213 protein-coding genes, 4 tRNA genes and 1 pseudogene (2 of these 218 running past the window's edge) are annotated in these 228,110 nt (G+C 66.6%); 118 read left to right on the forward strand and 100 right to left on the reverse strand.

Annotated elements, in window-relative coordinates:
* Positions 1-1,242, reverse strand: the 5' portion of a protein-coding gene (gene nusA, locus ABIB28_RS03455) for a transcription termination factor NusA (protein ID WP_354286419.1). It extends 390 nt beyond the left edge of the window; the window shows 1,242 of its 1,632 coding nt (coding positions 1-1,242); it begins with the start codon at positions 1,240-1,242; the stop codon falls past the left edge of the window.
* Complete coding sequence (rimP, locus tag ABIB28_RS03460; protein WP_354286421.1) at positions 1,242-1,820, reverse strand: ribosome maturation protein RimP; 579 nt, start codon at positions 1,818-1,820, stop codon at positions 1,242-1,244. The genes nusA and rimP overlap by 1 nt, the downstream gene beginning before the upstream one ends.
* A gap of 263 nt (positions 1,821-2,083) precedes the next feature.
* Here rimP and ABIB28_RS03465 point away from each other — a divergent pair, with 263 nt between their 5' ends.
* Positions 2,084-3,310 (forward strand): PQQ-dependent sugar dehydrogenase, encoded by a 1,227-nt coding sequence (locus ABIB28_RS03465; protein WP_354286422.1) that lies wholly within the window; start codon positions 2,084-2,086, stop codon positions 3,308-3,310.
* Between the two features lie 114 nt (positions 3,311-3,424).
* On the opposite strand, the gene ABIB28_RS03470 is transcribed toward ABIB28_RS03465, so the two are convergent.
* The gene (locus tag ABIB28_RS03470) at positions 3,425-3,802 is read right to left on the reverse strand and encodes a PaaI family thioesterase (RefSeq protein WP_133190120.1); all 378 of its coding nucleotides are present in this window, start codon (positions 3,800-3,802) and stop codon (positions 3,425-3,427) included.
* Entirely contained in the window at positions 3,802-4,239 is a 438-nt protein-coding gene (locus ABIB28_RS03475) for a PaaI family thioesterase (RefSeq protein ID WP_354286425.1), read from the reverse strand. Before ABIB28_RS03475 ends, ABIB28_RS03470 begins: the two co-directional genes overlap by 1 nt.
* 152 nt (positions 4,240-4,391) lie before the next feature.
* On the opposite strand from ABIB28_RS03475, the gene ABIB28_RS03480 reads away from it, so the two are divergent.
* The 3 genes from ABIB28_RS03480 to ABIB28_RS03490 all read left to right on the forward strand — a co-directional run bounded on the left by ABIB28_RS03480 (position 4,392) and on the right by ABIB28_RS03490 (position 8,046).
* Positions 4,392-5,927, forward strand: a complete 1,536-nt coding sequence (locus tag ABIB28_RS03480) for an acyl-CoA synthetase (RefSeq protein ID WP_354286426.1) — start codon at positions 4,392-4,394, stop codon at positions 5,925-5,927.
* 17 nt (positions 5,928-5,944) lie between these two features.
* On the forward strand, positions 5,945-6,733 hold the full coding sequence (locus ABIB28_RS03485) for a crotonase/enoyl-CoA hydratase family protein (RefSeq protein WP_354286428.1): 789 nt from the start codon (positions 5,945-5,947) through the stop codon (positions 6,731-6,733).
* Positions 6,734-6,951: 218 nt separating this feature from the next.
* On the forward strand, positions 6,952-8,046 hold the full coding sequence (locus tag ABIB28_RS03490) for an FUSC family protein (RefSeq protein WP_354286430.1): 1,095 nt from the start codon (positions 6,952-6,954) through the stop codon (positions 8,044-8,046).
* On the opposite strand, the gene ABIB28_RS03495 is transcribed toward ABIB28_RS03490, so the two are convergent.
* The 3 genes from ABIB28_RS03495 to ABIB28_RS03505 all read right to left on the reverse strand — a co-directional run bounded on the left by ABIB28_RS03495 (position 8,041) and on the right by ABIB28_RS03505 (position 10,671).
* On the reverse strand, positions 8,041-8,469 hold the full coding sequence (locus ABIB28_RS03495; RefSeq protein WP_133190112.1) for an acyl-CoA thioesterase: 429 nt from the start codon (positions 8,467-8,469) through the stop codon (positions 8,041-8,043). The genes ABIB28_RS03490 and ABIB28_RS03495 overlap by 6 nt on opposite strands.
* Positions 8,470-8,600: 131 nt before the next feature.
* A complete protein-coding gene (locus ABIB28_RS03500) occupies positions 8,601-9,383 on the reverse strand; it encodes an SDR family NAD(P)-dependent oxidoreductase (RefSeq protein WP_354286432.1) in 783 nt (260 codons plus the stop codon).
* A 115-nt stretch (positions 9,384-9,498) separates the two neighbouring features.
* On the reverse strand, positions 9,499-10,671 hold the full coding sequence (locus ABIB28_RS03505; protein WP_354286433.1) for an acetyl-CoA C-acetyltransferase: 1,173 nt from the start codon (positions 10,669-10,671) through the stop codon (positions 9,499-9,501).
* A gap of 103 nt (positions 10,672-10,774) precedes the next feature.
* On the opposite strand from ABIB28_RS03505, the gene ABIB28_RS03510 reads away from it, so the two are divergent.
* Complete coding sequence (locus ABIB28_RS03510) at positions 10,775-11,440, forward strand: nitroreductase (protein ID WP_354286435.1); 666 nt, start codon at positions 10,775-10,777, stop codon at positions 11,438-11,440.
* Positions 11,441-11,473: 33 nt separating this feature from the next.
* On the opposite strand, the gene ABIB28_RS03515 is transcribed toward ABIB28_RS03510, so the two are convergent.
* From ABIB28_RS03515 to ABIB28_RS03540, 6 genes are all read right to left on the reverse strand, one after another.
* Positions 11,474-12,919: a DEAD/DEAH box helicase gene (locus ABIB28_RS03515; RefSeq protein WP_354286437.1), complete on the reverse strand. Its 1,446-nt coding sequence runs from the start codon at positions 12,917-12,919 to the stop codon at positions 11,474-11,476.
* Positions 12,920-13,139: 220 nt separating this feature from the next.
* Entirely contained in the window at positions 13,140-14,210 is a 1,071-nt protein-coding gene (locus tag ABIB28_RS03520) for a spermidine synthase family protein (protein ID WP_354286439.1), read from the reverse strand.
* The gene (locus ABIB28_RS03525) at positions 14,210-14,818 is read right to left on the reverse strand and encodes a hypothetical protein (protein ID WP_354286441.1); all 609 of its coding nucleotides are present in this window, start codon (positions 14,816-14,818) and stop codon (positions 14,210-14,212) included. Before ABIB28_RS03525 ends, ABIB28_RS03520 begins: the two co-directional genes overlap by 1 nt.
* A 58-nt stretch (positions 14,819-14,876) precedes the next feature.
* Positions 14,877-15,716, reverse strand: coding sequence for a hypothetical protein (locus ABIB28_RS03530; protein WP_354286443.1), 840 nt, complete (start codon positions 15,714-15,716; stop codon positions 14,877-14,879).
* 138 nt (positions 15,717-15,854) lie between these two features.
* On the reverse strand, positions 15,855-17,150 hold the full coding sequence (locus ABIB28_RS03535; protein ID WP_354286445.1) for an amidohydrolase family protein: 1,296 nt from the start codon (positions 17,148-17,150) through the stop codon (positions 15,855-15,857).
* The gene (locus ABIB28_RS03540; RefSeq protein WP_354286447.1) at positions 17,147-18,568 is read right to left on the reverse strand and encodes an amidohydrolase; all 1,422 of its coding nucleotides are present in this window, start codon (positions 18,566-18,568) and stop codon (positions 17,147-17,149) included. The genes ABIB28_RS03535 and ABIB28_RS03540 overlap by 4 nt, the downstream gene beginning before the upstream one ends.
* A gap of 183 nt (positions 18,569-18,751) precedes the next feature.
* Between ABIB28_RS03540 and ABIB28_RS03545 the strand changes: the two genes are divergently transcribed.
* Positions 18,752-19,117 (forward strand): hypothetical protein, encoded by a 366-nt coding sequence (locus ABIB28_RS03545; RefSeq protein ID WP_354286449.1) that lies wholly within the window; start codon positions 18,752-18,754, stop codon positions 19,115-19,117.
* Between the two features lie 71 nt (positions 19,118-19,188).
* Here the strand turns inward: ABIB28_RS03545 and ABIB28_RS03550 are convergent, their stop codons facing one another.
* Both ABIB28_RS03550 and ABIB28_RS03555 read right to left on the reverse strand, forming a co-directional pair.
* Complete coding sequence (locus tag ABIB28_RS03550) at positions 19,189-19,881, reverse strand: hypothetical protein (RefSeq protein ID WP_354286451.1); 693 nt, start codon at positions 19,879-19,881, stop codon at positions 19,189-19,191.
* Positions 19,882-19,885: 4 nt separating this feature from the next.
* Positions 19,886-21,082, reverse strand: coding sequence for a toxic anion resistance protein (locus ABIB28_RS03555; RefSeq protein ID WP_189675514.1), 1,197 nt, complete (start codon positions 21,080-21,082; stop codon positions 19,886-19,888).
* A 170-nt stretch (positions 21,083-21,252) separates the two neighbouring features.
* Here ABIB28_RS03555 and ABIB28_RS03560 point away from each other — a divergent pair, with 170 nt between their 5' ends.
* From ABIB28_RS03560 to ABIB28_RS03570, 3 genes are all read left to right on the forward strand, one after another.
* Positions 21,253-23,625 carry a TonB-dependent receptor gene (locus ABIB28_RS03560; RefSeq protein ID WP_133190086.1) on the forward strand — a complete coding sequence of 791 codons (2,373 nt, stop codon included), beginning with the start codon at positions 21,253-21,255 and terminating at the stop codon, positions 23,623-23,625.
* 262 nt (positions 23,626-23,887) lie between these two features.
* Positions 23,888-25,729, forward strand: a complete 1,842-nt coding sequence (gene typA / locus ABIB28_RS03565) for a translational GTPase TypA (protein ID WP_133190084.1) — start codon at positions 23,888-23,890, stop codon at positions 25,727-25,729.
* 89 nt (positions 25,730-25,818) lie between these two features.
* Positions 25,819-26,352, forward strand: a complete 534-nt coding sequence (locus tag ABIB28_RS03570) for a TlpA family protein disulfide reductase (protein WP_354286453.1) — start codon at positions 25,819-25,821, stop codon at positions 26,350-26,352.
* Here ABIB28_RS03570 and ABIB28_RS03575 read toward each other — a convergent pair.
* Entirely contained in the window at positions 26,324-28,231 is a 1,908-nt protein-coding gene (locus tag ABIB28_RS03575; protein ID WP_354287115.1) for an energy transducer TonB, read from the reverse strand. The genes ABIB28_RS03570 and ABIB28_RS03575 overlap by 29 nt on opposite strands.
* 534 nt (positions 28,232-28,765) lie before the next feature.
* Positions 28,766-30,571 carry a translation elongation factor 4 gene (gene lepA / locus ABIB28_RS03580; protein WP_354286455.1) on the reverse strand — a complete coding sequence of 602 codons (1,806 nt, stop codon included), beginning with the start codon at positions 30,569-30,571 and terminating at the stop codon, positions 28,766-28,768.
* 154 nt (positions 30,572-30,725) lie between these two features.
* Between lepA and ABIB28_RS03585 the strand changes: the two genes are divergently transcribed.
* Positions 30,726-31,694, forward strand: a complete 969-nt coding sequence (locus ABIB28_RS03585) for a CsgG/HfaB family protein (RefSeq protein ID WP_354286457.1) — start codon at positions 30,726-30,728, stop codon at positions 31,692-31,694.
* A 307-nt stretch (positions 31,695-32,001) separates the two neighbouring features.
* The gene (locus ABIB28_RS03590) at positions 32,002-32,544 is read left to right on the forward strand and encodes a peroxiredoxin (protein ID WP_189675506.1); all 543 of its coding nucleotides are present in this window, start codon (positions 32,002-32,004) and stop codon (positions 32,542-32,544) included.
* 157 nt (positions 32,545-32,701) lie between these two features.
* On the opposite strand, the gene ABIB28_RS03595 is transcribed toward ABIB28_RS03590, so the two are convergent.
* On the reverse strand, positions 32,702-33,217 hold the full coding sequence (locus ABIB28_RS03595) for an AAA family ATPase (protein ID WP_354286460.1): 516 nt from the start codon (positions 33,215-33,217) through the stop codon (positions 32,702-32,704).
* Entirely contained in the window at positions 33,214-33,786 is a 573-nt protein-coding gene (gene pnuC, locus ABIB28_RS03600) for a nicotinamide riboside transporter PnuC (RefSeq protein ID WP_354286462.1), read from the reverse strand. The genes ABIB28_RS03595 and pnuC overlap by 4 nt, the downstream gene beginning before the upstream one ends.
* Positions 33,787-33,899: 113 nt before the next feature.
* Here pnuC and ABIB28_RS03605 point away from each other — a divergent pair.
* From ABIB28_RS03605 to ABIB28_RS03615, 3 genes are all read left to right on the forward strand, one after another.
* Positions 33,900-33,976, forward strand: a tRNA-Pro gene (locus ABIB28_RS03605).
* 208 nt (positions 33,977-34,184) lie between these two features.
* Positions 34,185-37,577: a trifunctional glycoside hydrolase family 18/polysaccharide deacetylase/glycosyltransferase family 2 protein gene (locus ABIB28_RS03610; RefSeq protein WP_354286463.1), complete on the forward strand. Its 3,393-nt coding sequence runs from the start codon at positions 34,185-34,187 to the stop codon at positions 37,575-37,577.
* Between the two features lie 143 nt (positions 37,578-37,720).
* Positions 37,721-39,184 carry a carbohydrate porin gene (locus ABIB28_RS03615; protein ID WP_354286465.1) on the forward strand — a complete coding sequence of 488 codons (1,464 nt, stop codon included), beginning with the start codon at positions 37,721-37,723 and terminating at the stop codon, positions 39,182-39,184.
* 40 nt (positions 39,185-39,224) lie between these two features.
* Here the strand turns inward: ABIB28_RS03615 and ABIB28_RS03620 are convergent, their stop codons facing one another.
* The 4 genes from ABIB28_RS03620 to rpoB all read right to left on the reverse strand — a co-directional run bounded on the left by ABIB28_RS03620 (position 39,225) and on the right by rpoB (position 51,584).
* Entirely contained in the window at positions 39,225-39,905 is a 681-nt protein-coding gene (locus ABIB28_RS03620; RefSeq protein ID WP_354286467.1) for a type 1 glutamine amidotransferase domain-containing protein, read from the reverse strand.
* A gap of 253 nt (positions 39,906-40,158) precedes the next feature.
* Positions 40,159-42,744, reverse strand: a complete 2,586-nt coding sequence (locus tag ABIB28_RS03625) for a TonB-dependent receptor (protein ID WP_354286469.1) — start codon at positions 42,742-42,744, stop codon at positions 40,159-40,161.
* Between the two features lie 218 nt (positions 42,745-42,962).
* Positions 42,963-47,255: a DNA-directed RNA polymerase subunit beta' gene (gene rpoC, locus ABIB28_RS03630; protein WP_354286471.1), complete on the reverse strand. Its 4,293-nt coding sequence runs from the start codon at positions 47,253-47,255 to the stop codon at positions 42,963-42,965.
* A gap of 147 nt (positions 47,256-47,402) precedes the next feature.
* Positions 47,403-51,584: a DNA-directed RNA polymerase subunit beta gene (gene rpoB, locus ABIB28_RS03635; RefSeq protein ID WP_133190064.1), complete on the reverse strand. Its 4,182-nt coding sequence runs from the start codon at positions 51,582-51,584 to the stop codon at positions 47,403-47,405.
* A gap of 325 nt (positions 51,585-51,909) precedes the next feature.
* On the opposite strand from rpoB, the gene ABIB28_RS03640 reads away from it, so the two are divergent.
* Positions 51,910-53,142: a hypothetical protein gene (locus ABIB28_RS03640; RefSeq protein ID WP_354286473.1), complete on the forward strand. Its 1,233-nt coding sequence runs from the start codon at positions 51,910-51,912 to the stop codon at positions 53,140-53,142.
* Between the two features lie 193 nt (positions 53,143-53,335).
* Here the strand turns inward: ABIB28_RS03640 and rplL are convergent, their stop codons facing one another.
* Positions 53,336-53,713 (reverse strand): 50S ribosomal protein L7/L12, encoded by a 378-nt coding sequence (rplL, locus tag ABIB28_RS03645; protein WP_010183774.1) that lies wholly within the window; start codon positions 53,711-53,713, stop codon positions 53,336-53,338.
* 52 nt (positions 53,714-53,765) lie between these two features.
* Positions 53,766-54,287: a 50S ribosomal protein L10 gene (gene rplJ, locus ABIB28_RS03650; protein ID WP_133190062.1), complete on the reverse strand. Its 522-nt coding sequence runs from the start codon at positions 54,285-54,287 to the stop codon at positions 53,766-53,768.
* Positions 54,288-54,737: 450 nt separating this feature from the next.
* On the opposite strand from rplJ, the gene ABIB28_RS03655 reads away from it, so the two are divergent.
* A complete protein-coding gene (locus ABIB28_RS03655) occupies positions 54,738-55,934 on the forward strand; it encodes a pyridoxal phosphate-dependent aminotransferase (protein ID WP_354286476.1) in 1,197 nt (398 codons plus the stop codon).
* 121 nt (positions 55,935-56,055) lie between these two features.
* Here the strand turns inward: ABIB28_RS03655 and ABIB28_RS03660 are convergent, their stop codons facing one another.
* On the reverse strand, positions 56,056-56,367 hold the full coding sequence (locus ABIB28_RS03660; protein WP_354286478.1) for a hypothetical protein: 312 nt from the start codon (positions 56,365-56,367) through the stop codon (positions 56,056-56,058).
* Positions 56,368-56,542: 175 nt separating this feature from the next.
* Between ABIB28_RS03660 and ABIB28_RS03665 the strand changes: the two genes are divergently transcribed.
* Positions 56,543-58,486 (forward strand): AsmA family protein, encoded by a 1,944-nt coding sequence (locus tag ABIB28_RS03665; protein ID WP_354286480.1) that lies wholly within the window; start codon positions 56,543-56,545, stop codon positions 58,484-58,486.
* A 56-nt stretch (positions 58,487-58,542) separates the two neighbouring features.
* On the opposite strand, the gene ABIB28_RS03670 is transcribed toward ABIB28_RS03665, so the two are convergent.
* From ABIB28_RS03670 to rplK, 3 genes are all read right to left on the reverse strand, one after another.
* Positions 58,543-58,749, reverse strand: a complete 207-nt coding sequence (locus tag ABIB28_RS03670; protein ID WP_133190054.1) for a cold-shock protein — start codon at positions 58,747-58,749, stop codon at positions 58,543-58,545.
* 265 nt (positions 58,750-59,014) lie between these two features.
* The gene (gene rplA, locus ABIB28_RS03675) at positions 59,015-59,707 is read right to left on the reverse strand and encodes a 50S ribosomal protein L1 (RefSeq protein WP_133190052.1); all 693 of its coding nucleotides are present in this window, start codon (positions 59,705-59,707) and stop codon (positions 59,015-59,017) included.
* 4 nt (positions 59,708-59,711) lie between these two features.
* On the reverse strand, positions 59,712-60,143 hold the full coding sequence (gene rplK / locus ABIB28_RS03680; protein WP_133190050.1) for a 50S ribosomal protein L11: 432 nt from the start codon (positions 60,141-60,143) through the stop codon (positions 59,712-59,714).
* Positions 60,144-60,412: 269 nt separating this feature from the next.
* Between rplK and ABIB28_RS03685 the strand changes: the two genes are divergently transcribed.
* On the forward strand, positions 60,413-61,141 hold the full coding sequence (locus ABIB28_RS03685) for a Crp/Fnr family transcriptional regulator (RefSeq protein WP_133190048.1): 729 nt from the start codon (positions 60,413-60,415) through the stop codon (positions 61,139-61,141).
* Between the two features lie 272 nt (positions 61,142-61,413).
* On the opposite strand, the gene nusG is transcribed toward ABIB28_RS03685, so the two are convergent.
* The 5 genes from nusG to ABIB28_RS03710 all read right to left on the reverse strand — a co-directional run bounded on the left by nusG (position 61,414) and on the right by ABIB28_RS03710 (position 66,791).
* Positions 61,414-61,956, reverse strand: a complete 543-nt coding sequence (gene nusG, locus ABIB28_RS03690) for a transcription termination/antitermination protein NusG (RefSeq protein ID WP_010185156.1) — start codon at positions 61,954-61,956, stop codon at positions 61,414-61,416.
* Between the two features lie 16 nt (positions 61,957-61,972).
* Positions 61,973-62,170, reverse strand: a complete 198-nt coding sequence (gene secE / locus ABIB28_RS03695) for a preprotein translocase subunit SecE (RefSeq protein ID WP_029625164.1) — start codon at positions 62,168-62,170, stop codon at positions 61,973-61,975.
* A 257-nt stretch (positions 62,171-62,427) separates the two neighbouring features.
* Positions 62,428-62,504 (reverse strand) — tRNA-Trp (locus ABIB28_RS03700).
* A 47-nt stretch (positions 62,505-62,551) separates the two neighbouring features.
* On the reverse strand, positions 62,552-64,906 hold the full coding sequence (locus ABIB28_RS03705; RefSeq protein ID WP_322160508.1) for a putative bifunctional diguanylate cyclase/phosphodiesterase: 2,355 nt from the start codon (positions 64,904-64,906) through the stop codon (positions 62,552-62,554).
* A gap of 103 nt (positions 64,907-65,009) precedes the next feature.
* On the reverse strand, positions 65,010-66,791 hold the full coding sequence (locus tag ABIB28_RS03710; protein WP_354286484.1) for a fatty acyl-AMP ligase: 1,782 nt from the start codon (positions 66,789-66,791) through the stop codon (positions 65,010-65,012).
* A gap of 125 nt (positions 66,792-66,916) precedes the next feature.
* Between ABIB28_RS03710 and ABIB28_RS03715 the strand changes: the two genes are divergently transcribed.
* The 5 genes and pseudogenes from ABIB28_RS03715 to ABIB28_RS03735 all read left to right on the forward strand — a co-directional run.
* Positions 66,917-67,468, forward strand: a complete 552-nt coding sequence (locus tag ABIB28_RS03715; protein ID WP_354286486.1) for a regulatory protein RecX — start codon at positions 66,917-66,919, stop codon at positions 67,466-67,468.
* A 103-nt stretch (positions 67,469-67,571) separates the two neighbouring features.
* A complete protein-coding gene (locus ABIB28_RS03720) occupies positions 67,572-68,162 on the forward strand; it encodes a cold-shock protein (RefSeq protein WP_438810916.1) in 591 nt (196 codons plus the stop codon).
* A gap of 8 nt (positions 68,163-68,170) precedes the next feature.
* Entirely contained in the window at positions 68,171-68,662 is a 492-nt protein-coding gene (locus ABIB28_RS03725) for a DUF192 domain-containing protein (protein WP_354286488.1), read from the forward strand.
* Between the two features lie 42 nt (positions 68,663-68,704).
* A complete protein-coding gene (locus tag ABIB28_RS03730) occupies positions 68,705-69,097 on the forward strand; it encodes an NADH:ubiquinone oxidoreductase subunit NDUFA12 (protein WP_133190040.1) in 393 nt (130 codons plus the stop codon).
* A 248-nt stretch (positions 69,098-69,345) separates the two neighbouring features.
* Positions 69,346-69,516, forward strand: a pseudogene (locus ABIB28_RS03735) (DUF2155 domain-containing protein); the annotation flags it as partial.
* Positions 69,517-69,551: 35 nt separating this feature from the next.
* On the opposite strand, the gene aat reads toward ABIB28_RS03735, so the two are convergent.
* From aat to ABIB28_RS03755, 4 genes are all read right to left on the reverse strand, one after another.
* On the reverse strand, positions 69,552-70,292 hold the full coding sequence (aat, locus tag ABIB28_RS03740; protein ID WP_133190038.1) for a leucyl/phenylalanyl-tRNA--protein transferase: 741 nt from the start codon (positions 70,290-70,292) through the stop codon (positions 69,552-69,554).
* Positions 70,289-71,014, reverse strand: coding sequence for a ParA family protein (locus ABIB28_RS03745; RefSeq protein WP_189675492.1), 726 nt, complete (start codon positions 71,012-71,014; stop codon positions 70,289-70,291). Before ABIB28_RS03745 ends, aat begins: the two co-directional genes overlap by 4 nt.
* 113 nt (positions 71,015-71,127) lie before the next feature.
* Positions 71,128-71,505: a hypothetical protein gene (locus ABIB28_RS03750; protein WP_133190034.1), complete on the reverse strand. Its 378-nt coding sequence runs from the start codon at positions 71,503-71,505 to the stop codon at positions 71,128-71,130.
* A 101-nt stretch (positions 71,506-71,606) separates the two neighbouring features.
* Complete coding sequence (locus ABIB28_RS03755) at positions 71,607-73,010, reverse strand: Y-family DNA polymerase (RefSeq protein ID WP_354286491.1); 1,404 nt, start codon at positions 73,008-73,010, stop codon at positions 71,607-71,609.
* 59 nt (positions 73,011-73,069) lie between these two features.
* Here ABIB28_RS03755 and ABIB28_RS03760 point away from each other — a divergent pair, with 59 nt between their 5' ends.
* From ABIB28_RS03760 to ABIB28_RS03865, 22 genes are all read left to right on the forward strand, one after another.
* Positions 73,070-73,195, forward strand: a complete 126-nt coding sequence (locus ABIB28_RS03760) for a hypothetical protein (RefSeq protein WP_354286493.1) — start codon at positions 73,070-73,072, stop codon at positions 73,193-73,195.
* A 117-nt stretch (positions 73,196-73,312) separates the two neighbouring features.
* Positions 73,313-73,639: an Mpo1-like protein gene (locus tag ABIB28_RS03765; protein ID WP_354286495.1), complete on the forward strand. Its 327-nt coding sequence runs from the start codon at positions 73,313-73,315 to the stop codon at positions 73,637-73,639.
* A 178-nt stretch (positions 73,640-73,817) separates the two neighbouring features.
* Positions 73,818-74,810 (forward strand): cysteine synthase A, encoded by a 993-nt coding sequence (locus ABIB28_RS03770; protein ID WP_133190030.1) that lies wholly within the window; start codon positions 73,818-73,820, stop codon positions 74,808-74,810.
* A gap of 50 nt (positions 74,811-74,860) precedes the next feature.
* Entirely contained in the window at positions 74,861-75,163 is a 303-nt protein-coding gene (locus tag ABIB28_RS03775) for a hypothetical protein (protein WP_189675490.1), read from the forward strand.
* A 331-nt stretch (positions 75,164-75,494) separates the two neighbouring features.
* Positions 75,495-75,995, forward strand: coding sequence for a division/cell wall cluster transcriptional repressor MraZ (locus ABIB28_RS03780; RefSeq protein ID WP_133190026.1), 501 nt, complete (start codon positions 75,495-75,497; stop codon positions 75,993-75,995).
* Positions 75,992-76,951 (forward strand): 16S rRNA (cytosine(1402)-N(4))-methyltransferase RsmH, encoded by a 960-nt coding sequence (gene rsmH, locus ABIB28_RS03785; protein WP_354286498.1) that lies wholly within the window; start codon positions 75,992-75,994, stop codon positions 76,949-76,951. Before ABIB28_RS03780 ends, rsmH begins: the two co-directional genes overlap by 4 nt.
* Positions 76,951-77,571, forward strand: coding sequence for a hypothetical protein (locus ABIB28_RS03790; protein ID WP_354286500.1), 621 nt, complete (start codon positions 76,951-76,953; stop codon positions 77,569-77,571). Before rsmH ends, ABIB28_RS03790 begins: the two co-directional genes overlap by 1 nt.
* The gene (locus tag ABIB28_RS03795; RefSeq protein ID WP_133190020.1) at positions 77,568-79,307 is read left to right on the forward strand and encodes a peptidoglycan D,D-transpeptidase FtsI family protein; all 1,740 of its coding nucleotides are present in this window, start codon (positions 77,568-77,570) and stop codon (positions 79,305-79,307) included. Before ABIB28_RS03790 ends, ABIB28_RS03795 begins: the two co-directional genes overlap by 4 nt.
* Positions 79,304-80,719 (forward strand): UDP-N-acetylmuramoyl-L-alanyl-D-glutamate--2,6-diaminopimelate ligase, encoded by a 1,416-nt coding sequence (locus ABIB28_RS03800; RefSeq protein ID WP_354286502.1) that lies wholly within the window; start codon positions 79,304-79,306, stop codon positions 80,717-80,719. The genes ABIB28_RS03795 and ABIB28_RS03800 overlap by 4 nt, the downstream gene beginning before the upstream one ends.
* A gap of 187 nt (positions 80,720-80,906) precedes the next feature.
* A complete protein-coding gene (locus tag ABIB28_RS03805) occupies positions 80,907-82,310 on the forward strand; it encodes a UDP-N-acetylmuramoyl-tripeptide--D-alanyl-D-alanine ligase (protein WP_354286504.1) in 1,404 nt (467 codons plus the stop codon).
* Positions 82,310-83,380 carry a phospho-N-acetylmuramoyl-pentapeptide-transferase gene (gene mraY, locus ABIB28_RS03810; protein ID WP_133190014.1) on the forward strand — a complete coding sequence of 357 codons (1,071 nt, stop codon included), beginning with the start codon at positions 82,310-82,312 and terminating at the stop codon, positions 83,378-83,380. The genes ABIB28_RS03805 and mraY overlap by 1 nt, the downstream gene beginning before the upstream one ends.
* Complete coding sequence (murD, locus tag ABIB28_RS03815) at positions 83,377-84,678, forward strand: UDP-N-acetylmuramoyl-L-alanine--D-glutamate ligase (protein ID WP_354286507.1); 1,302 nt, start codon at positions 83,377-83,379, stop codon at positions 84,676-84,678. The genes mraY and murD overlap by 4 nt, the downstream gene beginning before the upstream one ends.
* 38 nt (positions 84,679-84,716) lie before the next feature.
* Complete coding sequence (locus tag ABIB28_RS03820) at positions 84,717-85,898, forward strand: FtsW/RodA/SpoVE family cell cycle protein (protein ID WP_133192062.1); 1,182 nt, start codon at positions 84,717-84,719, stop codon at positions 85,896-85,898.
* Entirely contained in the window at positions 85,898-87,040 is a 1,143-nt protein-coding gene (murG, locus tag ABIB28_RS03825) for an undecaprenyldiphospho-muramoylpentapeptide beta-N-acetylglucosaminyltransferase (protein ID WP_354286509.1), read from the forward strand. The genes ABIB28_RS03820 and murG overlap by 1 nt, the downstream gene beginning before the upstream one ends.
* On the forward strand, positions 87,037-88,440 hold the full coding sequence (murC, locus tag ABIB28_RS03830) for a UDP-N-acetylmuramate--L-alanine ligase (protein ID WP_189675482.1): 1,404 nt from the start codon (positions 87,037-87,039) through the stop codon (positions 88,438-88,440). Before murG ends, murC begins: the two co-directional genes overlap by 4 nt.
* A 170-nt stretch (positions 88,441-88,610) precedes the next feature.
* Positions 88,611-89,516 (forward strand): UDP-N-acetylmuramate dehydrogenase, encoded by a 906-nt coding sequence (gene murB / locus ABIB28_RS03835; protein ID WP_354286511.1) that lies wholly within the window; start codon positions 88,611-88,613, stop codon positions 89,514-89,516.
* On the forward strand, positions 89,513-90,457 hold the full coding sequence (locus ABIB28_RS03840; RefSeq protein WP_354286513.1) for a D-alanine--D-alanine ligase: 945 nt from the start codon (positions 89,513-89,515) through the stop codon (positions 90,455-90,457). Before murB ends, ABIB28_RS03840 begins: the two co-directional genes overlap by 4 nt.
* Entirely contained in the window at positions 90,454-91,437 is a 984-nt protein-coding gene (locus ABIB28_RS03845; RefSeq protein ID WP_354286515.1) for a cell division protein FtsQ/DivIB, read from the forward strand. Before ABIB28_RS03840 ends, ABIB28_RS03845 begins: the two co-directional genes overlap by 4 nt.
* A 29-nt stretch (positions 91,438-91,466) precedes the next feature.
* Positions 91,467-92,729, forward strand: coding sequence for a cell division protein FtsA (ftsA, locus tag ABIB28_RS03850; RefSeq protein WP_133190002.1), 1,263 nt, complete (start codon positions 91,467-91,469; stop codon positions 92,727-92,729).
* A 111-nt stretch (positions 92,730-92,840) separates the two neighbouring features.
* Complete coding sequence (ftsZ, locus tag ABIB28_RS03855) at positions 92,841-94,313, forward strand: cell division protein FtsZ (RefSeq protein ID WP_354286518.1); 1,473 nt, start codon at positions 92,841-92,843, stop codon at positions 94,311-94,313.
* 124 nt (positions 94,314-94,437) lie between these two features.
* Positions 94,438-96,849 carry an SPOR domain-containing protein gene (locus ABIB28_RS03860; protein ID WP_354286520.1) on the forward strand — a complete coding sequence of 804 codons (2,412 nt, stop codon included), beginning with the start codon at positions 94,438-94,440 and terminating at the stop codon, positions 96,847-96,849.
* A 28-nt stretch (positions 96,850-96,877) separates the two neighbouring features.
* Positions 96,878-98,050, forward strand: a complete 1,173-nt coding sequence (locus ABIB28_RS03865) for a deoxyguanosinetriphosphate triphosphohydrolase (protein WP_354286521.1) — start codon at positions 96,878-96,880, stop codon at positions 98,048-98,050.
* 78 nt (positions 98,051-98,128) lie between these two features.
* Here the strand turns inward: ABIB28_RS03865 and ABIB28_RS03870 are convergent, their stop codons facing one another.
* Positions 98,129-98,422, reverse strand: coding sequence for a hypothetical protein (locus ABIB28_RS03870; RefSeq protein ID WP_189675475.1), 294 nt, complete (start codon positions 98,420-98,422; stop codon positions 98,129-98,131).
* 211 nt (positions 98,423-98,633) lie between these two features.
* Here ABIB28_RS03870 and ABIB28_RS03875 point away from each other — a divergent pair, with 211 nt between their 5' ends.
* Positions 98,634-100,184: a DUF1800 domain-containing protein gene (locus tag ABIB28_RS03875; RefSeq protein WP_354286523.1), complete on the forward strand. Its 1,551-nt coding sequence runs from the start codon at positions 98,634-98,636 to the stop codon at positions 100,182-100,184.
* A 3-nt stretch (positions 100,185-100,187) separates the two neighbouring features.
* Positions 100,188-101,339, forward strand: coding sequence for a DUF1501 domain-containing protein (locus tag ABIB28_RS03880; protein ID WP_354286525.1), 1,152 nt, complete (start codon positions 100,188-100,190; stop codon positions 101,337-101,339).
* 210 nt (positions 101,340-101,549) lie between these two features.
* On the opposite strand, the gene ABIB28_RS03885 is transcribed toward ABIB28_RS03880, so the two are convergent.
* Positions 101,550-103,466 (reverse strand): CocE/NonD family hydrolase, encoded by a 1,917-nt coding sequence (locus ABIB28_RS03885; RefSeq protein WP_354286527.1) that lies wholly within the window; start codon positions 103,464-103,466, stop codon positions 101,550-101,552.
* Positions 103,467-103,686: 220 nt separating this feature from the next.
* Between ABIB28_RS03885 and argS the strand changes: the two genes are divergently transcribed.
* The 8 genes from argS to tatC all read left to right on the forward strand — a co-directional run bounded on the left by argS (position 103,687) and on the right by tatC (position 110,223).
* On the forward strand, positions 103,687-105,411 hold the full coding sequence (gene argS / locus ABIB28_RS03890) for an arginine--tRNA ligase (protein WP_354286529.1): 1,725 nt from the start codon (positions 103,687-103,689) through the stop codon (positions 105,409-105,411).
* Positions 105,411-106,082 (forward strand): SPOR domain-containing protein, encoded by a 672-nt coding sequence (locus ABIB28_RS03895; protein ID WP_206365566.1) that lies wholly within the window; start codon positions 105,411-105,413, stop codon positions 106,080-106,082. The genes argS and ABIB28_RS03895 overlap by 1 nt, the downstream gene beginning before the upstream one ends.
* A 189-nt stretch (positions 106,083-106,271) precedes the next feature.
* A complete protein-coding gene (locus tag ABIB28_RS03900; RefSeq protein WP_354286532.1) occupies positions 106,272-107,279 on the forward strand; it encodes a glycoside hydrolase family 3 N-terminal domain-containing protein in 1,008 nt (335 codons plus the stop codon).
* Between the two features lie 78 nt (positions 107,280-107,357).
* Positions 107,358-108,101 (forward strand): segregation and condensation protein A, encoded by a 744-nt coding sequence (locus tag ABIB28_RS03905; RefSeq protein WP_189675470.1) that lies wholly within the window; start codon positions 107,358-107,360, stop codon positions 108,099-108,101.
* Positions 108,098-108,685, forward strand: coding sequence for an SMC-Scp complex subunit ScpB (scpB, locus tag ABIB28_RS03910; protein WP_133189981.1), 588 nt, complete (start codon positions 108,098-108,100; stop codon positions 108,683-108,685). The genes ABIB28_RS03905 and scpB overlap by 4 nt, the downstream gene beginning before the upstream one ends.
* 26 nt (positions 108,686-108,711) lie before the next feature.
* A complete protein-coding gene (locus ABIB28_RS03915) occupies positions 108,712-108,960 on the forward strand; it encodes a twin-arginine translocase TatA/TatE family subunit (RefSeq protein ID WP_133189979.1) in 249 nt (82 codons plus the stop codon).
* 19 nt (positions 108,961-108,979) lie between these two features.
* The gene (tatB, locus tag ABIB28_RS03920) at positions 108,980-109,447 is read left to right on the forward strand and encodes a Sec-independent protein translocase protein TatB (RefSeq protein ID WP_354286535.1); all 468 of its coding nucleotides are present in this window, start codon (positions 108,980-108,982) and stop codon (positions 109,445-109,447) included.
* Positions 109,444-110,223 carry a twin-arginine translocase subunit TatC gene (tatC, locus tag ABIB28_RS03925; protein WP_133189975.1) on the forward strand — a complete coding sequence of 260 codons (780 nt, stop codon included), beginning with the start codon at positions 109,444-109,446 and terminating at the stop codon, positions 110,221-110,223. The genes tatB and tatC overlap by 4 nt, the downstream gene beginning before the upstream one ends.
* Positions 110,224-110,324: 101 nt before the next feature.
* On the opposite strand, the gene ABIB28_RS03930 is transcribed toward tatC, so the two are convergent.
* From ABIB28_RS03930 to ABIB28_RS03940, 3 genes are all read right to left on the reverse strand, one after another.
* Positions 110,325-110,459 (reverse strand): entericidin A/B family lipoprotein, encoded by a 135-nt coding sequence (locus ABIB28_RS03930; protein WP_189675467.1) that lies wholly within the window; start codon positions 110,457-110,459, stop codon positions 110,325-110,327.
* 303 nt (positions 110,460-110,762) lie between these two features.
* Entirely contained in the window at positions 110,763-112,358 is a 1,596-nt protein-coding gene (locus tag ABIB28_RS03935; RefSeq protein ID WP_322160460.1) for a sensor histidine kinase, read from the reverse strand.
* Between the two features lie 7 nt (positions 112,359-112,365).
* The gene (locus ABIB28_RS03940; protein ID WP_229839242.1) at positions 112,366-112,542 is read right to left on the reverse strand and encodes a NepR family anti-sigma factor; all 177 of its coding nucleotides are present in this window, start codon (positions 112,540-112,542) and stop codon (positions 112,366-112,368) included.
* A gap of 249 nt (positions 112,543-112,791) precedes the next feature.
* Between ABIB28_RS03940 and ABIB28_RS03945 the strand changes: the two genes are divergently transcribed.
* From ABIB28_RS03945 to ABIB28_RS03955, 3 genes are all read left to right on the forward strand, one after another.
* A complete protein-coding gene (locus ABIB28_RS03945) occupies positions 112,792-113,598 on the forward strand; it encodes a response regulator (RefSeq protein WP_133189969.1) in 807 nt (268 codons plus the stop codon).
* 68 nt (positions 113,599-113,666) lie between these two features.
* A complete protein-coding gene (locus ABIB28_RS03950; RefSeq protein ID WP_165954505.1) occupies positions 113,667-113,810 on the forward strand; it encodes a hypothetical protein in 144 nt (47 codons plus the stop codon).
* Between the two features lie 76 nt (positions 113,811-113,886).
* Positions 113,887-114,531 (forward strand): sigma-70 family RNA polymerase sigma factor, encoded by a 645-nt coding sequence (locus tag ABIB28_RS03955; RefSeq protein WP_133189967.1) that lies wholly within the window; start codon positions 113,887-113,889, stop codon positions 114,529-114,531.
* Positions 114,532-114,547: 16 nt separating this feature from the next.
* Here ABIB28_RS03955 and ABIB28_RS03960 read toward each other — a convergent pair whose 3' ends face one another.
* Entirely contained in the window at positions 114,548-114,739 is a 192-nt protein-coding gene (locus tag ABIB28_RS03960; RefSeq protein ID WP_322160459.1) for a hypothetical protein, read from the reverse strand.
* 74 nt (positions 114,740-114,813) lie between these two features.
* Between ABIB28_RS03960 and ABIB28_RS03965 the strand changes: the two genes are divergently transcribed.
* From ABIB28_RS03965 to ABIB28_RS03990, 6 genes are all read left to right on the forward strand, one after another.
* On the forward strand, positions 114,814-117,492 hold the full coding sequence (locus ABIB28_RS03965; protein ID WP_354286539.1) for a [protein-PII] uridylyltransferase family protein: 2,679 nt from the start codon (positions 114,814-114,816) through the stop codon (positions 117,490-117,492).
* The gene (locus ABIB28_RS03970) at positions 117,489-117,971 is read left to right on the forward strand and encodes a peroxiredoxin (protein WP_354286541.1); all 483 of its coding nucleotides are present in this window, start codon (positions 117,489-117,491) and stop codon (positions 117,969-117,971) included. Before ABIB28_RS03965 ends, ABIB28_RS03970 begins: the two co-directional genes overlap by 4 nt.
* Positions 117,972-118,192: 221 nt before the next feature.
* The gene (locus tag ABIB28_RS03975) at positions 118,193-119,386 is read left to right on the forward strand and encodes a M23 family metallopeptidase (RefSeq protein ID WP_354286543.1); all 1,194 of its coding nucleotides are present in this window, start codon (positions 118,193-118,195) and stop codon (positions 119,384-119,386) included.
* Positions 119,387-119,433: 47 nt separating this feature from the next.
* On the forward strand, positions 119,434-119,772 hold the full coding sequence (erpA, locus tag ABIB28_RS03980) for an iron-sulfur cluster insertion protein ErpA (protein ID WP_354286545.1): 339 nt from the start codon (positions 119,434-119,436) through the stop codon (positions 119,770-119,772).
* 30 nt (positions 119,773-119,802) lie between these two features.
* The gene (gene xth, locus ABIB28_RS03985; protein ID WP_354286547.1) at positions 119,803-120,573 is read left to right on the forward strand and encodes an exodeoxyribonuclease III; all 771 of its coding nucleotides are present in this window, start codon (positions 119,803-119,805) and stop codon (positions 120,571-120,573) included.
* A 178-nt stretch (positions 120,574-120,751) separates the two neighbouring features.
* Positions 120,752-121,006 (forward strand): hypothetical protein, encoded by a 255-nt coding sequence (locus ABIB28_RS03990; RefSeq protein ID WP_354286549.1) that lies wholly within the window; start codon positions 120,752-120,754, stop codon positions 121,004-121,006.
* Positions 121,007-121,053: 47 nt separating this feature from the next.
* On the opposite strand, the gene ABIB28_RS03995 is transcribed toward ABIB28_RS03990, so the two are convergent.
* Positions 121,054-122,211 carry an N-acetyltransferase gene (locus ABIB28_RS03995; RefSeq protein WP_354286551.1) on the reverse strand — a complete coding sequence of 386 codons (1,158 nt, stop codon included), beginning with the start codon at positions 122,209-122,211 and terminating at the stop codon, positions 121,054-121,056.
* A 126-nt stretch (positions 122,212-122,337) separates the two neighbouring features.
* On the opposite strand from ABIB28_RS03995, the gene ABIB28_RS04000 reads away from it, so the two are divergent.
* The gene (locus ABIB28_RS04000; RefSeq protein ID WP_354286553.1) at positions 122,338-123,435 is read left to right on the forward strand and encodes a fatty acid desaturase family protein; all 1,098 of its coding nucleotides are present in this window, start codon (positions 122,338-122,340) and stop codon (positions 123,433-123,435) included.
* 168 nt (positions 123,436-123,603) lie between these two features.
* On the opposite strand, the gene lptG is transcribed toward ABIB28_RS04000, so the two are convergent.
* The 10 genes from lptG to ABIB28_RS04050 form a co-directional block, all read right to left on the reverse strand.
* On the reverse strand, positions 123,604-124,701 hold the full coding sequence (gene lptG, locus ABIB28_RS04005; RefSeq protein WP_354286555.1) for an LPS export ABC transporter permease LptG: 1,098 nt from the start codon (positions 124,699-124,701) through the stop codon (positions 123,604-123,606).
* A complete protein-coding gene (gene lptF / locus ABIB28_RS04010; RefSeq protein ID WP_189675456.1) occupies positions 124,698-125,897 on the reverse strand; it encodes an LPS export ABC transporter permease LptF in 1,200 nt (399 codons plus the stop codon). Before lptF ends, lptG begins: the two co-directional genes overlap by 4 nt.
* Positions 125,898-125,987: 90 nt before the next feature.
* The gene (locus ABIB28_RS04015; protein WP_354286557.1) at positions 125,988-127,940 is read right to left on the reverse strand and encodes an ATP-binding protein; all 1,953 of its coding nucleotides are present in this window, start codon (positions 127,938-127,940) and stop codon (positions 125,988-125,990) included.
* Between the two features lie 62 nt (positions 127,941-128,002).
* Positions 128,003-129,265: a serine palmitoyltransferase gene (spt, locus tag ABIB28_RS04020; RefSeq protein WP_502958195.1), complete on the reverse strand. Its 1,263-nt coding sequence runs from the start codon at positions 129,263-129,265 to the stop codon at positions 128,003-128,005.
* A gap of 4 nt (positions 129,266-129,269) precedes the next feature.
* Positions 129,270-129,512 carry an acyl carrier protein gene (locus tag ABIB28_RS04025; protein ID WP_010185174.1) on the reverse strand — a complete coding sequence of 81 codons (243 nt, stop codon included), beginning with the start codon at positions 129,510-129,512 and terminating at the stop codon, positions 129,270-129,272.
* A 61-nt stretch (positions 129,513-129,573) separates the two neighbouring features.
* Entirely contained in the window at positions 129,574-130,482 is a 909-nt protein-coding gene (locus ABIB28_RS04030) for an NAD-dependent epimerase/dehydratase family protein (RefSeq protein WP_354286559.1), read from the reverse strand.
* 31 nt (positions 130,483-130,513) lie between these two features.
* Entirely contained in the window at positions 130,514-131,632 is a 1,119-nt protein-coding gene (gene proB / locus ABIB28_RS04035) for a glutamate 5-kinase (protein ID WP_354286561.1), read from the reverse strand.
* 43 nt (positions 131,633-131,675) lie between these two features.
* Positions 131,676-132,233 (reverse strand): Uma2 family endonuclease, encoded by a 558-nt coding sequence (locus tag ABIB28_RS04040; protein WP_354286562.1) that lies wholly within the window; start codon positions 132,231-132,233, stop codon positions 131,676-131,678.
* A 30-nt stretch (positions 132,234-132,263) separates the two neighbouring features.
* Positions 132,264-133,304, reverse strand: coding sequence for a GTPase ObgE (gene obgE, locus ABIB28_RS04045; protein WP_354286563.1), 1,041 nt, complete (start codon positions 133,302-133,304; stop codon positions 132,264-132,266).
* A gap of 28 nt (positions 133,305-133,332) precedes the next feature.
* Positions 133,333-133,929: a TetR/AcrR family transcriptional regulator gene (locus ABIB28_RS04050; protein ID WP_133189927.1), complete on the reverse strand. Its 597-nt coding sequence runs from the start codon at positions 133,927-133,929 to the stop codon at positions 133,333-133,335.
* A 54-nt stretch (positions 133,930-133,983) separates the two neighbouring features.
* On the opposite strand from ABIB28_RS04050, the gene ABIB28_RS04055 reads away from it, so the two are divergent.
* Entirely contained in the window at positions 133,984-134,844 is an 861-nt protein-coding gene (locus tag ABIB28_RS04055; protein WP_354286564.1) for a metal-dependent hydrolase, read from the forward strand.
* Between the two features lie 117 nt (positions 134,845-134,961).
* Here the strand turns inward: ABIB28_RS04055 and ABIB28_RS04060 are convergent, their stop codons facing one another.
* The 3 genes from ABIB28_RS04060 to rplU form a co-directional block, all read right to left on the reverse strand.
* Positions 134,962-135,513 carry a GNAT family N-acetyltransferase gene (locus tag ABIB28_RS04060; protein ID WP_354286565.1) on the reverse strand — a complete coding sequence of 184 codons (552 nt, stop codon included), beginning with the start codon at positions 135,511-135,513 and terminating at the stop codon, positions 134,962-134,964.
* Between the two features lie 167 nt (positions 135,514-135,680).
* The gene (gene rpmA / locus ABIB28_RS04065) at positions 135,681-135,953 is read right to left on the reverse strand and encodes a 50S ribosomal protein L27 (protein WP_133189925.1); all 273 of its coding nucleotides are present in this window, start codon (positions 135,951-135,953) and stop codon (positions 135,681-135,683) included.
* 13 nt (positions 135,954-135,966) lie between these two features.
* Positions 135,967-136,329, reverse strand: coding sequence for a 50S ribosomal protein L21 (gene rplU, locus ABIB28_RS04070; protein ID WP_133189923.1), 363 nt, complete (start codon positions 136,327-136,329; stop codon positions 135,967-135,969).
* 489 nt (positions 136,330-136,818) lie between these two features.
* Here rplU and ABIB28_RS04075 point away from each other — a divergent pair, with 489 nt between their 5' ends.
* Positions 136,819-139,596, forward strand: coding sequence for a TonB-dependent receptor plug domain-containing protein (locus tag ABIB28_RS04075; protein ID WP_354286566.1), 2,778 nt, complete (start codon positions 136,819-136,821; stop codon positions 139,594-139,596).
* 113 nt (positions 139,597-139,709) lie between these two features.
* On the opposite strand, the gene hspQ is transcribed toward ABIB28_RS04075, so the two are convergent.
* Complete coding sequence (gene hspQ / locus ABIB28_RS04080; protein WP_133189921.1) at positions 139,710-140,090, reverse strand: heat shock protein HspQ; 381 nt, start codon at positions 140,088-140,090, stop codon at positions 139,710-139,712.
* A 147-nt stretch (positions 140,091-140,237) separates the two neighbouring features.
* Between hspQ and ABIB28_RS04085 the strand changes: the two genes are divergently transcribed.
* The 4 genes from ABIB28_RS04085 to ABIB28_RS04100 all read left to right on the forward strand — a co-directional run bounded on the left by ABIB28_RS04085 (position 140,238) and on the right by ABIB28_RS04100 (position 142,389).
* Positions 140,238-140,327 (forward strand) — tRNA-Ser (locus tag ABIB28_RS04085).
* Positions 140,328-140,363: 36 nt separating this feature from the next.
* Entirely contained in the window at positions 140,364-140,696 is a 333-nt protein-coding gene (locus ABIB28_RS04090) for a DUF6481 family protein (protein WP_133189919.1), read from the forward strand.
* Between the two features lie 143 nt (positions 140,697-140,839).
* On the forward strand, positions 140,840-141,952 hold the full coding sequence (locus tag ABIB28_RS04095) for a PAS domain-containing protein (protein WP_354286568.1): 1,113 nt from the start codon (positions 140,840-140,842) through the stop codon (positions 141,950-141,952).
* Positions 141,949-142,389: a response regulator gene (locus tag ABIB28_RS04100; RefSeq protein ID WP_189675445.1), complete on the forward strand. Its 441-nt coding sequence runs from the start codon at positions 141,949-141,951 to the stop codon at positions 142,387-142,389. Before ABIB28_RS04095 ends, ABIB28_RS04100 begins: the two co-directional genes overlap by 4 nt.
* A gap of 12 nt (positions 142,390-142,401) precedes the next feature.
* Here the strand turns inward: ABIB28_RS04100 and ABIB28_RS04105 are convergent, their stop codons facing one another.
* The gene (locus tag ABIB28_RS04105) at positions 142,402-144,453 is read right to left on the reverse strand and encodes an NAD(+) synthase (protein WP_354286570.1); all 2,052 of its coding nucleotides are present in this window, start codon (positions 144,451-144,453) and stop codon (positions 142,402-142,404) included.
* A 115-nt stretch (positions 144,454-144,568) separates the two neighbouring features.
* On the opposite strand from ABIB28_RS04105, the gene ABIB28_RS04110 reads away from it, so the two are divergent.
* Positions 144,569-144,955 (forward strand): winged helix-turn-helix domain-containing protein, encoded by a 387-nt coding sequence (locus ABIB28_RS04110; RefSeq protein WP_133189911.1) that lies wholly within the window; start codon positions 144,569-144,571, stop codon positions 144,953-144,955.
* On the opposite strand, the gene ABIB28_RS04115 is transcribed toward ABIB28_RS04110, so the two are convergent.
* The 7 genes from ABIB28_RS04115 to hpnI all read right to left on the reverse strand — a co-directional run bounded on the left by ABIB28_RS04115 (position 144,939) and on the right by hpnI (position 151,395).
* Positions 144,939-145,469, reverse strand: coding sequence for a hypothetical protein (locus tag ABIB28_RS04115; protein WP_354286572.1), 531 nt, complete (start codon positions 145,467-145,469; stop codon positions 144,939-144,941). The genes ABIB28_RS04110 and ABIB28_RS04115 overlap by 17 nt on opposite strands.
* 61 nt (positions 145,470-145,530) lie before the next feature.
* Positions 145,531-146,505: a lysylphosphatidylglycerol synthase domain-containing protein gene (locus tag ABIB28_RS04120; RefSeq protein WP_354286574.1), complete on the reverse strand. Its 975-nt coding sequence runs from the start codon at positions 146,503-146,505 to the stop codon at positions 145,531-145,533.
* Between the two features lie 356 nt (positions 146,506-146,861).
* On the reverse strand, positions 146,862-147,764 hold the full coding sequence (locus ABIB28_RS04125; protein WP_354286576.1) for a ferritin-like domain-containing protein: 903 nt from the start codon (positions 147,762-147,764) through the stop codon (positions 146,862-146,864).
* Between the two features lie 14 nt (positions 147,765-147,778).
* Entirely contained in the window at positions 147,779-148,603 is an 825-nt protein-coding gene (gene hpnK, locus ABIB28_RS04130) for a hopanoid biosynthesis-associated protein HpnK (protein ID WP_354286577.1), read from the reverse strand.
* Entirely contained in the window at positions 148,600-148,800 is a 201-nt protein-coding gene (locus ABIB28_RS04135) for a hypothetical protein (RefSeq protein WP_322160423.1), read from the reverse strand. The genes hpnK and ABIB28_RS04135 overlap by 4 nt, the downstream gene beginning before the upstream one ends.
* Positions 148,801-148,809: 9 nt before the next feature.
* Positions 148,810-150,234 (reverse strand): hopanoid biosynthesis associated radical SAM protein HpnJ, encoded by a 1,425-nt coding sequence (hpnJ, locus tag ABIB28_RS04140; protein ID WP_354286579.1) that lies wholly within the window; start codon positions 150,232-150,234, stop codon positions 148,810-148,812.
* A 3-nt stretch (positions 150,235-150,237) separates the two neighbouring features.
* Positions 150,238-151,395 carry a bacteriohopanetetrol glucosamine biosynthesis glycosyltransferase HpnI gene (gene hpnI / locus ABIB28_RS04145; RefSeq protein ID WP_354286581.1) on the reverse strand — a complete coding sequence of 386 codons (1,158 nt, stop codon included), beginning with the start codon at positions 151,393-151,395 and terminating at the stop codon, positions 150,238-150,240.
* A gap of 297 nt (positions 151,396-151,692) precedes the next feature.
* On the opposite strand from hpnI, the gene hpnA reads away from it, so the two are divergent.
* From hpnA to ABIB28_RS04180, 7 genes are read left to right on the forward strand one after another with little or no spacing between them, the layout of a single operon-like run.
* Complete coding sequence (gene hpnA / locus ABIB28_RS04150; RefSeq protein WP_354286583.1) at positions 151,693-152,691, forward strand: hopanoid-associated sugar epimerase; 999 nt, start codon at positions 151,693-151,695, stop codon at positions 152,689-152,691.
* Positions 152,688-153,911: a glycosyltransferase gene (locus ABIB28_RS04155; protein ID WP_354286585.1), complete on the forward strand. Its 1,224-nt coding sequence runs from the start codon at positions 152,688-152,690 to the stop codon at positions 153,909-153,911. The genes hpnA and ABIB28_RS04155 overlap by 4 nt, the downstream gene beginning before the upstream one ends.
* Entirely contained in the window at positions 153,908-154,759 is an 852-nt protein-coding gene (gene hpnC / locus ABIB28_RS04160) for a squalene synthase HpnC (protein ID WP_354286587.1), read from the forward strand. Before ABIB28_RS04155 ends, hpnC begins: the two co-directional genes overlap by 4 nt.
* Positions 154,756-155,595: a presqualene diphosphate synthase HpnD gene (hpnD, locus tag ABIB28_RS04165; RefSeq protein WP_354286589.1), complete on the forward strand. Its 840-nt coding sequence runs from the start codon at positions 154,756-154,758 to the stop codon at positions 155,593-155,595. The genes hpnC and hpnD overlap by 4 nt, the downstream gene beginning before the upstream one ends.
* On the forward strand, positions 155,592-156,845 hold the full coding sequence (gene hpnE / locus ABIB28_RS04170) for a hydroxysqualene dehydroxylase HpnE (RefSeq protein ID WP_354286591.1): 1,254 nt from the start codon (positions 155,592-155,594) through the stop codon (positions 156,843-156,845). Before hpnD ends, hpnE begins: the two co-directional genes overlap by 4 nt.
* A 9-nt stretch (positions 156,846-156,854) precedes the next feature.
* On the forward strand, positions 156,855-158,804 hold the full coding sequence (gene shc / locus ABIB28_RS04175) for a squalene--hopene cyclase (protein WP_354286593.1): 1,950 nt from the start codon (positions 156,855-156,857) through the stop codon (positions 158,802-158,804).
* Entirely contained in the window at positions 158,801-159,577 is a 777-nt protein-coding gene (locus ABIB28_RS04180; RefSeq protein ID WP_354286594.1) for a phosphorylase family protein, read from the forward strand. The genes shc and ABIB28_RS04180 overlap by 4 nt, the downstream gene beginning before the upstream one ends.
* On the opposite strand, the gene hpnH is transcribed toward ABIB28_RS04180, so the two are convergent.
* Positions 159,497-160,642 carry an adenosyl-hopene transferase HpnH gene (hpnH, locus tag ABIB28_RS04185; protein WP_133189883.1) on the reverse strand — a complete coding sequence of 382 codons (1,146 nt, stop codon included), beginning with the start codon at positions 160,640-160,642 and terminating at the stop codon, positions 159,497-159,499. The two genes, ABIB28_RS04180 and hpnH, sit on opposite strands and share 81 nt — an antisense overlap.
* Before the next feature lie 8 nt (positions 160,643-160,650).
* Positions 160,651-161,607 (reverse strand): 4-hydroxy-3-methylbut-2-enyl diphosphate reductase, encoded by a 957-nt coding sequence (gene ispH / locus ABIB28_RS04190; RefSeq protein ID WP_354286596.1) that lies wholly within the window; start codon positions 161,605-161,607, stop codon positions 160,651-160,653.
* 282 nt (positions 161,608-161,889) lie between these two features.
* On the opposite strand from ispH, the gene ABIB28_RS04195 reads away from it, so the two are divergent.
* Both ABIB28_RS04195 and ABIB28_RS04200 read left to right on the forward strand, forming a co-directional pair.
* A complete protein-coding gene (locus ABIB28_RS04195; RefSeq protein ID WP_133189879.1) occupies positions 161,890-162,495 on the forward strand; it encodes an ABC transporter substrate-binding protein in 606 nt (201 codons plus the stop codon).
* 35 nt (positions 162,496-162,530) lie between these two features.
* The gene (locus ABIB28_RS04200; RefSeq protein WP_133189877.1) at positions 162,531-163,553 is read left to right on the forward strand and encodes an MlaA family lipoprotein; all 1,023 of its coding nucleotides are present in this window, start codon (positions 162,531-162,533) and stop codon (positions 163,551-163,553) included.
* Positions 163,554-163,625: 72 nt separating this feature from the next.
* Here the strand turns inward: ABIB28_RS04200 and hpnN are convergent, their stop codons facing one another.
* Complete coding sequence (gene hpnN, locus ABIB28_RS04205) at positions 163,626-166,220, reverse strand: hopanoid transporter HpnN (protein ID WP_354286599.1); 2,595 nt, start codon at positions 166,218-166,220, stop codon at positions 163,626-163,628.
* Positions 166,217-166,687, reverse strand: coding sequence for a DUF2141 domain-containing protein (locus ABIB28_RS04210; RefSeq protein WP_133189873.1), 471 nt, complete (start codon positions 166,685-166,687; stop codon positions 166,217-166,219). Before ABIB28_RS04210 ends, hpnN begins: the two co-directional genes overlap by 4 nt.
* Positions 166,688-166,883: 196 nt before the next feature.
* Between ABIB28_RS04210 and ABIB28_RS04215 the strand changes: the two genes are divergently transcribed.
* The 7 genes from ABIB28_RS04215 to ABIB28_RS04245 all read left to right on the forward strand — a co-directional run bounded on the left by ABIB28_RS04215 (position 166,884) and on the right by ABIB28_RS04245 (position 174,226).
* Positions 166,884-167,585, forward strand: a complete 702-nt coding sequence (locus ABIB28_RS04215; RefSeq protein ID WP_354286601.1) for a DUF4129 domain-containing protein — start codon at positions 166,884-166,886, stop codon at positions 167,583-167,585.
* Positions 167,582-168,793 (forward strand): DUF4350 domain-containing protein, encoded by a 1,212-nt coding sequence (locus ABIB28_RS04220; protein ID WP_502958216.1) that lies wholly within the window; start codon positions 167,582-167,584, stop codon positions 168,791-168,793. The genes ABIB28_RS04215 and ABIB28_RS04220 overlap by 4 nt, the downstream gene beginning before the upstream one ends.
* On the forward strand, positions 168,775-169,755 hold the full coding sequence (locus ABIB28_RS04225) for an AAA family ATPase (protein WP_189675426.1): 981 nt from the start codon (positions 168,775-168,777) through the stop codon (positions 169,753-169,755). The genes ABIB28_RS04220 and ABIB28_RS04225 overlap by 19 nt, the downstream gene beginning before the upstream one ends.
* Before the next feature lie 142 nt (positions 169,756-169,897).
* Entirely contained in the window at positions 169,898-171,208 is a 1,311-nt protein-coding gene (locus ABIB28_RS04230) for a DUF58 domain-containing protein (RefSeq protein WP_354286605.1), read from the forward strand.
* The gene (locus ABIB28_RS04235; RefSeq protein ID WP_354286607.1) at positions 171,208-172,233 is read left to right on the forward strand and encodes a stage II sporulation protein M; all 1,026 of its coding nucleotides are present in this window, start codon (positions 171,208-171,210) and stop codon (positions 172,231-172,233) included. The genes ABIB28_RS04230 and ABIB28_RS04235 overlap by 1 nt, the downstream gene beginning before the upstream one ends.
* The gene (locus ABIB28_RS04240) at positions 172,214-173,071 is read left to right on the forward strand and encodes an RDD family protein (protein WP_354286609.1); all 858 of its coding nucleotides are present in this window, start codon (positions 172,214-172,216) and stop codon (positions 173,069-173,071) included. The genes ABIB28_RS04235 and ABIB28_RS04240 overlap by 20 nt, the downstream gene beginning before the upstream one ends.
* A gap of 150 nt (positions 173,072-173,221) precedes the next feature.
* Entirely contained in the window at positions 173,222-174,226 is a 1,005-nt protein-coding gene (locus ABIB28_RS04245) for an MBL fold metallo-hydrolase (protein ID WP_354286611.1), read from the forward strand.
* Between the two features lie 5 nt (positions 174,227-174,231).
* Here ABIB28_RS04245 and ABIB28_RS04250 read toward each other — a convergent pair.
* Positions 174,232-174,308: transfer RNA gene (locus tag ABIB28_RS04250), tRNA-Arg, on the reverse strand.
* 80 nt (positions 174,309-174,388) lie between these two features.
* Between ABIB28_RS04250 and ABIB28_RS04255 the strand changes: the two genes are divergently transcribed.
* A complete protein-coding gene (locus tag ABIB28_RS04255; RefSeq protein WP_133189857.1) occupies positions 174,389-175,153 on the forward strand; it encodes a queuosine precursor transporter in 765 nt (254 codons plus the stop codon).
* A gap of 129 nt (positions 175,154-175,282) precedes the next feature.
* Here ABIB28_RS04255 and purQ read toward each other — a convergent pair whose 3' ends face one another.
* The 6 genes from purQ to ABIB28_RS04285 all read right to left on the reverse strand — a co-directional run bounded on the left by purQ (position 175,283) and on the right by ABIB28_RS04285 (position 181,027).
* Complete coding sequence (gene purQ, locus ABIB28_RS04260) at positions 175,283-175,954, reverse strand: phosphoribosylformylglycinamidine synthase subunit PurQ (protein WP_354286613.1); 672 nt, start codon at positions 175,952-175,954, stop codon at positions 175,283-175,285.
* Positions 175,951-176,181, reverse strand: a complete 231-nt coding sequence (gene purS, locus ABIB28_RS04265) for a phosphoribosylformylglycinamidine synthase subunit PurS (RefSeq protein WP_354286615.1) — start codon at positions 176,179-176,181, stop codon at positions 175,951-175,953. Before purS ends, purQ begins: the two co-directional genes overlap by 4 nt.
* Before the next feature lie 81 nt (positions 176,182-176,262).
* Positions 176,263-177,909, reverse strand: coding sequence for a hypothetical protein (locus ABIB28_RS04270; protein ID WP_354286617.1), 1,647 nt, complete (start codon positions 177,907-177,909; stop codon positions 176,263-176,265).
* Positions 177,910-177,915: 6 nt separating this feature from the next.
* On the reverse strand, positions 177,916-178,695 hold the full coding sequence (gene purC, locus ABIB28_RS04275) for a phosphoribosylaminoimidazolesuccinocarboxamide synthase (RefSeq protein ID WP_354286619.1): 780 nt from the start codon (positions 178,693-178,695) through the stop codon (positions 177,916-177,918).
* A gap of 114 nt (positions 178,696-178,809) precedes the next feature.
* Positions 178,810-180,024, reverse strand: a complete 1,215-nt coding sequence (gene kynU, locus ABIB28_RS04280; RefSeq protein WP_354286620.1) for a kynureninase — start codon at positions 180,022-180,024, stop codon at positions 178,810-178,812.
* Between the two features lie 130 nt (positions 180,025-180,154).
* Complete coding sequence (locus tag ABIB28_RS04285) at positions 180,155-181,027, reverse strand: alpha/beta hydrolase family protein (RefSeq protein ID WP_354286622.1); 873 nt, start codon at positions 181,025-181,027, stop codon at positions 180,155-180,157.
* A gap of 112 nt (positions 181,028-181,139) precedes the next feature.
* Between ABIB28_RS04285 and parC the strand changes: the two genes are divergently transcribed.
* Together parC and ABIB28_RS04295 are read left to right on the forward strand one after the other, a co-directional pair.
* Positions 181,140-183,386, forward strand: coding sequence for a DNA topoisomerase IV subunit A (gene parC / locus ABIB28_RS04290; protein WP_354286624.1), 2,247 nt, complete (start codon positions 181,140-181,142; stop codon positions 183,384-183,386).
* 110 nt (positions 183,387-183,496) lie between these two features.
* Entirely contained in the window at positions 183,497-185,212 is a 1,716-nt protein-coding gene (locus ABIB28_RS04295) for a putative bifunctional diguanylate cyclase/phosphodiesterase (protein ID WP_229839238.1), read from the forward strand.
* On the opposite strand, the gene ABIB28_RS04300 is transcribed toward ABIB28_RS04295, so the two are convergent.
* Genes ABIB28_RS04300 through ABIB28_RS04315 form a run of 4 tightly spaced genes read right to left on the reverse strand, consistent with a single transcriptional unit; the run spans position 185,182 to position 188,111 of the window.
* The gene (locus ABIB28_RS04300; protein WP_354286626.1) at positions 185,182-186,405 is read right to left on the reverse strand and encodes a CCA tRNA nucleotidyltransferase; all 1,224 of its coding nucleotides are present in this window, start codon (positions 186,403-186,405) and stop codon (positions 185,182-185,184) included. The two genes, ABIB28_RS04295 and ABIB28_RS04300, sit on opposite strands and share 31 nt — an antisense overlap.
* On the reverse strand, positions 186,393-186,989 hold the full coding sequence (locus tag ABIB28_RS04305) for a CoA pyrophosphatase (protein ID WP_354286628.1): 597 nt from the start codon (positions 186,987-186,989) through the stop codon (positions 186,393-186,395). The genes ABIB28_RS04300 and ABIB28_RS04305 overlap by 13 nt, the downstream gene beginning before the upstream one ends.
* Positions 186,986-187,552 (reverse strand): DUF1285 domain-containing protein, encoded by a 567-nt coding sequence (locus tag ABIB28_RS04310; RefSeq protein WP_354286629.1) that lies wholly within the window; start codon positions 187,550-187,552, stop codon positions 186,986-186,988. The genes ABIB28_RS04305 and ABIB28_RS04310 overlap by 4 nt, the downstream gene beginning before the upstream one ends.
* A gap of 46 nt (positions 187,553-187,598) precedes the next feature.
* Positions 187,599-188,111: a GNAT family N-acetyltransferase gene (locus ABIB28_RS04315; RefSeq protein ID WP_354286631.1), complete on the reverse strand. Its 513-nt coding sequence runs from the start codon at positions 188,109-188,111 to the stop codon at positions 187,599-187,601.
* A 151-nt stretch (positions 188,112-188,262) separates the two neighbouring features.
* Between ABIB28_RS04315 and ABIB28_RS04320 the strand changes: the two genes are divergently transcribed.
* Positions 188,263-188,634 carry a dihydroneopterin aldolase gene (locus ABIB28_RS04320; protein WP_133189837.1) on the forward strand — a complete coding sequence of 124 codons (372 nt, stop codon included), beginning with the start codon at positions 188,263-188,265 and terminating at the stop codon, positions 188,632-188,634.
* Positions 188,631-188,948 (forward strand): Rossmann fold domain-containing protein, encoded by a 318-nt coding sequence (locus ABIB28_RS04325; RefSeq protein WP_354286633.1) that lies wholly within the window; start codon positions 188,631-188,633, stop codon positions 188,946-188,948. Before ABIB28_RS04320 ends, ABIB28_RS04325 begins: the two co-directional genes overlap by 4 nt.
* 33 nt (positions 188,949-188,981) lie before the next feature.
* Here ABIB28_RS04325 and ABIB28_RS04330 read toward each other — a convergent pair whose 3' ends face one another.
* Positions 188,982-189,833, reverse strand: coding sequence for a hypothetical protein (locus ABIB28_RS04330; protein ID WP_133189833.1), 852 nt, complete (start codon positions 189,831-189,833; stop codon positions 188,982-188,984).
* 221 nt (positions 189,834-190,054) lie between these two features.
* On the opposite strand from ABIB28_RS04330, the gene ABIB28_RS04335 reads away from it, so the two are divergent.
* The 7 genes from ABIB28_RS04335 to ABIB28_RS04365 all read left to right on the forward strand — a co-directional run bounded on the left by ABIB28_RS04335 (position 190,055) and on the right by ABIB28_RS04365 (position 196,601).
* Positions 190,055-190,723, forward strand: a complete 669-nt coding sequence (locus ABIB28_RS04335; RefSeq protein WP_189675411.1) for an energy transducer TonB — start codon at positions 190,055-190,057, stop codon at positions 190,721-190,723.
* 69 nt (positions 190,724-190,792) lie between these two features.
* Positions 190,793-191,581 (forward strand): MotA/TolQ/ExbB proton channel family protein, encoded by a 789-nt coding sequence (locus tag ABIB28_RS04340; protein ID WP_133189831.1) that lies wholly within the window; start codon positions 190,793-190,795, stop codon positions 191,579-191,581.
* Positions 191,582-191,673: 92 nt separating this feature from the next.
* A complete protein-coding gene (locus ABIB28_RS04345) occupies positions 191,674-192,156 on the forward strand; it encodes an ExbD/TolR family protein (protein ID WP_165954502.1) in 483 nt (160 codons plus the stop codon).
* A gap of 54 nt (positions 192,157-192,210) precedes the next feature.
* Complete coding sequence (locus tag ABIB28_RS04350) at positions 192,211-192,639, forward strand: ExbD/TolR family protein (RefSeq protein WP_133189829.1); 429 nt, start codon at positions 192,211-192,213, stop codon at positions 192,637-192,639.
* A 781-nt stretch (positions 192,640-193,420) separates the two neighbouring features.
* Positions 193,421-194,089 (forward strand): TadE/TadG family type IV pilus assembly protein, encoded by a 669-nt coding sequence (locus ABIB28_RS04355; RefSeq protein ID WP_354286637.1) that lies wholly within the window; start codon positions 193,421-193,423, stop codon positions 194,087-194,089.
* Complete coding sequence (locus tag ABIB28_RS04360) at positions 194,083-194,757, forward strand: TadE/TadG family type IV pilus assembly protein (protein ID WP_133189825.1); 675 nt, start codon at positions 194,083-194,085, stop codon at positions 194,755-194,757. The genes ABIB28_RS04355 and ABIB28_RS04360 overlap by 7 nt, the downstream gene beginning before the upstream one ends.
* 26 nt (positions 194,758-194,783) lie before the next feature.
* Entirely contained in the window at positions 194,784-196,601 is a 1,818-nt protein-coding gene (locus ABIB28_RS04365; protein ID WP_354286639.1) for a TadE/TadG family type IV pilus assembly protein, read from the forward strand.
* Between the two features lie 70 nt (positions 196,602-196,671).
* On the opposite strand, the gene dcd is transcribed toward ABIB28_RS04365, so the two are convergent.
* Complete coding sequence (dcd, locus tag ABIB28_RS04370) at positions 196,672-197,226, reverse strand: dCTP deaminase (RefSeq protein ID WP_189675407.1); 555 nt, start codon at positions 197,224-197,226, stop codon at positions 196,672-196,674.
* Between the two features lie 154 nt (positions 197,227-197,380).
* Between dcd and ABIB28_RS04375 the strand changes: the two genes are divergently transcribed.
* On the forward strand, positions 197,381-198,016 hold the full coding sequence (locus tag ABIB28_RS04375; protein WP_354286641.1) for a hypothetical protein: 636 nt from the start codon (positions 197,381-197,383) through the stop codon (positions 198,014-198,016).
* A gap of 121 nt (positions 198,017-198,137) precedes the next feature.
* Here ABIB28_RS04375 and ABIB28_RS04380 read toward each other — a convergent pair whose 3' ends face one another.
* From ABIB28_RS04380 to ABIB28_RS04390, 3 genes are read right to left on the reverse strand one after another with little or no spacing between them, the layout of a single operon-like run.
* Positions 198,138-198,593, reverse strand: coding sequence for a cytidine deaminase (locus ABIB28_RS04380; protein ID WP_416194461.1), 456 nt, complete (start codon positions 198,591-198,593; stop codon positions 198,138-198,140).
* Positions 198,590-199,279 (reverse strand): glycoside hydrolase family 25 protein, encoded by a 690-nt coding sequence (locus ABIB28_RS04385; protein WP_354286643.1) that lies wholly within the window; start codon positions 199,277-199,279, stop codon positions 198,590-198,592. The genes ABIB28_RS04380 and ABIB28_RS04385 overlap by 4 nt, the downstream gene beginning before the upstream one ends.
* Positions 199,280-199,298: 19 nt before the next feature.
* Positions 199,299-199,781, reverse strand: coding sequence for a UPF0262 family protein (locus ABIB28_RS04390; protein WP_354286645.1), 483 nt, complete (start codon positions 199,779-199,781; stop codon positions 199,299-199,301).
* Between the two features lie 111 nt (positions 199,782-199,892).
* Between ABIB28_RS04390 and ABIB28_RS04395 the strand changes: the two genes are divergently transcribed.
* Both ABIB28_RS04395 and ABIB28_RS04400 read left to right on the forward strand, forming a co-directional pair.
* Positions 199,893-201,401 (forward strand): replicative DNA helicase, encoded by a 1,509-nt coding sequence (locus ABIB28_RS04395; RefSeq protein ID WP_010183874.1) that lies wholly within the window; start codon positions 199,893-199,895, stop codon positions 201,399-201,401.
* Between the two features lie 10 nt (positions 201,402-201,411).
* Positions 201,412-202,794, forward strand: a complete 1,383-nt coding sequence (locus ABIB28_RS04400) for an RNB domain-containing ribonuclease (protein ID WP_354286647.1) — start codon at positions 201,412-201,414, stop codon at positions 202,792-202,794.
* Between the two features lie 237 nt (positions 202,795-203,031).
* Here ABIB28_RS04400 and ABIB28_RS04405 read toward each other — a convergent pair whose 3' ends face one another.
* From ABIB28_RS04405 to ABIB28_RS04450, 10 genes are all read right to left on the reverse strand, one after another.
* Positions 203,032-203,787, reverse strand: coding sequence for a phosphoadenylyl-sulfate reductase (locus ABIB28_RS04405; RefSeq protein WP_354286648.1), 756 nt, complete (start codon positions 203,785-203,787; stop codon positions 203,032-203,034).
* Positions 203,780-204,277, reverse strand: coding sequence for a DUF934 domain-containing protein (locus ABIB28_RS04410; RefSeq protein ID WP_354286650.1), 498 nt, complete (start codon positions 204,275-204,277; stop codon positions 203,780-203,782). The genes ABIB28_RS04405 and ABIB28_RS04410 overlap by 8 nt, the downstream gene beginning before the upstream one ends.
* Positions 204,270-205,901, reverse strand: a complete 1,632-nt coding sequence (locus ABIB28_RS04415) for a nitrite/sulfite reductase (RefSeq protein WP_354286652.1) — start codon at positions 205,899-205,901, stop codon at positions 204,270-204,272. Before ABIB28_RS04415 ends, ABIB28_RS04410 begins: the two co-directional genes overlap by 8 nt.
* Position 205,902: 1 nt before the next feature.
* Positions 205,903-206,199, reverse strand: coding sequence for a DUF2849 domain-containing protein (locus ABIB28_RS04420; protein ID WP_354286654.1), 297 nt, complete (start codon positions 206,197-206,199; stop codon positions 205,903-205,905).
* Positions 206,196-206,984 carry a uroporphyrinogen-III C-methyltransferase gene (gene cobA / locus ABIB28_RS04425; RefSeq protein WP_354286656.1) on the reverse strand — a complete coding sequence of 263 codons (789 nt, stop codon included), beginning with the start codon at positions 206,982-206,984 and terminating at the stop codon, positions 206,196-206,198. The genes ABIB28_RS04420 and cobA overlap by 4 nt, the downstream gene beginning before the upstream one ends.
* A 92-nt stretch (positions 206,985-207,076) precedes the next feature.
* Entirely contained in the window at positions 207,077-207,238 is a 162-nt protein-coding gene (locus ABIB28_RS04430) for a hypothetical protein (RefSeq protein ID WP_189675398.1), read from the reverse strand.
* A 74-nt stretch (positions 207,239-207,312) separates the two neighbouring features.
* Positions 207,313-207,642, reverse strand: a complete 330-nt coding sequence (locus ABIB28_RS04435; RefSeq protein WP_354286658.1) for a GAF domain-containing protein — start codon at positions 207,640-207,642, stop codon at positions 207,313-207,315.
* On the reverse strand, positions 207,576-207,767 hold the full coding sequence (locus ABIB28_RS04440; protein ID WP_354286660.1) for a hypothetical protein: 192 nt from the start codon (positions 207,765-207,767) through the stop codon (positions 207,576-207,578). Before ABIB28_RS04440 ends, ABIB28_RS04435 begins: the two co-directional genes overlap by 67 nt.
* Positions 207,760-209,172 (reverse strand): succinylglutamate-semialdehyde dehydrogenase, encoded by a 1,413-nt coding sequence (gene astD / locus ABIB28_RS04445; protein WP_133189799.1) that lies wholly within the window; start codon positions 209,170-209,172, stop codon positions 207,760-207,762. The genes ABIB28_RS04440 and astD overlap by 8 nt, the downstream gene beginning before the upstream one ends.
* A 190-nt stretch (positions 209,173-209,362) precedes the next feature.
* Positions 209,363-210,721 carry a protein adenylyltransferase SelO gene (locus tag ABIB28_RS04450; protein ID WP_354286662.1) on the reverse strand — a complete coding sequence of 453 codons (1,359 nt, stop codon included), beginning with the start codon at positions 210,719-210,721 and terminating at the stop codon, positions 209,363-209,365.
* Between the two features lie 70 nt (positions 210,722-210,791).
* Here ABIB28_RS04450 and ABIB28_RS04455 point away from each other — a divergent pair, with 70 nt between their 5' ends.
* The 7 genes from ABIB28_RS04455 (at position 210,792) to ABIB28_RS04485 (ending at position 218,447) form a co-directional block, all read left to right on the forward strand.
* Positions 210,792-211,652, forward strand: a complete 861-nt coding sequence (locus ABIB28_RS04455) for an alpha/beta fold hydrolase (RefSeq protein WP_133189795.1) — start codon at positions 210,792-210,794, stop codon at positions 211,650-211,652.
* Between the two features lie 167 nt (positions 211,653-211,819).
* Positions 211,820-212,581, forward strand: a complete 762-nt coding sequence (locus tag ABIB28_RS04460) for an SDR family oxidoreductase (protein ID WP_189675394.1) — start codon at positions 211,820-211,822, stop codon at positions 212,579-212,581.
* Positions 212,578-213,693, forward strand: a complete 1,116-nt coding sequence (locus tag ABIB28_RS04465; RefSeq protein ID WP_354286664.1) for a glycoside hydrolase family 130 protein — start codon at positions 212,578-212,580, stop codon at positions 213,691-213,693. The genes ABIB28_RS04460 and ABIB28_RS04465 overlap by 4 nt, the downstream gene beginning before the upstream one ends.
* 196 nt (positions 213,694-213,889) lie before the next feature.
* The gene (locus ABIB28_RS04470; RefSeq protein ID WP_354286666.1) at positions 213,890-215,032 is read left to right on the forward strand and encodes a glycosyltransferase; all 1,143 of its coding nucleotides are present in this window, start codon (positions 213,890-213,892) and stop codon (positions 215,030-215,032) included.
* 64 nt (positions 215,033-215,096) lie between these two features.
* On the forward strand, positions 215,097-216,500 hold the full coding sequence (locus ABIB28_RS04475; RefSeq protein WP_354286668.1) for an NAD(P)H-dependent flavin oxidoreductase: 1,404 nt from the start codon (positions 215,097-215,099) through the stop codon (positions 216,498-216,500).
* A gap of 73 nt (positions 216,501-216,573) precedes the next feature.
* Positions 216,574-217,530, forward strand: a complete 957-nt coding sequence (locus ABIB28_RS04480) for a polysaccharide deacetylase family protein (protein ID WP_354286670.1) — start codon at positions 216,574-216,576, stop codon at positions 217,528-217,530.
* Positions 217,527-218,447 (forward strand): GNAT family N-acetyltransferase, encoded by a 921-nt coding sequence (locus ABIB28_RS04485; RefSeq protein ID WP_354286672.1) that lies wholly within the window; start codon positions 217,527-217,529, stop codon positions 218,445-218,447. The genes ABIB28_RS04480 and ABIB28_RS04485 overlap by 4 nt, the downstream gene beginning before the upstream one ends.
* A gap of 165 nt (positions 218,448-218,612) precedes the next feature.
* Here ABIB28_RS04485 and ABIB28_RS04490 read toward each other — a convergent pair whose 3' ends face one another.
* Entirely contained in the window at positions 218,613-219,521 is a 909-nt protein-coding gene (locus ABIB28_RS04490) for a LysR family transcriptional regulator (protein WP_354286674.1), read from the reverse strand.
* A gap of 144 nt (positions 219,522-219,665) precedes the next feature.
* Between ABIB28_RS04490 and ABIB28_RS04495 the strand changes: the two genes are divergently transcribed.
* The 5 genes from ABIB28_RS04495 (at position 219,666) to ABIB28_RS04515 (ending at position 223,910) form a co-directional block, all read left to right on the forward strand.
* Entirely contained in the window at positions 219,666-220,148 is a 483-nt protein-coding gene (locus tag ABIB28_RS04495; protein WP_354286676.1) for a (R)-mandelonitrile lyase, read from the forward strand.
* A 75-nt stretch (positions 220,149-220,223) separates the two neighbouring features.
* Entirely contained in the window at positions 220,224-220,979 is a 756-nt protein-coding gene (locus ABIB28_RS04500) for an SDR family NAD(P)-dependent oxidoreductase (RefSeq protein ID WP_354286678.1), read from the forward strand.
* 108 nt (positions 220,980-221,087) lie between these two features.
* A complete protein-coding gene (gene recO, locus ABIB28_RS04505; RefSeq protein ID WP_354286680.1) occupies positions 221,088-221,714 on the forward strand; it encodes a DNA repair protein RecO in 627 nt (208 codons plus the stop codon).
* A gap of 46 nt (positions 221,715-221,760) precedes the next feature.
* Positions 221,761-222,813: a 3-isopropylmalate dehydrogenase gene (leuB, locus tag ABIB28_RS04510; protein WP_133189773.1), complete on the forward strand. Its 1,053-nt coding sequence runs from the start codon at positions 221,761-221,763 to the stop codon at positions 222,811-222,813.
* Positions 222,810-223,910: a glycosyltransferase gene (locus ABIB28_RS04515; RefSeq protein ID WP_354286681.1), complete on the forward strand. Its 1,101-nt coding sequence runs from the start codon at positions 222,810-222,812 to the stop codon at positions 223,908-223,910. The genes leuB and ABIB28_RS04515 overlap by 4 nt, the downstream gene beginning before the upstream one ends.
* Before the next feature lie 53 nt (positions 223,911-223,963).
* Here ABIB28_RS04515 and ABIB28_RS04520 read toward each other — a convergent pair whose 3' ends face one another.
* A complete protein-coding gene (locus ABIB28_RS04520; RefSeq protein WP_354286682.1) occupies positions 223,964-224,494 on the reverse strand; it encodes a hypothetical protein in 531 nt (176 codons plus the stop codon).
* Positions 224,495-224,707: 213 nt separating this feature from the next.
* A complete protein-coding gene (locus ABIB28_RS04525) occupies positions 224,708-226,066 on the reverse strand; it encodes a phospholipid carrier-dependent glycosyltransferase (protein WP_354287121.1) in 1,359 nt (452 codons plus the stop codon).
* A 57-nt stretch (positions 226,067-226,123) separates the two neighbouring features.
* On the opposite strand from ABIB28_RS04525, the gene ABIB28_RS04530 reads away from it, so the two are divergent.
* The 3 genes from ABIB28_RS04530 to ABIB28_RS04540 all read left to right on the forward strand — a co-directional run.
* A complete protein-coding gene (locus ABIB28_RS04530; protein ID WP_133189769.1) occupies positions 226,124-227,329 on the forward strand; it encodes a trans-sulfuration enzyme family protein in 1,206 nt (401 codons plus the stop codon).
* Positions 227,326-227,724, forward strand: coding sequence for a Co2+/Mg2+ efflux facilitator ApaG/CorD (gene apaG, locus ABIB28_RS04535; RefSeq protein ID WP_133189767.1), 399 nt, complete (start codon positions 227,326-227,328; stop codon positions 227,722-227,724). The genes ABIB28_RS04530 and apaG overlap by 4 nt, the downstream gene beginning before the upstream one ends.
* A 115-nt stretch (positions 227,725-227,839) precedes the next feature.
* Positions 227,840-228,110 carry the 5' end (the start) of a LysR family transcriptional regulator gene (locus tag ABIB28_RS04540; RefSeq protein ID WP_354286684.1) on the forward strand. 521 nt of this gene lie beyond the right edge of the window, so 271 of the gene's 792 nt are visible here — the first part of the coding sequence; the start codon lies at positions 227,840-227,842; the stop codon falls past the right edge of the window.

Raw genomic sequence — 228,110 nt, forward strand, 5'->3', positions numbered from 1 at the left:
GGCAGCGAGATCGTCGTCGAAACCTTCGATCGAGGCGATTTCCTCGACCTCGACGTAAGCGACTTCCTCGAGCGCGCCGAAGCCCTCGGCGACGAGCAGCTGCGCGAGCGTCTCGTCGACGTCGAGCTCGGTCTGGAACATCTCGGTGCGCTCGGCGAATTCCTTCTGGCGCTTCTCGGACGCGTCCTGCTCGGTGAGGATGTCGATCGCCTTGCCGGTGAGCTGCGATGCCAAACGCACGTTCTGGCCACGGCGACCGATCGCGAGCGACAGCTGATCGTCGGGAACGACGACTTCGATGCGGTCCTCTTCCTCGTCGATCACGACGCGCGACACGGAAGCCGGCTGCAGCGCGTTGACAACGAAGGTCGCGGTGTCGGGCGACCAGGGGATGATGTCGATCTTCTCGCCCTGCATTTCCTGGACGACCGCCTGAACGCGGCTGCCCTTCATGCCGACGCACGCGCCGACCGGGTCGATGCTCTTGTCGTGGCTGATCACGCCGATCTTCGCGCGCGAACCCGGGTCGCGCGCAGCGGCCTTGATCTCGATGATGCCGTCGTAGATTTCGGGGACTTCCTGCGCGAACAGCTTCTTCATGAAGTCGGGGTGTGCGCGGCTGAGGAAGATCTGGGGCCCACGGTTTTCACGGCGGACGTTGAGGATCAGCGAGCGGATGCGGTCGTTGACGCGGACGACTTCGCGCGGGATCTGCTGGTCGCGACGGATCACGCCCTCGGCGCGGCCGAGATCGACGACGACATGGCCGAACTCGACGCGCTTGACGACGCCGGTGATGATCTCACCCATCCGGTCCTTGAACTCTTCATGCTGGCGCTCGCGCTCGGCGTCGCGGACCTTCTGGAAGATGACCTGCTTGGCGGCCTGCGCGGCGATGCGGCCGAATTCGATCGGGGGCAGCGGATCGACGATGTAATCGCCGACGACCGAGTCCTTCTGGAGCTTCTGCGCTTCCTTGAGGTTCACCTGCTTGAAGTAATCGTCGACCGCCTCGACCACTTCGACGACGCGCCACAAGCGCAGGTCACCGGTGTTGGGATCGAGCTTGGCGCGAATGTCGTTCTCCGCGCCGTAGCGCGCCTTGGCGGCGCGCTGGATCGCGTCTTCCATCGCCTCGATGACGATGCCCTTGTCGATCATCTTCTCGGTGGCGACGGCGTTCGCAATGGCGATCAGCTCGGCGCGGTTGGCGGTAACGCCTGAAGTTCCTGCGGTGGCCATCACTTGTGTCCTTCGTCTTCAATGCCCTCGGGCAGCGCTTCGTCTTCGATTTCTTCTTCTTCGACGCCCTCGATCGAAAGCGGCCGGGTGGCCGCGATCAGCGCGTCGGTCAGCACCAGCTTGGCGGTGCCGACCTGGTCGTACCCGATTTCCATCTCGCCATGCTTGGGGAGATAGATGGTGATGCGATCGCCCGCGACGCCCTTGAGCAGCCCGGTGAGCACCTTGCGGCCCTCGATCGGCGCGGCGAGCACGATGCGCGCCTCATGCCCGGTCCAGTCGGCGAAGTCCTTGAGGCGCGTCAGCGGCCGGTCGATCCCGGGCGACGACACTTCGAGGCGATATTCGTCGGTGATCGGGTCGCGGCCCTCGGCCTCGAGCGTGTCGAGCACGTCGGAGATGCGGCGCGACAGTTCGGCGCAATCCTCGATCGTCAGCTGGCGCGTATCGGGGCGCTCGGCCATCACCTGCAGCGTGAGGTCGCCCTTGCCGCCGAACAGCTTCACGCGCACCAGATCGAAACCCAAAGCCGCGGCTTCGGGAGCAATCAGGGCGGTCAGATCGGGCGTTTCGGCCAATGGAAATCCTCGAGTCGGTTAGGCAAAGGGGCTCGGCGCCGGAACCGGGGGGCTCCAGCCTCTTCACCTGACGATGTAGAGAGTGATCGCGATATAGGCGCAAGCGCGAGGGCTGGCAAGCCGTTCTCGCGAGCGCGTCACCCCGAACCTGTTCCGGGGTCCACGGTGCAGCGTACGCCCACGCCCGCTGTCTGTGTCGCACGGTGGACCCCGGAACAAGTCCGGGGTGATGGCGGTTTTCGAAACACTTACAGGAGAACTCCATGTTGTCGTCGTCCCGCACGCCTTTCGTTGCTCTGGTGCTGGCCGCGACGGCCTGCTCCGCGCAGCCGCAGCAATCGAACGCCGCGGCTGCGGCACCGACCCCGACGGCACGGCCGAACCGCGCGCCTGTCACCAGCCTGCCCGACGACGCGCCCGCCGCGACGATCCGAAACGTCCCCGCGACGACGGGCCGCGCGAACCGCGCCGCGACCAAGCCGCCGTTTGCGCAAGCGACGCTCGCGACCTTCAGCGAGCCGTTCGCGATCGCGGTGCTGCCCGACGGCAGCGCGCTCGTCACCGAGAAGGCGGGCAAGATCAAGCTGCGCCGCGCCGACGGGTCGATCGCCGAGATCACCGGCGCGCCGAAGGTGCTCAACGACAATCAGGGCGGCCTGCTCGACATCGCGCCAGCGCCCGATTTCGCCATGAGCAAGCTCGTCTATATCAGCTATTCCGAACCGCGCCCGGGCGGCAGCAGTCTGGCGCTGGCGCGCGGGCAGTTCACCGGAACGGCTCTGGTCGACCTGCAAGTGCTGTGGCGCGCCGGATCAGATGGTGTCGGCGGACAGTTCGGGGCGAACATCGCCTTCGCACCCGACGGCAAGTCGCTCTTCCTCTCCTCGGGCGAGCGGCAGCGCTTCACGCCGGCGCAGGATCCCGAGCAAGCGCTTGGCAAGATCCTGCACCTGACGCTCGACGGCAAGGCGGCGCCGGGCAATCCGATGGCGGCAGCGGGCGGGGTGCGCGCGGAGACGTGGAGCAGCGGGCATCGCAACCCGTACGGCTTGGTGTTCACACCCGATGGCCGACTGTGGGAAGAGGAGATGGGGCCCAAGGGTGGCGACGAGCTCAATTTGATCCTGCCGGGCAAGAATTACGGCTGGCCAATCGTGTCGAACGGCGACAATTATTCGGGCAAGCCGATTCCCGATCATCCGAGCCGGCCCGATCTCGAAGCGCCCAAACTGTGGTGGAACCCGTCGATCTCGCCGGGCGGGATGGCCTATTATTCGGGCGCGATGTTCCCGGCGTATCGCGGCTCGCTGCTGATCGGCGCGCTGTCGGGCGAGTCGCTGATCCGCGTTGCGCTCAACGGGGACAGTGCGACGGTCGCCGACCAGTGGGACATGGACGCGCGCATTCGCGACGTCGCGCAAGCGCCCGATGGGGCGATCTGGCTGCTGCAAGATGACGGGAAATTGGTGCGGCTGACGCCGAAGAAGTGACATGCCCGTCACCCCGGCCGTGTGCCGGAGCCCACCGTGCTGCCCCCGGTGCGGCCGATGCTCTCGCGTCCCGGTGGACCCCGGCACAAGGCCGGGGTGACGGGTAGCGGGTGATTACCCGCGCACGATCAGATAGTTCATCCGCGCCGCGGCAATGGGCTTGGCCGGATCATCCTGCCACGCCGTCGCCTCGACATTGGCGACGCGCCCGCCGAGCCGCGTCACGACCCCGCGCGCGAAGGTCGGTTTCTCGCGCCCGCCGCGCATGTAATCGACCGTGACGTTGATCGGCTTGATCTGCCCGCCGCCATCCTCGGCCAGCGCATATTGCAGCGCGACGATCGCGGCCATTTCGAGCATCCCGCCGATCGCGCCGCCGTGCAGATAGCCCGGCCGCCCGAGCAGGCTGGTCGCGCTCGGCATCGTCAACAGCGTCGGATCGTCGCCCTCGGCAACGGCGATCCCCAGCAAGTCGGCATAAGGCGGCAACATCAGGCGGCATCCGTGAACATGAAGGTGCCCGCGACATGCGCGAGCGGATCGGCCGGGTCGCCGTCATGCGCCTGACCGCGCACGAACGAGATCGAGCGCGTGATGCGATAACATTCGCCGCGGCCGTACACCGTCTTGCCCGGCGTCGCGGGGCGCAGATAATCGATCCGCAGGTCGAGCGTCGCATGCGGGCGGAAGCTGCCGAGCTTGGTCCACACCGCAAGGCTCGTCGCCATGTCCATCATCGTCAGGATCGGCCCCGAGGCGAGCACGCCGCTCGCCGGATCGCCGATCAGGTCGGTCTGATAGGGCAGTTGCAGCTCGACCCAGTCGCGCCCGTGGCTGTGATAGCTCAGCTTGAGCAAGCCGCCATGCCCGCCGACGCCAAGCCGGCTGAAGCGTTGCGGGTCGAAGGCGGAGGGGGTGTCGGCGGCCATGATGCCGGGCGCTGTATCGCAAAGCCGCGTGCGTGCAAGGGGCGAGCGCCGTGGCATTGGCGAGCCGCTTGCGGCGTTCGGCACGCCGGTATAGCATCGCGTTGCAAAAGAAAACGAAACGGCCCGCAAGCGGCCGTTCTGGAGGGTCTGAAATGTCGCATCCGAGCGTGCACGCGCGCACCGATCCCGGCAAACCCGCGCTGATCGTCGCCGAAACCGGCGAGCGCGTCAGCTTCGCGGAGCTCGACGCCCGCTCGAACCGCGCGGCGCATCTGTTCCGCGCGAAGGGGCTGAAGGCCGGCGACACGATCGCGCTGTGCCTTGAGAACAGCCCGGCCTTCTACGACATCGCTTGGGGCGCGCAGCGTGCGGGGCTGTTCTTCGTGTGCATCTCGACCAAGCTGACCGCATCTGAAGTCGATTACATCTTCAACGATTCGGGCGCGCGACTCGTGATCGTCTCGGCCAGTCTCGCCAGCGTGACCGCCGCGCTGGGCACCGAGCTCGCGCGCTTTTCGGTCGGCGGACCGGTGGCGGGATGGGCGGCGTGGGAAGACGCGGTCGCCGCGATGCCGGATACGCCCATCGCCGACGAACGTGCGGGCGTCGACATGCTCTATTCGTCGGGAACGACAGGACGCCCCAAGGGCGTGCGCGTCGCGCTGCCCGAGGATCCCGATATCGCTGCTGGCACCGTGCTCGAGATGCTCGCGCGCGGGCTGTACGGGCTCGGTCCCGACAGCATCTATCTCAGCCCGGCGCCGCTCTATCACGCCGCGCCGCTGCGCTGGTCGATGACGGTGCAAAGGCTCGGCGGCACCGTCGTAATGATGGAGCATTTCGACCCCGAGGCCGCCCTCGCCGCGATCGACCGCTATCACGTCAATGCCAGCCAATGGGTGCCGACGCATTTCGTGCGGATGCTCAAGCTCGATCCGGCGACGCGTGCGCGCCACGATCTGTCGAGCCTCAAGGTCGCGATCCACGCCGCCGCGCCGTGCCCGGTCCCGGTCAAGGAAGCGATGATCGACTGGTGGGGTCCGGTGCTCTACGAATATTATGCCGGGTCGGAGGGCAACGGCCTGACGACGATCGCCTCACCCGAATGGCTGGCGCACAAGGGGTCGGTCGGCAAGGCGGCGTACGGCGTGCTCCACATCTGCGGCGAAGATGGCGCCGAGCTGCCGCCGGGCGAGCAGGGGCTGGTCTATTTCGAGGGCGGTACGCCGTTCGAATATCACAACGACCCGGCCAAGACCGCGGAGGCGCGCAACGCGCACGGCTGGACGACGCTCGGCGATATCGGGCGGATCGATGGCGACGGCTATCTCTACCTCACCGATCGCAAGAGCTTCATGATCATCTCGGGCGGGGTGAACATCTATCCGCAGGAGATCGAGAACCGCCTGATCACCCACCCGCGCGTCGCCGATGTCGCGGTGATTGGCGCGCCGTGCCCCGAAATGGGCGAGCGCGTCGTTGCTGTGGTCCAGCCGGTCGATATGGCGGAAGCGGGGCCGGCCTTCGCCTCCGAGCTCACCGCGTGGTGCCGCGCCGAGCTGTCGGGGGTGAAGACACCGCGCCAGATCGATTTTGCGGCGGAACTGCCGCGCCACGCGACGGGCAAATTGTACAAGCGCTTGCTGCGCGACCAATATTGGGCAGAGACCGGCGCGCAGAGCGTGTGACGCCGATGGAGAGACAGATGAACGACCGCGTATCGACCACGATCACCGATCATATCGCCGACGTCCGCCTCGCGCGCGCCGACAAGATGAACGCGATCGACCCGGCGATGTTCGAAGGTATCGGCGCGGCGATCGATGCGCTGCACCCGCGCAAGGACGTGCGCTGCGTCGTGCTGTCGGGCGAGGGGCGCGCGTTCTGCGCCGGGCTCGACATGACGAGCATGGCGGGCGGCGGCTCGGGGCTGTCGCGCAACGAGCGTAACGAGCAGGGCGCGATCCTGCCGCAGCACGTCACCTGGGGCTGGCGCAATCTGCCGATGCCGGTGATCGCCGCGGTCCACGGCGTGGCGTTCGGCGGCGGCTTCCAGATCATGTCGGGCGCCGACATTCGCATCGCCGCGCCCGACACGCGCTTTGCGATCCGCGAAAGCTATTGGGGGCTGGTGCCCGACATGGCGGGCTTCCCGATCTGGCGCGGGCTGGTGCGCGACGATGTGCTGCGCGAGCTTGTCTATACCTCGCGCGAGTTCGGTGCCGAGGAAGCGCTCCACCATGGCTTCATCACGCGCATCGCCGAGGATCCGCACGCCGCGGCGCTCGCGCTGGCGCACGACATCGCCGCCAAGAGCCCCAATGCGATCCGCGGTGCCAAGCGGCTGTGCTCCATGGCGTTCGACGCCGACCCGCGCGCGATGCTCGAGGCCGAGACCGACGAGCAGGTCAAGGTGATCGGCCAGCCGCCGATGATGGAGCAGGTCGCGGCGAACATCCAGAAGCGCCCGGCGCGGTTCGGGGATGCGGAGTAAGCGGGCACTCCCGCTGGACGTCTAGCCTCCGCCTTCCGCCGTCTGCACCGCTGGCTGCCGCGACCCCGCCTCTCTTCGTCACCCCGGCCTTGTGCCGGGGTCCACCGTGCCGCGTATCCTGCGGCATGCATTTCGTTGTCACGGTGGGCCCCGGCACAAGGCCGGGGCGACGGGAAGTGGCCTTTAAGCGCCGCCCGCTTTGCGCCATAGCCACCGCGATGCAGCGCCGGCTCACCCAGTTCTTCCAATCCCGCGTCGGCCGCGCCCTCTCGACCTTCTTCTCGCCCGGCCCGCGGATGATCGACGAGCTCGAATGCGTGGCCTCGGTCGCGCTGGCGATCCTGCTCGCGCACACGATCGGCGCGAAGAGCGTCGCCTGGGCGGCGTTCACCGGTTTCGTGCTGATGCGCGGCCATGTCGCGCAGACGCTGTTGCGCGGGTTGCTGCGGATCGTCGGCACCGCGGTCGGGGCGGGGGCGGCATTGCTAATCGTGCCCTATGCGGTGCGCTCGCTCCCGATGGCATCGCTCGCGGCGGCAGGGATGGGGGCGATCGGCCTGTACGGGATGCTCACCGCCAAGCGTGCCTATGCGTGGCTGCTGCTCGGGCTGACCTTCGAGCTGATCCTGCTCGACACGCTCGAGCATCCTGCGCTCGACACGCTGGCGTTTGCGCAGACGCGGTTGCTCGAAGTGCTTGCGGGCACGGCGGCGTGCGTCGCGGTCAGCCTGATCTCGACGCTGACCGTGCGGCGGCGCTGGCCTGCGCCGCCTGCGGTGCCGGCGCAGCGGATCGGCTGGCATCGCGACGCCGCGCGCCACGCCGCGCAAGCGGGCGTGACGCTCGCGCTGCTGCCGCCGCTCCATGCGCTGTTCGGGATCCCGCAATTGGCGCAGGCAAGCGTGACCGTGATGACGGTGATGATCGTACCGGTGGCGCGGCTCGGGCGCAGCGGTCTGGCACCGGTGAGCAAGCGGCTGTGGCACCGCGCGCTCGGCTGCATCGGCGGTGGCGCGCTGGCCGCCGCCGTGCTGGTCGTCGCGCACGGATCGGCGCCCGTGCTGATCGCGGGGACATGCCTCGGCGTCGCGATCGGGCGGCATATCGAAAATGCCGGCGGGCGCGTGCCCTATCTCGGGCTGCAATTCACGCTGGCGATCCTGGTGACGCTGGTGCCCGACAGCTATGCCGAGGTGGCGATCCGCCCGGCGCTCGAGCGGCTGACGAGCATTTTCATCGGTATGGCGCTGATCGAACCGGTACTGCTCGTCTGGCACTTTGCGTCGCGGCGGATGCCCGCCACCGCATCATAGCCGCAGGCGGTTGGCCTCCAGTCCTGCACGGAATTCGTCAGGGAGTGCGGTGAGCCCGCCACTCGCGCTCATCACCAGCACGACATCGCACGTCGCGATGCACGCGCCGTTCTGGAAGGCCGCCGAGAGGATGTTCCAGCTGCGGGTGCCGATCTCGCCGATCCCGCTCGCGATCTCGACATCGGCGGGGAAGAAGCCCTCGCCAAGATAATTGATCTCGACCCGCGCGACGAGCCAGCGATGCCCCGCCCAGCCGTGCAGCTTGATCGCCTGGTTGAAGCGCACCCGCCCGCTTTCGAAGAGCGCCGCCATTGCGACATTGTTGATATGGCCGAGCACGTCGAGATCCTGGAAACGCGTCTGGATCGTGACGGTATGGGGGTAGGTCGCGGGGTCGAGGCGCGCGGGATCGGGACGGGGCATGAAAATCTCCAAAAGCCCCTCCCCTTCAGGGGAGGGGTTGGGGTGGGGCCGTGCCGCGAATTCGACGACCCGGTCTCGGTGAGACCCCGCCCCACCCCCGACCCCTCCCCTGAAGGGGAGGGGAGTTTACGTCAGCGCGGCGCCATGCGGATCGCGCCGTCGAGGCGGACGTCCTCGCCGTTGAAATAGCTGTTCTCGAGCATCGTCAGCGCGAGATGCGCATATTCCGTGGGAATGCCCAGCCGCTTGGGGAAGGGGACGCTCGCCGCGAGATTGTCCTTCACCGCCTGCGGCGCGCCCTGCATCAGCGGGGTCTCGAAGATCCCCGGCAGGATCGTGTTGATGCGGATGCCTTCGCCCATCAGGTCGCGCGCGATCGGTAGCGTCATGCCGACGACGCCGCCCTTCGACGCGGAATAGGCCGCCTGGCCGATCTGGCCGTCCTCGGCGGCGACGCTCGCGGTCATCACGATCGCGCCGCGCTCGCCGTCTTCGCCGGGCGTCAGCGTCAGCATCCCCGCCGCCGATTTGGCGACGCAGCGGAAGGTGCCGATCAGGTTGATCTGGATGAGCCAGTCGAACGCGGCGAGCGGGAAATGCTTGATGCTGCCGTCTTCCTTCGAGCGGCTCGCGGTCTTGACCGCATTGCCGGTCCCCGCGCAGCAGACGAGCACGGCTTCCTGGCCGTTGGCCGCGCGCGCCTTGGCGAAGCCGGCGTCGACCGACTCGTCCGACGTCACGTTCACTTCGCAGAACACGCCACCGATCTCGGCAGCGAGCGCCTCGCCTTTTTCGGCCTGCAGATCGAAGATCGCGACCTTGACGCCCTTGGCGGCGAGCGCGCGGGCGGTGGCGGCGCCGAGGCCCGATGCGCCGCCGGTGACGACTGCGGCGGTGGTGGTGTCGAGTTTCATGGGAAGTCCCCCTAATTTCGTCGCCCCGGCGGAGGCCGGGGCCGGTCTGTTGGGTGCGGTGCCACCGTTGCGCGTCGCAACGGGACGGCCCCGGCCTCCGCCGGGGCGACGGGGATCAGACCCGTTCGATGATTGTCACGTTGGCGACGCCGCCGCCTTCGCACATCGTCTGCAGGCCATACCGCCCGCCCGATTTCTGCAAAGCGTGCACCAAAGTCGCCATCAGCTTCGTCCCCGAAGCCCCGAGCGGATGCCCCAGCGCGATCGCGCCGCCATTGACGTTGAGCTTCGCCGGGTCGCCGCCAGTGTGCTTCAGCCAGGCGAGCGGAACGGGCGCGAACGCCTCGTTGACCTCATACAGGTCGATCTCCTCGATCTTCATCCCCGAGCGCTGCAGCGCGCGGTCGGTCGCGAACAGCGGCTCCTCGAGCATGATGACGGGGTCGCCGCCGGTGACGGTAAGATTGACGATCCGCGCGATCGGCGTGAGGTTGTGCGCTTTCAGGGCCGCCTCGCTGACGATCATCACGGCGCTCGCACCGTCACAGATCTGGCTGGCATTGGCCGCGCTGATGCTGCCGCCTTCCTGAAGCAATTTGACCGAACCGATGCTCTCCAAGGTCGCGCCGTAGCGGATGCCCTCGTCGGTGCTGTGCTGGACAATCCCCTCGGGCGTCTCGATCTCGAGCGCGATGATCTCGTCGGCAAAGTCGCCGCGCTCGGTCGCCGCCTGCGCACGACGATGGCTTTCGAGCGCGAAGGCGTCGAGCATCGCGCGGTCGAAGCCGTGCTTCTTGACGATCATCTCGGCGCCCATGAACTGGCTGAACATGATGCCGGGGTATTTCTCCTCGAGCCGCGGCGACTTGTAGTTGCCCAGGCCTTCTTTCATGAACAGCGTCGCGGTGGTGCCCATCGGCACGCGCGTCATGCTCTCGACGCCCGCGGCGATGACGATGTCCTGCGTTCCCGACATCACCGCCTGCGCGGCGAATTGCAGCGCCTGCTGCGACGATCCGCACTGCCGGTCGATCGACACGGCGGGCACGCTGTCGGGCAGGTTCTTGGCGGCGAGCACGGCGTTGCGGCCGACTTGTCCGGCCTGCTGCCCGCCCTGCATGACGCAGCCCATGATCACGTCGTCGACCGCGGAGCCGTCGATCCCGGTACGCTCGACGATCGCGTCGAGCACGGACGCCGCCATGTCGACGGGGTGCCAGCCAGCGAGTTTCCCGCCGCGCTTGCCGCCCGCGGTGCGCACTGCATCAACGATATAGGCTTCGGCCATGCTCGACTCTCCATAATCGGTTTCTGTTTGCAACCTCTATTGCCGTACTCCAGGCGCTTGGGCAAGGTGGAACGACGTACCCGATGATCGAAAGGCCAAGCATATGGATGTGAGCGAAGCGATTGCAGCGCGCCGATCGGTACGCGGTTTCCTGAGCGATCCGGTCGACCCGGCGGTGCTCCACGGCATCGTCACCAAGGCGGCACGCGCAGCAACCGGCGGCAACCTTCAGCCGTGGCATGTCGACGTACTGACTGGTGCGCCGCTGGAACGGCTGAAGGCAGCGGTGCTGCACAAGATCCAATGGGGCCAGCCCGAGACGGCGGCGTATGATATCTATCCGAGCGAACTCGTCGCGCCGTATCGCGACCGGCGCTTTGCGGTGGGCGAGGCGATGTATCGCGAGATCGGCATCCCGCGCGAGGACAAGGCGGCGCGGCGGCTGTGGTTCGCGCGCAACTTCCAATTTTTCGGGGCGCCCGCAGCTTTGTTCTGTAGCGTCGACCGGCGGATGGGGCCGCCGCAATGGGCCGATCTCGGCATGTATCTGCAGAACGTCATGCTGCTTGCGGTCGAGGCGGGGCTGGGAAGTTGCGCGCAGGAATGCTGGGCGATGTATCCCGAGACGGTGGGCGAGGCGATCGCGCTGCCGGCCGAACGGATGCTGTTCTGCGGCGTGGCGATCGGGGTGGAAGATACGACAGAGCCCGCGAACCGCTTACGCAGTGCACGGGCTCCGGAAGACGAGTGGCTGACGCTGCACGCCTAAACGCCCTCTCCCAAGGGGAGAGGGACAGGAGGATCAGCCGGCCGCAGGCGAACGACGGCCGCCGCCACCGCCGGCACCCGAGCGCCCACCGGCGCCACCAGGACGACCGCCACCGGGACGGCCCTGGCCGCCGGGACGGCCACCGCCGGCCGGACGCCCGGCACCAGCTGGACGACCAGCACCCTCGGGGCGCGCGCCCATCGGGCGACCGGCACCCGCCGCGCGATCCCCGGTCGGACGCGCCGAATGCGTCGCCTTGGGCGGCGCACGGTGACGACCCGAGTCATCACGACGCTCGAACGTGTCGGAACCGGCCGGACGCGCCGCCTTGATCCGTGCCGCCTCGGCGGTGAAGCCTTCGGGGAGCTGCATCATCTCGGGCTTGACCTTGGTCAGCTTCTCGATGTCGCGCAGGTACGTCCGCTCATCATCCGCCACGAAGCTGATCGCGGTGCCCGATGCGCCGGCGCGCGCGGTGCGGCCGATGCGGTGGACATACTGTTCGGGGACGTTCGGCAGCTCGAAGTTGAAGACGTGCGAAACGCCCGAAACGTCGATCCCGCGCGCCGCGATGTCGGTCGCGACCAGAACCTTGGCCTTGCCCGACTTGAACTCGGCGAGCGCGCGCTCGCGCTGCGGCTGGCTCTTGTTGCCATGAATGGCGTTCGAATCGACACCATTGGCGGCGAGCAGCTTCACGACGCGGTCGGCGCCATGCTTGGTGCGCGTGAAGACGAGCGCACGCTCGACCTTCTCGTCGCGCAGCAGGATCGTCAGCAGCGCCTGCTTCTCACCCTGGTTGAGGAAGGTGACGAACTGGTCGACGCGCTCGGCCGTGCTCGACGTCGGCGCGACCTTGACGGTCTGCGGATCGTTGAGGAACTGGTTGGCGAGCTCGCGGATTGCGTTCGGCATCGTCGCCGAGAAGAACAGCGTCTGGCGCTGCTTCGGCAGCATGCGGACGATCTTGCGCAGCGCATGGATGAAGCCGAGGTCGAGCATCTGGTCGGCTTCGTCGAGCACGAGGATCTCGAGCATCGCGAGGCTGACGAAACGCTGCTCGATCAGGTCGAGCAGACGGCCCGGCGTGGCGACGAGAATGTCGACGCCGCGCGCCATGTCCTGGCGGTTCTTGTTTATGCTGGTGCCGCCGAACACGGTCGCGACCGACATCTTCGAGAACTTGCCGTAGTCACGCGAGCTCTCGGCGATTTGGCTGGCGAGTTCGCGCGTCGGCGCGAGCACGAGCATGCGGCAATGCGTCGGCAGGACGCGCTTTTCGTTGTTCACCAGATGCTGGATCGACGGCAGCACGAAGGCTGCGGTCTTGCCGGTGCCGGTCTGCGCGATGCCGAGCAGATCGCCGCCCTGGAGCAGGATCGGGATCGACTGCTTCTGGATCGGGGTGGGGGTGGTATAGCCTTTGGCTTCGAGCGCGCGGACGAGCGGCTCGGCAAGGCCGAGTTGAGCGAAAGTCATGGGTAGGTTAGTCCATTGCATAGGCCATGGACGCGCATCATCGACGCACGAATGGCGGGGGGAGATATGACACCCCGCGTGAAAAGGGAGGTCCGTTGTGGTAACGACCGAGGCGGAGCCGGACCTATCAAGGACCCATCACGCTGCATGACGCTTCGATGGGGCGCATATAGCGAGCAACCCGCGATCCGTCAAGATCAGGGTCGGAATGCCTGCCGAGTCAGCTCTTCTCCTTGCTCTTCTCGCCGCGCTTGGCGAGCGCATCGAGCATGTCGGGGACGAGCGTCTCGGCAAACCCCGCGATGAACGCCCAGATGAACAGCTTGAACAGATCGGATTGCTCGGCGAGGCCGAGGCCATTTTTCAGCGCGCTCAGGATCGGTTGCTGGCCGGCATCACCAGTGCTGCCCGTACGGGGCGGCATTGCGCTGGCGGTGAGATAGGCATTTTCGGAACTGCGCGCGTCGATGGTTGAAAGATCGGCCAAACGCTTCTGGCGCGCGCAGTCCGCGGCCGGGTCGGGCGTAGCAGACACAGCAGGCGTTGGCGTTGGGGATGCCGCCGCGTTATCAGGTGCGGCGCTGTCACCATCGGCGGTGGTGGCGTTGCTTTCCGCGGCATTTTCGGCGGGCGGTTCGACGCTGCTGGTCGTCGCTGCAGCGGCCGTCTGTGCAGCCTTCTCTCCTGGGGCAGGCGGGTTGCCAAGCGTTGCACCACACGCGCGTGCCCGCTGTTGCTGATCGTCTGCGGCAGCTTGATCGACGTGCATCTTGGTGCGCAGCGCCTCGAGCGTTAGCCGGAAGGTTGGAGCGACCCCACCCGTAAGGCCGACTGCCGAGGGCAGTCCCGACGCGAACAGCGCATACATGACGAGGCCGAACGCATTCGACGACATCAATGCGATCGCGAGTCCGTTGATCCCCGATCCGAGCGTCGCCAGCGCATAGATCGCATCGGCGCCGACGCTTTGCCCGATATCCTCGTCCTTGATGCGGCGCCCGATGCTGATCAGTGCGCCGACACGCGCCATCAGCAACAGCAAGACGATGCCGCACAGGAACCCCCGATTTGCCGCGATCCCGGTCCACAGCGCGCTCGCGGCGCAGATGGTCGTGATCGCGATCGCCGTGCTGACCAAGCTCCACCAAAAGCGTCCGAGCAACCATGCCTGGATCTGGCTCACCGCGGTTTCGCGCGCCATGCTGACGATCCGCGCGCCCTGGATGAAGCTGAGCATCGCCTGCATGTCGCGACGTTTGAGCGCGATCTCGCTGGGGCTGGGATCGGGCATCAGGGCTTCTCCTGCTGGGCGACGTCGGATGCTGGTGCCTGCGCCGTGTCGTCGGACGTCGCGGCATCGGCCGCGCCGCCTTGTGCTTCGTGCGCTGCGATCTCGGCCGATTGGTCGCGCCGGAGCGCTGCCTCGCGGTCGCCGGCATCGCTGGCAAGCGCATCGGGGTCGACGGTGGCAGGGTCGTCGCTGATAGCGGGTGATAGCGTATCCCGGGATGGAATGGTTTCAGCGACCGGCGCCTTGGTAGGCTCGGCCAGCGCCGCCGGCGACCAAGCGAGATGCTGCGCGATCGCAGCGGGACCGACGACGCGATTGAAGCGTTCGCGCACGATCCAATAGGTGCGGTCGATCAGATCGTCGCTAATCGCTTCGACCAGCTTGGTCTCGACACCCATCAGCTCTGGAAAGGGCGCGGTCATGCAAGGGGAGTCGGCGTCGCTCGACGTGGTCAGCTTCTTGAGCAGAACGTCGGCATTGGTCGGTGCGAAGCCCACGATCTGCGCGTGGAGATAATCGGCATAGGCTTGACGCGCCACGGCCTGATCGCACGCGCGCACCGGGGGAACGTCGCCGCGTACCCACCGCCAGAAACGTTCCATGTCCATTCCGATCTCCCCCGTTCAACTATGTTGCGCCGCGCGCCGCGGTGCGGATCGGCGAGCGTTAGACGCCCAGCGCGTGGACCAGATCGGGTGTGACCTGCGGGGAGGGGGCAAGCCCCTTGGCAGCGCGATAGGCAAGGATCGCGAGGCGAGTCGCCGGCCCGACCACGCCGTCGGGCAGGCCAAGATGATAGCCCGCTGCGACCAGCGCGCTCTGCACCTTCCATTCGGTGCCGTGTTCGAGCGGCGCCGCGCCGATGATGAACGGCCAGATCCGCGCGAACCACGCGCGCCGCTGCGCCATGCCGATCATCCCGCCATTGATGCCGAGCGTGACCGTCTCGATGTCATTATTGTCCGCCGCGGCATTCAGATGCTTGGCGCTCCATTCGAGCAAGGCGGGCTTGAGCGCATGCGCTGCATCGACCACCAGATCGGGGTGGCCCTCGAAATCGACGTGGCAGCGCGCGCCGAAGCGCGCATAGGCGTCGCGGCCGGTGGTCTGAAGCACACCGCGCCCGCGATAGCGCCAGCCGTCCTGCGTTTCGCGCGGGCCATTCCCCATGCGGTTCCCGTACACCAGGCTGAACAGCGCGATGCCGCCATCGATCGCGCATTGCTCGGCCATCGCGACGCAGGCGGCGCGATCGGGGAAATAGCGGTGCCAATTGCCCGAGTCCCACATCGCGCCAAGGTTCTTGGCCGAATAGCGGCCGCTTTCGACGAGGATCGTCAACCCCCCGGTCTCATGCAGCGCTTGCGCCATGAAATGCGCGAGCCGCAGCGGGGTGGTGATCCCCGCCGCCGCCAGCAGACCGGCGGGGTCTGCAAAAGCGGCGACGTAGGCGGGCTTCGCGTTCGGGGCGAACTTCGCCACGACTTGGTTGGCCAGAACCCCCATCGCTTTTCCCCTCACGCCCCGTTGTGAAATTGGGCCGATTCGGATGAAAAATCAACGGATCAGGGTATAAAACCTCTTATTATCAGTAATATACCTACGTTCGAAGCGTGGCTTGTTTAAATAGAGCGTTGAGCTCTGTTAGCGCTCATACGCCTTGGGCAGCGTACCTTCTTGCGGCACCCTATACCGCTCGCGCAACGCATCCTGTCGCGTGCGCAGCGGTTGCTTGACGCCGTCGATATAGACCGCCGCCACCGCACTGCCGAGCTCGAGTGGATCGCCGTCCCAGATCACCACGTCGCCGCGTCGTCCGGCGCGTAGCGAGCCGATCTCGTCGCCCATGCCGATCGCCTCGGCCGGCACCGAGCTGATCGCGGCGAACGCGGCGTTCCAGTCGAGGCCGGTCGCGCCCGGCACCTTGGTCAGCGCGACGAGGTTGCCGGCATATTGCTTTTCGAGCCGCGCCTGCCGCGCCTCGTCGTCATTGATCGTGCCGATGCCGACGAGCACGCCCGCCGCCTTCAACCGCCCGACATTCGACTGCGTCGCGCCGAGCTGATCGAACGACGCGGGCAAATCGGTGAGTGCCGAGGCGATGACGGGGATGCGCGCAGCGGCGATCTGGTTGGCGACAAGCCAGCCTTCCGCTGCGCCGACGAAGACGAGTTTGAGCGCAGGATAGTCGCGCTTCAAATCGATCAGCGCGAGCATGTCCGAGGCGCGCTCGACATGGACGAGCAGCGGCATCGCCCCCGACGCGACGGGGACCAGCGCGGCCGCATCGGCGCGCGTCAGCAACGCATCCTTGCCCTGATCGGAATAGGCGGCAGGCGCGCGGACATAGTCCTTCACTTGCGCCAGCGCGTTGCGGAACACCGCGATCATCGCCGGGCGGCTGTTGCCGCGACGCGACCCGCCGCCGCCATATTCCATGAACTGGAAGGCGCGCGGCTTGGTGATCGGCGATCGGTCCGTGCCGAGATCGATCACTGCGCCCAGGCCGGCGAAGATCGATCCGTCAGTGTCGGGCGCGACGATCGCGCGGGTGATGCCTTCGGCGCGGTTGAGCGGGATCGAGGAGGTCGCCGGGTTGACCGCAGGGGCGACATCGATCGCCGCATGGAACGGGCTGCCGCGCGCGGCGGTGTCATTGGTTTCCTCGACTCCGTCGGATTCGACGATCCCCATTCGCGTGAAGCCCGCGACGATCCCCGGCGTGACCCAGCGTCCGCCGGCATCGACCGTGGCAGTCCCCGCGGGCACCGCGACCGAGCGGCCCGCAGCGACGACCCGGCCGTCGCGGACGATCACGGTGCCGCCCTCGATCGGTGCGGAGCCATCGCCGATGACGAGCTTGGCGTTGGTGATCGCGACGCTTTGCGCCGCGGCGGGCGCGGCGAGGAAGGCCGCGCTGAGGAGCAGGAGGCGCTTCACTTGGTATCTCCCGCACCGGGCTGGCCGAGTTCGAAATCGGAAACGGGGCGGCGTTTCGGATCGTTGGCGTCGTAGAGCAGCGCGCCGTCGATCCACACCTTTTCGGGGCGGGTGTAGACGCTGAACGGATTGCCGTTCCACAGCACGACATCGGCCATCTTGCCGGGCTTGAGGCTGCCGGTCTTGTCGGCGATGCCGAGCGCCTTGGCGGGGTTATAGGTCAGCCACTCCCACGCGACTGCATCGGAGATGTCGATCCCGGCATGGCGACCGGCGGCGAGCGCCTTGGCGACTTCCTGGTTCAAGCGTTGGATGCCGTTGGGATCGTCCGAGTGGATCATCGCGCACGCGCCGTTTGCCTGGAGCAGCGCGAGATTTTCGCTGATCGCGTCGTACGACTCCATCTTGAAGCCCCACCAGTCGGACCACACGGCCGCGCAGGTGCCGTTTCCCTTCAGCAGATCGGCGATCTTGTACGCCTCGACCGCATGGTGGAACGCGCTGACATGGTAGCCAAACTCCTTGGCCATATCCATGACGATGGCCATTTCGTCGGCGCGGTAGCAATGGTTCTGGACGAGGATCTCGCCGCCGAGCACGCCCGCGAGCGTATCCATCGCGATGTCGCGGCCGGGGGGATCGCCGCCGTCCTTTTCGTATTTGTCCCATTTGCGCTTGTACTCGACCGCCTTGGCCCAGGTCTGGCGGTCGACCGCGATATTGCCCATTCGCGTCGAGGGTTCGCGCCCCTTGCTGCCATAGACGCGCTTGGGGTTCTCGCCGCACGCCATCTTGAGGCCGTAGGGCGCGCCGGGGAATTTCATCCCCTGCTCGGTGCGCGCATAGACGTTCTTGAGGACGACCGACCGGCCACCCATCAGATTGGCCGAGCCGGGCAGGATCTGCAGCGTGGTGACGCCGCCATTGACAAGCGCGCGGCTGAAGCCGGGATCCTGCGGCCAGACGCTATGCTCGGCCCATACGTCGGCGGTGACCGGACCGGTCGCTTCGTTGCCGTCCGAATTGGCCTCGACCGCGGGCGAAGGGTAATCGCCGAGGTGGCTGTGGATATCGATGATGCCGGGGGTGAGCGTCTTGCCGGTACCGTCGATCACCGTGGCACCGGCAGGAGCGGCGATGCTCTGGCCGATGCGCTCGATCTTGCCGTCGGCGAACAGCACCGAGCCATCATCGATCCGCGCGCCTTCGCCGTCGAAGATCGTGACATGCGTGACCAGCGTCGGCGTGCCGGGATAGGCCTTGTAGGTCGAGGGGAAGGGATCGTGCGAATAGCCCTTACCAGCGCCGGGGCCGCTCTTGCTCCGCTTGGTCGATGCGCTCGCCGGGCGCTCGCCATCGCTTGCACAGCTTGCGAGCAACGTGGCGAGCGCCACCATGGTCCAACCGATACGCTTCATGCGACCCCCTTTGACGCGCTGTGCGCTGTATTGGTCGAGTAATCCGGGAGGAGCGGGACGCTGTCAATCATGCGGCGCGCAGGCAGAGCGGATTTCATGCCAGGCTTTGCGTGCGCGTCGCGCTGGCGTAGGGCGCGCGCAGTGCGGTGTGCCTGGTGCGTTGGGGCCGCCAATCGAGGGCCCATGTTTCACGTAGACTATGATCGAAACGCCAACTGTCTCACCTTGCGCGTCGCCGGGTTCTGGAACCCCGAGGACGTTACCGACTTTGCGCGCGACGTCGGACTTAAGGTGCTGGCCGCCAAGGCGATCCGCAACGATTTCGACGTCTGTGTCGAATCACTCGATTTTCCCGTCCAGGCGATGGATGTCGCCGATTTGCTGACGCAGATCATGCGGGGCGGCATGGCGATGACCACCGGCCGCGCCGCGGTGGTGGTGGGAAGCCAGCTCAACAAGGCGCAGGCGGAGCGCACGCTGGTCCACCCGCGGTTACGCGTGTTCCTGGCGGTCGCCCCGGCGCGAGCGTGGTTGGCTTTGCCGGAGTGAGCGGATCCCGGTGCCGGGGCCCGCGTGCGGCCGCGTCGGAGCGGCGCCGAAGCGTCGGCTAGGTCCGCGCGTCAGACCTCGTCGCGATATTTGATTTCGAGGAAGCGCCCGCGCGTTTCGAGCGAATCGAGATCGCCTTGCGCAATCTGCGCCGACATCTGGCCGATCTCTTCATCGATCAGCCTGAGCGCATCGGCGAGCTGGGCGTCGGGGCTCTTGCCGTTGCGCGCGACGCCGCGCAGCGGGGCCGGGACCTTGGCATAGCCCTTGAGCAATTCGGGCAATTGCTCGCCAATCAGCTTGCGCACTTCGATCGCGACGGGCTCGCCCTCGTCGAGGCTCGCGAGTTGCGGCGACAGCGTCTCGAGCCGCACGCCGATGCCGTCGACCAGCGTCTGTGCAGGTGCGGGGAGCAGCTTGCGCTGCGTGTCGAGCCACTGTTCGGTCTTGGCCGGCAGCGCCTTGAGCGGGACTTGCGTCAGTTGCTCGACGCGGACCGCCGGCGTCAGCGTCGCGAACAGCAGGAACGCCGTCACCACCGCGAGCAGCGCGGCGACGAGCAGCGCGCCACCCATGCCGATTGGCACGAACCAGCCGACCGCGATCGCCGCAACGATGATCGCGAGATCGGCCGTGCCCGCCAGCGCGAGGCGGCGTGCAACGCTCACCCCGTGGAGGCGGCGAGCGGTGAGCGCCTGGCGCTCGGCGCGGGTGCGGTCGAGCAAATCTCCGGCGCGTGCGATCTGGCGGTCGACGTCGGTCATGGCCTTACAGCGCCTCCAGCTTGAACGCGTCGCCCCCGGCGCCCTTGTTCTCGATCGCGCCCTGCGCGCGCGCGATATAGCCCTTCGATTTCTCGACTTCGTTCGACAGCGTGCCAACCGTGCTCTTCATCGAATCGAGCGCCTTCAGCTTGAACGTGTCGATCGCATCCATCGTATCATAGATGTTCTGGAACGCGCGCTGCAGCGTCTCGACCGGGATCGTCGCGGCGGCGGCCTGTTCGTGGATCGTCGCGGTCTGCGACTTGAGCAGCTTGCCGGTCGCATCGATGATATTGGCGGTGGTCGAGTTGAGCGCGGTGATCTGGTCGAGCACGAGCTTTTGGTTCGCCAGCGCCTGCGCCACCGTCACTGCGGTGCGTAGAGCCGAGACCGTGGTGGTCGAGGCGCGATCGACGCCCTTCACCAGCTCGACATTGTTCTTCTTGACCAGATCGAGCGCGAGATAGCCCTGCACCGTCACCGCCATTTGCGTCAGCAGATCCTGCGTGCGCTGGCGGACGTAGAACAGCGCGCTTTCCCGCAACGCCTTGGCCTTGGCCGGGTCGCTATGGTCGAGGTCGTTGGCCTTGTCTTCGAGCCGGGCGTCCATCTCCTTCGACAGCACGATCATCTGTTCGAGCCGGCCCATCGCCGCCCACAGATTGGCGCGCTCGGTGTCGATCGCGGCATTGTCCATCAGCAACTCGTCCTTGCCGCGCGCAAGCGTCTTGAGGATCGCCGAGATGTGCGATTGCGAGGAGCGGTATTTGTCGAAATAGGTGTTGATCCCGCCGCCGAACACCTTGCTCAACATGCCGCGGCCCGAGAGCAATTTGCTGTTCACCGACGGATCGAGCTTCTCGATCGTGCGGCGCAGTTCGGTGAGGTCTGCGCCAACGCCGCTTTCGCCGTCCATCGCCTTGACCGGGCGATCGAGAAAGCGGTTCGACTGGTCGGCCGCGGCGCGGATTTCCTTCTGGCCCATCGCCGCGATCGCATCGACGCGCTTGCCGAATTCGGGGCTGTTGACGTCCTGCGCGACGAGATCGTCGACGAAGCCTGCGACCTTGGTCTGCAATTGGGTACGGACGGCGTCGTCGACCGGCACCAGGCCGATCGCCTTTTCGGGCGCGACCACGGGAACGGGGTCGGGCGGCGTCAGGACCAGCGCGGTCGCGTCGGTGTCGGCAGCGGTCGCCATGTCTTCCCTCCAGGTAATATCGCTCCTTAGATGAAGGGGATCGCGTTGCGGTTCAAGTGTGTCATTGTGGTAATACGCACATCGTAACCTAACCGTAACGAAATTGACGCGAATCCGACGCAGCTTGCCCGTACCGCGCTGCAGCAAGATAAAAAAACAGGGGTTCTGTGATGCGTCGTTCTGTCTCTTTTGGGTTTGCCGGCATTTTGCTCGGCTGCACTTCCACCGCCGCGCTTGCGCAATCTACGCTCCAGCCGAGCGCGCCCGAAGAAGGCGGCGACATCGTCGTCACCGCGCAGAAGCGCGAGCAGAAGATTCAGGACGTGCCGATCACCGTCACCGCGGTGACCGGCGCGAAGATGCAGGAGCTCGGCGTCAATTCGCTCGCCGAAGTCGCGATGTACATCCCCGGCCTGCGCATCCAGGAGCAGAGCGACAACAATCCCGGCTTCGTGATCCGCGGGATCACCTCGGACAGCGGCTCGGCGCAGCAGGGCGCGCGCGTGTCGATCTATTATAACGGCATCGACATCTCGCGGACGCGCGGTGCGTATCAGGATCTGTACGATCTCGAGCGCATCGAAGTCGTCAAGGGACCACAGGCGACGCTGTTCGGTACTGCCTCGGCGGTCGGCGCGGTCAATTTGATCTCGGCACAGCCGCATGCTGGGACCTCGGCGGGGCTCCAGGGATCGTACGGCAATTACCATCGCGGCCAGGTGTCGGGCTTCGTCAACCTCGGCAACGACACGCTCTCGGGGCGGCTCGCCTTCGCGTACAAATATCATGACGGCTTCGTCCGCAATATCGCGGGCGACCCCAAGGTGGCCAACCAGAATCAGGGCAAGATCGACCAGGACGATCTCAACGGCCAGGACCAGCGCGGCATTCGCGGTTCGCTGCGCTGGACCCCGACCGATGCGATCACCGCGAGCCTGGTGCTGACCTATGACGGCCAGCGCAACCCGGGCACCGCGTTCCGCTCGCGCGCCCTGGCGCCGACCGGTGGCAATGGCGGCGATTACAGCTATGCCGAACTGTCGGGCTCGCCGTACAGCGCCTCGGTGCTCGGCGCCGCCAAGCTCGGCCTCAAGCGCGACGTGTATGACGCCAACTTCACGCTCGCCTGGGAACTGGCGCCGGGTGTCACCTTCACCACCGTCAACGGCTATCGCAAGTTCAACAGCAACGAAGTGTTCGATGCCGATGGCGGTCCGGCCTGGTATCTCGAATTCGCCGAGGATGCGCGCGGCGACCAGTGGAGCCATGAGGGCCGCTTCAACTTCTCGGGCGACAAATATCGCGCCTCGTTCGGCTGGAACGGCTTCTTCGAGAACAACCTCCAGCGCGTGCCCTTCTCGACCGAAGAGGGGACCTATCTCGGCTGCTCGGTCTCGGCGGCCTATGCCGGCGTTCGCGCGTCGCTCGCGGCAAGCGGCGTTTCGGGCTGTGTCGCGCCGAACGGCACCGTGACCGCCGCGCGCGCGACTGCGGTGCTGACGCGCGGCGCGGCGACGCAGATTCCGTATCAATCGGTGTTCACCAATTACGGCACCAACGACACCTATTCGGTGTTCGCCGACGGCACCTACATCCCGACCCCGCGGCTCGAGCTGACCGCTGGCGCGCGGTTGCTGATCGAGCAGCGCAAGTCGGGCTACAGTTCGGTCCAGCCCAATTCGACGCTCCTGGCCTCGCTCGGGGTACGCAGCAGCTTGCTCGGCACCGCGAACACCAACGGCACGATCTTCAACGCGCAGCGCAGCTTCACCGCGGTGCTGCCGCGCTTCAACGCGCTCTACCGCGTCAGCGATTCGATCAACCTGTACGCAACGATCAGCAAGGGTCGTCGCTCGCCGGTGGTACAGCTCGCCGCGACGACGGTTGGCGGGGTGGTCGTGCCGAACCTGCAAGTCGTGCCCGACGAAGTCGTGTGGAACTACGAAGGCGGCATCAAGGGCAAGGTCGGGCCGTTCACCGGATCGCTCGGCGTGTTCTATCAAGCGTATAACGGCTTCCAGGTGTCGGTGACGAACAACGGCGTCACCACCACGCAGAGTGCCGGCAAGGCGAAAAACCCAGGCGTCGAGTTCGAGGGCAATCTCAAGCTCGGCCGCTTCCTGCAGGTGTTCGGCGCGTTCGCCTATGTCGACGGCAAGATCGCCAACAATGCATCGTACGGCGTCTATGCCGGCGACCAGTTCCGCTTGCAGCCGAAATACAGCGCCTCGGGCGGCGCGACGCTGCGCGTTCCGGCGGGCGACCTGACCTTCTATGCGACGCCGTCGGCGACGTATCAGAGCAAGCAGTATTTCGAACTGCCGAACTCGGAGGCGATCAGCCAGGGCGGCTACACGCTCGTCAACGTCCGCGCGGGCGTCGAGATTGCGCAGGGGAAATACCGGATCGGCGGCTTTGCCCGCAACGCGTTCGACAAGAAGTATCTGATCGACGCGGGCAACACCGGTGGCGGCTTCGGCATCCCGACCTACATCCGCGGCGAACCGCGCGTGTACGGCGTCGAAGTCGCCGGCAAGTTCTGATCCAAGACTAGCCCACCGCCCGTCATCCCCGCGCACGCGGGGATCCCGCTTCTTCTGCCAAAGCCAGCAGCAGAAGCGGCGCCCTCGCATTCGCGAGGGTGACGAGGCGTGGGGGCATGCGCTTTAAACCGGCAAGCGCCCCGCGTGCTACGCCCGGCCTCATTCCACCCGAGCTCCCCGAAAAACCACCCCCCCTTTCCGCGACGCACCATTTGCGCTAGGGGCCCAACGCAATCATTCCTCACTTCATCGAGCTATATTCATGAGCCTCCGCAATGTGGCCATCATCGCACACGTCGATCATGGTAAGACAACCCTCGTCGACCAGCTGTTCCGCCAGTCCGGCACCTTCCGCGACAACCAGCGCGTCGAAGAGCGTGCGATGGATTCGAACGATCTCGAAAAAGAGCGTGGCATCACGATTCTCGCCAAGCCGACGTCGGTCGACTGGACCCCGCCGGGCGAGTCCGAGAGCATCCGCATCAACATCGTCGACACCCCCGGCCACGCCGATTTCGGCGGCGAGGTCGAGCGGATCCTGAGCATGGTCGACGGCGTCGTCCTGCTGGTCGATTCGTCGGAAGGCGCGATGCCGCAGACCAAGTTCGTCACCGGCAAGGCGCTCGCGCTCGGCCTCAAGCCGATCGTCGTCGTCAACAAGGTCGACCGCAACGACGCGCGCATCCAGGAAGTGCTCGACGAAGTGTTCGACCTGTTCGTGTCCTTGGACGCAAACGACGAGCAGCTCGATTTCCCCGTGCTCTACGCCTCGGGCCGCAACGGCTACGCCTCGACCGACATGGACGCGCGCGAAGGCACGCTGATCCCGATGTTCGAGACGATCGTGAAGCACGTCCCCGCCCCGAAGGTCGAAGTCGCCGGCGTGCCCTTCACCTTCCTCGTCACGCTGCTCGACCGCGACCCCTTCCTCGGCCGCATCCTCACCGGCCGCGTCAACTCGGGCGTGGTCAAGCTCAACCAGCCGATCCACGCGCTCGATAACGACGGCAAGATCGTCGAGACCGGCCGCGCGTCGAAGATCATGTCGTTCCGCGGGCTCGACCGCGTTCCCGTCGACGAAGCCAAGGCTGGCGACATCATCAGCCTCGCCGGCCTGTCGATCGCGACCGTCGCCGATACGATCGCCGACGTCAGCGTCAGCGAGCCGCTCCACGCCCAGCCGATCGATCCGCCCACGCTGTCGATGCGCTTTGCCGTCAACGATTCGCCGATGGCGGGCCGCGAGGGCACCAAGGTGACGAGCCGCATGATCCGCGAGCGCCTGTTCCGCGAGGCCGAGTCGAACGTCGCCGTCAAGGTGACCGAGGCTTCGGACAAGGACAGCTTCGAAGTCGCCGGCCGCGGCGAGCTTCAGCTCGGCGTGTTGATCGAGACGATGCGCCGCGAGGGCTTCGAGCTCGGCATCAGCCGTCCGCGCGTGCTGTTCAGCGAAGACGAGCAGGGCAACAAGACCGAGCCGTACGAGACCGTCATCATCGACGTCGACGAGGAATATTCGGGCACGGTCGTCGAGAAGATGAACCTGCGCAAGGCCGAGATGACCGACATGCGGCCCTCGACCGGCGGCAAGACGCGCATCACCTTCTCCGCGCCCTCGCGCGGCATGATCGGCTATCACGGCGAGTTCCTGTCGGACACGCGCGGCACCGGCATCATGAACCGGCTGTTCGAGAAGTACGGCCCGCACAAGGGCAACATCGAAGGCCGCAAGAACGGCGTGCTGATCTCGAACGGGTCGGGCGAAGCCAATAACTACGCGCTGGGTCCGCTCGAAGAGCGCGGCATCCTGTTCGTCGGCCACGGCGAGGCGCTGTACGAGGGCATGATCGTCGGCGAGAACGCCAAGCCCGACGATCTCGAAGTCAACCCGATGAAGACCAAGGCGCTGACCAACTTCCGCGCGAGCGGCGGCAAGGACGACCAGGTCCGCCTGTCGCCCCCCAAGCGCGCGACTTTGGAGCAGGCGATCGCGTACATCGACGACGACGAGATGGTCGAGGTGACGCCGAAGTCGATCCGGCTGCGCAAGCGCTTCCTCGATGCGAACGAGCGCAAGCGGGCGAGCCGCGCGAAGCTTAGCTAAGGCTGGTTTTGTAGGTTGGGTTTAAGGGGCCGGGCGCGAAAGCGTCCGGCCATTTTCGTTGTGTCGCCTTTGCGGCTAGTGTGCCGCGCATGACGGAACCCGGCGCGGTCCTTTTCAATCGATGTCGCGCGCGCGCGATCGCGCTGCTTCTGGCGTGCGCGGTTCCGGCGTCGGGTCCGGCTGTCGCCGCGCCCGAGGCTGCGCCCGATTTCACGGTACAGCTTCTATCGGGCGGCGCGGTCAGCGCAGGTGCGCTCAAGGGCAAGGTGATCGTGCTGAATTTCTGGGCAAGCTGGTGCGTGCCGTGCAAGCACGAGCTGGCCGATCTCAATGCAACCTACGTTCGGCGGGGATCCCGTCATCTCGCGGTGTTCGCGATCAATGCCGAGCAGGCGCCCGATCAGCGCCGGCTCGCGCAACAGGCTGGGCGCATGACGATCCCCGTCGCGATCAGCATCACCGGTGGCTATCGGCCTCGCAACAATGCCGTGCCGACCACCATCGTCATCGACTCCGCCGGCAAGCTCGTCCTGACCAAGGCGGGCGCTTGGAAACCCGGCGAAGTCGATGCCCTGATCGACACTTTGCTCGCCCCTAGTCCGGCATCCGATACGACACGTTGACGGTCTGTCCGACACAGCCAAGCACTTGCTTGCCAAGCGTCGGCGGCAGATACCGGAACTGTCTGACGGCTCGTTCCGTCGCCGGGCCGAACACGAACGGTGGATAGGACAGGACCGTGCGGACGTTCTGAACCCTGCCGTCGGCTGCGATGTCGAAGGCCTCGCGCACCGTGCCCTCGAAACGCCAGCGCAACGCCTCCGCCGGGAAAGTCGAACTGGAAATGTCGGTATTGCGGGCGACGGGCCGCACGTCGAGCAGCGAGCATTGTTCCGCGTCAATCCCCGCATCGTTGAGTCGCTGATCGGCGACCTCGGGCGCGCCCGAACGTTTGTCGATCAGCGCCAGATGCAGCACCGCCAAGCTCCGAATTGGGTCGTCGGCCGGAAGCGTGCCGAGCGGCAGCGCCGCGACCGCTTGCAACGCAGTCTTTGCCGGCCCGAGCGAGTAGCTGGCTTCGAGCGCGAGGCCGTATTCGGTCTGCAACCACGCGCGGGCATGCTCGGCGCCGGCGATCTGGTCGACCGCTTGGACCGCCGCCGCCAAGGTGCGCGCATGCGCTGCCTGATAGCTGCGTGCGCCCCGCGCGCTTTGCGGGGACGCAGCGAGGTAAATCGCATAGGCGCGCACGTCGACCGGGGCCTTCGCGGCGGCCAAGGCGGCGTTCAGATTGGTGCTGGCGGCGGCCACCGCGCGATCGCCATCGGCTTTCCACAAGGCGATGAAGGCGGCTGGAACCGGCGCACTACCGGTGGCCTGCGGGTCGAAAACGCCCTTGGCCAATTCGGGATCGTAACCGGATTTTGCGAGCCAATCGCTCGTTGCGATGCGGAACGGGTCGTTCAGGCGAAGCAGGGGCGGGCGCGTGACGCAGCGCAGTTCTACCCGCACCGAGGCGCGCCAGAAGGCATTGAGCTTGGCCAGCGCATCAGGTTGCCACCGCCACGTGTTGACCGCTGTCGCAAATGTCGCACCCACTGGTCCTGGTCGGCTGGCATAGACCGTATTGGCACCCCAGGCGCGGCCATCGTCGCCGATGGTGAAATCGACCACAGCAAAGTCGTCCGGCCCGATGACCGAATCACAGACCGGCAAATCCTTCTCGGCGGCAGAAAGCCAGTTGCCATCGGGCAAGTGGCCGGCGCCCGAATAGGTGAGATATTGTCGAACGTTTTCCTCGTCGCCGAGCTTTCCATAGATCAGCGCCGCGTTGCCGCGGATCTGCACCTGCGAGATATTGATCTTCGTGGTCGTGTGCCCCGTCAGCGTCAGCGCCTTTTCGATATAGCTGGACGCGAGTTTTGCCTGGCCCCGGTTGAGTTCTGCCATTGCCCGGGTGCTGAAGATGTTGGCTTGATCGGTCTTACCGATCGAAGCGAAGAACGGCGCGTCAGTGAGGATCGAATCGAGTGTGCTCGCTGCCAGATTGGGGTTCGCGGTCAACGTCGCCATCGCCAACCCATAGCGGGGTTGCAACGAGGCCGCTGGCGAGTCAGTGGCCATCGTCGCAAGGGCGTTTTGATATTCGGTGATCGCGAGATCGTTGTCAGCAGCGCCCCGATGCAGGCTCGCCAACAGCGCATACGACAAAGCGAGGTCGTCATTCTTGGCGACCTTCTGAGCGCCGAAACGCGCGATCGCGAGCTTTGCCTCGGTTTCGGCCTCGGCCCGCTGTCCACTGTGCTGCAAGGCGCTTGCCAAGCGTGCACGGATCACCGGAACTGCCGAAGAATTCGGCTTCAATGCGGCAAGCGCGGTACGATAGCCTGAGACAGCAGCAGGCCAATCGCTGCGATCATAGGCAGCCTGCGCCGCATCGAACAAGGCTTGCGAAGTCGGGTGCGTGTCGGTCGCCATCGCGCCGCCGACGCACATGATCATCGCCACAGTTATGGCTGTGCCGCTAAGTGCCCGTAGTTGCATGAAACCCCACCCCCTTATGCGCTTGAAGGTGTAGCATGACGATCGTGCGGCGCGAAGTAAATCGCGCGTCGTGATCCTGATATTGGCCTCCCCTTGGTCCTCGTGACCTAGGACAAACCATGAATAAAACGCGGCCCTACACGGCTCGAATCTGCCTACTTCTTCTCAGCAATCGCAACCGGAGGACTGTCCAGCCGAACCGCACCCTCGTCGCGCGCGCGGCGCGGCCGAGGCGACGGAAGGGTGGGTGAGGGGGCTTGCGCCTCCCGCGTCACCCCGGCCTTGTGCCGGGGCCTGCCGGGCCGAGAGCGCTGCACCTGTGGCGCGGTGGGCCCCGGCACAAGGCTAGGGTGACAGGGGTGAGGCGGGGTGTGGAGCGCGCCGCGGCAAAGCCGCGTCGTCGGACGGCGCTGCTGGCGCCGCCGGCCGGAGTTCGGCTGATCCTCGCCTAACGAGCCGATTGCTGCGCAATCGCCTCGTTAGGCTCGGGCCTCACTCTTCCCCCATCCTCAGCGCCGCAATAAACGCCTCCTGCGGGATGCTCACGCTCCCGTACTCGCGCATCTTCAGCTTGCCCTTCTTCTGCTTGTCGAGCAGCTTGCGCTTGCGCGACGCATCGCCGCCATAGCATTTCGCGGTGACGTCCTTGCGCATCGCGCTGATCGTCTCGCGCGCGATCACCTTGCCGCCGATCGCCGCCTGGATCGGGATCTTGAACAGGTGGCGCGGGATCAGGTCCTTCAACCGCTCGACCATGCCGCGCCCGCGCACCTCGGCGGTGCCGCGGTGGACGATCATCGACAGCGCGTCGACCGGCTCCTCGTTGACGAGGATGCTCATCTTGACGAGATCGCCCTCGCGCTTGCCAATTTGCGTGTAATCGAAGCTGGCATAGCCCTTCGACAGCGACTTCAGCCGATCGTAGAAATCGAACACGACTTCGTTGAGCGGCAGTTCGTAGGTCGCCTGTGCGCGGCCGCCGACATAGGTGAGGTCCTTCTGGATGCCGCGGCGTTCCTGGCAGAGCTTCAACACGCTGCCAAGATATTCGTCGGGAACGTAGATGACGGCCTGGATCCACGGCTCGGAGATGCTCAGGATCTTGTTGGGATCGGGCATGTCGGCGGGGTTGTGGAGCTCGATCGTCCCGCCGCCGTGCGTCAGCTCGATATCATAGACCACCGACGGCGCGGTGGTGATGAGGTCGAGATCGTATTCGCGCGTCAGGCGCTCCTGGATGATTTCGAGGTGGAGCAGGCCAAGGAAGCCGCAGCGGAAGCCGAAGCCGAGCGCCGCGCTGGTTTCCATCTCGAACGAGAAGCTCGCGTCGTTGAGCCGCAGCTTGGAGATGCTCTCGCGCAGTTTCTCGAAATCGGCGGCGTCGACCGGGAACAGGCCGCAGAACACCACCGGCTGGACTTCCTTGAAGCCCGGCAGTGCCTCCAGGGCAGGGCGCTTGGCGTCGGTGATCGTGTCGCCGACGCGAGTCTGCGCGACTTCCTTGATCTGGGCTGTAATGAAGCCGATTTCGCCCGGGCCGAGATCGGTGAGCTGTTCGATCTTGGGGCGGAAGCAGCCCACGCGGTCGACCAGATGCAGCGTGCCCGCCTGCATGAACTTGATCTGCTGGCCCTTCTTGAGGACGCCCGCGACCACACGCACAAGGATGACGACGCCGAGATACGGGTCGTACCAGCTGTCGACGAGCATCGCCTTGAGCGGCGCATCGGCATCACCCTTGGGCGGTGGGATGCGCGTGACGATCGCCTCGAGCACTTCGGCGATGCCGATCCCGGCCTTGGCGCTGGTGAGCACGGCCTGGCTCGCGTCGAGGCCGATCACTTCCTCGATCTCGGCCTTGACCTTCTCCACGTCGGCGGCGGGGAGATCGATCTTGTTGATGACCGGGATGATCTCGTGATCGTGCTCGATCGACTGATAGACGTTGGCGAGCGTCTGCGCTTCCACACCCTGCGCGGCATCGACGACGAGCAGCGCGCCTTCGCACGCGGCGAGCGAGCGGCTGACTTCATAGGCGAAGTCGACATGGCCCGGCGTGTCCATCAGGTTGAGCGTATAGTCGACGCCGTCCTGCGCAGTGTAGCGAAGCCGCACCGTCTGCGCCTTGATGGTGATCCCGCGTTCTTTCTCGATGTCCATGTTATCAAGGACTTGCTCGGACATTTCGCGGTCGGTCAGGCCGCCGGTCGCCTGGATCAGGCGGTCGGCGAGCGTCGACTTGCCATGATCGATATGCGCGATGATCGAGAAATTGCGGATGGTATGGAGAGGGGTCACGAATTCGCCCGGATGAGTGCTGCGGAAAGGGAAAGGCGGCCCATAGCATCGCATGCGGCCGGGCACAAAGCCCGTCGCGCAAGGGCGCAATACGCCTATGCCGTCGGGTCGCTTTTCGATATTGGAGGCGTAACGATTCTCAGCGGGGGGTGGCATGGCGAAACTGACGGCCGGAATGGCGATCGTGGCGGTGTTGAGCGGCGTACCGATGCAGGCGGAGGCGCAGCGGATGGCCAAGCCGTCGGGCACGCAGAAGCTGCAGGAGGCGACGATGAACGACGTGCCGCGCTGCGCGCGCAAGCACGGCACGATCTCGATCGTCGATGGCGACGATCCGCGCGGCTGGACGCAGTACAGCCTTGCCCCTCCGCAGAAGCTGCTCAAGGTGCTCGTGCAGCGTTCGGGCTGCTTCAACATCGTCGATCGCGGCAGCGGGCTGCAAGCGGCGCAGCGCGAGCGCGACATCGGTGGCGATCTCGGGCTCCAGCGCGGCGCCAATGTCGGGCAGGGGCAGATCAAGGCGGCCGATTACGTGCTCCAGGCCGAAGTGCAGGGCGCCAACAGCAACGCGAGCGGCAGCGGCGTCGCGGCGGGCGTCGGCGGGCTGATCGGCGGGCCGTTCGGTGGGCTTGTCGGAGGCTTACGCAGCCGCAAGATGGAAGCCAATGTCGTGCTGTCGATCACCAACGTCCGCACGACCGAGACGCTCGCGACCGAGGATGGCTATGCCGCCAAGAACAGCCTGAGCTTCGGCGGCGGCGGCGGGGTGTTCGGCGTCTTTGCCGGCGGCGGCGTGGTCGGCGGGGGATACGACAATACCGATATCGGGCGGATCGTGACGCTTGCCTTCATCCAGGCGTATGCGAAGCTCGTCACGGGGCTCGGCTATACCAACCCTGGCGACACCGGGACGGCCGAGGCCGCGCCCGCCAAGACCTTCACGACGCAAGGCCCGGTCGCGCTGCGCAGCGCGGCGAATGCGGCGGGCAAGGTGGTGCGCACGCTGCCGCCGGGCGCGATCGTTTACCCGACCGGCAACAAGGACGGCATGTGGTGGGAGGTCGCCGACGAGAACGACAATGTGGGATGGGTGCTCAACTCCAAGCTCGCGCCGTCACGGTAGGGGGGACGCTAGCCCCAGTTCGCCCTGAGCTTGTCGAAGGGCGGCGGCACACGCGCGAACGGCGCGTTGGGCGAGGGGAGGCTTCGACAGGCTCAGCCCGAACGGTTTGGGGGCAAGCTTTTCTTCGTCGCCCCGGCCTGGTGCCGGGGGCCACCGTGCCGCGCGTTCTGCGCTGGCACGTTGGGCATCCCGGTAGACTCCGGGACAAGGCCGGGGTGACGGTTGGGGGGGGGCGCAGATGTGCCGATCGTGCTGGCGGACCGCCAGCCGGCGCGGTAGGATGCGGCACTATCCAGGAGACGATGCCATGAAGTTCGCTGTTCCGCTTATCGCCGCTGCCACTGCCGCCCTCCTCGCCGCCGCGCCCGCCTGCGCTGCGCTCAAGGTTGGCGATGCCGCGCCCAACTTCTCGACCGAGGCGGCGCTTGCCGGCAAGACGCATCCGTTCTCGCTGGCGGCAGCGCTCAAGAAGGGGCCGGTCGTGCTCTACTTCTTCCCCGCCGCCTTCACCTCGGGCTGCACTGCCGAGGCGCACGCCTTCGCCGAAGCCGCCGACGACTTCACCAAGCAGGGCGCGACGCTGATCGGCCTGACCGCGGGCAATGCCGAGCGGATCAAGGAATTCTCGTCGGTCGAATGCCGCGACAAGTTCCCGGTCGGTCTCGCGACCCCGGCGACGATCTCGGGCTATGACGTCGCGCTGCCGCAAAAGGCCGGCTGGACCAACCGCACCTCGTACGTGATCGGCAAGAACGGCAAGATCGCCTATGTCCTGTCCGACATGGCGCCGGCCGGGCACATCACCGGCACGCTCGCCGCGGTGAAGGCGCTGAAAGCCAAGAAGGGCTGATCCGGCTACCCTCGCAGCATTGAAATGAGCTCCCCGGCGAAGGCCGGGGCCCAGTCGGGAAGGCCACGACGATCTCGCGAGGCCGCGCGCCTCCGTCGTTCCGCTCCTGGGCCCCGGCCTTCGCTGGGGAGCGCCCAAGCGGATCGCCGTCCCGGCGTCAGCCCAGTCCCGCCGCCGCGATCGCCGCCAGCGCGGCGGCGAGGCGCGCGGGGCCCTGACCGCCAACGATGGCATACCGCAGGCCGCGCCGGTCGAGCTCGGCGCGCGACAGATCGAAGAAGCGCTGGCGTTCGACCGTGCTGCCGAACATCCGCGTACCGTCGTCGATCCACGGCAAATCGATATCGAGCAGCAGATACAGATCGGCGGTGGCGTGCCACGCGTCGAACCACGGATCGCGGCGACCGAACAGCATGTCGGCCCACACCGCGGTCATCAACGGATCGGTATCGAGCAGCAGCGGATCGGCGCCCGTCGCCAGCGCCGCGCGTGTCTGCGCATCGTGCTGCTGCGCGATCTCGACCAGATCGGCCATCGTGAACTCGGTCCCGTGCGTCTCGGCGAAGGTGCGGCCGTATTCGGGCACGAAGATCGTTCCAAAGTGCGCCGCCAGTTGCGGAATCAGCGTCGATTTGCCCGTGCTCTCGGGGCCGTGCAGGCAGATCGTGCTCATGCGACGACCGCCGTCCGTCGCGCGACGCGGCGCCAATCGAACAGCCCCCAGATCGCAAGCGCGAGGAAGATCGCATAAAGCAGCATCGTCAGCTTCAATCCCTTCGCCGCGTAAAGCGCGACCGAGCCGATATCGACCGCGATCCACAGCCACCAGCTTTCGAGCTTGCGCCGCGACTGCAGGATCTGTGCGACGACGCTGACGATCGCGAGCGTCGCATCGAGCCAGGGGAAGGACGCATCGGTGAAGCGGAACATCGCATAGCCCCAGCCCGTGCTGCCCACCGCCGCCGCCGCCAGCCACAGGAGGCGCTCGCGGTCCGGCAGGGTGCCGACCGCGATCTCGCCGGTTTGGGCTTTGACGCGCGCCCAGTTCCACCAGCCGTAGATTTGCACGACGAAGAAGAACACTTGCAGCAGCGCGTCGCTATAAAGCTTGGTATGGACGAAGATGACTGCATAGAGCGCGACCATCGCCAGCCCGAAGACGTAGTTCCAGATGCTGCGCAGCACGACGAGCGTGACATTGGCGAGCCCGAGCCCGAACGCCAGGATTTCCAGGGTGGTCATGCCGCCCGCGTAGCAGCGCGATTGCGCCAGCGTCGAGCATTGCGCGCACGCGGGGCGATTTTCCGCTTGATAGTCGCGAGGCGTGGGTCTACGCGCTGCGCCCTGCAATGTGTCGGGGCGTGGCGCAGTCTGGTAGCGCACTGGTCTCGGGGTCCAGGGGTCGTAGGTTCGAATCCTATCGCCCCGACCATTGCAGCATTGGCCCCGAACAGCCGTGAGCGCGTCTCCGGCAGGCACCTGCGCAGACACCTCCAATGTCGCGCGACAGCGCGCCCGAATGGGGCGCCGTGGCAAACCGTGTCGGGCCAGATGAAGCGTTTGTCACCTTGGCGTCGCGATTGTGCCATGCCAAAGCACCGATGCGAGCCTAATCTTTTCACCCTGAGGACACCGATCGCATGAGCCGCTCGCCCGTTTTCTACGATGCTTCGGGACGGCGGCGCCGGCGGTTCGCCATGGCGGTCGCGGCGTTCGTGCTGCTGGTGGTGATGGCGGTGGCAGCGCTCGCGATTTCGATCGGCGCGGTGCCGCGCGCGCCCCTGCTTCCGGTCGAGGCCGAGCACGCGGCGATCACCAAATTGCCGCCGCCGCACGAGCCGCTGCTGCGCCGCGCGCGCCACGGGCTTAGCGGCTATGCGCGGCTGCTCGGTGCCCCCGCGCGCGGCGTTGGGGTCGATCAGCCGCTTGCGATCGCCTTCCATGTGCCGTGGGATCCGTCCTCGACCGCGTCGCTGCGCCGCCATATCGGCGAGCTCGACTGGCTCGTGCCGGGCTGGGTGTCGGTGTCCGGCCCCAACCATCACATCACCGTGTTCCGCGACACCGCGGGCCGCGAGATCATCAACCGCGCGAGCCCACGCCCGCTGATCCTGCCGATGATCCAGAATGCGATCGACGGGAAATGGGATGCGGCCGGCATGGAAGCGTTGCTGCGCGACCCCAAGCTGCGCAAGAAGTTCCTCGATACGCTCGAGCCGTGGCTCGCCGCGAACGGGGCAGGCGGCGCGTTCTTCGATTTCGAGGAGCTTTCGCCCAAGGGACAGCAGGATTTCCTCGCCTTCCTGCGCGAGACTAAGGCGCGCTTCGCCAAGCGCAATTGGGTGATCGGGATCGCGGTGCCGGTCGGCGCGGCGGAAGACGAAGCGGGCGGTGAGCCCGGCTGGAACATCGGCGCGTTCGCCAAGGTCGTCGATCGCGTCGTACTGATGGCCTACGACCAGCACGAGATCAGCGGCGAGGCCGGGCCGATCGCATCGCAAAGCTGGTTCGAGCAATCGGTGTCGCGCGCGGTGCGCGACGTGCCGCGCGACAAGATCGTCGTCGCGATCGGCAATTACGCCTATAACTGGCACGACGGCACGGGCGAACCGCTCGCGATCGACGAAGCCTGGGAAGCCGCGCGCGAATCGAGCGCCATGCCGACCTTCGACCGGCAGAGCGGCAATAGCGGCTTTGCCTATGAGGAAGCGGGCAGCCGCCACGTCGTGTGGATGCTCGATGCGCCATCGGCGTACAACCAGATGCGCTGGCTGCAGAAAGTCGGTTTGAGCGGGATCGGGCTGTGGCGGCTCGGGTCGGAAGATCCGGGGCTGTGGTCGATCTTCGGGCGGGCGCATCGCACCTTGCCTGCGGCCTCGGCGATCGAGAACATTCCGGCGGGTACCGATGTCGATATCGACGGCAGCGGAGAGATCCTCAAGATCGCGGGCGTCCCCGTCAAAGGCGTGCGGCGCGCGCAAGTGACCAAGGACGGCGCGATCGGCAACGTCACCTTCCAGACGTTGCCCTCGCCCTATGTCGTCGCGCGGACCGGCTACAAGCCGGGTCTCGTCGCGCTGACCTTCGATGACGGGCCCGATCCGACCTGGACGCCCAAGATCCTCGACATCCTCAAGCAAAAGAAGGTGCCCGGCACCTTCTTCGTGATCGGCGAGAACGTGCTGACGCAGCGCAGCCTGATCAACCGCATGGTCGCCGAGGGGCATGAGATCGGCAGCCATACCTATACCCATCCCAATCTGGCGGGCGCCTCGCAGTCCGAGACGACCTTCCAGCTCAACACGACGCAGCGGCTGTTCCAAGCGTTCACCGGGCACACGCTGCGGCTGTTCCGCGCGCCCTATTTCGGCGATGCCGAGCCGAGCACCGCCGACGAAATCGACCCGGCGCTGATGGCGCAGGACCGCGGCTATATCTCGGTCGGCCTGCACGTCGATCCGGGCGACTGGAAGCGGCCGGGCGTCCAGTCGATCATCGACGCGACGGTCGACGAAGTCACCGATCCCAACGGCAAATGCGATGCGGCCAATCCCGACCCGCAGTGCAGCCGCAACATCGTGCTGCTCCACGACGCCGGTGGCGACCGCTCGGAAACCGTCGCCGCGCTGCCGCAGATCATCGACCAGCTGCGCGCCAAGGGGTACACCTTCGTGGCGGTGTCGGCGCTTGCGGGGATTCCCAAGTCGGTCGCGATGCCGACGCTCTCGCCGTCCGACCGCGCGGCGGCGGAGACCGATCTGTTCATCTTCTCGGTGCTCGGCGGCGGCGTCGTCGCGCTCGGCTGGATCTTCTTCTTCGCAATCAGCATCGGCATCGCACGCGCGGTGATCCTGTCGCTGCTTGCGCTGATCCAGGCGCGGCGCGAGAGCAAGACGGTGTTCCCGGCGATCGACCCCAACCGCTTCGTCACGGTGATGATCCCGGCGTTCAACGAGGAGCTGGTGATCGAACGCGCGGTGCGCGGCGTGCTCGCTTCAACCGACGTGCGGATCGAGGTGATCGTGATCGACGATGGATCGAGCGACGATACGAGCGAAGTCGTGACCTCGGCGTTCGCGGGCGATCCGCGCGTACGGTTGCTGACGCTCGAGAATGGCGGCAAGGCGCGCGCGCTCAACCAGGCGCTGGCGCTTGCGACGGGCGAGATCGTCATCGCGCTCGACGCCGATACGCAGTTCGAGCCGACGACGATCGCGCGTCTCGCGCGCTGGTTCGACGATCCCAAGATCGGCGCGGTCGCGGGCAACGCCAAGGTCGGCAATCGCGTCAATCTGCTCACCAAGTTCCAGGCGGTCGAATATATCACCGCGCAGAATCTCGAGCGGCGCGCGCTTGCGCGGATGAACGCGATGACGGTGGTGCCGGGCGCGGTCGGCGCGTGGCGGCTGGCGGCGATCCAGCAAGTCGGCGGCTACCCGGACGATACACTCGCCGAGGATCAGGATCTGACGATCGCGATCCAGCGCGCGGGTTGGGCGGTGACCTACGACCAATACGCCATCGCATGGACCGAATCGCCCGAGACGATCAAGGGCCTCGCCAAGCAGCGCTTCCGCTGGGCGTTCGGCACGCTGCAATGCCTGTGGAAGCATGGCAGCATCATGGCGACCGGCCGCCCGGCGGGCCTCGCGCGTGTCGGCTTGCCGCAGGCGATCCTGTTCCAGATCGTCTTTGCGGCGATCTCGCCGATCATCGATCTCGCGCTGATCGTCAGCTTCGTGATGACCTATATCGCGGTGCAGGCGCATGGCTGGGCGCAGACGCAGCACGATGTCGACAAGATGCTGCTCTACTGGCTGGTGTTCACCGCGATCGATTTGCTCGCGGCGACGGTCGCCTTCGCGCTCGAGCGGCGCGAGCAGTGGCGTTTGCTGTGGCTGCTGATCCCGCAGCGGATCGGCTATCGCCAGATCATGTATTATGTCGTGCTGAAGGCGATCACGCAGGCGTTGCGCGGGCGCAGCGTCGGCTGGGGCAAGCTGGTGCGGACCGGGCGGGTGCAGGCGCGGTAAACGCGCCCATCCGCCTGTGACATAAGCGCGACATTCTAAACCGAAATCAAACAACTGGCGCAGCTTAAGGCGATGGCCGCTATCCTTCGCGCGCCGCAGGTTGCATCGCACGCCGAATGACGGGTTCGGTGTAAGGCAAAGCGATGATCGTGCGGACATTCCAAGCAAGTGCGGCGGCGGGTGTGCTCGCCGCGCTGCTGCTGCCGGCGGGCGCGATGGCGCAACAGGTCGATATCGGCGCTCCCGCACCGCCGCCGACTGCCCCCGAGGCGCCCGCGGCGAACGATACCAAGAAACCCGCGACCGGAGCGCCTGCGGCAGCACCGACGCCCGCGCGCTACCGGCCGAACCATCTTGCGCACCCGCGCGATACCTCGCCCGGTTCGCAGATCGGCGATACGCAGAGCGCGGCACCGCCCGGCCTGTTCGGCGACTGGCGCAACAGCCGCACCTGGCTCGGCGCGCGCGGTGTCGACGTGTCGGCGCGCTACGCGTCGGAGACGGCGTACAACCCGACCGGCGGGCGGCGTCAGGCGATCACCGAGACCGGCCAGTTCGACATGGGCGCCAAGGTCGACATGGGCAAGCTCGTCGGGCTCGAGGGCGGGACGCTGCAGGCGACGCTGACGTGGCGGCGTGGTGACAATCTGTCCGATGTCGCCGGGCTGGGCACGCTCCAGCAAGTGCAGGAGGTCTATGGCCGCGGGCAGACCGTCCGCGTCACCGAATTGTGGTACGAGCAGAAGCTCGGCGATGCGGTCGAAGTGAAGCTCGGCCGCACCAATCCGGGGTCGGATTTCGCGGTCTTCTCGTGCCACTTCCAAAACCTGACCTTTTGCGGCGCGCAGCCGGGCAATCTGGTCGGCGATTACTGGCAGAACTGGCCGGTCGGGCAGTGGGGCGCGCGCCTCCACGTCGATGTGCGGCGCGGCGTGTACGTCCAGGCGGGCGTCTATGAGGTCAATCCGCTCAACCTTCGGAACAACTTCTTCGTCGCGCGCTGGCACGGCGCGACCGGCGTGCTGATCCCGTTCGAGGCGGGGTGGACGCATGGCGGCGACGGCGGCCATGTCGGATCGTACAAGGTCGGTGGCTGGTACACGACCGCCAATGGCACCGACGTCTATCTCGACGTCAACCGCCGGCCGATCGTCGTCACCGGGCTCGCCCCGCTCGAGCATTCGGGGCGCTATGGCGGCTATGTCAGCGTGCAGCAGCAGATCACCGGCACGTCGAAGGACGGCAAGTCGCTCGACGGGCTCGGCGTGTTCGCCAATTTCACGCAGACCGACCGCGCGACCGCGGTGACCGACAATCAGGCGGTGGTCGGAATGTTCTACAAGGGGCTCGCGACGTGGCTGCCCGGCGACGTGCTCGGCGTCGCGTTCGGGCGGACCAACGTCAATGGGCGCGCGGCCGATGCCGACCGGCTGACCCCGGGCAAGCCGGTGCGCGACGCCGAATATGCCGCCGAACTCTATTACAGCGTGACGCCGCTGCCGTGGCTCGAGCTGCAGCCCAACGTCCAGTGGATCCACCACCCCGGCGGCGTGCGCAGCGCCGACGAGGTCGTGGTGCTGGGGTTGAAGGGCGCGATTACGTTGTAAGAGAGGGGGAGGCGCCTTGGTCGCGCCTCCCCCGTGTCGCTTACTTTGCGAGCGCGTCGAGCAGCTTGTGCGCTGCAGCCGCCGACGAGGCCGGGTTCTGGCCGGTGATCAGCAAGCCGTCCTGCACGACGTGGACGCCCCAGTCGCTCGTCTTCTCATACTTGCCGCCAAGCGCGATGAGTTCGTCCTCGACGAGGAACGGCACGATCTTGGTCAGTCCGACGGCTTCCTCCTCGCCATTGGTGAAGCCGGTCACGCGCTTGCCCTGGACGAGCGGCGTGCCATCGGCCGCCTTTACCCGGCGCAGCGCGCCCGGTGCGTGGCAGACCAAGGCGACGGGCTTGTTGGCCGCGACGAACGCTTCGATCAAGCCGATCGACGTCGCATCCTCTGCCAGATCCCAGAGCGGGCCGTGGCCGCCGGGATAGAAGACCGTGTCGTAATCGGCCTGGTCGACCGAATCGAGCCGGACGGTGTCCGCGAGTTGCGCGGTCGCGGTGGCATCAGCCTCGAACCGGCGCGTCGCGTCGGTCTGGCTGTCGGGCTCGTTGCTCTTGGGGTCGAGCGGCGGCTTCCCGCCAGCGGGCGAGGCGAGCGTGATCTCCGCACCCGCATCCTTGAACACGTAATACGGCGCGGCGAGTTCTTCGAGCCAGAAGCCCGTCTTCTTGCCGGTGTCGCCCAATTGGTCGTGCGACGTCAGTACCATCAAAATCTTCATGTCGGCTGCTTTCTGATCGCGGATCCAGTGCACGGACGCGGCGAATGTGCCGGGCGGACGTGTTCGCCCATATCCCGCACCGCCGTGGTCGTTTCCGTGCCCTCAGGAAATGGGCGTGGCGCAGCGGTGGCGCAAGGGGCGGGGGGCTTTTTGGGGGCTTTGGGGCGCGCGCGGGATCACGCCGTCCTGCCCACCCGTGCAGCGCGGCGGCGGCGTCACCCTTTGGGGGTAACACCGCCGCTCCGACAGGTGCTCAATAGGCGGCCGACACCGTCAGGAACCACTGTCGCGGTGCGATCGGATAGGCCGAGTAGCTGTTGGTCGCCGATCCGATCGACAGCGTCGAGACGCCCGTCTTGTCGAACAGGTTGGTGACGTTGAGCGAGACCTCGAGCTTGCGCAGCGGGGTGGCGCCGTCCGGCACCTTCGCCGCGAGCCGCAGCGAGGTCAGGAAGTAGGACGACACGCTCGCGTCGTTGGTGAAGGTGGCGAAGCGCCGACCGACGTAATCGCCGATCATCTGCACCTCGATCGGCCCCAGATCGAGCGTGGCGACGGTCTTGTTCATCCATTTCGGCGTTCCCGGCAGCTGCTTGCCGCAGGTCGGCACGACGCCCGCCGTGACGAGATAGCCGCCGATGCACGTGCCCGTCGCAGCGCCGATTCCAGTCGCGGTCGAGGTATAGTCGCTCTGATATTTCGACAGATTGTACGACGCCGCATTGTACAGCGAGAAGGCGCGGCCGAAGTGCAGCGTGAAGGCCGCGTCGACGCCGTCGGTGTGAACCGCGCCGACATTGACCAGGATCGAGGTCCCGCCGGTGATGCCGCCGCCGGCGATGCCGCCCGGATTGGTCGAGATCGCGAGCAGGCGATTGTTGAACACGACGTGGTAGTAATTGACCTGCGCTTCCAACCCGCTGAGCACGCCATCGAAGCTGCGATGGCTGCGCACGCCGCCTTCATACGTCCAGCTGCTCTCGGGCTTGCCTTCGCGTGCGAACGCATCGAACGCCGCCTGGCTGCCGGTGAACCACGGCCCGCCACCGCCCGCGAGATACGCCTGATACTGGCGCAAATTCTTCTGGACGTTGAAATAGAGCTGCTCGTTGCGCGTCAGATCATAGGTCGCGCCCGCCGAGGGGAGGAACCAGCGCAGCGTGTTGATCCGGCCTTGCGGAAGGCCGCCGGTGAGGCCCGAGAGCGACCCGAGGACGGGCTGCACGGGGAAGCGGCCATCGGCCCATTGCGCGCTGGTCTTGAACCCGGCCTGGAGCAGCAGGCGATCGGTCGCCTGCCAGGTGTCCTGCAGATGCAACTGCAGCTGGTTGATCCGCGCCTCGCCCTGATATTGCGTGAAGAGCGGCTGCGCCACGTCGAGCGGACGGATATAGGGCGTGCTCGAATCGGGGTTGGTGACGCTGACGCCGTACCAGCGGCGCCACTGCGTCGTGCTGTTGCGTTCGAACCAGCCGCCGAACTCGATCGTATGCGCGCCGAGCTTGGCGGTGATCGCCGAGATCACGCCGCCGCGATCAATGCGATATTCGGTGGTGCGCGTGACCAGGCCGGACCCGCCGGTCGCCGCGACCAAGGCGGCGCCGGCGGCACTCTGCTGTGCGGTCGTGCGTGCGGTGCAGGCTGCGGGTGCGACGCCGTTGCTGTTCGCGCCGAAGCGGCAGTTGGTCGGCAAGCTGGCATAGCCCGGGTCGAGATAGGGCTGGATCGTCGTGATCGACTGCCCGAGCGGCCCCGCGACGACGCCCGCGCCGTCATTGTGATGGTAATAGCCCGTCGTCGACCAAGTCACGTTCGACGAGAGATGCGCGTCGTAGCGTAGATAGCCGAGGAAATCGGTGCGCTGCGCATCCGAATAATAATTGCGGTGATTGCTGCCGACCGCCGCCGGCGAATTGCCCTGCGCACTGAGATACGACGTCCGATAGGTGGTGAAGTCGGGGTAGAAGAACGGCTTGGTGTACGGCGTGTAGAGCTGCACCGCGGTGGCGGTGCCGCCGGCCGACGGCTTGAAGAAGACGGTCGAATCCTCGTTCGGCTGCGTCATGTCGTTATAGTCGAAATAGGCGGTCAGCTTGCCGATGCCGTCGTCGTGGACGAACTTGGCGTTGACCTGATAGCCGCCCTGCTTGCCGTTGAAGTCCCACGCGCGTGCGTCCTGGCGCGCCGCCGAGACATAGGCCGCGTTGCCGTTGCCGAACGTGCCGCTGTCGATCCGCACGAAGCTGCGCGAGGTCGAATAGCTGCCGACGGTCTGCGCGGCCTGAATGCCGAATGTCTTGAGCGGATCGGACGAATAGGTCTCGACCGTGCCGCCGAGGTTGCTGTTCGAGGCGGTTGCGAGATCGCCTGCGCCGGTCGAGACGATGACGCGGCCAACATTCTCCGAAATCACTGCGCGCTGCGGCGACAGGCCGTTGTAATTGCCATAGCTCTGGTCGCCGAGCGGCAGGCCGTCCATCGTATAGCCGAGTTGCTGCCCGCTGAAACCGTGGATGAAGATCTGCGCGTTCTGCTCGTTATAGCCCCACGGATCGGCGGTGATGTAGAGCACGCCCGGCAGCGTCTGGATCGCTTTCAGTGGCGAGATGCCAGGCAGGATCTTCTGCATTTCGCTGCCCGGCAGCGCGGTGGCCGAGCGGGTCGCCTTGGCGGTGACGACGATCGCCTCCGCCGCATCATCTCCAGCGGGGGCGGGCGCGGGGTCGGCGATCGGAGCCGCCGGCGCCGGCGGCGCGGTCTCGGCGTGCGCGGCGGTGAGTGGCAGGCCAGCGGCCAGGCTCGCGGCAAGCGCGAAGGTCGAGACGTAGGATTTGATCATGGAAGGCCCCCTGATGTGCCGCTGCACTTGAGGGTGCCCTACGGGATGGCTGTGACGGTTGGACGGTAGTTTTCCGGCAGTTTCATTGCCGTCGTGCGTCAGACTCGTGACACGGCCTGCCGAAGCCGGGTGACGCGATGCTCCAAACGAAAACCGCCGCCCGGGTTTCCCCGGACGGCGGCTCTCAATGCATCAGGTGGTAACCCGAACCCGGAGGATCACTCCTTGTTCAGATACTCGCCGGCGTCGGCATCGGTGCCGGTGCCGCTCGTCACGACCGCGCCGAGCGCATCGTCACCGGTGCCGCCAGCATCGCGCGTCGAGCGCGCGAGCTCGGCGTCATGCTCTTCCTTCGCCGAGTTCGGCGCGACGATCGAGACTTCGGCCATGCGACGCTGCGAGACGCGCATCGCCGCATCGCGCGACGAGGCGGTGACGCGCAGGCGACCCATGCCCGCACCCGTGCCGGCCGGGATCAGACGACCCACGATCACGTTCTCCTTGAGACCCGTGAGCGTGTCCTTCTTGCCCTGCACCGAAGCCTCGGTGAGCACGCGCGTCGTTTCCTGGAACGATGCCGCCGAGATGAAGCTGCGGGTCTGCAGCGACGCCTTGGTGATGCCGAGCAGGACGGGCTTGCCCTGAGCCGGACGCTCCTTCTTGCCGATCTTGGCGTTCATCTCGTCCATCTCGTCGCGATCGACCTGCTCGCCGGCGAGCAGCGTGGTGTCGCCACCGTCGGTGATCTCGACCTTCTGCAGCATCTGGCGAACGATCGTCTCGATGTGCTTGTCGTTGATCTTCACGCCCTGAAGTCGGTAAACTTCCTGGATTTCCGACACGAGATATTCGGCCAAGGGCTCGATGCCGAGCACTTCGAGAATGTCGTGCGGATCAGGCGAACCGCCGATCAAATTGTCGCCGCGCTTGACGTAATCGCCTTCCTGCACGTCGATGACCTTCGACTTGGGCACCAGATACTCGACGACCTCGCTGCCGTCCTCGGGCTGAATGCCGATCTTGCGCTTGGCCTTATAGTCCTTGCCGAACACGACACGGCCCGAGACCTTTGCGATGATCGCATTTTCCTTCGGCTTGCGCGCTTCGAACAGCTCGGCAACACGCGGCAGACCGCCGGTGATGTCGCGCGTCTTGGCGCTTTCGCGGCTGACACGCGCCAGGACGTCGCCGCCCTGAACCATCGCACCATCCTCGACCGAGAGCGTTGCGCCCGCGACCAGCATGTACCGGCCTGATTCCTCGGCGCTTTCACCCGTGAGGGTCAGGCGCGGACGAAGATCCTCCTTCTTGCTGGCGATGCCGCGGTTTTCGGTCACGACCCGCTGCGAGATGCCGGTCGCTTCGTCGGCCTGCTCGGTGAGCGTCTTGCCCTCGATCAGATCGACATACTTCACGATGCCGCCATTCTCGGTGATCACCGGCATGGTGAACGGGTCCCATTCGGCCAGACGATCGCCCTTCGACACGATGTGACCGTCATTGAACAGCACGTATGCGCCGTAGGGGAGACGATGCACCGCGCGCTCGCGGCCATCCATGTCCATGATCGCGACTTCGCCCGAGCGCGACAGCACGACGCGACGGCCGCGCTGGTCGGTGATGGTGCGCAGGTCGCGATATTCCATCGTGCCGTCCGAGAGCGCCTCGAGGTTCGACTGCTCGTTGAGCTGTGCCGCACCACCGATGTGGAAGGTACGCATCGTCAGCTGCGTGCCCGGCTCACCGATCGACTGGGCGGCGATGACGCCGACCGCTTCACCGATGTTGACCGGCGTACCGCGGGCGAGATCGCGCCCGTAGCACTTGCCGCACACGCCGATCTTGGTCTCGCAGACGAGCGGCGAGCGGATCTTGCACGATTGCGTGCCGATCGCCTCGATCTGCAGGATCATCGGCTCGTCGAGCAGCGTGCCCGAGGGGATGACGACCTCGCCGGTCTTGCTGTCGATGATGTCCTCCGCGGTCGTGCGACCGAGGATGCGCTCGCCGAGCGACGCGATCGTCGAGCCGCCCTGGACGATCGCGCGCATTTCCAGCGCGCGGGTCGTGCCGCAGTCGAGCTCCATGATCACGCAGTCCTGCGACACGTCGACCAGACGACGCGTGAGGTAGCCCGAGTTCGCCGTCTTCAACGCCGTATCCGCGAGGCCCTTACGAGCACCGTGGGTCGAGTTGAAGTATTCGAGGACGGTCAGACCTTCCTTGAAGTTCGAGATGATCGGCGTCTCGATGATCTCGCCCGACGGCTTGGCCATCAGGCCGCGCATGCCGGCAAGCTGCTTGATCTGCGCCTGCGAACCACGCGCACCCGAGTGGGCCATCATGTAGATCGAGTTGATCGGCTTCTCGCGACCCTTGTTGGGGCCGTCCTCGTAATGCTTAACCGCCTTGATCTCGTCCATCATGGCGTTCGCCACCTGGTCGCCGCAACGGCTCCACGCGTCGATCACCTTGTTGTACTTCTCCTGCTGCGTGATCAGGCCGTCCTGATATTGCTGCTCGAAGTCCTTCACCAGGCCCTTGGTCTCGTCGACCAATGCGATCTTGGCGTCGGGAATGATCATGTCGTCCATGCCGAACGAGATGCCGGCCTTGAACGCGTGCTTGAAGCCGAGGCTCATGATCGCGTCGGCGAACAGCACCGTGTCCTTCTGGCCGGTGTGACGATAGACCTCGTCGATCACGTCGCCCACGTCCTTCTTGGTGAGGAGGCGGTTGACGGTATCGAACGGCACCTTCGACGATTGCGGCAGGCACTCGCCGAGCAGCATGCGACCAGGGGTGGTCTCATAGCGCTTGAGGTACTGGTTGCCCTTTTCATCGGTCTGCGGAACGCGGCTGATGATCTTGGTGTGCAAGGTCACTGCGCCGGCTTCGAGCGCCTGATGGACTTCCGACATGTCGGAAATCATCATGCCCTGGCCCGGCTCGTTCTCCTTGAGCATCGAGAGGTAATACAGACCCAGCACCATGTCCTGCGACGGCACGATGATCGGCTTGCCGTTGGCGGGCGAGAGGATGTTGTTGGTCGACATCATCAGCACGCGCGCTTCGAGCTGTGCTTCCAGCGACAGCGGCACGTGGACCGCCATCTGATCGCCGTCGAAATCGGCGTTGAACGCCGAGCAGACGAGCGGGTGCAGCTGGATCGCCTTGCCCTCGATCAGCACGGGCTCGAACGCCTGGATGCCGAGACGGTGAAGCGTCGGCGCACGGTTGAGCATGACCGGATGCTCGCGGATCACCTCGTCCAGGATGTCCCAGACTTCCTTGCGCTCCTTCTCGACCCACTTCTTCGCCTGCTTCAGGGTCATCGACAGACCCTTGGCGTCGAGACGCGCGTAGATGAACGGCTTGAACAGCTCGAGCGCCATCTTCTTCGGCAGGCCGCACTGGTGAAGTTTCAGCTCAGGACCGGTCACGATTACCGAACGACCCGAATAGTCGACGCGCTTGCCCAGAAGGTTCTGACGGAAGCGGCCCTGCTTGCCCTTGAGCATGTCGGACAGCGACTTGAGCGGACGCTTGTTGGCACCCGTGATCGTGCGACCGCGGCGACCGTTATCGAACAGCGCGTCGACGGCCTCCTGCAGCATGCGCTTCTCGTTGCGGACGATGATGTCCGGCGCGCGGAGCTCCATCAGGCGCTTCAAGCGGTTGTTGCGGTTGATCACGCGGCGATACAGGTCGTTCAGATCCGAGGTCGCGAAGCGGCCGCCGTCGAGCGGCACCAGCGGGCGCAGCTCGGGCGGGATGACCGGAACGACTTCGAGGATCATCCACTCGGGGCGGTTGCCCGAATCGATGAAGCTCTCGACGACCTTGAGGCGCTTGATGATCTTCTTGGGCTTCAACTCGGACTTGGTGACCGCGAGCTCCTCAAGGAGCTCCTTGCGCTCGCCCTCGAGATCCAAGTCCTGCAGCATGATGCGCACGGCTTCCGCGCCGATGCCGGCCGAGAAGGCGTCTTCGCCATACTCGTCCTGCGCGTCGAGGAGCTCGTCCTCGGTCATCAACTGATACTTTTCGAGCGGGGTGATGCCCGGCTCGATCACGATATACGCTTCGAAGTACAGCACGCGCTCGAGCTGCTTGAGCTGCATGTCGAGCAGCAGGCCGATGCGCGACGGCAGTGACTTCAGGAACCAGATGTGCGCGACAGGTGCTGCCAGCTCGATATGGCCCATGCGCTCGCGGCGGACCTTCGAGACGGTAACCTCGACGCCGCACTTCTCGCAGACGATGCCCTTATACTTCATGCGCTTGTACTTGCCGCACAGGCACTCGTAATCCTTGATCGGACCGAAGATGCGCGCGCAGAACAGGCCGTCACGCTCGGGCTTGAACGTGCGATAGTTGATGGTTTCGGGCTTCTTGATCTCGCCGAACGACCAGCTGCGGATCTTGTCCGGGCTGGCGATGCCGATCTGGATCTGGTCGAAGGTCTCGGCCTTGACGACCGGGTTCGCGAAATTGGTCAGTTCGTTCATGGATGAACAGCCTTCCTAGAAATTCTTTGCCCTCGCCCGCTTTCGCGGGAGAGGCTGCGCAGACTTGGGTCGCGGTCTTCCCGCGGCCCTAGTCGAAGCCTCACCCAACCCTCTCCCGCGAACGCGGGAGAGGACTAGGCCGGCATATTACTCCGCCGCGATCGCGACGCCGTCGGTGTCGAACTGCTCGGTGGTGGTGAGCTCGATGTTCAGACCCAGCGAGCGCATTTCCTTGACGAGCACGTTGAAGCTCTCAGGGATACCGGCCTCGAACGTGTCGTCACCCTTGACGATCGCCTCATAGACCTTGGTGCGCCCGACCACGTCGTCCGACTTCACCGTGAGCATTTCCTGCAAGGTATACGCCGCGCCGTAGGCCTGGAGGGCCCAGACCTCCATCTCGCCGAAGCGCTGACCACCGAACTGCGCCTTACCACCCAGCGGCTGCTGCGTGACGAGCGAGTACGGCCCGATCGACCGGGCGTGGATCTTGTCGTCGACCAGATGGTGGAGCTTGAGCATGTAGATGATGCCCACCGTCACGCGCCGATCGAACATGTCGCCGGTGCGACCGTCGAACAGCTCCGACTGACCCGACGAGTGCAGACCCGCCAGCTCGAGCATGTCGGACACATCGGCTTCGCGCGCGCCGTCGAACACGGGGGTGCCCATCGGCACGCCGGTCCGCAGGTTCTGCGCGAGTTCGATGATCTGGCTCGCATCGCGTGCCTCGATGTCCGCGGCGTAATGCTCGCCGTAAACTTCGAGCAGCCGTGCCTTGACCGCGTCGGGCATGTCGCCCGCTGCGGGTTCGGGGTTGGCCTCACGCCACTCTTCGAGCTGCGTGTAGATCTGCTGACCGAGGTTACGGGCAGCCCAGCCGAGATGCGTCTCGAAGATCTGACCGACGTTCATGCGCGACGGCACGCCGAGCGGGTTGAGCACGATGTCGACCGGCGTCCCGTCGGCGAGGAACGGCATGTCCTCCGCCGGCAGGATCCGCGAGATCACGCCCTTGTTGCCGTGACGGCCGGCCATCTTGTCGCCCGGCTGCAGCTTGCGCTTCACCGCGACGAAGACCTTGACCATTTTGAGCACGCCTGGCGGCAGCTCGTCGCCACGCTCGAGCTTGTCGCGACGATCCTGGAACTTGTCCACGATCACCTTGACGGCGTCGTCATACTGCACCTTGACCGCTTCCAGATCGCTCTGGGTCTTGTCGTCGGCGACAGCGAACTTCCACCACTCGTGACGGTCGACTGAGTCGAGCACGTCCTGGTCGATGACCACGCCCTTCTTCGGGCCGTTCTTGGGAACGGCGGTCGCGGTCTGGCCGAGCAGCATTTCCTTGAGGCGCGACCAGGTCGCGCGGTTGAGGATCGTGCGCTCGTCGTCCGAGTCCTTCTTCAGGCGCTCGATTTCCTCGCGCTCGATCGCCATCGCGCGCTCGTCCTTGTCGATGCCGTGGCGGTTGAACACCCGGACCTCGACGACGGTACCGGCAACGCCCGGCGGCAGGCGGAGCGAGGTATCGCGCACGTCCGACGCCTTTTCACCAAAGATGGCGCGCAGGAGCTTTTCCTCCGGCGTCATCGGGCTTTCGCCCTTCGGCGTGATCTTGCCCGCGAGAATATCGCCCGGCTCGACCTCGGCACCAATGTACACGATGCCCGCTTCGTCGAGGTTGCGAAGCGCTTCCTCGCCGACGTTGGGAATGTCGCGCGTGATGTCTTCCGGCCCGAGCTTGGTGTCGCGCGCCATCACTTCGAACTCTTCGATGTGGATCGACGTGAACACGTCGTCCTTCACGATGCGCTCGGAGATGAGGATCGAATCCTCGTAGTTGTAGCCGTTCCACGGCATGAACGCGACGAGCGTGTTGCGGCCGAGCGCGAGCTCGCCGAACTCGGTCGACGGACCGTCGGCGAGCACGTCGCCCGCGGTGACCACATCGCCCACCTTCACCAGCGGACGCTGATTGATGCAGGTGTTCTGGTTCGAGCGCTGGAACTTCATCAGCGTGTAGATGTCGACGCCCGACTGGCCGGCATCGATCTCGCCTGTTGCGCGGATGACGATACGCGCCGCGTCGACCTGGTCGACCACGCCCGCACGCCGTGCGGAGATGGCAGCACCAGAGTCACGCGCGACGGTCTCTTCCATGCCGGTGCCGACGAACGGCGCCTCGGCCTGGACGAGCGGCACGGCCTGACGCTGCATGTTCGAGCCCATCAGCGCGCGGTTGGCGTCATCGTTTTCCAGGAACGGAATGAGCGATGCGGCGACCGAGACGAGCTGCTTGGGGCTGACGTCCATCAACGTGATGTTGTTCGGGATCGCCATCAGGAATTCGCCCGCCTGACGCGACGAGACCAGTTCCTCGACGAAGCCGTTCGACGAATCGAGCTCGGCATTGGCCTGCGCGATCGTGTGCTTGGCCTCTTCCATCGCCGACAGATAGACGACGTCGTCGGTGACCTTGTGATCGACGACCTTGCGGTATGGCGTCTCGATGAAGCCGTACTTGTTGACGCGGCTGAACGACGCCAGCGAGTTGATCAGACCGATGTTCGGGCCTTCCGGCGTCTCGATCGGGCAAATGCGGCCATAGTGCGTCGGGTGAACGTCGCGGACTTCGAAGCCGGCGCGCTCACGCGTCAGACCACCCGGTCCAAGTGCCGACACGCGGCGCTTGTGGGTGACTTCCGACAGCGGGTTGGTCTGATCCATGAACTGCGACAGCTGCGACGAGCCGAAGAATTCGCGGACCGCGGCAACCGCAGGCTTGGCGTTGATCAGGTCGTTCGGCATCACTGTCGAGACGTCGACCGACGACATACGCTCCTTCACGGCGCGCTCCATGCGGAGCAGGCCGACGCGATACTGGTTCTCGAGCAGCTCGCCGACCGAACGGACACGACGGTTACCGAGGTTGTCGATATCGTCGATGTCGCCCTTGCCGTCCTTCAGATCGACCAGCGTCTTGATGACCGCGAGGATGTCCTCGGTCCGCAGCGTGGTGACCGTGTCCTCGGCGTCGAGGTCGAGGCGCATGTTGAGCTTGACGCGACCGACGGCCGACAGGTCGTAACGGTCGGGATCGAAGAACAGGCCGCTGAACAGCGACTCTGCGGTCTCGAGCGTCGGCGGCTCGCCGGGGCGCATCACGCGGTAGATGTCGGATAGCGCCTGCTCGCGCTCTTCGGCCTTGTCGACCTTGAGCGTGTTGCGGATCCATGCGCCGGTCGCGATGTGATCGATGTCGAGCAGTTCGATCCGGTCGATCCCGGCCTGGTCGAGCAGTTCGAGATTCTCGGCCGAGACTTCGTCGCCGGCTTCGATGTAGATCTGGCCAGTGGTCTCGTTGATGAGATCATAGGCGCTGTAGCGGCCGAAGATTTCCTCGGTCGGGATCAGCAGGTCGGTGAGACCGTCCTTGGCCGACTTGTTGGCGGCGCGGGGGCTGATCTTCTGGCCGTTGGGGAACACCACTTCGCCGGTCTTGGCGTCGATGATGTCGTACATCGGCTTCTGGCCACGCCAGTTCTCGGCCTGGAACGGGATGATCCAGCCACCCTGGCCGCGGACGAAGGTCACGCGGTTGTAGAACTGGTTGAGGATCTCCTCGCCGGTCATGCCGAGCGCGTACAGCAGCGCCGTCACCGGCAGCTTGCGCTTGCGATCGATGCGGACGTTGACGATGTCCTTGGCGTCGAACTCGAAATCGAGCCACGAACCGCGATACGGGATCACGCGCGCGGCGAAGAGATACTTGCCCGATGCGTGCGTCTTGCCGCGGTCATGGTCGAACAGCACGCCCGGCGAACGGTGCATCTGCGAGACGATAACACGCTCGGTGCCGTTGATGATGAAGGTGCCGTTGCCCGTCATCAGGGGCATGTCGCCCATGTAGACGTCCTGCTCCTTGATATCGAGGACCGAGCGCGAATCGGTGTCGGCATCGACCTCGAACACGATCAGGCGCAGCGTGACGCGCATCGGGGCTGCATAGGTGATGCCGCGCTGACGGCACTCGTCGGTGTCGAACTTGGGGGGCTCGAGCTCGTAATTGACGAAGTCGAGTTCGGCGGTGCCGGCGAAATCGCGGATCGGGAAGACGCTGCGCAGCGTCTTCTCGAGACCCGAGACATAGCCGATCGACGGATCGGAGCGGAGGAACTGTTCGTAGGATTCGCGCTGAACCTCGATCAGGTTCGGCATCTGCACCACTTCGTGGATGTTGCCGAACACCTTGCGGATCCGGCGCTTTGCCGTGCCGCTCTCGGCGCGCCGCGTGGGCGTGCTACCGTCGATTGCCTTGGTTGCCATGGAGTTTTCTGCCCTCAAGCCTGAAATTCGGCCCGGAATCCACCGGGCGGGCGTGCAAACCGGAAACGACAAAAAGCCGCGTGTTGTCCGCGCAAGCGGAAAACAGCAGCTTTCATGCGTCTCGAGAAACCCTAACCATCAATACGATCGATGCACTGCGCGACGGCACATCATTTCCCGACGGTTTGGGTTGAGTGCGCGATATAGGTCGACGGCGCGAGTGTGTCAACGCAGTCGCGTGGCGTCGGGGGGGGGGGGGGGCTGCGGCGAACCGCTCGGCGCAGCAATCCTTGGCAGGCGGGGTTTTATCGCTATGCCCGGCGCTGTGAAACCCTTTGTCTTTGTATCCCTCCTCGTCGCCACCAGCCTGACGGCGTTTGGCAGCCCCGCGCTCGCGCAAAACAGCGTGCCTGCGCAACCCTTGCAGGGGCTCGATTCGTTCAGCCTGCCGTCGAACCGGCCGGCGCCGCGGATCTCGCCGACACCTGAGCCGACGACCAACCCGCGTCCGGTCGAGACCCAGACCGTCGCGCCGCCCGCCGTGGCGCCGACGGTCCGCGCGACCACGACGCCGCGCGCGACCGCGACGCCGGCGCGCGCCACGCCCACGGTGCGCGCGACGCCAGCGCCCGAGCGAACGCCAGCACCGCGTGCCAGCGCGACGCCAACGCCAATTATTCCGGCGGCTCCGGTCGCCGTGCCGACCGTCGTGCCGTCGCCTGTCGCCGCGATACCGCCGACCCCAGCCCCGACGCCGCAGTCGAGCGCGGCAGCGGCGGCAGCGATCGCGCCAGCGGACGGCGCAAGCGCGTGGCTATGGCCTGCTGTCGGGGGCGGGCTCGCGCTGATCGTCGCGATTGGTCTGGGACTGTGGTGGCGCCGGCGTGGCGCGCAGGACGCCGTGGCTTACGATGACGAGCCTACGGCCGAAGCCGTTGTGCCAGAGGGTGTCGAGCTCGCAGTCGTCGCGCCCCAAGCGGCTCCTCCGGCGGTGCCTGCTGCGAACGCGGTTGCGGAGGCTCCTCTTCCAGTCGCGGTCGTGCCCGATGCCGCCCCGGCCGATCGCGCGTCGATTGTGTTCGAGCTGACCCCGAAGCGCGCCGGCACGAATTTGCTGAGCGCCGCGGTCGAATATCTGATCGTGCTGCGCAACACCGGCGATGTCGCAGCGACGGGGGTGCGGCTCGACATTCGCTTGCTCAGCGTGGGACAGCGGCAGGATGCGGTGATCGAGGCGCTGTTCGCCGCGCCGATCGCGCAGCCGATCACGACCCCGTTCGATCTGCCGGCTGGCGTCTCTGTCGAACTCGGCGGCATGGCGATGCATCCCAAGGCGACGCTCGAGGTGATGGACGTCGGCGGCAAGGCGCTGTTCGTTCCCGTGCTGACGATCAACGCGCATTATGCGTGGGCGGGCGGCGGCAGCGGCCAGACCGCGCGCTCCTATGTCATCGGCATCGATCGCGGGGCAGGGGGCAAGCTCGCGCCGTTCCGCATCGATAGCGCTGCGCGGATGTACGATACGGTGAGCGCGATCGAATACACCGTGTCAGCATAGGATTTCCGCTCCCGCGCTTGGGGGGTGCGGTGCGGGTCGGAACGAAAAAAGGGGCGACACCGCGTGGTGTCGCCCCTTTTTCTTGGGCAAGCCGTCATGGGCAAAGCCCATGACGTCGGACGCGGCAAGCCGCGCCGGCCGGCTTCGCGGGAGTGCGATTTAGCCGAGGCTAAATCGTCGCTCCCGCTTCAGCTCACTTGACCTCGACGGTCGCGCCAGCTGCTTCCAGCTGCGCCTTGATCTTGGCGGCTTCGTCCTTCGACACGCCTTCCTTGATCGCCTTCGGAGCCGACTCGACCAGCGTCTTGGCTTCGGTCAGGCCGAGCGCGGTGATCGCACGGACTTCCTTGATGACGTTGATCTTCTTGCCGCCGTCGCCGGTGAGGATGACGTCGAATTCGGTCTGCTCTTCAGCAGCCGGTGCAGCAGCGCCGCCGCCAGCAGCAGGAGCCGCTGCAACAGCAGCAGCGGCCGAGACGCCCCACTTCTCTTCGAGCAGCTTCGAGAGATCAGCTGCTTCGATGACGGTCAGGGCGGAAAGCTGGTCAACCAGCGCGTTCAGGTCTGCCATGTGTATTCTCCAGTAAAATCAGTTCGGGTTTGAAATCTCGAAGCGCCTGAAATCAGGCGTCCGCCGTATCCTTTTCCGCATAGGCGGCAAGCACGCGCGCGAGCTGGGCAGCTGGCGCCTGCGTGATCGTCGCGAGCTTGGTTGCAGGAGCAACCAGGAGGCCCACGATCTTCGCACGCAGTTCATCCAGCGACGGCATCGTCGCGAGGGACTTGACACCTTCTACGTCGAGGACGGTCGCACCCATCGCACCACCAACGATTTCGAACTTGTCGTTCGTCTTCGCGAAGTCGACGGCCACCTTGGCAGCCGCGACGGGGTCGATGGAGGTGGCCAGACCGACCGGCCCGGTGAGCATTTCGCTCAACGAAGCATAGTCGGTGTCGGCCAGTGCGATCTTGGCAAGCTTGTTCTTCGAGACCTTATAGCTCGCCCCTGCGTCGCGCATTGCGTTCCGCAGCTTGGTCGACTGAGCCACCGTCATGCCGAGGTTGCGGGTGACGACCACCACGCCGACTTCGGCAAAATTGTGGTTCAGCTCGGCGACGAGCTCGGTCTTTTGAGCGCGATCCATGCCATTCTCCACGTTTGGCCGTGTCGCTTGCGCGGCACGACCGGTTACAAACCGGGCGCTGTTGCACCCGGAATTGTCCAGCGATGGGGAATGGGAGCGTCGCCCCGTTTGATGGAGGGCGGCAGACCGGTCGCGGCTGGGCCGAGAGCGGTTATAATCCTGGTCCCCGTCTCGGCAGGAAATTAAGACCGGGCAAATCCCGATCACCTACTGTCTTGGACGGTCCCGCCGCGCCGAGGCGTGACGGGAGAGTGGGAGCCTTTAGCGGAGATCGTGGGAAAGTCAACGCCCGCCTGATCGTGACACCCGCTTTCGCCGGGGTGGCGGACGGCGGTTTTTATTCGACTGCCTGTAGCTTTTGCATCGAAACTGCGGAACACTCGGCATCAAGGACCGCACGAGTCCATGCAGGACGGAATCGAAAACCGCTTTAAGCAGGGGGCCGATTCAATGACCGAAGCTACCATCACCATCACCATCACCACCACCGCAACGCTCGGCGCCGAGGCGCAGGACGATCTGCTCACTCGCGGCTTTGCGCGGCGCGATCTGGCGCGGATTGCCGCGGTGTTCGGCGTCGGCGCGCTGGCCGCGTCGGTCGGGCGGCCGGCGTTCGCCTCGGGCGGCGTGCCCGATCCGGCGCCGACCGCCAAGGTCCGCATCGGGGCGAACGAATGCTGGACCGGCCCGCTTGCCCCCGGCCAAAAGGCCGCCGCTGCGATGATCGCGATGGGCAACCGCTATTCGCCGCATGACGAGCGCAGCGATTTCATCAAGGCTGTCATGTCGGTCGAGGGTGTACCGTTCGACCATGTCGCGCCCTGGCCAGGCTCGAGCGATCCGCTCTGCCGCGCGGTCGTCACCTATTGTTCGCCGACCAAGGGCCTCGTCACCGCCGACCCGACCTTCGAACTCGCCGGGCGCACCGCCGCCTGGCTCGGCGCGCCGGTCAAGGCGGTGCCGCTGACTGCCGAGTATACGCACGACGTCAAGGCGATGCTCGCCGCCAACCCCGATGCCGGGCTCTATTACATCTGCACGCCCAATAACCCGACCGGCACGATCACCCCGCTCGCCGACATCGAATGGCTGATCGCCAACAAGCCGGCGGGATCGATGGTGCTGATCGACGAGGCGTATACGCACTTCGCCGGCGTGCCCGTCGCCTCGTCGCTCGCGGTAAAGCATCCCGACGTGATCGTGATGCGCACCTTCTCCAAGCTGTTCGGCATGGCCGGGCTGCGGATGGGCTATGTCATCACCAATCCGGCCAATCTCACCAAGATGATGCGCTATGACGGCGGGATGCAGTCGGGCGCGCTGCCCGTCACCAGCCTCGCCTGCGCGACCGCCAGCCTCACCGCCGCCCCGCTGATCGCCGCACGCCGCGCCGAGATGCAGAGCGCGCGCGGGCTGACGCTCGATCATCTCAAGGCGCGCGGCGTGAGCGTGTTTCCGACCAACGCCAACATGTTCATGATCGACTGGAAGACGCGGGCTGCCAAGGACATGCAGGCGGCGTTCCGCAAGCAGAGCGTCGAGATCGGGCGGTCGTGGCCGATCTGGCCGACGGTCAGCCGCGTCACCGTCGGTTCGAGCGCCGAGATGAAAGCGTTCTGCACCGCGCTCGACAAGGTTATCGCGTAGTCCGACCGCCTGACCGTCACCCCGGGCTTGTCCCGGGGTCTACCGTGACGCGCGCGCTTGGGTCGGGGTGCGCGCATCCCGGTGGGCCCCGGCACGGGGCCGGGGTGACGGTTGGCGGGCGTTACGATTCCTGTGGCACGTCGGGCACGATCCGCACGTACCAGCGCGGATGGCCCGCCGCGTCGCGTTCGATATCGGGGACGCCGTGCGGGTCGTCGCCCGTCTCGACCCAGCCAGCGCCCTGGCAGTGGTTGCAGATCGCGCGCTTGCTGCGGAAGCTGACCAGGTCGATCTCGAGGTTCCACTGGCCGTGCCCCTTGCACATCGGGCACGCCGCATCGAGCGCGCCGTTGCGCGGCTGAAGCGGGATGATGTCGAAGGCGTGCGGGGATTCGGGGCCGGTACATTCGACGATCTGGCTGGCATGCGGCATCGCGGTGGTTTCTCCTTTCCGCAGCAAACGTGCTGCGGCGGCGTCGGCTCCGGCGCTAGCGTGATTTTGCGGCCGCGGGGAGGGTGGGCTGCGCGGCGATTGCGCGCGCCGCAGGCCGGCCCCACGAAATCATGTCGGGCGTGCAACAATCCGGCGGCGTCTGGGTTTCAGACGCGTGACGACACCTTCAGACCCCCTGCCGCCATCCATCCAACCGGCCAAAGGCTGGCACCGCCCGGCGCTCGCGATCGGCGCCGCCCTGGCTGCTGCGATCAGCGTGCTCGTGCTCGCGCTCGGCGCGTTTCCAGTCGGGCTGCTGCGCGGCGTGGTCGAGAACCGCGTGTCTGCCGCGCTCCACACCAAGGTCGCGGTCGGCTCGGTGACGCGCGACGGTGTCTTCTCCTACACGCCGGTGGTCGCGCTGCGCGATGTGCGGATCGCGCAGCCGGCCTGGGCCGGGCAGGGCGATTTCGTCCGCGTGTCGGCGCTGCGGGTGCGCGTGCCGGTGCTGGCGCTCCTCACCGGGCGGTTCCGCCCCGATCGCATCGCGATCGACGGCGCGCGGATCGCGCTGGTCCGCGACGCGAGCGGGCGCGCCAACTGGGAGCCCGACGGCAGCAAGCCGAAGCAAGGCGGAACGAGCCGCCCGAGCCTCTCCGACCTCAGCGTCACCAACACGCAGATCGTGCTGCGCGATGCCAAGCGCCAGCTCGTCGTCGCTGGCCCGCTGTCGGTCGATGCGACGCACGGGTTGCGGCTCGCGGCGAAGGGCAGCTTCCGCGAGACCCCCGCGACGCTCGCGCTGAGCGGCGGTCGCATCGCGGGGATCGACCCGACCGCGCCATACCCGTTTGCGGTGAAGCTTTCCTCGTCGGCGCTCGATTTCGCGGCGCAGGGGACGATGCGGGGCGTGCTCGACACGCGCCACTTCAGCGCGACGCTCCGTGCGCAGGCACCGACGCTCAAGAACCTCGATTATCTGATCGAGGCGGGGCTGTTCGGGACGCAGCCGATCGATCTCAACGGCGCGATCCGCCACGACGCGCGCGACTGGTATATCGACCGGCTCGCCGGCACGATCGGCCGCTCGCGCCTCACTGCGCGTGCGACCGTCCACAAATACGGCATCCGCACCGCGATCGACGCGCGGATCCACGCGTTGCAATTCGATTTCGACGATCTTGCCGACACCCAGGGGCGCGCCGAAGCCGCAGCCCGGCTCGCGCGGATCGGCCCGCGCGTGATCCCGCCCACGCGGATCGACCTGTCGAAGCTGTGGAAGACCGACGGGACGATCCGCTTCGCGGCCGATCATGTGCTGTCGAAGGGCGGCACGGTGTTCGAAAGCCTGTCGGGCACGCTCAACCTCGACAATCGGATGCTGACCGTCAGCGATGTCGTTGCCACACTCGCGAACGGGCGGATGACGGGCACGGTGCGCGTCGATCATCGCAGCGGCTTGCCCAAGCTCGCGATCGACATGCGGCTCACCGGGCTGACGCTCGAGCGCCTCGTCGGCAAGCCCGACATGATCGGCGGACAAGTCCGCGGGCATATCGTCCTCAGCGGGCAGGGCGAGACGGTGCGCGAGGCGCTTGCGCACGGCAGCGGCAAGGCGGCGATCGTCGCGACGCAGGGGCATGTCCAGCGGATGATCGCCGATGTGCTCGGGCAAAGCCTGAGCGGTGCGGTCGCGCATGCGATCAGCGGGCCGAGCGAAACCGTCCCGCTGCAATGCCTGATCGCCGACTTCCGCGGTTCGAACGGTGTGCTCGTGCCGCGCCCGCTCGAGATCGACACGGGCAGTTCGGTCGGGCGCGGGACGGGGCGGATCGTGCTCGACGGCGAACGGATCGCGCTGACGCTTGCGGGTACGACCAAGAGCCGCGCGTTGTTGCGGATCGCCGACCCGATCCAGGTCGGTGGCACGCTGAGCGCGCCGAGCATCTCGGTCGCAGGTGTCGGAGCGAGCGACAAGCCGAGCGCCGGGGGCGTGTTCAAGGTGCTCGGGCGCTCGCTTGGCCAGGCGCTCGGCATCACCAAGATCGACCCGAGCGCGGGCGGGTCGACGCCGCAGCGCTTCGATTGCCAGGCGGCGGTCACGACGGCGCTGCGCTGAACACAAAAAAAGGGCGGCCCGGAGAACCGGACCGCCCTTTCTTTTAGCAGACGCGATTAGGCGTGCTGCAGGTTCACAGCCGACATCTTGCCGCGCTTGTCCTGCTCGAGCTCGTACTGGACGCGCTGGTCCTTATCGAGCGTCGCCATGCCGGCGCGCTCGACGGCCGTGATGTGCACGAACGCGTCTTCGCCGCCGCCTTCAGGTGCGATGAAGCCATAGCCCTTGTCTGCGTTGAAAAACTTTACGGTTCCGATGGTCATAACATGATCCTTCTTGTGGGGCCGACGCGAAGAGCCGCGTCAGCGGTTGCCGAAATCAGCAGAGAAAGAAGGAAGATGGTGCCGCAAAGCGCCCTAGACCGTCGATTTGCGAACTGTAGCAACGCCTATGTAGGGCAGGTGGCGGGGAATTGCAAATCGCGCTCGAAATCATGCGCGCGCCTCCCTTCAGGGGAGGCGCTAAGACAAAGAAAAAGGGCCGGGGGTTTCCCCGGCCCTCGATCTTGTCGCAAAAATCCCGAAAGATTTAAGCGGCCGAAACCTCGGCGACGTCGACCTTGATGCCGGCGCCCATCGTCGAGCTGACGGCGACCTTCTTGACATACTTGCCCTTGGCGCCGGTCGGCTTGGCCTTGACGATCGCGTCGACCAGTGCGTCGAAGTTCGCGCGCAGGTCTTCCGCCGGGAACGACGCCTTGCCGATGCCCGAGTGGATAATGCCGGCCTTCTCGACGCGGTATTCGATCTGGCCGCCCTTGGCAGCTTCGACCGCGGCCGCGACGTTCATCGTGACCGTGCCGAGCTTCGGGTTCGGCATCAGGCCCTTGGGACCCAGGATCTTGCCGAGACGACCGACGATGCCCATCATGTCCGGGGTCGCGATGCAGCGATCGAAATCGATCGTGCCGCCCTGGACGAGCTCCATCAGGTCTTCCGCACCGACGACGTCGGCGCCAGCGGCACGGGCTTCGTCGGCCTTTGCGCCCTTGGCGAACACGCCAACGCGGACGGTCTTGCCGGTGCCCTTGGGCAGCGTGACGACACCGCGGACCATCTGGTCGGCGTGACGCGGATCGACGCCGAGGTTGAGCGCGACTTCGATCGTCTCGTCGAACTTCGAGGTCGCACCCGACTTGGCGAGGGCGATCGCTTCGTCGATGCCGTGGAGCTTCTCACGATCGAGCGTGATGGCCTTCTGCTTCTTGCTTACGAATGCCATGAGCTCAGCCCTCCACCACTTCGAGGCCCATCGCGCGGGCGCTGCCTTCGATGATCCGCGTCGCGGCTTCGAGATCGTTGGCGTTGAGATCCTTCATCTTCGCGGTCGCGATGTCGGCGAGCTGAGCGCGCGAGATCTTGCCACCCGAAACCTTGCCCGGCTCCTTCGAGCCCGACTTGATGTTGGCGGCCTTCTTGATGAGGTACGATGCCGGCGGCGTCTTGGTCTCGAACGAGAACGAACGGTCGGCATAGACGGTGATCACGGTCGGCAGCGGCGTGCCGACTTCCTGGTCGCCGGTCGATGCGTTGAACGCCTTGCAGAATTCCATGATGTTGACGCCGCGCTGACCCAGCGCAGGGCCGATCGGCGGGGAGGGGTTGGCCTTGCCTGCAGGAACCTGCAGCTTGATATAGCCGGTAATCTTTTTTGCCATGTGGCGGTCTCACTCTCTTTCAAGTTTAGCGGTCCTGACGGCGGGGCCATAACTCCGCCTCCCGCGATTCCCTGGCATGCTGCCGGGGAAGGCGGGGCGCATAGCCGAAAGCGGTGCCCGAGGCAAATCGGAAGCGCGCGCTCGGGACGTGGCGGCACGACAATTGTACGCCGCCGATGCCGCAATTTGTGTTATACCGCGCGATCATCGAGCTTCTTGGCGTCCGATGACTGAGAGTTTTGCGCTCCCGCCGTGACCGGGAACGATTCATGACAGACACCCTCCAGCGATTGCTGGTCAAGCTGAAGCGACGCAGTCGGTTCGACGCTGCTGACGAGGCGGCGTTGCTGGGGCTGCCCTTCACCGTCAAGACGCTCGAGCCGGGCCACTATCTCGTCCGTCAGGGTGAGCGCGCAGACTTCACCTGCGTGCTGCTCGAGGGCTTCGCCTATCGCCAGAAGATCGTCGGCGACGGCGGGCGGCAGATTATCGCGCTGCAAGTGCCGGGCGACGCGGTCGATCTGCAGAACTCGCTGCTCAAGATCGCCGATCACAGCGTCCAGGCGCTGACCGCGATCACGATGGCGCGGATCCCGCGCGTCGACTTGCTTGATATCGCGGCACGATACCCCGCGATCGCGCACGCCTTCTGGCTCGACACGCTAGTCGACGGGTCGATTGCATGGGAATGGATCGCCAATATCGGACGGCGCGACGCGCAGATGCGGCTGGCGCATCTGTTGTGCGAATGCGCGGTGCGGCTCGAAGTGGTCAATGCGGCAAGCGGCGACAGCGACACGCTGCCAATGACGCAGGAACAGATCGGCGATGCGCTCGGGCTGACCCCGGTGCACGTCAACCGGATGCTCAAGCTGCTCGAGCAGGACGGGCTGATCGCGCGGCGCGCGCGGACGATCGTGATACTCGACGCGGTGCGGCTGCGCTCAGTGGCCGATTTTCAATCGGCCTATCTGCATTTGAACTTGCTGGAGGATTGAGCCGAGGTCGCGCGTCTCGGCCCGTTATTACCCTCCACCGTCACCCCGGCCTTGTGCCGGGGCCTACCGTACCGCGCGTGCTGCGGTCGTGGTGCGTGTATCCCGGTGGACCCCGGGACGAGCCCGGGGTGACGGGTAAAGACGGAGTCTGGGGGCAGGGACGCGGGAGTAAATCCCGCGTCTTGCGTCGGACGGGTTCGCGTGGCCGCGACCCGCCGGCCGGTCTTGGCCGTCTCGCGGATAGCTTTCGCTATCCGCGTGCGGCCTGCGCCTTACGACTTGCTGCGTTCGACCTGCTCGAATTCGAGCTCGACCGGCGTCGCACGCCCGAAGATCGACACCGACACCTTGACGCGGCTGCGATCGAAATCGAGCTCTTCGACGATGCCGTTGAAGCTTGCGAACGGACCGTCGAGCACCTTGACCGAATCGCCGATCTCGAAGTCGACCTTGACCTTCTGCTTGGGCGCGGCAGCGGCGGCTTCGTCCTTGGTGCTGAGCATCCGCGCCGCTTCCGATTCCGGAATCGCCTGCGGCTTGCCGTTCGGCCCGAGGAAGCCGGTCACCTTCGGGGTGTTCTTGACGAGGTGATAGACGTCGTCGTTCATGTTGAGCTTGGCGAGCACGTAGCCCGGCATGAACTTGCGCTCGACGAGGATCTTCTTGCCGCGGCGCGCCTCGGTGATCGTCTCGGTCGGGACTTCGATCTGCTCGACGAGCTGCTCGAGGCCCATGCGGGTCGCCTCGGCCATGATCGAATCGCGGACCTTGCCCTCGAAACCCGAATACGCGTGAATGATGTACCAGCGTGCCATGTGTCTTTTACCTAGATTATTTGGCGAGGCTGAGCAGCAGGTGGACGATCGCCTCGAAGCCGGTGTCGACGATGAAGAAGAACAGGCCGAGCAGCGTCGTCATGATGACGACCATCACGCCGGTCATGATCGTCTCGCGCCGGGTCGGCCACACGACCTTCTTGGTCTCGGCCTGGACCTGTCGGATGAATTCGAGGGGGGTCGTCTTCGCCACGGTCTGTGCACTCATGTTCTTTTTAGCCGAAACGGACATGGGCCCGCCGTCCGGACCTGCCAAGGCCCGATGACGAGAATTCCCAATTTCGGAATGATAGCGGCGTAGCGCGTGTGCGTTGCGAAATCAAGCGGCGGGCGGGGAGGCGATCACCGGAGTAAATCCGGTGGACTCGTCTGACGGGGTCGCTGTCGCGACCCGCCGGCCGGCCTAGCGCGTCTCGGGATTAGCTTCGCTAATCTCGTGCGCGCGGCGGCTGGCAGGGGAGCTCGGACTCGAACCGAGGGCCTTCGGTTTTGGAGACCGACGCTCTAACCAACTGAGCTACACCCCTATCAGGTGGGCTCGTTTAGCGAGAGGTTGCCTCCGCTGCAAGCACCCTCATGCAGCTTCGCGATTCTGCGCTGCACGCGCCGCCAGGACGCGCGCTTCCTCGACCGGGAGCGGGCGGCCGAAATAATAGCCCTGGACCTTGGTGCAGCCCAATTCCTGGACCATCAGATGCTCGTCCTCGGTCTCGACCCCTTCGGCCGTTGTCGCCATGCCGAGACTCTGCGCGAGTGCGACCACCGCGCGGATGATCGCGATCGCCTCGGGCACCTTCTTCGATGCGCTGATGACGAAGCTGCGGTCGATCTTGATGGTCGAGAAGCGCGTGCGGCTGAGATAGCCGAGCGACGAATAGCCCGTGCCGAAATCGTCGAGGCTCAAGCGCACGCCGAGATCGAGGATTCGCTCGAGCACCTTCACCGCGCCGGTATCGTCGCGCATGAACACGCTTTCGGTCACTTCGAGCTCGAGCCGGCGTGCGGGCAGCCCGCTGTTCGCCAGCGCCGAGGCGACCACCGCGACGAACCCCGGATTGTGGAGCTGTTCGGGCGAGACGTTGACCGCGACGCGGGCGTCGCCCGGCCATTTCGCCGCTTCGGCACATGCCGAGCGCAGCACCCATTCGCCGATCGGCGCAATCAGTCGTGCATCCTCGGCGAGCGGGATGAACTTGACCGGCGAGATCGGCCCGAGCTCGGGATGCGTCCAGCGCACCAGCGCCTCGAACCCCGTCAGTCGGCCGCTCCCGGCATCGACGACCGGCTGGTAGGTGAGGTGCAGCTCGTCATTGGTCAGCGCCTTGCGCAGCGCTTGTTCGAGCACCCGGCGTTCTTCGGCTGCGACGTGGAGCTGTGGTTCGTAATGGTGGAATTTGCCGCCGCCGGCGTCCTTCGAGCGGTACAGCGCAAGGTCGGCCGAGCGAATCAGCATCTCGGTGGTGCGGCCATCGCGCGGGCCGGTCGCGACGCCGACGCTTGCGCCGGTGTAGAGGGTGTGATGATCGATATCGTACGGGCGGGCGAGTGCATCGACGATCGTCTGCGCGAGCGTCTCGAGTCGTTGCGTATCGCTCGCGTCGCGCACCACGACTGCGAATTCATCGCCGCCAAGCCGTCCGATGACTTCGTTCGCGCCCATCAGCGTCGTGAGGCGTTCGGCGACACGGCTCAGCAAGCGGTCGCCGATCGGGTGACCCAGCGTGTCGTTGACCGCCTTGAAGCGATCGAGGTCGATCATCATGAAGGCGCAGCGACTGCCCCATTTCTCCGCATCGGCCATCGCGTGCGACAGCGCTTCGTTGACGTGGAGGCGGTTGGGCAAGCCGGTGAGCGTGTCGAACCGCGCCATGCGGTTGATCTTGTCGGCCGAGGCGCGCTGTTCGGTGACGTCGGCGCCGACGCCGCGGAAGCCGAGGAATGCACCGTGCTCGTCATAGCGCGGGTTGGCGGCGATTTCGTACCAGCGCTCCTGCTCGGCGACGTTGACCGGCAGCACGAGCCCGCGAAACGCCGTGCGGCCTTTGAGATTTTCGGCAAGCGTGCGCAGCGCAGGCGCGAAACTGCCCGAATCCCAGGTCTTCCCGGCGAGCACTTCGAGCAGCGACTTGCCGTTCACGCCAACGGGGTCGAGCCCGACTGACAAGGCAAAGCGTGGCGAGGCGCGCACGACGCGGCGCGCAGCATCGGTTTCCCACAGCCAGTCGGCGCTCTCGTCCTGCTTCGCTTCGCGCAGCAAAAGGCTGACGGTCTCGTCGCGCTCGGCAAGCGCGATCTCGCCCGAGCGGATGAGCACGAGCGAACGCGCCCGCGTGAAGCAGCCGATCATCAGCAGCGTGGTGAACAAGGCGACCGAGGCGGCAAGGACCGGGCCGGCGATGCGCAGGACCATGACCGAAATCGCCAGGCCGAGGATGCCGAGAAAACTCAACGTCGCGAGCGGGAGTGCCGCCATTGCGACAGCGGATGCGGTCATCAGCACCGACAGCACGATCCACAGCCCGAGCGCCGTGCCGACGTCGGGGTTGAACCCGAACGCGAGCGGCGGGACCGACCAGATTGTGGCGAGCGCGATGCCCTCGATCACGGTGTCGCGCACGGCGGCGAGCGTCGCCGCGCCGCGCTGCTTGGCGGCAAGCCGGCGGAAGGTGATCGCGACCGAAATCGCGGCGACCACCGCACCCCAGCAAGCGAGCGCCCAAAGCGGTGCGCTTCGCTGGAGAATCAGTGTGACCATCGCTGCACCGATCACGTTGGCGGCGAGCAAGAACAGCGCCAACTGCCCACCGGCATGGACTTGCGCCGCGCGGATCGGCGCCCAATCGGTGGTGTCCGCCGGATCGTACAGCCCAAGCAGTGCTCGCGCGTCGATATGCGGCTTGGCGAATTGGGATGTGTTTTCGGTGCTCACGCGCCCGCTATACCGCAAGGAGCCTTACCGGAAGGTTAGGCGCAGGCGTTTGCCGGGGAGGGGCGCGGCGTATCCGCGCGCGCCCTATCCGCAGCGGCGGGGCTTACGCCGCCAGGTCGTACGGCTTGATATCGCCGTTGAGATAGAGGTTGCGCGCCTTGGCGCGGCTGAGCTTGCCCGAGCTGGTGCGCGGCAGCGTGCGCGGCGGGATCAGTTCGATCACGCAGTTCATGCCCGTCACCGAGCGGACGCGCTCGCGGATTTCCTCGCGCAGCCGGACGCGCTCGGCATCGTCCGAGCTGCGGCACTGGACGAGCACCGCGGGGGTTTCCTCGCCGCCCGGCGTGGTGATCGCAAAGGCCGCGATGTCGCCGGCCTTGAAACCGGGGAGCTGCTCGACCGCCCATTCGATGTCCTGCGGCCAGTGGTTGCGGCCGTTGATGATGATCATGTCCTTGGCGCGACCGACGATGTAGACATAGCCGTCGCTGAGATACCCCATGTCGCCGGTGTCGAGCCAGCCGTCGACGAGGCACGCGTCGGTCGAAGCCTGGTCGCGGAAATAGCCGACCATCACCGAGGGGCCCGAGCACCACAATTTGCCGATCGCGCGCTCGGGAAGCGGGGTGCCGTCCTCCTCGCGGATCTCGACCTTCATGTCGCGCACCGGCTTGCCGCAATTGACGATCGCGCGGTAGCGCTGCGGCCGGTCCTCGCCGGCGGCGACGCCCGAAAGCTGCGTTTCCTCGACCAGCTCGACGCGGATGCCTTCGGTCGGGGGCATGATCGAGACGGCGAGCGTCGCTTCGGCCAGGCCGTAGCTCGGCAGGAAGGCGCTCGCCTTGAAGCCGGCATCGGCGAAGGCGTCGACGAAGCTTTGCATCACGTCGGGGCGGATCATGTCGGCGCCATTGCCCGCGAGCCGCCAGCGCGACAGGTCGAAGCGCTCGGATGCCTTGGTTTGGCTCGACATGCGGCGTGCGCAAATGTCGTAGCCGAAGGTCGGCGAATAGCTGATCGAGGTGCCCGGGTTGCGGCTGATCATGTCGAGCCACGCGAGCGGACGCCGCGCGAAATCCTCGGTCTTGAGATAATCGGTCGAGACCTGGTTGGCGACCGGCGAGAGGAAGCAGCCGACCAGCCCCATGTCGTGATACCAGGGCAACCACGAGATGCAGCGATCGCCGGCGATGAGCTGCATGCCATGCGCGTGCGCCGCGAGATTGTTGAGCAAGGCGTGGTGCGTGATCGCGACGCCGTGCGGAAAGCGCGTCGAGCCGCTCGAATATTGCAGATAGGCGATGTCGTCGCCCTTGGCCTGCGGCAGCGCGACGTCGGGCGCGGCGCGCATCGCGAGCTCCGACCAGTCGATGCCGGTGATGCCCGCGACCGTCGCAGCGTCGGCGCCCATCTGCGCGAGCTCGGGCGGGTAGATCAGCAGGGTGGGATCACAGCTGGTGAGCTGGACGCGCAATTGCTCGATATACGAATCGCGGCCGCCGAACGATGTCGGCAGCGGCAGCGGGACGGGCCACGCGCCAGCATAGATGACGCCGAAGAAAAGCGCGGCGAATTCGGGGCTGGTCTCGGCGACGACGGCGATGCGGTCCTCGGGCCGGATTCCCGATGCGATGAGGCGACGCGCGACGACCTGCGCATCCTCGCGCAGTTCGGCGAACGGATAGGGCCGCGCGAGCGCGCCGCGGGCATCATGAAAATTCAGGCCACGGACGCCGGTTGCGGCATAATCGAGCGCTGCCCCCAGCGTTTCGAAATCGGCAAAACGACGCAAAAGCGTGTCTTCGGTCGGCGTCGCGAGCAGGGCAGGCGGAGCGGCTGCACCCTTCCGCTCGTCCGACTGCGTATCTATCGTCTTGAAATTCATTGGTCTTTGCGCCCTTGATCGCGGCATCCTGCGTTGGCCGCGCCTCTGTGTCTCGTCTTCAGCACGCACCCCTGCTTATGCCAAGCGTTCAAAATCGGGACCGACTATGGCACAATGATGGCGTCATGCACGATCCAGCCCCGAAACGATCCGCTCGCAAAGAGATACGCGTTGCGCCGCCGTTAGATGCGGCGGCGCTCGAACGGCTCGCTTTGCGCTATGTCGAGCGCTTTGCGACGACGCGTGCCCGGTTGACGGCGTACCTCGTCCGCAAGATCCGCGAACGCGGCTGGGCCGGGGCGCACACGGCGCCCGAAGCGCTCGCCGAAAAGCTCGCCGAACTCGGCTATATCGACGATCGCGCCTTTGGCGAGGCGCGCGCCGCGGCGATGGGTCGGCGGGGCTTGGGCAAGCGGCGCGTGACGGGCGCACTGCACCATGACGGGATCGACGACGCCGATAGCGCCGCGATCGTTCCCGCGGTTGAGGAGCGCGCTCTCGAGACCGCGCTGGCGTTTGCGCGCCGCAAGCGGATCGGCCCGTTCGCGCTGGCGCAGGCCGAGAGGCCACTCCGCGAAAAGCATATCGCCGCGATGATTCGCGCTGGCCATGACTATGCCCTTGCCCGACGGATTGCCGCGATGGCCCCCGGCGAAGTTTTCGATACGCTCAGCTAATGAATCCTGTATAGTTCAAATAAAAGTACCGGTTCGGACCGAAGGGCGGAAGATATTGCTTCGCGCTCAGACCGTGCTTATTATTGTGCCGGGGGAAGTGGCGATGCGCAACGAAACGATTCCGGCGCTTGGGGCGCTGGATTGGAAAGAAGAGATGGAGTTTTCCGGCGCAGAGTCGTCGGATTCCGCGCGCGTCTATACTGGCGTGCTCAAATGGTTCGATATGACGCGGGGGTTCGGCTTTCTCGTCGCGGACGATGCGTCGGTCGGCGACATCCTGATCCATTTTTCGGTGCTGCGCCCGCATAACCGCCGCAGCCTGCCCGAGGGCGCGCGGCTCGAATGCCTCGCCGGAATGCGCGACCGTGGCTTGCAGGCGACCGAAATCCTGTCGATCGACCTTTCCAACGCGATCGAGCCGCTCCAGCGCCCGCGCAGCGACGCGCTGCGGAACGATGTGCTCGGCTTGCTCGACCAGGCCGGGCCGTTTGAACCGGTGACGGTGAAATGGTTCAATCGTCTCAAGGGCTATGGTTTCCTGATGCGCGATGGCGATTCGGGCGATATCTTCGTCCATGTCGAAACGCTGCGGCGCGCAGGCTTTGCCGAGGTCGAGCCCGGCCAACGGTTGCGCGCAAGGATGAGCGCGGGCGACAAGGGGCCGCTTGCGGTAGCGGTCGAAGAGGAAGGCTGAGCGTACCCATGGTTGTTACAAACGCGCGCGCGGCTGCGCTCGCTTTGGTGTTCGCGACCGCTGGATGCAGCGCGGCGCCCACGACTCAAGCTGCCGAGGCGCCCGCCGGGACGATCGCGCTGACGATCGCCAGCAGCAACGGCACGCACGCCTTTGCGGTCGAACTCGCCAAGACCGAGGAAGCGCAGCAGCGCGGGCTGATGTTCCGCACCGACATTCCGCTCGATGGCGGGATGCTGTTCGCGCCGTACCCGCCCAAGGGGCCGCCGCGCGAGGCGAGCTTCTGGATGAAGAACACCCCGAGCCCGCTCGACATCCTGTTCATCCGCCCCGACGGGACGATCGCGCGGATCGCCGAAAACACCGTCCCGCAATCCGAAGCGCAGATCCCCTCGGGCGAGCCGGTCAGCGCGGTGCTCGAGCTGCGGGGCGGACGCGCGCTCGATCTGGGGATCAGCGAGGGCGATCATGTCAGCTGGCAAGGGCGCCCGGCGAAGTGATCGCGGTTGAAGGCGGCGCGAGCCCGCGCTAAGCGCTACGCCATGGGCATCAATCTCAATCCTTTCACGTGGTGGACCGGCGCGAGCTGGGGCACGGCATTCGGTCTGCGCGGCAAGGCGCGTGTCGGCGAAGACGCGCTCGGCAACGTCTATTACGAGGGCGGTGCCGACACCGCGGGCAACCCGCGGCGCTGGGTGATCTATAACGGCGTCAACGATGCCAGCCGCGTGCCGCCCGAATGGTTTGGCTGGCTGCACCATCAGGTCGCCGATGTCCCCTCGCGCGCGCTGCCCGCGCCGCGCGCCTGGCAGATCCCCGCCGAGCCCAATCTGACGGGCACGCTTGCTGCGTATCGGCCGAGCGGTGCGCTTGAAAAGGGCGGCGTGCGCGCCGCCGCGACGGGCGATTACGAAGCCTGGACCCCCGACGCGTGATTCGCCGCGCGTTGGTGGGCGTGGTGCTGGCGTCGCTGGCGGTAACCGCCTGCGGCCCGACCAAGACCGCCGCGCCGACGCAGCAGCCGACTCCCGAGACCGCGCTCGACGCCGACACCAGCGCTGCCAATATCGTGACGGTCGATGTCGGTGGCGGCGTCGACCCAAGCTTCGGCGCGACGCCGATGGCGCAGCGCGTCGCGACGCTCGGGCTGCTCAACAAGCGCAACGGCGTGGCGCGCGACGTGATGCTCAAGCCCGGTACTGCGGTGCGCGTCGGCGATGTCGTGATCCGGCTGCGCGCGTGCGAGCAGACCGCGCCGTGGGAGCAGGAGCATTATACCGGGGCGTTCGTCCAGCTCGACGTGCAGGGCACCGACAAGGTGTGGCGCCGTCCGTTCTCGGGCTGGCTGTTCAAGGAACGGCCCGCGCTTAACGTCGTGCCGCACCCGATTTACGATGTCTGGGTCAAGAGCTGCGCGATGACCTTCCCCGAAGGCGGACCCGAGTCGGTTTCCGGCGGCGGTCCGGCCGAGTCGAGCGCGAAGCCGCGGTCGAGTGCGAAGAAATCGGCGACCGAGACCGACGAAGCCGATGAGCCGATCGCCGAGGATACCGCGGGCGACAGCAACGCGAGGTAGTCCGCGCGGCTGATCTCGACCGCCCCCAACGAGGCGAGATGATCGGTCATGAACTGGCAATCGAGCAAGCTGAACCCGCCGACGCGCAGCCGCGCGACGAGCCACGCGATCGCGACCTTCGAGGCGTCGCGCGCGCGGCTGACCATGCTCTCGCCGAAAAACGCGTGGCCGAGCGCGAGCCCGTAAAGCCCGCCGACCAGCGTCTCGCCGTCCCAGACTTCGATCGAATGCGCAAAGCCGAGCGTGTGGAGCGTGTTGAAAACCTGTTCGATCGGCCCGTTGATCCAGGTGTCGGGGCGATCCTCGGCCGATTCGGCGCACAAGCGCAGGATGTCGGGAAAGGCGCGGTCGGCGGTGACGCGGTAGCGCTCGGCGGCGATCGTCTTGCGCAGCGATTTCGAGAGGTGGAAACCGTCGAGCGGGAGGATCGCGCGGTCGTTGGGCTCGACCCAATAGACGTCGTCGATGTCGCGCCCATCGGCCATCGGGAAGACGCCGACCGAATAGGCGCCGAGCACGAGATTGGGGTCGAGCGGCGTGACGCGCGGTCTCACGCGGCGAGGCGGCGCTCGATCGCCTGCCACAGACTGGCAAACGCCTGCGCCCCCGCCGAACGTGGCGCGAAGCTGCCGACCGCTTCGCGACGCACGGTGACTTGCTCGACCTGGCTCGCCATCGGGATCACCGGCCAGTCGGGGTGCCGCGCGATCGCATCGGCGTGGAGCTTGCGGCGGCGGTCGACCATCGAATGGACCGGCATGACCTCGACCTTGGCGCCGAGATGCTTGACCACTTCGGCAAGCGCGCGTTCGGACAAAGGCGAGGGGATGACGGGAACGACGATCAAATCGGCGGCGCGCATCACCTGATCGCTCGTCTCGGTCAGGCCGGGCGGGCAATCGAGCAGCACGCGGTCATAATTCTTGCGCAGCCCGACGAGCAGTTTCTGCAGCCGCTTCTTCTTGTCGAGTTCGTGGAACAGGAGATCGAGCCCGCGCAGCGAGGCATCGGCGGCGAGCAGGTCGAGCCGCGCGACGGCGGTCTGCTCGATCAGCTTTTCGGGTTCGACATCCTTGGCGAAGACCGATTGCGCTTGTTCGCGCGGCTTGGTGCCGGCGGCGCGGTTCGACAGGAGAAAGCTCGAGGCGGCTTGCGGGTCGAGATCCCACAACAGCGTCCGGCGCGACGACAGCGTGGCCGCGCACCAGGCGAGGTTCACCGTCAGCGTCGTTTTGCCGACGCCACCCTTGAGGCTGTAGATCGCGATCGTCGACATGAAGGGTCCTTATCGTATCGAACGACCCATCGTGGCCAATCGCCGCGGCAGAGGCAAGGTTTGGAGGACGGAAAGCCCCGCCCCCGAGGGAGGAGGGGCGTTCCGTGAAAGGATCAGATGTCGCAGAGCTGGGCAGGCTTGCCCGGCTGCGTGAGCGTGACGGCCTTGGGGTTGCCCGTCAGCACATAGCCATCGGCCTTGAGCGGATCGCCAGCCTTTTCGGCGGTGAGCTTGACCGGGGTCGCGTCGGGCTTCGACTTGACCAGCACTTGCTTGTCGCCTTCGAAGAAGGTGACGTAGACGAGGCTGTTGTCCTTGCAGCGCAGCGTCGCTTCGGACTTGATCGCGGGCGGCAGCTCGACCGGCGCCTTGTTGGCGAGGACCGACGCCATCGGGTCGGGCGTGACCGAGGTCACTTCGGTCGGCTTGCTGTCGCAGGCCGAAAGGGCAAGGAGCGCGAACGCGGCGGCGGGGAGGAGTCGAGTGGTCATGCCAACGGCTTCGCGCACGCAACATTGTGCGTCAAGAGGGTAGTGTTACTGCGACGTACACTTTCTTGCGTTGCAATAATTCGGTCATCCGAGGTTCATCTTCATTCATGAAACTCATCAAGATCCGGGATTCTGCCAAAGGCGATCTTGGTTCCGATGCGGTCGATTCGCTCGCCGTGCTGCGGGCCGAGGCTGACCGCGTTGCGCCCGAACTTCTCGTTGATCCGGTCCATCGCGCGGCTGAGCGCGAGCGTGCGGGTTTCGCGTGCGAGCGGGTCGTCGGGGTCGAGCAGGCCGAACAGCGAATCCTGTTCGCCAGCGACAGGTTCGATCTCGGCAAGCGTCACACCGACCATGCGGATCTGGAAATCGCCGGGCCGCGTCCGGCCCGCCGCGATCAGCCGGGGAAAGAGCGATTCCAGCGCTGCGAGCACGACGAAGCTGTCCTGCGTCGCTGGCAGCTTGACCGACGTGCGCCAGCTCGACTTGTCGTCCTCGAAGCGCGCGTGGAGCACGAGGAGCCGCGCGCGGCACTGCTTGCGGCGCAACCGGCTGGTCGCCTTGAAGGCGAGCCGGCGTGCGGTGAGGCGGACGGGCACGACGCCGCGCTTGCCCGGCGAGAGCACGTGGCTGTGGCCGATGCTGCGGCTTTGCGTCGCCTTTTCGGGCAGATCGACGCCGTGGAGCTGGTACCACAGCCGATCGCCATTGGTGCCGCCCCACGCGGTGCCGGCGTCGCGCGGGCGGCGTTCGCAATATTGCCGGATGTCGTTGATCCCGTCCTGCGCGAGCCGCCGCTCCATCTTCGCGCCGATGCCGCTGATGTCGCGGAGCTGCAGGTCGTAGAGCCGCTGCGGCAAGCTCGCGGCTTCGAGCACGACGAGCCCGTCGGGCTTCTGCATGTCCGACGCGAGCTTGGCGAGCAGCCGGTTGGGGGCGATGCCGACCGAGCTCGTCAGGCATTCGCCGACATGCGCTAGGATCCCGGCCTTGATCCGCCGTGCGAGCGCGGTGGCGTCGGCGACGCTGTTTTCATTGTCGAGCAGGCGGCAGGCGACCTCGTCGATCGAGCAGACCTTGGTGACGGGGATATGCTTCCAGATCTCGGCGACGATCGCCTCGTGGAATTCGACATATTTGTCGTGGCGGGCGGGGACGACGATCAGCTCGCGGCACAACCGCTTCGCTTCCCAGACGGGCGTGCCGGTGCGGATGCCGAAGCGCTTGGCCTGGATGCTCGCGGCGATCGCGACGGTGGTATCGCTGTCGACGGGCGCGACGAGGATCGGCTTGCCGCGCAATTCGGGCGCGAGCTGTTGCTCGACGGCTGCGAAATAGCTGTTGAGATCGAGGAACAGCCAGCGCAGCGGCCGCGGCGGAAAAACGTGCGCGTCGCGCCCCGGGGGCGCCTCACAGGGAGGCGCGGCGGCGCGCTCGCGGCCGATTTCCGCTCCGTAGGAATCGGCGGCGCGCTGAGCGGCGGACTCGGGAGCGGTCGTGAACATTTCAGGAACATATCACGCGCTGCATGCCGGGAACAGGGGCTGCAATAGGCTCTCCCCGTATGCACGGGGCAGGGGAGGCACGCGATCGTCCGGGCGATGCGATCATGGAGATCGGCGAGAGTCTTCTCGTCATGGCCACCACAACATCCTCGATCCCGCCGAGCCGCACCGCGGGCTACCGCTGATGCGGTGGGTCTCACTGATCAGCCGCGCCATTTTCTTGTACAATCGCGCGTTCAGCAATTCGGACGGAGCGCCGGGCAGGGCTTGCAACGGGCGCGGGGAAGGATAGCATCGACGCCATGGCGCATCCGATCACCCGCTTCGCCGACTTCTGGCCGTATTACCTGCGCGAGCATGCGCGGCCGCAGACCCGCGCGCTGCATTACGCGGGTACTGGGCTGACGTTCCTGTTCCTCGCGGTCGCGCTGCAATGGGGCGGATGGTGGTGGCTGGCGGTGCCGATCGCGGGCTACGGCTTTGCCTGGGGCGCGCATTTCGGCGTCGAGAAGAACCGCCCGGCGACCTTCACCTATCCGCTCTGGTCGCTCGCGAGCGATTACCGGATGTTCTTCCTGTGGCTGAGTGGACGGCTGCGTCCGCATCTGCGCGCGGCGGGGGTAGCCTAGCGCGGTTGCTGGCCGCGACGATGTCGGCGTAGGCGCTCTTCTGTCTGCTCTGTCTGCGAGATTTTCGCTCCAGCGGAGCGTAACGTCATTGCTCCCCGGCCGAGGACTGAAAGGCGGATTTGTCGTCAGCAAAGCGGCCCTCCATTGCAGGGGCGGACAGGCACGCTATGTCTGCGCGATGCACACCACGCCCAACACGCTCGCACTCATCGGCAACACCCCGCTCGTCCTGTTGAAGGGACCGAGCGAAGCCGCCGGTGCCGAAATCTATGGCAAATGCGAATTCGCCAACCCCGGCGCCTCGGTCAAGGACCGCGCCGCGCTCGGGATCGTCGAGGATGCCGAAGCGCGCGGGAGCATCGCGCCGGGTGGCACCTTCGTCGAAGGAACTGCGGGCAACACCGGGATCGGGCTCGCGCTCGTCGCCAATGCCAAGGGCTACAAGACGATCATCGTCATGCCCGAGACGCAGAGCCGCGAGAAGATGGACACGCTGCGCGCGCTCGGCGCCGAGCTCGTGCTTGTCCCGGCGGCGCCCTATTCGAACCCTGGCCATTTCGTCCACACCTCGCGCCGGATCGCCGATGAGACCCCGAACGCGGTATGGGCCAACCAGTTCGACAACATTGCCAACCGCAAGGCGCACATCACCGGCACCGCCGAGGAGATCTGGGCGCAGATGGACGGGCGAATCGACGGCTTTACCTGTGCCGCGGGGACGGGCGGGACGATTGCGGGCGTTGGCCTTGGCCTGAAGGCCAAGGACGAGAAGGTCTGCATTGCGCTCAGCGATCCGCACGGCGCTGCGCTGTACGAATATTATGCGCATGGCGAATTGAAGTCGGAAGGGTCGTCGGTCGCCGAGGGAATCGGGCAGGGGCGAATCACCGCCAATCTCGAAGGCGCGCCGATCGACACGCAGTTCCGAATCTCGGATGCCGAGGGGATGGAATGGGTCACACGGCTGCTCGCCGAAGAAGGGCTGTGCCTCGGGCTTTCCTCGGGAATCAACGTCGCCGGCGCGGTTCGCCTTGCACGCCAAATCGGCACGGGCAGCCGAGTCGCGACGATCCTGTGCGACAGCGGTTTCCGTTACCTATCAACGCTCTACAACCGCGCATGGCTAGAGGCCAAGGGGCTGGTCGTTCCACCTTGGTTACTGCACGATTGATCGCGGGATCGACAACCGTGCCTTAACACGTTACATTTATGCCACAGCTTATGAAAATCATCGCCCAGGATCCGGCTCAGACGAGCCAGCGCGCCAAGGTCGGCATGATCGGTCTCGCCGCCGTTTTGCTGCTCATCGGCCTCGCTTCGGCGATTTTCGCGACTGCCAACCACGATCGGCAAGTCGCGGCGATCGGCAGTGCGCGGCCAGACGTCGTCGCCAATATGGTCGCGGCGAACATCGTCGATCCCAACGCGCCCAAAGAGCCGCTTGCCGAACTCGGCGTCGCGCCGAGCGCTGCCACGCCCGATGGCAATACCGTCGAAACGCGTCCTGCCGCAGCCAAGCACTGAGCGTGGGAGAGGTGGGGATTTTACGGGAAACCCACCCGCGACCTGCGGTTTGCGCGGGGGTTCACCCGCGTTTTGCGCCGCATCTTCGAACACAGCGAGAACAACCTGATATGGCGCAAAAATCTTCGAGGCTGAATCGAAGCGATTGAGCTCATTTCCCGGTAGATCCCCGGATTTCCCCTTGTGTCCCCGATTGGCCCCATGGTAACTGTTCGCTACAGGGACAGACTTATCTCGCCTGCGCGTCATGCGCTGACACTACAGGCACCGAAATTTGCGATTGGGCACTTTTCGGTTCGGGAGAGGCTTGTCCGCCGTGTGCGGGGGAAGCGTGGAAGACCGGAGCGATTATCAGGGGGAGGGACTGGGACTTGTCGATGACAAGGGCCGGGTCGCGATTCCTGCATCGCTGCGTCAGGCGCTCGCCGCCAACAGCCCGCGCGCCGACGGCAAGGACGGCGGTACCGTCATCATCGGCGTCCATCCCGAGCAGACCTGCCTGCGCGCGTACGATCCGGGCTATGTCCGCATCCTGAAGGCGGAGGTCGAGGATCTCCAGGCGCGCCACATCGCCGAGCACGGCAAGCCCGACTTCAACCTCAAGCGCCGCAACGCCAGCGGTGAAGCCGTGCCGTTCGATGGATCAGGCCGCTTCATCATGCCCGGCTTCCCGCGCGATTATGCGCGGATCGCCGAGAATGCGTTCTTCTGGGGTACGTTCGACTGGATCGACATCTGGGATCCCAAGACGCTGCTCGACGCGGTCGGCGTCGACGATGCGATGCAGGCGGCGTGCCGCTATCATTGCAAGACCAAGGGGATCGCGCTGTGAGCGACGTGATCCAGGCCGATGCCCCGCATATCCCCGTGCTGCTCGACGAAGTGCTCGACGCGCTCGCGATCGAGGCTGGTGAACGCCATGTCGATGCGACTTTTGGCGCGGGCGGCTACACGTCGGGCATGCTCGCGCGCGGCGCGCGCGTCTTCGCCTTCGACCGCGATCCCGATGCGATCGCGGCGGGGGGCGTACTTGTCGATTCCTCCACCGGCGCGCTGACGCTGATACCGGCGACTTTCTCGGCGCTCGACAGCGAACTCGCAGTGCGCGACGCCATGCCGGTGCAGGGCGTGACGATGGATATCGGCGTGTCGTCGATGCAGCTCGATCAGGCCGAGCGCGGCTTCTCGTTCCAGTCCGATGGCCCGCTCGACATGCGGATGAGCCAGGAGGGCATGAGCGCCGCCGACTTCCTTAACACCGCCGACGAAGCCGAGATCGCGCACGTCATCAAGGAATATGGCGAGGAGCCGCGCGCGCGCCGCGTCGCACAGGCGATCGTCTACAACCGCCCGATCGCGCGCACCGGCGAGCTGGCGCGGATCGTGCGCAAAGCGCTCGGCTACAAGCCGCATGACAAGAAGGACCCCGCGACGCGGACCTTCCAGGCGATCCGCATCCATATCAACCGCGAGCTGGGCGAGCTCGAGGACGGCCTGGCGGCTGCCGAGCGCGCGCTCGCGCCTGGCGGGCGGCTGGCGATCGTCACCTTCCACAGCCTAGAAGATCGCATGGTCAAGCGCTTCCTCCGCGAACGCTCGGGCTCGCTGCCGTCGGGGTCGCGGCATCTGCCCGAGGTCGCGGCGAAGCACGCCCCCAGTTTCGAAGAGGTCGGTCGCCCGGTGAAGGCGAGCGAGGACGAGATCGCGCGCAACCCCCGCGCGCGATCGGCAACGTTGCGGACGGCACGACGGACCGGTGCCGCCGCATGGTCAGAAGGAAGTTTGTAATGCTGGGTCTTGCGGGCAAGAGTCTCGGTTGGTTCCTCGCCGGCGTCGCGGTGGCGCTCGGCTTCCTGCTGGTGCCGTTGCAGGTTGCCGCCGAGCGCAAGCGACTCGACCGCACCGCCGCCGACATCGTCCGCGCCAAGCGCGACATCCGCGCGCTCGAGACCGAGTTCGACACCCGCGCCAACCTTGCCCAGCTCGACAAGTGGAATGCCGAGACGCTGGGGCTGGTCGCCCCTGCGGCGGACCAGTTCGTCGCCGACGAGAGCGCTTTGGCGTCGATCGAACCGACGCAGCGTGGCACGGCGCCGCAAATGGCCTCGTTCGTTCCAGCCGCTCCCGCTGCCGTGGCGATGAGCCAGCAGCCGGTGATCCAGCCTGCGGTCGCGACCGCCGTTGCACCGGCCGCGCCACGCGCCGCCGCCGCCGCCGCCGCGCCGGCGCAGCGGGTCGCACCAGTGTCGGGTGCGGTCGCGGCGCCCGTGGCCCGTACCGCGATGGCGTCGGTCAGCCGCGAGCGTCCCCGTGCCGCGGTCGCCTTGCTCGATCGCGCCTTGCTCGACGACAGCGTGATCGGCGATCTGCGCAGCAGCGCGCGCGCTGAAAAACGGACCTCTCGATGAGCACGTTGGTCGCCCGCCCCGTCCCCGCCCGTCGCTCGAACGATCAGCGCCATGCGCTGGTCGCGGTGGCGCATGTGCGGTTGATGATGTTGATGCTGCTGATCGCGGCGGGCTTCCTGTTGGTGATCGGGCGGATCGCGTTGCTCGGGCTGTTCGGCGGCCCGGCGGGCGCGGCGACGCTGGCGATCAATCCGGTGGTGCGCGGTGACATTCTCGACCGCAACGGCCAGCCGCTCGCGCGAACGATCGAGGCGTGGACGATCGGCGTGCGCCCGGGCGACGTGCTCGGCGACCGGCAGGAGCTCGCGGGGCGGCTCGCCGGGCTGATGCCCGAGCATGATTCGGCCTGGTATCTCGACCGGCTGACGATGAAGGCCAAGTTCACCTATCTCGACAAGCACGCCTCGCCCGCGATGGTGAACCAGGTCCACGCGCTCGGCGAACCCGGCATCGTCTTCGCGCGCGAGCCCGAGCGGCTCTATCCGCAGTCGACGATGGCGGCGCACGTGCTCGGCTATATCGGGCCGACCGGCACCGATCCCAAGATTCTCGGTCGCGCCGGTGTCGAGCGCGCGTTCGAGCAGCGGCTGACCGATCCGACTCGCCGCGGCGACGCGATCGACCTGTCGATCGATGCGCGCGTGCAGGGCGCGATGGAGAGCGAGCTCAGCCGCGCGATGGTGATGTTCCAGGCGCGCGCCGCGACCGGGCTGGTGCTCGACGTGCGCACCGGCGAAGTGATCGCGATGGCATCGCTGCCGGTGTATAATCCCAACAAGTTGACCGGCACCACCAGCGACGCCTTGCGCAACAACGTCACGCAATCGGTCTACGAGCTCGGCTCGACCTTCAAGCCGATCACGATGGCGACCGCGATCCAGACCGGGACGATCACCTCGATGGCGCGCCGCTTCGATGCGACCGCGCCGCTCAAGGTCGGTAGCTATACGATCCATGACGAACGCGGCGACCCGAAACGCTGGCTCAACATCCCCGAGACGCTGATCTATTCGTCGAACGTCGCGACCGCGCGGATCGCCGACGAGATCGGCAAGGACAAGCTTTCGGCGATGTTCACCGCGATGGGCTTTGGCGAGCGCCCCTCGATCGAGCTGCGCGAGCGCGCCGGGCCGATCTGGCCGCGCTATTGGGGGCGCACCACGGTGATGACGACGGCGTACGGCCACGGCATCGCGGTGACCCCGCTGCATCTCGCCAATGCCTATGCGACGATGGTCAATGGCGGCATCTGGCGCCCGACGACCCTGCTCAAGGTGGCACCTGGCCAGGCGGCGGCGGGGCGGCGCGTGCTGAGCGAGCAGACCAGCGCGCGGATGCGCCAGCTGCTGCGGCTCGTCTGCCTGTACGGCACCGGCCGCAAGGGCGATGCGCCGGGCTACCGCGTCGGCGGCAAGACCGGGACGGCCGAGGCGGCTTCGAACGGCGGGTACGACCATCATCGCAACGTCGCGACCTTCGTCGCTGCCTTCCCGATGGATGCGCCGCGCTACGTCGTGCTGGCGATGCTCGATTCGCCGCAGGGCACCAAGGAGACGGGCGGCTGGAAGACCGCGGCGTGGAACGCGGCGCCGGTGGTGGGCCGCGTGATCGCGCGCACGGGGGCGATCCTCGGTGTGATGCCCGATACGCGGCGCGAGGTGAATCTCGCCGATCTGCAACCGATGCTGAGCCTCGTCGCGGGTGCCAAGCCCCCGACGGGCGGAGAAGAGCAATGAAGCTTTCGGCGCTGGTTCCCGGCGCCCCGGATACGACGGTGACGGGATTTGCGATCGACCATCGCAAGGTCGCGCCGGGCGTGGTGTTCGGTGCGTTCCAGGGTGCGGTCGTCAATGGCGAGGATTTCGTCCCCGCTGCGGTGGCCGGTGGCGCGATCGCGGTGGTGGCGCGGCCCGAGGCGGCGGTCGAAGGCGCGCTGCATGTCGCCGATGCCGAGCCGCGGCGCAAATTCGCCGAGCTGGCGGCACGCTTCTTCGCGCCTTTCCCGCGGATGGCGGTCGCAGTGACAGGGACCAACGGCAAGACCTCGACCGTCGAGATGGTGCGCCAATTGTGGCGGATGGCGGGGTTCCATGCCGCCTCGATCGGGACGCTCGGGGTGACGACCGGCGACGATCAGGTCTCGACCGGCCTCACCACGCCCGACGTAGTGACCTTCCTCTCGAACGTCGCGGGGCTGGCGCGCGAGGGGGTGAGCCATGTCGCGTTCGAGGCTTCGTCGCATGGCTTGTCGCAATATCGCACCGAAGGCCTGCGCGTGTCGGCGGCGGCGTTCACCAACCTCAGCCGCGATCATCTCGATTATCACGGCACGATGGAGGCGTATCTCGAGGCCAAGCTGCGATTGTTCTCCGAAGTGCTCGTCGAGGACGGCGTCGCGGTGGTGTGGGCCGATGATCCGATGTCGGCGCGCGTCGCCGAGGTCGCGCGGTCGCGCGGGATCCGGGTGATCTCGGTCGGGACGCAGGGCGAGACGCTCAAGCTCGTCGGACGCGTGCCGACCTTGCTTGGGCAGGGGCTCGCGATCGAAGCCGAGGGTAAGACGTACAAGATCAACCTGCCGCTGATCGGCGCGTACCAGGCGGCCAATGCGCTGGTCTCTGCCGGGCTGGTGATCGCGGCCGGCGGGGATGTGGCAACGACGCTGTCGGCGCTCTCGCGCCTTCAGCCGGTGCGCGGACGGCTCGAGCGTGCAGTGATCGCGCAGAGCGGGGCGCCGGTCTATGTCGATTACGCGCATACCCCGGATGCGCTCGACGCGGCGATCTCGGCGCTCAAGCCGCATGCTGCAGGCCGGCTGATCGTCGTGATCGGCGCGGGCGGCGACCGCGACCAGGGCAAGCGCTCGGCGATGGGCGCGGTCGCGGCGGCGATGGCGGACCAGGTGATCGTGACCGACGACAATCCGCGCTCGGAGGACCCGGCGGCGATCCGCGCGATGGTGCTCGACGGCGCGCCTGTCGCGACCGAGATCGGCTCGCGTCGCGAGGCGATCGGCGCGGCGATCGCCGCGGCGGGGCCGCAGGACATCGTGCTGATCGCGGGCAAGGGGCATGAGCAGGGGCAGATCGTCGGCGATCTGGTGCTGCCGTTCGACGATGTGAGTGTTGCGCGGGAGATGGCAGCGTGAGGGGCTCCTTCTTCTTATCCCCCTCCCGCTTGCGGGAGGGGTTAGGGGAGGGGCGTGCCTCAAGCGGCGCGCTCTCCATGTTCGGCACTTCCCTCCCCCAGCCCAGTTTTGGGTCGACTGTGCCCCCGGCACAGCCTGGGCAGCGCGGGGCGCTGCTCACCCAAAACTCGAAAGCGGGAGGGGAGTTGTGAGCGCGAGTCTCTGGACCTCCGCCGACATCGCCGCCGCGACAGGCTGCAAGGCATCGGCACCCTTCACCGCCACCGGCGTCACCTTCGACTCGCGCGAAGTCGGCCCCGGCGACCTGTTCATCGCGCTCACCGGCGAAGCAACCGACGGTCACCGTTTCCTGCGGCAAGCCTTCACCCAAGGCGCGGCGGGTGCGATCGTCTCGCACCCGGTCGAGCATCCGCACGTGCTCGTCGCCGACACGACGGCCGCGCTCGACGCGCTCGCCCGTGCGTCCCGCGCACGGACAGCCGCAAAAATCATCGGCGTCACCGGATCGGTCGGCAAGACCGGCACGAAGGAAGCGCTGTTCGCAGCGCTCGATCGCGGCGCGCGCGGGGCGGCGCATCGCTCGGTCAAGAGCTACAACAACCATACCGGCGTGCCGCTCAGCCTGTCGCGGATGCCAGCCGAAACCCGCTTCGGCGTGTTCGAAATGGGCATGAACCACGCAGGCGAACTCAGCGCACTCACCCAGCTCGTCCGCCCGCACGTCGCGATCGTCACGACGATCGCGCCTGCGCACACCGCTTTCTTCCGCGACGAAGCCGCGATCGCCGATGCCAAAGGCGAGATCTTCCAAGGCCTCGAACCCGGCGGCGTCGCGATCGTGCCGTATGACAGCCCGCACCGCGACCGCTTGGTCGCCGCCGCCGCGCCGCATGCCGCGCGGACCGTGACCTTCGGGCTCGACAAGGGCGCCGACGTCCGCGCGATCGAATCGATGCGGCTGGCAAGCGGCGCGACCTTCGTGACCGCGGTGGTGGGGGAGCGCGAGCTGAGCTTCACGATCAGCCAGCCCGGGCAGCATTGGGTGTCGAACAGCCTCGCGGTGCTGGCAGCGGTCGATGCGGTCGGCGGCGATCTCGCGGCGGCAGGGCTTGCGCTTGCCGAGCTCGGCGGGCTCGCCGGGCGCGGCGCGCGTTTCGCGATGCCGCTCGGCGGTGGTGACGCGCTGGTGATCGACGAAAGCTACAACGCCAATCCGTCGTCGATGCGCGCGACGCTCGCCGTCCTCGGCGCCGAGCGCGCGACGCGCAAGATCGTCGTGCTCGGCGAAATGCGCGAACTCGGCGAGCGTTCGGACGGCTATCATGCCGCATTGCTCGAGCCGATTCTTGCGGCCGGGGTCGAAGCGGGCATTCTTGTCGGTGAAGCGATGGCGCCGCTGGCAAACGTGCTTGAGGGGAAGGGTGATTTCGTCCATGTCGCCGACGCCGCCGCGGCGCGCGCCAGTCTTTTGAAGTTGCTGGCACCGGGCGATGCGGTACTCATCAAGGGATCGAACGGCGTAGGGCTCTCGGCAATTGTCGCCGACCTGCGAAGCAGGATACCGGAAACCCTGCGGAGCGGGACACTTTAATGCTCTATTTCATCGCCGATTATTTGGGTTTCCCCGGGCTACTCAATCTCATCCGGTACCAGAGCTTTCGCACCGGCGCCGCGGTCGCGACGTCGCTGTTCCTCGGCTTGCTGATCGGCCCGCGCTTCATCGGCTGGCTGCGGCTGCGCCAGGGCAAGGGGCAGCCGATTCGCAGCGACGGCCCGCAATCGCATCTCGCCAAGCGCGGCACGCCGACGATGGGCGGGCTGATGATCCTGACCTCGATGGTCGCCTCGATCCTGCTGTGGATGGATCTTTCGAGCCCGTATGTCTGGGCGTGCACCTTCGTGACGCTCGGCTTCGGCGCGATCGGGTTCCTCGACGACTATGACAAGGTCCGCAAGGCGAGCACGGCGGGCGTGTCGAGCCGGATGCGGCTGATCGGCGAGTTCGTCATCGCCGGGATCGCCGCGATGCTGATCGTCCACCAGAACGGGACGCATCTCTATCTGCCGTTCTACACCGGGTCGGTGATCGATCTCGGCTATTTCTACGTGGTGTTCGCGGCGTTCACGATCGTGGCGTTCGGCAATGCGGTGAACTTGACCGACGGGCTCGATGGCCTCGCGACGATGCCCGTCATCATCGCGAGCGTCGCCTTCATGGCGATCGTCTATCTCGTCGGGCGCGCCGATTTCGCGCATTATCTCGGCATTCCGCATGTGCCGCACGCCGGCGACCTCGCGATCTTCTGCGGGGCGATCGTCGGGGCGGGGCTCGCCTTCCTGTGGTTCAACGCGCCGCCTGCCGCGGTCTTCATGGGCGATACCGGGAGCCTTGCGCTCGGCGGCGCGCTCGGTGCGATTTCGGTCGTCGCGCATCACGAGATCGTGCTCGGCATCATCGGCGGGTTGTTCGTCGTCGAGGCGATGTCGGTGATCATTCAGGTGTTCTTCTACAAGCGCACCGGGAAACGCGTCTTCAAGATGGCACCGATCCACCATCATTTCGAGCAGCTCGGCTGGAGCGAGCCGACCGTCGTGATCCGATTCTGGATCATCGCGCTGGTGCTCGCGCTGGCGGGGCTTTCGACGTTGAAATTGCGGTGATCGTCTCGCCCCTCTGGCGCGGCAAGAGCTTCGCTGTGCTGGGGCTCGCACGCTCGGGCGCAGCGAGCGTGCACGCGTTGCTCGCTGGCGGCGCGCGAGTCGTTGCGTGGGATACCGATGAGCAGCGACGCGACCACATCCGCGCTCGCGCAGTCGGGCAAGATCTGGTTTTGGCCGACCCGCTCGAGGTCGATCTTGCCGATTTCGACGCGTTGATCGTCTCCCCCGGCGTTCCGCTCAACCGTCATCCCGTCGCCGCGAAGGCGCGCGCCGCCGGCATTCCGATCATCGGCGATATCGAACTGTTCGCGCAGGCGCGGCCGGCGCTCCCCGCGCACAAGGTCGTCGGCATCACCGGGACCAACGGCAAGTCGACCACCACCGCGCTCGTCCACCACATCCTGCAGAGCGCGGGGATATCCAGCCTGATGGGCGGCAATATCGGCCTGCCGGTCCTCGAACAGACGCCGTTGCCCGAAGGCGGCGTCTATGTGCTCGAACTGTCGAGCTACCAGATCGACCTTACCGTCAGCCTCGATTGCGAAGTCGCGGTGCTGCTTAACCTGACGCCCGACCATCTCGACCGTTATGACGGGTTCGCCGCGTACGCCGCGTCGAAGGCAGGGCTGTTCGCGATGCAGGCCACGACGCACGACGCCATCATCGGCATCGGCGATACCCCCTCGGCGCTGATCGCGCGCAGCCTTTCGGGACGTGGCGAGCATCTCACCAAGATCGCGCCGGGCGTGTGCATGGACCAGTCGCGCTGGCCGAGCCTGCAGGGGCCGCACAATGCGCAGAACGCGCTCGCCGCGATTGCGGTATGCCAGGCGCTCGGCGTGCCCGAGGCGATGATCGATCGCGGGCTCGAAAGCTTCGCTGGCCTGCCGCACCGGATGGAGCGCGTCGCGGTGCGGGGCGGCGTCACGTTCGTCAACGACAGCAAGGCGACCAACCCCGAATCGACCGCGCCCGCGCTCGCGGCGTTCACGCGGATCCACTGGATCCTCGGCGGCAAGGCCAAGTCGGACGATCTCGACGCCTGCGCTCCGTCGTTCGGCCATGTCGTCCACGCTTATACCATCGGCGACGCCGCACAGACGTTCGCCGCGATCCTCGACGGCAAGATCCCCGTGACGGTGAGCGGCGACCTTGCCACCGCTGTCGCGCAGGCCACCGCCAACGCGCAGCCGTGCGACACCGTCCTGCTGTCGCCGGCGTGCGCCTCGTTCGACCAGTTCCGCGATTTCGAGGATCGCGGCGACCAGTTCCGCGCCGCGGTCGAGGCGCTGGCGTGACCGAGCAGCGCACCCCGCCACCAAAGCTGTGGAAGAGCATGAAGCATCGCGGCGGTCGTGGAGACCGCTCGGCGCTCGGCATGTGGTTCTGGGATATCGACCGGATGCTGCTGCTGCTGACGCTGCTGCTGGTGGCGGTCGGGCTCGTTGCGGTCGGTGCGGCGTCGCCTGCCGCTGCGACACGCTATTCGGACGGCAAGCATGTCGTCCCGCCGCTATTCTATCTGTGGTGGCAGCTCGCCTGGGTCGGCGTGTCGCTCCCCGTGCTGCTCGTCGTCTCGATGCTGCCCGTGCCGGTCGCGCGACGGATGGCGCTGATCGGCACCGTCGCGTGTCTGATATTGCTGATGCTCGTGCCGGTGATCGGCGTGCAGAAGAACGGCGCGACGCGCTGGCTCAACCTCGGCGTGTCGCTGCTCCAGCCGTCCGAGTTCCTCAAACCCTTCTTCATCGTCACCGCCGCCTGGGTGCTGTCGATGCGCGCGCAGGACGAATCGCTGCCGGTGGTCATGATCACCGGCGGGATGACCGCGCTCGTCGCGCTGTTGCTGATGCTCCAGCCCGATTTCGGGCAGACCGTGGTGTTCTGCGCGGTGTGGATGGCGTTGCTGATGATCTCGGGCACGTCGCCCAAGGTGATCGGCGGGCTGATCGCCGCAGTGCCGCTGGGGCTGGGGGCGGCCTATATGTTCTACGGGACGGCACGCGCGCGGATCAACGCGTTCCTGTTCCCCGATGCAGACGGCATCGGCGCGGCCGACCATTTCCAGACCAATGCCGCGCACGACACGATCACCGCGGGCGGCTGGCGCGGGACTGGCCCTGGCGGCGGCGCGATGAAGTTCCGGCTGCCCGAGGGGCATACCGACTATATCTTCTCGGTGATCGGCGAGGAATTCGGGCTGATCGCGTGCATGATCATCGCGTTTCTGTTCCTTGCAATCGTCGTACGGGTGTTCGTCAAGTTGCTCGACGAGCAGGACGAATTCCGCCTGTTCGCCGCCGCCGGTCTCGCGACGCAGTTCGGCGTGCAGGCGCTGATTTCGATGGCGGTCAACACCGGGCTCGCGCCGTCGAAGGGGATGACGCTGCCCTTCATCAGCTATGGCGGATCGTCGCTTGTCGCGCTGTCGATCGGGATGGGGTTGCTGCTGGCGTTTACCCGGCGCAATCCGTTCGTTACGCGATCCAAATATATCGCGCATCGGAGCGGCATATAATGGCAAAGCATTTCGTATTGGCAGCAGGCGGCACCGGCGGGCACATGGTCCCCGCCGCCGCCCTTGCCGCCGAGCTGATCCAGCGTGGGCATTATGTCGCGCTCGTCAGCGATGAGCGCGGCGTGCGCTTTCCCGGGCTGTTCGAGGGGATCCAGACGCATATCCTCCCCGCCGGACGCCTGAGCGGCGGGCCGATCGGCTATCTGAAGGCGGCGCGCGCGATGCTCAACGGGCGCGCGATGGCGATCGAGCTGTACAAGAGCTTCCGCCCCGATGCGGTGATCGGCTTCGGCGGCTACCCCGCGCTGCCGGCGCTGCTCGGTGCGTTCAACCAGGGTATCCCGACTGCGGTGCACGAACAGAACGCCGTGCTCGGCCGCGTCAACCGGCTCGTCGCAGGCAAGGTCGATGCGATCGCGACCTCCTACGCCGACGTTGCTCGGCTCAAGCCGAAGCTGCTGGCAAAGACGCATCTCGTCGGCAATCCGGTGCGCGACGCGGTGCTCGCCTTGCGCTCCAAGCCGTATCCGCTGCTTGAGGAGGACGGCATCTTCCGCGTCCTCGTCACCGGCGGGAGCCAGGGCGCGAGCGTCCTCTCGCAGGTCGTCCCCGACGGCCTTTCGATGTTGCCCGTCGCCTTTCGGCGGCGGCTGCAAGTCACCCACCAGGCGCGGATCGAGGATATCGAGGCCTGCCGCGCCAAATATGCCGAGCTGTCGATTGCCGCTGACCTTGCCACCTATCTGCCCGACATGCCCGAACAGCTCGCCTGGGCGCATCTCGTGATCGCCCGCGCAGGGGCCTCGACGCTCGCCGAACTGACCTGTGCTGGGCGTCCGGCGATCCTCGTGCCGCTCCCCTCGGCGACCGACGATCACCAGACCGCCAATGCGCGCGAGATGACGCAAGCCGGTGGCGCGCGGACGATCGATCAGCGCCACTTCACCCCGGTCGAACTCGCCAAGCAGATGCAGAAGCTCGGGCTCGACCCCGAGGCGCTGCAGAACGCCGCTGGGCGCGCGCGCGCGTGCGGGCGGCCCGACGCCGTGCGCGACCTTGCCAACCTCGTCGAAAGCCTCGGCGATCCGCTTGGCGACATGCCGATCGGCAAGCCGCAGCCCGTAAAGGCAGCATTCGCATGAGGGGCGTCGCAACCGACATCGGGACGATCCACTTCGTCGGCATCGGCGGCATCGGCATGTCGGGCATCGCCGAGGTGATGAAGAACCTCGGCTATGCGGTGCAGGGCTCGGACGTCGCCGAGGGCTATGTCGTCGAGGGCCTGCGCGCGCGTGGCATCAAGGTGCTGATCGGGCACCATGCCGACAATCTCGGCGATGCCGCGGTGATCGTCACGTCGACCGCGATCAAGCGCGGCAACCCCGAGGTCGAGGCCGCGCTCGAACGGCGCATCCCGGTGGTGCGGCGCGCGGAAATGCTCGCCGAGCTGATGCGGCTGAAATCGACCGTCGCGGTCGCGGGAACGCACGGCAAGACGACGACGACGTCGATGGTCGCGGCGCTGCTCGATGCGGGTGGGGTCGATCCGACCGTGATCAATGGCGGGATCATCAATTCCTACGGCTCGAACGCGCGATTGGGCGCGAGCGACTGGATGGTGGTCGAGGCCGACGAGAGCGACGGCAGCTTCCTGCGTTTGGATGGGACGATCGCGGTCGTCACCAATATCGATCCCGAGCATCTCGATCACTATGGCTCGTTCGACGCGGTGAAGGATGCGTTCGTCGAGTTCGTCGAGAACGTGCCCTTCTATGGCGCGGCCTTGCTGTGCCTCGATCATCCCGAAGTGCAGAACATCATTCCGCGCGTCCGCGACCGGCGTGTCGTGACCTACGGTTTTTCGGCGCAGTCCGACGTGCGCGGGGTGAACGTCACCCCGATCCCCGGGGGCAACCGCTTCGAGGTGATCGTCCGCCACCGTGACGGGACGACCCGCTCGATCGAGGGGATCGAGATGCCGATGCCGGGGCGCCACAACGTCCAGAACGCGCTCGCCGCGATCGGCGTCGCGCTCGAGCTGGGGATCGACGATGCGACGATCCAGCAGGGGTTCGCCAAGTTCGGCGGGGTGAAGCGGCGCTTCACCAAGGTGGGCGAGACGGGTGGGGTCACGATCATCGACGATTACGGGCATCACCCGGTCGAGATCCGTGCAGTGCTGTCGGCAGCGCGCGAGGGTGTCGAGAACCGCGTGATCGCGGTGGTGCAGCCGCATCGCTTCTCGCGACTGGGCGATTTGATGGAGGAGTTTCAGGGCGCGTTCAACGATGCCGACATGGTGTTCGTGGCGCCGGTCTATGCAGCCGGCGAGGCGCCGGTCGAGGGGGTCGATGCCGAGGCGTTGGTCGAGGGGTTGAAGCGGCGAGGGCATCGCTCGGCGGCGACGATCGCCGGGCCCGAGGCGCTCGCGACGCGGTTGGCGGAGGTGGTGCAGCCGGGCGACATGGTGGTCTGCCTGGGGGCAGGGGATATTACCAAGTGGGCTGCAGGTTTGGCGGCTGGTATCGAGGGCGCGCGATGAGCGTGAGCGAGTCTTCTTTGTCTTCTCCTGCTTCTTCTTCCCCCCTCCCGCTTGCGGGAGGGGCCGGGGGAGGGCCTTCTTTAGGCGTCACCCAAGCGTCCAGGTCATTCCCTCCCCTAACCCAGTCCGAGGTGAACGATGCCCCGCATCGTTCAGGTCATGCCGGGGGCATGACCGACCTCGGACTCGCAAGCGGGCGGGGGATTGAAGGCAGGGTCACCGACAATGCGCCACTCGCCCCGCTCGTCTGGTTCAAATCCGGCGGCGCGGCGCAGTGCCTGTTCGAACCCAAGGACGTCGCCGACCTCAGCGCCTTCCTCGCCGCGCTCGACCCCAGCATCCCCGTCCTCCCGCTGGGTCTCGGCTCGAACCTGATCGTGCGTGACGGCGGCGTTCCCGGCGTGGTGATCCGCCTCGGCAAGCCCTTCGCCAAGGTCGAGACGCTCGACGCGACGACTCTCCGCTGCGGCGGCGGCGCGAGCGGGATCCTCGTGTCGTCGAGCGCGCGCGATGCTGGCATCGGCGGGGTCGAGTTCCTGCGGTCTATCCCCGGCACGGTCGGCGGCTTCGTGCGGATGAACGGCGGCGCATACGGGCGCGAGACCAAGGACGTGCTCGTCGAGTGCGAGATCGTCTTGCGCTCGGGCGAGCGGCAGACGCTCGCAGTCGAGGCGCTGGGCTACACCTATCGCCACTCGACGCTGCCCGCTGGTGCCGTCGTCGTGAGCGCGACCTTCCGCGGTCATCCCGAGGACCCGGCAGTCATCCAGGCCGAGATGGACCGCATCGCCGCCGAGCGCGAGGCGTCGCAGCCGTTGCGCTCGAAGACCGGCGGTTCGACCTTCAAGAATCCGCCCGGCCACAAGGCCTGGGCGCTGATCGACGCCGCCGGCTGCCGGGGCCTGCGGCGCGGCGATGCGCAGGTCAGCGAGAAGCATTGCAATTTCCTGCTCAACCTCGGCGCGGCGACGAGCGCTGATATCGAGGCGCTCGGCGAGGATGTCATCGCGCGCGTGAAGGCGCAGTCCGGGGTGACGCTCGAGTGGGAAATTCAGCGAGTGGGTGAAGAGTGGTGAGTTTGCATGTCGCAGTCCTGATGGGCGGCTGGTCGGCCGAGCGCGAAGTGTCGCTGATGTCGGGCGCCGGCGTTGCCGATGCGCTCGAATCGCTCGGGCACCGCGTGACGCGGATCGACATGGGGCATGACGTCGCGGCAAAGCTCGCCGAGGCGAAACCCGATATCGTCTTCAACGCGCTCCACGGGACGCCCGGCGAGGATGGGGCGGTGCAGGGCATGCTCGACCTGATGGGGCTGACCTATACGCATTCCGGCCTTGCCACCTCGGTCATCGCGATCGACAAGCAACTCACCAAGCTGCTGCTCGTCCCCGCCGGGATCCCGATGCCGGGCGGGCGGATCGTCAAGAGCGAAACGCTGTACGACGGCGACCCGTTGCCGCGCCCGTATGTGCTCAAGCCCGTCAACGAAGGGTCGTCGGTCGGCGTCGCGATCGTCACCGCTGACGGCAACTATGGTAACCCGATCGCGCGCAACACGCCCGGGCCGTGGAGCGAGTTCGACGAATTGCTCGCCGAGCCGTATATCCGTGGCCGCGAGCTCACCACCGCGGTGCTCGGCGACACGGCGCTCGGCGTCACCGAGCTCAAGCCGCTCACCGGCTGGTACGATTACGAATCGAAATATACCGACGGCAAGACCGAGCACATCTTCCCCGCCGCGATCCCCGACGAGATCACCCAAGCGTGCAAGCAGATCGCGCTCGACGCGCATCGCCTGCTCGGCTGCAAGGGCGCGTCGCGCTCCGATTTCCGCTGGGACGACGAGGCCGGGGTCGAGGGGCTGTTCCTGCTCGAGGTCAACACGCAGCCGGGGATGACCCCGCTCAGCCTGGTGCCTGAGCAAGCCAAGCATTGCGGGATTACCTATCCCCAGCTCGTCCAGGCGATCGTCGACGAGGCGGTGAAGGATCGGGCGCTGAAAGAAAAGGCGCCATGAGCAGCGGCACGATCAAGCGCGGCACCGCACGCCGCCCGGTCCAGCCCAAGCGGCGCAAGCCGCCCAAGGCGTCGACGATCGACAAGCTGATCGCGATGCTGCCGGTCAGCGAAGCGACGCTGCACAGAATCGCGACTTGGTCGATCATGGGCGCGGTCGGCGCGGCGGTGCTCGTCGGCGCGACCTATCTCGGCGTGCCCTCCGCGATCGGCAGCGCGATCGGCGAGGGGATCGGCGATGCGGGGTTCCGCGTCACCAATATCCAGATCACCGGTCTCAAGCGGATGGACCACAACGTCATCTACAAGATCGCGGCGAACCAGCCGTCGATGGCGATGCCACTCGTCAGCCTCGAAAAGATCCGCCAGGATCTGCTCGCGCACAGCGGCTGGATCGAGGATGCGCACGTCTCGCGGCGGCTGCCCGACACGCTGATGGTCAATGTCATCGAGCGCACGCCGAGCGCGATCTGGCAGAACAAGGGCCAGCTCTCGCTGATCTCGGCGAACGGAACGTGGCTCGAGCCGGTCAATCCCGAGGCGATGCCCGATCTGCCGCTCGTGATTGGCGCGCACGCCAATGAGCAGGAGCCGGCGTATCGGCAATTGCTCGACGTCGCGCCCGCGTTGCGCGGCCAGGTCAAGGCGGCGACGTGGGTCGGTAACCGTCGCTGGACGCTGACCTTCGAAAGCGGCGAGACGCTCGCTTTGCCCGAGGGCGACGCGGCGGCGGGCAAGGCGCTGGTGCGTTTCGCGCAGCTAGACGGGGTCAAGCCGCTGCTCGGCAAGGGCTGGCTCGGCTTCGACATGCGCGATCCGACGCGGCTGGTGGCGCGCAAGCCTGGGTTGGTCGACAACAAGGCGATCACTGATCCCACGGCGACGACGCCCGCAGGGACGCCGGTGACGGGGCAGGCGACCCCGGCGGAGAAATCGGGCGTGATCGAAGCGAAACAATCGGGGCCAGCAGGCCAAGGATAGCGTAAGCGGGCGGAACAGGGGACAAGCAGATGGCGAAGACAGCACCGGAAGGCCTCATCACCGCGCTCGACATCGGGTCGTCCAAGGTGTCGGCGATGATCGCGCAGAAGGGTGACGGCGGCGAGTTGATCGTGCTCGGCACCGGCCAGCGCGAGAGTCGCGGCGTCAAGCGCGGCTATATCGCCGATGCCGCCGCGACCGAAGTCGCGGTGCGCGAGGCGGTCGAGCAGGCCGAGCGGATCGCGGGCACCAACATCGAGAACGTGTGGGTCAGCTTCTCGGCCGGTGGCCTCGTATCCGACGTCGCGTCGATCGAGTTCGAGCTCGGCGGCCACCGCGTCGAGCAGTCCGACATCGACGCGCTGCTCCAGGCGGGTCGCGATTCGATCGACCCGGCGGGGCGGATGGTGCTGCATGCGCAACCTGCGCTCTACACGCTCGACGGGTTGACTGGGGTCAAGCGCCCGCTCGGGCTCCATGCCGACCGGCTCGGCGTTCATATCCATGTCGTCGCCGCCGACGGCTCGCCGGTGCGCAACCTTGGGCTGTGCGTCGCGAATGCGCATCTCGAGGTGAAGTCGATCATCGCCTCGCCGGTCGCCACTGGAATGGCATGCCTTAGCGACGAGGAGCGCGAGCTCGGCGTCGCGCTGGTGGAACTGGGGGCAGGGATCACCAACGTCTCGCTGTTCGCCGGCGGCATGCTCGTCGGGCTGATGTCGATCCCGATCGGCGCGCAGGACATTACCGACGACATCGCCTCGGCCTTCGGCACGCGTCGGGCGCAGGCCGAGCGGATGAAGTGCGTCCACGGCTCGGCCAATGCGTCCCCGCGCGACAATCACGAGATGATCGACGTCGCGCCGATCTCGGCCGAGGACGACGCGCATGACGGCACGCGTATCACCAAGGCGCAGCTGATCGCCGTGATCCGCCAGCGGCTCGACCATCTGATCGGCGAAGTCGGCAAGGCGCTTGCCGAGCTGAAGTTCGAAGGTCCGGTCGGGCGCCAGGTCGTGCTGACTGGCGGCGGGGCGGAGCTCAAGGGCATTGCCGACTATGCGCAGCAGGCCCTCGGCCGCTCGGTGCGGATTGGGCGTCCGCGCGGATTGACCGCGTTGCCCGAGGCGCATGCCGGGCCGGCGTTCGCGACGCTCGCCGGGCTCGCATTCTACGCGGCGGCCGATCCGGTCGATCTGCGCGCGCTGTCGAGCAAGCAGCAATTGGTCCATCGCCCGAAGGGTTTCGCGCTGTTCCGACGCCTCATGGCGGCAGCCCGCGCGAATTATTAAAGATTTGCTACTGGATTGTGCGGTTCGCTCTGGAAGGACCGCCAGCGATGGTGCAAGACTACACCTATATCAGTTTGGCGCCGGGGTGTGGGCGCACGTTGGAGACCGGACATGAGCATCGAATTTTTGCCGCCAGAAGTCGATGAGCTCACGCCGCGCATCGCGGTGATCGGCGTCGGCGGCGCGGGCGGCAACGCCATCGCCAATATGATGCGGGCCGATGTGCAGGGCGTCGAGTTCCTCGTCGCCAACACCGACTCGCAAGCGCTCAAGCAGTCGACCGCGAGCCACAAGATCCAGCTCGGTGCGAAGATCACGCAAGGCCTCGGCGCCGGCTCGCGCCCCGAGATCGGGCGTGCGGCGGCCGAAGAGACGATCGAGCAAGTCACCAAGATGCTCGAAGGCTCGCACATGTGCTTCATCGCCGCCGGCATGGGTGGCGGCACCGGCACCGGTGCGGCGCCTGTCATCGCCAAGGCGGCACGTGACATGGGCATCCTGACGGTCGGCGTCGTCACCAAGCCGTTCGCCTTCGAGGGCACGCGCCGCGCGAAAAGCGCTGAGGCGGGCATCGAGGAACTGCAGAAGTATGTCGACACGCTGATCGTCATCCCCAACCAGAACCTGTTCCTCGTCGCCAATGCGAACACGACCTTCAAGGAAGCGTTCCAGATGGCGGACGAAGTCCTCCAGCAGGGCGTGCGCGGGATCACCGACCTGATGGTCATGCCCGGCCTCATCAACCTCGATTTCGCCGACGTCCGTTCGGTGATGCAGGAAATGGGCAAGGCGATGATGGGCACCGGCGAGGCCGAGGGCGACAATCGCGCGATTGAAGCGGCATCGAAGGCGATCGCCAACCCGCTGCTCGACGGTGTCAGCATGAAGGGCGCCAAGGGCGTCATCGTGTCGATCACCGGCGGCGACGACATGCGCCTGCTCGAAGTCGACGAAGCCGCAAACCACATCCGCGAGCTGGTCGACGAAGACGCCAACATCATCTGGGGCTCGGCGTTCAACCCCGATCTCGAGGGCAAGATCCGCGTTTCGGTGGTCGCCACCGGGATAGAGGCCGAAGTGCGCCCCGTTCCGGCAGCGCCGCCAGTGTCGCGCGCGTTCAGCTTCTCGGGCACCAAGAAGACCGAGACGCCGGCGGCTCCCGCGGCTGACCCCGCGCCTGCCGACGAAGCGGCACCCGAGCCCGCGTCGCAGGACGACGAGCTGGTGCTCGGCAGTGAGACCGTGGTCGCCCCCGAGCCGGTGCCGGCTCCGGCCCCTGCGCCCGCACCGGTGACGAGCTTCGACGACACGGCCCCCGCGCCATCGGCACCCGCTGCCGACGACACCGCCGCCGAAGCGCCGACGCGCCGCCGCTGGCTGTCGCCGGGCGCGCCCGCCGCCGAGGCGGCTCCCGCCGCCCCTGAACCCGCGCCTGCCGCGCCAGCGCCGCGCGTCAAGCTCGGTGGAACGCTGTTCGAGCGCATGTCGAGCGTCTCGCGCGGCGCCGCGCGCGACGAGGAGCCAGCCGCCGACAAGGATCCGCTTGATATCCCGCGCTTCCTGCATCGGCAGAACAACCAGTAACGATCCGCGGCGGATCACGGCGAGCGCTCCCGATCGGGCGCTCGCCGTCACTGGGTGTCGATTGGTCGCAGCGCGGCCGGGCGGTCGCTTGCCGCCTGCGCGATAAACCGCTCTAGGACTGACCATGCGCGCCGTTCGTCTTATTGCCTCCGTATCTGCGCTGACGCTTGCGTCTGCGGCGAATGCGCAGTCGAGCTATCCCTCGCCCTATGGCAGCTCGCCTTATGCCAGCGTGCCGTCGCCTTATAGCGTGCAGCCGCTCTCGGATGCCGATCTGCTCGCGAGCCAGATCCGGCTGCTCGCGGCCAATCCGCAGGATTTGCAGGCGCTGATTCGGGCGGGCGAACTCGCGCTGAGGCTCGACGACGATACCGCAGCTGCCGCCTTCTTCGCGCGCGCCGAGCGGATCGATCCCCGTAATGCGCGCGTCAAGGCGGGCGAGGGGAGCTTGCTCGTTTCAGCCGAGCGGCCCGGCGACGCGCTGCGCCATTTCGCCGAGGCCGAGCGGTTGGGCGCCGATCCGCGCAGCTTCGCCGCCGACCGCGGTCTGGCCTATGATCTGATCGGCGAGCAGGAGCGCGCGCAGCGCGACTACCGCGTAGCGCTGCGCGCCGGCGCCGATGAAGAGACGCAGCGGCGCTATGCGCTGTCGCTCGGCATTTCGGGCAAGCGCGAGCTCGCGCTGACGCAGATCGACCAGCTGTTGCGCAAGAGCGATCGTGGCGCGTGGCGCGCGCGTGCCTTTATCTTGGCGATGGCGGGCGACAAGGCCGGCGCCGAGAAGATCGCGACGAGCATGATGCCGAGCGGGATGGCGCAAGGGTTGCAGCCGTTCTTCGAGATCCTGTCGAGCCTGCGCCCCGCCGACCGCGCGTTTGCGGTGCATTTCGGCGAAGTGCGGCCGAGCCTCGACCGCGTCAACGACGCGCGGCTTGTGCCCCCGCTCGCGGCGCTCGGCCCCGATCCGACCGCGCCGGTCCAGGTCGCGGCGGTGGTCAAGGCACCCGTCGTGGTCGACGCGCGTGAGGAACGCCGCCGCGCCAAGGAAGCGCGCCGCAATCGTGGACGCGTCGAGGTCGCCGCGAGCGTGGCGCCACCACCACCGCCGCCGCTGCCCGCACCCCCGTCGTACGGAGCGATCGCGCCGCGCACCGCGCTTGCCGCCAATACGCCGATGACGGGCGCGCCGACCGCGACCTTTGTCCAGCGCCTGTCGGGTACGCCGGCGGCGCAATCGCCCTACGCGCAACCGCAGCGCGCGCCCGCCACGCCGTATGTGCAGCCGCTGCCGGCCTCGCCCTACGCGCAAGCTTTGCCCCCGCCGCGCTACGTCCAACGCGCGCCGGTGACGGCCGCGCAAGCCGCCAACACCGCAGCGATGGCGCAGCTTCGCACCCTTCCCACGACGCCGAGCGTGACCGTGCCGTCGCGTCCGGTTGAGATGGCCGCTGCGCCGGCCCAGGCCACGATTGCGGCGCCGGCAGCGACCGTCGCTGCGCCGCTGCCCGTCGCGGTGCCGCAAGTCAGCGCTCCGGCGGTGAGAGCGCCCGCGCCGACAGCGGTTGCCTCGGCAACGGCCGCGCCTGTTGTGCTCGCCGCGTCGAACACACCGCTGCCTGTCGGCGATCGTGGCACAGCGGAGCCGACGACGCGCCTTGGCGCGACGCCGGGCGGGCTCCTCGCAGCACCGAGCATCAGCACGGCGGGCGCGGCCGTTCCGTCGCCGGCGACTGCTCCGACTCAGACCGCCACGGCGCCGCCCGGCGGCACGCTCGCAGCGGCGGCGGAAAGCGCGACGATCGTTGCAGCGACGCCTGCACCGGTTGCCGTCGCCCCAACCCCGGTCGCGCCTACGCCAGCGGCGCCGACACCCGTCCGCAGCGAGGATTCGATCCTCGCGGCGATCATCTCCGACATCAAGGTGCCCGCCAACGAGTCGCCGGTCGAAACCGCGCCGAGCCCGACCTCGGCGCCAATCGAGCGTGCGCGCGCTGTGGTCCCGCCCGTGGATACGACCCGCGCCGATGAAGTAGCGGCGCAGAAGAAGCTGACAGCCGAGAAGAAGCTCGCCGACAAGAAAGCCGCCGATCAGGCCGCGCTCGCCGAAGCGAAGAAGGCGGCTGCCGACAAGAAGCTCGCCGACATCAAGAAGGCCGCTGCCGACAAGAAGATCGCCGACGCGAAGAAAGCCGTCGCCGACAAGAAACTGGCGGATGCCAAGAAGGCGGCCGAGGAAAAGCGCAAGAACGATCCCAAGCTGCTCGAGCCGTCGCGGATCTGGGTTCAGGTCGCGGGCGGCGCGAACGAGAACGATCTGCCCAAGCAATGGTCGAAGCTGCGCAGCGGCAACAAGCAGCTCGCCGGCCGCAGCGGCTGGACGACGCCGCTGCGCGCGACCAACCGTATCCTGACCGGCCCGTTCAAGACCGACGACGAAGCGCAGGCGTTCGTCAACAAGATCGCCAAGGACGGCGTATCGGGCTTCGTCTTCGTCAGCGACGCTGGCCAGAAGATCTCCAAGCTCGGCGCCAAATGACCCTTCGATTGATGGACTACCGACCGGTATGACGCTGCTTGCGCCCTGGGCCTCTCACCCGGAGCGCAGCCGCGGTCGCCTCCATGAAGAACAAAAGGGGAGCGCCCCCGGTGGCGCGCGCGGCCCGCGCGATGCCTTCCAGCGCGACCGCGACCGGATCATCCATTCGATCAGCTTCCGCCGGCTGCGCCACAAGACGCAGGTGTTCATGGCGCCCGACGGCGACCATTTCCGCGTCCGGCTGACGCACAGCCTCGAAGTCGCGCAGATCGCGCGCACGATTGCGCGCACGCTCGGGCTCAACGAGGATCTGACCGAGGCACTGTCGCTCGCGCACGACATCGGCCATCCGCCGTTCGGCCACGCCGGCGAGGATGCGCTTCAGGCGGCGCTGGCCGAGCAGGGCGGATTCGACCATAACGGCAACACGCTGCGCGCGCTGATGACGATCGACAGCCCGTATCCGCGCTGGAACGGGCTCAACTTGACATGGGAAACGCTCGAGGGGCTCGCCAAGCATAACGGCCCGGTAAAGAAGCCGCGCTGGGCGTTGGCGGATTGCGATGCGGCGTTTCCACTCGATCTGGGCAATTGGTCGAGCCTCGAGGCGCAAGTCGCGGCGATTGCCGACGACATCGCCTATGACAATCACGATATCGACGATGGCCTGCGCGCTGGCTTGCTGACGCTCGACCAATTGCTCGAAGTGCCGCTGATCGCGCGCGGCTGGGATGCCGTACGCGCGCGCTTTTCCGACGTCGTACCCGCGCGGCTGGTCGGCGAGCTGATCCGCTCGCAGATCGGCGCGATGGTCAACGATCTGATCGCCGAGACTCGGTCGCGGCTGGTCGGGATTGGTGATAGCGCCGACGTGCGCGCGGCGGGGCGCTGCCTGGTCGGCTTCTCGCCCGAAATGCGCGAGGACGAACGGATCCTCAAGCGTTTCATGTACGCGAACCTCTACCACCACCCGCGCCAGCTCGAGGCGGCGCGCGCGGCGGAAGGGATCATAACAGGGTTGTTTGCCGCCTATCGCGCCGATGCGCGACGGATGCCGGCGGATTGGGCGGCGCGGATCCCGGCTGAAGAGCCGTGGCGCAGCCGCCACATCGCCGATTTCATCGCCGGGATGACCGATCATTACGCAGTGTCGCGTTACCGCGAGGTGGTCGGTCCAATCGATTTGCCCGAAGGTTTCTGAACCCGGCACTCGATACGGCTTGAGCGTGTCGCTCCGCTTGCCATCGGCAGGCAGAGCAACACGCCCGGCCCGAACGGCTTAGCGGAATGCCAGCTCGGTCGACGAGGTCAGCTTGGCCTGCGCGTTGGGGACGACGAACGAGACGGGGGTCCCGCCCGAAACGCCGGTCACCTGGTCGCCGCGGACGTTGAGCTCGAACGCGCTGCCCGACTGGCGGCGGCCGCTGATCAGGACGTGGTCGCCCTTGTCGATCGTCTTGTAGGTGTAGGTCTCGCCGTCGCGCGTGAAGGTGTGGCTGGCGGAATCCGTGGCAAGCGCAGGCGAAACCGTGGCAGCAAGCAGGGCCGTAGCGGCGAAAATGGTCTTGATCATGATCGTTCCTTCCGAATTTCGAAAGCCGATCGCGCATCCTCTCCACAGAAGATGATTGTGATGATGGGACTAACATATTGCGGTGCAGCATGAGCCCAAGCGCAAAGAATGCGCGACCAGTTGCACGAAACGAAAGCGTCTGACCGTAGCGGGCATAATTCTGCGACAGATTGCGGTGATACCTCCGCACGGCGTAAAGAAGGACGCGGTGATGACGAAGGCAAGTATCGCACTCAATCGGTTCGGTTTGGGCGCGCGCGGCGATCAGCCGATTCCGACCGACCCGGTTGCATGGCTCAACGGGCAGTTCGCGCATTATGATCCGCGTCCCGATGCGATCGCCTCGGCGCCGACGAGCGCGGCGGTATCGGCCGATCTCGCCGACTATTTCCGCCAGCAGCGCGCGCTGCGCGCGCAGCAGGGTGGCAAACCGGGCGTGCCGCCTGGTCCTCCTGCCGCAGTCTCGCCGATGCCGGGATCGGCACCCGCGGGACTGCAGATGGGGGCGCAGTCGGTCCAGCCGCCGGGGATGGCGCCGTCGCCGCCGGCCGCAAAGCCGATGCCCGACGATGCGATGAAGCAGGCGCGCCAGTTCGCCGCGCGCACCGGGCGCGGGGATTATGCCGGCGCGGTCGGCGCGCGAGTGACGCAAGCGCTGATCACCGACACGCCGTTCGTCGAGCGACTGGTGCATTTCTGGGCGAACCATTTTGCGGTCTCGGCCGATAAGCTCCAGGTGGTCGGGCTGGCGGGAACGCTCGAATTCGAGGCGATCCGGCCGCATGTACTCGGCAGTTTCCATGACATGCTGATGGCGGTGGAACAGCATCCGGCGATGCTGCTCTATCTCGATCAGGCGGTGTCGGTCGGTCCGAATTCGCCGCTCGGGCAACGGATCGCCGCACGCGCGGCCGGGAATGGTGGGCGCAAGGTCGGGCTCAACGAGAATCTCGCGCGCGAGATCCTCGAGCTGCATACGCTCGGCGTGCGGACGGGCTACAGCCAGGCCGACGTCACAGAATTCGCGCGCGCGATGACGGGTTGGACCGTCGCCGGGATCGGGCAGGGGCCGGGCGCTCGCGCCGCCGGGACCGATGGCTTGCCGGGCGATTTCGTCTTTGCCGCACCGTTGCACGAACCAGGCGACCGCATGGTGATGGGCAAGACCTATCCCGCAGGCGGAGTCGAGCAGGCGAGCGCGGTGCTCGCCGACGTGGCGGTTTCGCCCGCCACCGCGAGCCACATCGCGACCAAGCTCGCGCGGCATTTCGCGGGCGACACACCGCCGCCGGCGATGGTCGCGCGGCTGCAGGCGGCATTCGTCAAATCGGGCGGCGATCTGCCGAGCGTGTACCGCGCGCTGATCGCTTCGCCCGAGGCGTGGGTCGAGCAACCGCTCAAGTTCAAGACGCCGTGGGAATGGACGATCTCGTCGATGCGCGCGCTGAACGTGAAGACTGCCGATCCACAGGCGATGGTGGGCTTGCTTAACCAGCTCGGCCAGCCGACGTGGAAGCCGGGGCAGCCGATCGGCTATGACGATATCGCCGGCAGCTGGGCCGGGCCCGATGCGGTGCTGCGGCGGGTCGAGGCCGCCGAACGCTTCGCCTCGCGCGCGGCAAGCGTCGACGCGCGGGCGCTTGGCCCCAAGATCCTGCCCGGTGCGGTAACCCCGGCGACGAGCACGGCGCTCGCCAATTGCGAGAGTCCGGCGCAAGCGCTCGCGCTGCTGCTCGTCGCTCCTGAATTCATGCGGAGATAGGCCATGTATTCCCCTATTCTTGATCGTCGCGCGTTCCTCGGTGCGGGGGCGCTCGCGCTCGCGCTTGCTCCGCGCATGGCATTCGCCAAGGCCGAGACCGACAAGCGCTTCATCTTTATCATCCAGCGCGGCGCAGCGGACGGGATGGGTATCGTCGCGCCGGTCGGCGATCCGGCGTTCGTCGGCGCGCGTGGCGATCTCGCCGCCGATTTCGCGACGGCGCAAAAGCTCGACGGGATGTTCGCGTTGCATCCGACGATGACGGCGCTGCAGGGTCTTTATGGCCGCAAACAGGCGCTGTTCGCGCATGCCGTCGCCTCGCCGTACCGCGATCGATCGCATTTCGACGGGCAGAACGTGCTCGAGAGCGGCGGGCTGAGCGCGTATCAAGTCAAGGATGGCTGGCTCAACCGGCTGCTCGGCGTGTTGCCGCCGACCGAAGCGAAGGCGATCGCGGTGTCGGCGACGGTGCCGCTCGCGCTGCGCGGCAAGCATGACGTGTCGTCCTATGCCCCCTCCAACCTGCCGCAGGCGTCGGACGATCTGATGCAGCGCGTGGCGATGCTCTATCAGGGCGACGCGCAGCTCCACGGGCTGTGGAGCGAGGCGATGAGCACGCGCGAGCTCACCAGCGACCTCGCGGCGGGCGGCGGCGCCAATGCGGTGGCGACGGGGGCGCTTGCCGCGCGGCTGCTCGCGCCCGCCAATGGCGCGCGGATCGCGATGATCGAGACCGGCGGGTGGGACACGCATACGCAGCAGCGCCAGCGGCTCGGCGCGCAGTTGAAGGGGCTCGACGGGATGATCGGCGCGCTGCAGGCGGGGCTCGGGCCGTTGTGGAGCGACACGATGGTGCTCGTCGCGACCGAGTTCGGGCGGACGGTCGCGGTCAATGGCACCGGCGGGACCGATCATGGCACGGGCAGCTCGGCCATGCTGCTCGGCGGGGCGGTGCGCGGCGGACGGGTGCTGGCGGACTGGCCGGGGCTGCAAGCGGCGGCTTTGTTCGAGGGGCGCGATCTGAAGCCCACGCTGCAGCTCGACGCGTTCATCGCGGGCGCGGTGGCGGGGCATTTCGGCGTCGAGCCAGCGCGCGCGATGGCGGCGCTGTTCCCGCTGAGCAAGGGGACGAAGGCGGTCGACGGGCTGGTGTGACGCAGCCGTCACCCCGGACTTGATCCATGGATGCCGGCTCAAGCCCGGCATGACGGGCGTCTTCCGCGCCCCGGAGCGCCGGTGCTCCCTATCGCTGTTCGCCCTGAGCTTGTCGAAGGGCCCGTGCCCCGCGCGACGCGGTCGCGTGGGGAGGTCAGGGCTTCGACAGGCTCAGCCCGAACGGGGGAGGGAGCAGCGCAAAAGCGTTGCTTACTTCGTCACCACCGGCAGCAACACCGCGCTCGCGCCGGCGGCGCCATGCTCGATCGTCACCGTCGCCTTCTTGTAGTCCGCAGGCTTCGCGAGGAAGATGTTCGGCACGAAGGTCTGCGGATTGCGGTCGTAGACCGGGAACAGCGACGACTGCACCTGCACCATGATCTTGTGCCCCGGCAGGAACTCATGGTTCACCGCCGGCAGACGGAAGCGATATTGCTGCGTCTTGTTCGCCGGGATCGCGCTGGGCTTAGCGAAGCTCTCGCGATACCGCCCGCGGAAGATGTCGAGGCTGATCGCGAGCTGATAGCCGCCCATCTTGGGGTTGCTCGCCACTTCGTCGGGATAGACGTCGATCAGCTTGACGACGATGTCGCCGTCGCTGCCCGTCGTCTTGGCGAAGATGTCGGCCCACGGCACACCTGAGACCTTGACGGTCTTGGTCAGCACCGGGGTCGAATAGCTCATCACGTCGGTGCGACCATCGACCGAGCGCTGGTCCGAGACGAGCCAGTCGCCCCAGCGGCCATCGTCGAAATTGATCGGGCGCGGCAGGTAGGGGACCGGGTTGGCTGGGTCCGACACATAGCTGTCGCCACCGCTCGCCGCGCGTTCGAAGCCGAGGCCCTTGTCGGCCTGAAGATACAGCGGGGTGAGCGGCGTGTCGCAGCCGGTGTCGCACGAAAGCGGCCATTTCGGGAAACTGTCCCAATGGTTCGCGCCGGTGTTGTAGATCGCTGCCGCCGGCAAAGTGACTGCCGGACCGTCCTTCAGATACTGATTGAAGAACGGCAGCACCATGTCTGCGCGATATTGCTGCGCGGTGTCGCCGTTCCACGTCAGCGGTCCGAGCGTGCGGCCCTCGCGATTGACTTGGCTGTGGCGCCACGGGCCCATCACGAGATAGTTGTTCGACTGATGCCCGGCCTTGACGAGTGCCTCATAGCTGTGGATCCCGCCCCACATGTCCTCATGATCCCACAGGCCCTGTTCCCACAGCGTGGGAACGTTCGACGGGCTCGCCGCGAGCAAGGTGTCGAGCGCTTGGCCCGACCAGAAGCTGTCGTATGCGGGATGCTCGACCATCCGCTTCCAGTACGGCAGCTGGTCGTAACCCGACTTCTTCGCCCAATCGCCCGCCGAGATCGTGCGGAAATTATCGTAATCGTCATAGCCACCCGACGGGGGCGCCTTGCCCTCGCCCTTGTAGCCAGTCTGCGACCCGAGCCAGCCGATATTGGGCAAGCGGAACGCGCCGTAATGGAACCAGTCGTCGCCCATCCAGCCGTCGATCATCGGGCTTTGCGGTGCTGCGACCCTCAGCGCGGGGTGCGGATGGAGCAGCGCCATCACCACGGTGAAGCCCTCGTACGACGATCCGATCATCCCGACGCGGCCGTTCGATTCCGGCAGGTTCGCCTTGTTCACCAGCCAGTCGATCGTGTCGTACGCATCGGTCGTGTGATCGACCTTGGTCTGGTTGAGCGGGCCGATGACCGGACGCGTGACGACATAGTCGCCTTCCGAGCCGTATTTGCCGCGAATGTCCTGATAGACGCGGATATAGCCGCCCTTGACGAACATCTCGTCGGCGAGCGGCAGCGTGGAGAGTTCGCTCGCGCTGTCGGTGCGGTGCGCGCGGCCCTTGGCGTTGTACGGCGTGCGCGTGAGGACGATCGGCGCGTTGGTCAGGCCCTTGGCGTAGACGATCACGGTGTAGAGCTTGGTCCCGTCGCGCATCGGGATCATCACCTCGCGCTTGACGTAGTCGTTCTGCGCCTCGGGCGGGCTGAACTTGGCGGGGATGTCGCCGCCGACCGCGGCTGCGGCCGGCGCCTTCTGCTGGGCATGGACCGGCGCGAGCGCGATCACCGCGGCGGTGGCGGCGAGCAGAAGGGCGTGGCGTTTCATGGGCGACCTTTCGGAAGGGAGATATGCCGTTGGTAGGCGCAGTGTGATGCTGCGATCAACCACCCAAATCCTCCCCGGAATGGGGAGGGGACCTTGCGGCTCCTCCACCCTTTTGCCGAAGGGGCAAAAGGGTCACGCTCCCCGTGGCGGGTAGGAGTGTTTGAAGCCGCCCCCCGTATCCGCTATGCGCCGCGCTCGCAGACACCACCGGACGTGCCCCATGACCCTCTACACCCGTTTCGCCGCGCATATCGATGCGGTGCTCGATGCCCTTGAAGCCAGCGGCGACTTGCCCGCCGGGCTCAACCGCGCGAACATCACGGTCGAGCCGCCGCGCGACACGACGCATGGCGATCTCGCCACCAATGCCGCGATGGTGCTCGCCAAGCCCGCGCAGACCAACCCGCGCTCGCTCGCCGAGAAGATCGTCGCGCAGCTGGCCGGCCTCGACGAGGTCGAGAAAGTGTCGATCGCCGGGCCGGGCTTCATCAACATGAGCCTGACCGACGATACCTGGCGCGCCGAACTCTCGGCGATCCGCGACGGCGGCGACGATTACGGCCGCTCGAACCGCGGCGCGGGCACCACGGTCAACATCGAATATGTCTCGGCCAATCCGACGGGCCCGATGCACATGGGGCATTGCCGTGGCGCGGTCGTCGGCGATGCGCTCGCTGCGCTGCTCGAATTCGCGGGCCACAAGGTGATCCGCGAATATTATGTCAACGATGCCGGCGGCCAGGTCGACGTGCTCGCGCGCTCGGTGCACCTGCGCTACCGCGAAGCGCTCGGCGCGACCGTCGAGATCCCTGAGGGCCTGTATCCGGGCGACTATTTGATCCCGGTCGGCCAGGCGCTCGCCGCCGAATTCGGCGACGCCTATGTCGGCAAGCCCGAAGAAGAGTGGCTCGTGCTGTTCCGCACCAAGGCGGTCGCGGCGATGCTCGTGCTGATCAAGGCCGATCTCGCGTTGCTCGGCATCCATCACGACCTGTTCTCGTCCGAGGCCGAGCTGCAGGCAGCGGGCAAGCCCGAGGAGGCCGAGGCCGAATTGCGCTCGCGCGACCTGATTTATGACGGCGTGCTCGAAGCCCCCAAGGGCCAGGAGCTCGAAGATTGGGAGCCCGTCGTGCTCCCGCTGTTCCGCTCGACCCAGTTCGGCGACGACCAGGATCGGCCGATCAAGAAGTCGAACGGGCAGTGGACCTATTTCGGCGCCGATCTCGCGTACCATTTCCAGAAGGCACAATCCGCCGACGCGCTGATCGACATCTGGGGCGCCGACCATGCCGGCACCGTCAAGCGGATCGTCGCCGCAGTGCAGGCGCTGACCGGCGGCAAGACGCGCTTCGACGTCAAGCTGGTGCAGATGGTCCGCCTCATGCGCGCTGGCGAGCCGATCAAGATGTCGAAGCGCGCGGGCAATTTCGTCACGCTCGCCGATGTCGTCAACGAGGTCGGCAAGGACGTCGTCCGCTTCACCATGCTGACGCGCAAGGCGGATGCGCAGATGGATTTCGACTTCGCCAAGGTGGTCGAGGCGTCGAAGGACAATCCGGTCTTCTATGTAAACTACGCGCATGCGCGCGTCGCGTCGCTCCATCGGCGTGCGGCGGAGGCGGGAATCGTCTGCGATACCGTCGACTTGTCCCAACTTGACACGGAGGACCTCGCGCTGGTGAAGTTCGCCGCGCAGTTCCCGCGGATCGTCGACACCGCTGCCGCGGCGCGCGAACCGCACCGGATTGCCTTTTATCTCTACGACTTGGCCGCTTCGCTCCATGCTTTGTGGAACGTCGGCAACGATCGGCCCGACCGGCGCTTCCTCCTGCCCGATAATCCGGCGATGACGTGCGCGCGGCTTTTCTTGGCCGATGCAATCGGGCAGATTATCCGTAACGGGTTGGGCATCATGGGCGTCCAGGCGGTCCAGGAGATGAACTGATGGCAGGCGAATACGATATGCGCGACGAGGATCGCCTTCCCTGGCTCGAAACGGTCGAGGACGATTATGACGATGGCCCGTCGGTCGTGAAGATCATCGGCCTGATCGTGGCGGCGCTGCTCGTCGTCGCGGCAGTCATCTTCGGCTATCAATATTACAAGCAGCACCAGGGCGTCGACGGCAACGGCGCGATGATCGCGGCGCAAGAGGGCGATTATAAGGTCAAGCCCGACGATCCCGGTGGCATCAAGGTCGACGGCGAAGGCGACAGTGCGATCGCGACGAGCAACGGCGCCGCCACCGGCAACGCCGCGATCGACATGAAGGCGCTTCCCGAAAAGCCGATCGCGGGCAAGAAGGCTCCGGTTGCCAAGGCTGAGGCTGGCGCAAGCAAGGCCGTCGCCAAGATCCCGTCGGCCGAAAAGGCGTCGGGCGGCGCGCTGGTGCAGCTCGGGTCGTTCGGCAGCGAGGCCGAAGCCGATACGAATTGGCGCGCGATCTCGAAAAAGCACGCCGATCTCGCGCCGATGGGCAAGTCGGTCCAGGCGGCGCAGGTCGGCGGCAAGACCGTCTATCGCCTGCGCGTCAATGCCGGCAGCGCGGGCCAGGCCACGAGCCTGTGCGCGAAGCTGGCGGCGGCGGGGCAGGCCTGCTTCGTGCCGCGGGGCTGATCGCGCCGGCTCCGCGCGGTACCCGTCACCCCGGTCTTGTGCCGGGGTCCACCGGGCCGCAAGGGTTGGGAGCGTAGCACGCGCGTCCCGGTGGACCCCGGGACGAGCCCGGGGTGACGTATCGGAAGGAATGGCGCGGGTCGCATTCGGAATGGTGCGAAGCCCCGCGCTTGTTGCTAAGCCCGTGGCATGAAGCCCGTCATCTTCGGCCTATCCGGCCTCGAACTTTCGCCTGCCGAGCGCAGCTTTTTCGCCGCTGCCGAGCCGGCCGGTTACATCCTGTTCAAGCGCAACATCGCGACCCGCGCGCAAGTCCGCGCGCTGACCGACAGTCTGCGCGCGCTGTCAGGGCGCGACGACGTGCCGATCCTGATCGATCAGGAAGGCGGCAGCGTCGCGCGGATGCGGCCGCCCGAATGGCCCGCGTTTCCGGCAGGCCCCGCGTTCGACCGGCTCTACGATATCGCGCCGATCTCGGCGATCGAGGCGGCGCGCGCGAATGCCGAAGCGATCGCGCTGATGCTCGCCGAGGTCGGCATCAATGTCGATTGCCTGCCGCTGCTCGACGTGGCGCAGCCCGATACGACCGAGGCGATCGCTACGCGCGCTTTCGGCTCGGACCCGATGCGCGTCGCAGCCCTCGGCAAGGCGACCCTCGACGGGCTGCAGCGCGGCGGCGTGGTCGGTGTCGTCAAGCACATGCCGGGGCATGGCCGCGCCAAGCTCGATACGCATTATCATCTGCCGACCGTCACCGCGACGGATGCCGAGCTCGAAATCGATCTCCAGCCGTTCGCGCGGCTCAGCGATGCGCCGATGGGGATGACCTCGCATATCGTCTTCGACGCCTGGGACCCGGCGCGCCCTGCAACGCTGTCGCCCGTCGTGATCGAGCAGATCATCCGCCAGCGGATCGGCTTCGACGGGCTGTTGATGACCGACGATATCGACATGAAGGCGCTGTCGGGCACGGCCGGCGACAAGGCGGCGGGGTCGATCGCTGCGGGATGCGACCTGGTGCTCGATTGCTGGGGGCGGATGGACGAGATGGAGGATATCGCCGCGCGGCTCGGGGAGATTTCTGCGATCTCTCGCGCGCGGCTCGATCGCGCGATGGCGAGCGTGGCGGGGGTGCGTGGCGACGGCGATTTCGCCGCGCTCATTGCCAAACGCGACGCGTTGCTCGCGCTCACCTGACTTCCCCCTCGCCGCGGTACCAAGTGAGGATTTAGAAGGGGCTGCCGCTCGGCGAGCGTCTTTGCTACCGTTCGCGCAATGACCGAAGACCCCGCAACGCTGACGCTCGATCTCGACGGCTGGGAAGGCCCGCTCGACGTCCTGCTCGCGCTCGCGCGCAATCAGAAGGTCGATCTGAAAGCGATCTCGATCCTCGCCTTGGTCGATCAATATCTCCGCTTCGTCGAGGAGGCGCGCGCGATCAAGCTCGAGTTGGCGGCGGATTATCTCGTGATGGCGGCGTGGCTCGCCTATCTCAAATCGGGGCTGCTTTTGCCCCGCGATCCCGAGGTGGAGCCCAACCCGGAAGAGCTCGCGCTGCGCCTGCAACTCCGCCTCGAACGGCTCAGCGCGATGCGTGAGGCGGGCGCGCGGCTGGTCGCGCGCGACCGGATCGGGCGCGACGTTTTCCCGCGCGGCGCGCCGGAGGGACTGCGCACGCAGCGCAAGGCGCTGTGGCAGGCCGAGATCTACGATCTGATCGCCGCATACGGCGTCATCACCGCACGGACGCGCCCCGTCATGCACTTCGTCGCGCAGCGCGAGGTGATGACGCTCGAGGCCGCGCTCGAACGCGTCGGGAGGCTGCTCGGGATCACGATGGAATGGCGGACAATCGAGACCTTCCTCCCGCCGGCGGCGACGGGCGTGTTCCGCAAATCGGCGCTCGCCTCGAGCTTCGTCGCCGCGCTCGAACTCGCCAAGCAGGGCCGGGCCGAACTCCGCCAGCAATCGCCCTTCGCGCCGTTATACCTGCGCACACCCGTCGAGCCGCGGGCGTGAGTGCACCCGATCCGGTCGTCCGCGCGGTCGAGGCCGTCCTGTTCGCCGCGACCGAACCGATGACCGCGGACGCGATCCGCACGCATCTGCAGGGCGTCGAGGTGCGCGCCGCGCTCGCCACGCTGCAGGCCGATTATGCCGGGCGCGGGATCGAACTCGTCAAGCGCGGCGAGCGCTGGCACTTCCAGACCGCGCCCGACATGGCGCACTTGCTGCGCCGCACGCACGAGGAACCGCGCAAACTCACCCGCGCCGGGATCGAGACGCTCGCGATCATCGCGTACCACGAGCCGACAACGCGCGCCGAAATCGAGGCAATTCGCGGCGTCGGCATCTCTAAGGGCACCTTGGACGTATTGATGGAAGCGGGCTGGATCAGGCCTGCCGGGCGGCGCGAGGTGCCGGGACGGCCGCTGCTCTATGCGACGACCCCGGAATTCCTCGCGCATTTCGGATTGGCGAGCCGGCGCGATCTGCCGGGGATCGACGATCTGCGCGCGGCGGGGCTGCTCGACCCGGTCGATCTCGCCTTCGAGCGGATCGACTCCGACGCGGAGGTGGAAGTTTCCGACGAGGAGGACTAGATAGGGATGACCTTAGGAGACCGATCATGGGTGGTTTGAGTATTGTACACTGGCTGATCTTCGGCGGGATCGCGATCCTGGTCCTTGGTGGCGGCCGTTTCTCGAACATGATGGGTGACGTCGCCAAGGGCATCAAGTCGTTCAAGAAGGGCATGGCCGAGGACGACGAACCCAAGCGCGAACCCAATGGTGTTCCGGGCCGGATCGAAGCCAAGGCGTCGGCGGACCCCGTGTTCGACCGCGACGGCAATCGCATCCGCGACACCGAAATCTGATCAGCGGCACCGCGCTGCCATGTTCGATGTCGCATCGTCCGAAGTGATCCTGCTGGGGGTCGTGGCCTTGCTGGTGATCCCGCCCAAGGATCTGCCCAAGGCGATGCGTTTTGCCGGCCATTGGGTCGGCAAGGTGCGCGGCGTCGCGAACCAGTTCCGCTCGGGCTTCGACACGATGGTGCGCGAGGCCGAGCTGCAGGAAATGGAAAAGAAGTGGGCGGCGGAGAATGAGCGCATCATGCGCGAGCATCCGCCCGAGCCGTCGCAGCGCGCCGCGCTTTCCGGGCATCCGCATCTCGAATCGGGCGCGGAGACCGATGTCGGCTATGATGGTACTGAGGGCGATGCCCCGCCGATGATGGTCGAGACACCGGCGTTGACCGCGCCGCCGGTGATCGCCGAACCTGCAGGCCCCGGCGCGCATGACGCCGCGCCGCACCCGGCCGAGCCCGAAACCGCCGAGCATAACCCTAGGGCGCATCCGTGAACGCACCCGTCGATGATCTCGAAGCCAGCCGCGCGCCGCTGCTCGATCACCTTGTCGAACTGCGCAAGCGGCTGTTCTTCTGCCTGGTCGCGATCCTGCTGGTGTTCATCGGCACCTATGTCTTCTCGCGCGAGATCTTCACCGTTCTGGTCCATCCGCTGCTGCTCGCCGGGCAGACCAAGCTGATCACGGTCGGGGTGTTCGACGGCTTTTTCGTCCAGCTGAAGGTCGCGTTGTTCGCCGCGCTGATGATCGCGTTTCCGGTCATCGCGATGCAGTTATGGGCGTTCGTGTCGCCTGGCCTGTACATGAAGGAGAAGCGCGCCCTGCTGCCCTTCCTGTTCGCGACGCCGGTGCTGTTCATCGTCGGGGCGACGATGGCGTATTTCGTCGCCATCCCGTCGGCGCTGCGTTTCTTCTACAGCTTCCAGGGCAATCTTGGCGGGGTGCAGCAAGAGGCGATGACCTCGGTCGCGTCGTATCTCGATTTCGTGATGCAGTTCCTGTTCGCGTTCGGGCTCGCTTTCCTGATGCCGATCCTGCTGATGCTGGTCGAGCGCGCGGGGCTCGTGACGCGCAAGCAGCTGGTGAGTGGCCGCCGCTATGCGATCGTCGGCTGCTTCGCGCTCGCGCTGGTGCTGGCGCCGCCCGACGCGGGCTCGATGATCATGCTCGCGATCCCGCTGGTCGCGCTGTACGAGCTCGCGCTCGTGGCGATCTGGTTCACCGAGCGAAAGCGTGTGAAGGCTGCGTCGACCGAGCTCGTCGAGAGCTGATCTTCGCGCCGCACGCGTAGCGGCTCCTCAATACGACTGACACGAAAAAGGGCTGCTCCCGAACCCGGGAACAGCCCTTTTCCGTATTGCTGAAGCGCGGCTTACTTTGCGCCGTCGGCGGTCTTTGCGACGGTGTCGCCAGCCGACTTCACGTCCTTGCCAACGCCTTCGACGGTGTTGCACGCGCCGACGAGCAGGGCGGCGGCGAGGATCGCGAACGAGGTAGCCTTACGCATGATAATACTCCTGAAAAATGCCGGGGCAGCCATAAGCTGGCGGCCTCATGCGTCCAATGATCGATCTGTCGAATCGTTCCGCAACGCGATCGTGGCGCGTCCCGATTTCGCGCCGATGGTGCAGGAAATAATTGGGCCCGGAAGCGCGACCCGGGGGGGGGAGGGGTAGCGCGTCCGGGCCCATGTCTTGGATAGCGAGAGCGGGGGGCATAAATTCGCTATCCGAATATCCAAACGGCCATCGCGATGATCGGTTCCGAGAAAAGATGCGCGTCGGCGATTTTTTCGGTTCCCCCGGGCGGATCAATCGCGCCCGGTCACCGCGACTGCGATCTCGTATGCTCCGACCATCGGATCGTAATGGAGTTTCGAGCGCAATTGGCGCGACAACCCCTCGATGACGCGGCCATAGCGCTCCGCCACCAACGCGCGCATCCGGTCGTTGTCGACCAGCGCCGGCGAGTTGATCCGCAGGACGGCGCGATCGGCCACATCGGCGGCGGCGATCGAGATGCGCATGTTGGCTGTCGGATTCACCGTCATCGCGAGTTCGATGATTTCGGTCAGCAGGAAGGCGATTGCAATCGCGACGTCCTGGTTGGCGAGGTAGGGGGCAATGTCGAGCTGGATCGCGATCGGTGCGTCCTCGGGCGCGGTCGCGCGGATGTTCGCGGCCAATTCACCGAGCACCGAGCGCAACGAGAGCCCGCGATTTTCCTCGAGCTCGGCAAAATGGTTGCGATGCACCACCGCCAGCGCGTCGACGCGGCGCTGGATCGAAGCATAGGCCTGCGTCGCCTCGACGCTGCGGGCCGCGCGGGCGTGGAAATTGATCAGGCTCGAGATGACTTGAAGGTTGTTCTTGACGCGGTGGTGCACCTCGCGCGTCAGCTTGGTCTGGCGGACCAGTCCTTCGGCGAGGCCGGCTTCGTGCTCGGCGACCGTCCGGCTGATCGCGCGGAAGGTCTCGCCGAGTTCGCGGATTTCCTGCGCGGGCAGGGCTTGCATCGTGCCCGGATCGATTTCCTCGCCCGGCACGAAGTTCGCGACACGCGTGCGCAATTGGCGCAGCGAGCGGATCAGCAGGCGGTCGACGACGAACCAGCTGATACCGGCGGCGGCGGCCCACATGATGATCGGCAGCAACAGCGCGACCAGCACCGGCGAGGTGATCGGCGCACCCTGCACTTCGGTGGTGAGGACGACGGACCCCACGCCGATGACGGTATTGATCGTCGCGCGGCGTTCGAGCGCGGTCCGCGGCGGCAAGGCGTGGAGTAGAAGCGCGTCGCGATCGAGCACCAGATGCGCTTCATAGGGGAGCGGCGCGTTGCTCGGCATCGCGGTGGCGGCGAGCACGCGCGTCGGGAAAAACGCGGCGGCGTTGGTCCGGCCACTGGTGCTTGTGGTCGAAAGCGTCAGGCCCTGGCCGGGGATGAGATGCGCGGCAATCGCAGTGCCCGGCTTGGTCGCGCTGGGCGCTGCCCCCGCGCGAAGCGGCTCGCCGCAAATTACGCGTCCAGTGGAGTCTGAGATGACGAATCGAGTACCCATCGCGGCTTGCGGCGCGAATACGCCTTGCGCACGCGCGCAGCTCGGGGCGTCGCCGGGATCGCTTTCGAGGGCGTTGAGCGAAACCCGCAGCGCGGTCATGTCACCGACCAGCTCGATCGCGAGCTTACGCGCGCTTTCGGTGGCGGTGACCTGCATCTGCGCGCGGGTGGCTTCGTCGGCGAGCTGTGCGGTACGGATTGTCGCGAAGAAGGCGATGATCGCCAGTGGCAAAAGACAGATGCCGAGGATCAGAAAGACTTTTGCGCCGGTCGGAATCCGGTCGAGCGCGCCACCGATCCGCCCGGACTGAAGAGGGGGGGCGGTATCGCCAGCGATGTCAGTCATGCAACGCTCAGTCTAGTTTGCCCAGCAAGTCCAGCATCTCGGGCGGAATCGTCTCTTCGACGGTGCGCTGATACACCGTCCGCAAGGCCGCACCCATATCGCGGTCCTTGCTTTGAACCTTCGCACCAGGATTGGACGCGCGCGCCGCAACCGGCTTCTTCGAAGATTCGTCGCCCGAACGCAATGCAGTCCCCCTGGGTCACACCGGCAGACCCGGTCGTGTGAATATGGTACCGTAACAAACGGCTCGTAGATCGACTGTCGGACAATCGCAACGACCGATGTTCCAGCATGAAACCAAATAAGCGTTCGATGGTTCCGCACTCGACGCGATTTTAATTCCGGTTTTTTGGGGTACGAAAACGCGTTGCATTGCCAGGGGGCCGCTTCCACAAGGTCCCCCGATCATTACCTCAGGGAGACCCCGACAGTCATGTCGTTAGGACAGCAGCTTGCCCCCCATCTTCCGTTCCTGCGTCGCTATGGTCGTGCGCTGACCGGGAGCCAGACGCACGGCGACCGGTATGTGCGCGCGACGCTCGAAGCGATCGTTGCCGCTCCCGACGAGTTCCCACGCGAAGTCGATCCGCGCCTCGGCCTGTATCGCATGTTCCAGGCGATCTGGACCTCGACGAATTACGACGAGACTCCGGAGAACATGAGCGCGGGCGATCTCGACGGTCAGGAATCGATCGCGCGGGCGCGGCTTGCGCGGATGACCCCGTTGTCGCGTCAGGCCTTGCTGCTGACCGCGATGGAAGGCTTTACGCCCGAGGACGCGGCCTATCTGATCGACGTCGATACGAGCGAAGTCGAATTGCTCGTCACCGAAGCCCTTGCCGAGATCGAGAAGCAGACGCGCGCTCGCGTGCTGATCATCGAGGACGAGCCGATCATCGCGATGGATATCGAGACGATCGTGCGCGATCTTGGCCATGACGTGACAGGCGTTGCGGTTACGCGCGACGAAGCCGTTGCGCTGGCGATGGAAGATCGTCCTGGCCTGGTGCTCGCCGATATCCAGTTGGCCGATGACAGTTCGGGCATCGACGCGGTCAAGGACATCCTCGCCGAGTTCGAGGTTCCCGTGATCTTCATCACCGCGTTCCCCGAGCGTTTGCTGACCGGCGAGCGGCCCGAGCCGACCTTCCTCATCACCAAGCCGTTCCAGCGTTCGACCGTCAAGGCGGCAATCGCCCAGGCGCTGTTCTTCGATCAGGCAACCGTTCCCGTCATCTGAGGGAACCCATTCGCGCCCCTGTGTGTTGGGTTCCATACGATACGGAACCACAACGACAGGGGGCGCGCATGGACCATGACGATCCGATCGAACTGAGCAAGCAAGATGCCCGCGCCGGTTCGACGCCCCATGTCACGCGGTACGTGCTGGGCATATCGCTGACCCTGATCATTGTGATCTTCGCGGTCCTGCTGTTTTTCTCCCAACGATAAAGTCGCTTAGTCGGTCGTATTGGACATTGATGTCCGATGCCCCCATTTGAGCTCTGCAAAGCCGAGACTGGATTACATGACCGACGCGATCGACCATGACGAAGATGATGCGCCCGAGCCCGTGGTGGAGCATGTTTCGCTCTCTGACCCGGAATTCAAGGCGCAGCTGGCACAGGTCATTCCGCACCTGCGCGCCTTTGGTCGGTCGCTTTCAGGCAATCGCGATCTTGCGGACGATCTCGTCCAGGAAACGCTGATGAAGGCCTGGGCGGCGCGGCTGCGCTTCCAGGCTGGTACGAACATGCGCGCCTGGACCTTCATCATCCTTCGCAACCTGTACCTGAGCCAGATGCGCCGGTCGCGCTTCAAAGGCGAATGGGACGATCTGGTCGCCGATCGGATTCTCGCGGCGCCGGCGAGCCAGGACAAGCATGTCGAGCTCGGGGACATGCAGCGCGCCTTGCTGCACCTTCCGCAGCCCCAGCGCGAGGCCTTGATCCTCGTCGGCGCGGGCGGTTTTGCCTATGAAGAGGCGGCGGAGATCTGCGGCGTCGCGGTCGGCACCATCAAGAGCCGGGTCGCGCGTGGTCGCGTCGCGCTGGAAGCCGTGATGAACGACAATTCGCTCGCATCGCGTCGCACCCACAGCAATGAGCCCGGCATGTCCGCGCTCGACACGATCATGGGCGAAGTCGATGAATTGAGCCGCGAGCGACGCTAGCCGTCGTGTCGCGCGCTCAGCGCCGCACTTTTTGCAGGTCGATCGTGTCGAGGACCGCAAGGATGTCACTGAACGGGTCGGTCGCTGCGTGCGCTTGCGGATACGCACTGCGGAGCGCCGACGAGATGATGTCCGAGCGAGCTGGCGCCGCGACGAGGTACGCCGTGGTGGGCAGGTTTTGTCCAGTCGAGGCATAGGACTTTGACATATGTCAACAACGGCCGACCACACCGTTAGTTGCGTGCTATTTGGCCTGTCCTGGCTCAAGGCATGATCTCGACCATGAAAAACGCTGTCTCCGATCAAGATGTTGTTGCAGCCGTCGATCGCGCCAGGCGCTGGTCGCCGTTCCTCGCTGTCTTGCTCGAACGCGAGCCTGAACTGGCGCAGAGCCTTGCGGGCGGCGTTCTACCCGCGCTGCGCACGATCGAGATCGCAGACCTGACGATGCCGCCGGCACGCCGGCTGCGGCTGGAGCGCCGGCGGCTGGCACTGCGAGTCGCGATCGGCGACCTGTCGGGGCGCGAGGATTTGTCGGCGGTCACGCGCGCTTTGTCGGACTTTGCCGATCGCGCGCTGCATACCGCGATCCTGACCGCGATCGAGGAACGTACGCCTGGCGCCGCCCCGATCGGCTTTACCGGAATCGCGCTCGGCAAGCAGGGCAGCCACGAACTCAATTATTCCTCCGACATCGATCCGATCCTGTTGTTCGATCCCGCGACGCTGCCGCATCGCGCGCGCGAAGCGCCCGAGGAAGCCGCGGTCCGCATCGCCAAGCGCGTCGTCGAGATCCTGCAGGCGCGGGATGGCGACGGCTATGTCCTGCGCGTCGACTTGCGGCTGCGCCCGTCGCCCGAGATCACGCCGATCGCCTTGTCGGTCGATGCAGCGATTTCCTATTACGAATCGCTGGCGCTGCCATGGGAGCGCGCCGCCTTCATCCGTGCGCGTGCGGCAGCGGGGGACATTGCGCTGGGCGAGCGCTTCCTGACCGCGGTGCAGCCGTTTGTGTGGCGCCGCGCGCTCGATTTCGGCGCCATCGGCGAGATTCGCGGTATCTCGCGGCGGATCCGCGATCATTACGCGCAGGGGCAGGCGTTCGGCCCGGGCTACGATCTCAAGCGCGGGCGCGGTGGCATCCGCGAGGTCGAATTTTTCGCGCAGATCCACCAGCTGATCCACGGCGGCCGCGATCCCGCGCTGCGCGTCGCCGATACGCGCGGTGCGTTGGCGGCGCTTGCTGCGGCGGGCTGGGTCGATCCGGACGAGGCGGTGGCGCTGAGCGACTCGTATACGTTGCTTCGCACGATCGAACACCGCGTCCAAATGATCGAGGACCGCCAGACGCATCAACTCCCGACCGGAGAGGCGCTCGATGGCGTCGCGAAGCTGCACGGTGTTGCCGATGCCGGCGCGTTGCTCGATCTGCTTCGCCCGGCGGTGACCGCGACGGCGCGCAGCTATGACGCGCTCGACCCCGAAGAGGGCGATGCGCTGTCGTTCGAGGGGGATCGGCTCGATACGCAATTGGCCGAAGCGGGCTTTGTCGAGACCAAGCTTGCGGCGCAGCGAATCGAGCAATGGCGTGGCGGCGGCTACCCCGCGCTGCGCAGCCCGGCGGCGCGCGCGGCGCTCGAGGCGGTGTTGCCCGGTCTGATCGCGGCGCTCGGTGGCGCGCCCGATCCGCAAGGCGCGATCGTGCGGCTCGACCGGATGCTCGCGCGACTGTCGAGCGCGGTCAATTTCTTCCGGTTGCTCGAGGCACGGCCAGCGCTCGCGCGGCTGCTCGGTCTGATCCTCAGCCATGCCGAGACGCTTGCCGAGGATCTCGCGCGGCGGCCCGAACTGATCGACGGGCTGATCGACGCGACTGCGCTAGATCCGGTCGAGGATGTCGCGATGCTCGCGGGCGAGATGCGCGGCGGTGCGGATTACCAGGCGCAGCTCGACCATGTCCGGCGCATCGTCGGCGAAAAGCGCTTTGCGCTCGGTACCCAGATCATCGCGGGCGTGTCGGATCCGCTGATCGTCTCGGCCGGCTATGCGCGCGTCGCCGAGGCGGCGATCCGCGTACTCGCCGCCGCCACGATTGCCGAGTTCGCACTCGCGCACGGCCGTGTGCCGGGCAGCGAGCTGGTCATTCTCGCGCTCGGCCGGATGGGCGGCGGGGCGTTGACGCACGCGTCGGACCTCGACTTGATCTATCTCTTCACCGGCGATTATCTCGCCGAATCCGACGGGGCCAAGCCACTCGGCGCGGTGCTGTATTACAATCGGCTGGCGCAACGGATCAGCGCCGCGCTGTCGGTGCCGACCGCATCGGGACCGCTCTACGAGGTCGATACGCGGTTGCGCCCGTCGGGGACGCAAGGGCCGCTCAGCGTCTCGCTCGACGGGTTCGCACGCTATCAGCGCGAAAGCGCGTGGACGTGGGAGCATATGGCGCTCGCGCGCGCGCGGTGCGTGTTCGGAAGTGCGGACGCCGAGGCGGCGGTTTCGGCGATCGTCGGCGCGGTGCTGCGCGGTGATCGACCACGGCGCGACGTCGTCGCCGAGGGGACGAAGATGCGCGCCGATATGGCCGCGCACAAGCCGCCGCTCGGGCCGCTCGATGCCAAACTGCTCCCCGGCGGGCTCGTCGATCTCGAATTCGCGGTGCACATGGTGCAGCTGCAAAGCGGGCAGGGGCTCGATCCCAATTTGCGCCGCGCGATCGCTGCGCTGGACGCGGCGGGTCTGGCGCCCGCGGCGATGCTCCCCGCGCACGATCTGCTGACGCGGCTGCTCGTCACGCTGCGGCTGGTCGCGCCCGATGCGCGTGCGCCGGGCCCCGCGACGCAAGCGCTCGTCGCGCAGGCGCTCGGCATGACGGATTGGCCCGCGGTAGTTGCCTCGCTCGAGACGACGCGGCAGGAGGTGTCCGCCTGGCTCAAGCATGTCGAGGAACCAACACCATGACGACCACCCAGACGACCATCGATGTGGGCGATTCGCTGCCGGATCTCGACCTCGTCCTGCCCGACGGCGCGCAAACCGCCTTGCGCGACCGGGTCGGCCGGATCTTCGTGCTCTATTTCTACCCCAAGGACGATACGAGCGGGTGTACTCGCGAAGCACAGGATTTCAGTGCGCATCAGGCGAATTTCGATGCACTCGGCGCAGACGTGCTCGGTGTTTCGCGGGACACGCCCGCGAAACACCAGAAGTTCATCGCCAAATACGATCTCGCCGTACCGCTGGCGAGCGACGAGGACGCGGTCGTGCTCGAGGCGTTCGGTGTGTGGGTCGAGAAGCAGATGTACGGCAAGACCTATATGGGGATCGAGCGCGCGACGTTCCTGTTCGATGCGAAGGGCGTGCTCGTGCGCGCCTGGCGCAAGGTGCGCGTGCCCGGCCATGTCGCCGAAGTGCTCGAGGCGGTTCGCGCCATCGCGTGACGGTTCCCCGCATCTGTCGATTCCATCAGTATTTTTACGATGCGCTAAACGACTCGCCGTGGCGATCAGCCGCTTGGCCGCGCCGGACCTATCCAGCCCTTGCGTGACACGCGCGCTATCGGTCACACACTGCGTGTCCGGGTGCAGGGGGTTGTAGCCGGATCGAAAGTGGGGCGGGCGCTGGCATTATCCGGCAAACGCAATTTGATCGCCGGGGTCCAATGAACCGAATTTCGATCGAGTCTGGTGTGCGACTTGCGTCGCGTCTGAAGGCGTATTTCAAGACCCGCGATTTCATCTTCCATGACGGACGTGATCTCAAGCGTTTCAGCCTTGGCGGTCGTGCGCAGGCGATGATGGCGGGTGTCGCTGGCGTGACGCTGTGCTTCTCGGCCTACGGCGTGGCGCAGGCCGCGGTCGGCGCCGCAGCGATGAGCGGTATCGTCGATGCGCCACTCTCGCCCGAAGCCAAGGTCGCACAGCTGCGCATTCGCGTCAGCAAGATGCAGGCCGACGTCGCGACGATCAAAGCCGCGGCACAGGCGCACGCCGCGCGGATCGACCAGCGCCAGGCGCTGCTCGTCGCGGTCGTGTCGGGCAAGGGCGATGCCGCCGCGCTCGCCAAGCCGACCCCGACGGTCGACCCCAAGGCCGATGCGCTTGCTGCCGATGTCGTCGCGCCGCTCAAGAAGATCGAACAGCAGCAAGTCGCGGTCGCGGTGCAGGCGCGCCGTGTCGTCGACCAGCGCTTTGCAAAGGCTGTCGCGCATGTCCGCAGCCTCGGGCTCAACCCGGCGCGGATCGTCGCCAAGCAGCCCGCAATGGGCGGCCCGTACGAAGCCGCCGACAGCGCCGCGACCGAAGCCGACCTACGCGCCGACACTCAGTTCCGCTCGCTGTTCATGACGTGGAAGAAGCTCGATACGCTCCAGCAGGGCGTGATCGCGATCCCCTCGGCGCAGCCCGTCGCGCATCTCAATTACACCAGCAATTACGGGATCCGTTCGGATCCCTTCCGCGGCACCGCCGCGATGCATGCCGGCGTCGATATCCCCGGCCCGGTCGGCACGCCGATCTACGCCACCGCCGACGGCATGGTCGATCGCGCCGAGCGCGCCGGTGGCTATGGCAACATGGTCGAGCTCGATCATGGCAAGGGGATCCAGACGCGCTACGGCCATCTCTCGAAGATCCTGGTCGAGCCGGGCACGCGCGTGCATCGCGGTCAGCTGATCGCGCTGATGGGTTCGACCGGGCGTTCGACCGGGCCGCACCTCCATTATGAAGTGCGGATCGACGGTCGCGCGGTGAACCCCGTGCCGTTCCTGCAGACCGCCGACTATCTCGTCGCGGCGCAGGACAAGTCGATCTCGACGATCCCGGTCTCGGTCGGCGGGCCTGCCGCAGCGGACTGATTTCCGCGCTGGTTGCCGTTGGCGCTGCAAAGGCTTATCTTGGCGGCATGGCCACACTCGCTCCCGAAATCGCGCTCACGCCCTCTGCCGCCGCTCGCGTCGCGATGATCGCGGGCAAGCAAGGCAAGCCGCCGATCCTCCGGCTGTCGGTCGATGGCGGGGGATGCTCGGGCTTCCAGTATAAATTCGGCTTTGCCGATGCGGTCGATGCCGATGATGCCGTCGCCGAGCAGGACGGCGTGCGTCTGGTGGTCGATTCGATCAGCCTCGATCTCGTCCGCGGCGCGGCCGTCGATTATGTCGAGGAACTCGGCGGCGCCGCGTTCAAGGTGACCAACCCGCAGGCGGCGTCGGGTTGCGGTTGCGGTTCCAGCTTCTCGGTGTAACGTCCGGCCCCAACCAAGGGGCAGCGCCACGTGAAGATCGTTACATTCAACATCAACGGCATCAAGGCGCGCCTGCCGCGCCTGCTGGAATATCTCGCCGAGCAGCAGCCCGACGTCGTGTGCCTGCAGGAACTCAAGACCAGCGACGAGACCTTCCCGGAGGCCGACATCCGCGCGGCGGGCTACGGCGTGTTGTGGCACGGCCAGAAGAGCTGGAACGGCGTTGCGATCCTCGCGAAGGGGCAGGATCCGGTCGAGCGCCAGCGCGGCCTCGAGGGCGAGCCCGAGGACGAGCACAGCCGCTATCTCGAGGCCGAGATCGACGGGCTGGTGGTCGCCTCGATCTACCTCCCCAACGGCAACCCGCAGCCGGGACCCAAGTTCGACTACAAGCTGCGCTGGATCGATCGCCTCGCCGCGCGGGCGCACGTTTTGCTCGCCGAGGAGCTGCCCGTCGTGCTCGCGGGCGATTACAACGTCATTCCCAATGACGATGACACCTATTCGGTCCGCGCGATGCAGGACGATGCGCTGATGCAGCCCGAGAGCCGCGCCGGCTTCCGCACGCTCGTTGCGCAAGGCTGGACCGATGCGCTGCGCACGCGTCACCCGGGTGGCGGGGTGTGGACCTTCTGGGACTATCAGGCAGGCGCATGGCAACGTGATGCCGGCTTCCGTATCGATCACCTGCTGCTCAGCCCGATGGCAGCCGATCGGCTGCTCGATGCCGGCGTCGACAAGGCGTATCGCGCGCGCGAGAAGGCAAGCGACCATGCGCCGACTTGGGTGATGCTGCGCTGAGGTTTGCCACCGACAATCGGTATTATCCGCCGGAGGTTGGTATGCGAGGCCATTCATCTGAATGAAAGAATCGAAAAATAGCTAGGTAAACCAGGCTATTAAGTGTTTGGCATGACTAATGCACTGCTTCAGTCGCGAGCCGTTCAGCGGAACTCGCGAACTTTGCGGAGGACAGACCATGACCATCTTTTTGCTTCTCGCCACCAGCGCCCTGAGCATCGCAACCGCCCCCTTCGCCGGCGAGGCCCGCCCGGCGGCGACGCCATCCTCGCAGTCGATCGAGGCTGGCGCGCGCGCACCGACGGCGCAACGCGTGACGCGCTATTGCGTCGTCAACCAGGTCACCGGTTCGCGAATTCCACGCCGGACCTGCAAGACGCGCGCCGACTGGCTTGCCGACGAAGGTGTCGATCCGCTCGCCAAGGCCGACTGACCGATCGGATGGTGCCGCGACCCGCGCGGCACCATCGACCGCCTGCGCTACAGCGTCTTTTCGAAGATCCAGTAGCGCTTGTTGATCGTGCACTGGATCGCATCGGCGATCGAGCGCATCCCCTGATTGTCCTCGAGGATCCAGCCGATTTCGCCGCGCGTCGCGCCGTAATGCTCTACCGAGGCATCCTTGATGTACTGGATCAGCATGAAGGCGAGCTGGCTGGCGAGCCGCGAGGATTGGAGCTCCTTGAGCACCCCCATCAACGGCACGCGGACCGTGCGCACCTTCGGCTTGCGCAGCCACAGCAGGATCTTGGCCCAGCCGAAGGGGAGCAGATTGCCCTTGAGCGGCTTGATCACTTCGTTGAGATCGGGAAGGTCGATCATGAACGCGACCGGGCGTCCGTCGAGTTCGGCGATGCGGATGAGATCGTTGAACACGATCGGCTTCAGCTTGACGCCGACATCCTTGATCTCGGGCGGGGTGAGGGGCACGAACCCCCAATTGTCGGCCCACGCATCGTTGAGGATCGCGAGGATGATCGCGGCTTCTTCCTCGAACTTGGTCTTGTCGACGTTGCGGATGCGGATTCGCGGGTTCTTTTCGCCCGACGCGATGATCCGCTGGAGCAGCGGCGGGAAGTCCTTGGTGATGTCGAGGTCGTAGGTCAGCAACTCCTTGACCTTGTGATACCCCGCCGCCTCGATCCAGCCGCGATATTCGGGCTTGGCATGGCCCATCATGATCGTCGGGGGGTGATCGTAGCCCTCGACCAGCAGTCCCGGCTCTTCCCAGATCGACATGCTGATCGGCCCGAGCGCGCGCGTCATGCCCTGGTCGCGCAGCCAGCCCTCGGCCGCCGCGATCAGCGCCGCCGCGATCGTCGCGTCCTCGGCGTCGAACAGCCCCCATTGCCCACACCCGGGGCCGAAGCCCTTGGACGGATCCATCGTCAGCGCGAGCGTATCGATATGCGCCGAAATTCGCCCGACGACCGTGCCGCCGCGCTCGGCGAGGAAGAGCTGTGCGATCGCATGGCTGAACCAGCCGTTCTTTTCGGGCGTGATCAGTCCGAGCGCTTCGCCTTTCAGCGGTGGAACCCAATTGGGGTCGTTCGCGTAGAGCCGAAACGGCAGGTCGACGAAGCGCTTGCGATCGGCCTTGCTGTCGATCGGCCGGATGGTTAGCGGGGCAGGGGCCATGAGCGGTTCACCTCGAGAAGATCGGTCAACGCCCTTCCGGGTCTGCCCGCTCACTGTCAAGCAATCGCGCAGCTCCCCCCTGTTTTGCCACCGTCTAGCCACTATCTTCTTGCAATGGCACACTCCATGAACGCTTCGATTTCCCTGGACCAGCGCGCGGCCGCGCCAACGATTGCTCCGCGCGTCGCGCTGTCGAGCATTGCCGATGATCGCGCGATGTTGCGCACAGTCGCCGAATTGACGCGCGATCTCAACGCGCCACGCCCGCTTATCTATTGGACCGACTTCCTGCTTTCGGCGGGAGTCGGTTACGCTGGCTTGGCGATCGCGATGACGACTCCGTCGCTTGGCCTCGGGCTCGTTGCGGCGTTGGTCGCGATTCTCGGCCTGTATCGCGCGGGCAGCTTCATCCATGAAATCACGCATATGCGGCACGCATCGGTGCCCGGCTTCCGGCTTGGCTGGAACCTGATCGCGGGCGTGCCGCTGTTGGTGCCGAGCTTCATGTATGAGGGCGTCCACAACCTTCATCACGCCCGCACGCGCTACGGCACGGTCGAGGATCCCGAATATCTGCCGCTCGCTTTGATGAAGCCGTGGACGTTGCCGGTGTTCATCCTGACCGCGCTGCTCGCGCCGATCGCGTTGCTGGTCCGCTTCGGCGTGCTGAGCCCGTTGTCGCTCGTCGTGCCGGGTCTGCGCCGCACGCTGATCGAGCGCTATTCGTCGCTGTCGATCAATCCGTCGTTCCGCCGGCGCATGCCCGAGGGCGAGGTCGCGCGGCAAATGCTGCTGCTCGAGATTGCGTGCAGCTTGTGGGCGATCACGCTGATCGTCGTGATCGCGACGGGTGTGCTCCCGCTGCGTCAGGCGGCGATCTTCGGGGCGATCCTGTCGGTTACTTACGTTCTCAACCAGGTTCGCACGCTCGTCGCGCATCTGTGGGAGAATGAGGGGGAGACGATGACCGTCACCGCGCAATATCTCGACACGGTCAATGTGCCGCCGCCGGCTTTGCTGCCCGTGCTGTGGGCGCCGGTCGGTCTGCGCTATCACGCGCTGCATCATCTCATCCCGGGCGTGCCGTATCACGGCCTCGCCGAGGCGCATCGTCGCCTGTCGGCTGCGCTCGCACCCGAATCGCCGTATCACAAGGCGAGCTATAAGGGGCTGCCGGGACTGGTTTCACGGCTGGTGCGCAGCACGATGGGACGCCGCGGCTAGGATCGCCCCTCCGGCTCGCGCGTTCCCCGGCGAAGGCCGGGGCCCAGTAGCGGGCCGGTCCACTGCTCACGAGCGAGCCCACCACGCCCGGACCCGGACCTCTGCCGGGGACCTGCTATTCCCTAGGATGCAATGGCGTCGCGCGCCTGTCCCGATGGCGGTCGGCGCCTATTCCTCGGTGCGGATCAGCACCGCTTCGCCGATCATCAGGAACAGCAGGAACGGCGCCCACGCGGCGAGGAACGGCGGGTACGCGCCGAGATTGCCCATCGCCAGCGCGAAATTATCGGCGACGAAGTAGAAGAAGCCGAGCATCATTCCGATCACCGCGCGAACGAACAGCTTGCCCGAGCGCGCCAGCCCGAACGCCGCGACCGCACCGAGCAGCGGCATCAGCATCGATGACAACGGCCCCGACAGTTTGTGCCACATCGCGCCCTCGAGCGCCTTGGTCGGGCGTCCGCCGGCCTTCAGATCGGCGATCGCGGCGTGGAGCCCACCGAACGACAGCCCGTTGGCGTCGATCGTTGCAAGCGTGAACTGGTCGGGCCGGACGTCGCGACCGATCACGAGCGATGGGAGTCGCGTCAGCTTGCCGCTTGCCACATCGAAGCGCGTTGCCGGGCCGACCTTCCAGCCACCCGACACGCGCACGCCGGTCTTCGCCGAGACGACCGCGACGAGGCTGCCGCCCTCGCGGTCGAACAGCGTGATCCCGCCGAGCTTGGCGGCATCGCCATGCCCGCGGACTTGTTCGACCTGGATCAGATCGTCGCCGTCACGCACCCAGACATTGGCGCGGTCGCCGCGGTCGATCGGCATCGGGCCGTAATCTACCTTCTGCCACTGATTGAGCGTCGCGGTCGCGCGGCTGACGATGCGGTCGTTGAAGCTGAACGAGATGATCGCGACGCCGAGGCTCGCGACGAGCAACGGCGCAAGGATCTGGTGCGCCGACAGTCCCGATGCTTTCAGCGCGATGACTTCGCTGTTCTGGTTGAGCGTCGACAGCGTGATGATCGTGCCGAGCAGCACCGAGAAGGGCAGGAAGGTCGCGATGATCTCGGGAATGCGCAGCGTGAGATAGCGCGTGATCTCGGCCTGGCCATTGCCGGCATAGGCCAGGATGTGGCCGCTCTCGCTCAGCAGGTCGAGCGCCTGGAGCACGAGCACGAACATCGCCAGCACCGCGAAGGTGCGGATCAGGAACATCTTGCCCATGTAGAGCGAGACGGTGCGCGACGGGAACAGTTCGAGCGAGATCATGCCTTGGCGCCCTTATCGCGACGACCGGGGAGCAGCTTGCGGACAGATTTCGCGAGCTTCGAGAAGACGCGTTCGAGCGCACCGATCGGTTGCCCGCCGGGGACATAGGCGATCGTGTAGAACATCCACAGCGTCAGCCCCGCGAACACCGTGAACGGGATCCAGATCGCCAGCACCGGATCGATCTTGCCGAGCCCGCCGACCGCCTGCGCATATTCGTTCACCTTGTGATAGGCGACGATCATGATGATCGCGAGGAACACGCCGAGCGCCGAGGTCGAGCGCTTCGGCGGGATGCCGAGCGCGAGTGCGAGCAGTGGGAGGAGCAGGATCGACAGCACTTCGGCGGTGCGGAAGTGGAAGGCGGCGCGGCTGGTGTCGCGCAGTTCCTTGTCGGCCTTGCGGTCGCTGCCGATGCGCGCGAGCTCGGGCAGCGTGCGTTCGAGATTCTCGCCGCCGCGGACACGGAAATTCTCGGTCTTGGGCAGCGGGATCGGCAGGTCGTTGCTGCTGAAGCGCAGCACGCGCGGCGTCGCGACCTTGGCTTCGGTGCGCACCAGCGTGCCGTTGGTCAGCCGGAAGATGATCTCGTCGGGATTGTCGGTCGCGAAGAACTGGCCGGTCTCGGCGGTCACCGCGATCGAGCCGCCCTTATTGTCGTCCTTGCGCAGGAAGATGCCCGACAGGCGGCGGCCGTTGTCGTGGCTCTCTTCGATCCTGAGCGTCATGTCGTTGCCGAAATGCGTGAACTCACCGACCTTGATCGACGCGCCGAGCGCGCCGGTGCGCAGCTCGAAGCGCAGTTTCTCGTAATTGTAGCGCGCGTCGGGCTGGACGAAGCCGACGATCGCGAAGTTCAGCGCACAGAGCGCGATCGCGTACATATAGGGCACGCGCAGCATCCGCGGATAGCTCATGCCGACCGCGCGCATCACGTCGAGCTCGGACGAGGTGGCGAGCTTGCGGAAGGCGAGCAGCGTGCCGAGCAGCAGCCCGACCGGGATGCCGAGCCCGAAATATTCGGGAAGCAGGTTGGCAAGCATCCGCCACACTACGCTGACCGGGCCACCCTCGGTCGCGACGAAATCGAACAGCCGCAACATGCGGTCGAGCACGAGCAGCATCGCGAAGATGACGAGCGTCGCAAAGAGCGGCACCGCGATCAATCGCACCAGATAGCGGTCGATGGACTTCATGAGCTGGGGCGAAGGGCTTCTGGCCGGAGGGAGGGGAACACCCGCATCGCGCGGCTATATCGAGCCGCAGACGCCGCGTCAGCTACCAAATCACGCGGCGGCAAGGCGGTCCAGGATCGTTGCAGCGCGCGCGGCGATCGCGGCGGCGACCGCGCGTTCGAGCGCGACCAGCGTGAAGGGCTTGCGCAGCACGTGATGCCCGCCGAATTCGGCCTCGCCGCCCGCCTCGCCGGCATAGCCCGTGACGAACAGGACAGCGAGCTCGGGGTTTGCCGGCAGCAACGCCGCCACCATTTCGGGGCCGGTCTGCCCCGGCATCAAGACATCGGACACGAGCAAGTCGACATGCGCGGCCTGTGCCAGCATCCCCGGCGCGGCGAGCGGATCGTCGCACGCGATCGGGCGATGGCCGAGTTCCTCGAGCGCGCCCATCGTCGCGGCGAGCACGCGCGGATCGTCCTCGACCACCAGAATGTCGAGGGCTAGATGCTCGATCATTGTATCGGGCGCGGTCTCGACCCGCGGCGCGACCGCCGATCCTTCGCGGTAGCGCGGCAGGTACATCGTCACGATGCTCCCCTGATCGACGACCGATTCGATCCCGACCTGGCCATCGGCCTGGCGGACGAAGGCGAACACCTGGCTGAGGCCGAGCCCCGTACCCTTGCCCGCCGGCTTGGTGGTGAAGAACGGCTCGAACACGCGCTCGAGCAGATCGGCGCTCATGCCGCAGCCGCTGTCGGCGACGCTCAGCGCGACATAGTCGCCGGCATGGCACGTCCCGACCGCACCTTCGGCAAGCGTGACCCCGGCGGCGGTGATCGTCAGCTTGCCGCGTCCGTTCATCGCATCGCGCGCGTTGACCGCGAGGTTGAGCACGGCGTTTTCGAGCTGGTGGCGATCCGAGCGTACCAGCCAGGCGGCGTCCTGCGCGGCATCGACCGCGACCGAGACCCCGTCACCGAGCGTGCGATCGAGCAAGTCCGACATGCCGAGCACGAGCGCGACGGGCTCGATCGGTTCGGTGCGCAGCGCTTCCTCGCGCGAGAAAGCGAGCAGTTGGCGCGTAAGCGCGGCGGCACGATTGGCCCCTTCGGTGGCATTGTCGATATGACGGTGCGCGGCGCTCGACTCGGCCCCGAGCTGGCGTTTGGCGAGCTCCAGTCCGCCGAGCACGACCGCCAGCATATTGTTGAAGTCGTGCGCGATGCCGCCGGTCAGCTGGCCGACGGCTTCCATCTTCTGGACCTGGCGTAGCTTGCTTTCCTGCGCGAGCAATACCGCCGAGGCGCGCTCGACTGCCGCCTCGAGCTCGATCGCGCGGTCGCGTTCGGCATCGGCCTCGGCGCGTGCGACCGCGCTTTGGCCGAGCGCGGTGACGGTCAGCCAGCCGAGCGCCACCGCGCCGACGAGCAGCAGGATGCCAAGCACCGACAGCGTGCTGGCAAGGCCGCTCGAGCGCGCGACCGAGCGCATCGCATCCCCTGTGCGGTCGGCGAGCAGCGCGCGCTCCTGAGCGCCGATCTTGTCGAGCAGGTCGTCGATCTGGCTCAGCGAGGCCGACTGGCGCGCCTTGTAATAGAGCGGGATCGCCTGGCCGTTGCGCTTGTAGAAAGTATTGAGCGCAATCGTCGACAGCTCGGCGCCGCGCGCGTCGAAAGCGCGACGCAACGGGATGATCAGCGCTTGCTGCTCGGCATTGTCGCGCGTGATCCGGTCGAGCCGCGCGAGTTGCTGGCCGGCCAATTGCCAGTCGGCCGAATAGGTCTGGCCGAGATTGGTGTCTGCACTGATGACGTAGCGCCCGAGCGACGCCTCGGCGCGCGCGATCGTCCCCGACAGGTTCGCCGAAAGGATCATCACCTCGTAGCTGTGCGTCTGCAGCTTAAGCGCGCGGTCGCGCTGGCGATTTGCCTCGCCGAGCGTCAGGATCAGCGCGACGAGCACGAAGACGCCCAGCGCCGCCACCACGACCAGCGTGATGGTGCGCCAGATCGACCGCGACGTATCCTCGTCGCTCGCTTCGCCCACCGTCCCGCTCATCGGATCAGTCTAACCTATGGCAAAACTCGTGGATAGGCTCGGGCGACAGTCAGGGCGGGGGTTCAGCCGATCACACCCAGGCTTCGGCCCGCAGCTTCGAACATCTTGAGCACGGTCGCGATCTGCGCGGGCGTATGCTCGGCGCAGAGCGAGCAGCGCAGCAGGAAGGTGCCTGCCGGAGTCGCGGGCGGGCGCGCCATGTTGACGTAAAGCCCGCCGTCAAGCAGCGCCTGCCACATCGCGACGGCGCGTTCCTGGTCATCGAGGATGATCGCAATGATCGCACTGTCGGAGGTTTCGGTGCCGAGCTTGAAGCCGAGCGCTTTCAAACCGCCATGCAGCGAGCGGGCATTCTCCCACAGCTGCGCGCGCTTCTTGTGCGCATGCTTCAACTTGCGGATCGAGGTGGCCGCGGTCGCGACGACCGAGGGCGGCAGCGACGCCGTGAAGATATAGGGGCGGCACGCAAGGCGGATCGCCTCGAACTTGGGGTGGTTCGACACGCAAAAGCCGCCGACGGTGCCGACCGATTTCGAGAAGGTGCCGATGATGAAATCGACATCGCCCTCGCAGCCGAGCTCTTCGTACACGCCGCGGCCGTTGGGGCCGTAAAAGCCCATCGAATGCGCTTCGTCGCTCAGCACCATCGCATTGTGCTTCTTGGCGATCGCGACCATTTCCTTGAGCGGTGCGATGTCGCCGAGCATCGAATAGACGCCCTCGAGGATGACGAGCTTGCCGGCGTCCTTGGGTAGGCGCCCGAGGCGCTTGTCGAGATCGGCGACGTCGTTGTGGCGGAAGCGGACGATCTCGGCATTGCCCTGCTTGCAGCCGTCATAGATCGACGCGTGGCTATCGGCGTCGAGAATGACGTATTCGCCCTTGCCGACGAGCGTCGAGATCATCCCGAGATTGGCCATATAGCCGGTCGAGAAGACGATCGCCCCCGACACGTCGTAGAAATCGCGCAGCGCGTCCTCGACCTCGATATGGTCGCGGAAGGTGCCGTTGAGCATCCGGCTGCCGTTGGTGCCCGATCCGTACTGGTCGAGCGCGTCCTTGCCTGCCTGGATCACGTCGGCATCGAAGGTCATTCCCATGTAATTGTAGGTGCCGAGCAGGATCGTGTCGCGGCCGGCGATCACCGCCTCGGTCGGCGACTTCACCTGCTCCATCACGATCGCGAACGGATCGGTGACGCCAGTGTCGATCAGCGCCTGGCGTTCGGCGATCAGCGCGTCGAATTTCGACATCAGGTCGCGTTCCGGCGCGATCTCGACGGGATCGACGGGCAGCTTCTCTGCGACAAGGCCGGCATCGGTCATCGAATCACCCCTTCAACTTGGCAACGGCATCGACGAGCTGGCCGACGGTCTCGATCTCGGCCTGCATGTTCATCGTGATGATGATGTCGAATTCGTCCTCGATCGCCGCGACGAAATCCATGACGGTCAGGCTGTCCCATTCGAGATCGCCCTGAAAAGTCGTCGCATCGCTCAGCGTGACGCCCTTTTTGTTGAAGGGTTCGATCTGTGCGGTGACGGTATCGTAAATGGCCTGGCGGTCGCTCATGGTCGGTCCTTGATCACTCTGTTCGTCGTTGCCGCACAAATGCGGCAGTTTTGCAGCAAGCCTATAGCAAGCCGTTGGCGCGATACCATGCCACGGTCTCGGCAAACCCCGCAGCCGTCGCGACCTTGGGGCGCCAGACAGCGGGGTCGGGGCGTTTGGCGGGGTCGGCGACCCAGTCGGGATGCGACAGATAGCCGACGCGGTCGGCGGTGAGTTTGGCACCCTTGCCGCGAAACGCTCCATCGAGTTTCGCGCCGAGCGTCAGGATCGCCTTGGGGAGCGCGATCGGCAGCACGCGGTGTTGTCCGGCCGCGACGCCCATCGCGCGGACCATTTCGGCATGAGTCCACCCATTGGGGCGGCCGTCGTCGGGCTCGAGGATCAGCCGCGGCGTCGCGTGTGTGGCGAGGACGATCAGCAGATCGGCGATGTCATCGGCGGCGATGATCGACGCGCGCCCGCCTGGCGGGAGCAAGGCGATGCCGCGCGACGCCATGCGGAACAGGTCGCGCATCTCCATGTCGCCGGGCCCATAGATCGCGGGGGGACGGACCACGACCCAGTCGAGCTCCGACGCGGCGAGGACGCGTTCGGATTCGGCTTTCGACCAGCCGTAATTCGACAGCAACGGCTCGCGTCCGGCGATCGAGGAGACGTGGACGAAGCGCTGCACGCCAGCGCGTGTCGCGGCATCGATCATCGCTTGCGTGCCGGCGATATTGCCCGCGGCAAAACCGGCGCGGTCGGGCGCGTTGACGACGCCCGCGATGTGGACGACCGCGTCCGCGCCCATCACGAGGCGATCGAGCGCATCGTATGTGTCGAGCGCGCCTTCGATCCAGGTGACGCCTGCGCGCGGCGGCTGCGGTCGGCGGGTGAGGGCGCGCACGTCGTGTCCCGCGGCGAGCGCGAGCGTGATCGCATGCGATCCGACGAAGCCGGTGCCGCCGGTAAGGGCCAGGACGCTCATGCAGTGGGTTCCTTCAGCAGCACGGAGCGCGTCACAGCAACGCCATGTGGTTGCGATGGATCAACGCGGCGCGCGGCGCGTAGCCGAGGATCGCGGCATGATCGGTGCTGCGCTTGCCGGTGATTGCGACGGCGTCGGCCATGTCATACTCGCTCAACCCCCGGGCGAGCGTGCGCCCGTCGGGGCCGATCACTGCGACCAGATCGCCGCGTGCGAAGCCGCCCGAAACCGCTGTCGCGCCGGCCGCGAGCAAGCTCTTGCCGCCCAGCAGCGCGGCCGCGGCGCCGGCATCGATCGTGATGTCGCCCTTGGCGGTCAGCCCGCCCGCGAGCCAGGCTTTGCGCGCCGGCGCAGTTTTCTCGGCGACGAACACCGTGCCGCGCCCGCTCGTGTCGTACGCGGCGAGCGGATGGTCGACATGCCCCGACACGATTGCGAGATGCGCGCCCGCTGCGGTCGCGATTCGCGCTGCTGCGATCTTCGAGACCATCCCGCCAGAGCCCATGCCCGAGCCCGACCCGCCATCGGCCATCGCCTCGAATCGTGCGTCGATTCGCTCGACGCGCGGGATCAGCGTCGCGTGCGGATTGGTGTTGGGGTTGGCATCGTACAGTCCGTCGATGTCCGACAGCAGGATGACGCCCTGCGCGCCCGCGGCTTGCGCAACGCGTGCGGCGAGCCGGTCATTGTCGCCGAAGCGGATCTCGGCGGTGGCGACGCTGTCATTCTCGTTGATCACCGGCACGACGCCGAGCGACAGCAATCGTCCGAGCGTCGCCGAGGCGTTGAGATAGCGCCGGCGATCCTCGAGATCGTCGAGCGTGACGAGCATCTGCGCAGCGGTCAGCCCTTCGGCGCCGAGCAGTTCCGCCCACACCTGCGACAGCGCTATCTGTCCGGTCGCGGCGGCGGCCTGCGCGTCCTCCAGGCTGGCGCGCCCGCCCTTGGGGAGCTTCAGGCGCCGCGCACCAAGCGCAATCGCGCCCGAGGAGACCACTGCGATCTCCTGACCAGCGCGCGCGCGCGCGGCGATATCGGCGACGAGACTCGCCAGCCAGCCGCGCCGCACCGTGCCATCGGGCGCGACGAGCAGCGACGAGCCGACCTTGACGATCAGGCGCGGGCAAGCGGCGGGGGCGAAGACGGACATTGCGACGAGCGTTAGCGCGTGGCGCGGCGTGCGCCAACCGCGTTCAGTCGCGCGCGAAGATCTCGTCGTGCGCGATCGTGAGACTGAGTGCGGGGAGGGGGAGTTCGAGCGGAAGGCTATGCGTGGTGTCGTTCCACCCATTGGGACCGGTACGTTGGATCACGCGCAAGCGCTCGATCGCGATGTCGACAAAAACAATCGTATCCACACTCGGCAGCGCCCGATATTCGGCGAGCTTGATCCCCAGGTCCGTTCGGGCCGTGCCGTCAGATAGAATTTCAAAGAGGATTCGTGGGTCGGGCGCGGACGTGTCGGCGTCATGCGCAGCGCTTTCGCGCCCGCAAAACACACTGACATCGGGATAGCGGATCGACATGTCGCGCGTTCTGGTCGCCATGTCGGGTCCATATGCGGCGCAGCCCGTCCCGCGAAGATTTGGGGCGAGCGCTACGATGAGATTGCTCTGCACACGAGCGTGGCGTTGGGTCCCGCCCGCCATCATCCGAATCACGCCATTGTCGAGTTCCGCCTTGAGATCGCCGAAGTCGATTTCAAGGAATTGCTCGGCGGTCAGCAGCGGATAGACAGGACGCGTAGCCATGCCCTGCTCATATCATACCCGCTACCGGTCTCAAACCGGCGACCATTCCCCCGGCGAATCATCATCGCGCGCCGGTGCGCCCTCGGGCGGACCGATTTCCTCGATCAGCCGCTCGACCACCGCCTCGATCCCCGTGCCGCCTGCGCCCGACATCGGCAGGACATCGGCCTTGCTCGCGCGCTTCAACTTGGTGACGAGCTTCTTGACCTCGGCGGGATCCAAGGCGTCGATCTTGTTGAGCCCGATGACTTGCGGCTTATCCACAAGCCCACCGCCGTACGCGTCGAGTTCTCCACGGACGATCCGGTAGTTACCCACAGGGTCTTCCTCGGTCGCGTCGACGAGATGGAGCAGAACCTTGCAGCGCTCGATATGCCCGAGGAAACGGTCGCCGATCCCGGCACCATCGGCCGCGCCCTCGATCAGGCCGGGAATGTCGGCGATGACGAATTCGCGATTGTGACGGCTCACCACACCCAATTGCGGGCGCACGGTGGTGAAGGGATAGGCGCCGACCTTGGCCTGCGCATTGGTCACGGCGTTGATGAAGGTTGACTTGCCGGCATTGGGCAGCCCGACGAGACCCGCATCGGCGAGCAGCTTCAACCGCAGCCAGATCCACATCTCTTCATACGGCCAGCCCGTGCCGTGCTGGCGCGGCGCGCGGTTGGTCGAGGTCTTGTAGGTCGCGTTGCCGCGCCCGCCATCGCCGCCGCGCAGGAAGACGACGCGCTCGCCGGGCACGGTGAAGTCGGCGAGCACCTCTTCCTTGTCCTCGGACAGCACCTGCGTGCCGACGGGCACGCGGATGATGAGATCGTCGCCGCCGGCGCCGGTGCGGTTCGACCCCGAGCCGCCATGCCCACGTGGCGCGCGGAAATGCTGCGTGTAGCGGAAGTCGATCAGCGTGTTGAGACCGGGGACGGCCTCGAAAATGATGTCGCCGCCCTTGCCGCCATTGCCGCCGTCGGGGCCGCCATATTCCATGAACTTTTCGCGGCGGAAGCTGACGGCGCCTTGGCCACCCGCGCCCGACCGGACGAAGATCTTTGCTTGGTCTAGAAAATGCATCGGCGGCCCTTAGCCGAAGATACGATTTTTAGCCAGTCGCTGCGGGAAGCGCCACGCGTGCCGATATCAGCTGTTCGAGCGCGAGCTCGCGCGCTTTGCCGAGCGGCAGGCCGAGCGCCTTCGCCATCGGCCCGCCGAGCAGCGAATCACCCAGCGCCATCAGCACGAGTTGCAGCGTTTCCTCATGGATCGGCTTGCCGCCGACCATGTCGGGATCGGCCGCGAGATCGTCGACCAGCCGGTGGATCGCCTCGAGGATCGGGTCGAGCGCATCCTCGTTGCCGGTCAGGATCATCCAGCTCGCCATCGCCCCCGCGCCTTGCGCAAAGGCGTCGAACGTCATGTCGACGACGACGCGCGGATCCTGCTCGCCCGCGCGCGCGCGCTTGGCCGCCGCGCCGATCTGCGCGGTGATCGTATCGGCGAGATGCGTGATCAACGCCTTCTGCAGATCCGCCGCCGAACCGAAATGATGGAGCAAATTGGCATGCGTCCGCCCGATTCGCGCAGCGACGGCCTTGAGCGTGACGGCCTGCGGACCTTGTTCGACGAGCAAGGCGCGGGCGGCCTCGATCGCGGCCTCGCGCGATTCTTCGGGGCTGAGACGTTTGCGGACTATTGACACTGTTGTAAGTAACGCTTAATTCGAGGCCTGTTGTCTTGCTGTTTGGAGGTTTTCGTGGTGAAAGCAACCAGTCCCGCCGATCTGACGATCACCCCGCGCGACCTGCGCTTCGGCCGCGGCGTCCAGATGCGGCGCTGGTGGCTCAACAACGATCCGTTCGCGACCGCGTTCTACAACGCGCTGTCGGTGACGTTTCCGAAGGGCGAGGGGTTCTTCGTCGACAGCGTCCGCAATTTCCGCGAGGGCACGCCGCCGCGGCTTCACGCCGAAATCCAGGCCTTCATCAAGCAGGAAGTGATCCACACGCGCGAGCATGTCGCGTTCAATCGCCATGTCACCGACCAGGGATATGACACCAAGCTGCTCGAACAGCATATCGACCAGGCGCTCGCGCTGACCAAGGGCCGTCCGCCGATCGCGAGCCTCGCCGCGACGATGGCGCTCGAACATTTTACCGCGATGCTGGCGCACGAGCTGATTGCCGACCCGCGGCACCTGGCGGGCGGGGACGAGCAGGCCGCCGCCTTGTGGCGCTGGCATGCCGCCGAGGAGATCGAGCATAAGGGTGTCGCCTACGACACCTGGCTCCATGCGACGCGCGACTGGAGTCGCTGGATGCGCTGGAAGATCAAGGCGCTGGTGATGATCGGCACGACGCAGAAGTTCTTCGCTGGACGCTATAAGGGGATGCTTGAGCTGCTGCGGCAGGACGGGATCACGGGTGTACGCGCGCATTGCGGGATCGTGTGGTACGCGCTCGGCAAGCCGGGGATGGCGCGAAAGATCCTCGGCGCGTGGGTCGCCTTCTTCCTGCCGGGCTTCCACCCATGGAACCACGATGACCGCAAGCTGATCGCACTCGCAGAGAGCGATTATGCCGATGCGGTTCTGCCGCGCGTGGCGGTCGCGGCCTGACCCCACGCCCCGTCGTGCCGGGATCGATCCGGCGTCATGCGCGACCGCGGTGTCGCGCTCACCGTTGACACCGCGCACCTCGCATGAACGCCGGCACGAGGCCGGGGTGACGCAGCCTCAAGCCGCCAGGCTGAAGACTGCGCCGTGCGTCTCTTCGGCCAGATCGAGCTCGAGCGTCGCGCATGGTGCCTCGGCGCCGCGCGCGATGCTGTGCAGCATCGCCTCTCCAGTCGGTCGGAAGCCGAGCTTGGCCAGCACTTTGCCCGATGCGGGATTGTCGATGAAGTGGTTGGCGCGCAGCCGGTCGAGACCCATCGCATACCGGGCGATCCCGAGCATCGCCTTGCCCGCCTCGGTCGCATAGCCACGCCCGCGCGCGCTCGGCGTCAGCCAATAGCCGAGCTCGTGTGCGCCGCCGGGGTCGCGCTGGAGGATCGATATCGCACCGACCAGTTCGGGATACGCGTGCTCGTGGCTGAAGATCAGGCAATTGACCTCGTCCGCACCCGGCGCGCGCGTGAGCCACGCCTCGGCATCGGCCTTGGTGTAGGGCCAGGGCAGTCGCGACAGCATGCAGGCCACGTCGTAATGCGCGATCGCCTGCGTCAGCGCAGCCGCGTCCTCCAGCCAGCCGGGCCGCAGCGTCAGTCTCGGGGTCCGAGCAAACATCGATACTCTCCTCGTCGCCGCCCTTTGCCCGTCTTGCATGACGAACGAAGGACAATGGGTGGGGAGGGAGCATGAAAAAAGGGAGCCGGGGCGACCCGTCTCCCTTGTTCGGTCCGCTTGCGCGGTCCCGGGTCGCCCTGGTGGGCAACCCGTCCGGTTACCCGATGTTATTCAGCGGCAATCGCTGCCGGCATCTCTACCGAGCAGAATTTGCGACCGAGCTTGCCCTGGTGGAAGGTCACGCGACCTTCGGTCAGCGCGAACAGGGTGTGGTCCTTGCCGATGCCGACATTGACGCCCGGGTAGAACTTGGTGCCGCGCTGACGCACGAGAATGTTGCCCGGAATGACGGCTTCGCCACCGAACTTCTTGACGCCAAGGCGACGGCCTGCCGAATCGCGACCGTTGCGCGAAGAGCCGCCTGCTTTCTTATGTGCCATCTGGGATTACTCCTTACGCCTGAGCGGCCGACGCTTCGGGCGCCGCTGCTTCGGTGGACTTCTTGTCGGCTGCCTTATGGTCGCCGATCGCGGTGATGCGCAGGATCGTGTGACGCTGACGATGGCCGTTCTTGCGACGATAGTTGTGGCGACGACGCTTCTTGAAAACGATGACCTTGTCGGCCTTCGCCTGCGCGATGATCTCTGCGGTGACCGTCAGGCCCTCGAGCGATGCCATCTCCGAGCCTTCGCCCGCGAGCAGAATGTCACCGAGCGTAATCGACGCCCCAGCTTCGCCGTCGAGCTTCTCGACGACGATCTTGTCTCCGGCGGCAACGCGATACTGCTTGCCGCCTGTGCGCACGATTGCGAACATGGCCCTCATCACCTTCAAAAATACCTGTGCTCCACGCAACGGCAAGCCGAGCGCGGGAAAGAAGCGCCAGCTATGCGAGAGCGAGCTCGCTGTCAACCGCCGAGGTGCGGGCGATGCGCTGCAAAAGCGTTGCTCAAACGCAATAGTAGGGCCGAAATCGCCCTATTTTGGATGAGTGGATGCCCGATCGTGAAGTTTATGTTGCATCGCTAAACGACCTGTGGCGCAATCCGATTCGGAACAGACGAGGCGAAGACGAATCCGGCGCAGCACCAGTGCCGGAGAGTCTCTAGCAGCGCATGGTTTCCAAAGTGCAGGCTGCGGCGCAGAAGTCTCTGTGTTCGCTGAAGAAGCGCATGTCTGAAGTCGAATAGAATTTCTGTAAATGCCGGGTTGCACGGCAGGGGGGACTGTGCGCGTCCGATCCGGGAGGCGCACGATACGGTGTACATTCAGGTGAAATCTATCAAAACAGGGGGAATAGCCGTGATGTTCAGACAGTCCATTTCGTTGCTGGCACTTGCTGCCGGTCTGAGCGCATCACCTGCGTTCGCGGCACCCGCCACGGCGCCCGAGGCGCCGGCACAGGCGCTGACCACCGCAGCGGGAGCCGCCGTTGCGCAGGAAGCGCCGAGCGATATCGTCGTCATCGGCACGCGCCGGACCGATCGATCGGTCACCGATTCGGCATCGCCGATCGATGTGATCAGCTCAGCCGAGCTGGCTCAGCAGCCGGCAGTGAACATGCTCGACGCCGTCCGGAACCTCGTTCCGTCCTTCTTCGTCCCGCAGAACACCATCTCTGACGCATCGACCTTCGTGCGTGCGCCGTCGCTGCGCGGCCTGGGGGCGGACCAGATCCTGGTCATGATCAACGGCAAGCGGTACAATCGCTCGGCGCTCGTCAACGTCTATACCGGTGCCGACACGGCGCTGTCGTTCGGGTCGCAAGGCTCCGACATCGGCAACATTCCCGCGATCGCGATCGGCAATTTGCAAGTGCTGCGCGACGGCGCGACCGCGCAATACGGCGCCGACGCGTTGGCGGGGGTGCTCAACTATTCGATTCGCAAGGACGTCGGCTTCGAGGCGCAGGCGCTTTACGGACAGACCTATCGCGGCGACGGCGAAAGCAAGATCTTTTCGGGATACGGTGGGCTGAAGCTCGGCGAACGTGGCTTCGTCAGCCTTGCGGGCGAATATTACGACCAGGGCCAGACCAGCCGCGGCGTGACGCGCGCCAGCGCGATCACCATCCAGGCGAACAACCCCGCGCTCACCGTGCCGAACCCGGCGCAGATCTGGGGAACCTCGCCGGGCCATGGCTACAAGCTGTTCGCCAATGCGGCGCTCGACGTGGGCGCGCAGAGCCAAATCTATTTCACCGGAAACCTGGCGCATAGCGAGACCAACCAGAGCTTCAACTATCGCCCGTCGCAGACGAATGGCGGGTTCGTTCGCAACGATGGCACGGCCAACTCAACGGTGACATTGAGCCGCAACGGATCGTTCAACCCGATCTTCACGACGGCCTGCCCTGCAGGGAATGCGACCTGCCCGACGGGTGGCTTTGTCAATTCGGCGTCGACGCAATTCCCGCTGAACAACGGCGCGACCTACAGTTTCGCGAGCCTCTATCCGGGTGGCTTTACGCCGCGCTTCATCGGTAAGGTCGATCAAATCTATGGGACGCTGGGCTTCAAGGGCAAGACCGGCAGCGGCTTCACCTACGACCTGTCGGGGACGTTGAGCCGCAACTCGCTCGACCTGTCGATGAACAACTCGCTGTCGGCATCCTACGGCCCGCAGAGCCAGACGAGCTTTCAGTTCGGCAAGCTGATCCAAAGCGAAATCACGCTGAACGCCGATTTCACCTATCCGCTCGAAGTCGGCTTCGACAGCCCGATCGTGCTTTCGGCTGGTTCGGAGTATCGCCGCGAGCGGTATGAAAAGACGACCGGTGACCTGCAATCCTATGGTGCAGGGCCCTTTGCATCGCAGCCACTCTATGACCTGGTCGCGCCAGGCGTGTACCAGCGCACCATCGTGCGCGATGCAGCCGGCGTGCCGGTCCTGCTCAACGGCGCCGTCCAGCCTGTCACCGCGACCCAGTCGCCGGCCGCCAGCGGCTATGGCGGCACCAGCCCGAACTTTGCGGGCGTGTCGACCCAGAAAAGCTATGCGTTCTACGTCGGTGCCGAAACCGACATCACCAAGGCGCTGACGGTCGGCTTTGCGGGCCGGTACGAAAACTACAACACCTTCGGCGGCGTCTTGGTGGGTAAGGCGAACGCGCTGTTCCGCGTAACCGACGCGGTGTCGCTGCGCGCAACGGTCGGCAACGGCTTCCACGCGCCTTCGCCGGGCCAGAACAACACGCAGGTCGTGACGACGAACTTCCTCGGCGGCAATCAGGTGCAGACCGGGACCTATCCAACGTCGAGCGCGATCGCGCAATTCTACGGCGCGGGGCTGCTCAAACCAGAGCGGTCGACCAATTATGGGGCGGGTATCGTCCTGAAGCCGACCAGCGCGCTCTCGCTGACGGTCGATGGCTACATCATCCAGATCAAAAACCGCATCGGCATCTCGCAGAACTTCACGGTGACCCCGGCGAACATCACGGCGCTGCCGGCGCTGGCGTCGGTCGGTCTCGGCGGCGTGGTGAACTATTTCACCAATGGCTTCGACGTCTCGTCAAAGGGGATCGAGGCGGTGGCGAACTATCGCACCAAGCTGCTGGGCGGGCCGATCAACTTCACGCTGGCGTATAGCTACAACAATTTGAAGGCGAAGAACATCAAGCTGACGACCACCGGACAGCCGCTGGTCAGCTTGCAGCAGCAATATAACATCGCCAACCTCGCGCCGCGCCACCGCATTACCGCCTCGGCCGGGTGGCAGGTCGACGACTTCTCGATCAACGCGCGCGCCAACTATTTCGGCGAATGGTCGAACGCGCTCGAGTACAACCTCGTCGCACCGGCCGCCGGCGCAACAACGGCACCGGCGTCGCAGATCTTCGGGGGGAAGGCGTTGTTCGACCTCGACGTCAGCTACACCTTTGCCGAGCACTTCACGTTGACGTTGGGCGCGAACAACCTGTTCAACACCTTCCCCGACAAGATCAAGGCATCGCCGGTCAACCCGATCTATGCGCTTTCGGGCGGGCTGAACGACGGCCAGGTCTATCCACGCTCGGGCGGACCGTTCGGCATGAACGGCGGGTTCTACTACGCCCGTCTGCGCGTCAAATACCGAGGGTAGCATGATCCGGGGGCAGCGATGCTCCCGGGCCTGGGTTGCGACACGACCAACGAAAAGGGGCGGCGGATCGCACGATCCACCGCCCCTTTCTCCTCGTCACACGCAGGCGCGAATCAGTGGCGGTGTTCGCGCCGCAGCGGATATTTGCCGTCCTCATACTCGCCGAACAGCCCCGAGATCGCCGGATGATCGACTGGCTCGTCGAGATCGTCGGGCACCAGATTCTGCTGGCTGACATAGGCGACGTAGCTCGACTCCATGTTCTCGGCGAGCAAATGGTAGAACGGCTGGTCCTTGCGCGGGCGGATGTTCTCCGGGATCGCGTCATACCATTCGTCGCTGTTGGCGAAGACCGGGTCGACGTCGAACACCACGCCGCGGAAATCGAACATGCGGTGGCGCACGACGTCGCCGATCGCGAAGCGTGCGTGGCTGATCGGCGCCAGCGGAATTTCGGCGGAGAAGGGCGGGGAGGTAATCGGGGTGCGGTGCATGGGTCTAACTTAGGCCCTGTTCCGCGCTGCACAAGAGAATGCTGCGGCAAAGCCTTGCGCTCCCCGATCTACTGCGTTAGTGGCCCCCGCTCACCGACCGGTGCCGCTTCGTGGGTCTCCCTCACAGACGGCATCATATGACCTCGCGGAGAGGTGGCAGAGTGGTCGAATGTACCGCACTCGAAATGCGGCGTGCCCTCACGGGTACCGTGGGTTCGAATCCCACCCTCTCCGCCATTTCCTTATCTGCAAGACAAGGCTAAAGCCCGCCACATGGCATCCTACAAAGAACCTTCCTTCAAAGACCGCGCCGCCCTCTCGGCCGACGCCAAGCAGCGCGCCCTCGAGAAGTTGAAGGCCAAGCCGCCGGTCGATCCCGCCGTCGTCGCTGCCCGCGCCGCCGCGCGCGAAGCGAAGGAAGAGGCCGAAGCCAAGAAGCGCGAAGAGAAAAAGGCCGCGCTCGAACAGGCCCGGCTCGACAAGCTCGCCAAGGCCGCCGCCGCCGAGCAGGCGATCAAGGATGCCGAGCAGGCCGCGATCCAGGCCGAGATCGACAAGAAGGCGGCGCGCGACGCGCGTTACGCCGCGCGGAAAAGCCGCAAGTAAGCGTCCGGCGCGAATGGGGGGTCGTCTCCCCGTTCGACGCGATCCGCATGTCGGGATAGCGTGTGCGCCAGTGCGCTGGTGAGGAACGCTTTTTATTAACTGACGTTACATTCCGCGCGCAGCCATCCGGCTAGACGCCGGAGGTGATCTTGAGACAACGCGACGACTGGCATCTTACCGACGTGCTCGAGTATGAACACGGCCGCGGCGATCCGTTTGCCGCTGCGGTTCGCGCGACGCGCATGCCGATGGTCATCACCGACCCCGCACAGCCCGACAATCCGATCGTTTTCTGCAACGTCGCGTTTCAGCGCCTGACGGGCTATGATCGCGAAGAAATCATCGGTCGCAATTGCCGGTTCCTCCAGGGGCCCGACACCGATCCTGCCAAGATCGCGGAAATCCGCGACGCGGTCCGCGATGGGCACGCCGTCGACGTCGACTTGCTGAACTATCGCAAGGACGGCACGACCTTCTGGAACGCGCTGTATCTGTCGCCCGTCCGCGACGCCGATGGCGTCGTGCGCTTCTTCTTCGCCTCGCAGTTCGACGTGACCGAGCGCGTCGAGGCGCAGAATATCATCAACGACCAGAAACTGCTGGTCGAGCGCGAAGTCGAGCGCCGCACCGCCGATCTGCGCGCCGCGCTCGAGGCAAAGACGTTGTTGCTTCACGAGGTCGATCATCGCGTCAAAAACAATCTGACGATGATCGGCTCGCTGCTGCGTCTGCAAGTCCGCACGATCGACGATCCGTCGATCGCAGCCAAGCTCGATTCGATGCTCGAGCGCGTCGACGCTTTGGCGGTGGTGCATCGCCAGCTCTACCAATCGTCCGATATCGCGCGGTTCGATATCGGCAGCTTTGCGGAAAACCTGATTTCCGACGTGGTCGGGTCGAGCGGCCGGGGCGACATCGATCTGGATATCAAGGCGCAACCGCTGTTCGTCGATGCGGCGAACGCCTCGGCGCTCGGCCTGATCCTCAACGAGATCCTCACCAACGCCGTCAAGCACGCGTTCGCCGACGGCCGGTCGGGCAGTTTGAGCCTGCTGGTCGAGGGCGAGGAGGATCACGGGATCATCAAGATCTGTGACGACGGTCCCGGCATGCCCTCGAGCCAGCGCAGCCGGAGCATCGGCACGTCGCTGATCACGCGTCTCGCGCGGCAGGCCAATGCCGAGGCGACGTGGCGCGACGCCAAGCCCGGCACGTGCGTGACGATCACCTTCCCCAAGACCGAGATGCGATCATGACGCGGACCATGGACGTGCTGGTCGTCGAGGACGAAATGCTCCTGGCGATGGATATCGAGGCGATGATCGAGGATAGCGGGCATCGCGTCCTTGCTGAGGCCGCCAGTCTGCAGGACGTTCAGGCGCTGCCCGACGATCTCAATCCGCAGCTCGCATTCGTCGATCTCCATCTGGCGCACAATTCGACCGGATTCGAGGTGTGCAGCTATATCCGCCAGCATTGGCCCGACACGCTGATCATCTTCGTGACCGCGAACGTCTCGAAGATCCCGGCGGATTTCTCGGGCGCGCACGGTGTCATCGCCAAGCCGTTTTCGCATGCCGGTGTCGTCAACGCGATCAAGTATCTGGCGGACGGGGCGTTCGATCCACCACCGTCGATCCCGCGCCCGGCGAGCCTCGTCGCCTCGCCGCATCTCAAGACACGCTGGGGCTGAGCGCCGACGCCGTTACGGCAGCCCGCGCGCCAGTTCCTCGAGCCACACCCGCGCTGTGCCGTCCGACGGTGCGCGCCAGTCGCCACGCGGGCTGAGCGCGCCGCCCGACGAGACTTTGGGGCCGTTGGGAATCGCCGAGCGCTTGAACTGGCTCGTCGAGAAGAAGCGGTGGAGGAATTTCTCGAGCCAGCCGGCGATCGTCGGGAGGTCATAGGCGACTCGGCCCGCCGCCGGGAAATCGCGCGGCCAGCGTCCCGCGCTCGCATCGCGCCAGGCGTGGAGCGCGAGGAAGGCGATCTTCGACGGCGCCATCCCGTGGCGCACGACGTGGTGCAGGAAGAAATCGTTGAGCGCATACGGCCCGATTCGCGCCTCGGTGCTCTGGATCGCGCCGTCTGCCCCCGCCGGTACCAGCTCGGGCGAAATCTCGGTGGCGAGGATCGCCTCAAGGATCGCGTCGGTCGCGCCGTCATACTGATTCGTACGGATGCACCAGCGGATCAGGAACTGGATCAGCGTCTTGGGCACGCCGGCATTGACCGCATAATGGCTCATCTGGTCGCCGACGCCGTAGGTGCACCAGCCGAGCGCGAGTTCGGACAGGTCGCCCGTGCCGACCACCAGCCCGCCGCGCTGATTGGCGAGGCGGAACAGGTAATCGGTGCGCAGGCCCGCCTGAACGTTCTCGAAGGTCACGTCGTAAGTCGGCTCGCCATCGGCGAACGGGTGGCCCATGTCGCCGAGCATCTGGCGCGCGGCGGGGCGGATGTCTATCTCGGCGCCGTTCACGCCGAGCGCGCGCATCAGCGCCCATGCGTTGTCCTTTGTCCTGTCGCTCGTTGCGAAACCCGGCATGGTGAAGCCGAGGATATGGTCGCGCGGGCGGCCGAGCCGCTCCATCGCTTTCGCGGCGACGATCAGCGCGTGGGTCGAGTCGAGCCCGCCCGATACGCCGATGACGAGCCGCTCGGCATGCGCTGCCTCGAAGCGCTTGAGGATGCCCTCGACCTGGATGTTGAAGGCCTCGTAGCAATCCTCGTCGAGCTTCTCGGGCGTATTGGGCACGAACGGAAAGCGGCGCTGGTCGCGCAGCAGGCCGATGTCGGCGAAATCGGGCTGGTGGGTGAAGCCGATGCGCCTGAAGCGCGTCTCGGGGTCGCCCGCGAGCCGTGCCGAATCGTTGAAGGTGCCGACGCGCATCCGCTCCTGCGCGATTCGCCCGACATCGACATCGGCGAGCACCAGCTCGGAGTCGCGCCCGAAGCGCGTCGATTCGGCGAGCAGCTCGCCGAGTTCGTGGACCATGCCCTGGCCGTCCCAGGCGAGGTCGGTCGTGCTCTCGCCCGAGCCGGCGGCGGAGAAGACATAAGCACATACCGCGCGCGCGGATTGCGAGGCGCACAGCATCGCGCGTTCGCGCGCCTTTCCGACGACGATGTTCGATGCGGACAGGTTGCAGCAGATCAGCGCGCCGGCGAGCGCCCCCATCGTCGAGGGTGGGGTCGGCGCCCAATAATCCTCGCAGATTTCGGCATGGAGCAAGAAGTCGGCGAGATCGTCGGCGGCGAAGAGCAGGTCGGTGCCGAATGGGACGGTCTGCCCGGCGAGCGTGATGTCGCTGACCGGCAGGCCGGAGCCGCTCGCGAACCAGCGCTTCTCATAATATTCGCGGTAATTGGGCAGGAAGGTCTTGGGCACCACGCCGAGGATCCGCCCGCGCGCCATTACCACTGCGCAGTTGTAGAGCCGGCCGTTGCGGACCAGCGCTGCGCCGAGCACGAGAACCGGGCGCAGCTTAGTGGTCGCCTCCGCCACCGCGGCGATGGCCGCCTCGGTCGCGCGTTGCTGCGCGGTCTGCAGATGGAGATCGTCGATCGCGTAGGAGGTGAGGTTGAGCTCGGGGAAGACGAGCAGGTCGGCGCTTTGCGCATGGCCCTGCTCGGCGAGCGCGATCGTCGCCGCCGCATTGGCGGCGCAATCGCCGACGGTCGCGCGCGGGGTCGCCGCGCCGACGCGGATCAGCCCGTGGCTGTGGATCGAATGGAACGGGTGCGCCTTCGCCATCCACAAGCGCTTAACGGGCTTTGCTTTTGAAAGCGACACCCTGCACGGTCGGTTGGCCATCACCAGGAGGTTCGACAATGCAGATCCGCGTACGCGCGCGCCTCGGGCTGGCGCGATGAGCCGGATCGGCCGCCTCAAGATCAAGGCGCAGCTCTATTGCGGCGACGAGCTCGCGATGGGGCCGGGCAAGGCCGATCTGCTCGACGCGATCGCGCGCGAGGGGTCGATCTCGGGCGCGGGGCGCGCGATGGGGATGAGCTATCGGCGCAGCTGGCTGCTCGTCGACAGCATGAACCGGTGTTTCGTCGAGCGGCTGGTCGAGACCGTCGCCGGTGGCGGGGCGGGGCGGGGGGCTTCGCTCACGCCGACGGGCGTAGCGGTGCTCGCCGCTTACCGCACGTTGGAGGCGGCGCTGGCCGAATCGGCAGGCAGCGGCGCGATGGCCGAGCTCGACGCTTTGCTGCGCGCGGTGCCGCTACCGCCGGTCAGGGACGATTCGTGATCAGCACCGGCGCGGCGGCGGCCTTGCTGCCGGCGATCTGGAGCACGTAGCGACCGGGCGCGAGTTTGAAGTCGACCATCTTGGCGATGCCGCTGCACGCCACGCCGTGTGCGTGGGCGGTCGAGGTCTGCGCCTTGCGGCTCTTGACCACGTCGATCCACGCCGGAGTGCCGAGCAGCACGCGATACGTCCCCGCGCGCGAGACCGAAAAACTCGCCATGCCGCCGAGGCTGGCCGGCTCGCCGGGCTTGGACGGCGTGGACGGGTAGCGGACCGAATCCTTCGGGGCGAGCATCAGCTCGGTGCGGCGGCCGACCGTCAGCCGCGTGCGGGCGAGCGTAGCGCGATCAGTCGCGGCGGCAAGGCTCGGGCCGGTCTTCCACGCCGCCAGTTCGGCGGGGAGCGGCGCGGCGGGGGTCGGGCAGGTCTCGGGCGCGTGCTCCATCGGCGCCGCCTGCGCGGCGAGGAGGACCGGGGCGAGGATGGGGGCGAGCAGCAGGAACAGGGAACGCATCGAGGGTCGCCTTGGCCGGAGGATCGCCCCGGCTATACGGCGGCGCGCCAAGGCGGGCAATTCACGAGACGACGCGCCGCGCCTCGCCGACCTGCCAGGCGAGCAACGCCGGCACCGCGATGATCACGTCGCGCGCGCGCTTGAGCAGCGACAGCGCGAGCGCGGTCGCGGGCGGCAGGCCGACGAGCGGGCCGATCAGCACATACGCTGCCTCCTGCACCCCGATCGCGCCGGGGATCGCGAAGGCGACGCTGCGCAGCGTGAAGATCAGCGCCTCGATCATCAGCACCGCCCACAGCGGGACGTGCGAGCCCATGAACTGCAGCGCGATCCACGCCCCGGTGGCGCTCGCCAGCCACGCCGCGAGGTTGAAGGCGAAGGCGAGAAGGACGCGCTTGGGCTCGCGATAGATCGCGTCGAGCTGGTCGCGCACCGCCGCCATCGCCGCGACCGATCCGGGCAGCATCCGTGCACCGAGCGAGCCGGCGAGTTTCAGCACCGGTTTCTGCGCGAACACGAACAGCAGCATCAGCGCGATCATCGCCGCAACCCCGCCGAGCGCGAGCGGCACGAGCCCCTGCTGCATCGGGGCATGCGACAGCACCATCAGCAACACCGCGACGCCGCCGAGCGTAAAGATCAGTTGTGCCGCCATCTCGGTCGTCATGTCGGCGATCATCGAGGCGTAGATCACCGGCTGCGGCACGCCGAACGCGGCGAGCGTGCGCGCGCCAACGACGAGGCCGCCGAGCTGCGAGAAGGGGAGGATGTCGGTCGCCGCCTCGCGCGTGGTGCGCGCCCAGACGAACAGCCACAGCCGCTCGCTCGGCTGGTCGGTCGCGACCGCGAGCCACGCCATGCCGAGCAGGCCGAGCACGCCCGCCGACCAGAGCACGAACGTCGCCATGCCGATCCAGCCAATCGACGCCATCGCGGCGAGCACTTGCCCGATCCCGACGGTGCCGACGGTCCCCGCAGCAACGGCGAGGCCGACGATCGTTGCGAGGAGGAGCCCGATACGGGCGGAGCGGTTCATCGTGTGCCCGATACTGGAGCTGGGCTACCTTCGTCACCCCGGGCTTGTCCCGGGGTCCACTGGGATGCGCGGCCTGCGGGCCGAGCGAGCGCGGCACGGTGGACCCCGGCACGGGGCCGGGGTGACGGGTTTGGGGCGGCGGGATCGCGGGCCCCTATGGGGCCCGCATAGTCTGGCCGGGGAAGGATTCGCGCGGAGACGCGGAGACGCGGAGGGGGTGCGCTCGTGGCGCAGCGCGCTTGCTTCTTCCGAGCGGAATGGAAACGCTTCGCGCGCGGCTTCCGCACTATCTCTGCGCCTCTGCGCCGCTGCGCGAACCCTTCAACCCCAGCCACGTATCGCCATCTCCGAAAGAGTTAAGCCGCTGTGGCAGCTTTCTTCTTTCCCATAAAGCGCAACACCAGCCGGATCGCGCCAGGGACAAACTTCGGACGGATCAGCCGCTCGTCATAGACCGACAGCCGCCGGTCGTTCTCGGCAAGGCAGATCGCCGCGAGCTCGGGGAATTCGATCTCGACGCCAAGCTCCTTCGAACCGTTGAGCGTGAAATTGTTCTCCTGCGCCTTGGTATTGTCGTCGCCCATGCCCTTGGCCATGTCGATCCGTTCCCAGATGAGCGCGATCCACACCGCCCACACCTTGAGTTCGAACCACGGTCGGCGCCACAGCGGCATGGTGCGGCGGTGCCAGGCAACCCAGTTGACGAAGAACAGGATGTGCCGCCCTTCCTCGCGCATCACCGGCTCGAACGTCTCGACCAGTTCCTCGGGGAAGAAGCCGGTGTCCTTGGCGATCTTGAACAGCCCGAAGCCGAAAAAGCTATCGATGCATTCGGAAAAGCCCGTCCGCATGAAGGCGAATTCGGGATCGCGCGGGCGCTTATACTCTTCCTCGGGCTGGAGCTCGATGCCGTAGAAGGTGACCATGTCGGCGAGCACGATCTTGTGGCGGCTCTCCTCATACGCATTCATGTCGATCGCGTCGCGCAGCAACGGATCGGCGATCTGCTCGCCGTAGGTCTTGACGTTCATGCCCGCGCGACCCTCGGTCGCGACCGCGATATCCCAGATCGGCAGCGAGACGATGCGTTGGCGCGTTTCCTCGTCGATCACCGGCCAGTCGATCAGCGCGGGGCGATACGGGTCGTGCGTGTCCAGCATCGTGCGGCAGAACAAGGTCTTGTGCGCATCGCTGCCGAGCGGAACGCGCGTGCCGGGGGCGGGGCCGGCGGGGGCCATGGATTTGGGGATGAAGTTCATCGGGTCTCTCCCGGTTACAGATCGGCGAAACGCGCCAGGGTTATACCACGCTCGGCGACGATCGCGCGCGCGTTGGAATCGAGCAAGGCGGCGAATTCGGCTTCGTACTGATAGCCCGGCGCCGATAGCGGATAGGGGCCGGTGGCGGGGTGGAGATAGATTTCGCTGACGCCCTCGGGCAGATGCGCGAGCACGCCGCGCAGCCGCTCGGCATGCATCGCGCCCGACCAGGCGAGGCCGAAGACGCGGTCGGGCACCTTGACCCCACGCTTGCGCGCCGCGACCTGGACGAGCTTGGCGAAGGGCCGGGCGATGTCGATGCCGCTGACGGGCTCGAACTTGGCCAGTGTCGTGCGATCCTCGATCGGCGCGCGCATCGCCGTCATGCCGTGGCGCAAGCCGACGTCGAGCAGCACGCCGGCGATCACCGGGTGCATGTGCATGTGTTTATGCGTGTTGACGTGATCGAGCGGCAGGCCGGTCGCTTCGAACAACGCGAATTGCGCTTCGATCTCGGCTTCGAGCTGACGTCGGACCGATTTCAAGCCGACCAGTTTCAACGCGACGGGGAGCGACTCGATGCGGAACTTGCCGTGCGCATCGACCAGATCGGGGATCTGCGCCGGCGGCAGCGCGGGCGGCGTCTCGGCAAGCGCGACGTGCAGCCCGACCCCGAGCGTCGGTGTCCGCCGCGCGCGCTCGACCGCATCCGCCGCGCCTGCGCCCGTCACCATCAGGCTGGTGACGGTCAGCACGCCCTCGCGATGCGCCTGCTCGACGGCGGCGTTGACCTCGATCGAGACACCGAAATCGTCGGCGGTGATGATGGCGGTCTTCACGCCGGCGCGAAGCCGTAGAACACCGGGTCGGCGAGCACGGCATCGGCGACGTTCTGCGGGTTGGGCACGGCGATCCGGCGCAGCAGCGCGATCATCGCGGTACGATCGCGCGCGCGCACCGCGTCTTCCCACAGCTCGACCCGGCCCGTCGCGGCGAGCCGCTCATTGACCGTCATTCCGGCAAGCGTCGTCGTCATCAGTTCGGCTCAGGCAGGCTCTTTGCGGCGACGCAGGAAGTCGAAGAATTCGACGCCCTCGCGCAGGCGGCGCTTCATCATCTGCCAGTCGGTCAGCATCTCGCGGACGATGTCCCAGATCTTCGACGGGCGGAAGTAGAAGCGCTTGTAGAACTCCTCGACCTTGTCGAAGATCAGCGCCGAGGGGAGATGCGGGTAGGACAGCTGTGCGATCTGCGTACCGCCGTCGGTCAGCAGGTGATCGCCACCGTCGAACCAATTGTTCTCGACCGCCTGCTTGTACAGGAACGTCCCCGGATAGGGCGCCGCCAGCGACACCTGGATCGTGTGCGGATCGATCTCCTTGGCGTAGTTGATCGTCTCCTCGATCGTCTCTTCGGTCTCGCCCGGGAGCCCCAGGATGAAGGTGCCGTGGATGACGATGCCGAGTGCGTGGCAATCCTTGGTGAACTGCCGCGCGACGTCGACGCGCAGGCCCTTCTTGATGTTGTGCAGGATCTGCTGGTTGCCGCTCTCATAGCCGACGAGCAGCAGCCGCAGGCCGTTGTCCTTGAGGATCTTGAGCGTCTTGTACGGCACATTGGCCTTGGCGTTGCACGACCAGGTCACGCCCAGCTTGCCGAGCTCGATCGCGAGCTCCTCGACGCGCGGAAGGTTGTCGGTCAGCGTGTCGTCGTCGAAGAAGATTTCCTTGTTCTGCGGGAAAGCCTCCATCACGTACTTCACTTCCTCGATCACATGGCCGATCGAGCGCGTGCGGTAGTTGTGCCCGCCGACGGTCTGCGGCCACAGGCAGAAGGTGCAGCGGCTCTTGCAGCCGCGGCCTGTGTAGAACGAGACATAGGGGTGGAGCAGGTAGCCGCCGAAATACTTCTCCATCTGCAGATCGCGCTTGTAGATCGGCGAGACGAAGGGGAGGCTGTCCATGTCCTCGATGACCTTGCGGTCCTTGTTGTGGATGATCGCGCCGTCGTCGTCGCGCCAGCTGATCCCCTCGACCTCGCGCAGCGGCATGCCGTTGGCGACATCGACGATCGTGAAATCGAACTCGTTGCGCGCGACGAAATCGATCGCGGTCGAGGTTTCGAGCACCTTGGTCGATTCGACCGCGGCCTTGGCGCCGATGAAGCCGATCTTGATGCGCGGGTTGCGCTGCTTGATCAGCTCGGCGGTGTGGACGTCCTGACGGAACGACGGGGTCGAAGTGTGGAGGATGACGAGGTCGCGCTCGTCCATCTCATGCTTGATGTCGTCCCATGACTGGTCGTGCGCGGGGGCGTCGATCAGCTTCGATCCCTCGACCATCGCGGCGGGCTGGGCGAGCCAGGTCGGATACCAGAACGACTTCACTTCGCGCTTCATCTGGTAGCGCGCACCGGCACCGCCGTCGTAACCGTCGAACGAGGGAGCCTGGAGAAAAAGGGTCCGCAACATGTCTTAGTGCTCCGTGGCCGCTGCGATGCGGCCGTCCTGCTTCATTGTAAGGGTCGCCCCGCGCCAATCAACCGACCGGACGAAGAAGCTGGCGATATAGACCGCAAAAGCGGCGAAATCATGCAGCAACGCGATTCCGAACGACGCGACCGGTCTCCCTACCGCCGCATCGACGCTTCGCACAACCACCCAGCGCGCGAAAATTGCTGCAAGTGCGAGGATGCCGCCGGCGGCGGGCCAATACAGCGCGGCCAGCACCGCGACGGGGAGCGGCAGGCCGACGATGCTGCCGACATAGGGCCAGAAGGTCAGATCGCGCACCGTGGCCGCCCAGCGCAGCTCGTGGCGCCATAGGGCGCCGAAGCTTGGCTCGTCGCAGGCATGGGTGACGAGGAACGGCGGCACAGCGACCTGTAGCCCGAGCGCGCGAACACTTTCGCCGATGGCATAATCGTCGGCGAGCACGTCGGCGAAGCGGGCGAAACCGCCGATCGCGTCGAGCGTCTCGCGGCGCAGCGCGATCGTCGATCCCATGCACGGCGTCGCGAGCCGCTTGGCAACGCCGAAGGTCGCGCCGAGCAGGAACTGATAACTGACGCCGGCGGCGGCCATCAGCGACCAGAATTCGGCATCGCCGCGCCCGCGATAGAGGCAGGTGACGGCTCCGACGCCTGGGGCATCGAGCGCGGCGAGCAACTGCGCGACATAGTCCGGTGCGACCGCGATGTCGCTGTCGCTGAGGATCAGGATCGGGTGGCGTGCGACGCGGTCCATGTTGATGAGGTTCGACAGCTTGCCGCTCGCGCCGTGGACGGTGGCGTCGATGACGAGCTCGATATCCGCTTGCGGGTGTGCTGCCTTGAGCGCGGCGACCACGCCAATCGCGGCATCGTCCGCACGCTGCACGCCGAGGACGATTTGCAATGGCCCGTCGTGCGTCTGCGCGAGGAAGGTCGCGAGGTTGTCGAACAGCCGCGGCTCCGGGCCGTAGAGTGGCTTGAGCAAGGTGACGGCTTCGTTGCGTGCCGGCGCGCGAACGACTGCGGCGAAGAAGCGGCGGAACGTGTGCGCGGAGACGAGCAGGAAGCCGATCCCGCACGCGGCGATCGCAATCGCCAGCCAGCCGAGCGCCGTACCGATAAGGATTGGGAGATGCTGCACGATGGTGGCCCTTACGCTGCCGGAGCGGGGTGGGCTAGGCGGTGGAAATGTGAAAAGCCCTTCATGTCTTTGCGGTTCCTGTTGTCACCCCGGCCTTGTGCCGGGGCCCACCGGGCAACGCCGCTGCGCCCTGAAGGCCTGCGATGCGCGCGCGGCGCGGTAGGCCCCGGCACCCGGCCGGGGTGACGGCGGGGGGCACTTCTTCCTCCCCCTGATGGGGGAGGATTGCCGGTGGACGCATCGCGGAGGTTTGACTGGACGCCGCGGCGTTCTACAGCGCGGCGGCAAGGAGATACGGTGGCGGACGCAGACATCATACTCGTAACCGGGGTTTCGGGCTTCGTCGGTTCGGCGGTCGCGCTCAAGCTGGCGGCATCGGGCGCGCACGTGCGCGGGCTGGTGCGGGCGAGCAGCGCGCGGACCAACCTCGCCGAATTTCCGGGCGAGCTCGTCGAGGGCGATGCGCGCGATCCCGTCGCGATGGCGCGCGCGATGGCCGGTGTGCGGCATCTGTATCACGTCGCCGCCGACTATCGCATCTGGGCGCGCGACCCCGAGGAGATCGTCCGCAACAACCGTGCAAGCACCGCGGCGGTGATGGAGGCGGCACTTGCCGCCGGCGTCGAGCGGATCGTCTATACGAGCAGCGTCGCGACCTTGCTGCCCCATCATGGCCGACCTTCTGACGAGACTCGCCCCGCAACGCCCGAGCAGGCGGTTGGCGCGTACAAGCGCAGCAAGGTGGTGGCCGAGCGGTTGGTCGAGTGGATGGTGCGCGAGCAGGGGCTGCCCGCGGTAATCGTCAATCCCTCGACCCCGATCGGCCCGCGCGACGCGCGCCCGACGCCGACGGGGCGGATCATCGTCGAGGCGGCAAGCGGGCGGATGCCGGCATTTGTGGAGAGCGGGTTGAACCTCGTCCATGTCGATGACGTCGCGGACGGGCATATCGCGGCGATGGCGAAGGGGCGGATCGGCGAGCGCTATGTGCTGGGCGGGCAGGATGTCGCGTTGCGCGAGATGCTGGCGGCGGTGGCGGGGATCGTCGGGCGCAAGCCGCCGACGGTGCGGATTCCTCGCGCGCCGCTTTTTCCGCTGGCGTGGGCGAATGAGCAGGTGGCGCGCGTGACGGGGAAAGACCCGTTCCTGACGCTCGATTCGCTGCGGATGGCGGCGCACGACATGTATTATTCGAGCGCCAAGGCCGAGGCCGAGCTCAACTATCGCGCGCGGCCGTACCGCGAGGCGTTGGCCGAGGCGATCGCGTGGTTTGCGCAGGCGGGGATGCTGGCGTGATCGTGCTGGGGGTGGCGGGGGTGTCGCTGGCGATCTGGCTGGTGCTGGTGTTTGCGCGCGATGGGTTCTGGCTGACGCGAGAGCGGGACGGTCCCGTCACCCCGGACTTGATCCGGGGTCCATGCGAGCCGGCTGCCGAACCGAACGACCGCCGTGGGGGCGAAGGTCTCGCATGGATGCCGGGTCAAGCCCGGCATGACGGTAAAGGGTGGCCGTCGGTCACTGCGATCGTGCCTGCGCGTGACGAGGCGGAGGTGATCGCGCGCTCGATCGGGAGTCTGGCCGCGCAGGACTATCCAGGCGATTTCCGTATCGTGCTGGTCGATGATTCGAGCAGCGACGGCACCGCTGACATTGCCCGCGCGCTGGCATCGGAGCGACTGAGCGTCGTTACCGGCGCCCCACTCGCGCCCGGCTGGACCGGCAAGCTCTGGGCCGTCTCGCAAGGCATCGCTGCCGCCGGCGACGCGCCCGACTACCTCCTGCTGACCGACGCCGACATCGCCCACGCCCCCGACACGCTGCGCAGCCTCGTGACGCGCGCAGTCGAGGACGACCGCGTGCTCGTCTCGCTGATGGCACGGCTGCGCTGCGAGAGCCTCGCCGAGCGCGCGCTGATCCCGGCATTCGTCTGGTTCTTCCAGATGCTCTACCCGTTCGCCACGGTGAACCGCCGTGGCCGCGGGCTGGGTGCTGCTGCGGGCGGTGTTATGCTGGTCGAACGGAAGGCGCTCGAAGCGGCAGGCGGGATCGCCGCGGTGCGCGCGGCGCTGATCGACGATTGCGCGTTCGGCGCGCTGCTCAAGACCCAAGGGCCGGTCTGGCTCGGGCTGACCGATCGCGCGAAGAGCATCCGGCGCTACGACACATGGGGCTCGGTCGCGGCGATGATCTCGCGCTCGGCTTATGCGCAGCTTCACTATTCGCCGTTGCTGCTTGCCGGCACGACGCTCGGCCTTGCGCTCACCTATCTCGCGCCACCCGTACTCGCGATTGCCGCACGCGGGCCGGCGCAATATGCTGCGATCGCCGCGTGGGCGTTGATGGCGCTGGCGTTCCAGCCGATGTTGCGCTTCTACCGCCGCTCGCCACTTTGGGGACTGCTCCTGCCTGCCATCGCGACCTTCTATGCCGGATGTACGCTGCTCTCGGCGTGGCAGCATGTCCGCGGGCGCGGCGGGCTGTGGAAGGGCCGCGTCCAGGCGGATCTCGCGGCATGAGCGGCGCGACCACCGCCGATGCGCTCGCCTCGGGCAAGGGGCATAAGGACGAGAATTTCCCCGTCGCCTCGGTGCTGCTCAAGCCCGAGCATCGCGCGCCGGTAATGGCCTTCTACCGCTTCGCGCGCGGCGCGGACGACGTGGCCGACAATCCGGCGGTCTCGGCCGACGAAAAGCTCGCACTGCTCGGCGCGATGCGCGCGACGATCCTGGGGACGCGCGACGCCGACGCCGCCTCGGTTGCGCTCCGCGCGACGATGGAGGCGCACCGGATCAGCCCGCAGCACGCGCTCGACCTGCTCACCGCATTCGAGCGCGATTGCACGGTGAACCGCTGCGCCGACTGGGCGGCATTGATAGACTATTGCCGCTACTCGGCGATGCCGGTCGGGCGCTACGTCCTCGACGTGCACGGCGAGGACCAGGCGACCTGGCCCGCGTCCGATGCGCTGTGCGCGGCGTTGCAGGTGATCAACCACACGCAGGACTGCGCGAAGGATTATCGCGCGATCGGGCGAGTCTATCTCCCGCTCGACCTGATGGCGCAGCACGGCGCGCGGCTCGACGACCTCGAAAAGCCCGTCGCCACGCCGGGCCTGCTGGCGACGATCCGCGATCTCGCCGCGCGCAGTCAGCACTTGCTCGACGAATCGGCCGGGTTCGCCGGGCAGATCCACGATCGCCGCCTCGCGGTCGAAGTCGCGATCATCCACCGGCTCGCGGTAAGCCTGACGCAGCGGCTGAAGGCGCGCGATCCGCTCTCGCAGCGCGTCCACCACCGCCCGTACGAGGCACTCGGGCTCGCAGCGTTGGCGGCGGTGTCGCAAACGGTTAAGGGGCGGGGATGAACCCCAAGGCGACTCCCGCGCAGCTCCAGGCGCAAGTCTCCGGCAGCTCCTTTTATGCCGGCATGCGCGTGCTCCCCAAGGTGCAGCGCGAGGCGATGTACGCGGTCTACGCCTTTTGCCGCGAAGTCGACGACATTGCCGATGACGAGATCGGCGACCGGCCCGCGCGGATGGCGGCGCTCGACGCGTGGCGCGCCGATATCGAGTCGCTCTACGCGGGCGGCAATCCCGGGCGCGCGGCGCTCGTCGCGGAGGCGGTGCGCCGCTTCGCGCTCGACAAGGCCGATTTTCTTGCGGTGATCGACGGCATGGCGATGGATGTCGATCGCGATATCCGCTGGCCCTCGATGGCCGAGCTCGAACTCTATTGCGACCGCGTCGCCTCGGCGGTCGGGCGGCTGTCGGTCAAGATCTTCGGGATGGAGGACGCGGTCGGCGTCGCGCTTGCGCACCATCTCGGGCTCGCGCTGCAATTCACCAACATCCTGCGCGACGTCGACGAAGATGCCGCGATCGGGCGCGTCTATCTGCCGCGCGAGGCGCTGCTGGCGGCCGGGGTCGAACTGCTCGATCCGATCACCGTGGTCGGCGATCCGCGTGTCGATGCCGCAGCGCGGGTGCTCGCGGCCAAGGCGCGCACGCATTTCGCCGCCGCGCAAGCGATCCTCGACGCGCGTCCGCGCGGGCATCTCATCGCACCACGGCTGATGGCGGCGGTGTACGCGCCGATTCTGGTGCGGATGGAGGCGATCGGCTGGGCGCCGCCGCGCACCCGGATCAAGGTCAACAAGCCCGCGCTGATCTTCACCGTGCTGCGGCTGATGCTGTTCCGTTGAGCGCGCGGGTCCGGATCATCGGCGCGGGAATGGCGGGGCTCGGCGCCGCGGTCGATCTTGCGCGTGCCGGCACCGCCGCCGAGCTGATCGACGGCGCCGCGCAAGCCGGTGGGCGGTGCCGTAGCTATCACGATCCGCAGCTCGGCCGCACGATCGACAATGGCAACCACCTCGTCTTGTCGGGAAATCGCGCGGTCAACGCCTATCTCGGCGCGATCGGCGCGCTCGACCGGTTGAGCGGGCCATTGCACGCCGACTTCGCGTTCGTCGATCGCGCGACGGGCGCGCGCTGGTCGGTGCGCATCAATGACGGGCGGCTGCCGTGGTGGATTTTCCGAGATGGCCGCCGCGTGCCGGGCACGCGCGCGAGCGACTATCTGCGGTTCGGCGGGTTGCTCGGCGGTGGCGCGGGGCAGACCGTCGCCGATCGCGTCGCGCCGCGCGGCGCGGTGTGGGACAAATTGATCGAGCCGATCCTGCTCGCGGTGCTCAACACGGCGGCGGCAGACGGATCGGCGCGGCTGACCGCGGCGGTCATGCGCGAGTCGCTGGCGATGGGCGGACGCGCGAGCCGACCGCGGATCGCCGAGCCGACACTGGCGGCGGCATTCGTCGACCCTGCGCTGACGTGGCTCGAGGGGCAGGGGACGCACCTGACGCTCGGGCGGCGGCTGCGCGCGCTTAAGTTTGCCGACGACCGCGTCGTCGCGCTCGATTTCGGCGCGGGCGAGGAGCCGCTGGCGCCCGGCGATTCGGTGATCCTCGCGGTGCCGCCATGGGTCGCGCAAGCGCTCGTGCCGGGTCTGGTCGTCCCGACCGACTTCCGCGCGATCGTCAACGCGCATTTCGCTTATGTCCCGCCGCCCGGCGTCGCGCCGATGCTCGGCGTGCTCGGCGGGACGGCGGAATGGATCTTCGCCTTTCCCGATCGGCTGTCGGTAACGATCAGCGCGGCCGACGCGCTGGTCGAGCTCGACCGCGCCGAGCTCGCGGCGCGAATCTGGGCAGATATCGCGGCGATCCACAAACTGCCTGCGACGCTGCCGCCGTGGCAGATCGTCAAGGAAAAGCGCGCCACTTTCGCAGCGACGCCCGAGCAGGACGCCAAGCGCCCGCCCGCGCGCACGCGCTGGCGCAACCTTTTCCTGGCGGGCGACTGGACGCAGACCGGGCTCCCCGCGACGATCGAGGGCGCCTTGCGCTCGGGTGAGACCGCTGCCCGCTTGGCGCGTGGCGTCGCGGTCGGCTAAGGGCGGGGCATGACTATCGAGACGATCGACCGCGCGAGCCTGGTGAACGAGGCGGACGCCACCGCGACCCGTGCCGCGGCGGCTTTGGGTGCGCTGCAACGCGACGACGGGCATTGGGTGTTCGAGCTCGAGGCCGATGCGACGATCCCGGCCGAATATGTGCTGCTCCGGCACTATCTGGGCGAGCCGCGCGACGTCGAGATCGAGCGCAAGATCGGCACCTATCTGCGCCGCATCCAGTCGGCGAGCCATCACGGCTGGGGGCTGTTCCACGGCGGCGCGTTCGACGTGAGCGCGAGCGTGAAGGCGTATTTCGCGCTCAAGATGATCGGCGATCCGGTCGATGCCTCGCACATGGTGCAGGCGCGTGCCGCCATCCACAAGGCGGGAGGCGCTGCCGCGGTCAATGTGTTCACGCGGATCCAGCTCGCTTTGTTCGACTGCGCCGATTGGCGGACGGTGCCGACGCTGCCGGTCGAGCTGATCCTGCTGCCGCGCTGGTTCCCGGTCCATCTCTCGAAGATGTCGTATTGGGCGCGGACGGTGATCGTGCCGTTGCTTGTGCTTGCCGCGAAGAAGCCCGTTGCGCGCAACGTTTCGGGCGTGCGCGTCGACGAACTCTATACCCACAAGCGCGCGCCGCTCGAGAGCCGGGCGGCGGGTACCAAGCGTGCCTGGACCGCGTTCTTCGGCGGGGTCGATGTCGTGCTCAAGGCGGCCGAGCCGCTCTGGCCCAAGCGCACCCGCCGCCGCGCGATCCGGGCGTGCCTCGACTTCGTCACCGAACGGTTGAACGGCGAGGACGGATTGGGCGCGATCTATCCGGCGATGGCCAACAGCGTGATGATGCTCGATTGTCTGGGCTGCCCGGCGGATGATCCGATGCGGGCGATCGCACGCGAATCGGTCGAGCGGCTGCTCGTGATCAAGGACGACGAGGCCTATTGCCAGCCGTGCGTCTCGCCGGTGTGGGATACCGCGCTTGCCGCGCATGCGATGCTCGAGGCGGGCGGCGACGACGCCGAGGCGCGCGCGATGGCGGGGCTGGCTTGGCTCAAGCCGCTGCAGGTGCTCGACGTGAAGGGCGACTGGGCCGATGAAAAACCCGACGTGCGCCCGGGCGGCTGGGCGTTCCAGTACAACAACGCGCATTATCCCGATCTCGACGACACTGCGGTCGTGGTGATGGCGATGGACCGCGCAAAGGATCGCGGTGGCTTGCCGTATGACGAGCCGATCGCGCGCGGTGTGGAATGGACCGTTGGCCTGCAGAGCAAGGACGGCGGCTGGGGCGCGTTCGATGCCGACAATAGCTATCATTACCTCAACAACATCCCGTTCGCCGATCACGGCGCGCTGCTCGATCCGCCGACGAGCGACGTCACCGCGCGTGTCGTGTCGATGCTCGCGCAGCTGGGCGAGACCGATTCGCCGCGGATGAAGGCGGCGCTGACGTTCCTCGAAAAGGAGCAGATGGCCGACGGCAGCTGGTTCGGGCGCTGGGGGGTGAATTACATCTACGGCACGTGGTCGGTGCTGTGCGCGCTCAATGCCGCGGGGCTCGATGCGAAGCATCCGATGGTGCGCAAGGGCGCCGACTGGCTGCTCCACATCCAGAACCTCGACGGCGGCTGGGGCGAGGATTGCGAGAGCTATGCGCTCGATTACAAGGGCTACACGCCGGCGCCCTCGACCGCGTCGCAGACGGGATGGGCGCTGCTCGCGCTGATGGCGGCGGGGAAGGTCGATCATCCCGCGGTCGAGCGCGGGGTGAAGCATCTGATCGCGACGCAGGCGGCCGACGGGCTGTGGGGGCAGGAGAAATATACCGGCGGCGGTTTTCCGCGTGTGTTTTACCTCCGGTATCACGGCTACCCGGCCTATTTCCCGCTTTGGGCGGTGGCGCGGTATCGCAATCTGAAGCGCTCGAATGCGGGCCGGCCGGCGTTCGGGATGTGAGCCTGCTCGTCGCCTGCGGGCTTCACCGCGAGGCGGCGATCATCGCGCGGCCGGGTGTCGTGGTAATCGCTGGCGGCGGGGATTCGGCGCGGCTGGAGCGCGAACTCGAGGCGGCGGTGGCTGGGGCGACTGCGATCCTGTCGTGCGGTGTGGCGGGTGCGCTCGACCCCGCCTTGCGCGCGGGGGATGTCGTGGTGGGCACCCTCCACCACAGCCGTCACCCCGGACCCGTTCCGGGGTCCACCGTGCCGCAGGATTTATCGCCCGAGCACGCGCGGCACGGTGGACCCCGGGACGAGCCCGGGGTGACGGAGACGGGAACTGGGCGCGAATTCATCGGATGGCTCGCGCATCATCTTCCCGAGGCGCACGCTGGCACAATCATCGGTGCGGACAGCATCATCGCTTCCGCCGCGGAAAAAGCGGCGCTCTATGCGCAAACCGGCGCAATCGCCGTCGACATGGAGTCACACATTGCAGCGCGAGTCGCCGCGCGGCACGGCCTGCCTTTCGCGATCCTGCGCACGATCTCCGACAGCGCCGACCACGCGCTCCCGCCGGCAGCGCTCGTCGGCATGAACCCCGACGGCAGCGTCGCGCTCGGCGCGATCCTCAAGTCGCTGGCGACAAACCCCGCGCAGCTCCCCGCGCTCATCCGCACCGGCCGCGATGCCGGTGCGGCGTTCCGTAGCTTAGGCCGCGCGCTGGGTGCGCTTGAAGCCGTCGGGATCGGCCGCCTTGATCTTCGCGAGTTCGGCCTCGACATGCGTTGAGTGGACGTCCTCGGCCTTGCGCGCATGGCTGAGATCGATGTCGGGCGCCATCGGCCCCTCGGTGCGGATGCCCTTGCGGCCGACGGTGAACATCTTCAGCGGATTGCGCACGGCGTCTGCTGCAGCGGTGCCCTCGAAGCCGCAATGCACCATGCAGTTCGAGCACTTTTCATATTTGCCGACGCCGTACTGATCCCAGTCGGTGCCTTCCATCAGCTCGGCAAATGTGGGCACATAGCCCTCGCCGACGAGGTAGCATGGCTTCTGCCAGCCGAAGACGGTGCGCAGCGGCATCGACCACGGCGTGCACTCGTAGGTCTGGTTGCCCGCGAGGAAATCGAGGAACAAGGGCGAGTTGGTGAAGCTCCACGCGCGCGCGCCATCGCCGCGCGAGAAGACGTCGCGGAAGAAGTTCTTGGTGCGCTCGCGCGTGAGGAAATGCTCCTGATCGGCGGCGCGCTCATACGAATAGCCCGGCGAGATGGTGATCTCGACGCCGAGCTCTTCCATGATGTCGAAGAACCCGGCGAGCCGCTCGGCCGATGCACCTTCGAACACGGTGCAATTGACCTGGACGCGGAAGCCCTTCGACTTGGCGAGCTTGATCGCGTCGATCGCGATCTCGTACGTCCCGTCCTGGTCGACGGCGTGATCGTGCATGCCCTTGTCGCCATCGAGATGGATCGACCAGGTGAAGTAGGGCGACGGCTTGTAGTCGTCGATCTTCTTCTTGAGCAGCAGCGCGTTGGTGCAGAAGATTACGAACTTCTTCTTCGCGATATAGCCCTCGACGATGCGCGGCATATCGCGGTGGAGCAAAGGCTCGCCACCCGCGATCGACACGGCGGGCGCGCCGCAATCGTCGATCGCTTCCATGCACTGTTCGTAGCTCAGGCGCTGGTTGAGGATCGCGTCGGGGTAATCGATCTTGCCGCAGCCAGGGCAAGCGAGATTGCAGCGCAGCAGCGGCTCCAGCATCAGCACGAGCGGGTATTTGCCGCCCATGATCTGATTCTTGAGCGTGTAGGCGCCGATGCGCATGAGCGGAGCGAGGGGAAGCGTCATGGCTGTTCCTATGCGCCGACGGCGGCGCGTTTGGTAGGGGCAGGGTCGCGCAGTTCGCGCGGCAGGCCGAATTCGAGCGATTCGACGACGCCCGAGAGTTGCGTCACTTCGACCGGGCCGAGCTTGCGCAAGGCGGCGATCACGCTTTCGACGAGTTCGTCGGGGGCAGACGCGCCTGCCGTCAGGCCGACGCGCTCGATGCCCTCGAACCATGCCGGGTCGATCGCGCTGCCATCGGCGACGAGATAGCTCGGCAAGCCTTCGTCTGCGCCGAGATCGCGCAGCCGCGACGAGTTCGAGCTGTTTTCCGAACCGACGACGAGGATCAGGTCGGCGACCTTGCAGAGATCGCGCACCGCACTCTGGCGGTTCTGCGTCGCGTAGCAGATCTCCGACACGTCGGGCCCGATCAGGTTGGTGAAACGTTCGCCGAGCGAGGCGATGACGTTCTTGGTGTCGTCGACGCTGAGCGTGGTCTGCGTGATATAGGCCATCGGCGTATCGGTCGGCAGGTCGAGCGCGGCGACATCGGCCTCGGTCGAGACGAGATGGACCGGCGCATCGACCTGGCCGCGCGTGCCGACGACTTCGGCATGGCCTTCATGGCCGATCATCACCAGCGTGCGGCCGTTCTTGGCGTAGCGGCGGCCCTGCAGATGCACCTTGGTGACGAGCGGGCACGTCGCGTCGAACACCGGGAGCTTGCGCGCCTTGGCCTCGTCCTCGACCGAGCGCGCGACGCCGTGCGCCGAGAACACCGTCATCGCGCCCTCGGGCACGTCGGACAATTCCTCGACGAACACCGCGCCCTTGGCACGCAGCGTATCGACGACGTGGCGATTATGGACGATTTCGTGGCGGACATAGACGGGCGCACCGTAGCGATCGATCGCCCGCTCGACGATTTCGATAGCCCGTACGACCCCAGCGCAAAAACCGCGTGGGTTGGCGAGAATGACCTGCAAACACCGTTCCTTCCGTCCGCTCGAATGCCGAACCGGGCACGAACGCCCTACAGCATTCGCGCTAATCCGTCATCTATGCCTCCCAGATAGCTATCTTAGCCGCGTTGCAACATGAGGGGAACGCAAAAAAGCCGTCGGCTGGGGGCGGCGCCGCGACGAACGTCGTGCAACCCGCCCGGCACGAGCGCGTTCATCGCCGCTACAGCCGTTTGTGCTAGCGGCAGGACAGTGGTACCGGCGCTGCCCAGGCGGCCCCCCGGAATATCCCAATAGGAGCTTTCGATGACGTTTTCTCTCAGAGTGATCGTGCCTGCCGTGGCGCTTGTCCTCGCTGCGCCACTCGCCGCCCAGGCCAATGACCCTGCGCGCGCGCCGGTCCAGACGCTCGACGACGGCCTGCTCGCGATCATGAAGGGCGGCAAGGCGCTCGGGACCGCGGGCCGCGCGGCGCGGATCGGGCCGGTGGTCGACCAGACCTTCGACGTCGCGCTGATCACGCGGCTGTCGGTCGGTCCCGACTGGCTCAAGGTCGCGCCGGCCGATCAGACCGCGCTCGTCGCGGCGATGCGGCGGCTGACGGTCGCGCAATATGCGGCGAACTTCGACAGCTATGGCGGCGAGAGCTTTAAGATCGATCCCGCCGTCGAGACGCGCGGAACCGACAAGGTGGTGCGCACGACGCTCGCCGCGCCGAAGGGCGACCCGGTCGCGATCAGCTATCGGCTGCGCCAGAGCGGCGGGTCTTGGCGGATCGTCGATGTCTATTACAAGAACGCGATCAGCCAGCTCGCGACGCGCCGCGCGGACTTCGCGACGATCTTCGCCAAGGGCGGGGCAAAGGCGCTGATCAGCCACCTCAACGATCTTTCGGCCAAGGGCGGACGCTGATCTTGCGGCTGCGGGGGACGAGCAGTGCGATAGCGATGGCGCTCGCGCTGTTCGTCGCACCCGTGGCGATGGCGCAGGACGTCGCGGCGCCGGTAGCGGTCACGTCGCGTGCGGCAGCGCCGGCAGCGGCGCCTGCCGTGGCGAGCGAGGCGCGGCCGCGGCATCACCGGACCAAGGGCGATCCGCTCGAGGGCTTCAACCGGACGATGTTCTCGATCCACCAGTTCCTCGACCGGATCGCGTTCCGGCCGCTGGCGATGCTGTACAAGACGGTGGTCCCCAAGCCGCTGCGCACCGGGATCCGGCACGTCTTCTCGAATGTCGGCGAGCCGTTGGTGTTCGCCAACGACATGCTGCAGCTGAAGCCCAAGCGCGCGATCAAGACCGTCGGGCGCTTCCTCGTCAATTCGACGATCGGGATCGGCGGCGTGCTCGACGTTGCCAAGACGCGCGAGTTCAACCTGCCGCATCACGACAACAGCTTCGGCACGACGCTCGGGCATTACGGCCTGGGGCCGGGGCCCTACATCTTCCTGCCGCTGGTCGGCCCGAGCGATTTCCGCGATTTCGGGGCGGGCATCGCGCAGGGGCAGACCTATGCCTTCACGATCGGCACGCCCTTCGACCGCGCCGAATATCGCGTGTCGGAGGCGGTGCTGACTGGGCTCGATCTGCGCGTCGAATCGGATGGCGCGCTGAAGGCGCTGCTCGGCGGCGCGATCGATCCGTATGCGACACTGCGCTCGGCCTATCTGCAGGACCGCGCGGTGAGCATTGCCGAGAGCCATGGCGCAAAGGCTGCCGCAGCGAGCGCGCTCGACGATCCGTTGACCGATCCCGCGGCGGATCCGCTGGTGGATCCGGCAGCAGGGGCTGCGCCGGCGAGCGCGACTCCGGCGGCCAAGCCCGACGATTTCCCGGCGGATCCGGCGGCGGCGCCAACGCCGCCGTCTGCGGAGAAAACGCCGGTCGATGATTTTCCGGCTGATCCCGCAGCGCCGGTCAACCCGACGCCGTCGGTTCCCCCTGCTCCGGCGACGACCGCCGTCCAGCGATAGCGTCGTCGGGCGTCGAGCGCGCCGCCAGCCTCAAACCATCCCCCTCCCGCAGGCGGGAGGGGAGCAAGCGGGCTACGCCTTCTTCGCCCGCGGCGGGCCGAGCAACGCTGGCTCGAAGATCAGCGCGCACACCAGCGTCCACGCTAGCGAGATCATCAGGATCTTGCCCATGCTCGCCGTCCCCGGATGGTGCGACAGCCACAGGCTGCCGAACGCGCTACCCGTCGCGAGCGCGCTGAACAGCACCGCGCGCGCTAGGCTCGATTGCAGTAGATCGGTCGCGCCATCGCGCCACGCCATCACGAAATAGATGTGGAACGCGACCCCCACGCCGAACAGCAACGGGAAGGCGATGATGTTGGCGAAGTTGATCGGCTGCCCGATCAGCACGCAACTCCCGAGCGTCAGGAAGCCCGACAGCACGACCGGCGCGAGCGTGAAGGCGACTTCCTTCGCATCGCGCAACACGACGAACAGCAGGCCGCTGACGAGCACGAGCGCGAGGATGCCCGCCTCGACGAACGCCCACGCGACCGTCCCCGCGGCTTCCTGCGTCGCGACCGGCAGGCCGCTGGCGGTCGGCGCGACCGCGCGGACCGCTTTGGTGAAGCGGCGCAGCACGGCATTGTCGTTGCTATTGCCCTTGGGGAAGACCTGGACGAGCGCGCGGCCGTCCTTTGATACCCAGTCCCCCGCGATTTCGGGTGGGAGCGTCGCACGCGTCACCGGCTCGGCCTGGAGCGTCGCGCGGATCTGGTCGAGCATCGTGCCGAGCGGCGTGACGAGCAGCGCGCTCGCCTGTGTCCGTTCAGCGGGCGCGGCGCGCGCCAAGCGATCGAACGCCGTCGCAAGCCGGCGCGCCTCGGCCGCGGCGGCACCGGGATGCGCAGTCGCGCTCGCGCGCAATTCACCCGCGACTTTCATCAAAGCCGTCACCGATTCGGAATCGCTCGGTGGCGGCGTCACGTCGAACGGATTGACCGCGGCGTCGAGCAGCAGCGCGGCATCCTGTACGATCGCCAGCTTGGCGGGCTGATCCTCGGGCACGAACCCGTCGACCGACACCGCCTCGGCAACCTCGGGCAAGCTCCGCAGCTTCGCCGCGAGCGCTCTTGCCGCATCGGCATTGGGCGCGAGCACGTTGATCGTGTTGGGCGTGCGCAGTGGATCGCGCATCAGGTCGGTCAGCGCGACCATTGCCGGCCCGTCCTTGGCGCGCAAATGCAGCGGGTTGAAGTCGAACTGAACGAAGGGGAGCAACGCGATGCTCCCCGCCATCGACGCGGCAAATGCCCACAACACGGTCTTGCGATGCGTGTGCAGCCAGCGGTCGAGCGGGGCGGCCGCGCTGAAGCCGACTTCGCGCCGCGGCGCGCCGGGCTTGAGCAGCATCAGCATCGCGGGCAGCAGCGTGACGCTCGCCACCAGCGCGACGACCATCCCGAGCCCGGCGATGATGCCGAGCTCGGCGATGCCGATGTAATCGGTCGGCAGGAACGCGCCGAAGCCGAGGAACACCGCCCCCGCGGCAAGCGCGAGCGGCGCGCCGAGCGCGGTCGCGGCACGCTGGAGGGCTGCCCCGGTATCGGCGCCGTCGAGCCGCTCGGCGTTGAAGCGGACCGAGATCTGGATGCCGAAATCGACGCCGAGACCGACGAACAGCGGAATGAACGCGACCGAGATCAGATTGAGCGCGCCGACCGCGAGCAGCCCAAGCGCGGTCGTGACCACGAGCCCGGCAACGATCGTCACGACGATCCCCGCGACGATCTTCACCGAGCGCGTCGCGAACCACAAGGTCAGCAGCATCGCGGCGGCCATCACCAGCCCGACAAAGCCGATATTCTCCTCGAGCGTCGCGAACTCCTCGTCGGCGAGCGGGACTTCGCCGGTGGTGCGCACGCTCACGCCGTGCGCCGGATCGAGCCCGAGCTTGCTGGCCTGCGCGACGATCGCAGCGACGGCGTCCTCGCCGGGCTGCAGCGCGCCGTAATCGAGTTTGGGCTGGGCGAGGATCAGGCGCCTACGCGGCGGCGTGGCGCCCGAACCCGGCTCGGCGAACAGTTCCTGCCACGAAAAATAGGCGGGTTTGCCCGCCGCCGATGCGTCGAGCGCAGCGGCTATCGTCCGCATCGGCCGCGCGATCCGCGAGAGGGGTACGTCCCCGCGCTCGACTCCGGTCAGCATCGTCGAGAACGCAGCCGCGATCCCGCGCAGCGACGGATCGCTAGCGAGCGGCCCGAGCAGCGGCTGCGCGCCGATCAGCGCCTTGGTCGACGCCTGCACCTCGGCGGTCGAGCCGAACAACAACCCTTCACGGTCGAAATAGGCGCCGCCATCGGGGCGCTGGACGCGGCGGAAATGCGTCGTGTCCGCAGCGAGCGCGGCGGAGAGCTTGGCGGTCGCGGCTTCCGCGAGTTCGGGGGTCTTGCCGTCGACGATTACCAGCAGCACGTCGGACAGCTGCGGGAACGCGGTCTCGACCGCTTTCTCATTCTGTCGCCAGGCGATCTTGGGCGAGATCAGCGCCGCGGTATCGGTGGTCATCGCGAAATGACCCGCGGCAAAGACCGCCGCCCCCGCGACGAGCGCGAGGCACAGGCCGAGCACTGCGAACGGACGCCGCACGCCGAGCGCGACGAGCTGCTGGAGCAAGCGGGCGATCACTTGGCGGGCGCGTTCGGGCCGATGAAATAGCGCAGCTTCAGCCGGATCGTCTTTTCCTGCCCGTCATAGTCGAACACGGCTTCCTCCCATTTCGGCGCGGCGAGCTTGATCTTGGCATCGTTCGAGAAGCCGACGCCTTCCTTCGGCACGCCGAACACCGCGCGGTCGAGCTTGTTGTTGCCATTCTGGTCGTAATACACCTCTGCGGCATAGCGACCCGGCTTCAGGCCACTCACCGTTACGATGGTCTGGCCAAGCCGCGCGGGCGCTTCGCCCGAGATCGGACAGTCCTTGAGATACTGCGCTTGCGTGCAGAGATCGACATGGACGCGACCGGTGCGATCGCGGACGTTGTCGACCGCGATGTGGAGCTGTCCGCTCGACCCCTGGCCGGCGGTCAGCGCGAATACCGGCAGCGAAACGATCAGCAGCTTTGCTGCGCGCGGAAGCGAAGAGAAAGGTTGCATGGCGGCCCTTTAGACCAGATTGGGACCGGAATGAAACCGGCTGGTCGGGAGCGTTTGCGGGTGGTGCGCTGAACCCCGGCTTAAGCCGTTCCGCACTGCAACACGGCGACCGATACGACCGCGATTGGCGATTGCGCGGCGGTCGGGTTGCTCTACTCTTGTGCGCACCGCAGCAGCGCGTCGCAGAGGAATATACGTGAGCGAAGGGACATCGCAGGTGGCAACCGCCACCGACCGCTTTGCCGCCGCCCACGCCGCGCTCAAGGCCGATCCTGCGGTGCAGTTCACGCTCCAGCGCGCGCCGCCGCCGCCACATCCGCCCGAATGGTTGGTCCAGCTCGGCAAATGGCTCGGCAAGCTGTTCGAGCCCGTCGGGCGCGCGTTGCTGTGGATCGGTTCCCGCATGCCGCATTGGCCTTATGCGCGGATCCTGTTGTGGGGCGTGCTGGCGCTGGTCGCGATCGCGATTCTCTGGGCGGTGTATACCCGTGTGCGGCATGGCGAATGGCGCTGGCCGCGCTTCGTGCGGCGGCGTCCGACCGTGTCGCAGCCGATCGATGAAGCCTGGGCACCCGACGCAGCGCCGGTCCACGAGTGGCTGCGCGAGGCCGATCTGCTTGCGGCGGAAGGGCGCTACGCCGAGGCAGTGCATCATCTGTTGCGCCGCTCGATCGACGATATCGCGCGCCGCCGTCCGCAGCTCGTCCGTCCGGCGCTGACCAGCCGCGAATTGAGCGCATCGAGCGCGATCCCGTTTTCCGCCCGCGACCTGTTCGCCGGGATCGCGCGGCTGGTCGAGCGCAGCCTGTTCGGCGGGCGCCCGGTCGATGCGTCGGACTGGACGCAAGCGCGCGCCGCCTATCGCGACTTTGCGCTACCGGGATCATGGCGCGAATGAGCGACGTCACGGTCAGCGGGGCAAGTGGAGCGAATGCGTTCAGCGTGCGGACCGTCGCGATCCTGCTCGCGGTCGGCATCTTCGCGTTCATCGCGATGCTCGTGCTCGGTGCCTATGCGCCCGATCTGCGCTCGGGCCGCGACGGGCGCGCGCACGCGCTGTCGAACGCGGCGGTCGGCTATAGCGGGATCGTGCGGCTTGCCGAGGCGACGGGGCGCAACCCGCAGATCGTCCGCAATCCGCGGCAGCTGGCGGGCGAGGATCTCGTCGTGTTGACGCCCGAATCGGGCGCGACCGACATGACCAAGGCGCTTGCCGCGCGCGGGGCCAAGCCGACGCTTGTCATCTTGCCGAAATGGCGCACCTCGGTCGATCCGACGCATACCGGATGGGCGCGCTTCGTCGATTTCCGGGATGTGGATGATGTCGAGCGCGTCCTCGCGCCGCAATACAAGCTCAAGGTCACGCGCTACGCGAGCGGCGGGCGTCCGCTGCGCGCGCTGTCGTGGATGCCGCGCAGCATCGCGTTTGCCGCGCCGCGCCCGGTGCAGACGATCACCGGCCTCGACGTGCGTCCGATCCTGACCGACGCCGACGGGCATGTCGTGCTGGGCCAGATCGGTGGTGGGCCGCTCTATGTGCTCGCCGATCCCGATCTGTTGTCGAACATCGGCATGCGCGACCCAGCGCAGGCGCGTGCTGCGCTCGAGTTGCTCGACTGGCTCAATTCTACCGGCGCGAAGACGATCACCTTCGACGTCACGCTCAACGGCTTCGGCGCATCGCCGAGTCCGCTCAAGCTGCTGTTCGATCCGCCGTTCCTCGCGATGACGCTGACGCTGGCGGCGGCGGTGCTGCTCGCAGGCGTCCAGGCGACCGCGCGTTTCGGCCCGGCGCGGCGGCGCGCGCGCGCGATCGCGTTCGGCAAGACTGCGCTGATCGACAATGCCGCAGCACTCGTCCGCAAGGCCGGGCGGCAGGGGCGACTGGGCCCGCGCTATGTCGATCTGGTGCGCGAGCGCGCCGGCGGGGTGTTCGGCGTGCCGGCGCGGCTGCAGGGTGAGGCGGTCGACGGCTATCTCGACGGCCTGAGGGGGCGGGCGCGTTTCAGCGCGCTGGCGGCAGAGGCACAGGCGGCGCGCGATCCGCGCGCGATGCTCGCGGCGGCGCAAGCGCTGCATCATTGGTTATGGGAGAAGACGCGGTGACATTCGAAACGGTCGAAGACGTGGCGGCGCTCGGCGTGGCGATCCGCGACGAAATCGGCAAGGCGGTGGTCGGGCAGGAGCAGACCGTCGAGATCCTGCTCGTCGCGCTGTTCGCGGGCGGACACGTGCTGCTCGAAGGCCCGCCGGGGACTGCCAAGACGCTGCTTGCGCGGAGCTTCGCAAGGGTGGTCGGGCTCGATTACGGGCGGATTCAGTTCACGCCCGATCTGATGCCGGGCGACATCATCGGCGCGAACCTGTTCAACTTCCAGACGAGCAGCTTCACGCTGACGCGCGGGCCGATCTTCACCGACCTGCTGCTGGCCGACGAGATCAACCGCACCCCGCCCAAGACGCAGGCGGCCTTGCTCGAGGCGATGCAGGAACGCACCGTGACGATCGACGGGCAGAGCCTGTCGCTCGGCGAACGCTTCATGGTCGTCGCGACGCAGAACCCGATCGAGCAGCAGGGGGTGTATCCGCTGCCCGAGGCGCAGCTCGATCGCTTCCTGTTCAAGCAGACGGTCGATTATCCGAGCGCTGCCGAGGAACGCCGGATCATCGCCGCGCACGGCAGCGCCGCGCACGCGATGGAGCCCGCGGAATGGGGCGTCGCGCAGGTGTCCGACGCGGGCGTGATCGGCGCGGCGGTCGCGGTGGTCGGGCAAGTGCGGCTCGCCGATGAGGTGATCGACTACATTACCGCGCTGATCCGGGGGACGCGCGATGTTGCCGATCTCGAGAGCGGTGCGTCGCCGCGTGCGGGCGCGATGCTGGCGGGCGCGGCGCGGGCGCGGGCAGCGCTCGACGGTCGCGATTTCGTGATCCCCGACGATGTGAAGGCGCTTGCGCCGGCGTTGCTGCGGCACCGGCTGATCCTGTCGCCGGCGGCCGAGATCGACGGGCGCGCGATCGAGGATGTCGTGAGCCACATCATCGATACGATCGAAGCGCCGCGGTGATTCTGCGCGCTCCCCCCATCCGCCGTCACCCCCGCGAAGGCGGGGGTCTCGCTTCTTCTCCGACGGTGGGAAGAAGCGGGATCCCCGCGTTCGCGGGGATGACGGGGGCGGGCGTGGTGCGCGTGCAGCGGCCAATCGCGCAGTGATCTACCCCACGCGCACCGCCGTCCTGGCCGCAGCAGCTGGCGCGCCGGTGGCCTTGCTGATCGCGGTGGCGCTCCCCGGTCGCTGGTATGTCGGGCTCGCCTGGCCGATCGCGGTGCTGCTGCTCACCGCGTTCGATGCTTTCAGCGCGCACCGCACCGCGACCGCCAGCCTTTCGGTCCCGACGACCGCGCCGGTCGGCGCGATGGTCGATGCGACGATCCGCGTTGCGATTGCCGGGGGGCGGCCGCCGCGCAGTGCAGAGGTAGCGCTCGATGGCGGACCGTTGCTCGCGCTCGAGAATGATGGGCGGCTGTGGCTCACGCTGCACGACGGGCGCGGCGAAGCGCTGCTCCCGCTCACCACGCTGCGGCGTGGCACCGCGCGAGTCGACCGACTGTGGCTGCGGTGGCGCGGGGCCTTCGGCCTCGCGTGGCAACAGCGGATCCTCCCCGCCGACGTCACGCTGCCGATCCTCCCCGACATCCGCGCGCTCCACGACCGCGGCGCGCAGATCTTCCAGCGTCACGCGCTGTCCGGCCTGCTCGCGCAGATCGACCGCGGCGACGGCACCGATTTCGATGCGCTGGTCGAGTTCCGCTCGGGGATGGACCGCCGGTCGATCGACTGGAAACAGTCGGCGCGCCAGACCAAGCTCCACGCCAAGGAATATCGCAGCGAACGCAACAACCAGATCGTCTTCGCGATCGATTCCGGGCGGCAGATGTCTGAGCCGGTCGCGGGCCTGCCGCGCGTCGATCGCGCGGTGTCGGCGATGCTGCTCACCGCCTGGATCGCGTTGAAACTCGGCGACCGCGTCGCGCTCCACGCGTTCGATTCGCGGCCACGGATCGCGAGCGGGCTGGTGTCGGGAATGCCGGCCTTCGCCAATCTCCAGCGGCTCGCCGCGGCGATCGATTATAGCGGCGAGGAAACCAACTACAGTTTCGCGCTGACCACGCTCGCCGCAAAGCTGACGCGGCGCTCGATGATCGTGCTGTTCACCGAATTTACCGACCTGACCTCGACCGACTTTCTGGTCCGTGCGGCGGCCCGGCTGCTCAAGGGGCATTTGCTGCTCGTCGTCGTGCTGCGCGACGAAGAGGTCGAGCGCCTTGTCGACGCGGCGCCGACCAACGCCGACGAAGTGACGCGCGCCGTCACCGCCGCTGCACTGCTGCGCGATCGAAAGCTGGTGCTCATGCGGCTCCAGCATCTCGGCGTGCATGTGATCGAAAGCGCACACGACCGCGTCGGCGAGGAGCTCGTCGCGGGCTATGTCGCGCTGAAACGCAGGAACCTGCTCTGATGGCCACCGCTCTCCTCGCTGCGCAACCTGCCATGGTCAACGCCAGCCGCTTCCGTGCGGCGCACGACGCCGACTGGCAGCGGCTCGAAGCGCTGGTGACGCGGATCGAGAAACGCTCGATCAGGGCGCTGAGCGACGACGATCTGCTCGCTTTGCCCGTGCTGTACCGCACAGCCCTGTCCTCCTTGTCGATCGCGCGCGAGACGTCGCTCGACCGCGCGTTGGTCACCTATCTCGAACAGCTGTGCACGCGCGCCTATTTCCAGCTGTACGGCGTGCCGACCTCGGCGGTGCGGCAATTGCGCGTTTTCTTCACGCAAACATGGCCCGCCGCGGTCCGCGCGCTGTGGCGCGAGACGCTCGTCTCGCTGCTGCTGACGGTGGCGGGCGCGGTCGTCGGCTATCTGTTGGTGCGCTCCGATCCCGGCTGGTTCTTCGGGCTGGTCGGGCAGGGGATGGCGGGCGGGCGCGATCCGTCGGCCTCGGTCGAGACGCTGCGGGGCACGCTGTACGGCAAGCATGACGACATGCTGACGATCTTCGCCGCCTATCTCTTCACGCACAACGCGCAGATCGCGATCTTCTCGTTCGCGCTGGGCTTTGCCTTCGCAGTGCCGACGGCGTTGCTGATCGCGTATAACGGGCTGATGCTCGGTGCGTTTTTAGCGGTGTTCGTGCCCAAGGGACTGGGCTTCGGCTTTGCCGGCTGGATCGCGATCCACGGCACGACCGAACTGTTCGCGATCATCCTGTCGGGTGCGGCGGGGTTCCGCATCGGCACCGCGATCGCCTTTCCCGGGCGCGCGACGCGCGGCGACGCGGCGGTGCAGGCGGGCAAGACGGGCGCGACCGTGATGGGGGGGGCGGTCGTGATGCTGCTCGTCGCCGGGCTGCTCGAAGGGATCGGGCGGCAGACGGTGACCAACGATCTCGCGCGCTATGCGATCGGCTCGGTGATGCTCGTCGGCTGGCTGCTCTATTTCTATCTGCCGAGGAGTCGCCGCGATGGCGTGGCTGCGGCGTAAGGCGCGCAAGACGCCGCTGTCGCTGCGGCGCAGCTTCGTCACGCCCGAGGGCGTCGATCTGCGGATCGAGCTCGGCAGCGCGGGCGAGCGCGCAGGCGCGTTCGTGATCGACCTGCTGGCGATCCTCGTCGTGCTGATCGTCGCGACGATCGCGATCGCGTATCTCGCCTGGGCGAGCCACCAGGGCGCGTTTGCGGTGCTGTGGCTGCTCGGCTTCTTCGTGCTGCGCAACGGCTGGTTCGCGCTGTTCGAGCTGAGCGGGAGCGGGGCGACGCCGGGCAAGCGGCTGGTCGGCCTGCGCGTCGTCGCGCGCGACGGAGCGCGGCTGACCGGCGGCGCGGTGATCGCGCGCAACGCGATGCGCGAGATCGAGCTGTTTCTGCCGCTGAGCTTCCTCGGCAGCCAGGCGGTGCATGGCTGGGCCGACAGCGCGCTGACGCTGTTCGCATTGGGCTGGAGCGGCATCTTCCTGTTCTTCCCGCTGTTCAACCGCGACCGGCTGCGCGTCGGCGATCTGCTCGCGGGGACGTGGGTCGTGCACACGGTGCGCGGGAAGCTCGGGTCGGATCTGGTGGTGCCGGTCGAGCGCGAGCGGCGCGTGTTCAGCGAGGCGGCGCTCGGGCTGTACGGCGTGTACGAGCTGCAGATGCTCGAGGAAGTGCTGCGCGGCGGGAGCGAAGAGGCGATCGTCACCGTCGCCGCGACGATCCGGCGCAAGGCGGGGCTGCCCGACGACCACGACGATCGCGGCTTCCTGACCGATTATTACGCGGCGCTGTGCGGGCGGCTGGAGCGCGGGCTGCTCGTCGGGCGACGGCGGGCGGACAAGTTCGCGTGATCCCCCATCCTTCGTCACCCCGGACTTGTTCCGGGGTCCACCGGGATACGCGTGCTGCCGCGGAAGCGCGCGCGGAACGGTGGGCCCCGGCACAAGGCCGGGGTGACGGTGGGGAGGCGTGTCTGTTGAACCCCTATCCAGGCGCATAGCATGCCCCGTAACCGCTATTATTCCGGCCCGCCGAGCGACCATTTCGACGGCGTGCGCTTCTTCAACCCCGGCCAGCCATCGAGCGATGCCGGGCTTGGTGCGGTGCTGCGCTGGAAGCTGGCGAACGGCGCGGCGCGCTGGCCGGTGTCGGTGTCCGTCGCGCCGGCCAAACCAGTCGCGCGGCACGCGGGCTTGCGCGTCACGATGGTCGGCCACGCGTCGCTGCTGATCCAGGCGGCCGGGGTCAATATCCTGACCGACCCGGTGTGGTCGGAGCGCGCGAGCCCCTTCTCCTTCCTCGGCCCCAAGCGAGTCACCGCGCCGGGGATCGCGTTCGAAGATCTGCCGCCGATCCACATCGTGCTGCTCAGCCACTGCCATTACGACCATCTCGATCTCGCCACGCTGCGCCGGCTCCACGCCGCGCACGCGCCGCTGATGGCGATGCCGCTCGGCAACGACGCGATCGTCCGCGCAGGCGTTCCGGGCGCGCACTGCGTGGCGGGTGACTGGTGGGACGGCCTCGCGCTCGGCGATGGCTTCGCAACGACACTGACCCCCGCGCGGCACTGGGCGAATCGCTGGCCGACCGACGTGCGGATGGCGTTGTGGGCGGGGCATTACCTCACGACGCCGGTCGGGACGGTGTGGTTCGTCGGCGACACAGGCTATGGCGACGGCGCGATCTTCGGCAGCGTCCGGGAGCGGCTCGGTGCGCCCGACGTCGCGCTGATCCCGATCGGTGCGTACGAACCACGCTGGTTCATGGCCGAGCAGCATGTCGATCCGGCGGAAGCCGTGCGAATTTTCGAGGATGTCGAAGCGCGGCAGGCGCTCGGCATCCATTGGGGGACGTTCCAGCTGACCGACGAAGCGCGCGATGCGCCGCGGGAGGCGCTGGGCGCAGAGCTGTCGGCGGCGGGGATCGCGGCATCGCGCTTCGTCGCGGCGGAACCGGGCGGGGTGTACGACATGGATCGAGGGGCGAGCGGCGCGGCCGCCTGAGGCGTTGGCGCGCCCGGAGGGAGTCGAACCCCCGACCGAGGAGGTAGAAGCTCCTTGCTCTATCCAACTGAGCTACGGGCGCGCACTGGCTGTGCCATTAGCGCGGATTGCGTGCGCGCGAAACCGGCTTCATAGCTTGGGTCGATCAGGGAGCGAAACGACATGGATGGTTTGAAAACGATCACCGCGGAGCAGACGCGCGGTCGCGAATTCCGCTATTTCGATTTCGTCATGGTCGCCTTCGTCGTCGTCCTGTTGCTGTCGAACGTCGTCGGCGCGGGGAAACGCTCGGTGATCGACTTGCCGTGGATCGGGCCCTGGCCGTTCGGCGCAGGAATCCTGTTCTTCCCGGTCAGCTATGTGATCGGCGACATCCTGACCGAGGTGTACGGCTATGCCCGCGCGCGGCGCTGCGTGTGGGCGGGGTTCGGCGCGCTGATCTTCCTCGCGCTGATGGAGCAGATCGTCGTCGCGTTGCCGCCGGCGGCGGCATGGAACGGGCAGGCGGCCTATGAATATGTCTTCGGCCGCTCGATCTTCGTCGATCCTGCCGCGGCGACCGGCTTGCGCATCATCCTCGCCTCGGTGACGGCCTTCTGGGTCGGCGAATTCGCCAACAGTTTCGTGCTCGCCAAGCTCAAGATCCTGACCGAGGGCCGGATGCTGTGGACGCGGACGATCGGTTCGACCGTCGTGGCGCAGGGGTTCGACAGCCTGATCTTCTACCCGCTCGCCTTCTACGGCGCGCCCGATTGGCCGGTCGAGGCGATGCTCGCGGTGATGGTCAGCCAGTTCTTGTTGAAAGTGTCGTGGGAGGTGCTGCTGACGCCGTTCACCTATCTCGTGGTGAACTTCCTCAAGCGTGGCGAGGGGGTCGACGTATACGACCGCGGGACCGACTTCTCGCCGTTCCGCGCGCGGGTGTAGCGGCTGCTTCGGTTTTGCCTCAACTCGTCACCCCGGCCTCGTGCCGGGGCCCACCGTGCCGCGTTCGCAACGTGCGCAGCACGCGCGTCCCGGTGGACCCCGGGACAAGCCCGGGGTGACGACGGTTTGTTACGCCCCGACCGCCTCGAACAGGCCCTCGAACATCCGCCGGCCGTCGTCGCCGCCATGCGCCGCGGTTTCGATCCGCCGCTCGGGGTGCGGCATCAGGCCGAGCACGTTGCCCGCCGGGCTGAGCACGCCGGCGATGCCCCGCGCCGAGCCGTTGACCGGCCCCGCATAGCGGAACGCAACGCGGCCTTCGCCCTCGAGCCGGTCGAGCGTTTCTTCGTCGGCCGAGTAATTGCCGTCGTGATGCGCGACCGGATAGACGATCTGCTCGCCCGCGGCGTACCGGCTGGTGAAGACGCTCTGGCTGGTGCCGACCGTCAACGCGACGTCGCGGCAGACGAAATCGAGCCCGGCATTGCGCATCAGCGCGCCCGGCAGCAGGCCGGCCTCGGTCAGGATCTGGAAGCCGTTGCAAATGCCGAGCACGGGCACGCCGCGCCCCGCCGCGTCGCTCACCGCGCGCATGATTGGCGACCGCGCGCCGATCGCGCCCGAGCGCAGATAGTCGCCATAGGAAAAGCCACCGGGAATCGCGATCAGGCCGACGCCGTCGGGCAGCTCGGTTTCGGCGTGCCACACCATCGTCGGCGCGGTGCCGCCGACCTGCTCGAGCGCGGTCGCGATGTCGCGGTCGCAGTTCGAGCCGGGGAAGACGAGGACTGCGGTCTTCATACGCGCTCGATCCGATAGTTTTCGATGACGGTGTTGGCGAGCAGCTCGCGGCACATCGCGTCGACGCGCTCGTCGGTGGTGTCGTCGGCGACGTCGAGTTCGATCAGCTTGCCCGCGCGGACATCGTTGACGCCGGCGAAACCGAGGGTGCCGAGCGCCTTGTGGATCGCGCGGCCCTGCGGATCGAGCACGCCGGGCTTCAGCGTGACGAAAATGCGGAGCTTCATGGGGCTTGTCCTGGCTACGACGGTTGAGCGCGCAAGCCTATGGCGACCCGCGGCCCGTGTCGCAAGCTTTACGCGCGCGGCTCACTCGGCCTTGGGTACGGCAGGCGCGCCGCCGAACCAGTGTGGCAGGCCGATCGTCGTCGCGATGCCGTAGCGGGCGAGTGCTGGCTTGGGCCAGGGGCCGGTCAGATAGAGCGGCGCGAAGCCGCCATCATCTTTCCCTGCGAGCAAGGCGCGGACATGCGCGTCGCCGAGCCAGCGTTCGTCGCCGGTGAAGGCGCGGCGCAGCGCGACGGCATGGACTCGGCGGGACACCAGGATCTGGTGATAGTCGAACGAATTGCGCAGCTCGCCGGTCGTGTCGGCCATCCAGGCGGTAGCGAAATAGGTCGGGATCCATTCCGCCGCGGTGGGGGCGGGGAAGATCACCATCCGCGCGGGCTCGCTCGGTCCGACGCGAATGGGTTCGAGCCGGATCGTCAGCGCGAGCAGTACGGGGGCTAGCGCGACCAGCAGGATCGGGCGGCGGCGCGCGTCGAGCAGGAAGCGCAGCGCGAACATACCGAACAGCGGCAACACCCATTTGAAATAGTGGAGATTGTTGAAGCGCCACAGGCCGGTCGGCAGCAGATCGACATACGCCAGCATCAGCACGCCGTAGATCACCCCCGCAGCGGCGACGGTGAGCGTCACGGGCCGTCGCGCAGGCGGCGTCGCGAGGCACGCCGCGATCAGCCCCGCGCCGCCGAGCAGCAGCCACGGCGCATATTCGAGCAACCCCATCCCCTCGCCGAACCAGCCGCGCGGGTCGACGAGCACGACATACGCCTTCCAGCCGAGCCAGGCGAAGGTGAAGCCGTATTGCGCCGAGTAGAGCATGTAGGGGCTGGGGGCGGCGCCATAGATTGCGATGTAGAGCGTGGCGAGGAGCGCAAAGGCGATCGCGAAGCTGCCGATCGCGATACCAGCGGCGCGCCCGTCGCGCGCACGGTAGAGCGCTGCCGCCGCCGAGAGCGCGATGATCGCGCCGATGATCGCATCGCCGGGCCGAGCGAACGGGATCAGCCCGAGCGTGATGCCGATGATGCTCGCGGGCCAGCGGGATGTGGTGGTGGGGCTGTCCCCTTCTCCTGCACCCCGGCGAAGGCCGCGGCCCAGGAGCGCGCGGGCCGTAGGCTCGGGCAGCGCTTCGTTAGCCGCTGCGTCGCGACTGGGCCCGGGCTTTCGCCGGGGTGCGGACGTGGGCGGATTCGCCCACAATTGTGCCATCGCGCCGAGCGCGAGCCACAGCAAGGCCGCCGAGGGTGTCGTCGTCCAGGGCTCGATCCACAGCTTGGCGATGCCGAATTGGGCGAGCGTCGTCGCGGCGAACAGCAGTGCCGCCCCCGCGCTGGGCACGCCGAATGCGCGCGCAACGCTCCTGAACCCGGCGAAGGCGAGCAGATAGCAGGCGAGATCGACGAAGAAGAAGGGCTGGCTCGGCCACGCCTGCAGGAACGGCATGCCCAGCAGCGGGTAGAGCAGCGGGTAGTAATGGACGGCGGGATCGAAATTCCCTGCCGCCAGCGCGCTCGCCGAGCGCACGTACAGCGCCTGGTCCTGCCAGTCGTGCCAATAGAGCAAAGCCGGGTCGCGCAAGCCGGGAAGCCCGACCACGCGCCACACCGTCAGCAGATACGCCAGCGCGAGCGCCGCGAACGGCCACGCCGCCCGCGCCAGCGCTTGCATTGGGGCTTACTTGCCCTTGTTCAGACGATGCTGCTCGAGATCGAGCACCGCACCGTCGGTCTCCTCGGTCAGCAGGCCCAGCCGGCGCGCGACTTCCTGATAGGCCTCGACTTCACCGCCGAGATCGCGACGGAAGCGATCCTTGTCGAGCTTTTCTTTGGTCGTCATGTCCCACAGGCGGCAGCCATCGGGGCTGATCTCGTCGGCGAGCAGGATGCGCGGATAGTCGTTGTCCCACACGCGTCCGAATTCGAGCTTGAAGTCGACGAGACGGATGCCGATCCCGGCGAACAGCCCGCACAGGAAATCGTTGATGCGGATCGCGAGGTCGGCGATGTCGTGCATCTCCTCCTGGCCCGCCCAGCCGAACGCGGCGATATGCTCGTCGGTGATCATCGGATCGCCGAGCGCATCGTCCTTGTAATAATATTCGATGATCGTGCGCGGCAGCTGCGTGCCTTCCTCGATCCCGAGGCGAGTCGAGATCGAGCCCGCCGCGACGTTGCGCACGACGACTTCGATCGGGATGATCTCGACCTGGCGGATCAACTGCTCGCGCATGTTGAGCCGACGGATGAAGTGCGTCGGCACGCCGATCAGCCCGAGCAACGTGAAGATGTGCTCGGAAATCCGGTTGTTGAGCACGCCCTTGCCGCTGATCGTGCCCTTTTTCTGGGCGTTGAAAGCGGTGGCGTCATCCTTGAAATATTGGATCAGCGTACCCGGCTCGGGACCCTCGTAAAGGATCTTGGCCTTGCCTTCGTAGATCTGGCGGCGGCGTGCCATGTGCGCGGAAACCCTTAAATGAAGCGGCCCCGGCAACGCGATCGCGGGCCGGGGCGGGAAGAGCAGCGGCTATACCGGATGCATGCCGGGGGTGCAATCAGCTTGGCGCGGGCGTCAAGTGACCGCGTTGCGCGTGGCGAACGCCGGATCGGCGTAGCTGCCGTCGCCGAGGATTTCGCCGAGTATCGCGCCCGCGCGGACCACGTCTTCGAAGCCGAGATACAGCGGCGTCACGCCGAAGCGCAGGATGTCGGGATCGCGGAAATCGCCGATCACGCCGCGCGCGATCAACGCTTGGCACAGCGCATAGGCTTGCGGGTGGCGGAAGCTGATATGGCTGCCGCGCGCGCTCGGGTCGGCGGGTGACACGCATTCGAGGCCGAGGTTTGCCCCGATCGCGGCGAGCGCGTCGAACAAGGCGGCGCTCTTGGTGGCGACCTGCTGCTGGTCGACGTCGCGCCACAGGTCGATCCCGGCCTCGAGCCCGGCCATCGCCAGCATCGAGGGGGTGCCGGCGAGCCAGCGCTTGATGCCGGGAGCGGGGGCATAGGCATCGCCAAACGCGAACGGCGCGGCGTGGCCCATCCAGCCCGACAGCGGGCTGGCGAGCTGCTCCTGCAGCCGGCGCGAGACGAACAGGAAGGCCGGCGCGCCGGGGCCGCCATTGAGATATTTGTAGCCGCAGCCGATCGCGAGATCGGCGCCCGCGCCGCCCAGGTCGAGCGGGATCGCGCCGACGCTGTGGCTGAGGTCCCACAGAGCGAGCGCGCCGGCGTCGTGCGCGCGGGCGGTCCAGGCCGCCATGTCGAAGCGCTCGGCGGTCTTGTAGTGGACGTGGGTGAGCATCAGCAGCGCGGTGTCCCCGTCGATCGCTGCCCGGATATCTGCGCGGGCGACCGCGTTGAGCCGCGCGCCGGGGACGCAGCCAGCCGCGCCCTCGGCGATGTGGAGGTCGGTCGGGAAATTGCCCGTCTCGCTGACGATCGTCGTGCGGGGCGCCGCGTGGCGGAGTGCGGCGACGAGCAGCTTGAACAGGTTGACCGAGGTCGAATCGGCGACGATCACTTCGTCGGGCTCGGCGCCGATCAGCGCGGCGATCTTGCCGCCGATGCGCTGCGGCGCGTCGATCCAGCCTTCGTTCCAGCTGCGGATCAGCCGCTCGCCCCATTGTCGCTCCGCCATGTCGGCGAGTGCGGGCGCGGTGGCGCGGGGGAGCGGGCCGAGCGAGTTGCCGTCGAGGTAGATCACACCTGCGGGAAGCGCGAAGCGGTCGCGATAGGCGCGGAGGGGATCGGCGGCGTCGAGCGCGCGGGCTTCGTCGCGGGTCATGCGGATGCCTTGGTGGAGAAGTTTTGTTTGACTGGGTTGCGCGAGGCGGAGCGCAACCGACTCCCCTCCTTTCCAGGGAAGGGAGGCGCGGTGCGGCGGCCGTTGCTCGAAATTGTAAAGGACAGCACGCTCACTTCTTCAGCCCCGCCTTGATAAGCGTCTTCGCTTGCGCCCAAGCCGCGCTCTCTGGCGCGATCAGTTCGACATGCCCCGTCCGCTCGACCAGATGCAGCGTCGCCCTGTCGCCCTTGGCCTGTGCCGCCGCGACATAGTCCGTTCCGAGTCGCACCGGGATGATCTTGTCCTCGCGCCCGTTGACCAGATCCTGCGGCACGCCGAGCGGCAGCAGCCGAGGGACCGAGGTGTCGGCGTAGACATCCGCCCGCGCACCGGGCTTGCCGACGAGCTGCGCGACCACCTCGACGCCGCAGCCATTGTCGGGGCTCGCCGCAGTCGCCTCGAGATCGGGCAATCCACCGAGGCTGACGACACGCGCGATCTTCAGCGGGTGCGCCGTATAGAGCGGACTCGTCGGCGCGATCCGCGACCGACCGGCGAGCCACAAGGCAAGATGCCCGCCCGCCGAATGCCCGACGACGACGATTCGCTTGGTATTGAGGTGATACTCCGCCGCATGCGTCCGCAGCGCATCAGCCGCCGCGCCCGCATCGAGGAAGGTCCCCGGATAGCCGCCGCCGCTCTTATCGACGCCGCGATATTCGACGTTCCACACCGCGATGCCGTCGCGCCGCAGATCGTCGGCGATCCAGTTCATCAGCCGGCGATCGGCGATGCTCGTCGTCCAGCAGCCGCCATGCACCATCACCACGACGGGATGCTTGCCAGCGCCGGTGGGCAGCCAGACGTCGACCTTCTGCAAGGCGTCGGGGCCATAATCGATCGTCGCATCGGGGGCGGGCTGGGGCCGCTTGGTCAGATCGGGCCAGGTCAGCAGCGCGGCGGGCGCAGGTGCGGCGGGAGCGGGGGGCGGGGTCTGGGACATGGAGGCTGTCGATACAGCGATCAGGGCGAGCGGGAGAAGACGCAGCATGCCTCGCCTGTAAACGCCGCGCTGGCATCTCGCCACCAGCGAATAGCGCTGCTATCGCCGGAGGATGCCAACCGATGTGACCGATCCCTTCAACGCCATCGTCGACGCGCCGTTCGATAGCGCGCTGAGCGATCGCTATCTCGTCTATGCGCTTTCGACGATCACCGCGCGCTCGCTGCCCGATGTGCGCGACGGGATGAAGCCGGTGCACCGCCGCCTGCTATGGGCGATGCGCCAGCTGCGGATGGACCCGAGCACGCCGTACAAGAAATCGGCGCGCGTCGTCGGCGAGGTGATCGGCAAATACCATCCGCACGGCGATTCGTCGGTGTACGACGCGATGGTCCGCCTCGCGCAGGATTTCTCGGTGCGCTACCCTTTGGTCGAGGGTCAGGGCAATTTCGGCAATATCGACGGCGATGGCGCCGCCGCCTTCCGCTACACCGAGGCGCGGCTGACGCAGGTCGCGATGGATCTGATGGCGGGCCTCGACGAGGACGCGGTCAACTACAAGCCGACCTACAATAACGAAGAGCAGGAGCCCGAGCTCTTCCCCGGTGCCTTCCCCAACCTGCTCGCCAATGGCGCGGCGGGGATCGCGGTCGGCATGGCGACCAACATCCCGCCGCACAATGTCGCCGAGCTGTACGACGCGGCGATCATGCTGATCGACCAGCCCGAGGCCGACGACGCGGCGATGCTGCAGCATATCCAGGGCCCCGATTTCCCGACAGGCGGACTCGTCGTCGATTCGCCCGCGGCGATCGCCGAGGCCTATGCCACCGGCCGCGGCGGCTTTCGCCTCCGCGCGCGCTGGAGCATCGAGAAGGAAAAAGGGGGCGGCTGGAACGCGATCATCACCGAGATCCCGTACGGCGTGCAGAAGGGCAAATTGATCGAGCAGATCGCCGCGCTGATCAACGACAAGAAGCTGCCGATCCTCGCCGACGTCCGCGACGAATCGGATTCGGAAATCCGCGTCGTGATCGAGCCGCGCAGCCGCTCGGTCGAGCCCGACATGCTGATGGAGAGCCTGTTCAAGATGACGGACCTCGAGGTCCGCTTCAGCATGAACCTCAATCTGCTCGACGCCGACCGCACGCCGCGCGTGATGAGCTTGCGCCAGGCGCTGCTCGCGTGGATCACGCACCAGTTCATCGTGCTCCAGCGCCGCACCGCGCACCGGCTCGACAAGATCCGCGACCGGATCGAGCTGCTCGACGGCTATATCATCGCCTATCTCAACCTCGACCGCGTGATCGAGATCATCCGCACCGAGGACGAACCCAAGCCAGTGATGATGGCCGAGTTCGAACTCAACGACCGGCAGGTCGAGGCGATCCTCAACATGCGGTTGCGATCGCTGCGCCGGCTCGAGGAAATGGAGCTGCGCAAGGAGCGCGACGGGCTCGAGAATGAGCGCTCGGGGCTCGAGGCACTGCTCGGCAGCGAAGCGCGCCAGCGCACGCGGCTCAAGAAGGATTTCGGCAAGCTGCGCGAGCGCTACGGCCCGGAGACCAAGCTCGGCCGCCGCCGCACCACCGTCGCCGAGGCCGCCCCTGCACGCGACATCCCGTTGGAAGCGATGATCGAGCGCGAGCCGATCACCGTGATCCTGTCGCAGCGCGGCTGGATCCGCGCGATGAAGGGGCATCTCGATGCCGCGGGCGTGGCGGCGGTGAAGTTCAAGGACGGCGACGCCGCGGCGTTCGATTTCACCGCGCAGACCACCGACAAGATCATGATCGCCGCCGAGAATGGCCGCTTCTACACGCTCGCGGCCGATCGCCTGCCGGGTGGGCGCGGTTTCGGCGAGCCGGTACGGTTGATGATCGACCTCGATGGCGATGTCGATATCGTCGAGATCTTCCGCGCGAGCCTTGCCGAAAAGCTGCTCGTCGCGGCGACCGACGGGCGCAGCTTCCTCGTGCGCACCGCCGACATCATCGCCGAGACGCGCAAGGGCAAGACTGTCGTCACGCCGCGACTCGGCGCCAAGCTCAAGCTCGTCCGCCCCGTCGATCCGGCGCACGATTATGTCGCGGCGATCGGTGACAATCGCCGCTTGCTCGTCTTCCCGCTGAGCGAGCTTGCCGAGCTGTCGCGCGGGCAGGGGGTGCAGCTGATGCGCTTCCGCGATGGCGGCTTGTCGGATGCGATCACCTTCGTCTTTGCCGAGGGACTGAGCTGGCCGATGGGGGGCGATACCGGCCGGACGCGCACCGAAACCGACCTCGCGCCGTGGCGCGCAGCGCGGGGCGCGGCGGGGCGGATGCCGCCCAACGGGTTCCCGCGCGACAATCGATTCTAGCGCGAACAACCGCGCCCATCTGTCTGCAAAGCATCGGATTTCTGGCGGAAATCGGGGAAATTCGTTTCGACTAAGAGGGATGTTAACGAATCGACCCTATCGCCAGGACTATGGCGCCGAAGTCCAATCCCGTGCTGACGCATGCGACCCCTCCGATGCCCTCGGCGGCGCTGGAGGCTTACCCGACATCGGTGGCGATGGCGGCTCGGATGATCGACCTTTTGCCGATCCCCGCGGCGATGGTCGCGCTCGGCGACTCGGGGGTGACGGTTCAGATCGCCAACCGCGCGTATGAAATTGCCGGCCTCGGCATGAACGACCGGCGGCGTTCGCTGATCGCGCAGATCGAGCCGCAGATCGTCGCGTTCATCGAGGGCGATACGCTGCGCACCGAATTCTCGGTCGAGTTCGGCGACAAGGTCGATTGCCATTATTACCAGGCAACGCTCGCACGGCTCGAACGCAACCCACTGCAGCGCTGCATGCTCGCTTTGGTCGACCAGACCGCCGAATTGCGCACCGAACACAATCTGCGGCGCGAGATGCTCACCGACAGTCTGACCGGGCTGCCCAACCGTGCCGGGTTCAGCGATCGGCTCGAAATGTTGCTCGAAGAACCGACCGAGCGTGCGAATTACGCCGTGTTGGTGATCGATCTCGATCGCTTCAGTCGAGTCAATGCCTGTCTCGGATCGATGGCGGGGGACGAACTGCTCATCACCGTCGCGCGTCGGCTCAAGGGCGCCTTGCGCGCACAGGACGTGCTCGCACGCACCGGCGGCGACGAATTCGGCATCCTGCTGACGCTCGAGGACGGGGTCGGCGATGCCGAGCGCGTCGCGCGGCGAATCCAGGGCGCGCTGTCGACGCCGTTCCGCCTCTCCGACTTCGAGATTCGCGTCGCCTGCTCCATCGGCATTTCGTTCGGCGCGGCCGCGATCGAAGATGGCGAGGAATTGATCCGCCACGCGCAATTCGCGGTCAAGCGCTCGAAGGCGACGGGCAAGACCGAAGCCTATCAGACGCAGGCGTTCGACATTGCGCGCGAACAGTTCGGGATGGAAACCGCGCTGCGCCGCGCGATCGAGCGCGGGCAGATGCGGCTGACCTATCAGCCGATTCGCGACCTTTCGACTGGGCAGCTCGTCGCGTTCGAATCGCTCGCGCGTTGGCGCGACGAGAACGGCGTGGAATATTCGCCCAACGATTTCATCCCGGTCGCCGAGGAATCGGGGCTGATCGTGCCGCTCGGGCGCTGGGCGATCCAGGAAGCCGCCGCGACGCTCGCGCAATGGGATGCGCGCTGTGGCGGCCATTGCGGCGTGCGACTCGCGGTCAATCTCTCGGCGATCCAGCTGCAGCGCGATACGATCGCCCCCGTCGTCGAGGCTGCGCTAAGCGCCTACGGGCTCGAGGGCTCGCGCTTCACGCTCGAACTGACCGAAAGTGCACTGGTCACCGATCCCGACCGAATCGCCGGGATCATGCACGCGTTGAAGCGACTCGGCACGACGATCGCGATGGACGATTTCGGGACGGGCTATTCGAACCTCGCCTATCTCCAGAAGCTGCCGATCGACATCCTCAAGATCGACCGAAGCTTCGTCAGCGGGATGCTCGCCGATCGCGACAAGATCGCGATCGTCCGCGCGGTCCTGTCGCTGGCGCAAGCGCTCGGCATGAAGACGACGGCCGAGGGAATCGAGACCAACGAACTCGCGCAGACGCTGGCGGCGCTGGGCTGCACTTACGGCCAGGGCTATCTCTACGCGCGGCCGCTCGAGGCCGAGGCGGCTTATGCGATGCTGGTCGAGGACCGCCACTGAGCGACGGCTTCGTCGGCGATCGCGTGCGCGCGCGCGGCGTCGGGGAAGGTTTCTGTCACCCACCGATCCTCGATCTGCTTGAGCAAGCGCGCGACGTCGGGCCCCTTGTTGACACCGCGCTGGACGAGCGCCCCCCCGGTCAGCGGAAAGCGCGGGATCTCAAAGGCGACGATCTCGCGTGCGCCGCGCACCGCATCCGCCGCATCCTCGACGGTCAGCAGCCAGCGGTCGAGCGCGCCGTCGCGCCCCAGCCGATAGGCGAGCGGATGCGGCGAGTCGGTCGGATCGGTCAGCGCCGAGACGATCCGCTTGCGCTGCGCGTTCGACAGTTTGAGGCGTGCACCGACGTTTTCGCCGAGGACGGGGTCGCGTGGCAGCACTGCCGCGAGGCGGCGGAGCGGATCGGGCGCGAGTCCGGCCTGCATCTCGGCCGCTGCGACACAGGCGAGGCGGCTTACCCCAGAATCGTCGATCTCGGGCAGCACCGGCAGCAGGATGCCGCGCGCGATCATCAACGCAAGCGTCGCGACGGCGTTGGGCGCGACGAGCAGTTTGAGGAATTCCGCCGAGATCCGTTCGCGCGACAGCGCCATCAGATCGTTGGCGCGCTGCGTGCAGGCGTCGAGCCCCGCCGCATCGGGTGCGTCACCAAAGCGCGCATGGAAGCGGAAGAAGCGCAGGATGCGCAAATGATCCTCGGCGATGCGCTGCAACGGTTCGCCGATGAAGCGCACGCGCCGCGCCGCGAGATCGTCGAGCCCGCCGAAATAGTCGAAGATCTCGCCGCTCGCCGGGTCGGCGTAGAGCGCGTTGATCGTGAAATCGCGCCGCGCCGCATCCTCGCGCCAATCGTCGGTGAAGGCGACCGTCGCGTGGCGGCCGTCGGTCGCGGTGTCGCGGCGCAGCGTCGTCACTTCGATCGGCGCGCCATCGGCGAGGACCGCGGTGATCGTGCCATGCGCGAGCCCCGTCGGAACCGCCTTGATCCGCGCCCGAGCGAGCAAGTCGATCACGTCTTCGGGGGTATGGCGCGTCGCCAGATCGACATCGGCGACGTCGATTCCGAGCAGCGTGTCGCGCACCGCGCCGCCGACATAGCGCGTCTCGCCGCGCGCAGCACCGAGCACGTCGCACAGTTCCGGCAGACCCGCCCGCGTCCGCCACGCGGCGGCGGGAAGGATCAGCCGTTCCATCGCAGCCGGCGCGACAGATTGACGATCATCGCCGCAGTCGCGCCCCAGATGCGGTGGCCATCCCAATGGATCTCGTAATAATGCCGGTTGCGCCCCTGCCACTCGACGCTGGCTTCGGTGTGGTTGCCCGAATCGAGCAGGAAGCCGAGCGGGACTTCGAACACTTCGGCCACTTCGGCGATCGCCGGGGTGAACACCAGATCGGGCGGAACGACGCCGATCACCGGCGTCACCTCGAAGCCGGTGACGGTACGATAGCGGTCGGCCTCGCCGACGATCGTCACACGGTCACGCGGCAGCGCAATCTCTTCCTCGGCTTCGCGCAAGGCGGCAGCGATCGCATCGGCATCGCCCGAATCGACGCGGCCGCCAGGGAAGGCGACTTGTCCGGCATGGCGCGACAGCGTGTCGGTGCGAAGCGTCAAGATCACGCCGGGCTCAGCACGATCGGTCACCGGGATCAGCACCGCGGCCTGGGCGAGCGGGCTCGCGATCGACTCGACGTCGACATGGTCGCCGGTGAGCAGCACGGTGTCGGCGTGGCCGATCGCCATCGCCTGGCGAAGCCGTTCGATGAGCTTCATGCCGCGGGCTCCAGCGCGAAGAACGCGCCGCCGCTCCACACGCCGGGCGGGGTCTCTCCGCCATCGATCGCGCGCTGCGCAAGTTCGTAATAGACCGTCCGCGCCACGACCGCGTCGAGCTCGCCGCGGACGCGCAGATAGGGGCGGGGGCCGTCGTCGCGCGGTTCGAAGCGCAGCGGATGATCGGCATCGGCGGTGACGAGGTCGCCGGTGTTGAGCCGGAAGGTCAGCATCGCGGCACGCCCTTCGCCCGATGCTTTCAGCTCGACCGCGACGAACGGCGCGTCCTCGACGTCAATGTCGAGCTTCTCGACCGGGGTGACGAGCACATAGCCGCCATCGGCCTCGCGCCGCAGGATCGTCGAGAACAGCCGCACCATCGCCTGGCGTCCGATCGGCGATCCCTGGTGGAACCACGTCCCGTCGCGCGCGATGCGCATTTCGCTGTCGCCGCAATGCGTCGGGTTCCAGCGCTCGACCGGGGGCAGCTTCTGCTCTTCGGCAAGGCGGGCAATGTCGGCGAGCGACAAAGCGGAAAGGTCGGGGATCGGCTCCATGGGCATGAAGGCGCGGTAGGACAGGCGCGCCGCCTCGTAAAGCCGCGTCGCGTCAGACCAAGGCTGCCACGCGCGGTCCGAGCAGGCCGGCGCCGGTCGGAACGTTCGCGCCGCGGGCGAGCAGGCGATGCCGCTCGACCGGGCCGGGCACGCGCCACGCGGCTGTGCGCGCTGCGTCGAAGCCGAAGAAGCGGCTGTAATATTCGGGGTCGCCGATCAGCGTCAGCGCATCGTCGAGCCCCGCGGCTTCGGCTGCGGCCAGCGCGCGTGCCGTCAGCATGCGGCCGATGCCGCCTTGCTGGCGGTCGGGCGCGACCGCGACGGGGCCGACTTGCACCATCGCGACGTCGCCGCCGTCGTCACCGGCGAAGCGAATCGGCCAGCACTGGATCGTGCCGATCAACGCGCCGTCCTCGACTGCGGCGAGGCTCAGCACGGGGATCGCGGTCATGCCTTCGCGGATTCGGTCTGCCGTTCGGCCATGGCGGTCGGTCCCGAAGGCACGATCGAGCAAAGCCTCGACGGCGTCGGGCGCGACAGCGGCAATCGGCAAGACCTCGATCACGGGCGTTGATCCTTCATGGCCGCATGGCAGCACGCGGGCCGCGCGCTTTACCCCCGATCAGCCCCAACGCAAGCGTCATCGTAGGGCAAAGGTTCCTCACACGGCGACTTCTGCTATGGGGCGCGGCGATACGACCAGGATTGGGATCGATTTGACCGACCGTTTGACGCTCAACGTGCACGACCTCGAAGTGATGGTGCTGACCGGCATCTATTCGGAGGAGACGCATTTGCCGCAGCCGCTGCGGATCTCGCTGACGGTCGATCTGGCGGTGCCCGATCGCTTCGATCCCGAGACGCCGCTGGCCGCCTCGAAGAACTATCTCGACCTCAAGCACGCGGCGACGACCGCGCTGCCGACGGGCGTACATTTCAAGCTGGTCGAGGCGGTGGCAGACCATATTTGCGAGACGCTGTTCCTGCAGGACAGCCGGGTCACGCGCGTCGAGGTGTCGATCGTCAAGCTCGCCATCGCCGAGGCGGGCGAGTCGATCGGCATTACCCTGGTGCGGAACCGGCGGTGAGGGCGGCGCTCGCGGCGGCGGTGGGCACGCGGTCGGCGCTGGTTTTCGGGGATGATCGCGACGCGGTCGCTGCAGTGCGTACGGTGCCGCGCGAATCCGGGATGATCTTGCTGGTGATCGACGCGCGCGTTGCAGCGCTCGATCGCGCCATGCTGCTGGCGGCGGTTACACCGCTCGCGGTCGAACTTGCGCCGCACACGCGCCTTGCCGCGCTCGATGTGGCGGCGGATGCGAACTGCGACGCCGTGGTCGCTGCGGCCGACTATCTCGTCAGCGCACATTCGACGACGGGGCAGGTGCTCGAGGTTCGCTAAGGTGTCGCTTCGGCCTTGCGCCCGGGGGTGTTTCTAGCGTCGCCCCCCGCGCTCGCACGCGCCGAGCTCGCGGACGACCAGCGCATAATCTTCGCGCGCGATCGTCGCATCGTCGCCGCTTTGCGGGACCGAGGTGTCGGGCAGCGTGGCGGGCAGGGTGCAGGCGAGGCGGTACCACAAGAGCGTATCGCGCGCCGGTGGTGGGGCAGATTGGTCGACCACTTCGCTGAGCGCGATCACCCAATGCGGCGGCTGATCGGGTTTGCGCTCGATATCGAACGAGATCGGACGGCTGTCGCTGGTCGTCAGGAAGATCTGCGTCTGGCCCGAGCCGGGCAGATCGCCGCGCGTATGGACGGCATTGCCGATGCCGGTCACCGTTGGCGGCGCGTCGGGGGCGAGCACTTCGCGGACGATTCGGCGGGTGAGCCCGTCGCCCGTCGGGGTCCAGCTGCGCTGCCCGTCGGGCCGGACGAGCTGGACCTGGCCAGCGTTGCTTGCGACACTGCGCGCGAACAACAGCACCCGCGCCTTGCGATAGCGCGGGACTCGCCCATGGGCATCGAGCGGGACGTCGAGCGTGTAGCCGAGCCGCGGCGGAACGGCGGTGGTGCCGCGAATCAGCGCGGTGACGTCGGCCTCGACGTACAGTCGCACGATATTCGGTGGGAGGTCCGGCGCATCGGCAGGCTTAAGCCGAAGCTGGCTGCGGATCGTCGCATCGACGATCACCGGCGCCGCGACGACGAGGTCGGCATAGTCGGCATAGTATAACGCCGGAATCGCGACATCTGTCGGATTTGCACGGGTTTGCTGCCCTGCGGCGAGGGTTGCGGGCAGGCCGAGCAGGGCGGCTGCGAGAGCGAATTTAAGCGGTATCGGCATGCTGCTGGATTAGCTGGTCACGACATTTTTAAACAGAAATAATTCTGCCACGGTGAGGTTGTACGTTTGTTGCGTGAGACAAAGCGTTTGCGTCGTGGTTTTTGGCACGATAGAGGTTGTGGTCTGTCCAGGATACACTAGCCCATGACAGGCCGGATAACGAGCGGACGTTACGGATCGGCTTGGACCGTCGTGCCGGAATAGAGGAGTTTCGTTTCTGAATGGCATACGCTGATCGCAATACGAGTGGCAGCAAAGTGGTGTCGATCGTGATCGTTTCGGTCATTGTCGCGCTGTTCGCGTGGGGTTTCGTGAACGGGCTGACCTTCAAGTACATCAAAAAGGTGACCGAGAAGCTTAACACCTTCGACGTCGTCGAACCGCCGCCCCCTCCACCAGACAAGCCGCCCCCCCCGCCGCCCGAACAGCCGCAGCTGCAGACCCCACCGGTCGTGTCGCCGCCGCCGATCGTGCGCGTCCAGTCGCCGCCGCCGCCGATCGCTACGGTCGTCACGCCGCCGCCGGCTGCGCCGATCACGGTTCGCGCCGCAGCGCCTGCTCCTGTCCCGGTCGCGGCACCCCCCGCACCCGTGGTCAGCAAGGCCGCGGGCCCCAAGGGCGATCCGTCGCAGTGGGTGACCACCGACGATTATCCTTCCGACGCGCTGAGTGCAGAGGCGCAGGGTACCAGCAAGATCAAGTGGGAAATCAATACCGCTGGTCGTGTTGAGAACTGTGTCGTCGTCGCATCCAGCGGCAACTCGTCGCTCGATCGCGCGGCCTGCTCGAACATCACGCGTCGCGGGCGGTATTCGCCGGCGATGGACCAGAGCGGCAACCCCATCCGTTCCGCTTCGTCGCGCAACGTCGTGTGGCGCTTGCCAGAATAAAACCAATCCTAGCCGTGCGGGCCCGGGAAGGGGCCCCACGGTCATCTTGTCGAGAAGGAAGTCCCCCTAATGTCCACCATCATCCTCGCTGCCGGTGCCAACGCCGCAGACAATTTCGGCTTCATGAACGCGATGAAGCAGGGCGGCCCCGTCACCTGGACGACCGCTGGCATCCTCACGATCTTCCTGTTCTTCACGCTCTACATCTTGTTCACCAAGATCTTCGAGCAGCAGAAGATCATCAACCAGGGCCGTCGCGTCCGTGCGACCTTCTGGGCGTCGAACTCGCTGCGCGAAGGCGCTGCCAAGCTCGAGAAGAACTCGGCCTACAAGCAGATCGTCGACGACGGCATCGAAGCCCAGGAGCAGCATTCGCGTCTGACCGATCCGGTCGAAGCGCATGACTGGCTGCACGGCTCGCTCGCTCGCTCGGAAGCGATCATCAACTCGCAGCTCGGTGGCGGTCTCGCCTTCCTCGCAACGGTCGGCGCAACCGCACCGTTCGTCGGTCTGTTCGGTACGGTTCTTGGTATTTACCGCGCACTGATCGGCATCGGCCAGGCTGGCCAGGCATCGATCGACAAGGTCGCAGGCCCGGTCGGTGAGTCGCTGATCATGACCGCCTTCGGTCTGGTCGTCGCGGTTCCGGCCGTGCTCGCCTTCAACTGGCTGCAGCGTCGCAACAAGGCGATCGCCGAGCACCTCTCGGCCTTCTCGAACGACGTGCTCGGCTACCTTGCATCGAACGGTGCGGTTCGTCCGCATGCACCGGGCAAGAAGGCTCCGGTTGCTGCAGCGAAGCCCGCTGTGACGACCACGACGGCTGGCCAGGCCGGCGGCGTGCAGACCCGCGTCTAAGACTACCGAACGGGGCCGCCGCTCGGCGGCCCCGCTTCCTTCGCCGCCCGGTATGTCGGGCGGCCTGACCGATACGAATAGGATGGCCTTTCATGGCGATTAGTACAGGTGGCGGCGGCGATGACGCCCCGATGTCCGACATCAATACGACGCCGCTCGTCGACGTCATGCTGGTGTTGCTCATCATCTTCCTCATCACGATCCCGGCGATCGTGCAGACCGTCAAGCTGAAGCTCCCGGACGTGCGCTACGATCCGACCGTGACCAAGCCCGAGAACGTGTCGCTCTCGATCACGCGCAAGCCAGACGGCAGCTGCGCGGTGTTCTGGGGCCAGACGCCGGTGACGCATGAGGAACTGCTCAAGCGTGCGACCGACAAGCTCAAGGAAATCGTCGACAAGGCCGGCGGCGCCGCGAACTTGACGACCGACGACCTTCCCGAGGCGCATATCCGCGGCGACGTCGAGACTCCGTATCGCTGCATTGGCGGTGCAATCTACACGATGCAGTCGGCAGGCTTCGCCAAGGTTGGCTTCATTTCGGAACCCCCTCCCACGGGCGGCCCGTCTTCGTGATCGCTGCTGCAGCAGCGCATTTGATTTGCGGCCTCGCCGCAGGGAGTAACTGACATGGCAATTAGCGCAGGGCGTGCTGACGACCAGCCGATGATGGACATGAACACGACGCCGTTGATCGACGTCATGCTCGTGCTCCTCATCATGTTCATCATCACCATCCCGATCCAGACGCACGCGGTGAAGGTCGATCTTCCGATCAATGACCCGAACCAGACCAAGCCCTTGATCGACCCGCAAAAGAACAAGATCGTGATCCAGCCCGACGGCGTCGTGCTGTGGAACGGCGCGGCGACCGACCCGGCAACGCTGCAGCAGTATCTGACGCAGACGACGCAGCTGAACCCCGAGCCCGAGCTGCACTTCCAGCCCGACCCGGCGGCAAAGTACGAGAAGGTCGACCAGATCCTCGCGATCATCAAGCGGTCGAACGTCTCGAAGCTCGGCTTCATCGGCAACGAGCAGTATCGCAACGACTTCTAAGGCGTTCGCGACCATCGAAGCACAATCAGGGCGGTCCTTCGGGGCCGCCTTTTTTTTGGCCGTGGCGCCGCGACAGGCGGGGGCTTGCCGCCGGGGCTCCGCATTCCCGCTGCAACGACCGGGCGGACATCCGCAGGCGATCGGGCGGTCCGCGCTAGGCAGTGACCGGCCCCCCAAGTCGCCATCGCCACAAGCCGTGGCGGCGAGTCGCAGGAGTGCTGCCCAGCGGCGCGAATAGCCGGCCAATCGCACCTGTCGTGCTCCAGGCGCTGGGCTCGATCGCCCCCCCAGACGCGTGTTTTACAAAGTCGAGCGTTGCCAAATCTTGCCTGATCCAGAGGAGTCACCAGCGGCGCGACACGCTGGTGCGCGTCCGATGCTGGCGCCGCTGCGAGGCCTGCGGAATCGCGGATCGAAAAGACCAGCCCGAAAATATCGCGAGCCGATCGATGTAGGATTGCGCCAATTTCGCGTTCGACCGCCCGTCCGTGGCGTACGCGCTTTGCACCCTCCCAAAAGCGCCCGTTCGTGGATGTTGGCCAATGGCCGCTTGCACCATGCTATTCCGAACGAAGTGCGGGGCCGCCCGGCTATGCTTGCGCCGAAGCAGGTTGCGGGCGCCGACGTCGCAAAAATGAAACTTGATTTATGTTTGAGGTCGATCCGATCAGGCGAAACCTCATGAGGATTGGCTGATCCGTCCCATTTAATACTGTTTTTCCAGGAGCATTAACGAAATCTGAAGCAGAAGAGACTTATCGATACCGCAAGGGGACCATCGGTGAAGCTATTGCGCGCAATTAACCGGGCATCATGCGGTCTCTCGCGCGTCGGGACTATTGCGAAACGGTGCGATGGGACTGCTGCGGTCGAATTCGCGATTGTCGGGCCGGCTTTTATCGGCCTTGTGCTCGCGATCCTCTATACTGCATTAATCTTCCTGGCGCAGCAGATGCTCGAGACGGCGGCCCTGGCGTCGGCGCGCTTGTTGCTGACAGGATCCGCGCAAACGATCCGACTGGCCAACGGCACCGTCGGACTGTCCGCGAGCGACTTGAAGAATGCGATCTGCAACGGGACCACCGGCACCAATTCCAGCGGCGCTGCCGTCACCATTGCGCCGTTGCTGCCACCGATGCTGTCGTGCAGTCGGCTCACGGTCAACGTCAGCACCGCGAACACGTACAATGTCGCGAGCACGACGGCTCCGACGTTCACCTACAACAGCCAAGGCGTCATAACGTCGACGAATACCGGCTATAACACCCAGTCGAACGGCAACGGGCAAAGCCAGATCGTTGTCCTGCAACTCATCTATCTGTGGCCGACGGGCGTCGGCCCCTTGGGTTTGAACCTCACGAACCAGCCCAACGGCAATCGCATGCTCGTGGCGACGTCGGTATCAACGACCGAGGCCTATTCGTGCAATTCGGGGCAGACCTCGTGCTGAGGCGCCTGGTCGATAGCACGCGCGGGGTCGCCCTCGTCGAGTTTGCAATGTGCCTGCCCGTGCTCATCGTCATGTATCTTGGCGGGTACGCCACGATGGATATGATCTCGTCGACCCGCAAGGTCACCACCGCGACGCGTTCGCTGGTCGACCTGGTCAGCCGAACCATGTCGCCAGCGATCATCTACAACAAGCCGCAAGACGCGAGCGCGACGTCGTACCTCAGCGCGAGCGCGGTTGCCCTGGCGCCGTACGCGCTCAACAACGCAACCGAGCAAATCTCGCTCCTGCGAATCTGCGACGCGACGCACGCCTATGTCGTTTGGACCCAGGCTCAAACGCAGACCGTCGATGGCAGCGCCGTGTCGGCGGTGACGTCGACCCACACCGCCGGGACGCTCCCCGCGAACCAGACACAGTCTGCCGCGAATGTGATTTCGATCCCGAGTTCGATGGTCACGGCCCCGATGGTTCCCGTTTCGCCGGACGGCTCGAACGTGTGCACGAACTTCGCGCCGGGCACCAGCACCAAGACCCAAGTCGGTACCGCGGGTGGCTGGCTGTTCGTCGGGACCGTCAACTACAGCTATACGCCAGGTGTCAGCGTCTTGTCCTTGCCGACGATGAGACTGACCGACACCATCTATATGTCCCCTCGTCTTTACTAGGTGTACGGATGATGAAGAGCGCTCGCATGTTTCAGCCCTGGGTTGCCGTGGTGAGGTTCCTTCGTCGGCTGAACGCCGACCGAAGGGGTGGCGTTCTCATGATCATGGGGTTTGCGATCATTCCGCTGACCTTCGCGACGGGTTTCGGCATCGACTATGCGCGCGCCATGCGGCTCCAGACGCATTTGAACTCCGCGGCCGATGCCGCGGCGCTGGCGGCGGTTTCGCCCGCGATGATCCTGCGGACGGGAACTGATCCGTCCGATGCAGCCTATGCCATGTTCGACGCCCAAGCCTTGGCGATCGGCGGCTATCAGGGGATACAACGGACCGTCACCATAACGGCCAGCGCCTCGGGCAGCGGCCAGACACTGGCGGCGCTCCGCACGGCAACCGTCTCCTACACCGCACAATCGATCAACATCTTTGGCGGGATCCTCGGCGCGACAACGCTGACGGTGCGTGGCACCGCGACGGCCAATGCAGCGCAGCCGCCCAATGTCGATTTCTACCTGGCGATGGACAATTCCCCATCGATGCTTCTGCCCGCGACGTCGGACGGGATCAGCAAGATTCAGAAAGTTACCGGCTGCGCCTTTTCCTGCCATGAATCGTTGCCGCACAATGATTCAATCAATGTCACGAACAGCGCCGGGCTGCAGGTATTATTGTCGTCTAGCTATTATACCGCCGGCGCATCCAACCAGAACGTATACTATCTCTATAATCCAACGACCAAGCTTCTCTTCGATAGTTCGCAAAAACCGCTAAATCCTGCGTCATCGTCATCGGTTTCTGGTCCCAGCACGACGGGTGGGACGTGGTTAAACCCAACGACAACGACGACCACTGTGACGACCGCAACCGTGGTTACCTACTCCATCACCGATAGTAACAGCGGGCCGGTTACGATCACCAAGACGACAGCTTCCACCCCGACGACGGTCGTCAAAATCACGCCGCCATTCGGTACTTCAACCACGACCAGCACGACCGGGAGCACATCGAGTTCGTCGTCTACCTATGACACCGGCTATTGGGCGGACGGCTATTGGCTGACGCACAATTACGGGCTCCTCTATGGGAGTCCCGCCAGCATCACGTTGCGCAAGGATGACGTGGTCTCCGCGGCCAGCCAATTGATCCCCTTCGCTGCAAATCAGGCCCAGCAGTTCAAAGTCACCTATCAAGCGCAGATGTTCTCGTTCGACTGGACGCGGTCGGGGAACACCTCTCCCGTCAAAACGCTGAATACGCTCACCAATGTCGCATCGTATGGCAGCAATTTCTCGGCAGCCTCATTGTTTCCGAACGATGATTTATGGTGGCAGAACAGCCAACCGACCAGCACGACGAACACCAACGATCAAGCCACCGAAATATCCAATATGCTGACGACGATGAACGGCCTCATCCCGACGGCTGGTTCAGGCGCGCCCGGGGTCACTCCACAGAAAATTCTGTTCCTCGTGACAGATGGCATGGTGGACCAGCCCAGCCGCTATTTCGGGCCGCTGCGGAGCAGTGATCAGACAATCTGCACGGCGATCAAGGCAAAGGGGATCAAGATCGCAATCCTCTACACCCAGTATCTGCCCGAGGCGCTGGCCAATGATGCTTGGTCGCAAACCAACGTCGCGCCGTTCCTGCCACCCCCTCCCGCGCCGTATTCGGGCAGCAGTGCGGGAACCTCGGACAAGGTGTTGACCGCGTTGCAGCAGTGCGCCTCGCCCGGGACCAACGGGGCCGCGCTTGTGCAGACGGTGACCGCCAACGACAGCATCATCACCGCACTCCAGCAGCTGTTCTCCACTGCGCTCCAGACTTCGCGCCTGGTCCAGTGATCGCGCAACGCCATCGACCGTTGCCGACGCGCGCGCCCGCGTCGTGCGGCACGCGTCCGCGGCGGCGCGCTTACAACCGCGGCAGCGTGACCCCGCGCTGTCCCATATATTTGCCCGCGCGATCGGCATAGCTCGTCTCGCACGGCTCGTTGCCTTCGAGGAAGAGGAACTGGCACGCGCCTTCATTGGCGTAGATCTTCGCGGGCAGGGGGGTGGTGTTCGAAAATTCGAGCGTGACATGCCCCTCCCAGCCGGGCTCGAGCGGGGTGACATTGACGATGATCCCGCAGCGCGCATAGGTCGACTTGCCGAGGCAGATCACCAGCACGTCACGCGGAACGCGGAAATACTCGACCGTGCGCGCCAGCGCGAAGCTGTTGGGCGGGATGATGCAGCAATCGGTCTTGCGGTCGACGAAGCTGTTGGCGGCAAAGTCCTTAGGGTCGACGATCACGCTGTCGATGTTGGTGAAGACCTTGAACTCGTCGGACACGCGCGCGTCATAGCCGTAGGACGACAGGCCGTAGCTGATGCAGCCGTCGCGCTTCTGGCCGTCGACGAACGGCTCGATCATCCCGGTGGTTAGCGCCTGCTCGCGAATCCAGCGGTCGGACATGATCGACATGTGAAGGCTCCCTGTTGGTTGCCGCCAGCCTGTCGCCGGAAATGCGGGGACGGGCAAGGCGCTATTGCGTGGACCTTGGTGTGCTGTCATAGTAATACACGCACGGGGAGATGGATCGATGCGACGATGGCATAGGCTTTTCAATCGCGGGCTTGTGCTGGCCGGGGTCGGGCTGGGCACCGTGGTGCTCGCGCCCGAGGTACTGGCCTTTCCGCATCGCCAGATTATCGGCGATACCGTCGTCTATTCCGAGCGGGCGCTGCCGGCGACGATGCCGCAGCTTCTGGCGCAATCCGACGCGCTGCTGCGCAAGAGCGCGATCTTCGGGCCGGGCTATGGTCGGCGCATCTTCCTGACCGATGGCGGCTGGCGCTGGCGGGCGCTCGCCTTGCAGGCGTCGGGTGCGTTCGCGCTCTCGCGCGGGTTTGGCGAGACGATCGTCGTCAACCGCAGCGATGCCGCGCGCGACGTGGTTTTCAACGGCGGGGCGATCGCGGGACAGCGCAGCCTGTCGGGCGTGATCGCGCACGAGCGCACCCACGGGCTGATCCGCGCGCGCTACGGCGTCGCCGCCGATGTCGTCTATCCAGCGTGGCTGCGCGAGGGATATTGCGATCTGGTGGCGGGCGGGGGGAGCCTGTCGGACCGAGATGCGGCGTTGCTCAAGGCGGAGCATCGCAGCGTTCCGGCGCTGCGCTATTATGACGGGCGCAAGCGCGTCGAGGCAGCGTTGCGCGCGAATGGCGGGTCGGTCGATGCGCTGTTCGCTGGGGCATCGAAGGTGGACTGACGCGACGCTCCCCGGCGAAGGCCGGGGCCCAGATGCGGGCGTTGCAGGGGTGGCGTCGCGTTCGACTACCGAACGCTCGCGACTGGGCCCCGGCCTTCGCCGGGGAGCGGCAACCTCGCGATTACGCTTTCGGCCCCAACCCCAGATCCGCCGGCCCGAAGGCATGCGGCAGCAATTCGCTCAGCAGATAGCGCTCGACCGCGTCGCCCTCGGCCGCGCCGCACCACACGACGATATCGCGCCCGCCGATCTGCGCGGCTTCGTTGATCACCTGGCGGCAGCGGCCGCACGGGCCGACCGGCGCGGTTCCCGTCGGGCGCCCGTCGGCGTCCATCGCGCCGCCGATCACGCCGATCTCGACCACGTCGCGGAAATCGCCTGCGCTGTTGACCGTGGCCAGCGCGACCGTTTCGGCGCAGAGCGACAGGCCATAGCTCGCATTCTCGAAATTCGCGCCGGTGACGATCCGCCCGTCGGCGAGCAGCACCGCCGCGCCGACCGCGAAGCGCGAATAGGGGGCGTGTGCGTTCAACGCGGCGGCGCGCGCTGCGGTGATCAAGGTTTCTTGCATCGTCATGGTGCCACTACATCCCAATGGACCGGCCCATCGACCCCGTCGATGCGCCGCATGTCGCTTGCCTGCCACATCCGCCAGCGCCTTGCCGGATAATCGGGCGGGAAGAAATCCTGCATCGCCCAGACCGGGCGGGGAATCGCCAGCGTCACGCCGTATGCCGCATCGAAGCGCTTGCTGACCTTGATCAGCAGCGGCTTGCCGGTATGCGATTCGACCATCGTGATGAAGCGCCGAAGCTCGTCGAGCACGATCGGCGCGGTCGGCCGCGCCGTGCAGTCGTCGCTGAAATCGAGCTCGAGCGCGGTGGGGAGCGCGCCATCGTCGCGCGCGACGATCGTGTTGAAGGCGTTGGCCTGGTCGGCGGCGAGGCGGCACAGCGAATAGGCATGGCTCGCGCCGCGGCGCATTCCCGTCTCGGCGACCGCGGACCAGTTCGCCTCGAAGCGCGGGTCGCGCTGATCGGCGGCGGTTGCGCGGACATAGGCGAAATCGGCGCCGCCGCGCTTGACGGCAAACCAGTCGATCTCGCCATTGGCGGCGGACACGTCGAGCCCCTGGAACGCGAAGCGGTCGGTCGGCCGCCAGCTCAGCGCGAGCACCCAGAGAATGATGGCAGCAAGGGCAAGTACGCCGGCGATCGTGGCGTACAGCCCGACCCGGATGCCCCACAGGCGATATTTTACCACGATAGTCCCGTTCGGGCGGTCAGCCCTTGATATGAAGTACGCAGATCAGCGTGAACAGCCGGCGGGCGGTGTCGAAGTCGATCTCGATCTTGCCCTCCAGCCGTTCCTTGAGCAGCTCCGCCGCTTCGTTGTGGATGCCGCGCCGCGCCATGTCCACCGTCTCGATCTGCGCCGGTGTCGCGTTTCGGATCGCCTGGTAATAGCTGTCGCAGATCGCGAAATAGTCTTTGATCGGGCGACGGACGCGCCCCATGCCGAGCACATAGGTCTCGAGATGGCGGTCGTCCGCGCGGTGGATCGCGATGCCGAGCCGGCCTTCCTCGACGCTGAGCGCGATCCGGTAGGGGCCGGCATAGCCATCGGGATACGCCCTTTGCGGCGCGAAATGGTTGCCTTCGATCAGATCGAAGATCGCGATGCGGCGCTCTTGCTCGATATCGGCCGACCGCCACAGGATCGTGCGTTCGTCGAGAGTCACGGCAATGATGCGCGGATCGGCCATGATTACGCCGTAGCGGGGGCGGGGCCAGGGGACAACATCCGCCCACGGGATTCACACCCGGGTGAGCGCAATCCGCTTGAGTGGGCAGGCGGCGAGTGGGATGAGAGCGCCATGGCCACAGCATTCCTCCCCACACCGCCCGTTCCCGAAACCGTATCGCTACCACAGAACGTCGAAGCCGAGGCCGCGATGCTCGGCGCGATGATGATCGACAACCGCCTCGCCGACGATCTGATCGATCGGCTCGACGCGGAACACTTTTTCGAGCCGCTCCACGGCCGCATCTTCAGCGCGATCAAGACGCTGCGCGGCAACGACATGCTCGCGAGCCCCGTCACGCTGCGCCCGATGTTCGAACAGGACGCCGGGATGCGCGAGCTGGGCGGCCCCGCCTATCTCGCGCAGCTCACCGGCTCGGGCGCAGGGCTGATCGGCGCGCGGCAGTTCGCCAAGCAGATCTACGATCTCGCGATGCTGCGCACGCTGGTGACGGTCGGCCGTGGCCTCGTCGATCGCGCGATGGATACGTCGGAAGAGGTCAACCCGCGCGCGCAGATCGAAGCGGCCGAGGAGGAACTCTACAAGGTCGCGTCGGACGGCGCGACCGAGAGCCAGACCAAGAGCTTCCTGCAGGCCGCCAAGACGACGCTCAAGATGGCCGAAGTGGCGCTCAATTCGGGCGGGCATATCTCGGGCATCACGACGGGGATCGAGAGCATCAACACCAAGATCGGCGGCATGCACCGCTCCGACTTGATGATCCTCGCCGGGCGTCCGGGCATGGGCAAGACCTCGCTTGCCACCAACATCGCGTTCAACGCGGCGCAGCGCTGGATGCGTGACATGGCCGACGGGATCGACCCCGAGCGCTCGCTGGGCGCGAAGGTTGCGTTCTTCAGCCTGGAAATGTCGGCCGATCAGTTGGCGGGGCGCGTCTTGTCCGAGCAGGCGCGAATCAATTCGGACGTGCTGCGTTCGGGCAAGATCAGCCGGCACGAATTCCAGGCGCTCGCGACGACCGCGGCCGAACTCGAGAATCTGCCGCTGTTCATCGACGATACCGCCAACCTGTCGATCGCCTCGCTCCACACGCGCGCGCGGCGATTGCAGCGGCGGCACAACAACCAGCTCGGGCTGATCATCGTCGATTACCTTCAGTTGCTGTCCGGCTCGGCGAAGAGTTCGGGCGACGGGCGCGTGCAGGAAATCTCGGAGATCAGCCGCGGGCTCAAGGGCGTCGCGAAGGATCTCAACGTGCCGGTGATGGCGCTGTCGCAGCTCAGCCGCGCGGTCGAGCAGCGCGAGGACAAGCGCCCGCTGCTGTCGGATCTGCGCGAATCGGGGTCGATCGAGCAGGACGCCGACATGGTGATGTTCGTCTATCGCGAGGATTATTATCTCAACATGGCGCAGCCCGAGATCCCGAGCGCGAACAGTCCGGCAGGCGTGCAGGACAAGCATGCGCAATGGTCCGAGCATCTCTCGCGCGTCGATGGTCTCGCCGAGCTGATCATCGCCAAGCAGCGTCACGGCTCAACCGGCAAGGTGATGCTCAAGTTCGAGCCGCACATCACGCGCTTCAGCGACGTGGTCGTAGGCGGCGGTGGCGGCGGCTATTGAGGCTGCGCGGTTGAAGACGCTCGTCGATTCGAACGCGGTGCTGGCCGCGGGGCTGCCGCTGATCCGGACGCAGTTCGGCGTGCCCGAGTCGTTTCCGCCGCAGGTGCTCGCCGCGGCGGAAGAGGCCGCCAAGCGCGTGCCGACTGCGCATGTCGATCGCACCGCCACGCCGTTCGTCACGCTCGACCCGGCGAGTTCGACCGATCTCGACCAGGCGTTTGCGATCGAGCGCAGCGGGGCGGACCTGTTGCTCCACTATGCGATCGCCGACGTCGCGTGGTTCGTCGACGATGGCGGGGTGATCGACGCCGAGGCGTGGAAGCGGGGCACGACGCTCTATCTGCCCGACGGCAAGGCCGGGCTCTATCCGCCGGTGCTCGCCGAGGGCGCGGCGAGCCTCTTGCCGAGCGGACCGCGGCCGGCGGTGGTGTTCACCGTGCGCGTTGCGCCCGATGGGACTCCGACACTCGACGGGGCCAAGCGGGCGATCATCCGCAGTCGGGCGAAGCTTGCCTATGACAGCGTGACCGAGGCCGATCTCCCGCCCGATTTCGCCGAACTCGCCAACCGCATCGCCACCGCCGAGGATGCGCGCGGCGCGAGTCGCGTCGATCCGCCACAGCAGGACGTGATCGCCGACGGGAAGGGTGGCTATCGGCTGGCGTTCGAGCCGCGGTTGCTGTCCGAGGACCGCAACGCCGCGCTGTCGCTCGCGACCAACCTTGCGGTCGCTGCGCTGTTGCACGCGCACCATACTGGGCTGTTCCGCGTGATGGCCGGGCCGGACAATCGCGCAGTGCAACGGCTGCGCAATGTTGCGCTAGGGCTTGGGTTGGAGTGGCCTGCCGCGCTGACGCTTTCGCAGTTCGTCGCGACGCTGTCTGCCGCCGACCCGGCGCAGGCCGCCTTCATGATCGCCGAGCGGCGCAGCGGGGGCGGGGCGACCTATACGCCGTACCGCGATGGCGTGATCCCGTGGCATGCGGCGATGGCGGCGACCTATGCGCATGCGACGGCGCCGCTGCGCCGGCTGGCAGATCGCTATGTCGTGCGCGCCGCGCTCGCCATCGCCAACGGACAGCCGGTGCCCGAGGTGGTGACGCAGGCGTTCGAGACGCTCCCGCCGGTGATGGCGCGCGCCGATGCGATCGGCGGGCGGATCGACCGCGCGGTGATCGACCTGGCCGAGACGGCGGTGCTGCAGGGGCGCGAGGGCGAGATCTTCTCCGCGGTGATCGTCGATGCGGATGCGCACGGCGCGCGGGTTCAGTTGTGCGATCTTGCGGTACTGACGAGCGTCAAGACCGCGGGCAAGCCGGGTGAGACGATCTCGGTGCGGCTGGTGGCGGCGGACACGACGGCGCGGACTTTGAACTTCGAGCGGGTATCGTAAGGCGAAAGCACGCAAAGAGGCGACGAAGCAAAGGACCGGCGCACGGAGGCTTTAATCGCGGTGCACCGCGGTGTTCCTCCCCTTCCTGGAAGGGAGGGGCCGGGGGTGGGTCGGCCCGTGGCACGGGTGACCTTCCTATTGAGAGCAACCCACCCCCAACCCCTCCCTTCCAGGGAGGGGAGTCAGAACGGCGGGCTGGCTAGGACTGTCTGCGTTCACTGCAGCGGGGTCATACGCCTAAAAAACCGGCTCCTCGCCCGGCTTCTCGGGCACGTGAATCCCGCACTCGACCTTCTCCCACCCGCGCCAGCGGCCCGAGCGCGGGTCTTCGCCCGGCAACACCTTGCTCGTGCACGGCGCACAGCCGATCGAGGGATAGCCTTCGGCTTCCAATGGATGCCGCGGCAGCCTGTGCTCTTCGAAATAGGCGTCGAGCTTGGCCTTGTCCCACGCCGCGAGCGGATTGAGCTTCAACCGACCCTCATCCTCCTCGAAGCGCGGCATCGCCTGGCGCGTGCCCGCCTGGAAGCCCTTGCGGCCCGAGATCCACGCATCGAACGGCGCCAAAGCCCGGCGCAATGGCTCGACCTTGCGCAGGTCGCAGCAGCCGTCGGGGTCGTAATTCCAGCGCAAGCCCGTCGCATCCTTCGCCGCGAGCAGCCGCGGATCGGTACGAAACACGCGCAGATCGGTGAAACCGAGCGTCTCGGACAGTTCGTCACGATACGCGAGCGTCGCGCCGAAGATCTTCTGCGTGTTGAGGAAGATCACCGGAATGTCCTTGTCGACCTGCGAGATCAAGTGGAGCAGGACCGCGCTCTCCGCGCCGAACGACGAGACCGCCGCGACGCGCCCCTTGAGCTCACCCGTCAGCAACTCGCCGAGCATGTCGCGCGTGTCGACGCCGGCGAAGCGCGCTTCCATCGCCGCGGCATCGGCGGGCGAGAAGGGCGCGACGTCGATCAGGTCGAGCTTGCGCAGCGCGTTACCCATGCCGCCGCGCCCAGATCGGCACGCGGCCGTCGGCGGCCTTCTGATAGACGTTCTCGTAGCGCTTGAGCGAAGCCTCGAGCGTTGCCGGGTCGATTTCCGATTCGGGCGCGAAGCTGTCGAAGCCGCAGCGTTGCATCAGCGGCATCTGGTCGACCAGCACATCGCCCTGCGCGCGCAGTTCGCCGGTATATCCCGCCTCGCGCAAAATCCGCGCCGACGAATAGCCCCGCCCATCGCGGAAGCTTGGGAAGCTCACCTCGATCAGCGCGATCCGGTCGAGATACGGCAGCAGCGCGCGCGCATCGTCGCCCGCCTCGAGCCGTACCGCGGTCGCGTTGGTCTGCGCATCGAGAAATGCGTCGAGCGTGACGGCAGGCTCGTCGAAACTCGCTTCGCCCCGGCGCAGGCCGGGGCCACCCTGAGGCTTGGCCTGCGCGTCCAACGCAGCGGCCCCGGCCTGCGCCGGGGCGACGGTGACGGGCTTATCCATAAAGCGCTTCCTTGAACGGCTCCATGCCGATGCGGCGATAGGTATCGAGGAAGCGTTCGCCGCCCTCGCGCTGCGCCAGATAGACGGTGGTGACCTTTTCGACCGCGTCAACCACGCCGTCCTCGTCGAACCCCGGGCCGGTGATCTTGGCGAGGCTCACATCCTCAGCGCCCGATCCGCCGAGCGAGAGCTGGTAATTTTCGACGCCCTTCTTGTCGACGCCGAGAATGCCGATGTGCCCGGCGTGGTGATGCCCGCAGGCATTGATGCAGCCGCTGATCTTGACCTTCAACTCGCCGATGTCGCGCTGGCGTGCGGGATCGGCAAAGCGCTCGGTGATCTTCTGCGCGAGCGGGATCGAGCGCGCATTGGCGAGGCTGCAATAATCGAGGCCGGGGCAGGCGATGATGTCGCTGATCAGGTCGAGATTGGCGGGCGCGAGGCCGGCCGCGTCGAGCTGCTGCCAGATCGTGTGGAGATCGGCCTTGCGGACGTGCGGCAGGACGATGTTCTGCGCATGCGTCACGCGCAGTTCGTCGAAGCTGTAGCGCTCGGCGAGGTCGGCCATGAGGTCGATCTGCTCGGCGGTCGCGTCGCCGGGGATGCCGCCGGTCGGCTTGAGGCTGATCGTGACGATCGCATAGCCCGGCTGCTTGTGCGCGGCGGTGTTCTGGTCGACCCAGACCGCGAAATCGGGGTCGCTGCGGTCGATCGCGTCCGCTGCATCCGCTTCGTACGCGGGGGGGGCGAAGAAGGCAGTGATCCGGTCGAACTCGGCCTTGGGCGGATCGAGCCCGAGCGCCTTGACCGCGACGAACTCCTCCTCGACCTGGCGGCGATATTCGTCGGGGCCGATCTCGTGGAGCAGGATCTTGATCCGCGCCTTGTAGATATTGTCGCGCCGGCCGTAGCGATTGTAGACGCGCAGGCACGACTCGAGATAACTTAGCAGATCGTCGCTGCCGACAAAATCGCGGATCTCATGGCTGATCATCGGCGTGCGGCCCATGCCGCCACCGACGAAGATCTTGCCGCCGAGCTCGCCGTCACGGCGGACCATCTGGATGCCGATGTCGTGCAGCCGCATCGCGGCGCGATCCTCGTCGGCGCCGATCACCGCGATCTTGAACTTGCGCGGCAAATAGGTGAATTCGGGGTGGAAGGTGCTCCACTGGCGCAGCAGCTCCGCCCACACGCGCGGATCGGTCACTTCGTCCGCGGCGGCGCCGGCGTACTGGTCCGACGAGATGTTGCGGATGCAATTGCCGCTCGTTTGGATCGCGTGCATCTCGACCGTGACGAGCTCGGCGAGGATGTCGGGCGCGTCCTCGAGCTTGATCCAGTTGAACTGGAGGTTCTGCCGCGTCGTGAAATGGCCGTAGCCGCGATCGTATTTGCGCGCGACATGGGCCAGCATGTGCATCTGGCGGCTGTCGAGCGTGCCGTACGGGATCGCGACGCGCAGCATATAGGCGTGGAGCTGCAGGTAGAGTCCGTTCATCAGCCGGAGCGGCTTGAACTGGTCCTCGGTGATCTGGCCCGCAAGCCGGCGCTTCACCTGGTCGCGGAATTCCTCGACGCGGGTGTCGACCATCTGCTGGTCGTATTGGTCGTATTTATACATCTCAGATTACCCAGCTTCCAGCCATCGGATCGGCCGGCTTCAACGTCAGATCGGCGCGCACCGTAGGACCGAGCGCGCGGATGCGGTCCTTGATGTGCGCGGGGCGGGGGCCGTCGGCGGTGAGCGTCGCGTCGATCACATAGGGGACGTTTACGCGGCGCGCGCCCTGCTCGGCATGCGCGATGCTCTCGCCCTGGTCGGCGACGTCGCACGCATCCTCGATATGGCGCGACCAGCTGGAGCCGGTCCACCACACCACGTCGCCTGTCGGCAAATCATTCCCGGTCAACACTTTCACGCAACGGACTCCGCAATCTTGGCCCAGGCGCCGAGCTTATCCTCGGCGTCGGACAATTCGACGACTTCGCCGACGACGATGATCGCCGGGCTCGCCACTGTCTCGCGCGCGACCATAGGGCCGAGATCGGCGAGCAACGTCCGGATCGCGCGCGCGCCGCTGAGCGTCCCGCGCTCGAGCACCGCGACGGGCATTTCGGGGGCAACGCCATCGCACATCAATTTGTCGGCGATGTCGTCGGCAGTGGCGACGCCCATATAGATGACGAGCGTGCGGCCCTTGCCTGCCAACCCCGACCAGTCCTGGTCGGACAGCCCCTTGCACTGGCCCGCGACGAAGCTGACCGCGCTTGCATGGTTGCGGTGGGTGAGCGGCAGCATCGCCTCTGCCGCGCAGCCAAGTGCGGCCGAGACGCCGGGGATCACCTCGACCGGCAGGCCGGCGGCGCGCACCGCCTCGACTTCCTCGCCGCCGCGCCCGAAGATGAACGAGTCGCCGCCCTTGAGCCGTACGACGACCGCGCCGGCCTTCGCCTGCGCGACGATCAGCACGTTGATCGCCTCTTGCGGCAGCGTGTGGCGCGCGCGCCGCTTGGCGACCGAGATTCGCTGCGCGCTGGCAGGCGCGAGGTCGAGCACGCGCGGATCGATCAGCCCGTCATGCACCACGACATCGGCCTGGCCGAGTGCGACAACCGCGCGGACGGTCAGCAGTCCGGGGTCGCCAGGACCGGCGCCAACCAGGATAACGCGCCCGCGCGCGGTAGGATCGAGCAATATGGCCATCGTTGTCAGATGGGCTGGACCAGCGCGCGCTTCAATTCAAGCTTGCTTGGGGGCGGGGTAGCCAAACTTTTGCCGACCTCTCCGCTGGGCGATCACGCTTTGTCGTGCAACTCCTTGACGCGCCGCGCGAGTTTGGCGGCTTCGTCGATCAGCATCGCGGCGACTTCGGGCTCGCGTTCGCGGATCGCGATGGCCAGGCAGTTGTCCGACTCGAGTTTCAGTTTGCGCGCGCGGGGAGTGGGGCCATCGGCCACTTTGTCGTGTTTCACGCCAGGCCCAAAGCATTGGAACGCCTACGGTTCCACGGCTTTGCGACCAAAGGTGCCGCTCAGGCCAGCAACGCCCCCATTTCCGCGGCGAAGCGTTCGAACAGCGCCGCTATGGCCGGAGTGCCGATCGATCGGGGCTGCGGATCGATCGCGCACAGCGTCCCGAAGAATGTGCCGTCGGGCAGGCGAATCGGGAACGAGATATAGCTCTCGAACCCGGAGAGCATCGGCGTCGGGTGCGTCCGCCAGTCGGGATTGCCCGACACCGTGTCGATGATCACGGCGCGCCCGCTTCCCCGGATCTCGTCGCAGATCGTGGTCTTTAGCGCGAGTTCCTCGCCCGCTTCAGCCCGAACTCGATCCTGTCCACGACTTGGCAGGCGATCCACTGGGTATCGGTGACGCGCGCGACGGCGGCGAAGCCCATCGTGGTGATGTCGCAAATCCGCTCCAGCATCGCAGCGACCGCGGGATCCGCCCGCAACCGTTCGACGCGGAATGCGTCTTCACCCATCGCGTAACCCCACCCCGATGCTCGCGCGCGCCTGATCGGCTTCGCTCGAAACCACAGGGTAGGCGCAATAGTCCGCCGCATAATAGGCACTCGGACGGTGGTTGCCCGACCAGCCGATGCCGCCGAACGGCGCCTTGGACGAGGCGCCGTTGGTCGGCTTGTTCCAGTTGACGATCCCGGCGCGCGCATTCGCCCAGAACTGGTCGTACAGCGCCGGATCCTGGCTGAGCAGCGACGCCGACAGGCCATAGCGCGTGTTGTTCGCCTCGGTGATCGCATCTTCGAAACTGGTCTTGCGGATCACCTGGAGGATCGGCCCGAACAGCTCGATATCGGGCCGGTCGTTCATCTCGGTCGTGTCGATCAGCGCGGGGCGCAGGAAGGGACGGTTGGCGATCGGTCGTTCGAGATGCTGGATCGGGCGACCGCCGCGCATCATCAGTTCGAGGAAACTCTCGGACAGCAGGTCGGCGCTGTCATTGTCGATCACCGGGCCCATGAACGGCGCGGGATTGGCGTGCGGCTCGTCGACGATGATCCGCTTCATCAGTTTGGTCACTTCGGCCATCAGCGGATCGTAGAGCTTCTGGTCGACGATCAGCCGGCGCGCGGCGGTGCAGCGCTGGCCCGCCGAAGTGAACGCCGATTGCACGACGACGACGGCAGCGGCGTGGAGATCGGGCGAATCCCACACGATGATCGGGTTGTTGCCGCCCATTTCGAGCGCGAGGATCTTCTCGGGGCGTGTCGCAAACGCGCGGTTGAGCGCAATGCCGGTGTGCGCCGAGCCAGTGAAGAGCAACCCGTCGATCCCGTCATGCGCGGCGAGCGCCTTGCCCTCCGCCGCGCCGCCGATCAGCAGGCGGAGACACCCTTCGGGAATCCCGCCGGCATGGAAGCAGCCGACGAGGAACTCGCCGGTCGCGGGGGTCTTTTCCGACGGCTTGAACACCACCGCATTGCCCGCGAGCAGCGCGGGGATGATGTGCCCGTTGGGCAGATGCGCCGGGAAATTGTAAGGCCCGAGCACCGCGAGCACGCCGTGCGGCTTGTGGCGCAGCGCCATGCGGCTGCCCATCTGCGCCTCGAGCCGGCGCTGCGGGGTGCGTTCGGCATAAGCCGTCACTGAGATATCGACCTTGGCGATGACCGAATCGACTTCGGTATGCGCTTCCCACAGCGGCTTGCCGGTTTCGCGCGCGATGATGTCGGCAAAGGCGTCCGCGCGGGCGCGCACGACATTGGCGACGCGGCGCAGCGCCTCGACACGATAGGCGAGCGGTTGCGCCGCCCAGCCGGCCCAACTGGCGCGCGCGGCGGCGACTTCGGCATCGACATCGCCGATCGCGCCGCGCCAGAGCTCGGCGCCGGTGGCGGGTTCGTAGGAAAGGAGTTCTGACGACATTTATTGGGTCTTTGCCTGAGATTGGGATGGGAATCTACTCTTCTCCCGCTCCCCGTGTGGGAGAGGGAAGGGGCCCGCTCGCTTAGCGAGTGGGAAGGGTGAGGGGGACGTCGATGGCGCGGCCGCCGCCACACCCCCTCACCCTTCCGCGCCTGCGGCGCTCCCCCCCTCTCCCACAGGGGGAGAGGGGTTAGGCCAGCGCTTCGCCCATAGTGCGGATCTGCGTGACCTTGGCGTCGAACGGCGCCCAATCGTCGCGCTGGTCGATCGCCGCCCAGATCGCCTCGACCTCGTCGATCAGCATCGCGCACGGTTCGCCGTGCCAATAGCGATGGTCGCGGCCTTTTCGCGGCGCATACGGCTCGAGCGCAGCGCGCAGTTCGTCGAACGCCGCGCCGTCGGGCGCGAGGCCGCCGAACGCGTCGAAATAGAAGCGGTCGATCCCCAGGCCGCTCGTGCGCAACCCGCGCTCGATCGTCTGGACGAGCGCGCGGTCGCTCGTCGGATCGCGCGGCACGACGCCGAGCCGCCACAGGATCGCCGCCGAGACGGCGCTCTGATAGCGCTCGGCAAAGGTATCGAGCACCGCGATCAGCGGCTCGGCCTCGACCAGCGCGCGCAGCGAGATCGCGAGTTGCGTCGCGTTCCAATGGATCGCCTCGGGCTGGCGGCCGAAGGCGTAGAGCCCGGCATGGTCGAAATAGGCGGCAGTGAAGGCCGGGTCCCACGTTGGCGCGAACCGCCAAGGCCCGTAATCGAAACTCTCGCCGGTGACGTTGATGTTGTCGGTGTTGAGCACGCCGTGGACGAAGCCTGCCGCCATGTAGCTGGCGGCAAGCGTCGCGGTGCGATCGACGACCAGATCGAGCAAGCGGACTGGCGCATCTTCGCCCGGCTCCTCGCCATACAAGTTGCGCAGCACATAGCCGACGAGCCGCTCCATCGCTTCGGCATCGCGCAGATAGGCGAGCCGCTGGAACGTGCCGATGCGGATATGCCCGTGGCTGAGCCGCACCATCACCGCCGAGCGGGTCGGGGAGGGCTCATCACCGCGCTCGAGCGCTTCGCCCGTTTCGATCAGCGAGAAGGTGCGCGAGGTATTGACGCCCAGAGCCTGCAGCATCTCGGTCGCGAGGACTTCGCGCATTCCGCCCTTGAGCGTGAGGCGTCCGTCGCCGAAGCGGCTCCACGGCGTCGTGCCCGAGCCCTTGGTGCCGAGGTCCATCAACCGGCCGCGATCATCGCGCAACTGCGCGAAGAGAAAGCCGCGGCCATCGCCGATCTCGGGATTGTAGTTGCGGAACTGGTGGCCGTGATAGCGCAACGCCAGCGGCTGATCGAGGCTGCCGGGAAGCGGATCGAACCGCCCGAAATGCCGCAGCCAGTCGGCGTCGCTCACGGTATCGAGCCCGACCTCGGCGGCGGCGCGATCGTTGCGGAAACGCAGCAGCGTCTGCGGAAAGGCGGCGGCGGCGACCGGATCGTAGAAACCGTCGCCCAGTTGGTGGATGGTGGTTTCGGGCCGAGAGTCTTGCGGGGGGATGCTCATGCGTGGATATGGAGGGTGCCGACCGCCCGACGCAACCCCGTGAAATTGGCCCCAGCCGCAGGACCAGACCATGTCGCCTTACGAAAATCGATATTGGTGGTCGAAGGACGGCGTCCGGCTGCATTGCCGCGATTATCCGGGGCCAGCCGACCGCCCGCCGATCCTCTGCCTCCCCGGCCTGACGCGCAACGCGCGCGATTATGACGCGCTCGCGCGTCGGCTCTCGCCCGCGTGGCGCGTGATCGCGATCGATCTGCGCGGGCGCGGTGAGAGCGGCTACGCCAAGGATCCGATGAGCTATGTCCCGCTCAGCTACGTCCAGGATGTCGAGGCGCTGCTCGGCGAGCTCGGTGTCGATCGCTACGTCGCGTTCGGCACGTCGCTCGGCGGGATCGTGTCGATGCTGCTCGCCGGTACCGGGCATGAGAGTGTCGCGGGCGTGCTGCTCAACGATGTCGGGCCCGACATCATGGCCGAGGGCTTGTCGCGGATCCGCGGCTATGTCGGCAAGTCGAACACCTGGCCGACCTGGCTCCACGCCGCGCGCGCGGTCGCCGAGGCGAATGGCGACGTCTATACCGGCTTCACGCTCGAGGATTGGCTGGAAATGGCCAAGCGGTTGTACCGGCTCAACAGCGCGGGGCGGATCGTGCTCGATTACGACATGAAGATCGCCGAGCCGTTCCGCGTGCCTGGCAACGAAGCCGGCCCCGACATGTGGCGCGCGCTCGCGGTGCTGAAGGACGTGCCCACCTTGATCGTGCGCGGCGCCGCGTCGGACGTGCTCTCCGCGGCCACCGCGGAGAAAATGGTCGCGGCGCTCGACCATGGCGAGCTTGTCACGATCGACCAAGTCGGCCATGCGCCGAGCTTGAGCGAACCCGCCGCAGTGGCGGGAATCGATCGTCTATTGTCTCGGATCGCGGTCTAGTTTCCTCCCCTCCCTTGAAGGGAGGCGCTGGGGTGGGTCGGCCTGAAGAGAGGTCCGCCGCCGCCGCGGGCCGACCCACCCCCGACCTCTGCCTTCCAGGGGGGCGTAGAAGAAGCGGAACCGCGCGCACATCGGCGCGTCTGCATACGACATAACAGGAGCCCTGCATGAAGACCGTTACCGACGCGCATACCGCCGTGACCAGCCTGAAAGGCAAGCGCGTCGCCATCACCGGGGGCACCACCGGAATCGGTCGCGCGATCGCGGTTCTCCTCGCGGCCGAGGGTGCCAAGGTGTTCATTTGCGGGCGCAATCCCGAATATCTCGACGATGCGCTCGAGCGCATCCGCGAAGTCGGCGGCGAGGCCGACGGCGTCACCACCGAGCTGTCCGATCCCGAGAACGTGCTGAGCTTCTTCAAGCAGGCCAGCGACTATCTCGGCGGGATGGACTGCGCGGTCATCAACGCCGCGGTCGCTGCCGGTGGCCTCACGCAAATGAGCGAGCCAGAGCTGCGCTATGCGATCGCGGTCGATTTCACCGCCTATCTGCTCAGCGCGCACGCTGCGGTCGACAAGCTCGCAGGGCACGGCGACATCATCCTGATCGGCTCGATGAGCGCGCACGTGCTCGGGCCGAGCTCGACCGTCTATGCCGGGATCAAAGCGGGCATCGCGGCATTCTCCGAGGCGCTCCGCCGCGAACTCGGCCCCAAGGGGATCAAGGTCGGCTTGATCGAGCCCGGCAAGACCGGCTCGAACATGCAGCTCCCCGACATCACCCCCGAGGAGCAGCGCAAGATGATCCACGAGGAAACCTCGCTCCGCGCCGAGGACATTGCGGTCGGCGTGCACTATATGCTGACCCAGCCACGGCGGACCGTGATCCAACAGCTCGTGATTTCCCCGCGGGCGCAGGAGGGTGAATGACCTTTTCGCATGATGCGCTGATCTTCTCGCCCGGCGACGTCGATCTTTCCCGCTCGCCGCTGGCGGGGAAGGTCGATGCCGAGACCTATGTGCTCGGCGCGTTCAACCCGGGGATGACGCGGCTGCCGGGTGGCAATCTGTTGCTGATGGTGCGCGTCGCCGAGGCGCTCAAGACGCCGATCCACGACCAGCACATCCATGCGATCCGCTGGACCGAGCACAGCTACGCGCTCGACGCCTGGCCGCTCGAATATGTCGACACCGCCGACCCGCGCAAATTCATGATGCGCGGCGGCGGGTGGAAGGTGATGGCGCTGACCTCGCTGTCGTGGCTGCTCCCGGTCGAGCTCAACGCCGACGGGACCAAGGTCGAGCAAGTCCATTACGACAAGGCGATCGCACCGCAGGCGCCGTATCAATGCTACGGCGTCGAGGATGCGCGGATCAGCAAGGTCGGTGATCGCTATCTGATGACGACCTGCTCGGTCAGCCCCGAGCGGCATTCGACGACGCTGTACAGCTCGGCCGACGCGCTCGACTGGAAGCTCGAGGGGATCGTGCTCGATCACCAGAACAAGGACATGCTGATCTTCGAAGGGCTGATCGGCGGCAAATATTATGCGCAGACGCGCCCGCTCGGCGATCTGTACTTCGCCTATCCGCCGGGGAGCGAGTGGCGTTCGGGCCCGTCGATCAACCTCGCGAGTTCGCCCGATGCGCTTCATTGGAAGCCGTACGACAAGCCCGGCATCCGCCCGCACGCCAAGACGATGGCGACCGCGCGGATGGGCGGCGGCGCACCGCCGATCCTGACCGATGAGGGCTGGCTGACGCTGTGGCACGGCGTCGAGCCGATGGGCGTGGTCGGCGTGTACCGCACCTATTGGTCGGTGCTCGATCGCGACGACCCGAGCGTTGTGCTGCGGACCTGCCACGATCCGCTGATCGAGGCCAACCCGGCGTTGACCGAGCCGATCAAGGATCTGATGTATCTCGACAATGTCGTATTCACAACCGGGATCGCCGATGCAGGAGATCACTATGTGGTGGCGAGTGGCGAGGCGGACCTCGGCTGCCGGATCACGCATATTGCGAAGAGCACGTTCGCCTGATTTGCCTCATTCCCCCTCCCGCTTGCGGGAGGGGCTAGGGGAGGGACCGACCTGGAACCTCCTGCGCTGCGCCCGCGGCACGTCCCTCCCCCAGCCCCTCCCGCAGGCGGGAGGGGAGCAAGAAGCAGGAGGGCGGTCTTGCTCCCCTACACCAACAGATGACGCCGCCGTCATTTCACGCTAACGCCGCGCGGAAATGAGCCGGCCCGTCAACATCCTGCACTTGCACTCGACCTTCTCGCTCGGCGGCAAGGAAGCACGTGCGGTGCGCCTGATGAACGCGTTCGGCGACCGTGCACGCCACACGATCGTGTCGAGCATGGATGGCCAGTACGGCGCGCGAGACGCGATCGCCAAGGGCATCGATTACGAGATCGCGCAGAACCCGCCGCCGCTGACCGGCTCGCCCTCGGTCAAGCGCTACGAGGCGATTGCGGCGTACATACGCCGCTTCGACCTCGTGCTGACCTACAATTGGGGCGCGATCGACGGGGCGATGGCGCGGCGCGTTTCGTCGAACGGCGTCCCGCCGCTGGTGCATCACGAAGACGGCTTCAACGCCGACGAGGCGAAAGGCCTCAAGGCCGAACGCAACATCTACCGCCGCTTCGCACTGACCAAGGCCGCCGCCTTGGTCGTACCGTCCGAGACGCTCGAAACCATCGCGCTGAAGACGTGGAAGCAGCCGCGCGAGCGCGTCCACCGCATCGCCAACGGCATCGCCACCGCGCGCTATGCGATCCCGCCCAAGCCCAATGCGATCCCCGGCTTCAAGCGCAAGCCCGGCGAACTGGTGATCGGCACGCTCGCGGGGCTGCGCGAGGTCAAGAACCTGCCGCTGCTCGTCCGCGCGTTCGGCGGCATGTCGAGCCGCGCGCGCCTTATCATCGTGGGGGAGGGGCCCGAACGCCAGGCGATCCTCGATGCCGCCGAGCGGATGGGCGTGGCCGAGCAGCTCGTCATGCCCGGCTTCCTGCCCAACCCGCACGACTATATCGGGCTGTTCGACATCATGGCGCTGTCGTCCAAGTCCGAGCAATTCCCGATCTGCGTGCTCGAAGGCATGGCGGCGGGGCTGCCGATCGTCTCGACCCCGGTCGGTGACGTACTCAAGATGGTCGCGCCCGAGAATAGCAGCTTCATCGAACGCCGCGACCAGGAAGTGCTGATCCGCGACGCACTCGAGTCGCTCGCGCAGGCGACGCCCGAGGGTCGAAAGGGGCTCGGCGAGCTCAACCGGCGCAAGGCGGTCGCCGAGTATGACGAGGCGACGATGATCGCGCGCTATGCACAGCTCTATGGCAGCGTTATCGGACGTCCCGGGGCGTTCGGGGATTAGAGATTTGCCCGATCGGGCGTCCAAAGCGTATAACAGAACGTAAGTTAAGTCGGAGGCGGTCACGTTGTTCACTGGTTTGAAGCCCATCGTCTATGGCGGCCGCGAGGTCTGGCCGCTCGTCGAGGGCGGCAAGGGCGTCGCTGCGACCAATCATGCGAGCGCGGGCGCCTGGGCGGCGGCGGGCGGCATCGGCACGGTATCGGCGGTCAACGCCGACAGCTATGACCCCGACGGCAAGATCATCCCGCAGGTCTACAAGGCGCTGACGCGGCGCGAGCGCCACGAAGAGCTGATCGAATATGCGATCGAGGGCGCGGTCCAGCAGGTCCGCAAGGCGTTCGACATTGCCGGCGGCAAGGGCGCGATCAACATCAACGTGCTGTGGGAAATGGGCGGCGCGCAGCGGATCCTGCACGGCGTGCTCGAGCGCACGCGTGGGCTCGTCGCGGGCGTGACCTGCGGCGCAGGCATGCCGTACAAGCTGTCGGAGATCGCGGCGTCGTACGAAGTCAGCTATCTCCCGATCGTCAGCTCGGGCCGCGCCTTCCGCGCATTGTGGAAGCGCGCCTATTCGAAGGCAGCCGACTGGCTGTCGGCGGTGGTCTATGAGGATCCGTGGCTCGCGGGTGGGCATAACGGCCTGTCGAACGCCGAAGACCCGCTCATGCCGCAGGACCCGTATCCGCGCGTGAAGGCGCTGCGCGACACGATGCGCGAGGGCGGGATTCCCGACAGCGTGCCGATCGTGATGGCAGGCGGCGTCTGGTATCTGCGCGACTGGGCGAACTGGATCGACAATCCCGAGCTCGGCACGATCGCCTTCCAGTTCGGCACGCGGCCCTTGCTGACGCAGGAAAGCCCGATCCCGCAGGAGTGGAAGGCGCGGCTGACCAACATCCAGGAAGGCGAAGTGCTGCTGCATCGCTTCTCGCCGACCGGTTTCTATTCGAGCGCGGTGCTCAACCCGTTCCTGCGCCATCTGCAGGAGCGTTCGGAGCGCCAGATCGCCTTTTCGACGCAGAGTGCGGGCGATCACACCTATCAGCTCGACGTGGGCGTCAAGGGCAAGAACTTCTGGGTCACGCGCAACGACCTGCTGCGCGCGCGGCAGTGGTTCGGCGAGGGCTTCACCGATGCGCTCAAGACGCCCGACAACACGCTCGTCTTCGTCACCACCGCCGACAAGGGCGTGATCCGCAAGGACCAGGCCGATTGCATGGGCTGCCTCAGCCAGTGCGCTTTCTCGTCCTGGTCGGACACCGAGACCAACTCGACCGGCCGGCTCGCCGATCCGCGCAGCTTCTGCATCCAGAAGACGCTGCAGGACATCGCGCATGGCGGCGATGTCGAGCAGAATCTGATGTTTGCCGGACACGGCGCGTATCAGTTCAAGCGCGATCCGTTCTACTCGAACGGCTTCGTCCCGACCGTCAAGCAGTTGGTCGATCGCATCCTCACCGGAGATTGATCCGGGTCAGAAACAAAATGCAACATACGGACTTTGCGAAATCTTTACGCCCGTCCGGCTATGGCTGGACGGGATGACAACGCCCGTATTCCTGACGATCGACACCGAAGTGATGTGGCGGCACCACAGCGATGGCCTCGCGAGTGCCGAGATCTTCGAGCGCTCGCTCGAGCCGGCCGGTGTCGGCGTCAGCTACAAGCTCGAGATGCTCGCGCAGCACGGGCTGAAGGCGTGCTTCTTCGTCGATCCGATGCCGGCGCTCACCTTCGGGCTCGCGCCGCTGCGCGGCATCGTCGAGAAGATCCTCGCCGCTGGGCAGGAGGTGCAGCTCCACCTCCACCCCAATTGGACGAGCGCGGTGTCGGGCGACGGCGGGGCGAGCGCGTCGCGCTTCGAGCTCGCCGAATACAGTTTCGCCGAACAGCGCGCGTTGATCTCGGGCGCGACCGACTTGCTCACCGCGATCGGCGCGCCCAATCCGATTGCATTCCGCGCCGGGTCGTACAGCGCCAACGCCGACACGCTGCGCGCGCTCGCCGAGCTCGGTTTCAGCTATGATGCCAGCCACAATGGCGGCGAACATCCGTGGCCGAGCGCGATCGACTTGCCCGCGCGCCACATCGCGCCGGTGCGGATCGACGGCGTGATCGAAATCCCCGTAACGGTGATCGAGGAACGGCCCGGCGCGTTGCGCAACTTCCAGATCTGCGCGCTGTCGGTCGGCGAGATGCGCGCCGCGCTCGACCATGCCGAGCTCCATCGCCATGCCGCGGTGAACATCGTCAGCCACGGCTTCGAGCTCGCCAATCGCGCGGGGACGCGGCCCAACACGGTGCATGTCCGGCGCTTCGAAGCGCTGTGCGGCTTGCTCGCCGAGCGCGCCGAGACGATGCCGACGGTGCATTTCGCCGATCGCCCCGCGCTCCGGCTCGAGCAGAACGACGTGCCGCTCGGCCCCGATCCGCTGCGCACGCGCTGGCGCCAGGCCGAGCAATTATGGTCGAACATGGTGGCCGAGCGCGCGGCGTGACGCCGCGAGACGCGGACACCGTCGCGCTGCGCTTCCAGATCGGCGCGCGGACGCTGGGCTCGATTGCGCGCCGGCTGGTGCGGCTTCCTTTGTCGCTCGACACGGTGCTCGACGGCCCGCTCCCGATCCTCCCGCCGCTCGCGCGCGGTGCCGATGGCTATGCCGTGACCTCGCTTCCCGAACACGGTCTCGCGTCGCTGCGCCGCGCGGCGGGTGGGATGATCGGCTATGTCCGGCAACGCTATCCGCGGCATTATGCCGATCTGACGATCGGTTTTGCGGCTTATCAAGCCGCGCTGTCGGGCAACACGCGCTCGGGACTCAAGCGCAAGACGAAGCGTGTGATCGCGCTGTCGGGCGGCGCGCTCGACGTCCGCCGCTTCCGCACCGCCGACGAGCTCGGCGCCTTTCACGCGGTCGCGCGCGGGATCTCGCAGCGGACCTATCAGGAGCGCTTGCTCGGCGGCGGCTTGCCCGACGATCCGGCGTTCGTGCACACGATGACCGCGCTCGCGGCGGCGGGCCAGGTGCGCGCCTGGCTGCTCTATGTCGCAGGCGAGCCGGCGGCGTATCTCTACTGCCCGATCGAAGGCGGGACGGTCCGTTACGACCATGTCGGGCACGACCCGGCGTTCAACGATCTGTCGCCCGGCGGCGTGCTGATGCTCGAGGCGATGCGCGACCTCTATGCCGAGCCCGGCCTCATCCGCTTCGATTTCACCGAGGGCGACGGCCAGCACAAGCGCAGCTTCGCCACCGCCGGCGTGGCGTGCGTCGATGTGCTGCTGCTTCGCCCGACGCTCGCCAACCGCGCGACGATCGCCGCGCTCGAGGCGTTCGACCGGGGCGCGCTGTGGGCCAAGCACGCGGTGACACGGCTGGGGCTCGAGCGGGTGGCGCGGAGGGTGCGGCGCTAACGCACGTCGACCGCGTGCGACGAGCCGTGCTTGCCTGGCTCGATTGACGCCGCCGGGTGGGTGAGTTCCGACACTTTCAAAGCGAGGGATCGGTGCGGCACAAATCGAGTGTGCAAGACCGCGGCGGTGCGGTTGGCACGCCCCGCAAAGAGAAACGCCGCCCGCCTACTCCTTGAGCGGTCGCAGCTCTTTGATGAGATCGATCAACAGCCGCAGCCCGGTCGGCAAGTGTCGACGCCCCGAATAATAGACGTGAAAGCCGCTCCCGACGGTCGTCCACTCCGTCAGCACCGGCTGCAAGGTCCCGCTATCCAGATGCGCGCGGAGAACCGCCTCGCTCGCATAAACGATCCCCGCGCCGCACAGCCCGAACGCGATCGCAGCGTGGCTTGAATCGACCGTCAGCGAGCCGGGTGTCGCGATCGCGCAGTCATGACCGTCGCGCTCGAACTCCCAGTCATAGACCTGATCGTTCCCCAGGCGGATGCCGACACAGCGGTGGTTTCGCAGGTCTTCCGGGTCGGCCGGCGCACCGAAGCGCGCAAGATAGTCCGGGGATGCGGCGGCGACCCAGCGAAGATCGGGCGACAGGCGCTGCGCGATCATGTCCTCGGGCACCGTGCCGCCATAGCGGATGCCGGCATCGAAACCGCTGCCGACGACATCGATCAGGCGATTGCTGATGCTGATGTCGATCGCGACGTCGGGATAGCGATCGACGAAAATCGGCATGACCGGCTTGAGCAGCAGGTCGACCGCATCTTCGAGGACGTTGATCCTGACGCGGCCGGCCGGTGCGTCGCGATACCGGTCGAGGGTTTCGCCGGCGGCGGCAATGCTCTGCATCGGCGCTTCGATCGCCGCGCGGAGCTCTTCGCCGGCTGCGGTCAGCGCGACGCTGCGAGTCGTTCTGTTCAACAGTCGCACGCCGCGGCGGCCCTCCAGCGCGGTGATCGCGTGGCTGAGGGCGGACGTGGTGACGCCCATCGCGAGGGCAGCGCGTCGGAAGCTCCCATGTTTGGCGATCGCCAGAAAATAGGCGAAGTCCGCCAGGTCCGCTCGGCTCAGCTGCATCCCGGCCTTCTACACCATTGTTGAACACTGTTCATCGTCTCGTTGCTGGCAAGGCCGCTAATACGGTCGCTTCACCCACCCTATCTTGCCAGTCGTGACGGTCGTCGGTGTGACCATCGGCGGATCGCGAAGGCGGCAACCCCCATGGAGATCGGCCTTTGCCGCTTCGCGGCGCTGCTGCCGGTGGCCGCGCAGGCGCAACAAGGAGCGACCGACATGACCATCGCACGCAAGGCGGAGCTGAAGACCGTCGACGGACCGGCCGCGTATTTCACCGGCACGGTCACCATCACCGGCCAGTTCCAGCGCGAGGCGCCATCGCGCGTGTCTGGGGCGATCGTCCATTTCGAGCCCGGTGCGCGGACCGCGTGGCACAGCCACCCCGCCGGCCAGACGCTGATCGTGACCGAGGGCGTCGGCTGGACGCAGATCGCGGATGGCCCAAAGCTCGAATTCCACGCGGGCGACATCCTGTGGTGTCCTGCCGACCACAAGCACTGGCACGGCGCCACCGCGCATCAGGCAATGACGCATATCGCCATCCAGGAAGCGGTCGACGGCACCCCGGTGACGTGGATGGAGCCCGTGACCGAGGCGGACTATCGCGCGCCGCTTGGCACGGAGTGAGATCGCGCCGCGAGTCATCATCGTCGCGCGCCCCCGACTGACTGCCCTCAGCACCGCCCCTAGAAAGGTTTTCCCATGCCAGACACGCAGCGTTTCCCCGGCAAGGTCGTCTTCATTACCGGTGCCGCCAGCGGCATCGGCCGTGCCACGGCCATCGCGTTTGCGGCGGAGGGCGCACGCGTCGCCATCCTCGACCGCACCGAAGACGGTCTTTCCGAAACCGCCGATGCTGTCAGAAATGCAGGCGCCGAGGCCTTGGTCATCGCGTGCGACGTTTCGCAGCCCGACCAGGTCGAGGCGGCCGTCGGCCGGGTGGTCGAGACATTCGGCCGGCTCGACATCGCCTTCAACAATGCCGGCGTCGAGAACAAACCCGCGCCGGTGCACGAGATTTCGCTGAGCGAGTGGGACCGCATCCTCGACATCAACTTGCGCGGCACCTTCGTCTGCATGAAGCACGAACTGGCGCAAATGGTGCGGCAGGGCAGCGGGGTTATCATCAACACGTCGTCGGGCGCTGGCGTCCGCGGAGTGGCGGGTGGCGCGTCCTACACCGCCTCGAAGCACGCGATCATCGGGCTGACCAAGGCCGCCGCGCTCGATTATGCCAAGCTGAATATCCGCGTGAACGCGATCCTGCCGGGCAATATCGAGACGCCGATGATGGACCGCTTTACCAACGGCGACATCCAGAAGGCGATCGATCTCGAGCCGGTCGGGCGCCTCGGGAAGCCCGAGGAAATCGCCGATGCGGTGCTGTGGATGAGCGCGGATCTCGGCGCGTTCGTGACCGGCGCGGCGATCTGCGTGGATGGTGGCTGGTCGCTGTAAAGGGGGGGCGGTGGCCGCGCACGCGCCAACAGGGTGGCGGAGGCTCAGACGTCCCCTGCGCGCCATCCGCCCCCTAGCGTATCCCCCCACCCACGTTAAACCGCCGCCATGCACTTGCGCGTCGAAGCCCTGATCCTCGCGATCCGCCATCACGGCGAACACGGCGCGATCGTGCGGGCGCTGACCGCCGAGCATGGCCTGCAGGCGGGCTATGTCCGTGGCGGGCGCTCGACGCGGATCCGGCCGATCCTGCAGCCGGCCAACCGCGTGATCGGCGAATGGCGGGCGCGCACCGACGATCAGCTCGCGAGCCTCGCGGTCGAGCTCGTCACCAGCCGCGCGCCGCTCTATGCCGAGCCGCTGCCAGCGCTCGCGCTCGAATGGGTGACCACGCTCACCGCCGCCGCGCTGCCCGAGGCGCAGCCGTATCCGCGGCTCTATGCCGCGCTCGACGGGACGATCGGCGTGATCGCGGCGGCGCCCGCCGCGCGCGGCTGGGCGCTGGCGCTCGCGCGCTACGAACTGCTGGTGCTCGCCGAGCTTGGTTATGGGTTGGAGCGCGAGACGCTGCCGCCCGCGCTGACCACGGGTGTCGCGCCGGAGTGGGACGAAATTTTCGAAGCGCTCGCGCTGACGGGCGATGCGTTGGCGCGCTCGATCCTGGTCGATCGGCGCGCGGTGACGCTCGATGCGCGCGCCCGCCTTGTGGATCGGCTGAAAAGGGCAGTTGCGTGACGCGCCGCGGCTCGGCATTGGCGGGGCAATTGAAGGGAATTGCACCTTGGCACTGATCGCGATCCTCGCCGGCGACGGCATCGGCCCCGAAGTCACCCACGAAGCCCGCCGCGTGCTCGAAGCGCTCGGCCTCGACCATCAGTTCGAACCCGGTCTCGTCGGCGGCGCGGCGTATCGCGCGCTCGGCCATCCGCTCCCGCCACAGACGCTCGAGCTCGCGCACCGCGCCGATGCGATCCTGTTCGGTGCGGTCGGCGATCCCGAGATGGACGGGCTCGAGCGCACGCTGCGTCCCGAACAGGCGATCCTGGGCTTGCGCAAGGCACTCGGCCTGTTCGCAAACTTGCGCCCCGCAACGATGTTCCCGGGGCTGGAGGACGCCTCGGCCCTGCGCCCCGAAGTCGCGCGCTCGATCGACATGGTGATCGTCCGCGAGCTGACCGGCGACGTCTATTTCGGCGACAAGGGCCGCGGCCACACCAAGATGGGCCTGCGCGAAGGCCATGACATGATGCGCTACGACGAGGCCGAAGTCGCCCGGATCGCGCGCGTCGGGTTCGAGATGGCCAAGCGCCGCAAGAAAATCCTGACTTCGGTCGACAAGGCCAATGTGCTCGAGACGTCGCAGCTGTGGCGCGAGATCGTCAACGAGGTCGCGCTCGATTATCCCGAGGTCAAGCTCACCCACATGTATGTCGACAACGCCGCGATGCAGCTGGTGCGCAACCCCGGCGCGTTCGACGTGGTGGTGACGGGCAATCTGTTCGGCGACATCCTCTCCGACCAGGCGAGCATGTGCGTCGGCTCGATCGGGATGCTTCCTTCCGCCTCGCTCAACGAATGGACCGGGACGTGCGGGCTGTACGAGCCGATCCACGGTTCGGCGCCCGACATTGCCGGGCAGGGCAAGGCCAATCCGTGCGCGGCGATCCTGTCGGCGGCGATGCTGCTGCGGCATTCGCTGTCGGACGAGGCGTCGGCGCAGCGGATCGAGGCGGCGGTGATCGCGGCGATCGGCGCCGGCGCGCGCACGCCCGATCTCGGCGGCACCCATTCGACGAGCGCGATGGGCGATGCGGTGCTGGCCGCGCTGCAATGATCCCACGCCTCGAGCTCGCGGTCGTCATCCCGACGTTCAACGAGCTGCGCAACGTTCCGCTGCTGATCGCCAAGCTCGACGCGGCGCTCAGCGGGCGTGCGTGGGAGGCGATCTTCATCGATGACGACAGCCCCGACGGCACCGCACAGGCGGCGCGCGAGCTCGGCCTGACCGACCCGCGCGTCCGCGTGATCCAGCGCTTCGGGCGGCGCGGACTGTCCTCGGCGTGCATCGAGGGGATGTGCGCGACCGCCGCGCCCGTCGTCGCGGTGATCGACGGCGACCTGCAGCATGACGAGACGATCCTGCCCGCGATGCTCGATGCGCTGCAGGCCGATCCGGCGCTCGACGTGGTGATCGGCTCGCGCTTCGTCGCGGGCGGCGGGACGGGCGATTGGGACCAGGACCGCGTCAAGAAATCGGCGCTGGCGACGCGGCTGTCGCGGCGCGTGCTGAAAGCCGATCTGAGCGATCCGATGAGCGGCTTCTTCATGCTGCGCACGCAGATCGCGCGCGACCTGATCCCGCATCTCTCGGCGATCGGCTTCAAGATCCTGCTCGACATCATGACCGCGAGCCCGCGCCCGCTCAAATTCCTCGAACTACCCTACACCTTCCGGCTGCGCACCGAGGGCGAGAGCAAGCTCGACTATGTCGTCGCGATGGAATTCCTGATCGCGCTCTATGACCGGCTGTTCGGGCGGATCGTGCCGGTCCGCTTCGTGATGTTCACCGGCATCGGCGCACTCGGCGCGCTGGTGCATCTTGCCGTGCTCTACATGCTCTACCGCCGGGCAGGGGTCGCGTTCGTGTCGGCGACGGTCGTCGCGGTGGTGCTGGCGATGACCTTCAACTTCTTCCTCAACAACGCGCTGACCTACCGCGAACGCCGCCTCAAGGGCGCGCGCGCGTTGCTCGACGGGTGGATCTCGTTCTGCCTGGTCTGCTCGGTCGGCGCGGCGGCGAATGTGGGGGTGGCGTTCTTCCTGTTCCGGATGGAGCATGGGACATGGGCCTATTCGGCGGTCGCGGGGCTGCTCGTCGCGGCGGTGTGGAATTACGCGCTGTCGTCGCGGTTCGTGTGGGGGCGGTATTAGGGGGCTGGCTACGGACCGCGTCCACTGGGTGCGTGAGTGTCCGAAAGTGGTGGTTAGCTGCCGTTTGAAGCCTCGCTGCCAGCACCGACATGAATAGCGTGATCTGCCGGTAACGGACCAAAAAACCCAGAACCATCGCCATAAGCATCGCCGCAAAGAATGATGGGCGAGACATCCAAGCTGGTCTCGCGGCCATTTCCAAAATCAATCTTCACAGGTGTGACAGTTGCGCCCTCTCGCACAACTACATGGCAAACCTGTCTTGCTTTCAGGTCCCGGATTATAGCTATGGCCTGCCCGTATTGGGATTGGGAGCCGAGGCTCACAAAGGCCACCTGCCACCGCTTCTGGCCGGGTGGCGGATCATAAAACTTCGATTGCAAGGTTTTTAACAGATCGATGTTCCACTTTCCATTGCGCAATTGGGAGGCTTGGGCCGACGCAGGAACGTTCATCATTACGGAGTCTAAGCCGATATAAGTGATAGCGGCATTCAGGCGAAAGAGGCGCTCATAAACCCAAAAGCCGTCAGCGATGCAAAGGGCACCGGCGCAAGTCGCGAGAATAAGGGAGCGACGTTTCACAGCGCGATCATACCTACTGCTGGAATGTCCGCAATTGGTCGAAAGCGGACAAGGCGCTGTCCTACATCTGCTGTTCATGGTATGTACCAAGCTGCTCTTTGAAATCGTCGAACCCGGATCGCTGCATTAGCGCAGAAACGGAAACGATCGCGATCGTAAACATCACGTCTTGGGGTCAATCGAGTCAACCAACTTGCGCGCTGCCGACCCCCGCTAGACCCAGCTCGGAAACCACGTCCATACCCGGAACGAGTTCGGGCCCCACAGCGGCAGCGCGGAGAGGATCGGGTAGAACACCGCGAACAGCGCGACGCATCCGCCGAGCACCGCCATGTCCCACTGTCGCCTGCGCCCGAAATGGTCGAGCGCGACGGAAAGCGCGATGCACAGGAAGATGCTCGGCAGATAGTAATAATAGAAGAAGCCGATCGACTTGGGGATGATGATCCACACGACATAGCTACCGATCCACAGCCCCGCCGCCGCAAGCAAGCGCAGGTCGCGCGCGCGCGCGCCGCGATACAGGCATGCCGCGACCGCGACGAGCCCGCCCCACAGCACGACCAGATTGCCGATCAGCAACACGCCGCGCTGCGCGCCGTCGGTGCGTTCGTAGAGATACCAGATCGGGCGGAGCATCAGCGGCCAGCTCCACCAGCGCGACTGATAGGTGTGCGATGGGAGCACTTGCGTCTGCTGGGCGTACATCGTCGCCTGGAACGGCAGCAGCGTACGCCACGTCAGCGGATCGATCGTGTAGAAGAAGGCCGGCGCGAAGGTCGCGAAATAGACGCCGATGCTGACGACGCCGAGCACCAGGATCGCCGGGATTGCCGCCATGCCGCGCCAGTGGCGGTGCGTGCCGCCGGTGGGGCGGGCGTTGAGCGCAGCGAAGACCGAGCGCCCGCTGCGCCGTGCATCGACCAGCCGCACGATGACGAAGCCGAGTGCTGCATAGGCGACGAACGGCGCCGCGATCCATTTCGCGGCGACCGCGAGGCCGAGCAGCGCGCTTCCCAGGATCCAGCGCCCCCATGCGCCGCGCGCAGTCTCGGCGCGCATCGCCCATAACAGGCTGGCGATGCCGAGCAGCGTGAACGCCGCCATGAAGCCGTCGAGCATCGCGATCCGCGCCTCGACGAAGACGGTGAAGTTGAACAGCGCGAACAGCGCGGCGAACACCGCCGGCCGCACGCGCCCGAGCATCAGCCAGACGATCGCGAACACGCCGAGCACCGTCGCGGTCCCGGCGAGCGTCGAGAAGAAGCGCCACCCCAGGCTGTTGTCGCCGAGCAGCAGGATGCCGCCCGCGATGATCTCCTTGGCGAGCAGCGGATGCTCGATGTTGCGCGGCCCCGCCAGCGTGATCAGCGTGCGCGCGGCGGGGACGTAATGGACCTCGTCGAACATCAGCTTGGTCGGGATGGTGAGGCGATAGCTGAACAGCAGCTGCGCGAGCAGCGCGATCAGCGCGGCGGCGCGATACGGGCGGGGGCGTGCCGAGAGGGAGGGGGCTATGGAGGAAACGGCGCTCACCTGCGCATCTATCCCGCCGAACAGCGCGGCTTTCAAGCGCATAGGCCGGCACCCCATTGACGCGCGCCCCCCGCCACCGGCAAAGCAACGCCCATGAAACGTCGTACCGGCCAGGACCAGAGCATCACGCGCCAATGGCGCCCCGCCACCCAAGCCGTGCGCGGCGGCACCGCGCGCAGCGAGTTCGGGGAGACGTCCGAGGCGATCTTCCTCACCTCGGGCTATGCCTATGATTGTGCCGCCGACGCTGCCGCGCGCTTTGCCGGCGAGCAGGACGGCATGACCTATTCGCGGTTGCAGAACCCGACGGTCGAGATGCTCGAAGGCCGCATCGCCTTGCTCGAGGGGGCGGAAGCATGCCGCACGATGGCGACGGGGATGGCGGCGATGACCGCGGTGCTGCTGTGCCAGCTGCAGACCGGCGACCATGTCGTCGCGGGCCGCGCCGCGTTCGGGTCGTGCCGCTGGCTGGTCGATACGCTGCTCCCCAAGTTCGGGATCGAGACGACCGTCGTCGATGCGCGCGACCCGCAAGCGTTTGCGGATGCTGCGAAGGCGAACACCAAGGTGTTCTTCTTCGAAACGCCTGCCAACCCGACGATGGACATCGTCGATCTGAAAGCCGTGTGCGACATCGCGCGCGAACGCGGCATCACCTCGGTGGTCGACAATGCGTTCGCCACGCCCGCGCTGCAGCGGCCGATGGAATTCGGCGCCGACGTCACCGCGTATAGTGCGACCAAGATGATGGACGGGCAGGGGCGCGTGCTTGCAGGGGCCGTTTGCGGGACCGAGGATTTCATCACCAACACGCTGCTGCCGTTCACGCGCAACACCGGGCCGACGCTCAGCGCGTTCAATGCCTGGGTGGTGCTGAAAGGACTCGAGACGCTCGACCTGCGCATTCGCCGGCAGAGCGAGAACAGCCTCAAGGTCGGTGCCTTCCTCGAGACGCGCGTGCCCCGCATGCTGCATCCGGGGCTGGCGAGCCACCCGCAACATGCGCTCGCGATGGCGCAGATGGACGCGTGCGGGCCGATCTTCGCGTTCGAGGTGGCCGATCGTAAACAAGCGCATGCGCTGCTCGACGGCCTGCGCCTCGTCGACATCTCGAACAATATCGGCGATTCGCGCTCGCTGATGACGCATCCCGCGTCGACGACTCATTACGGCGTGTCCGAGGACAAGCGCCTTGAAATGGGCGTGACCGAGGGGCTGCTGCGCTTCAACGTCGGGCTCGAGGATCCGCAGGACGTGATCGAGGATCTCGACGGCGCCTTGACGGCGGCCGGCTTGTGAAGGCGCTGTTCCCGTACGTCGCAGAGACGCGCGGGGTCATCGTCCGCGTTGCGGTGAGCTTCCTGCCGGAGCAGTCCGAGCCCGCGCGCGGGCGGTGGTTCTGGGCGTATCATATCCGTATCGAGAATGCCGGCGCGATGGGCGTCCAGCTGCTGACGCGCCACTGGGCGATCACCGATGGGCGCGGCGCACGACACTCGGTCGAGGGCGAAGGCGTGATCGGCGAACAGCCGATGATCGCGCCGGGCGAGAGCTACGATTATGTCTCGGGCTGTCCGCTCTCGACGCCGACCGGGTCGATGCTCGGCAGCTATCGGATGATCGCCGAGGATGGCTCGGCGTTCGATGTCGATATTCCGAAATTCGCGCTGCTTGCGCCGGCGGTGGGGGCGTGAAGCTCGCCAAGCATCGTCACCCCAGCGAAAGCTGGGGTCTCTGGGTCGAGGTGCGCGCGCGCTCCCGTGAGATGCCAGCTTTCGCTGGCATGACGGATGCGGGGCGCGGCATCGCATGAAGCGCACGCACCTCCCGCTCAACGGCTTGCGCGTGCTCGACGCCGCGGCGCGGCACCTGAGCTTCACGCGCGCCGCCGATGAACTCGCGGTGACGCCGGCAGCCGTCGGGCAGCAGATCCGCGCACTCGAGGATACGCTCGGCGTCGTGCTGTTCCGCCGCACCACCAAGGGGCTCGAGCTGACGCCGGAAGGCGAGGCCGGGCTCGCGCCGCTCCGTCACGGCTTCCTCCAGTTCGAGGAGGCCGTCCGCGCGATGCAGGCGGGGC

Source organism: Sphingomonas sp. UYEF23 (assembly GCF_040546165.1).
Lineage (GTDB): Bacteria > Pseudomonadota > Alphaproteobacteria > Sphingomonadales > Sphingomonadaceae > Sphingomonas > Sphingomonas glacialis.

Bases quoted from the DNA above. Each gene is read 5' to 3' on its own strand.
- ABIB28_RS03465 (WP_354286422.1), top strand. From the start codon at position 2,084: ATGTTGTCGTCGTCCCGCACGCCTTTCGTTGCTCTGGTGCTGGCCGCG.
- ABIB28_RS03470 (WP_133190120.1), bottom strand. From the start codon at position 3,802: ATGTTGCCGCCTTATGCCGACTTGCTGGGGATCGCCGTTGCCGAGGGC.
- ABIB28_RS03475 (WP_354286425.1), bottom strand. From the start codon at position 4,239: ATGGCCGCCGACACCCCCTCCGCCTTCGACCCGCAACGCTTCAGCCGG.
- ABIB28_RS03480 (WP_354286426.1), top strand. From the start codon at position 4,392: ATGTCGCATCCGAGCGTGCACGCGCGCACCGATCCCGGCAAACCCGCG.
- ABIB28_RS03485 (WP_354286428.1), top strand. From the start codon at position 5,945: ATGAACGACCGCGTATCGACCACGATCACCGATCATATCGCCGACGTC.
- ABIB28_RS03490 (WP_354286430.1), top strand. From the start codon at position 6,952: ATGCAGCGCCGGCTCACCCAGTTCTTCCAATCCCGCGTCGGCCGCGCC.
- ABIB28_RS03495 (WP_133190112.1), bottom strand. From the start codon at position 8,469: ATGCCCCGTCCCGATCCCGCGCGCCTCGACCCCGCGACCTACCCCCAT.
- ABIB28_RS03500 (WP_354286432.1), bottom strand. From the start codon at position 9,383: ATGAAACTCGACACCACCACCGCCGCAGTCGTCACCGGCGGCGCATCG.
- ABIB28_RS03505 (WP_354286433.1), bottom strand. From the start codon at position 10,671: ATGGCCGAAGCCTATATCGTTGATGCAGTGCGCACCGCGGGCGGCAAG.
- ABIB28_RS03510 (WP_354286435.1), top strand. From the start codon at position 10,775: ATGGATGTGAGCGAAGCGATTGCAGCGCGCCGATCGGTACGCGGTTTC.
- ABIB28_RS03515 (WP_354286437.1), bottom strand. From the start codon at position 12,919: ATGACTTTCGCTCAACTCGGCCTTGCCGAGCCGCTCGTCCGCGCGCTC.
- ABIB28_RS03520 (WP_354286439.1), bottom strand. From the start codon at position 14,210: ATGCCCGATCCCAGCCCCAGCGAGATCGCGCTCAAACGTCGCGACATG.
- ABIB28_RS03525 (WP_354286441.1), bottom strand. From the start codon at position 14,818: ATGGACATGGAACGTTTCTGGCGGTGGGTACGCGGCGACGTTCCCCCG.
- ABIB28_RS03530 (WP_354286443.1), bottom strand. From the start codon at position 15,716: ATGGGGGTTCTGGCCAACCAAGTCGTGGCGAAGTTCGCCCCGAACGCG.
- ABIB28_RS03540 (WP_354286447.1), bottom strand. From the start codon at position 18,568: ATGAAGCGTATCGGTTGGACCATGGTGGCGCTCGCCACGTTGCTCGCA.
- ABIB28_RS03545 (WP_354286449.1), top strand. From the start codon at position 18,752: ATGTTTCACGTAGACTATGATCGAAACGCCAACTGTCTCACCTTGCGC.
- ABIB28_RS03550 (WP_354286451.1), bottom strand. From the start codon at position 19,881: ATGACCGACGTCGACCGCCAGATCGCACGCGCCGGAGATTTGCTCGAC.
- ABIB28_RS03555 (WP_189675514.1), bottom strand. From the start codon at position 21,082: ATGGCGACCGCTGCCGACACCGACGCGACCGCGCTGGTCCTGACGCCG.
- ABIB28_RS03560 (WP_133190086.1), top strand. From the start codon at position 21,253: ATGCGTCGTTCTGTCTCTTTTGGGTTTGCCGGCATTTTGCTCGGCTGC.
- typA (WP_133190084.1), top strand. From the start codon at position 23,888: ATGAGCCTCCGCAATGTGGCCATCATCGCACACGTCGATCATGGTAAG.
- ABIB28_RS03570 (WP_354286453.1), top strand. From the start codon at position 25,819: ATGACGGAACCCGGCGCGGTCCTTTTCAATCGATGTCGCGCGCGCGCG.
- ABIB28_RS03575 (WP_354287115.1), bottom strand. From the start codon at position 28,231: ATGATCATGTGCGTCGGCGGCGCGATGGCGACCGACACGCACCCGACT.
- ABIB28_RS03585 (WP_354286457.1), top strand. From the start codon at position 30,726: ATGGCGAAACTGACGGCCGGAATGGCGATCGTGGCGGTGTTGAGCGGC.
- ABIB28_RS03590 (WP_189675506.1), top strand. From the start codon at position 32,002: ATGAAGTTCGCTGTTCCGCTTATCGCCGCTGCCACTGCCGCCCTCCTC.
- ABIB28_RS03595 (WP_354286460.1), bottom strand. From the start codon at position 33,217: ATGAGCACGATCTGCCTGCACGGCCCCGAGAGCACGGGCAAATCGACG.
- pnuC (WP_354286462.1), bottom strand. From the start codon at position 33,786: ATGACCACCCTGGAAATCCTGGCGTTCGGGCTCGGGCTCGCCAATGTC.
- ABIB28_RS03610 (WP_354286463.1), top strand. From the start codon at position 34,185: ATGAGCCGCTCGCCCGTTTTCTACGATGCTTCGGGACGGCGGCGCCGG.
- ABIB28_RS03615 (WP_354286465.1), top strand. From the start codon at position 37,721: ATGATCGTGCGGACATTCCAAGCAAGTGCGGCGGCGGGTGTGCTCGCC.
- ABIB28_RS03620 (WP_354286467.1), bottom strand. From the start codon at position 39,905: ATGAAGATTTTGATGGTACTGACGTCGCACGACCAATTGGGCGACACC.
- ABIB28_RS03625 (WP_354286469.1), bottom strand. From the start codon at position 42,744: ATGATCAAATCCTACGTCTCGACCTTCGCGCTTGCCGCGAGCCTGGCC.
- rpoC (WP_354286471.1), bottom strand. From the start codon at position 47,255: ATGAACGAACTGACCAATTTCGCGAACCCGGTCGTCAAGGCCGAGACC.
- rpoB (WP_133190064.1), bottom strand. From the start codon at position 51,584: ATGGCAACCAAGGCAATCGACGGTAGCACGCCCACGCGGCGCGCCGAG.
- rplL (WP_010183774.1), bottom strand. From the start codon at position 53,713: ATGGCAGACCTGAACGCGCTGGTTGACCAGCTTTCCGCCCTGACCGTC.
- rplJ (WP_133190062.1), bottom strand. From the start codon at position 54,287: ATGGATCGCGCTCAAAAGACCGAGCTCGTCGCCGAGCTGAACCACAAT.
- ABIB28_RS03655 (WP_354286476.1), top strand. From the start codon at position 54,738: ATGACCGAAGCTACCATCACCATCACCATCACCACCACCGCAACGCTC.
- ABIB28_RS03660 (WP_354286478.1), bottom strand. From the start codon at position 56,367: ATGCCGCATGCCAGCCAGATCGTCGAATGTACCGGCCCCGAATCCCCG.
- ABIB28_RS03670 (WP_133190054.1), bottom strand. From the start codon at position 58,749: ATGACCATCGGAACCGTAAAGTTTTTCAACGCAGACAAGGGCTATGGC.
- rplA (WP_133190052.1), bottom strand. From the start codon at position 59,707: ATGGCATTCGTAAGCAAGAAGCAGAAGGCCATCACGCTCGATCGTGAG.
- rplK (WP_133190050.1), bottom strand. From the start codon at position 60,143: ATGGCAAAAAAGATTACCGGCTATATCAAGCTGCAGGTTCCTGCAGGC.
- ABIB28_RS03685 (WP_133190048.1), top strand. From the start codon at position 60,413: ATGACAGACACCCTCCAGCGATTGCTGGTCAAGCTGAAGCGACGCAGT.
- nusG (WP_010185156.1), bottom strand. From the start codon at position 61,956: ATGGCACGCTGGTACATCATTCACGCGTATTCGGGTTTCGAGGGCAAG.
- ABIB28_RS03710 (WP_354286484.1), bottom strand. From the start codon at position 66,791: ATGAATTTCAAGACGATAGATACGCAGTCGGACGAGCGGAAGGGTGCA.
- ABIB28_RS03715 (WP_354286486.1), top strand. From the start codon at position 66,917: ATGCACGATCCAGCCCCGAAACGATCCGCTCGCAAAGAGATACGCGTT.
- ABIB28_RS03720 (WP_438810916.1), top strand. From the start codon at position 67,572: ATGCGCAACGAAACGATTCCGGCGCTTGGGGCGCTGGATTGGAAAGAA.
- ABIB28_RS03725 (WP_354286488.1), top strand. From the start codon at position 68,171: ATGGTTGTTACAAACGCGCGCGCGGCTGCGCTCGCTTTGGTGTTCGCG.
- ABIB28_RS03730 (WP_133190040.1), top strand. From the start codon at position 68,705: ATGGGCATCAATCTCAATCCTTTCACGTGGTGGACCGGCGCGAGCTGG.
- ABIB28_RS03745 (WP_189675492.1), bottom strand. From the start codon at position 71,014: ATGTCGACGATCGCGATCTACAGCCTCAAGGGTGGCGTCGGCAAAACG.
- ABIB28_RS03750 (WP_133190034.1), bottom strand. From the start codon at position 71,505: ATGACCACTCGACTCCTCCCCGCCGCCGCGTTCGCGCTCCTTGCCCTT.
- ABIB28_RS03755 (WP_354286491.1), bottom strand. From the start codon at position 73,010: ATGTTCACGACCGCTCCCGAGTCCGCCGCTCAGCGCGCCGCCGATTCC.
- ABIB28_RS03760 (WP_354286493.1), top strand. From the start codon at position 73,070: ATGCACGGGGCAGGGGAGGCACGCGATCGTCCGGGCGATGCGATCATG.
- ABIB28_RS03765 (WP_354286495.1), top strand. From the start codon at position 73,313: ATGGCGCATCCGATCACCCGCTTCGCCGACTTCTGGCCGTATTACCTG.
- ABIB28_RS03770 (WP_133190030.1), top strand. From the start codon at position 73,818: ATGCACACCACGCCCAACACGCTCGCACTCATCGGCAACACCCCGCTC.
- ABIB28_RS03775 (WP_189675490.1), top strand. From the start codon at position 74,861: ATGAAAATCATCGCCCAGGATCCGGCTCAGACGAGCCAGCGCGCCAAG.
- ABIB28_RS03790 (WP_354286500.1), top strand. From the start codon at position 76,951: ATGCTGGGTCTTGCGGGCAAGAGTCTCGGTTGGTTCCTCGCCGGCGTC.
- ABIB28_RS03795 (WP_133190020.1), top strand. From the start codon at position 77,568: ATGAGCACGTTGGTCGCCCGCCCCGTCCCCGCCCGTCGCTCGAACGAT.
- ABIB28_RS03800 (WP_354286502.1), top strand. From the start codon at position 79,304: ATGAAGCTTTCGGCGCTGGTTCCCGGCGCCCCGGATACGACGGTGACG.
- mraY (WP_133190014.1), top strand. From the start codon at position 82,310: ATGCTCTATTTCATCGCCGATTATTTGGGTTTCCCCGGGCTACTCAAT.
- ABIB28_RS03820 (WP_133192062.1), top strand. From the start codon at position 84,717: ATGAAGCATCGCGGCGGTCGTGGAGACCGCTCGGCGCTCGGCATGTGG.
- murG (WP_354286509.1), top strand. From the start codon at position 85,898: ATGGCAAAGCATTTCGTATTGGCAGCAGGCGGCACCGGCGGGCACATG.
- murC (WP_189675482.1), top strand. From the start codon at position 87,037: ATGAGGGGCGTCGCAACCGACATCGGGACGATCCACTTCGTCGGCATC.
- murB (WP_354286511.1), top strand. From the start codon at position 88,611: ATGACCGACCTCGGACTCGCAAGCGGGCGGGGGATTGAAGGCAGGGTC.
- ABIB28_RS03845 (WP_354286515.1), top strand. From the start codon at position 90,454: ATGAGCAGCGGCACGATCAAGCGCGGCACCGCACGCCGCCCGGTCCAG.
- ftsA (WP_133190002.1), top strand. From the start codon at position 91,467: ATGGCGAAGACAGCACCGGAAGGCCTCATCACCGCGCTCGACATCGGG.
- ftsZ (WP_354286518.1), top strand. From the start codon at position 92,841: ATGAGCATCGAATTTTTGCCGCCAGAAGTCGATGAGCTCACGCCGCGC.
- ABIB28_RS03860 (WP_354286520.1), top strand. From the start codon at position 94,438: ATGCGCGCCGTTCGTCTTATTGCCTCCGTATCTGCGCTGACGCTTGCG.
- ABIB28_RS03865 (WP_354286521.1), top strand. From the start codon at position 96,878: ATGACGCTGCTTGCGCCCTGGGCCTCTCACCCGGAGCGCAGCCGCGGT.
- ABIB28_RS03870 (WP_189675475.1), bottom strand. From the start codon at position 98,422: ATGATCAAGACCATTTTCGCCGCTACGGCCCTGCTTGCTGCCACGGTT.
- ABIB28_RS03875 (WP_354286523.1), top strand. From the start codon at position 98,634: ATGACGAAGGCAAGTATCGCACTCAATCGGTTCGGTTTGGGCGCGCGC.
- ABIB28_RS03880 (WP_354286525.1), top strand. From the start codon at position 100,188: ATGTATTCCCCTATTCTTGATCGTCGCGCGTTCCTCGGTGCGGGGGCG.
- ABIB28_RS03885 (WP_354286527.1), bottom strand. From the start codon at position 103,466: ATGAAACGCCACGCCCTTCTGCTCGCCGCCACCGCCGCGGTGATCGCG.
- argS (WP_354286529.1), top strand. From the start codon at position 103,687: ATGACCCTCTACACCCGTTTCGCCGCGCATATCGATGCGGTGCTCGAT.
- ABIB28_RS03895 (WP_206365566.1), top strand. From the start codon at position 105,411: ATGGCAGGCGAATACGATATGCGCGACGAGGATCGCCTTCCCTGGCTC.
- ABIB28_RS03900 (WP_354286532.1), top strand. From the start codon at position 106,272: ATGAAGCCCGTCATCTTCGGCCTATCCGGCCTCGAACTTTCGCCTGCC.
- ABIB28_RS03905 (WP_189675470.1), top strand. From the start codon at position 107,358: ATGACCGAAGACCCCGCAACGCTGACGCTCGATCTCGACGGCTGGGAA.
- ABIB28_RS03915 (WP_133189979.1), top strand. From the start codon at position 108,712: ATGGGTGGTTTGAGTATTGTACACTGGCTGATCTTCGGCGGGATCGCG.
- tatB (WP_354286535.1), top strand. From the start codon at position 108,980: ATGTTCGATGTCGCATCGTCCGAAGTGATCCTGCTGGGGGTCGTGGCC.
- ABIB28_RS03930 (WP_189675467.1), bottom strand. From the start codon at position 110,459: ATGCGTAAGGCTACCTCGTTCGCGATCCTCGCCGCCGCCCTGCTCGTC.
- ABIB28_RS03935 (WP_322160460.1), bottom strand. From the start codon at position 112,358: ATGACTGACATCGCTGGCGATACCGCCCCCCCTCTTCAGTCCGGGCGG.
- ABIB28_RS03945 (WP_133189969.1), top strand. From the start codon at position 112,792: ATGTCGTTAGGACAGCAGCTTGCCCCCCATCTTCCGTTCCTGCGTCGC.
- ABIB28_RS03950 (WP_165954505.1), top strand. From the start codon at position 113,667: ATGGACCATGACGATCCGATCGAACTGAGCAAGCAAGATGCCCGCGCC.
- ABIB28_RS03955 (WP_133189967.1), top strand. From the start codon at position 113,887: ATGACCGACGCGATCGACCATGACGAAGATGATGCGCCCGAGCCCGTG.
- ABIB28_RS03960 (WP_322160459.1), bottom strand. From the start codon at position 114,739: ATGTCAAAGTCCTATGCCTCGACTGGACAAAACCTGCCCACCACGGCG.
- ABIB28_RS03965 (WP_354286539.1), top strand. From the start codon at position 114,814: ATGAAAAACGCTGTCTCCGATCAAGATGTTGTTGCAGCCGTCGATCGC.
- ABIB28_RS03970 (WP_354286541.1), top strand. From the start codon at position 117,489: ATGACGACCACCCAGACGACCATCGATGTGGGCGATTCGCTGCCGGAT.
- ABIB28_RS03975 (WP_354286543.1), top strand. From the start codon at position 118,193: ATGAACCGAATTTCGATCGAGTCTGGTGTGCGACTTGCGTCGCGTCTG.
- erpA (WP_354286545.1), top strand. From the start codon at position 119,434: ATGGCCACACTCGCTCCCGAAATCGCGCTCACGCCCTCTGCCGCCGCT.
- ABIB28_RS03990 (WP_354286549.1), top strand. From the start codon at position 120,752: ATGACCATCTTTTTGCTTCTCGCCACCAGCGCCCTGAGCATCGCAACC.
- ABIB28_RS03995 (WP_354286551.1), bottom strand. From the start codon at position 122,211: ATGGCCCCTGCCCCGCTAACCATCCGGCCGATCGACAGCAAGGCCGAT.
- ABIB28_RS04000 (WP_354286553.1), top strand. From the start codon at position 122,338: ATGAACGCTTCGATTTCCCTGGACCAGCGCGCGGCCGCGCCAACGATT.
- lptG (WP_354286555.1), bottom strand. From the start codon at position 124,701: ATGATCTCGCTCGAACTGTTCCCGTCGCGCACCGTCTCGCTCTACATG.
- lptF (WP_189675456.1), bottom strand. From the start codon at position 125,897: ATGAAGTCCATCGACCGCTATCTGGTGCGATTGATCGCGGTGCCGCTC.
- ABIB28_RS04015 (WP_354286557.1), bottom strand. From the start codon at position 127,940: ATGAGCGGGACGGTGGGCGAAGCGAGCGACGAGGATACGTCGCGGTCG.
- spt (WP_502958195.1), bottom strand. From the start codon at position 129,265: ATGACCGATGCCGGCCTTGTCGCAGAGAAGCTGCCCGTCGATCCCGTC.
- ABIB28_RS04025 (WP_010185174.1), bottom strand. From the start codon at position 129,512: ATGAGCGACCGCCAGGCCATTTACGATACCGTCACCGCACAGATCGAA.
- ABIB28_RS04030 (WP_354286559.1), bottom strand. From the start codon at position 130,482: ATGAGCGTCCTGGCCCTTACCGGCGGCACCGGCTTCGTCGGATCGCAT.
- proB (WP_354286561.1), bottom strand. From the start codon at position 131,632: ATGTCCGTCTTCGCCCCCGCCGCTTGCCCGCGCCTGATCGTCAAGGTC.
- ABIB28_RS04040 (WP_354286562.1), bottom strand. From the start codon at position 132,233: ATGGCTACGCGTCCTGTCTATCCGCTGCTGACCGCCGAGCAATTCCTT.
- obgE (WP_354286563.1), bottom strand. From the start codon at position 133,304: ATGCATTTTCTAGACCAAGCAAAGATCTTCGTCCGGTCGGGCGCGGGT.
- ABIB28_RS04060 (WP_354286565.1), bottom strand. From the start codon at position 135,513: ATGTTTGCTCGGACCCCGAGACTGACGCTGCGGCCCGGCTGGCTGGAG.
- rpmA (WP_133189925.1), bottom strand. From the start codon at position 135,953: ATGGCACATAAGAAAGCAGGCGGCTCTTCGCGCAACGGTCGCGATTCG.
- rplU (WP_133189923.1), bottom strand. From the start codon at position 136,329: ATGTTCGCAATCGTGCGCACAGGCGGCAAGCAGTATCGCGTTGCCGCC.
- ABIB28_RS04075 (WP_354286566.1), top strand. From the start codon at position 136,819: ATGTTCAGACAGTCCATTTCGTTGCTGGCACTTGCTGCCGGTCTGAGC.
- hspQ (WP_133189921.1), bottom strand. From the start codon at position 140,090: ATGCACCGCACCCCGATTACCTCCCCGCCCTTCTCCGCCGAAATTCCG.
- ABIB28_RS04090 (WP_133189919.1), top strand. From the start codon at position 140,364: ATGGCATCCTACAAAGAACCTTCCTTCAAAGACCGCGCCGCCCTCTCG.
- ABIB28_RS04100 (WP_189675445.1), top strand. From the start codon at position 141,949: ATGACGCGGACCATGGACGTGCTGGTCGTCGAGGACGAAATGCTCCTG.
- ABIB28_RS04105 (WP_354286570.1), bottom strand. From the start codon at position 144,453: ATGGCGAAGGCGCACCCGTTCCATTCGATCCACAGCCACGGGCTGATC.
- ABIB28_RS04110 (WP_133189911.1), top strand. From the start codon at position 144,569: ATGAGCCGGATCGGCCGCCTCAAGATCAAGGCGCAGCTCTATTGCGGC.
- ABIB28_RS04115 (WP_354286572.1), bottom strand. From the start codon at position 145,469: ATGCGTTCCCTGTTCCTGCTGCTCGCCCCCATCCTCGCCCCGGTCCTC.
- ABIB28_RS04120 (WP_354286574.1), bottom strand. From the start codon at position 146,505: ATGAACCGCTCCGCCCGTATCGGGCTCCTCCTCGCAACGATCGTCGGC.
- ABIB28_RS04125 (WP_354286576.1), bottom strand. From the start codon at position 147,764: ATGAACTTCATCCCCAAATCCATGGCCCCCGCCGGCCCCGCCCCCGGC.
- ABIB28_RS04135 (WP_322160423.1), bottom strand. From the start codon at position 148,800: ATGACGACGACGCTTGCCGGAATGACGGTCAATGAGCGGCTCGCCGCG.
- hpnJ (WP_354286579.1), bottom strand. From the start codon at position 150,234: ATGTTGCGGACCCTTTTTCTCCAGGCTCCCTCGTTCGACGGTTACGAC.
- hpnC (WP_354286587.1), top strand. From the start codon at position 153,908: ATGAGCGGCGCGACCACCGCCGATGCGCTCGCCTCGGGCAAGGGGCAT.
- hpnD (WP_354286589.1), top strand. From the start codon at position 154,756: ATGAACCCCAAGGCGACTCCCGCGCAGCTCCAGGCGCAAGTCTCCGGC.
- shc (WP_354286593.1), top strand. From the start codon at position 156,855: ATGACTATCGAGACGATCGACCGCGCGAGCCTGGTGAACGAGGCGGAC.
- hpnH (WP_133189883.1), bottom strand. From the start codon at position 160,642: ATGACGCTTCCCCTCGCTCCGCTCATGCGCATCGGCGCCTACACGCTC.
- ABIB28_RS04195 (WP_133189879.1), top strand. From the start codon at position 161,890: ATGACGTTTTCTCTCAGAGTGATCGTGCCTGCCGTGGCGCTTGTCCTC.
- ABIB28_RS04200 (WP_133189877.1), top strand. From the start codon at position 162,531: ATGGCGCTCGCGCTGTTCGTCGCACCCGTGGCGATGGCGCAGGACGTC.
- ABIB28_RS04210 (WP_133189873.1), bottom strand. From the start codon at position 166,687: ATGCAACCTTTCTCTTCGCTTCCGCGCGCAGCAAAGCTGCTGATCGTT.
- ABIB28_RS04220 (WP_502958216.1), top strand. From the start codon at position 167,582: ATGAGCGACGTCACGGTCAGCGGGGCAAGTGGAGCGAATGCGTTCAGC.
- ABIB28_RS04225 (WP_189675426.1), top strand. From the start codon at position 168,775: ATGGGAGAAGACGCGGTGACATTCGAAACGGTCGAAGACGTGGCGGCG.
- ABIB28_RS04235 (WP_354286607.1), top strand. From the start codon at position 171,208: ATGGCCACCGCTCTCCTCGCTGCGCAACCTGCCATGGTCAACGCCAGC.
- ABIB28_RS04240 (WP_354286609.1), top strand. From the start codon at position 172,214: ATGGCGTGGCTGCGGCGTAAGGCGCGCAAGACGCCGCTGTCGCTGCGG.
- ABIB28_RS04245 (WP_354286611.1), top strand. From the start codon at position 173,222: ATGCCCCGTAACCGCTATTATTCCGGCCCGCCGAGCGACCATTTCGAC.
- ABIB28_RS04255 (WP_133189857.1), top strand. From the start codon at position 174,389: ATGGATGGTTTGAAAACGATCACCGCGGAGCAGACGCGCGGTCGCGAA.
- purQ (WP_354286613.1), bottom strand. From the start codon at position 175,954: ATGAAGACCGCAGTCCTCGTCTTCCCCGGCTCGAACTGCGACCGCGAC.
- purS (WP_354286615.1), bottom strand. From the start codon at position 176,181: ATGAAGCTCCGCATTTTCGTCACGCTGAAGCCCGGCGTGCTCGATCCG.
- ABIB28_RS04270 (WP_354286617.1), bottom strand. From the start codon at position 177,909: ATGCAAGCGCTGGCGCGGGCGGCGTGGCCGTTCGCGGCGCTCGCGCTG.
- purC (WP_354286619.1), bottom strand. From the start codon at position 178,695: ATGGCACGCCGCCGCCAGATCTACGAAGGCAAGGCCAAGATCCTTTAC.
- kynU (WP_354286620.1), bottom strand. From the start codon at position 180,024: ATGACCCGCGACGAAGCCCGCGCGCTCGACGCCGCCGATCCCCTCCGC.
- ABIB28_RS04285 (WP_354286622.1), bottom strand. From the start codon at position 181,027: ATGTCCCAGACCCCGCCCCCCGCTCCCGCCGCACCTGCGCCCGCCGCG.
- parC (WP_354286624.1), top strand. From the start codon at position 181,140: ATGCCAACCGATGTGACCGATCCCTTCAACGCCATCGTCGACGCGCCG.
- ABIB28_RS04295 (WP_229839238.1), top strand. From the start codon at position 183,497: ATGGCGCCGAAGTCCAATCCCGTGCTGACGCATGCGACCCCTCCGATG.
- ABIB28_RS04300 (WP_354286626.1), bottom strand. From the start codon at position 186,405: ATGGAACGGCTGATCCTTCCCGCCGCCGCGTGGCGGACGCGGGCGGGT.
- ABIB28_RS04305 (WP_354286628.1), bottom strand. From the start codon at position 186,989: ATGAAGCTCATCGAACGGCTTCGCCAGGCGATGGCGATCGGCCACGCC.
- ABIB28_RS04310 (WP_354286629.1), bottom strand. From the start codon at position 187,552: ATGCCCATGGAGCCGATCCCCGACCTTTCCGCTTTGTCGCTCGCCGAC.
- ABIB28_RS04330 (WP_133189833.1), bottom strand. From the start codon at position 189,833: ATGCCGATACCGCTTAAATTCGCTCTCGCAGCCGCCCTGCTCGGCCTG.
- ABIB28_RS04335 (WP_189675411.1), top strand. From the start codon at position 190,055: ATGGCATACGCTGATCGCAATACGAGTGGCAGCAAAGTGGTGTCGATC.
- ABIB28_RS04340 (WP_133189831.1), top strand. From the start codon at position 190,793: ATGTCCACCATCATCCTCGCTGCCGGTGCCAACGCCGCAGACAATTTC.
- ABIB28_RS04345 (WP_165954502.1), top strand. From the start codon at position 191,674: ATGGCGATTAGTACAGGTGGCGGCGGCGATGACGCCCCGATGTCCGAC.
- ABIB28_RS04350 (WP_133189829.1), top strand. From the start codon at position 192,211: ATGGCAATTAGCGCAGGGCGTGCTGACGACCAGCCGATGATGGACATG.
- ABIB28_RS04365 (WP_354286639.1), top strand. From the start codon at position 194,784: ATGTTTCAGCCCTGGGTTGCCGTGGTGAGGTTCCTTCGTCGGCTGAAC.
- dcd (WP_189675407.1), bottom strand. From the start codon at position 197,226: ATGTCGATCATGTCCGACCGCTGGATTCGCGAGCAGGCGCTAACCACC.
- ABIB28_RS04380 (WP_416194461.1), bottom strand. From the start codon at position 198,593: ATGACGATGCAAGAAACCTTGATCACCGCAGCGCGCGCCGCCGCGTTG.
- ABIB28_RS04390 (WP_354286645.1), bottom strand. From the start codon at position 199,781: ATGGCCGATCCGCGCATCATTGCCGTGACTCTCGACGAACGCACGATC.
- ABIB28_RS04395 (WP_010183874.1), top strand. From the start codon at position 199,893: ATGGCCACAGCATTCCTCCCCACACCGCCCGTTCCCGAAACCGTATCG.
- ABIB28_RS04405 (WP_354286648.1), bottom strand. From the start codon at position 203,787: ATGGGTAACGCGCTGCGCAAGCTCGACCTGATCGACGTCGCGCCCTTC.
- ABIB28_RS04410 (WP_354286650.1), bottom strand. From the start codon at position 204,277: ATGGATAAGCCCGTCACCGTCGCCCCGGCGCAGGCCGGGGCCGCTGCG.
- ABIB28_RS04415 (WP_354286652.1), bottom strand. From the start codon at position 205,901: ATGTATAAATACGACCAATACGACCAGCAGATGGTCGACACCCGCGTC.
- cobA (WP_354286656.1), bottom strand. From the start codon at position 206,984: ATGGCCATATTGCTCGATCCTACCGCGCGCGGGCGCGTTATCCTGGTT.
- ABIB28_RS04440 (WP_354286660.1), bottom strand. From the start codon at position 207,767: ATGGGTGAAGACGCATTCCGCGTCGAACGGTTGCGGGCGGATCCCGCG.
- astD (WP_133189799.1), bottom strand. From the start codon at position 209,172: ATGTCGTCAGAACTCCTTTCCTACGAACCCGCCACCGGCGCCGAGCTC.
- ABIB28_RS04450 (WP_354286662.1), bottom strand. From the start codon at position 210,721: ATGAGCATCCCCCCGCAAGACTCTCGGCCCGAAACCACCATCCACCAA.
- ABIB28_RS04455 (WP_133189795.1), top strand. From the start codon at position 210,792: ATGTCGCCTTACGAAAATCGATATTGGTGGTCGAAGGACGGCGTCCGG.
- ABIB28_RS04460 (WP_189675394.1), top strand. From the start codon at position 211,820: ATGAAGACCGTTACCGACGCGCATACCGCCGTGACCAGCCTGAAAGGC.
- ABIB28_RS04465 (WP_354286664.1), top strand. From the start codon at position 212,578: ATGACCTTTTCGCATGATGCGCTGATCTTCTCGCCCGGCGACGTCGAT.
- ABIB28_RS04470 (WP_354286666.1), top strand. From the start codon at position 213,890: ATGAGCCGGCCCGTCAACATCCTGCACTTGCACTCGACCTTCTCGCTC.
- ABIB28_RS04480 (WP_354286670.1), top strand. From the start codon at position 216,574: ATGACAACGCCCGTATTCCTGACGATCGACACCGAAGTGATGTGGCGG.
- ABIB28_RS04490 (WP_354286674.1), bottom strand. From the start codon at position 219,521: ATGCAGCTGAGCCGAGCGGACCTGGCGGACTTCGCCTATTTTCTGGCG.
- ABIB28_RS04495 (WP_354286676.1), top strand. From the start codon at position 219,666: ATGGAGATCGGCCTTTGCCGCTTCGCGGCGCTGCTGCCGGTGGCCGCG.
- ABIB28_RS04500 (WP_354286678.1), top strand. From the start codon at position 220,224: ATGCCAGACACGCAGCGTTTCCCCGGCAAGGTCGTCTTCATTACCGGT.
- recO (WP_354286680.1), top strand. From the start codon at position 221,088: ATGCACTTGCGCGTCGAAGCCCTGATCCTCGCGATCCGCCATCACGGC.
- ABIB28_RS04515 (WP_354286681.1), top strand. From the start codon at position 222,810: ATGATCCCACGCCTCGAGCTCGCGGTCGTCATCCCGACGTTCAACGAG.
- ABIB28_RS04530 (WP_133189769.1), top strand. From the start codon at position 226,124: ATGAAACGTCGTACCGGCCAGGACCAGAGCATCACGCGCCAATGGCGC.